Genomic DNA, 230,686 nt, shown 5'->3' on the forward strand with positions numbered 1-230,686 from the left:
GATATGCCGCTGCGCTATCGAAAGTTTACAGCCAAAGAGCGTGATGAGCGCATAATGAAAGCGCTAGAGCAAGTTGGCCTTGCTGGTCGTAAAAATCACTACCCGACTCAATTATCAGGTGGTCAACAGCAACGCGTTGCGATTGCCCGAGCAATAGCCGGCTCACCCAGTGTGATTTTTGCCGATGAGCCAACAGGTAATCTTGACTCAAAAATGGCGCAAGGGATCATGACGCTGTTACAAGACATCAATGCTTCTGGCACCAGTATTATTATGGTGACCCATGATAACGAGCAAGCTCAGCAGGCTCAGCGCATCGTTCAGATAAAAGATGGTGTGTTAAGTGAAGATGCACCTGTTATGGCTCAAGCCATCGCCTAAGGAGTGACGATGTTTTCATATTATGTGAAATTGGCACTGATCAGTTTTAAGCGAACACCATTGCTCAGTTTTTTAATGGTACTACTAATAGCAATGGGCATAGGTGCAACGATGACGACCTTTACGGTGAGTTATATGATGAGTCAGGACCCTATCCCTTCTAAGAGTAATAGAATTTATTCGGTACAAATGGATAGCCGGGGCGACGGCTATGATTGGGGCGAAAGCACATTGACAGAAATCACCTATCTGGACATGCAAAATGTCATCAATTCAGGGATCCCCAAGCACCATGTGGTGATAAGTGCTGTTAGCACAATGCTCAGAAATCCTCAGCAGCAAGTTCAAGCCATCAAAAGCAAAGTAAGAACCACAACTGCTGATTTTTTTACCATGTTTGAAACGCCATTCTTGTTCGGTTCAGGCTGGGATGAACAAGCAGATAAGCAAGCTCAACAGGTTATTGTATTGACAAAAAAGTCTAACGACCGCTTTTTTAATGGTGAAAACTCTGTTGGGCGTTTTTTACAGTTTGGCGAAGCCCTTTATCAAGTTGTCGGAGTACTAGACGACTGGCAATTAATGCCCAAATTTTATGGTGTCAAAACAGAAGCTTTCTCTGAACCTCACGATGTCTTTATCCCATTTAATACGCAAATTAAAAATGAGTTAATGGTAGGGAATTTAGTTAACAATACTTGTTGGAAAAGTTATGAGGGTGATGACTTTTCAGCGTTTCTCGCCTCTGAATGTATGTGGGTCGTGTTGTGGGTTGAACTAGAGAATGACGCGGCGAGAGAGCAATATCAAACCTTTATAGATAATTATGCTCTTCAACAACGTGAACTTGGCCGTTTTGCAAATCGAATTCACAACCGCTTAGTTGATGTTAAACAGTACCTTGTAGAAGAAGAAATCGTCTCAGATGACAGTAAAATGGCTGTATGGCTGTCGGTACTATTTTTGATTGTATGCTTGCTCAATTGTATGGGTTTAATGATGGCTAAATTTCATGGAAAAGCAGGTGAAGTTGGTTTACGCAGAGCGGTTGGGGCAAGTAAGCAGCATATTGTGGCGCAATTTAGCGTTGAGTTAGCTGTAATAGGTTTTATCGGTGGCTTATTTGGATTGCTATTGGCGCAATTTGGCTTAGCAGCAGCGGCAAATTTATATAGCTACTTGCATGTATCACTTATGCAAATGAACCTGATCTTAGTATTGGGCACCCTATTATTGGCTGTTTTAGTGAGCTGTACTTTTGGTTTACTTCCTATTTTTAAAGCCAGTAGAACGCAACCTTCAAGTCAGCTAAAAAGTCTGTAGGAGTGAAACAATGAAAGATTTAGCACCTATTATAAAGACGTTACTGAAAGCAAAAGCCAGCCCATTGCTATTGATATTGCAAATTGCGATTACCTTTATGGTGATGGTGAATGCCGTCAATATGCTTAGTGAGCGCAGCAAAAACATGGCACGACCGATTGGTGTAGATGAGGCTAATAGCTTCTATATACAAACTAATTTACAAGGCGAGTCCAATGCTTTGGGGGCGCGTTTAGATGAAGATCTCGCTTTGCTACGTGCTTTACCCACGGTACAGGGTGTAACACCTATGTCAGCCATTCCACTTGAAGCATGGGGGCGGGCAACGCTTATAAATAAAGAGCCTGCAAAGGTGTTTGAGTATGGTGCTTATTTTGCTGTAGATGAAAGTGTGGTTGAAGTACTCGGCTTAAACTTAATCGCAGGTGAAAACCTGTCTGTTGAAGATGTTTATACTCTGCCGATGGATGGGGTCGACCTTTCAACAAATATATTGATAACAAAAGCGGTAGCGCAAAGTTTAAGCCCAGATGATTGGCAACAAGCTGTTGGTATGACCGTCTATCTTTCAAATGATAAGCCTCAACAAGTCAAAGGGGTAGTAGAAACAATGCAAGGCCCTTGGCCATTGTGGTACGGCGTCGAGTCCAATGTTATCTCGCCATTACGTGAAGCATATAGTGAGGTTCGCTATTTCGTTAGAGCAAAACCAGGTCTTCGTGATGAAGCCATGGAACAAGTGTTAGAAGCCTTGCTTAAAACACCAGGACGTATGATTGAAAAGGCAAAAACCATAGAAACGTTAAAGTTTGAGGCATATCAGAGTGACCGAGCAACGAGTAAGCTGTTGATAGGCGTCTGTTTGGGTCTACTCATTGTTACAAGCTTAGGCATTTACGGCCAAGCTCGCTTTTCGGTTAACCGTCGTAAAAGGCAAATAGGCACGCGCAGAGCATTAGGGGCAAGTAAAGGTCAGGTAATGCGATTTTTTATGCTTGAAAATGCCGTGGTGAGTGTTACGGGGCTCGTTATTGGCTTTATTGCGGCATTATCTCTGAGCGAACAATTTGTTCAACATTTTGGTTTAACACCAGTACCGCTACCGTACTTATTATCAGGTATGGTTGCATTGTTTGTGCTAGGCCAGCTGTCAGTGAGTTACCCTGCACTGCAAGCGTCAAGAGTGGAGCCTGCTATCGCAACACGCAGCGCTTAATCACTTCAGCTTAATTGAAAGCCAGATCACATTTTTACTAGGTAAAATTTTGATCTGGCTTTTTTGTGTCTGAGTAATTATTTCTCTATCAACTGCTTAATCTCTTTCACTAAAGCAATACTTGCTTCGTTATCTCCATGTACACATAAAGTATCGGCTTTTAGTGGGAGCGTACTTCCTGAGCCCGTAGTAACTGTGCCTTGGGTTAATAACTGTTCTACCTGTGCCATTAAGGCTGGCTTGTCATGCACTGCATTAGGTTCAGTTCTTGGAGTTAAGCGCCCTTCGTTGGTATATAAGCGATCCGCAAATGCTTCAAACAACAATGGTAGGTTATATTTTTCAGCCATAGCCAAGTGCGACGGCTGCTCGTTGGTCGCCAGTAGCATTAATTTTAGCGGTTTGGCATAGCTACTCACTGCCTGCATAACCGTCTCTAAAACGCCTTTATCGGCCATCATGTCGTTATAAAGTGCACCATGGGGTTTTACATAACTAATTGATAATCCGTGTACTTGTGCCATGCCATCTAAAGCCGCAATTTGATAGTGCAAACAATTTACTAACTCATCATGACTGAGCTTCATAGAGCGGCGACCAAAACCTTGCTTGTCGGGATAGCTTGGATGCGCACCAATTTGCACATTGTGCTGTTTAGCAAGCTTGAGGGTTTGTGCCATCACATCAGGGTCTCCTGCGTGAAAGCCACAAGCAATATTAGCTAAATCAATCACTTGCATGGCGTGGCTATCTAACCCCATTTGCCATGCGCCAAAGCTTTCACCTAAATCGCAATTTAATAACATTTTTGCTTCCTTTAAATACTGACAGGGAGTTGGCCTTCAGGCTTTTTGAGGCCCAAAATCACTTTTGCGAGCGCGGTAAACGCAGGGCCAGAGATCACATTTTTACTAACTACATCGACATTGTATGCATAACTGGCCAAAACAGCTTGTGCGTAAGGCGCATAAGTTGGGATCTCATACGGGGCGCGCAGGCTAATAAATAGCGTTGGCTTTTCAGCAAGTTTTGCCTGCTTAAGCAGCGCTAACAGGGCTTTAGGCTGCTCATTGCGCTTGAGCTTAAAACTGTCAAGGGCCTTTACATCATCCATACCGCCAATCTCAACAGCGCTTTGTTGTGGACTGGCATGGGCGGCTATGATCAGATCTGAGTTAGTAATATCTTGATCTGCCTGTTTTGGATCGAACCCTTGCAAGCTACTACATGTGATATGTAACTCTTGCTTGCTTAAAGAAAGTAAGGCTTGCTCAAGTGCATGACATTTTTGCGTATCAGGCATGACCAAATGAATGCGTTTGTGTTTAGCTTGAATAGGCAACAGGCCGTTGTTCTTTAGTTGAGTAATGGCCGCAACAGCGAGTTCACTTTCAAGTTGTCGGTGACTCGGGTTACCTAATGTCGCTTTAGCAATGGCGGCAGAGCGGGGCGCTGGGCTTGCTAAAAACTGTTGCTTGAGTGAAATAATACGCTGTGCTGATTGTGCTATTTCAGTCTCATTTAGCTCACCTAGAGCGACCGCCGCATTCAGCGCACTCATTAGTTCATCAAGCTTTTTAATATCGTCAGGTGTTCGAATGGCAATCGGCATCAGAGCAATATCAACCCCAGCCTTAAAGGTTTCAATCACCGCGGATGTTGGAGAAAAGAAGTGGCTGATCCCCGCCATATCAAGTGCATCTGTGACTGTTACGCCTTGGTAGTTGAGCTTTTCTCGTAACAAGTCATGCATAATTTTACGAGACAATGTAGCCGGTTTAACCATGACCTCACCTTGCTTATTCACAAAGGTGCTGTTATCGAGCGCGGGATACTGAATATGCGCCGTCATGATCATGCCCGGCGCGTGTTTATCAATAATATATTTAAAAGGCGCCAGCTCTACATTTTCAATACGTTTTAAATCGTGTTTAACAAGCGGTAAACCTGTGTGGCTATCGACCGAGGTATCACCGTGACCCGGAAAATGCTTAAGCGCTGAAATAACATTTTGCGCTTCAAATGCTTCAACTTGTGCGGCGCCCATTTTGGCAACTTCGAGTGGGTTCTCTGAGAAAGAACGAACGTTGATCACCGGGTTATCTGCGTTGTTATTCACATCAACGGTCGGTGCAAAGTTTACATTAATACCAAGGCTGTTTAGCTCTTTACCAATGACGCTGGCCACTTCACTTGCATAGTGAGTACCGTGTTTATGGTAAGTGGCTCCTATGCTCATATTACCCGTGAATGACGAGGCTTCAGCGCGGTTGATACGGGCTACACGGCCACCTTCTTGGTCAATAGAGATAAACAACGGCTGTGGATTTCTAGCTTGCTGAGCAGCCGTTTGTAAGTCATTGGTGAGTTTTACGATCTGTGCAGTATCAGGCACGTTTTCGGCAAATAAGATAACGCCACCAATATGGTGCTTAGCAATAATCTCAGCAAGCGGTTTTGGCAATGTGGTCATGCCTTGTCTACAAGCTTTTGACTCGCCAGTTTCGCAGTAATAACGAAAATCTAGCATTAACTTTTGACCAAGTTGCGCTTCTAAAGGTAGTTCAGAGGCATGATTGAGCGTTTTTGCTGCACCACTGGCACTGATTGTCATGGCGATCACCATCCCGATATGTTTAAAAAATTGCGTCACAGGCTACCTAAATTATCTGGCCTTACACTGAATGGGCTAATTTAGCACTTGCTGCACTGAATTAATAATCTACGTCGATAAAAACATGACACTTGTCATATCAATCAATGACAAAGCTCACTGAAACCCTTTGATGTCTTTAGTCATACTAAACCCATCAAAGTTAATCTCGCACTGAGGAATTGGTTATGGAAAGCATGATGTGGGCAGTATTAGGCATGGCATATAGTTTAATTGCCGCAGCGTTAAGCACTTACAAATACAATCGTGGTAAGCCATTTAATGGTAAATCAAGAAACACAGAGGTGGACTATGACTAATTTGACGGTGGTTTCGGTTAAAAATTTACAGCATAGCTATGGTGAAAAGTCTGTCCTCAAAGGCTTAGATTTCTCGCTGCAAGCAGGTCGCGTTTACGGATTTTTAGGTGCCAATGGGGCAGGTAAAACAACGCTAATTAATCTGTTGCTTGGGCGTTTAAAAGCGTCTCAAGGCAGCATAGAAGTGTTGGGTAATAAGGCAGGCTCCGCTGCAGCGAAGGCCAAAGTTGGCGCTATGCTACAAATAGGTAGTTTACCCGCGAATTTAACGGTCATTGAACAACTTAATTTGTTTGCAAGCTACTATAAATCGCCGATGTCTGTTTCTAAAGCGTTGCGTTTGAGTGATTTAAATGCCCATGAAAACACGCAATTTAGTAAGTTATCAGGGGGCTTAAAGCAGCGCTTATTGTTTGCCATTGCCATTATTGGCGATCCACAACTGGTGTTTTTAGATGAGCCGAGTTTGGCAATGGACGTGAATGCACGCCAGCAAATGTGGCAAACCATTCGACAATTAAAAGCACAGGGCAAAACAGTCGTGTTAACCACCCACTATATGGAAGAAGCTGAAGCGCTGAGCGACGAATTATTCATCTTAAATAAAGGCAAAATTGTTGCCCAGGGCTCGCCAAGTGAGTTGAGCCATAGCATGCAACTGAGTGAGGTGAGTTTTGCATCAGATCTAAGTGAAGAAGCAATCACTGCTTTATTGCCAGAATGGCAATGGCAAATTGTAGCAGGCAAAGCCACTACACAATGTAAAGCGCCAAGTATGCTGCTAAAGCAGGCTTTTGCACAGGGACTCAGCTGTGACTTACTGAGCGTTAAACCCTCATCGTTAGAGCAAACTTTTATTTCATTAACAGAAACAGCTGAACTCAAAGACACTGCATCAGCAAATTCAGCGTCAGACAAATCAGCTAAGGAACAAGCAGCATGAGCAGTTTAACTTTACATAGCTTAAAACAAGAAGCTTGGTGCGACGCCAAAAGTGTCTTTAGAAGTTTAGGGTTTGTAATTCCTGCATTGGCATTCCCTTGTGCATTTTACTTATTTTTTGGTGTCGCAATGGGTGATGAAAAAACCAGTAGCTACCTGCTCATTAACTACATCATTTTTGGGGTAATGGGCCCTGCACTGTTTAATTTTGGTGTTAATGTCGCCACAGAAAGAGAGCAGGGGTTGTTAGCCTTAAAGCAGCTCTCACCAATGCCAGCTAGCCAATACTTGATGGGCAAAACCTTCACAGCACTGGTATTCTCGACCTTAATATTCGTGCTGTTATCTAGCTTTGCGGTGGTATTTGCAAATGTCAGCATGTCTTTTTTACAGTGGTTACAACTATATGCATTGGCATTATTTGGCACTTTGCCATTTTGTATGCTGGGTTTAGTGATGGGGTTAAGCTTTTCAGCGAAAGCCGCGCCGGCATTGGTAAACTTAATCTATCTGCCAATCTCAATGCTATCAGGGTTGTGGATCCCAATTACGATATTCCCTGAAATGCTGCAGTGGTTTGCTTGGGCTTTACCGAGTTATCATTTGTCGCAACTGGGTTTAAGCATTGTAGAAATGCATCAAGGGTTTACGCTTTCTTGGCATTTATTAGGTGTTGCGTTATTTACATTACCTTGCGGATTTATAGCAACAAAGAAGTACAATTCAATGAAATAACCTCATATTGTAATGCCCCTTTACAGAGAGGGGCTTTACCTCTTGGCTTCATTCCTTTACTCTAAAGAAGTTGTTAATTATTTCTTAAAAAACATGAAGTTTAGTTTTCAGATTTTCCAGTTCGATTGCGAACACAAAATCCTTACCCGCCACGGAAAGGTTATTAAGTTAAAAGACAGAGCTGCGAATATGCTCAAGTTCTTTATTTTGAATAACGATAGAATTCTGTCAAAAGCAGAGCTACTTGAAACTGTGTGGCCAGACAAAACGGTGTCAGAGCAGGTCGTCTTTCAAAACATCAGCCACCTACGCGCCATTTTTGGTAACGATGCGATTAAAACCTTTTCAAAAAGAGGTTATCAGTGGCAGCTAGAGCTAACAGAAGTAACGGAACAAGCTGAAGAGGTTGTAGCCGTCCCTGAGCCACAAGCGCCAGCTTCAGAAGAAAGTAAAACTGAGATCGAATCAAGCAATAATGAAAGCTCTGATAAAGCTCAGAAAAATGATGCGCCGACTTCTGATAGTACACCTGAGCAGCCTGTCAAAGACAGTAAATCGACAACTTGGCTCGGTATTTTAGGCGCTGCTGCATTAGTTGTGGCCACCGCAATTTGGATGGCTGTTAAATCTTAATACCCACCTCATACTTTTTATAAAGCGATGGCAAACATCGCTTTATTGCCCTCCATTTTTCTATAAAAATCATCATCTTTAAAAATCCTTTTGAACTTTCATGTACGCTTCTTGGTCAATTATTCACTAACTACCATGGAAGCATAATAATGAAATTATCAACAGTATTTGCAGCAAGCGTATTAATTAGCACCTCGATTTTTAGCCACTTTAGTTACGCGAAAGGTCGTAGTATTGAATATGGTGAGATGAACCAAGTGCGTGACATGGCCACCAATCAGGCAAAATCAAAGTACTTCAAAACTGCATTTAAACTCAATATAAATAACCCAGACATTAAGCCTAGTGATGTCAAAATCTGGCTTGAGCGAGAGGGTCAAGAGATTGCAAGTGCGGTTATTGATGAAGAAGGGAATATCAGTCTACCTATTCTGCCTCAAGATGAAGCAGAGAAAACCATGTTACACACAAATCAAAATAAAGATGATGTGGGTATTAGCCTATATACCGATGTGATACCACTCGATAGTGCGCTGCTAAAATATTCTGATGTGTTTGTTTTACTTGATGATATTAATAATTTCACCGAGCAAATGGCGGGAGGATTTTCAATGTTCATACCGAGCATGGACGAAATAAAGTTCACCTTTGAAGCTCCTGCAACTATCACGGTAAAAGACAGCAAAGGCAAAACCAAAACATACAAAACAGATGATGAGTTTGTGATTGAAATCCCTAAAAAGAAGCGTTGGATGCAAAGTGATACATGGCTTGAGTTCAGTGCTTTACCAGCTAAGTATGAGCCGATTAATTAAATTCTTATATAATGTTCAAAAGGGCGTAAAGGGGCTTTACGCTCAATTTTGAGATGTTTTGATTTATTCTTTATCACTATTGGAAAGCGTCCTCAATAATGCGTCTATTTCAGAAAAAGTTTGCTCTCTGTTGTCATTAAACACATTGGTATTGTTCAAAAAGATAACACCATATTATGTTATGAAGCGAGCATTAAACCTTGAGGCTAAGTTATACCAATCCTCAATAATACTCAATTATTTTGAGGGACTAAAACTGACGCTAACGTCGTTGAAAATTTCTTATTTACGACAGCATGGATGCAGAAGGTAGAGCAATGCAGGAGCAATTGCCGAGAACAACTAAATAGCAAAATTTACGCCTCGTTATCGACTAGTTTTTCTTGCTTCAAAATAGATCGCTTAATTAAGAGGGTTGGTATTAAAGGCCTATGCTTACAGTAAATTTGGACTGTCGGTTTCTATTAAGTGTGAAAACTCAGCAAAAGGGCGCAAAGCAAATGTTTTTTCTATGACGTTTGAATCTTGAATGCGGTCAATTCGAAAAGTGCGATAATCTTGCCTTAAATGATCCCAAGCAAATACATACCACACCGGGTAGTTAAAATATAAATAGTGGGGCTCAATGAGCCGCTCAGTGACCGTCTTTTTTTCATCTATGTAACTGATGTTAATTGGCTGCTGATACAAAAATGCAGCACTTAACGCATGGCATTCAGGAAGCTGTGATAGCTCATAAGAGGCATGAACTTGCGGTGAGGCTGAACTACCAATGAGCACGCGATTTCTTAGTGATTTAATATTGGCTTTTTGATCAGGAGACAACAAAGCCAATAATTTGTAGCGAATAGAGTGCAGGCTTTTCATAAATAAAGGCGAGTTCATCTTTTCGCATATGGCAATACTGATCAGCAAATCTATTGTCTCACTCGAGGTGAGGTTAATTTTGCCGAGCCCCCATTGTCGATGAAGCCTCACACCACCGCCTCTACCTTTGTCAGTATCAATTGGCATACCGCGCGCTTTGAGAATATTGAGATCGCGAAATAGCGTGCGTGTCGACACATTCAAAGTATCTGATAGATCTTTCGTTGTCAGAAAGTCTTCGGACTTTAGCATGCTTGCTAATCTGTCTAGCCTTTCAAGATGGCTTTGGGTCTTTGCTCTTTTCATATATTAAATATGACACAAAATGTCACCCAAGTTAATAAGCTACTCATTCTTGGTGCTTTAATCAGTTTTCAAAGTGCCAACTTGCAATTTAATTATTTGATGGAGCAACAAATGACAGAGCAACAAGCGAGTAAAAATGGTGTAGGCGTGCAAGCAGATGTAGCAGGGGCGCAGGATTTTGATTTTGTTATAGGCAACTGGCGTGTGCATCACAAGCGCCTAGATAATATGTTTAGCGAAGACAAGCGTTGGGTTGAATTTGAAGGGCTTTCTTCAACTTCACACATTTTAGGTGGAGCAGGGAACGTTGAAGATAACCTTTTGTACTTTCCTGATGGTGCCTTTCGTGCTGTGGCAATGAGAGCATTTAATGCTCAAACAGGCCTTTGGTCTATTTGGTGGTTAGATGGTCGCTTCCCAGATAAGGTGGATACGCCTGTGGTTGGTTCGTTTAAAAATAACATTGGCCTTTTCTATGCCGATGAAGTCATCAAGGGTAGAAAAACCAAAGTAAGATTTCAGTGGGACGCTAGCACACCAAATAACCCTAAGTGGGCGCAAGCATTTTCATTTGATGAGGGGAAAAGTTGGGTAACAAATTGGACTATGAGTTTTATTCCTCAATAGTCAGCATAGATTTCAACTATCACAGCCTTTTAGAAAGTGGACTCACGCGAAAACGCTTTGCTTGAGTCCACCGTTGAACTTAAGGCTAAATCATCGCTTTAAAAAGCATATTTAAACTTCAAGCTCATGTTTCTCGGCTCACCAACAAAGTAGCGATTATTACCAAAGGCAAAATCAGCACGCTCTGCGTAGCGCTCGTCTGTGAGGTTCATTACTGCAAATGACGCGCTTAACTGAGGGCTGATTTGCCAATCGGCTCGCAGGTTATAAATTTTATGGCCAGCATAGCTTTGTGTATTAGCAGCATCTAAAAAGTAGTCGTCTATTTGCTGGCGTTCTAGCTGAGCCATGATAGTCGGTGTAACTTGCCAATTGATCTGCAGGTTAAGTAATAGTTTTGGCGCGGTATCTATGTCGTTGCCCTTGATTTGCGCACCATTAGTAGGGTTATTTAAATAAGTGTGCTCGCTATAGCTAAAGGCCAGTTTAGTGCTGATGGTGCGCGTTACTTGGCGGTTAAGTGCAAACTCGATGCCTTGGTGTTCGGTGTCTAGGCCGTTTAAATATTGACGGTCGGCATCTTGGTAAATGCCGTCTTTTTTCTTCAAATGATAAACCGAGAGCTCGGCAAAGAGATCTTTATCTACATATCGAACACCAACTTCGGTTTGTCTGGCCTTGACACTTTTTACATCGCTGGCGAGCTGACCGTTCTGTAGGCGGTATAATTCGCTGGTATGGGGGGCTCTGAAGCTTCGATCGTGTTTGGCGAAAAGTCGTGTTTGTTTATCTATTTTATAGCTGTAGCCAAGCGCGTAGCTTACATCGTCAAATTGATTACTTTGGCTTGCTGGGCGAGTATAACGACATCCCCCGAAGCCACAGGCTGTGCCATCGTCTTTTAAATTACCTGTGCTTAAATTGTTTTGATAATCGTAGTCGGTGTTATCGTAACGCAGTGCGGCAAAGGCATTATGTTCGTCTGTGATTTTGGCGTCGAGCTGAGCGTAAGTGGCAAGACTTAGCGCATCAACGTCATAATCATAGTGCTTTCCTTTCGGTAATACGCCGCGTAAAAACGCAGAGTTTGATTCTGTGTCGTTAGCTTGGCTTTGCTTTAAGAAACCGCGTGTGATGTCGATGTCAGAGCCAAGCGTTAAACTGAACATATCAGACAGCTGACTTGCGCGACGTACTTGTAAACCTATACTCGAATGGCCGTTTTCTTCGACAGGCGTGCCCGGTAAAAAGTGCATTAAGAAGTCCATGTCGGTATGGCGTAAATAGGGATTAACCTGCCAGACTGTATTTGGAGTATTTAATGTATTAAATATGGCGTAGCGCATCGACAAACTGTTTCGATATGCATCTGGAAAGTCATTAATACGCAATAATGATTTATCTTGATAGGCGTTTTCGCCACGCTGCAAATAGCCCGCAGTATTTTGCTCTAAGTTGGTCAGCGTCACTCTGTGGGTGGTTTGCCAATCCCCTAAGTTGTGCGAAGCCGCTAATGAGAGTTTTTGTTGTTCGTAGCCCGAACTATCTTGAAAGCCGCCATCGGAGGTAAGTGTTAAGCCCACTAAGGTATCGAGCGCTTCAGTTTGCTGGCTGTAAAGGCCATTTACACGATAAAAGCTGTCTTCACCCAGCTCTAAGCTCATCATAGGCGGTGCATATAAACTTGGGCTAAATACGTTGATGGTGCCATGAATGGCATTCGAGCCGTAGCGAGATGAATTCGCGCCTTTCACCACTTCGATGTTATCTGCAAGTTCAAAGTGGGTGTCGAATAATTGGTTTACGTTACAAAAGCCTGGCGCACGTAGGCTAATACCATTTTCAAGCGTTAAAAACTCAGCACACGAGCCTGCGCCGGTTAAAACAGGTGAACGCACCGATAACAATGATTCTTGGCCGTTACCACGACTTAACCAAGTGCTAGATGTTTGGCTCAGTAATTGGTTTAAATGCTCGGCATTGCTTTGCTCTATGCTTTGTTTGGTGATTTTATTGGTGTTACCAATCAAGTCTAAATGCTGGGTTTGTGTGCGGTTGGCTGTGGTGACAAGCGTTTCGATGTCTTTATCATTGGTGCTTGATAAGGCCTGAAAACTGATGCTCGCGCAACTTAAAAGAGCCAAAGACAGAATAGAAAATTTAAACGTTTCTCGCACAGATGTGTTCCTTTATCGCAACTTGACGGTATTTTACCAATCCTCAATAATACTTGAATCATTTTGAGGGATTAAAACTAACGCTAGCGTCGTTAAAAATTTCTTATTTAGAATAACTAAACAGCAAAATTTTCGCCTTGCTATCGATACGTTTTCCTTGCCTCAAAATAGATCACTTAATTAAGAGTATTGGTATTACAAAAGTGCCTCATTATACTCAACTAATTCAAAACACGATCTACCGTCGGGCAAAATTATGTATCAAAAAGTGTTTAAAACCGCGCTGTTAACTACGGCATGTTGGTTTGGCTTGCAAGCGCAAGCAAATAGTCAGAACGTTGAACAGTTATTTAAAACAACTTGTGCGTCTTGTCATGGGCAGGAGCTAACAGGTGGTATGGCGGGCTCTTTGGTTGATAGCCAATGGCAGACCGAAGGCACCGATGATGCGCTTATGAATGCCATTAAAAACGGTATTGTCTCGGCGGGCATGCCAGCGTTTGGTGCAACGTTAAGCGATGAGCAAGTTCGCACGCTGGTGGTATATATCCGTGAAGCTGGTGCAAAAGCAAAACAAGCGAAGCAGCCTGAGTCACAAATGGGTAAAACTTTTAAAACCGACTATCACCGTGTTGTGACCAAAGAAGTCACCAACAGTGACGGTATTATTTGGGCGATGGATTTTTTACCGGATGGCAGTTTGTTGTATACCTTGCGTGAAGGTGAGCTTTGGCTTATGAGCAAAGGTGGTAAGAAAACGCAGATCAAAGGCACGCCTAAAGTGTGGCATAAACGTCAGGGCGGTTTATTAGACGTTTACCCAGATCCTGATTACAAAAACAATGGCTGGATCTATTTATCGTTCAGTAAACCTGCAGGTAACAATGCCGAGGGCGAAAGCATCGCATTCACTTCTATTGTGCGCGGTAAAATCAAAGGCAACCAGTGGGTTGAAGAGCAAACCTTGTTTGAAGCTAAAGCTGAAAACCGTAAAAACCGTGGCTGGCACTTTGGCTCTCGTTTTGCGATACAAGGTGACTATTTGTTCTTTACCAATGGCGACGAAGGTCATCAAGATGATGCGCAAAATATCAATACGCAAAACGGTAAGGTGCATCGAATTTATAAAGATGGCCGCATTCCAAAAGATAATCCGTTTTATAACGAAAAAGGCGCGCAGCAAACTATCTGGACTTACGGCAACCGTAACCCGCAAGGTTTAACTTTGCATCCTAAAACCGGAGAATTGTGGTCTACAGAGCATGGTCCTCGCGGTGGTGATGAATTAAACCTAATCACCAAAGGCACGAACTATGGCTGGCCAAAAGTAACGTATGGTATGAACTATAATGGTACGCCTATCACACCGCATACCAATTTACCTGGCATGCAGCAACCAGTACACCACTGGACACCGTCGATTGCAGTAGCAGGTATCAACTTTTATACCGGCGATAAATTTAAAAACTGGCAGGGCGATCTGTTTGTCGGAAGTTTGGCGAAGAAGCAACTGCACCGCTTGCGAATTGCAAATGGCAAAGTGGTTGAAGATGAAATCATCTTAAAAGGTCTAGGTCGTATTCGTGATGTAATTACGGCGCCAAACGGTGAGATTTATTTAACCATTAATGACCGCAATGCGAATCACAGTAAGATCATTGCCATTGCGCCTAAATAAGTCTGAATAAAGACGCGAAATAAATTCGCTGCAACCAGTTTTTTAGTTCGGTAGCACCGACTTTATGTCAGGTTATACCTTCACCAAGAAGACGCGAAATGAATTCGCTGCTACCGTTATTTTTCCCCGGTAGCACCGACTTTATGTTGGGTTATACCTTCACAAAGAAGACGAGAGATGAATTCGCTGCTACCGGTATTTTTTCCCGGTAGCACCGACTTTACGTCGGGTTTAAAACTGTTACTCACTTTGTAGGTGCGGGTTTACCCCGCGCTTTTTTTACGCGATATAAAATCGCGCCTACAAGCATCGCTGAAAAATACAGTTGGTGAAAATGATATTGTCTTAAAGCAAAATCGCAAGCTGCGACTTTATGTCGAGTTTAAAACTGTTTCTCACTCTGTAGGCGCGGGTTTACCCCGCGCTTTTTTTTGCGCGATATAAAATCGTGCCTACAAGCATTGCTGAAAAATACGGTTGGTGAGAACGATATTGCCTAAAAGCAAAGCTCGGTAGCACCGACTTTATGTCGGGTTTGAAACAGTTTCTGACTCTGTAGGTGCGGGTTTACCCCGCGCTTTTTTTTTTGCGCGATATAAAATCGTGCCTACAAGCATTGCTGAAAAATACGGTTGGTGAGAACGATATTGCCTAAAAGCAAAGCTCGGTAGCACCGACTTTATGTCGGGTTTAAAACAGTTTCTCACTCTGTAGGTGCGGGTTTACCCCGCGCTTTTTTTTACGCGATATAAAATCGCGTCTACAAGCTCCTGAACACTGCCGTTGCTTTTACCTATCTAATTTTTATTGTCTTTCTCGTTCTTAAAATTGTTGTAGCATTAAGCAATCTCAATCAAGTATCTGGCTTTTGATATGATTAAGCTTGTCTGCAGTTCTACTAACACATTGGCGCTTTATGCAAAGCAATCTTTTACAGCAACGTATTTCTCTAGTTTGCGATTACATCAATCAACATTTAGATGATGAATTAACGGTGAGTTTGCTTAGTGATGTTTCGGCTTTATCTAAATTTCATTTCCATCGCGTGTTTGTGGCTTTTATGGGCGTGAATGTGGGCAAGTATATTTTGCTGGCGCGATTAAAGCGGGCATCTTTTCGTTTGGCGTTTGAGCGCGATATCAAGATTATTGATATTGCACTTGAAGCAAAATTCGACAGTGCCGAAGCGTTTTCTCGCGCCTTTAAACGCACGTTTGAGCAAAGCCCTTCAAAGTTTAGACAAGCTGCAAATTGGCCTAGTTGGTATGACGTTTTTAACTTTTCACCGCAAAATTTAGGAGTGCAGACCATGCAGGTCGAGATAATTAATTTTGAACAGACTCAAATTGCTTTTTTAGAGCACAAAGGATCAGCAAAACAGATATTTGAAAGTGCAGGCAGGTTTATCGCTTGGCGGCAAAACAGCGGGCTTTCGCCACTCAATACGAGTCGAACATTTGGCATGCCAAATGGCGACCCTGAAGCCATGGCTGAAGACGCATTTCGCTTCAAATTGTGTGGCTCTGTAAACGCTGAAGTACCTGATAACGCATTTGGTGTCGAAAATGGGGTTATTCCGCAAATGCGCTGCGCCAAAGTCAGGCACTTAGGCAGTCATGACAATATGGAGCAAACTATACGCTGGTTGTATCAAAATTGGTTACCAGAAAGCGGCGAATTACCAAACGCGCATTGTTGCTTTTTTGAGTATCATAATTTTGTGCATCAAGTGGATGAGTGCGACTTGATCACAGATATTTACCTGCCATTGCAAAATTGATGATAACGCTACTTGGCTTGCATTTATGGCTAATGTATCTGCCTATGAGCAAGTTACTGATATTCGTTTGCTTTGCTATAGCGAGCATTGTTGCTTTAGTAAAGCAAATACTCAAGATCACAAACAGAGTGTAAGTATGTGTTCATTGCGTTTTTTCTTATTATCATGATTCGCTAACCAGCCATTTAGGCTCTACACTTTGTATATGTTAAAAGTTCATAGAAACGATGCATGCGCAGTTGCCTAACTATTATTCTTATCTTTATGAGCTTGTCGACTTGGGCTGCTGTGCCCAGTAGCGATGAAGTAAAAGCTGCGCAAGGGCAGCAGCAATTGTTGCTACTTAATCAATACATGAAAGCGCAGGCTTTTGTGGACGCCAGAGAAGCACTCGCTCTCGCTGAATCGCTTAAACCAAACTTACCTCTCAATCAGTACCCTAAAGAGAAATTAATGCTACATCTTTGGCAGGGTGTTGCTCTTAATTTTATAGGCAATCGCCGCGATGCATTGATTTTATTAGACACTGTAATCAATGAATCTAAAGATGCTGGGCTTTCTGATGTCACCGTTGAAGCCTTACTGCAGCGGGCAACCATTTATGAAGAGCAATCGAATACTGAGTTAGCTCTATCTGATCGATTTAATGTCTTATCTATGATTGAGAATAAAGGAAAGCTCAAGCTACTGGCCGATACGCAAAGCGCTATTGGGATGACCTACTTTTCTCAGGCCAAATTTACTCGAGCATTTGAATGGCTATTGAATGCGAAAGAAAATTATAAAGCCATTAACTTTACCCGAGGAGAAGTACACATTTTAGGGCGAATAGGTTCCATATATCGCGCCATTGGAGATCTCGATAACGCTTTGAGTTACCAATTACAAACCATTGAAGGGCAGAGGGAAGTAGGAGATGAGAAGAGTGTTGCAATCGCCTTTAATAACACTGCAATTGTGTACAAAGATTTAGGAAAATATGAAGAAGCGATTGCCATGCATAGTAAATCTCTTGAGCTAAAAAGAGCACTTAGCTATGAGCGGGGCATGGTTTATTCGTTCAATAATTTAGGAGAAACGCATCGATTAGCGGGGGATTTAGCAAAAGCCAAATCTTATTTAGCTCAAGCCGAAGCGCTCGCAAATAAACTCAATAATCGTATGTTACTTGGCTCTACGAACCTTTATTTAGGTCGCATAGCAATAATGGAAGAGCGCTACGATGATGCCAAGCGTATTCTGGATATGGCGATGGAAACCTACCAAAAGCGCAACTCACTCTCTCGCCTCGCAGAGGGCTTAGTTGAGCAAGCCAATCTTTCAATTAAAACATCAAAACCCGAGCAGGCCATTACACAGCTGCTTGAGGCCATTGAGTATGCCAAACAGTCACAAAAAAATGTCGTGCTTTTCAAGGCTTATCAGATGTTATCGCAAGTCTATGCCGACACGGGAGATTATAAATCTGCGTATAACATGCAAGTCACTTTTAGAGAGAGTCGAGACAAATTATTTGATTTGAATAGCCAGCAACGCATTGAGATGTTGGTGGTGAAGAATAAAGTGGATGAAACGAAACGCAATTTAGAATTTGTTAAGCAAGATGCAAAACTAACGCAATCAGAACTAAACAATGAAATTGCCAATCGAAATTTAGTGATTTTAGGTGTGCTGAGTTCGGTGTTGATCCTTGGCTATTTTTATAGTCGTTATGTTCATAAAAGAGAGTTGACCTTAGCAAATGAAAGTCGCGCAAAAATTGCAGAAAAAGAACAAAAGCTGAGCTTGGCATTATGGGCCAGTGGTGATGTGTTGTGGAGCTGGGACATCAATGCGCAAAAAGTGTCTCGAGAGAATGTTAGTGAGCTTAATGCATTGCCTTGTGGCAACGTAGACCCAAACTGGGAAAACCTAAAAGCCCACGTGCATGCTGAAGATTTTCATATTTTGACTGAGCGTCTAGATGCAATAAAGAACAATCAAGAAGATGCATTTGATGTGTCTTATCGGGTAAAAAATAAAGCCGGAGAGTGGGCTTGGGTTCAAGATAAAGGAAAAGTCGTAAAGCGCGACCAACAAGGCAGACCAATGACGGTATCAGGTATTCAGCACGATATCACGATTTTAAAGCAGCAAGAGGCTGATCTGGTTGTGTTAAATACAGAGCTGGAGCAGCGAGTTCAACAGCGAACGCATGACTTAGTGATGGCGCTTGATGATTTGAAAGCGACTCAACAGAATTTGGTTGAAGCTGAAAAAATGGCAGCTCTAGGCTCCTTAGTCGCAGGGCTTGCTCATGAGGTAAATACCCCGCTTGGCACAGTGATCATGGCTGTGACTCATTTACATGCTGAGCTGCAGCAAATAGAAGATAAAGTAGAGCGAGGTGCATTATCAAAACAAGACTTAATCACAAGTCTACGAGTGTTAGGCGACAGTGCAGATCTTGTTTTTAATGGTGCTAAACGGACTTCAGCTTTAGTCGAGCAATTTAAACGTGTATCTGTGTCTCATAAAGGCGAGGGACGTGCGGTTTGTAAGTTTGATGAATTGGTCAAAACGGCTTATAGAACTGTTCATGATGCCCTGGGACAACCTGCAAACGTCACGTTGTTGGATGCGCCGCCTTTTGAAATTTCTACTTATATTGACCCCTTGCTACAAGTGATTGAATTACTAATTAGCAATGCCATTCAACACGGTGAACCGAATGAACCTGTGACAATCAGTGTGCAAATGAAAAATTTCCCTGAGTATTATGAAGTCACAGTTGAAGATGATGGAGTGGGTATTGCTGAGCATGAACGGACAAAAGTGTTTGACCCTTTCTATACCTTAGCGCGCCATAAAGGCCACGTTGGTTTAGGCTTAAATATTACTTTCAACCTTGTTTCTCAGGTGCTTGAGGGGGCGATACGTTGTGAGCAATCTGAATTGGGTGGAGCTAAATTCGTTTTCTCAATAAAAAAAGAAACCACTAAAATACTGGCCTAGCACGTGTAACAGCTATTGCGATATTGTTTGTGTTAAATCAACGCTACATGCGTTGTTTTCGGTAAGGTTTTATCACGCTTTTTAATCTTAGGTGTGTTGATGACTCTTTTATCTGCTTTACCCAGTGCTCGCCCTCCTTTTCTCACTTTGGCGCCTATGTGTGTGCTATTAGGTACTGCAATTGCGATTTATCAGGGCGCAGAGCTGGATTGGTTTCACTTTATTTTGGCTTTGTTGGGTGCTGTTCTAGCTGCTGTGTGCGTCAATACACTCAATGAATATCAAGATTTTCATAGTGGTTTAGATCTCATAACAGAACAAACTCCATTTAGTGGCGGAAGTGGCTTACTTAAAAACCATCAACACCTTGAAAATCAAGTGCTCAAGCTATTTCAAATATCGCTAGCGAGTTTATTTGCGATTGGAATTTATTTTGTCTGGCGTTTTGGCTTGCCAATGCTTGTGATTGGTTTGCTGGGGCTTGCTGTAATTATCACTTATACCAATACGCTTAATAGACATCCTTGGCTTTGCCTCGTTGCGCCGGGTTTGGGTTTTGCATTACTTATGGTTTTAGGGAGTGTGGTGGTGCAAGGTGTCGCTTTAAATGGAGCGGCTATGGCGATTGCTTTGATCCCATTTTTTACCATCAATAATCTACTTTTGGTTAATCAGTTACCAGACCTAAAAGCAGATAAGCGCGCAGGGCGAGATCATTTTGCTATTCATTATTCAGTTACTGCAATGCTATGGTGTTTCACGATTTCTGCCTGTCTGTCGCTAGCTGTTTTATGCTACGCGATTTTGCGAGACTTTCTGCCAATTCAAGCGTTTTGGGTCGTGCCATTACTTCTGCTGAACTTCGTTGCGTTACCTAAGTTAATTCAGTTACGGGAGTCGATAGCGCTACATACGCCTAGTATGGCGGTTAATGTGGTTGCAGCGAACTTACTGCCACTATGTCTTGCTATTGTTTTATTTTTCAGTTGATTGTACCAATCCTCAATAATGCTCAAAATAGATCTCTTCATTAAGAGGATAGGTATAAGCGCGATTTTCAAAGGTGGTTTTTATTTCAAAATCATGGTCGTATTTTGTAAGCAAATAACAGTGTTTTAGCTTCTTTTGCGCTTAGTCGCAAAGGCTTTTAAAATGGCGAGGTTAATCGCATCTAAAAGTTAAATCTAAATTATGATCGTACCCGTTGTAATTGCTGGTGGCTCAGGCACCCGTTTGTGGCCTTTGTCTCGCACTCATTATCCAAAACAATTTCTTCCGCTGACTGGCGAGCAATCTTTGTTGCAGCAAACTTTATTGCGATTAAAAGGCCTAGAACATGACCCCGCGATTATTATCTGTAATGAAGCGCATCGATTTTTAACCGCAGAACAAGTGCGATTAAGTGAGATCCCGCATTCTCCTATTATCTTAGAGCCCGAGGGGCGCAATACAGCACCAGCGATTGCATTGGCTGCGTTTAAAGCATTAGAGACAAACCTGGATGCGACCCTACTTGCCATGCCTGCCGATCATGATATTACCGATATTGAAGTGTTTTTAGATGCGCTAACACAGGCAGCAGTAAGTGCTGAGAATGGCAAATTAGTCACTTTTGGCATTGAGCCAACCTCTGCTCACACAGGCTATGGTTACATTCAAAAGGGCCAAACTTTGGAAAGGGGCTTTACAGTTAAACAGTTTGTTGAAAAGCCAGACGAAGTAACCGCTAAGGGCTATGTAGAGTCTGGTCAGTTTGTTTGGAATAGCGGTATTTTCATGTTTAAAGCCCAAGTATATTTAGACATGTTAAAGCGTTTTAATAACGACATATTTGAAGCTTGCTTTAATGCCATGCAAAACCAGCAAGATGATTTAGACTTTACTCGTATTAATTCGTCAGCCTTTCTAGCTTGCCCAAGTGACTCAATTGATTATGCGATCATGGAGCCCCTAACTGCTGAGCAAAATGATGCCGTGGTGATGTTTCCCATGGCGGCTAACTGGAGTGATGTTGGCAGTTTCGGTGCACTTTGGCAGTTACTCGATAAAGACGAGCAGCAAAATACGACGCGTGGCGACGTGATTGCAATTGACACTCAAAACAGTCTGCTGCTGAGTGAAAATAAACTATTAGCTACGGTTGGTGTAAAAGACGTGGTGGTTGTACAAACCAAAGATGCAGTATTAATTGCTGATAAAAACAATACTCAAGCAATTAAGCAAGTGGTTGCTCAGTTAGAGCAAAAATCTCGCGCTGAAATTCATCAGCATCGTGAAGTCTATCGTCCTTGGGGGAAGTTTGATGCCATTGATGAAGGCGAGCGTTTTTTAGTGAAGCGGATCACAGTAAATCCTGGAGCACGTTTGTCGATGCAAATGCATCATCACAGAGCTGAACATTGGGTCGTAGTGAGTGGCACAGCCAAAGTAACCATAGATAACAACGTTCAGTATGTGACCGAAAATCAGTCGGTATATATTCCTATAACTGCTGTTCATAGTCTTGAAAACCCTGGAAAAACCGCATTAGAGCTAATAGAAGTACAATCGGGTAGCTTTTTAGATGAGAGCGATATAGTGCGTTTTGAAGATGATTATGGACGTAAATAAAGTGACTCACTTTAATCTGATGCAACAGAAAAAGGTCGATTTAATGTGAATGTATCGACGTTAATTCAAAATACTTCCATTAAATTTGGCACTAGTGGTGCGCGTGGTTTAGCTGAAGATTTTACGCCAAGTGTCTGCGCTGCGTTTGCGATGGCATTTATTGAACATGGTAAACGTTGCGGCAAATTCGACTTAGCACAAAGCTGTATAGCGATTGGCGTCGATAATCGCCCTAGTAGTTACGCGATGGCGCAAGGTGTTGCTGCGGGTCTAATGGCAATGGGCTTAGATTATGAGTTTCAAGGTGTTTTACCGACCCCCGCTTTGGCTTTCTCTGCAATGCAACAAGAGCAAGCATGCATTATGATAACGGGCAGTCACATTCCTTTTGACCGCAATGGTTTGAAGTTTTATTACCCTGAGGGTGAGATCACCAAGTTTGATGAACAGGAAATTTTAAATCAAAACATTGAAACTCCTCACAAGCTGAGTGATCCAGAGTTAATTGATTGCGAGTTGGCTAAAAATACCTACATTAATCGTTATTTAAATTACTTTACTGATCTGGATTTAACGGGTAAGCGAATAGGGGTTTATACCCATTCAAGTGCCGGTCGAGATCTCTATCTCAAGCTGCTACAGCAATTTGGTGCAACCATAGTGGAGCTAGGCAGAAGTGACACCTTTGTGCCAATTGACACCGAAGCGGTGAGTATAGAAGATCAGCAAACAGCCAAAGCTTGGGTTAATGCGCTAAATTTAGACGCCATTATTTCAACTGATGGTGACGGTGATAGACCACTTGTTGCGGATGAGTTTGGTAATTGGCTGAGAGGCGATGTACTTGGTTTGATAGTAAGTAAGTACTTGAAGATAGAAGCGCTGAGCGTACCCATTAATTGTAACTCGGCGATAGAGCTAAGTGGCGCTTTTCAGCAGGTTGCTAGAACAAAAATAGGCTCTCCGTTTGTGATTGAAGCGTTTTCGCAACTTCAAAATCAGTACAAAGTGGTTGCTGGTTTTGAAGCTAACGGCGGGTATTTACTTGCAAGCGATATTGGTGAAGGTGGTCAGTTTTTATCATCGCTCCAAACTCGAGATGCGCTGTTGCCTATTTTAGTCGTTTTAGCTCAGTTAACTAAGCTGTCAGTCTCTAAAATGGTGGCAAATTTACCAGAGCGTTTTACTACCAGTGGCAAAATAGAGCATGTTACAAATAAAGTTGGACTGGCTTTTTTAAATAAACTTCAAGTTGATACCAATAACACGCTTACGCGACTAGGTATTCAACACAGTGTTAGCGAAGTCTATAATACTGACGGGGTTCGTTTTGTATTGAGCAATAGTGACATTGTGCATTTTCGCTGCTCAGGCAATGCCCCCGAAATGCGTTGTTATGTTGAATCTGACACAAAGCAGAGTGCAGAAAAGTTGCTGCAAGATGTGCAAAAGCAATTAGTGGTTCTTCTAAAAGAGAGATAATTAACCTGAACTTTGGTTAAGAGATTTACTAACGTACTGATATTGAAGTGATAAGTGTTTTTTCAAATCTGCAGCCGGAGACTTTTAGCGATAACACCGCTCACGCGTCCTGCTATCGCTAAGGTACCTACATCCATGTAGGCAAGGCGAATTTACGCGTTAATAGCTGGCCTATTACAAGTAAATTCAACGCAGTTAGCGTTGAAAGTAGCCGCTGGAGATATATTTATTATCCTGAGTTCAGGTTAATTATAGAGCCACTAACGTATTTCAGTTAGCGGCTCGAAGAATAGATTACTCGTCAATCTCAACTTTGCCTTTGATGTTTTTAATCTGCAGACCGCCTGAGCCAGAATCTTCGATCACTAAACCGCCTGCGCCGTTGACGTTGATGCTACCTGAGCCATCATCAATAGTAACGGTGCCGATAATAGTATTAGCATAAATATCGCCACTGCCATCATCAATTCTGACATCGCCTTTTGCATTGTTTACCGTGATACTGCCAGAGCCATCTTCAATCTCAATATTTTTGCCACCGTCGATGGTAATGCTGCCAGAGCCATCATCGATTTCAATATCGCCATTGACTTGCTTGATTTCAATCTCGCCTGAGCCATCATCAATGATATGGCCTAGGCTGCTTGGAACAGTAATCGTTAAATTAATTTTTGGACCTGGGCTGTTTACCTGCCAGTTATTTGAGTTGCTAGCTCTTGCAACTAACTCTGCACGATTACCTTTTTGTTTTAAAGTCAGCGTGAAATCATCGGCACTATAAGCGAAAATTTCTGCATCTACTGTAATTTCAGTCGCTGTGTCGCTACCAACAATCGATAAGCTACCGGCACCTGCTTCAGTTTCTAATAGCTGTAAGCTTGAAGCACTTAAAGTCAGTTGTTGGTTATCGAAATACTTAGGCGCGCTGCCAGGGCCATTTTTAACGTGAACAATACAGCCACTTAATAAAACGGCTGCGCTGAGAGGTAATAGGGTTTTTAGCATCTTAATTCCTACATGTGCTTTTTTGTTAGTATATTTAAAGCAATATAATAGCCAAGTTGCAAGTGATTGATTTGTAATGAATTGTAAGTTTTCGTGTAAAACATACTTTTTATTTAAACGAAAAGTTAGTGTTTTTGCTCACTATATTGGTTTTTAATCAATGGACTAAGCCCTTAGTCATAATGACGTGTTAATGAATATGAATGCTAAACTCGCGTAACCGAGACCTTATTTTTAGGTCGTTGAAAAGGTTTATACTAAAGAGTCGGGATGAGTTACATGATAGAAGAAACGCTGTGGCAAATTTATCAACATAGTTACTTTCAAGGTACTTGCAAAGTTGCGCCGTACCACGCAATCACGCAGGGTCAAGCAGGCGCAATTATCAGCTTATGGAACCCGCTAGGTCAATCATGTTCCTTTTATCAAAATAAACGTTTAGAGCGCGCTGCAAAGCGTTTTCTACGTGAACAAGGAATTACCTTCAGGACATTGTGGGGCGGCAATGAAGACATGAGTTACCGAGAATTGAGCGTATTTGTGCCTTGCTCTTTAGAGCAAGGCCAGCGTTTGTCTGAGCGCTTTTCTCAATTGGCTTTTTATTATGTTAATGCGCGAGGGCGGGTGAGTCTGCACTGCTCGAAGCAAACTATGGCAATATGCATGGTGAGCCGACACATTAAAAAGCGTTGGCTAACAAGAAGCTAACGCTCTATAAGGCAAGTGTTATATTTCGAAATCAGTCTGCATATAGGCAGTTTTAGTGCCTGCACAGTGAGTACACATATGCTCACACACCCAACTTTGCAAATCTTCAAAAGGCAGTGGCTGAGCGTAAAAATAGCCCTGTACATACTGTCCGCCTAAATCACTTAAACTGTTGAGTTGCACTTGAGTTTCTACCCCTTCAGCGATGACCTTCAAATTTAAACTTTCGGCCATTGAAACTATGGCTTTGACTAACACTGCAGAATCTTCACTGGCGGTAAGATCTGAAATAAAACTGCGATCTATCTTAATGGTATTAATGGGGAAACGACGTAAGTAACTCAAAGAAGAGTAACCGGTGCCGAAGTCATCAATCGCCAATTGTGCACCAGTGGCACGCAAATCTTGCAGCCAAGTCATCACTGCCTGATCGTTATCAAGCAAAATGCTTTCAGTTATTTCTAAGTTTAAGAAGTTGGCATTAAATTCGGTGTCTTGCAAAATACCGCTGAGCTTATCGGCATTAAAGCCAAGGCGATATTGTTGGCTAGACACATTGACCGACAACACACATTGGCAATCACAATTTGTATTGAGAGCTTGAATGTCGCTACATGCTTGTTTAATAAGCCATTCGCCCATATCGTTGATCAAGCCACTTTCCTCTGCCACAGGAATAAACTCTGTTGGGGAAATAAAACTCCCGTCTTTTTGCTGCCAGCGCATCAAGGCTTCAACGCCATACAGTGAGGCGGTTTGGGTATTAACAATCGGCTGATAATAAAGTGAAAGCTCTTGATTTTTTATCGCGTGTCTTAGTCTATGCTCAAGTTCAACTCGACGGTTCACTTGTTGTTGCATGCTCTTGGCAAAATAGTGAAATTGATTTCGGCCATTTTCTTTGGCCTTATACATCGCCAAGTCAGCCAGTCTCAAAAGCTCTTTTGCATTGTCGGCGTCTTCAGGCAGTAAAGTTATGCCAATACTGGCCCCCGAGAAAACCTCAAAACCTTGAATAATAAATGGCTTTGACATCTCTTTAATGATCTTCTGCGCGACGCTCGTGCAATGCTCTATGGAAGATATGTTATTGAGTAAGACCACAAACTCGTCACCACCGAAACGAGATACGGTATCGCTTTTTCTGACGATTTGGCTTAACCGCGCAGACACTTCGATGAGCAGCGCGTCTCCAGCCTCATGTCCCATAGTGTCATTGATTCGTTTAAACCGATCTAAGTCTATAAATAATAGCGCACTCAGTTGTTTATAACGCTCACTATAAAGTAGGCTTTGAGAGATTCGTTCAAGCAGTAAACTGCGATTTGGCAGGCCGGTCAGAGCATCGTAGTAAGCTTGGTATTGAATTTTTTCTTGTTGGGTTTTTCGTTCTGTAATATCAGATATGACAGCAATGTATTGTTGCACATTACCCGCTTCATCTCGCACCACACTAATTGATAGCCACTCAGGATAAAGCGAACCATCTTTGCGTTTATTCCAAATCTCGGCGGCCCATTGCCCTTGCTCATTAAGGGTTTGCCACATTTTTTCGTAAAATGTTTGGTCGTGTTTTCCCGAGCTTAATATAGAAGGTTTTCTACCAAGTACATCACTGGCGCTGTACCCTGTAATTCGAGTAAAAGCTGGATTAATGGCCGTAATTTCAAGGGTTGCATTGGTGGTCATGATCCCTTCTTGCGTGGCGTTAAATACGGCGGCTGCGGTTTTTAATTTTGCATGGGCATGCTTTTGCTCTGTGATGTCTTCTTTCACGGCGATGTAATGGGTCACTTCGCCTTGCGCGTCTTTAATCGCAGAAATGCGAGCTTGTTCCCAGTAGTGTTCCCCATTCTTTTTCTGGTTATGAAACTCTCCTCGCCACTGACCTTTTTCTTTAAGCTCTTGCCACAGAGCGCGATAGTCGGTGGTTGTGGCTTCAGAGCGAAGGACTCTTGGCGTCTTGCCTTGCACTTCTTTGAGTTGATAGCCAGTAATACGCTCAAACTTTGGATTCACGTATTCAATCTTGCCTCGGGTATCTGTGATAACGATTGACACTGGGCTTTGCTCAATTGCATGTCCCCATTTTTTTAAGGTAGCTTCGGCGTGTTTAAACGAGGTGACATCAACACTTACGCACGCCATTGCGCCGTCTTGTGCTTGATTTAGAGTGGTGCGGATCCACTTGCCAGCTAAACTACAATGAAGCCTCTGGTTATGTTCTTCTATCTTGCTAATTAGCTGATTAGTTTGTAAATCTTGCCACTGATCAAATGTTTTAGGTGCCTTCTTGGGATCAATCTCGTGATGACTAAACCAGCTGTTATTGGAAAGGACGAGCTGGTTGTTTTTATCAAATAACGCAAAGCCCTCTTCTATTGAAGCCAGCGCTTCTTTAAGTAATTTACTGGATCTAAACGCACTAAATCGAGCATGATTTAGACGGCGATAAATAATAATTAGCGTGAGTAAAAGTGCCGCGCTGAGTAACAAAGTGAGTTGGCGGTTTTCTTTGCTCGTTTGCAAGTTCTGCAAATGGTATTGGTTATAGATACTATTGAGTGTATTGAAAGCGGGTTTGCTAGGGGTTGCAACAAAGGCGTTATAAAGTTGCTTTAAATCATGTTGTTGAGCAAGCTGCACTTGCAAATGTTGTTTAAGGTTTTGTATTAATGGGTTCTGTTTGTCGAGCCCTAAGATGTGTAATTTTTGCTTTATTTCAAGCAGCTTGTTCTCATCAGCATAAAAATTGTACGACAGTACATCGGCGTATAATTGCTGGGCAATAACGGCGTCTTTATCGCCTTTTTGTTGTAACTCATGATTTAGTTTTGGCAAATAAAACAAAGTATTGCGCATGAGTGAGGCCGCTGTTTTGATGTGCTCTAATTGCTGTGTCTTTTCATCAATCAGCTCAAAATAGAGTTTTAGCTTAATTTCTAAATCAATGGTGGTCGCTGCAAACGGCGAGTCAGCAGAATCTATGCGTGCTTTTAGAGCATCAAGCTTTTTTGTGAGCGTTACTAATTCATCATATTCAGGCATGTCTGCTGCGATAATTTTGAGTGCAAATTGATTTAATTGCGCGTCAATGGCGTTGCTTGAAAATAAAAACTGTACGCGCTCTTGATGCCGCGCATTATCATCTTGCGCGTTATTGATAAATGCATATGCCACCCAAACGAGCATCAAAAAAATTGCCAGATTGATAAACTTGGTAAAAAAACTACTTTGTTTCATAAGTGTTTGTTAACTCGGGATGTTGGCCGACAAGGCTTGATAAAAACGTTTTGATTGATTGAATATCTTGAGCGGGTATCGAACGACCCAATTGGTATTTGGCCATAATGCGAATGGCGTCATCTAGGTTGTCTTGGCTGCCATCGTGAAAGAAGTGTGTTTGTATAGTACTAAGCCTTAAACTGGGCACTTTAAATACATGTTTGTCATAGGGATTATTGGTCACCATAAATCGACCTAAATCCGCATCGTTGATCACACCGCCCCGATCTGCAAAATAATCGCCGAAGTGACCTATTTTTGAAAACATATTCCCACCGACATTTTTACCTTGATGACAACTAATACAGCCATAATCTTTGAACAACTGATAGCCTTTTTTGGCTTCGTTATTGATAGCGTTCGGGTCACCTTTTAGCCAAAGATCAAAAGGTGCATTGGTTGTAATTAAAGACTGTTCAAATGAAGCAATGGCGTGTTGAATGTTTTGTTGATTAATTGGCGATTGATAGACTTTTTTAAATTGGGCTTGCAATGCGAGATCACTTGATAGTTTGTGCACGACTTCAGGCCAAGTTGTACCGTGCTCTCGTGGATTTGTTATGGGTGCATCAACTTGATCGAAAAGATCTTTTCTTGCCCCACTCCAAGTTTGGCGAATATTAAAGACGGCATTATAAACCGTGGGGGTTTTGGCTGTGGTTTTTTGCCCATTAACACCATCAGAAAATGCTTTATTATCAGCGCCGTTGCGAGTGAGTTGGTGACAACTTGCGCAGCTTAATTCATTGTTTTTAGATAAGCGTTTATCAAAAAATAACTTTCTACCCAGGGCAACCTTTTCAGCATTTAAGTCGTGCGATTGTGCGATCGGTAAAATAGGCTCTTTGGCAAAACCTGTATTGAAAAATAAAACCGAGATCAAAACTACAAACGGCCGTGTCAGAGTCATTGTTCGCCACTTTTAAAAACTTTTCTGAGAGAAAATTAACACCGCTTTTGTGTTGGGTTTTTGATGTGGGTTAAGAAAGTGATAAATGCTGAGAAATAAATCAAACACACATCAAAACTAGTGATTTAGTATTGGTTTTGTGTAGTGCTATTTGGTTTTAAAGTGGAGAAAAAATGTTGTACGGGGGGATTGCTGCCACTGTAAAGCAGCAATCAAATCGGCTGAAATTATTTGCCTAACCAGGTATTAAATTCACGCTGCATAAAGTCCCTAATGAGTGGCTGAGCATCGGCGTTAGGGTGCAAATTATCTTGCAACATCAGTGATTTATCTGTGGCGATTTCAACCATAAAATAAGGCATTAAATAGCTGTTTGTCGCTTCTGTCACTTTGCCATAAGTGTCTGCGAACATCTTTGTGTATCTTGGGCCTAAGTTAGGTGGAATTTGAATGGCCATTACTGCGACTTCAGCTCCTGCAGCTTGGCTTTTTTCAACCAGAGTCGTGAGGTTTTTGCTCAGAATCTTCACTGGGAAGCCGCGAATTCCGTCGTTACCACCAAGTTCTATCAGTACATGAGTTGGCTTATGGGCTTTTAGCCAGGCATCGATTTTTAACAACGCATTATCTGTGGTTTGTCCGCTTATGGCTGTATTGATAATTTCGATATCACTTTGTTCTTGCTTATATTTATTTTGTAACAAATAAACCCAAGCTTGCTCTTGTTCAAGCCCGTAGCCAGCGCTTAAGCTATCTCCTATGATCATGATCTTGTCTTTTGCGAAACTCGTAGAAGTAATTAGTAAAAGTGCAAGAAATACAGCTAACTTAAGGAATTCTCGTAACATGTCGGTACTTTCTCAGTTGAATATTATAAAAGTCGAAGGACTCAGCAAACGCGTCAACACCCTTGAAGGTGAGCTTACTATCCTTAGTGATATCAATTTTGCTGTCAAGCCCGGTGAGTCAGTTGCGATTGTTGGTGCATCGGGATCGGGTAAGTCAACCTTGTTGAGCTTGTTAGCGGGGCTTGATATCGCCAGCAGTGGTGACGTGCACTTAGATGGTGAAGCGTTAAGCCAGCTCGACGAAGAGCAGCGAGCAAGAATTCGCGCTGAGAAAGTTGGCTTTGTATTTCAATCTTTCATGCTAGTACAGAGCTTAACGGCGCTTGAGAATGTGATGCTGCCCGCTGAACTTGCAGGCGATCACAGTGCGAAAGAGCAAGCCGTTGAATTGCTGAAAAAAGTAGGTTTAGAGCATCGTTTAGGCCATTACCCATCACAACTATCAGGCGGTGAACAGCAACGTGTCGCCATTGCCAGAGCATTTATTGGTTCGCCAAAAATTCTTTTTGCGGACGAGCCTTCGGCTAATTTAGATACTAAGAACGGGCATATTATTGAGAATTTGTTGTTTGACTTAAACAAGCAAAATGGCACCACGCTTATTTTAGTCACTCATGATGAGCAATTGGCTCAACAGTGTGATCGTATCATTCACATCGAGGGTGGTATGTTAGAGCAAATTCGTGAAGGAGTGGCGGCGAATGTGGGTTAAGTTAGCGTTTAAATTATTCTCACGAGAATTTCGACGCGGCGAACTAAGTATTATTTTTGCTGCGATTGCACTGGCGGTACTCACGGTATTTAGCTTGGCGTCGGTAACGGAGCGTATTGGTCTTAATATTGAGCAAAAAACAGCAGACTTTATAGCGGCTGATCGCCGACTATCAAGCAACCATGAATTTGAGCCTATGATCCTCGACACAGCTCAAGAGTATGGCCTTGATACTGCAAAAATGTTGTATTTCGACTCTATGTTGTTTGCCAACGATGAGTTGGTACTTGGCTCAGTAAAAGCGGTATCTAGTTCATACCCGCTGAAAGGCCAAGTCGAGTTAAAAGATAATCTCGAAGGGCAAAGCTATCCGATTCGTGGCGCGCCCGAGCCAGGCACTTTGTGGTTAAGCGAAGGTTTGTTTTATAGCATGGGCTTAAAGGTCGGTGATACTGTCGAGCTTGGTGCAGGCGAGTTTATCGTCGCGAAAGTCCTGATGAGTGAGCCTGACGCACCGTTGTTCTCACTTGCTGGTAATAAGCGCGTATTACTAAATTATGCGGATATTGGCCGAACTCAAGCGGTACAGCCTGGCAGTCGGGTATTCCATCGCTTATTATTTGCAGGCCCTGAGCAAGCACTCACTGATTATTATGCTTGGTTAAAACCGCAATTGAAATCAAACCAGAGTTGGCAGGGGATCAAAGATAGACAGTCACCACTTGGTGAAAACCTTGCCCGTGCCGAGCGCTTCTTGCTGTTAGCTGGTTTGTTTGGGATCATGCTTGCAGCGGTTGCTATGGCAGTTTCAGCCAAACGTTATTGTGAGCGTCAATACGACCCTGTGGCAATGATGAAAACCCTAGGGGGCAGTCGCGCTACAGTCAGAAAAATCTTTCTCACTCACTTGTCTTTGGTGACATTATTTTCAATTGTGATAGGTCTGGTTATTGGCTCAGTTCTGCAAAGTGTCGCTGCGGATTATCTAGCAAACTTTATGGATACCACATTGCCAGAAGCAGGGGCTAAGCCTTGGTTATTAGCTGTATTTATCGGTGTCGTATGTGCTTTGATGTTCTCGCTTAAACCGCTGTTAGATTTATTTGATATTCCTCCATTACGTGTTTTACGCCGTAATTTAGGCGACAGCCTTGCTTTGAGTAAGGTACATATTGGCGTATCTATTTTGACGATTTTCGTTTTAATGTGGCTGTTCAGTGGTCAAATCATCACAACCTTAGTGTTGTTTGCTTCTACATTACTGGTCATTGCAGTGCTGTTTGGTATTTCTCGTTTAATTTTTGCTGCTGGTCGTAGACTTGGCTTGCGTCCAGGATCTAGCTGGTCTTTGGCCATCGCCACATTACAAAAGCGTGCTAACACCAATGCCGTGCAGTTGATCACCTTTGCGCTTGCGATTAAGTTGATGTTGTTTTTAGTGGTACTGAAAAACGACATGATCTCAGATTGGCAGATGCAGGTGCCAGAAGATGCGCCAAACATGTTTTTGATTAACATTGCTGAGAATGAAATCTCCCCGATTAGACAATATTTCGACGAAAATCAAATCACGCATGAAGCGTTCTTTCCGGTATTCAATGCGCGTGTAAACGCCGTCAATGGTGAAGAATTTGCCCGTCGCGTATCAAAACAAGAAGGTGAAGAAGAAGACGAAAATGCCCGCCAAGGGGTGAATCGTGAGCCCAACTTAACTTGGTTAGACGAAGTGCCAGAAGGCAATGAAATCGTAGAGGGGGAGTGGTTTAGTGACTCTGAGCGGTTAGAAGTGTCTGTGTTTGATGGTTGGAAAGAACGTCTTGATTTAAAACTGGGTGACGAAATAGAGTTTTTGATTAATGAGCAAAAGTTTACCGCCACGGTAACCAGTTTTAGAACCGTAGACTGGGGCACTTTAAAACCAAACTTTGTGATGATCTTAAGCCCTAACTTTGCGGGTAAAATTCCGGTCACTTATTTCAGTGCGGCTAAACTTGAAGCACAGCACACTAAAGGTATTAGTAAGTTATTGCAGCAATATCCGACAATAAGCATGATCGATATAAAAAACCGTATTAAGCAGGCGCAGTCGATGATATCTCAAGTGTCATTAGCGATCGGTTTTGTACTTATGATTGTATTGTTTAGTGGTGCGCTTGTGCTTATCTCTCAAGTGCAAGCAAGTCTTGCAGAGCGTATGCAAGAAGTGGTGATCTTACGAACTTTAGGCGCTAAAGGTCGCCTGATTAAGCTTGCTACACTTTATGAGTTTTTACTATTGGGTGCGATAGCAGGTATTGTTGCTGCGTTAGTAAGTGATATTGCCTTGTTGATTATTCAACAACAACTATTTGCTGTTGATGGTCGCTTACATCCGTATATTTGGGTGTTAGGGCCTTTGGTGGGAGCGAGTTTTGTGGCATTGATTGGCTACTTTATGGTGGCAAAAACCATGCGCCAGAATACCCAAAAACTGCTACGCTCTCTGGCATAATTATTTAAATCTAGTTCTAGTTACTTACAAGGAATTTAAAGATGAAACATCATGCAATTAATTACGTTGAGTTCGCTGCGAAAGATTTAGGCAGTACAGAAGCGTTTTTTCACCGCGTGTTCGGCTGGGACTTCACCCCTTATGGTCCTGAATACATTGCTTTTAGTGGCTCAGGGCTCGAGGGTGGTTTTTACCAAGCCGATAAAATGGCAAATGTCAGCTCAGGGAGTGCACTGGTGGTGATTTATAGTGAAAACTTAGAACGCAGCTTTGAGCAGGTGCAAAAGGCCGGTGGCACGATTTGCCAAGAGATCTTTGCATTCCCCGGTGGGCGACGTTTTCACTTTTTAGAGCCTAGTGGTAACGAGCTGGCAATTTGGTCTGATAAGTAACTAAAGCGCTTACTAGTCCAAAATAAATTAAATAAAAAACCCAAACTTGATGTTTGGGTTTTTTATTGTTCAAAGAGAAGTGCTTCTTCTTTGCTAAGAAGCAATGCCCACATCCAACTTGGCGAACCATTCTAAGAATTCTTGAACAGCTTCACCTTTGAAAATACGACCATGCTGTGGTGCCATCATCTCGATATCCAGTTCTTTCACGCGAGCAATCCAATTGCTTTTTGCTCTGTTTGAGGGCATCCAACGACGGTGGAAATACTCCATATGTTTAACATGTGCGGCAAAATCATCGACAAACATAGGCACCTCACCGTGCTCTAGAGACGCGCCAATATCACCACTCATCAGTATTTTTGCTTGCGGGTCGTAAACATTAAAGTTACCCGATGAATGCAAGTAATGAGCTGGCACAAATTTTAACGTTGCAGAGCCTACTCTGACTTCGCCACCTTCATCTTTGATTGGCACATATTCAATATTTTCCATTCCAAAATGGCGGATAAATCCCTCCCAGAGCCAAGGCGCATGCAGCTTGGCATTTGGAATGGTTTTATCCCAAAGACCCAGAGAAGAAATGATGTCAGGATCTTGGTGCGACGCAAATAACGTAGTCACATGCTCTAGGTCAACGTGCTTTAAAATGCTGGCTAGCATGGGGGAAAATAGCTCCACACCACCGGGATCAAGAATGATGGCTTCTTGAGAGCTTTTAATTAGGTATTGGTTAGTATCGATGATTTTTTCTGGTTTACTGTCATCACGCCCCAGTACTATCCATGTGTGACTCGCACTTGAGTATAGCTCGGTTGATTTCAACGCATTACTCCTCTTAATTTTGAAATTTCACTGAGGTTATCTGTCACTGCTGCTTTGATTCTTTTTGCAGCACTGGCTATAAAGTCTGATACCCCTTGCAGGCTTTCACTGAAATCCCCTGCATTTGAGGCTTCTACACGGCTCGTAACAGCAATGTATTCGGCACTGCGCATTTGTTTTTGTATGTCTTCAAAATAACTTTCTAAGTTGAAGATGGCACGCTCCAAATCTTTTGATTTAATAATTAAATCATCACATCCTGCAGAAAGTAGTTTATCTAATGTTTTGCTATCAGATGCTTTTTTTGCTTTTTGAATATGATTGATAAAATTACTACAGCGTACAACCGCAAGCGCCAAGGTAAAAAGCTGGTTAGAAAGCTTGCTGATTTCAGCTGTAGTCTTAATTGTTTGATCTGAAAACTCGTCAATAAAGTTAGTAATAGGTTTAAAGCCAAAGGCTGAATCACCCGCTCGAAGCGCAACAACGCGGGCATTTTTTGCTGTGAGTGACAGGTTTTTTGCTTCGGTCAAAATGATATCTAGGTTGGCAATGATATTGGCAACCCGAATAAAATTTCCAACAGCATCAGATGATTGAGCAGCTTTAAGCATTATTTCGCTCTTATGAATATTTTTATTGAGCATAGATAATAAATTCAGAAGTTTCTAGGCTAGGTTTAAGCTTTTATTATAGTTGCTTTGTTACCTTGATAATTTGAGCTTCATCATAAACACTTAAGATTGGTTAATGTTGATTTGGGAAGAATGGATGCATCGCAACAACATGGCAATATCATATGTCATCGGTTTTATTGCCTACGCTTTTGTTACTTATTGTGCGGCTCTTTTTGGAGAGGCATCTACGCGTCCTGAATCTTTTTCTGCAAACTTTTTGTTGTTGGCTGACATTACAGCTCTATTTATTGCAAAGCGTTATTGGCAAAACAAGCCCATCCTTTTCTTTTCATTGCTTACGCCCTTATTGGTTATTAGTTTGTGGCTGGTTTCAACACCGCTTTATTTTATTTTAGCGAGTGCGGGGCATGTGCTTACCACTGCTTTGGTGTTTTATTTTGCTCTAGAAGTCAAAAAATTCGAAGAAAGAAACACAGGGTTAAAATATCAAGCTTTTGTTTACGGTATCGGTTTGTTGGCCTTTATAGGTACTGGCTTCATGCTCTCCTGGGTGGTGTCTATTATATCTGAAAACGACAATATCTCTTTGATGGGGCAGTTATTTCAAAGCACAGCCATTTTGTTGTTAATTTCAAACTCATTATTTAGTGAAGAGCTTAATACTCATAACGTTTGGGATAGAAGCTTGTTGTTAGTAGCTTTATTTAGCTTGTCTACTTTTGTCATTGTGCCGTTTTCTCTTGATAGTTTTTTTCTTATTAATCTGATGTTTTTTATTGCTAGCAGAGTGATTTTAAAGACTAAACAGTTTGTTATGTTCAACTTTTTTCTAGCCGGATTGTTTACCGTCGTTTTGGTTGTAGAGGCGGTTATTCGCCCATCACAGTTAGGTTTAAATGAAAGTGTTGAGTTGCTATTTTTAGTTTGTTTGAGCTTATTCTTGCAGCACGCGTTACTCGCAACAGAGCGTTTTCAACATAGTTTTGAACATAGCCATGTGATGCTAGTAACAATTGATGAGCAAGGTCGAATTGTTCATGCAAGTAAGGGCTTTCTCGAAGCAATGAATTGTGTATTCGAAGAGGTTCGAGGACAGAATATAAGTCACTTTTTACGTGAAGATAGTGCGAGTAAACTACTTAAACATGCTGCTCAAGGACATGCTCACTTCTACATCCCCGAAATAAAACTAAAAACACCATCGCAGCAAACACTTTCTTTAAGCTTGTTTGCTGATGTGGTGGATGATCAAGATAAGCACACGCAAACCATCATTTCACTACAAGACATCTCTGATAAGTTAATGCTAACGCAGGCTTTATCAGAAGAAAAAGAGTTATTAGAAGTCACGTTGAGCTCAATTGGTGACGGAGTTGTTTGTACCGATAAGCAAAGTCGTATCACTTATATGAATCCTGTTGCTGAGGCTGTTTTGGCTAAACTAACCAAAGAAGTAAAGGGGAAGCCTTTTTCAGAAGTTATGCCGCTATTTCATGAAGATACCCTTGAGCCCATTGAACGTGTTACAGATAGCTGTATGCGGCAACGAACAACCATGGGATTGCCTGAATTAACGTGTATAAAAAACCATTTAGGGTTGGTGTTTGCGATTCAGGACTCGATTTCTCCCATTTATAGTAAATCTGGAGAAATCATTGGCTCTGTGATGGTGTTTCAAGATGTCACTGAATCACGCATGATGAGCAAAAAAATGAATCACTTGGCGCATCATGATGCGCTAACGGGTTTACCTAATCGTTTGTTATTACAAGATAGATTAGCTCAGGCTTGTAAGCGAGCAGATAGAAATCAGCACTCATTTGCGGTGATCTTTATTGATTTAGATAAGTTTAAAAATATTAATGATTCATTGGGTCACGATGCTGGAGATCAATTGTTGCAAGAAGTGGCGCATCGTCTTAACCGCGGGTTGAGGAACTGTGACACCGTTGCTCGAATGGGGGGAGATGAGTTTGTTATTTTAGTTGATAGCATCAAAGCGCGAGCACATATTCATACAGTTATTGAAAAAGTGTTATCAACTTGCAGTGGAGAGTATGAATTAAAAGGGATACAACTTAATGTAACACTGAGTGCAGGGATTGCAGTATACCCTGATGATGGGATTAATTCTGAGATGCTCATGAAACATGCCGATACTGCTATGTATAGAGCTAAAAAAATCAATAAGAGTAATTTTCAATTTTATAATCCTCAGCTAGATAAAGAAGTTGAACAGCGTATAGAGCGTGAAGCAGAATTGGCCCAGGGCTTAAAGCATCGACAATTTGAACCTTATTTTCAGGCAATTGTGAATGCAAAAAGTTTTGCTTTAGAAAAGCTCGAAATGCTTGCGCGTTGGAAAACACAAGAGAAGTTAAAAGGCCCGCATGAGTTTATAAATATTGCTGAAGAAGCCGGCTTGATGAATAAGGTGACTTTGCAATTACTAGAAAAAGCCATGACGTCGTTAGTACGCTGGATAACCACATCGGTGAGTTTGCAGCTCAGTATTAATCTAACAGCGGAGCAGCTACTAGATAATGACTTTTTACGTGAGTTTGAGCTTTTACTTGATAAGTATCAAATCCCTCCTAAAAATATTGAATTAGAAATTACTGAAACTTCACTGATAGCGAATTTAGAAGATATGAGGCATTCGCTAGAAGTGCTTCAAGACAAAGGGTTTAGTATTGCCATTGATGATTTTGGCACAGGATATTCTAGTCTTACTTATCTTAAACATCTGAAATTCAATACTCTCAAAATTGATAAAAAGTTTGTCGATGACCTTAATTTTGAAAGCGAAGATGATGATTTGGCAGTGGTGATCATCAACATGGCGAAAAGCTTAGGGGTAAATACGGTTGCTGAAGGTGTTGAGTATTGCGGGCAAGCAAAACGATTAGCCGATGCGGGTTGTTCTCAACTACAAGGTTATTGCTTTGCCAAGCCTATGCCCATAGATGCCATTAGTAATATGGTCGAGTTGGGCACAGTGATGAGTCAAATACATAGAAAGATGACTTAGCCGGCGAAGCTTAAACTAATGCTATTTATCTATATGTCCTAAATCTCTACTTGGATCGAGTTTGTCTCGTACACGGCGTTTTAGCTCTTTTGCCTCGGGAAAACCGCCATCTAGCTTTCGACACCAAATTAACTCGTCGTTATAGTAAATTTCAAACACGCCTTTTGAAGCCGGTGCGATGGCGACTTGTTGTAAATCATCACTAAAGGTTGAGAGTAATTCTTGGGCAAGCCATCCACTCCGCAGGAGCCACTGGCACAAAACACAATAATGAATGGTAATAGTCGGTTTTTTCATTGTTTTTTAGCGCAAATTGGTATGATGCGTACATTATGTCTGAAAGGGTTTTGTTGTGAAAGCCAAGCTATTATTGATTTTAATCTTGTTATTTAGTCCTTTATTAAAAGCACTAGAAGTCGGTGCTGAGCAAGTGCAAACATATTTACCATTATTAAAAGACAAGCGCGTTGCTTTAGTTGTGAATCAATCAGCTCAGATGAGAGGGCAGCATCTACTTGATGTGCTATTAGAGAAGCAAATTGACGTAAAAAAAGTATTTTCTCCTGAGCATGGCTTTCGCGGAAAGCAGGACGCTGGTGCTAAGATCAATGACCAACTAGATAGCAAAACGGGTTTGCCGATTATTTCTTTATACGGAAAATCGAAAAAGCCTAAGTTAACCGATTTAGCTGATGTGGATGTCATTATTTTTGATATTCAAGATGTGGGTGTTCGCTTTTACACTTATATCAGTACCATGCATTATGTTCTTGAGGCTGCCGCTGAAGCCGGTAAAAAGGTCATCGTGCTAGATAGACCTAACCCGAACATAAACTTAATTGATGGGCCAGTTTTAGAGCCCGAGTTTCAATCATTTGTGGGGATGCACCCAATCCCAGTATTGCATGGCATGACAGTGGGAGAGCTTGCAAAGATGATAGTGGGAGAAGGCTGGTTAACTACCAATAAGCAACCTGAGTTAACTGTGATTGCAGTATCAGATTACGACTTATCACAGCCTTTCGATTTGCCCATTAAGCCGAGTCCAAATTTGCCGAATAGCCAATCTATTGCGCTTTACCCCTCGTTGTGTTTTTTTGAGGCAACGCCTGTGTCTGTTGGCCGTGGTACCGAATTTCCATTTCAAGTATTTGGTCACAATGACGTAAAGCTGGGAGAGTTTCAATTTACCCCAATCTCAACGCCTGGTGCTGCGCTAAATCCTAAACTAAAAGATACAATCGTATATGGTCAAGACCTAAGAGCTTACCAAAGTACAGGATTTGACTTAGCCTGGTTTGTGGGTGCTTACAATGCTTTTAAGGCTCAGAATATAGGGTTTTTTAAGCATCCAAAGTTCATGGACAAATTAGCCGGTACAGATAAGCTAAGAAAGGCGATACTTTCAGGACAGTCTTTAACTGAGATTGAGCAAAGTTGGCAGCCTGAGCTTAAGGGTTTTAAGCTGCGCCGCCAACCTTATTTAATATATGAGCGTTAAGAGTGAATAAACGTCCTAACTTTTACTCAGCTGTGACGAAGTGCTCGCATATTCTCGTTGGCAAGAGACGCACGCTTTTGCCAACGGCTATGTGATTGGGTTAATCCTAAGAATAAAATGTCGGTAACTAAAGTGCTGGCAGTGCGAGTGAGAATTCCTGCATGTTCTACTGGCTCTTTTTCAAACGCCGTTGATAAAGTTAAGTCAGCCTGTTCTGTTAGAGCGTTATTGCCGTATTTAGAAATAGACACCACACAACATTCATTTTGTTTAGCTTGCTCAGCTAAAGTCACTACGCTTTTGCTGTCACCTGATGTGCTAATTGCAATAAACAGGTCGTCTTTATGCATGGTTGCTAAATAGGCTGAAGCGCTGATCTCATCAACTTGAGACAACGCAGGCAAGCCAATTTTTTGCAGCTTTAAAGCAAAGTCATTGGCGACAAGGTTGCTGCTACCAATACCGCTGATTAAGATTTTGCGGGCACTTTTGATTTTTGCAATGACCTGATTAAAGTCTTCGCTTTGATTAAGCTGTAGCGTTTCTTCCATCACGGTATTTTGATGCTGAATAAGCTGTGCAGCTAAATCGGTGATTGGATCATTGCTAGTTGTTGGTAAACGGTCGTTTGTGTTTAGCTGTTTTAAGCTTTGTAAATTTAAGTCATCAACGATGGCGAGTTTAAAAGTTGGGAATCCTTTATAGCCTAGTTTTTGCGAAAACTTGATCACACTTGATTGACTCACCCCTGCAGCTTGGGCAAGTTCGATTGATGATAGGGTTCTGATCTGTTGTGCGTTTTCAAGCACAAAATTCGCTAGCTTTGCTTCACTAGCAGAAAGCTGAGGCAATAATGCTTTTATTTTCGAAAATGATGACATGGTGTTTACTTCTTAGATAACGTTGTACCTATTATAGGGTTTTGCTCAAAAAAAGGTAGTACGTTTATTATTGTTATTTTCGATACAGTGTACCATTTTTGGTAAAAGTGTTACATAAGTGTTTTTTCTTAAAACGCAAAAGCTTGGTTTTTCAAGTTTTACTCTTTAAGCTTACAGGTTTGATCGTGCTTATCGAATTACATCTGATTACAGTAATTTGTAAAAAATAATGACTGCACTTAAGGAAATTTATGTCTTGGTATTCAATTTTGCCGCCGCTCATTGCCATCTTGGTCGTGTTTTGGCGCAAAGAAGTCATCATGGCTTTGCTTTTAGCCGTAGTAAGTTCTGAATTTTTATTGCTATATACGCAAGGGCAATCAGGTTTACTCACTTTTATAAACAGTGTTGAACGTGTTATCTCAGTGGCCACATCAGCCGGAAATAGCCGAATTTTAATATTTAGTATCGTTATTGGTGCTTTATTGGCTTACATTCGCGAGTCGGGTGGTGTTGCGGCGACAGTGAATAAGTTGATGAATCTTGGTGTTGCTAAAAGTAAGCGGCAAGTCGGATTACTTACCATGTTTACGGGTACTTCGGTATTTATCGAATCAAATATGAGTGTGCTTACCTCGGGTATTGTGTCTCGTGGTTTGTTCGATAAGTTTAAAATGAGTCGAGCCCGTTTGGCCTACATCATCGACAGTACCAGCGCGCCAGTATGTATTCTTATCTTGCTAAACGGTTGGGGGGCTTATGTACTCGGGCTATTAAGCAACTATGAGCTTGAACAGTCGGCGGTGAGTATTCTCTGGAGCTCTGTGGCCTTTAACTTTTACGCCATTATTGCTCTGCTGATAGTGCTTTACACCATAGTGTTTGACAAAGTGCATGGTCCAATGAAAGAGGCCGAGCAACAACTAGAAAAACAAAATTTAGAAATAGATGCGGGCCCAGCAGCCAGTAAAGCGCGCTTTATGTTAGTGCCATTATTGACGCTAATCGTCAGTATGGTTGGCTTTATGTTCTGGACTGGTAACGGCGAGCTTGCCAGTGGCAGCGGTTCTAAATCGGTGCTGTATGCCACAGTGTTAGCCTCTATGGTTGCATACTTGCAGCTAATTGCGCATAAGCAATTTACTCATCATGAGTTAGTGGATATTGGTTTTAAAGGTATGGGCGAGTTATTACCGCTAGTGAGTATTGTTCTATTGTCACTAACCTTAGGGGCAAGCTTAAAAGACTTAGGCACAGGACAATTTGTTGCTTCTTTGGTTGGTGATTATTTACCTATCTATTTGATTGTTCCTGTGCTGTTTTTAACTGGTGCTGTGATGTCGTTTACGACGGGGACGTCTTGGGGCACATTTGCTATTCTTATCCCAATTGGTGTACCGCTCATTCAAGCTTTAGGCTTACCAGCACCTTTGGTCGTAGGGGCGATCTTAAGTGGTGGTATTTTTGGTGATCACTGTTCACCAATCTCAGACACCAGCGCGGTGTCTGCACTGGCGTCGGGCTGTGACTTACTGACACATGTTAAAACGCAACTACCATATGCCTTGGTGGGCGGCTTATTCGCATTGATCAGCTTCTTTGTCGCAAGCCTGATCATGATTTAAGCAATGTAGATTAAGGGCAGCTATAAATGCCCTGATTTTGATTTAGGGTTGTTAGGTTAACTAGCAGCCCTTTTTTATTGCTAGTCAACGCTAACAGTTCGCCTTGATGCAATTGCCCGTCAAGGTTGAGATTTGATAAGTCACTCAGCAGTGACTTTTCTATCTCAAATAAAGTGTTCTCTTTACAGTCCGCAATAAGCAAAAATTCGCTGTTATTTTCGATTATCCGACCATGGAATGAACGTGCTTGAGCAAGCAGCTCTGAGTGTTTTGTTTGCACAGCGTCTGGATACTGTGGCTTTTGCTTACGGGTTATATGCACCGTATATTGACCGTTTTCTTTACCGTGGTGTTCAATATTGTCGTATTGCGTTAAATCAAGCGCATATAAATGTGTAACTTCGCTTTCGGGTTGTATCCACAGTGCACCCAAAAATAATAACCCCGCACACGCCATTGCCCATTGCGCTTGATGCCAAAACTTATTTTGCTTTGGTTGACGGCACTTTGCTTTTATTTGTTCAAGGTCTTGCTTAGATAAACCATGTTGCTGTTTTTGTCGTTGATAAGCTTGTTTGAGGGCTTTATCAAAATCATGATCATTTGCCATGGTTGTCTCCTAAACGCTGTTTCAAGGTTTGTTTGGCGTAGCGCAGTCTGGTTTTAATGGTTTCAGTTTCACTATTAGTAATCTTGGCGATTTCTTGCAAACTAAATCCCTCAAGTTGCAAGCTCAGTGCTTCACGCTGTAAGAAAGGCAGTGCAATAATGGCCTCATACATGGCGCCTTCTTTGTTCTCTATTTTGTCTTCGCCCGCAGCCTCGTGGAATTGCTCGTCAAGTGAGCAAAGGCGATTTTGTTTCTTGAATTCATCAAGTAAGGCGTTACGAGCAATTGAGAATAGCCATGCTTTTGGCGTTTGCTGATTGCGGTATAAGTGTCGCTTTTCGACTACAGTTAACCAGGTCTTTTGGCAAATATCTTGTGCTAACACTCCGTCACTTTGACCTTTTAGAAAGTGAAATAGGTCTTGGCTATAGGTGTTAATTAAGATTTCGATATAAACGTCTTCGCCAGTCTGTTGATACGCTTCGAGCGGATCCCTACTAGGGGAAACCTTGTGTAACCATGTCTTTAACGCAATCAGCATAGGCACTCACTCTCTATTATTTGTCCCTTTTGGTTGGTAATCTTTTTTATAGAAAACCAACCAATCCCAATGATTTAAACGCTTGTCTTTATAATTTAGTCTCATTGTTGGATTTTAAACTCTAACACAACTTGTAAACCGGTTTGCACTACAGCCTGACCGTTTTCTACTTTTGGGCGATACTTCCAACTTTTTAATGCTCTTAATGCTTCTCGGTTAAAAATACGTTTAGGTTCTGCATTGATAACTTGTGCATCAACGACGTTACCAGCTTTATCAATTGAAAATGCCAGTTCAACCCAACCCTCTTTACCTTCACGCGCTGCTTCAACCGGATACTTAGGATCGACTCGAACAATTGCCGTTGCGCCACTATCTTTTGGTGTCACAAATTGGGTATTCACAGGTGTATTATCAAATTCGATTTCTGGTCCGCCAATACCAATCTGCGGCCCTGTTACCTCTGCCGGTGTATTGGTCTGGGGCCTAGGCGGTTGCGCTTTTGGCTGTGGTGGCGGTGGTAAAGGGCGCGTTTTAATTTTTGTCTCTGAGTCTGGTCTATCTTGCATTATTTCTAAAACAATCGGCGGCTTAACCTCTGCTGGTGCTCTTTCATCGCTGCTGATCAAATAGTCCATAAAAGCGAATGCCGCAAAGGTGACAACCGCACCTATTGCAATTGACGCAGATGCTTTGCTTAAAGTTTGAGTTGGAGTTGGCTGAGTGTAAATCATCATAATGAGCGCCTCTTTTTGTTTGCTTATCCCTAAAACGACACAGCTTTCAAAAAGGGGTGAAAAAATTTTAAATTTTTTTATCAACCGTTCCACAGTACAATACGTATAGGTTTGCCGAGGAAGTAATATGCAGTTACAAGAAATTGATAAAACGCGTTATAGAAAACATCTGAATAAAGTGATTTTTGCCTGTATTGCCACGCTCACAGTGGGCAGTTTAGGAATAGCACAGTTGCTGATTTTATTGTTCCCAGATGCAGATGGTAGCCACTTTCATTGGAATTTACTGGGCGTGGTTGTGACTTCAATTGTTATAGGTTTGACTTTAAAAAAGGTTAAGTCGCACCCATTTATGTATGAAGTTGCTTACGTGTGGGATCTGAAACAAGCGCTTAATCGCATCACTCGAAAAATGATGGCAATCAAAAAAGCCTCTAAAGAGGGCGATATTGATGCGATGTTGGCAATGCAGTTTAGTTATTCTGGGTCTAAGCAACTTTGGACACTAGATGATAACACCATCACCATGGAAGACTTGAGTATGTGGCAAGCAGAATTGGATGCATTAGCGCGTGAATATCAAGTTGAATTGGATATTACCAAGTACGACGAGCGTATTTTAACTAAGTTTTAATGGGCTCATGAATTTCAAACTATCATTTTTGTGATAGTATCACATTTTTATTTTATTAGGTTCGCAAAAGTCGTGGCAGAAGTAAGAGCGAGAGTGAAGCTGAATGTAGGACAGCACAGTCAAATTCCTGCAGAAATTGTATCTTTTCATGGTCTACAAGACGGTGAAGAGCATGTAGCACTAATTTTTAATCAAGCTGATAAAGATGAAGTGCCGCTTATTCGTATGCACTCTGAGTGTTTAACTGGTGATGTTTTTCACTCCTCACGTTGTGACTGTGGTGAGCAGTTAAATGAATGTATCGAAACCATGCATGAGCAAGGTGGTATCATTTTATATTTACGCCAGGAAGGTCGCGGTATTGGTTTGTACAACAAAATTGATGCTTATGTGCTTCAATCTCAAGGTATGAACACCTACGAAGCAAATAATCATTTGGGTTTTGATGATGATTTACGTAACTTTTCTGATGCGGTTTTGATGCTTCAAGCGCTTGGTTTAGAACATGTTAAGCTGATGACAAATAATCCGCGTAAATTAAATGCTTTAAAAGATGCAGGTATTGAAGTTGAAAAAGTTGTTGGCACGCACGCGCACATTAAAGACGGTAACCGCCATTATCTTGAAGCGAAAGTAAAGCATGGCTCACATATGCTAGACATGGAAAAAGTGCCTCAGAAGAAATAGCGTTTACACTCACTTTGTTAGTAGAGTTAACAATGCGACCTGCGATGGTCGCATTTTGCGTTTTGATAGGTATAATCTCAGTGTTTTGATTAGTTTTAGGTCTTTATGTCGTCAAAGATAAAAGTATTTAGTGCCTCTGCGGGTGTGCAGTGGTTGAAACAAGGTTGGAATGTGTTTAAAACTCAGCCTTTGACCTTTATGTTCATGTATATCTTCATGATTGTCGTTGCGTTGATCCCGCTTGTGATGCCGCCACTTCAACTTGTTGCCGCTTTTACGGCACCGTTTTTAACCATAGGCTTTTATCTGGCCGTCATAAGCAAGCAGCAAGGTAAAACAATTAGCCTTGCCGATATTCTTAAGCCGTTTTCAATTAAAGGTCGTCGTTTAAATTTATTTAGACTTGGTTTATATCAAATGGGCGCCATTATTTTACTGACATTATTAGCAGATAGCCTGTTTTCAGATACCTTTGCTTTGATGCAACAAGCTGCAGAAAACCATAATCATGAGCAATTATTAGCTGAAGTAGTTAATACCTTGTCTATCGGTAATATTGGCGTATTTTTATTAGCCCATGCTGTTAACTTAATGGCATTTGCTTTTGCACTACCTTTGGTGTTCTTTAAAGGTGAAAATCGAATTTTTAAAGCACTTGGCCAATCGCTAAAAGTATTCCAAGTGAATATGATGCCATTAACGGTATTTAGTTTAGTCATTGGCATACTTATGTTGGCGGCAATGCCATTGAGTTTAGTCCCTTTACTTGTCATTATGCCGGTGGCGTACATTGGCTTTTTCTGTGCTTATCAAGCTATTTTCTCGCAAGATGATGTTGATACTGGTACGAACGGCAGTGATAAGCAGCCAGCACAAACAAATGAAATTAATACAGGTCGATTTGACGCTTAATGGATGACCAGCAAAAGCAGAAGCTTAAAAACTATGTGCTGTGGTTGTTGGGGCGACAAGAGTATTCACGTAAAGAATTGACCCAAAAGCTTAAGATGAAAGACGCGGATGACGACTTCATAGAGCAATTATTAAATTGGTGTGAGTCATTAGGATATATTGATGAGCATCGCTACTGCGAAAGCTTTTTACGCAGGCAAATAAATAAAGGCTTAGGGCAAAAACGTGTTTTGGCCGAAGCGACAAATAAAGGGGTTGATCGAGCCCAGCTAATGGCGCTAATTGAAGAACAAGAAATAGATTGGTTTGAATTAGCCCTAGAGACCTACCAAAGAAAATATGGTTTAGGCGATAAACAACTCGATTATAAAGAAAAAGCCAAACGAGTCAGATATATGATGTATCGAGGGTTTGGCTACGAAGAAATTAATTTTGCAATGCAAGCAACAATAGGTGACTGATCAGATGCAGCAAATGACTACCGCACAGTTAAGGCAAGCGTTTTTAGACTTCTTTGCCAAACAACAACACCAAGTTGTCCCTTCAAGTTCGCTAGTGCCAGGTAACGACGCGACGTTACTTTTCACTAACGCGGGTATGGTGCAATTTAAAGACGTATTTTTAGGTGGCGAAAAGCGCCCTTACACGCGAGCTACGAGCTCACAGCGTTGTGTTCGTGCTGGTGGTAAGCACAATGACCTTGAAAATGTAGGTTACACTGCACGTCACCATACTTTCTTTGAAATGCTTGGTAACTTCAGCTTTGGTGATTACTTTAAGCAAGATGCAATTAAGTTTGCATGGCAGTTCTTAACAGAAGTTGTTCAGTTACCAAAAGAAAAGTTGATGGTAACGGTTTATCACACTGATGATGAAGCGTTCGATATTTGGGCAAAAGAAGTGGGCGTGCCTGAAGACCGTATCATCAAAATTGATACGTCTGATAACTTCTGGTCTATGGGTGATACAGGCCCTTGTGGTCCATGTTCTGAAATTTTCTATGATCATGGTGAGCACATTTGGGGTGGTCCTCCGGGTTCTCCAGAAGAAGATGGTGACCGTTTCATCGAAATCTGGAACCTAGTATTCATGCAATACAACCGTCATGCTGACGGCACAATGGAGCCACTACCTAAGCAGTCAGTTGACACAGGTATGGGTCTTGAGCGTATTGCTGCAATCTTGCAAGGTGTTCACTCAAACTACGAAATCGACTTATTCCAAAACCTAATTAAAGCTGCAGCTTCTGTGACAAATGCGCAAGACTTAGAAGATAAGTCACTTCGCGTTGTTGCCGATCACATTCGTTCATGTGCTTTCTTAGTGGCCGATGGCGTGATGCCTTCAAACGAAGGTCGCGGTTATGTTCTGCGTCGTATTATTCGTCGTGCAGTTCGTCACGGTAACAAGCTAGGCGCAGAAGGCGCATTCTTCTTTAAGCTTGTTGCGGCACTTGTTCAAGAAATGGGTGAAGCGTATCCAGAGCTTGCTAAGCAACAAGAAATTATCGAAAAAGTGCTACGTATTGAAGAAGAGCAGTTCGGTAAAACATTAGACCGCGGTTTGGCAATTCTTGAAGAAAACCTTGCAGACCTTAAAGGTGATGTGATCCCGGGTGACGTAGTATTCAAACTTTACGACACTTATGGTTTCCCAGCTGACTTAACTGCTGATGTTGCGCGTGAGCGTTTCATGACAATCGATGAGCGTGGCTTCCAAGAGTGTATGGAAGTTCAGCGTAAGAAAGCTCAGCAAGCGGGTAAGTTTGGTGCTGACTACAATGAGCAACTTAAGTCTGAAAAGTCGACTGACTTTAAAGGGTACGATGCAACTCATTACAGCGGTACTGTGGTTGAACTATTCAACCAAGGTGAAGCCGTTAAAGTACTAGAAGACGGTCAAGAAGGCATTGTTGTACTAGACCGTACACCGTTCTACGCAGAGTCAGGTGGTCAGGTTGGTGATACTGGTTCATTAAAAGTGGCCGGTGGCGAGTTTGTTGTTACTGACACCACGAAACTAGGCAATGCATTTGCACACCACGGTAAAGTAGTTGGTCGCATTGGTGTAAACGATAAGGCCGATGCACACATTGATGCTGAGCGTCGTGAACGTATTAAGAAGAACCACACGGCAACTCACTTAGTACACGAAGCATTACGTCAAGTCGTTGGTGAGCATGTTGCACAGAAAGGCTCATTAGTGATGCCAGATCGTTTACGTTTTGACTTCTCACACTTTGAAGGCGTGACTAAAGCACAGCTTCGAGAAGTAGAAGACCTAGTAAACGCCGAGATCCGTAAGAACTTCGCACTACAAACAGAATTAATGGACATCGACGAAGCGAAAGCAAAAGGTGCGATGGCGCTATTCGGTGAGAAGTACGATGATGAAGTACGCGTTGTTTCAATTGGTGATTACTCTATCGAATTGTGTGGTGGTACTCACGTATCGCGCGCTGGTGACATCGGTCTATTCAAGATTGTGTCTGAAGGTGGTATCGCAGCCGGCGTTCGTCGTATCGAAGCGGTAACCGGTGAAGATGCGGTTAACTATGTGTCTGAGCAAGAAGCACAGCTAAGCGAGATTGCAGCGCTTGTGAAAGGTGACGCAAGTAACGTACTTGAAAAAGTTGCAGCCCTAATTGAGAAATCTAAAGGCCTTGAAAAGCAAGTTACTCAGCTTAACGACAAGCTTGCAAGTGCAGCGGGTGCGTCATTAATTGAGTCAGCCGTTGACGTTAATGGCGTGAAATTATTAGTTGCTAATGTTGCTGGTACTGAATCTAAAGCGCTACGCGGCATGGTTGATGATCTTAAGAACAAGATGGGTTCTGGTGTTATCGCGCTAGGTGTTGCGAATGGCGATAAAGTAAGTCTAATTGCAGGTGTGACGAAAGATTTAGTTGGCAAAGTAAAAGCAGGCGAACTAGTCAATCACATGGCAGCACAAGTTGGCGGTAAAGGTGGCGGTCGTCCAGACATGGCTCAAGCAGGTGGTTCTCAGCCTGAAAACCTTGACGCTGCGCTGCAAAGCGTTAATGCATGGGTGAGCGAAAAGACGCAATAATTGCGATGTAACTCGTGGCATTAATTGTTCAAAAATTTGGTGGCACTTCGGTAGGCTCAATTGAGCGTATCGAGGCTGTCGCCGATATCATCATAAAAACCCAACAACAGGGTCATCAAGTCGTTGCAGTTGTCTCTGCAATGTCTGGTGAAACCAATCGTTTAATCTCTCTCGCACACGAAATTGACAGCCGTCCTAGCAGCCGTGAACTTGATGTTTTAGTGACTACTGGCGAACAAGTGACTGCGTCGCTTTTGGCTATGGCCATCATTCGTCGCGGACATCCTGCAATTAGCCTACTTGCCGATCAAATTGGTATTCAAACTGACAACATGTTTGGTAAAGCAAGAATTGAGTCTATCTGTACCGACCGCTTAAACCAAGAAATGGAACATAACCGTATCGTGATTGTGGCGGGTTTTCAGGGGCGAGATCGGGAAGGTAATATCACGACGCTAGGCCGTGGTGGCACAGACACTACGGCGGTTGAGTTAGCGGGTGCCTTGAAAGCGGCTGAATGTCAGATATTCACAGACGTAGATGGTGTTTACACCACAGATCCTCGTATTGAGCCGAATGCGCGTCGTCTAGAGCAAATTACCTTTGATGAAATGTTAGAGATGGCAAGCCTTGGTGCGAAAGTCTTACACTTACGCTCGGTTGAAGCTGCTGGTCACTATCGCTTACCACTTAGGGTATTATCGAGCTTTTGCCACTCAAAGGGGACATTAATTACTTACGAGGAGCCAGATATGAACAAAGCCCCAGTTTCAGGTGTGGCTGCCAGTAAAGATGAGGTGTTAATTACGCTTAAGCAGTTACCAAATCAACCACAGATCTTTGCAAGCCTACTCACCGTATTGGCTGATGCGGGCATTGCGGTAGATATGTTGAGCCAATTAGACCACCAACTTGATAAAATAGACTATGCTTTTACTGTGCACAGTAATGATCATCATCAAGTTATTGAGCTTTTGACACACCAGCAAGAAAGTCTCGGTTTTGTTGAATTGGCGTGTGATAAGGAAGTGGCCAAAGTGTCTGTGATAGGCATTGGCCTGAAGTCTCATGTGGAAGTTATCGCACAGTTTTATACGGCAATGTCTCACGAGAATATTCGAGCTGACTTAGTGACAACATCCGAAATGAAAATTTCGGCTTTGCTGCCGCAAAAGTACCTAGAATTGGCTGTTAGAGCATTGCACAGCACATTTTTATTGGAAAGTATTGAGTAAATTGGTTTTTTTGCTTACTTTTATTAATACTTTTCTTTAAAATGAAATTGACGCGGAATCTTCTAATTTTTGGAATAACAGGAGCAATAGAATGCTAATACTAACTCGTCGAGTGGGTGAAACCCTAATGATTGGTGATGAAGTAACTGTAACTGTACTAGGTGTTAAAGGTAACCAGGTACGTATTGGTGTTAATGCACCTAAAGATGTTTCAGTTCACCGTGAAGAGATTTACATGCGAATTCAGGCTGAAAAGTCTGGTCCTGCAACAGGTAACATCTGATCAGCTTTTAGCGAATAATAAATACCAATTGCATAAAATTGGTCACTAAAGCCACTATTCATTAGTGGCTTTTTTTTTGCGCTAAGATAAAATCAACCGTTTCGTCATTCAATGCACTTAAAGATAAATATTGTGTACCTCGAAGCGAATAGATAAGTAGACCTCTGTCTGTTTTTATAACTTTTGTGATGTCTTGCCAATTAAACACAAATGACTTGTATGGGTTGGCAGCCTTAATTTTTTCTTCGTCAATTTCAACAGTTACATTAGAGCCACTCGCTCTGCTGATCATCTGTCTGGCAACCCACCAAGGACGACGATAGTAATATGAAATGCATTCAATAACTGCCAAAATGATTAAGAAATTTCCCAGGTAGCCATTCTCTAAACCATAAATAGACACTAAACCAAGCAGGGTTAAAAAACCGACTAACGCATATTTAGGTTTGTTAGCTTTACCAAATTTTTCTGACTCATCAAAGCACTCCTGATAGTAAGGCTTATCAAGGGTAAATTCGTGTTTATACATAGCAACTCATTAATCTTTATTTGCTGCCAATTTTATCAAAAAAGAATGGTGTATGCGTATTTGAAATTTTTTAATGTGAGCTGTCGAAGTATAGGCATATATTTTTTATTCAATCATAACGGAGTTTTGCGTAGCGCGTACTTGGTCTTACCATTTTTTGCCTCTGTTTGTGTAACTTGTTTATGTAACCTCTTTATCACTTTTATTTAAAATTATTTAAATAAACCTACGCTATTTTGAATATTTTTCATATTTATCTCAGTAATTCATTCGTTTAATCAGTATTTTACAGTTAAGTTGTTGCTACTGTTCAATTTTTAATATTGGTATTACCAATTTACAATGTTGTTTACAAGTCGAGCTCGTTTGTTATGATGTTGAATAAATATTTATAAAAAATGATTAATGACGCAAAGCGCGTTGTGAAAAAGGGGGAGAACATGGATATAGGCGCATTGTTGCTAGAGGCAGCCAGCTTAATGCTTACCGGCATGGTTGGGGTTTTTGCCTTCTTATCTATCTTAATTTTTGCTGTAAGCAAGTTATCACTTATCGCAGGTGGTGATGAGCCAGTAAAGCCACAACGTCAACCTACTAAACGCCCAACATCAACAGGCGTATCTAACGCGCACATTGCTGCAATCAGTGCAGCTATCGCTCAGTACAGATCAAAATAATAAAGGGGTCCACTATGTCAAAGTTAAAATTAACTGAATTGGTTTTAAGAGACGCACACCAATCATTGCTTGCTACGCGAATGCGCCTAGAAGATATGCTGCCAATCGCAGAGAAACTAGATAAAGCTGGTTATTGGTCTGTTGAGTCTTGGGGTGGTGCAACCTTTGATTCTTGTATTCGTTATTTGGGCGAAGATCCTTGGTATCGCATTCGCGCTTTAAAAGAAGCCATGCCAAATACCAAGCAACAGATGCTTTTACGTGGTCAAAACTTACTGGGTTATCGCCATTATGCCGATGACGTGGTGGAGAAATTTGTAGAACGTGCACATCATAATGGTGTTGATGTTTTCCGTATTTTCGATGCCATGAATGATGTCCGAAACCTTGAAACAGCGATTAAAGCCGCTATTAAAGTCGGAGCGCATGCGCAGGGTACCATTTCTTATACTGTGAGTCCGGTTCACACTTTAGAGATGTGGTTAGAACAGGCGAAAAAGCTTGAGGCCATGGGCTGTCACTCAATCTGTATTAAAGATATGGCAGGGTTATTAAAGCCGTATGATGCAGAAGAGTTAATCACTGAACTTAAAAATACCGTGTCGGTGCCAATTGCCATGCAGTGTCACGCGACAACGGGTTTAAGCACAGCGACATACCAAAAAGCAATCGATGCGGGTATTGATATGCTTGATACTGCTATTTCGTCTATGAGTATGACTTATGGTCATAGCGCCACAGAGACCATGGTGGCTATCACTGAAGGCACAGCGCGTGATACAGGTTTAAACCTTGGTGAGCTAGAAGAGATTGCGAGTTACTTCCGCGAAGTTAGAAAGAAATATGCGGCATTTGAAGGTAGCTTAAAAGGCGTTGATGGCCGTATCTTACTCGCTCAAGTGCCTGGCGGCATGTTAACTAACATGGAAAATCAGCTTAAAGAACAAGGCGCGGGCGATAAGCTAGATGATGTACTGAAAGAGATCCCAGCTGTTCGTAAAGACCTTGGTTTTATTCCGCTGGTGACTCCAACATCGCAAATCGTCGGTACTCAGGCGGTACTAAATGTTCTAACTGGTGAGCGTTACAAGACCATCACAAAAGAAACGGCGGGTGTGTTAAAGGGTGAGTATGGTTCAACCCCAGCTGAAGTTGACTCAGAGTTACAACAACGCGTATTAGATGGCGCAGAAGCGATCACGTGTCGCCCTGCAGATCTGATCGATGCTGAACTTGATAGCCTCGAGGCTGAGCTAGTTGCGAAAGCCAAAGAAGACAACATTGAGTTGGCTGAAGAGCAAGTTGATGACGTGTTAACTTATGCGCTATTCCCTCAAATCGGTCTTAAATTCCTTAAAAACCGCAACAACCCAGATGCGTTTGAGCCGAAACCAACTTTAGTTACCACTGAAAAGCCAGCACCTGCAGCAAAACCGGCTTCTCCACAAAAACAATCAACAGAGCGTTACAGTGTGCAAGTTGATGGCAAAGTTTATGATGTTGTCGTTGCACCAGGTGGTGAACTTAAAGAAGTTCAAGTCAAAGATAGTGAGCTTATTCCACAGTCAGCATCGGTCAGTACGAGTGAAACTCTGAATGCACCACTTGCCGGTAACATCTTTAAGTTACTGGTACGTGCAGGTGATGCTGTAGCTGAAGGTGATGTAGTCATGATCATGGAAGCCATGAAGATGGAAACAGAAGTGCGCGCGACGCACAGTGGTACTGTTGCAAATGTCTTAGTCTCTGAAGGTGACTCTGTCGCAACGGGTGATGCCATGATTGAACTTGCATAGGAGGTCTCATGGACGGGTTGTTAAATTTATGGCAAGCAACGGGCCTTGCCAACTTTACCGTGCCAGCTTTAGTCATGATGGCGGTGGGCTGTGGTTTACTCTACCTTGCTATAGCAAAAGGGTTTGAACCTTTACTGTTAGTACCAATTGGCTTTGGTGCAATATTAACGAATATCCCTGTGGCAGGCATGGCTGAGCCAGGTGGGCTGTTGTATTACGTTTACTATATAGGTATTGATAGTGGAGTTTTTCCGCTGTTGATATTTATGGGCGTGGGCGCGATGACAGACTTTAGTGCGCTTATTGCAAACCCGCGTATGTTACTACTGGGTGCTGCAGCGCAGTTTGGGATTTTCGCGACACTATTCGGTGCAATTGCGCTGAACTTTGTACCGGGCTTTGAATTTACTCTGCAAGATGCTTCTGCGATTGCCATCATTGGTGGTGCAGATGGTCCGACGGCGATTTTCTTGGCATCTAAGCTTGCACCTGAGCTATTAGGCGCGATTGCGGTAGCTGCATATTCTTATATGGCATTAGTACCAATCATCCAGCCGCCTATCATGCGTGCGCTAACATCTGAAGAAGATAGAAAGATTGAAATGCCACAACTACGTCACGTGACAAAGCGTGAGAAAATTGTTTTTCCACTGGCTGTTCTAGGATTAACGATTATGTTCCTACCTTCGGCTGCACCATTAGTTGGTATGTTCTGTTTAGGTAACTTAATGCGAGAGTGTGGTGTGGTTGATAGATTAAGTAACACAGCACAGAACGAGCTAATCAATATCGTGACTATTTTCTTGGGTCTAGCTGTGGGCTCAAAGTTATCAGCGTCAGAATTCTTAACGGTTGAGACTTTAGGTATTTTAGTGCTAGGTGCTTTGGCTTTCTCAATTGGTACAGCGTCGGGTGTATTCATGGCGAAAATCATGAACAAGTTCTCGAAACACCCAATTAACCCATTAGTGGGGGCGGCAGGTGTATCAGCTGTACCAATGGCGGCACGCGTAGTGAACAAAGTGGGTCTAGAGAATAACCCGCATAACTTCTTGTTAATGCATGCTATGGGACCAAACGTAGCGGGCGTACTAGGAAGTGCCGTTGCAGCCGGTATTTTGTTAGCACTTGTTGGCTAAGTTTGATTAGCTAGTAATAAATTTCTTCCAACCTAAAAGCGCAGCCAATTGGCTGCGTTTTTTTTAAGAAAGGATAATATTAATTATATCCATACAGAAAGTTTTGTTCTGTATGTTCTTTCTCTTGTTCTTCGAGCTGCATAAGATTCGCGACTTCTTGTTTGTAAGACTTACTTTTCTTTAAATCTTCTTCATTATTCTCTTTGATGACGCCTTGACTCTTTAATTCAGATGGCATTTGTGTGATCTCTGAAATTTTCATCTTATCTCTCCTCGAGTTGCACGCTTTGAAGTATTGGTATTTCTGTGTAGTTTGTTTTGCAGAAGTTGTACCAAGAAAAACTTATGTAGACACTTTAAGTAGTTATAGAAAAGATTTATTGATCTCGCTTGCTATTTCTTAAATTAATTGCATCAATAACGGGCAGTAACTCCTCAATTTAGTGCAAAACAACCATGACAAAGCCATATTCTCAAGCATGTGAAAACAATAAAGGCCCAATTCTGAATAAGATAAGAACATATCTAACGGGTAAAGAAAAAGTTTTAGAAATAGGAAGTGGTACTGGGCAGCATGCTGTGCATTTTGCAAAGCATCTTCCAAATATAACTTGGCAAACGGCAGATCAAGCCATACTTCATGAAGGTATTAACGCATGGTTAGACGAAGCTAAGCTGAGTAATTTAATTGCGCCTATGACACTAGATTTAAATCATGATTGGCCCGTGACTGAAAAGTACGATGCAATTTACACTGCTAACACGCTTCATATTGTGTCTGAGCCTTTGGTTGAAAAACTAATTATCGGCGCGGCCAAACACAGTCTTTCGCATAGTCATTTATTCATTTATGGACCGTTTAACTACAATGGCCAGTTTACCAGTGAAAGCAATCAAGGCTTCGATGCCATGTTAAGGGCAAGAGACCCACACAGTGGTATTCGGGATCAAGAGTGGGTTGTGTCTTTGGCGAATAAACAAGGTTTTGAGTTAGTTCAAGACCATGAAATGCCAGCGAATAACCGACTATTGGTGTTTAAACGGTAATTTCGCTTCACATTCAATAAAGTACTGCTGTAAGGCTTGGGTTTCTCTTTCGCAATAGTCTTGTAGCGTGATTTTAAACTCAGGTCTAAACAAGGTGTGGTAAGAGTGGCGCCAAACGGGTTCAAAGCCACGGGCGAGCTTATGCTCGCCTTGCGCGCCGGCATCAAAATTGTTGAGGCCTTCTTTTATCGCAAGTTCAATACCTTGGTAATAACATAGCTCAAAGTGAAGCGAGTCATACTGAGATTCAATTGCACCCCAATAGCGGCCATATAGGGTATCGCCTGAAACAAAATAAAGGCTAGTGGCAACAATATCATCATCTTTGCACGCGCAACATAAACGAACGGTATGCGGTAAGTTCTTTATTATCAAGGCGAAAAATTCGCGATTTAAATAGCCTTTATGGCCTGAGCGCTTTAAATAAGTCAGGCGGTAACTTAAATAAAAGGCATCGAGTAATGCCTCATTAATCTCACTGCCTGAAAACCAGCGTATGGTTAAGTTTTGTTGTTGTACTTTTAAGCGCTCTTTACTGACCATTTTTCGCTTTCGAGCATTAAGCGCTGATAGAAAGCCACTGAAGCTTTGATAGCCTTTATTTTGCCAATGAAATTGCACATTGCGTCTTGGGATCAATGTGGTGCTGGCAAAATGTGTGTGTTCAGATAAAAAGTTAAGGTGAATACCGCTAAAGCCTTTCTCACTTAACTCAAGTAAAGCAGCTTCTATATAACCTATTAATTCAGGTGTAATGTGCTTGCAAAGAATACGAGGACCTTGCACTGGGGTAAAAGGTACACCACATAGCCATTTAGGGTAATACTCTAGCCTATACCTTTCATAGGCTTCAGCAAACGCCCAATCAAAGACGTATTCACCGTAAGAGTGGCTTTTTATATAGCCAGGTAAGATAGCCACAATATGATCGTTCTGTTTAATGACAAGATGTTGAGGCTGCCAGCCTGTTTGCCTATTTACACACCCACTTTTTTCCAATGCACTGAGCCAAGCGTAACGGGTGAATACGTGGTCACTTGTCAGTGAATCCCAAACTTGCTCTGAGATGTTTGAAATAGAGTCTATAAAGTCATGCTGATAGGTCATTAGCTTATGGGTAATTAAAAATTAGTTATTAAGCGGATCATATCAGATAGAACGATTACAGCGCATTCGATGAAACCTACAGCGATAAAAAAATAGTGCAATAAATGAGCGCGTATAAAGTGGCTGTCACGCGTTTGCTGGCGCGCATAAAAATGCTTGCTGAGCAATGACTGCATTGATTTTTATACAATAATATTTTGTACGTTAAGAAGCCTGTGAATTTTAATGGATCTACCTGTAATCAAAAATTAATCATTTTTTGACCTGAAATTGTTTGACTTAGCTTGTGAGGGCTTTACTATGAACTTAGACAAAAATTTGTCAGTGTTTATAAATTTCCACCACGTTATTGTATGAGTCATACTTGTAGTACCGTCCTGAAGTTTTTAAGTACCGTCTAGTTTTTGCTCTATGCGCCCACAAGGGCATAGTTAATTTTAAAGATCAGGATATACATATTATGTCTAATACAGTTACTGGTACCGTTAAGTGGTTTAACGAGTCAAAAGGTTTTGGTTTCATTGCACAAGAAAATGGTCCAGATGTTTTCGCACACTTCAGCGCTATTAAAGGTGACGGTTTCCGCACTTTAGTTGAAGGTCAGAAAGTAGAGTTCACATTAGCTACAGGTCAAAAAGGCCCACAAGCTGAGAACATCACTGTACTTTAAGTGTTAATCACTTAACAAGAAAGCAAGCACTAGCTTGCTTTTTTTATATGTGGTGCAAACTAGTGAACGAAGTTCGCGCTGTTTGCGCAAGGTGAAGAGAGCAATTTTAACTACATTAGAACCAGACACCCTATCGAAGCAAGGTTAGTTTTGCGCAAGGTGAATTAAGCAAGTTTAAAAAGTGCTGAGGCATTTTCAAGCTACATGGAAGCAAAACAACACCGAGCCTTATTCACCCCTATTTACAACACAAGAAAGCAACCCTGATAAAAAATTATCCGTTTAATAAAAACCTCACCTTCAATAACCCGCTCAAGAAGACCCCCCTCCCCAACATTCACCAAACTTATAAACACTATATCCAAATATTGTCGACAATTTTGTCGTTTCTAGGTTGACGTGCACGTCAACCACTACTATATTGTCTACAACTTATTAAACACGGCTTTTAAGATTTATTATGTCGATTTTTCAAGAAAATGCTGTAACAGCCTCAGATAAAGCGTTTTTTCGCTTAAGAAAAGAGATTGTTGAAGGTGTTATTCCAGCAGCATCGAAATTAAGTGAAACCGAGTTGTCGACAAAATATGAGGTAAGCCGTGCAGTTGTTCGAGAAGCCATTAATCGTTTAGAAAGCTGCCACTTGGTTGAACGAAAAGCCAATGTGGGTGCACGTGTGGTGGCATTAAGCCCTGAGGGTTTAATTGAACTTTACCAAGTGCGTGAGTCACTTGAAGGCATGGCGGCACGTCTTGCTGCAGCTAATATGTCTGATGACGAAGTAACAGAGCTGAAAATGCTCCTCAATAGCCAATCAGAAAATATCAAAACCACTGAGCGTTATTATCAAGAAGCGGGCGATTTAGATTTTCATTACCGCATTATTCTCGGCAGCAAAAATAATCATTTAATTAATATGCTGGTCAATGGCCTATATCACTTGGTGCGCATGTACCGCGTGCAGTTAGGCATGGCGGGTCCTCGTGTGAGTACCGCTTTTGACGAGCATAAACATATAGTGCAAGCCATTAGCAATCGCGACCCTGAGTTGGCCGAAATGCTGATGCGCCGACACATTATGTATTCAAAAAATAATATCGAAGCCAAGCTAAATCAGTGAGCTTCTTACGCTAATTTTCAGGATAACCAGAGAGATCATCAAGATGACAACAGGAACTATCAGTGCGGGTAAGAAATTCCGCGATGCATTAAAAGCCAATCAACCACTGCAGATCGTGGGCACAATTAATGCCTACAGCGCAATGATGGCGAAGAAAATCGGCCACCAAGCAATTTATTTATCAGGTGGTGGTGTTGCAAATGCCTCTTATGGTCTTCCTGATTTAGGCATGACTTCTTTAAACGACGTTATTGCTGACGTACAACGTATTACTTCAGCATGCGACCTACCTCTGATGGTTGATATCGACACAGGCTGGGGTGGTGCTTTCAATATCGCTAAAACCATTCGTGATATGGAAAAAGCCGGTGCAGCAGCTGTGCATATGGAAGACCAAGTTGCGCAAAAACGCTGTGGTCACCGCCCAAATAAAGAGATCGTATCAACAGAAGAAATGGTTGACCGTATTAAAGCGGCAGTCGATGCGCGTACCGATCCTGATTTCTTCATCATGGCACGCACAGATTCATTCGCACAAGAAGGCTTAGAAGCAGCGATTGAGCGTGCAAAAGCTTATGTTGCCGCGGGTGCTGATGGCATTTTTGCAGAAGCAGTACAAACTGAAGAGCACTACCGTGCATTTAGCGAGGCGCTAGATGTGCCAATTTTAGCGAACATCACAGAATTTGGTAAAACAGAGCTTTGGAACAAAGAAGAACTTGGTGAGTGGGGCGTAGATATGGTGCTTTACCCATTAAGTGCTTTCCGTGCAATGAACAAAGCCGCTGAACTAGTTTATCAAAGCATTTTACAAAACGGCGATCAAAAAGCTGTCATCGATACCATGCAAACTCGTATGGATCTTTATGATTACCTTGGCTATCACGACTACGAGCAGAAGCTTGATGCGTTGTTCGCCGAAGGCAAAAATAAGTAGTAGTAATTTTGAAGTGCAGGCAATGAACCTGCACTCAGCACATATCAATACCCAGCAGGTAAAAATAATTCAGGAGACAACATCATGGCAAAAGTACTAAGCGGTGCAGGCCTACGCGGACAAGTAGCGGGTAAAACAGCATTATCAACAGTAGGTAAATCAGGTTCTGGCCTAACTTACCGCGGTTACGACGTAAAAGACTTAGCTGAAAACTGTCAGTTTGAAGAAGTGGCGCACCTTATCTTAAAAGGTCACCTACCAACGCAAGCAGAGCTAGACGCATATAAAGACAAGCTACGTGCAATGCGCGGTCTGCCGCAAGCCCTTAAAGATGTACTAGAGCGTATTCCAGCAGACGCACACCCAATGGACGTGTTACGTACGGGTTGTTCAATGTTAGGTAACCTTGAAGGTGAAGCGACATTTGATGAGCAACAACAAGTGACAGATCGCATGTTAGCGGTTTTCCCAAGTATCATTTGTTACTGGTACCGCTTTAGCCATGATGGCGTGCGCATTGACGTTGAAACTGATGACGATTCAATCGGTGGTCACTTCCTTACAATGCTACACGGAGAAAAAGCCAAAGAATTACATGAGCAAGTTATGCACGTATCTCTAATTCTTTATGCAGAGCATGAGTTTAATGCGTCAACGTTCACAGCGCGCGTTTGTGCATCAACGCTTTCTGACATGCATTCATGTGTAACGGGTGCGATTGGTTCACTTCGTGGTCCACTGCACGGTGGTGCTAACGAAGCGGCGATGGAACTGATCGAAGGCTTTACTTCACCAGATCATGCAGAAGCTGAAATGATGGGTAAACTTGAGCGTAAAGAAAAAATCATGGGCTTCGGTCACGCGATTTATTCAGAATCAGATCCTCGTAACGAAATTATTAAAGGCTGGTCTGAAAAGCTAGCGGCTGATGTGGGTGACGAGGTGCTTTACCCTGTATCAGTACGTTGTGAAGAAGTAATGTGGCGCGAGAAGAAGCTTTTCTGTAACGCTGATTTCTTCCACGCATCTGCATACAACTTCATGGGTATTCCGACTAAGCTATTCACGCCTATCTTCGTGATGTCTCGTCTAACGGGTTGGGCTGCACACGTGATGGAGCAACGTGCTGACAACCGTATTATCCGTCCTTCTGCGGAATATACAGGTGAAGAGCTACGTCCTGTAACGCCAATTTCAGAGCGTTAATTCAAATCGTATTATCAAAAGTGTGGTGCCTTAACCTTATTAAAGGGCCACACTTTTAATTCAATCGATTTAAGCCTTTTCTACCCCGTCACCGAAGATAGAATTATGAATACCAAATACCGTAAGATATTACCCAACTCTCAACTCGCTTTTTATGATGCACGTGAAGCTGTTGATGCCATTAAACCAGGCGCGTATGCCACACTCCCTTACACATCGCGTGTACTTGCAGAAAACTTAGTTCGTCGTTGTGAGCCAGAAAAGCTAGATGCAAGCTTATCTCAGTTAATTGACAGAAAGCGTGACCTTGATTTCCCTTGGTTCCCTGCACGTGTTGTGTGTCACGATATCTTGGGCCAAACCGCCCTTGTTGACCTTGCCGGTTTACGTGATGCAATTGCTGCAAAAGGGGGCGATCCGTCTAAAGTAAATCCAGTGGTTCCGACTCAGCTCATTGTTGACCACTCGCTAGCAGTTGAGCACGCTGGTTTTGAAAAAGATGCATTCGAGAAAAACCGTGCCATTGAAGACCGTCGTAACGACGACCGCTTCCACTTTATTAACTGGACAAAAACTGCATTCAAAAACGTTGACGTTATCCAACCGGGTAACGGCATCATGCACCAAATCAACCTAGAAAAAATGTCGCCGGTTATCCATGCGCGAGATGGCGTTGCATTCCCTGACACATTGGTTGGTACAGATAGTCACACACCACATGTTGATGCACTTGGTGTAATCGCAGTAGGTGTAGGTGGTCTTGAAGCAGAAAGCGTCATGCTAGGTCGTGCTTCTTATATGCGTCTACCAGATATTGTCGGTGTTGAACTGACAGGTAAAGCTCAACCGGGCATTACCGCAACTGATATCGTACTCGCAATTACAGAGTTCTTAAGAGCTGAAAAAGTAGTCGGCGCTTACTTAGAGTTTTACGGTGAAGGTGCAGCAAGCTTAACGCTTGGTGACCGTGCAACCATCTCAAATATGACACCAGAGTATGGTGCGACGGCGGCGATGTTCTACATCGACCAACACACCATCGATTACTTAAAGATCACTGGCCGTGACGACGAGCAAGTTCAGCTTGTTGAAAACTACGCGAAAGAAACCGGTCTTTGGGCTGACAGCTTAGAAACAGCAGAATATGAGCGCGTTCTTACTTTCGATTTATCAACAGTTGGCCGTAATATCGCTGGCCCTTCAAACCCGCACCGCCGTGTATCTACTTCAGAACTTGCACAAGCGGGTATTGCAGGCACAGTTGAAAACGAAGAAGGCAAAATGCCAGATGGCGCGGTGATCATCGCAGCTATCACCAGCTGTACTAATACCTCTAACCCGCGCAACGTAATTGCCGCTGGTCTACTCGCACGTAATGCCAACGCAAAGGGTTTAACTCGTAAGCCTTGGGTTAAGTCATCACTGGCTCCGGGTTCAAAAACAGTAAAAATGTATCTTGAAGATGCCGAGTTATTACCAGAATTAGAGCAACTTGGTTTTGGTGTTGTGGCATTTGCATGTACAACATGTAACGGTATGAGTGGTGCCTTAGACCCGAAAATACAACAAGAGATCATCGACCGCGACTTATATTCAACGGCGGTACTGTCAGGTAACCGTAACTTTGATGGTCGTATTCACCCTTATGCAAAGCAAGCTTTCTTAGCGTCTCCACCATTGGTTGTGGCATACGCGATTGCCGGCACCATTCGTTTTGACATCGAAAAAGATGTACTGGGACATGACCAAGACGGTAACCCAGTTACCCTGAAAGACTTGTGGCCAACGGATGAAGAGATCGACGCAGTGATCGCAAAAAGCGTGAAGCCAGAGCAATTCCGTCAAGTATACGAGCCAATGTTTGACTTAAACGTCGATTATGGGGAGAAAAACGATCCGCTTTATGACTGGCGTGAAATGAGTACCTACATTCGCCGCCCACCATATTGGGAAGGCGCACTAGCTGCTGAACGCACCATGAAAGGTATGCGTCCACTTGCTGTTCTAGGCGACAACATCACCACAGACCATTTATCACCTTCAAATGCAATTTTAGCAAGCAGTGCTGCGGGTGAATATTTGGCGAAAATGGGTCTGCCAGAAGAAGACTTTAACTCATATGCAACCCACCGTGGTGACCACTTAACCGCGCAGCGTGCAACCTTTGCGAACCCGAAATTGTTTAACGAAATGGTGTTGGACGAAAGCGGTGAGGTAAAACAAGGTTCACTGGCGCGTATTGAGCCAGAAGGTAAAGTAACGCGCATGTGGGAAGCCATCGAAACCTACATGGAACGCAAGCAGCCGTTGATTATTGTGGCAGGTGCGGACTATGGTCAGGGTTCATCACGTGACTGGGCGGCAAAAGGCGTACGTTTAGCGGGTGTTGAAGTGATTGCAGCAGAAGGTTTTGAGCGTATTCACCGTACTAACCTAATCGGTATGGGTGTATTACCTCTGCAATTTGAAGCCGGTACAACCCGTAAAACACTGGGTCTTGACGGTACTGAAACCTATGACGTTATTGGCGAGCCAAGCCCAGGTGCAACGTTAACCTTATTGATTAATCGTCAAAACGGCGAGCGTGTAGAAGTGCCTATGCTATGTCGTCTTGATACTGCAGAAGAAGTATCAATTTACGCGGCTGGCGGTGTGCTTCAAAGATTCGCACAAGATTTTTTAGAAGCTAATAATTAATAAACAAGCGAATGAGGCTCTCTCATTCGCTTTTGAAGGATTTTTAAATGGCTTTCAAACCACAAATTAAAGTGCCTGCGACTTATATGCGTGGCGGCACCAGTAAGGGGGTCTTTTTTAACCTTGCTGATTTACCTGCTGCAGCACAAGTTGCAGGTGAAGCACGCGATAATTTATTGCTACGCGTGATTGGCAGCCCTGATCCATACGCAAAACACACCGATGGTATGGGCGGTGCAACGTCAAGCACCAGTAAAACTGTGATTCTGGCAAAAAGTGATGTGCCTGATCACGATGTAGATTACCTATTTGGTCAAGTTGCCATTGATAAACCTTTTATCGATTGGAGTGGAAACTGCGGCAACTTAACTGCTGCGGTAGGCGCATTTGCAATCAGCAACGGCCTAGTTGACGCCGAACGTGTGCCTGAAAACGGCATTGCGGTTGTACGTATTTGGCAAGCCAACATCAAAAAAACCATCATCGCGCACATCCCTATGACCAATGGGGAAGTGCAAGAAACCGGTGATTTTGAGTTAGATGGCGTGACTTTTCCTGCAGCCGAGGTGGTGGTTGAGTTTATGGACCCAGCTGATGGTGAAGGCGATATGTTCCCTTCAGGTAACTTGATTGACAGTCTTGAAGTGCAGGGTATTGGCACTTTCCCTGTGACCATGATCAACGCGGGTATTCCGACCCTATTTTTCAATGCAGAAGATTTAGGTTACACAGGCACAGAGTTACAAGAAGCCATTAACAGTGATGCAGCCGTGCTTGAACGCTTTGAAACCATTCGTGCCCATGGCGCAGTGAAAATGGGTTTGATCCAAGATATCGAAGAAGCAAAAGTGCGTCAGCATACACCTAAAATTGCCTTTGCCGCACCTGCTCAGGCTTACACCGCCTCAAGTGGTAAAGCGATAGCTGAGTCGGATATCGATGTGTGTGTTCGTGCGCTTTCTATGGGCAAGCTTCACCACGCCATGATGGGCACAGCGGCTGTTGCAATTGCGACCGCAGCTGCAATTCCTGGCACCGTAGTAAATCTGGCTGCAGGTGGCGGTGAGCGAGAAAGCGTTACCTTTGGCCACCCATCAGGCACATTAAAAGTCGGTGCAGCTGCAAAACTTGTAGATGGTAAATGGCTGGCTGAAAAAGCAGTCATGAGCCGCAGTGCACGAGTGCTAATGGAAGGTTTAGTACGCGTACCGCAAGACTAATTTAAGCAAATTGTTCATGAGTTGTGATACTCCCAAGGCCCGAGAGGGCCTTTTTTAATGGTCTTTTTAAACAACTGATACTCCCAATGATTTTCAAATCATACGTAGGCGGCAAGCGAAGCCTCTTCTGAGCATAGTGTGCATGTGATGAAGTAGCTGAGCACAGCCAACACCCGTATGGCTTGAAAAGTGAAGGGAAAAGGAATGAAAAATGATAGAAGCAGTTACTACCCTTGCACTTACTACCGCACTTTTATTGGGCTCGCCAGGGCCTGCACCACTTGCCCTAGCAGGTGTCGGTGCCAGTTTTGGTTTTAAGCAAGGTTTAGGATTTCTTGCTGGTATTCTACTCGGCTTGCTGGTGGCAATTAGCTTAGTTGCATTGGGGTTAGGCAGTTTGTTTGAGCAATTCCCAACGGTCAAACTCATTTGCCAAGGGGTCGCAACCGCTTATTTAATTTATGTGGCGTACAAGATTGCGAGTAATACCAGTGGAATTGAGCAAAGAGCAGGGGCAGCGCCAAGTTTTAAAGATGGCTTTATATTAAATTTAATCAACCCAAAAGCTTACGCCGCGTTTTTAGCCATTTTCGCAAACTTTATGATCCCTGCAAATTCACCTGTTTACAGTGCCATACTAACTGCTACAGTGAGCTTTGTTGTTGCCGTTATCGTTGATGGATTATGGATGGCAATCGGCAGTAAACTCAGACCCTTTTTTGCAAAACCCGAACAAGCAAAATGGCTGAGGTTTGCGTTTGCATCTCTACTGTTAGCGAGCATTGGCGCCTCCTATTTTCTTTAAGTACCTGGCGCTTAAGTTCAGACCTAAAACTTGACAGATAAGATGACTTTTCGGGTCTAACTAATGCTATATTGCGCTTAATTTCATATGTTATAAGAATAAGTTGATGCGCATATTAATTGTTGGAGCAGGCATTGCCGGATGTGCTCTGTATCGTCGTTTACAGCCACTCGGTTACGAGATTGATATTATAGAAAAGTCATCTGAGTTGGTCAGTGAAGGTGCCGCGATTTGTTTACCTGCCAATGCCATGCTAGCGCTAGAGCAACTAGATTTGGCCGAACAGGTCAAACTGGCTGCTTTTCAAGTTGATCAAATCGAATATGCGCTGTCATCGGGCAAGACCTTGGCTTCAGCTTCATTACATGAAGCGCCATTAAATAAAGCGCCTTTTGTCGCTTTGAAGCGCGATACACTGATGTCTATTTTAAGAGATGGTATGGCGGCTGATGTGCAGTTAAACACTAGGCCAACAGCACTAAGCCAAGAAAACAATCAAGTGTCCGTGACATTCAATACAGGTGCTTGTAAAACGTATGACCTTGTCGTTGCGGCTGATGGTATTAACTCAGCCATAAGAAGTATGGTTCAACCAAATACATCATTGCTTACTCATCAAGTTACGAACTGGCGTTTTATCACTAAAAAGCCTAAAGCTAATATACAACCGACTTACTATGTGGGTAATGACTCTGCATTCATGATCTACCCAATCAGTGACAGTGAGGTGTATTGTTATGGTCAAATTATGGATGAGCAAGGTCAGTATGCTGCACTACCGAGTGATAAAGCACTGCAGGATATCTTCTCAGAGTATGATGTGCCTGTTGTGCAATGCGTAAAAGACTTATCCGAACAACAGCATATTGTGCTTGGACAACTTAAGAGTGTAGAGCAAACAGAATCAGTATTTGATCGCGTGGTTTTAGTTGGAGATGCATTGCATGGTTGCCCACCCAGTTTACAGCAAGGTGCAGGCATGTCTTTAGAAGATATAAACTGTCTTGCTGATAACTTAAGTAATAAGTCTGTAGATGAAGCGCTAAAGGCCTATAAAACAGCAAGAGCGGAACGAGTCACATGGACTGTATCTGAGTCTAATAAAATCATTAAGCTAGCAGGGCTAGGACGTTCACCAATTGGACGATTTATTCGCAATAGTATTATTCGGTTGAAAGGCCCGGCTAATGTCGTGGGCTGGCGAAAGTTACTTACAGAGTGGCAGTAATAGCTTAAAAGAATTTGGAAATAAGATTAATGAGTTACAAACCCCTATGTAAATATGCACAGGGGTTTTTGAGTTATTACAGAGGCGAATTGTTTTTAGGCTCAACCGACTCTTTATCTTCAAGCTTTTGTTCTGAATTCGTAGGTTCTTTTACCTCTGCCTTCTTTGGATTTTTTATCACCCCTTTTTGCAAAATCAGCGTATTCGGATAGGTGATCAGTTCATCTTCTCGGCGAATAAGCACATGAAACAGCGAAATCTCTTCGATGACGCCTGAAATATCGTCGTCTTTGTCCATGACCTTAATTCTGTCGCCAACGCGATATGGAAAGCCAAAAAAGATAATCAAACTGGCTGTGATATTACTTAAAATTGACCACTGAGCAAAAAGTGCCACACCTAATACAGCAAACACTGACGACATAAATAACGCCACTTGCGAGTAGGCTAGCCCCGAAATACTCACTATTAGCGGAATAATAAACAGCAACGCAACGATATAAATGGTTTTACTGATGTATTTGATACGAAAAATACTGACGCCTTTTTTATTGCCATAACGATGGATCAAAGAGTCGATAAACTTTAGTGAAAGAAAAAAGCCCAAAATAATGAGCGCGATCGTTAAGGTTTTCATGTTATTCCTAAACTTGTCTTAAAAATATGTGGCAGGTAAACACACTACTACTGTACAACTTAAATCTCAGTGACTTCAACAATCGCATCGGTATTAAGCTGACCATAAATATGCGGAAATAGCCCAAGCTCTGGATTGTTCGTTGCGCCTTCGTACTTAACTTCAGGTTTGATGAGGTTTGGGTCAACTTTCAACAACGATAGAGGACCTTGGTCTTTATAAAAGCGCGCCAACACGTAATTAATTTGCGACTCAGAACACGCATGAATAAAGCCCTCTGTGTCAATTGAAGGCGTGCTGTAAAAAGCGTCACTGAGTGTTGCGGGTACTTGCTCTGTCGGCAAAATTAAGTAAATAGCATCTTGCATTAAAAGTTCCTCATTCTGTAATTGACGAGATTGTACCTTAGAGTTTGCATTCATTGAGATCTGTTTTCTAAATTTCGCTCTATAATCATTTAGATGAAAGAATTCTGTATGACAAATTTGGACGTTGGACCCAAATCAATGCATTGGCGGTTAAGTTTGTGATAATCATGTATGAACAGATCAGAAACGAAGGAGTTTTAGTGAGGCTTTTAAACAATTTAGTTCTGTTAACTTGCATGCTAGTAGGCGCAACGTCATTCGCGGCTGACTCGGCAACACCTTCACAACCAAAGTGGAAGCCCGCGCCAGACTTACCCATTACTTTTCAAGAGGTCTACCCCGCCGTTTTTATGGATAGGGTGTTCATTGGCGGTGGTTTTACTAAAACAGATTCTGACAGTTTTTATGGTTTAGGACCGACACGAAAGGTATTTATCCTAAATCCCGCAGAGCAATTTTGGGAAAAAGCCCCTGACTTACCTGAATCACGACATCATCTAGGGATGGCAAGCAACATCCATTATGTGTATGCCATCGGTGGCTTCACAGGTCCTAAAGAAGACGCGTGGCAGCCGCAGCGAACTGTGTATCGTCTAGACAGCAGAAAGAGCCGCTGGATGAGTGCGTCGTCTTTACCTATTCCATTAGCCGAGTCTGTATATGCAAACGTCGGTAAAAATATTCATGTGATTGGCGGGAAAACACGAAAACGCGGTGAGACGCAAAATATCGACACCAACGCCCACTATGTGTTGGTGAATAACGCATACTGGCGCAAAGCCAAACCCGCACCGACTGCCCGCGCTTCGGCGGCAGGTGCAGTTATCGGCAATGATATTTATGTGATTGGCGGCCGTACTGGCGGTGAAAATCGACAAAACTTAAACACAGTTGAAGTATACGATGCTCAAACCGAAACTTGGCAAACCCGCGCACCTTTACCGATTGCTGCGGCAGGCCTTGCTGCTGCCGTGATTGATGGCAAGATTATCGTCTCAGGCGGCGAAGCTTTTTCAAACACTGGCAATTGGCAAGATGGCAAAGTGTTTAACTCAGTGTTCTTGTATGACCCTAATATTGATGAGTGGCAGGAAATAGAACCTTTACCGACCCCGCGTCATGGTCACGGTAAGGTGAGCCTAAACGGAGAAGTATATGTGCTCGGTGGTGCCGCTAAAATTGGCCCACAAGAAACCTTATCAAGCACTTTGATTTATCAGCCAACACAAAACTGATTAAAAGCAAAAAGCGTTAGAGCCTTCTGACGCTTTTAATTCAGGCTCTCTTCTTAGAAGCTACTATAAAACCAGTGTAAAACTCGCACCTTCACCGACCTCAGATGCCACTTTTATTCGCCCTTTATGACGATGAATAATTTGCTGGCTGAGTGCTAAACCTATGCCTGAGCCCTTTGGTTTAGTGGTAAAGAAAGGCACGAAGATCTTCTCAAGTGCACTCGGTTCAATGCCATCGCCGTTATCCTGTATGGTGATTTCACACTTTCCATAGCGGTTAATACTCGCAGTGATATTCACTGCTTTCTCATTTTTTTGACTCAACTTTAAGGCATCTAGAGCATTAGTGATTAGGTTAACTAGCACCTGTTCAAGCATCTTTTTATCGCCTGAGACAGTTAAGTTTTCGGGCTCAATCGAAATCGTTAAAGCGATATTAGCCTCATCAAATTGTGGTTTCACTAGTGGTTGTAAATCATCAAACAGGTTTTGCACTAAAATTGGCTTTAGCTCTAAATGAGGAATATGTGTGAGCTTACGATAATCTTCAATAAACCCAAGCAAAGACTGGCTGCGAATGCCAATGGCGTTCAGACTTTGTAGGTAATCGTCGACTAAATCTTGGTCATCTACTTGGGTTGCAAGTTGCTGCTCTGTGATGGTCGCCAGGGTGTTTGAGAGCGAATAAATAGGGGCGACAGAGTTACCAATTTCGTGAATTAATACGCGAATAAGCTTTTGCCACGAATCCATTTGCGTACTTTCTATTTGCTCTGAAATGGCAGTAAACAGCCAAAGCTCATAGCGATTATTATGGTAATTAAAGGCGAAATATTTAAACAGCATGTCGTCTTCGACACTGGCACCTTGCTTGGTTTGCTCAAGAATGGGTTTTGCGCTTAAGAGCTCTTTCGCATCGCTAAACGTTCGAATGTCTAGGCTTCGCTTAGCGGTGTTGTTACACACCACTACGTCTTGCTGATTTTTGATGAGGATCACCCCTGCATCAATGTGTTGTAGCATGGTCTCGAAAATAGCGACTTGCTCGGCTTGTTTGAATTTATCGTCTTGTACTTTTTTGATCAGGTCATTGCAGACCTGTTGCTCTTTAGCACCTAAGGTGTGGGTTTCACTGAGGCGAAAACTACTGTCTTGATATTTCAGTGCGTTGATGACTTCGTTGAATTGCTGTTGTTGTTTGGCAAAAAGTTTGAGTGTCAGGGCTGCAAATAGCGCAGAGCCAAATAAAGATAAAATACTGAGCAAGGTGGCATGGCTGAATGCAACACCATAGAGCCCTATACAGGCAAAACCGACCGCTAAAACAAAGTAACTCAACACCGCCGCGCTGTTTTTATTAAACACCGTATTTCTCCATTTTGCGATATAACGACGCGCGGGTGATTCCGAGTGCCTTAGCTGTATGGCTAATGTTGCCTTTAAAGTCAGCAATAGCACGCTCTATGGTCATTTGCTCAATGTCAGCAAGGTTATAAGTGTCGAGCTGCGCAGCACCGCTTTGCGTCTCTTGGCTTGGCATGAGCTGAAATTGCAGTTGCTCACCGTCTGACAAGATCACTGAACGTTCTACTAAATGCTGCAATTCACGAATATTGCCCGGCCAATCATAGGCAAGTAACTGCGCCATGGTCTTATCGCTCACCGTTTTATGGCCTAGTTTGTATTTTTTGCAGTAAAGGTCGGCATAAAATTCTATCAGTAACGGAATATCTTGCGGTCTATCGCGCAGTGCGGGCAGTGTGATCTCGACGGTATTGATGCGATACAACAAGTCTTGTCTGAACGAGCCTTCACGCACCATGTCGTATAAATTCATGTTGGTTGCTGTGATCAAACGAATATCGACCGAGATTTCTTTGCTGCCGCCAACCGGGGTGATCACACGGTTTTGAATAGCAGTTAACAGCTTGCCTTGTAATTCGAGCGGAATATTCCCGATTTCATCTAAAAAGAGGGTGCCGGTGTCGGCCAGCTCAAAACGACCTTGTTTGTTTTCTTTGGCATCGGTGAACGCCCCTTTGGCATGACCAAACAGCTCACTTTCAAATAACGAGCTGGCAATGGTGCCCATATCAACCGATAAAAAGGTGTCCTTGGCACGCAGTGATTGCTTATGAAATTCCCGGGCGATAACTTCTTTACCTGTGCCACTTTCACCTAAAATCAGTACATTGGCATCGGTCTTTGCGGCTTTTTCGAGGGTTGTGAACACTTGTTCCATGGCAGGGCTTTTAGCAATGAGGTTCTCAAATGGACGATTTTGATCTGCCAAAGACAGCGCCGCGATTTGGTTCAGCTTTTTGCTTTTTTGGCGCTGTGCGCTTAAGTCGATACAGTTCGCCACGGTTGCCAGTAGTTTTTCGTTTTGCCAAGGTTTAAGCACAAAATCACTGGCCCCTTGTTTGATGGCATCCACAGCCATCGACATATCGCCAAAGGCGGTAAATAGCACCACAACGGCGTCTTCGTCTATGGCTTTGATTTGCTTTAACCAGTAAAAGCCCTCGGCACCAGAGGTCGATTCTCGGGTGAAATTCATATCGAGTAAGATAAGAGAAAAAGACTCTTTCTCCATGGCGTCACTGATGTTGTGCGGGTTATCTAGCGTGACAACACGCTTGTAGTGTTGTTTTAATAACATCTTAGTGGCAATTAAGATCTCGGCGTTGTCATCAACCACCAAAATCGACTTATCAATTACAGCCATGGCGTATTTCCTTACTTTCAAAGTGTACGATATCGTACACCAAGTGTTTTAAAGTTTTACACTTTTATCTGTGTTAAATCGCACTTAAAATGGTAACCAATTGTTTTATATTGGTTTTTGTTTTTGGCACAGTAATTGTCTTATATCTAACAAATCTAAACGATTAGGATGTTAGAAATGGATAAAGTGATCAGCAAAAAACGCACAGTTAAAGCATGGTGGTTGGCAGCGCCAGCAATCGCCATCGCGTACTTCTTGATAAGCAATACGGCAAACAGCAGCGGCAGTCGTTATAACCTAGAAATGGACAAAATAAAGGTAAGCACAGTCACTCGTGGTGAATTTACCGATATGATCCCACTACGCGGCAATATTACCCCGAGTAAATCAGTGTATTTAGACGCCATTGAGGGTGGCCGTGTAGAGCAGCGTTTTGTAGAAGAAGGCGCCATGGTTAAAAAGGGCGATAAGATTTTAGCTTTGAGTAACACAGGGTTGCAGCTAGATGTTATCTCTCGTGAAGCACAAATTTCTGAGCAGTTAAATAACCTACATAATACCCGCTTAGCCATCGACCAAAACCGTTTAAATCTAAAACGCAACTTATTAGAGCTGGATTTCGAGATTAAACAGAGTGAGCGCAAATTAGAACAGCACAAAAAGCTGGTGGCGAACAACTTAGTATCGCAAGACGAATTAAAAGCCGTGATTGACCGCACACAATATTTAAAAGCTCGTCGTACATTGGTAATTGAACAACAAGAGCAAGATGAGCTTATCCGTACCGCACAAATTGCCCAGCTTGAAGACAGTGTTGCACAGTTAAATAAGAACTTAAGTTTTGCCCGTAAGAACCTTGAAAACCTAGTGATCAAAGCGCCAATCGACGGCCAGCTAACCGCATTCAATGCTGAGCTGGGTGAGTCAAAGTCGCGTGGTTCACGTTTAGGTCAGGTTGATATTGTCGGTGAGTACAAGGTTAGCGCGCTAATAGATGAGTTTTATCTTGGTCGTGTTTTTGCTGGGCAAACCGCAAAAATCACTCACCAAGGTCAAGATTACACACTGACACTGGCAAAAGTTTATGCCGAGGTAAGCAACGGTCGCTTTGAAGTCGATTTAACCTTTAACGATGCCTTACCTGAGCTTATTCGTCGTGGCCAAACGTTACAGATGGAGTTACTACTTGCCGATGCAAAACCAGCCAAGATGATCCCAAATGGCGGCTTCTTCCTCGATACAGCAGGCAAGTGGGTGTTTGTAATCGAACAAGGTAGCGATGTTGCAGTTCGCAAACCAGTTCGCCTTGGTCAGCGCAATAACAAATTCATTGAAGTGTTAGAGGGATTAAACGAGGGCGACAGAGTTATCACCTCAAGCTATAGCACTTTTAAAGATATGCAGACTTTAAAGCTGACGCAGTAAACGTGCGTCACCAATTAACAATTAAAAAGATTTAAAAATTAAAAAGAATTAGGACAAAACAGATGATCAATTTAACCAACATTAGCAAAATATTCCGCACAGAATCAGTCGAAACACATGCACTTGATAGTGTCTCGTTGCACGTAGAACGTGGTGAATTTGTGGCCATTATGGGTCAATCTGGCTCGGGTAAATCAACGCTACTTAATATCGTCGGCATGCTCGATCACATCGACCAAGGTGAATACATTTTTGATGGCAAAGACATCAGTGGTTTCACCGAAAATAAGCTGGCCGACATTCGCAAAGACAACATTGGCTTTATTTTCCAAAGCTTTAATTTGATTGACGAGCTAACCGTTTTTGAAAACGTTGAACTGCCATTGGTTTACCAAGGCATTGCGAAAAAAGAGCGTGAGCAGCAGGTATTGGCGATTTTAGAAAAGGTCGACATTGCGCACCGCAAAGATCACTACCCGCAGCAGCTTTCAGGCGGTCAGCAGCAAAGGGTAGCGGTTGGGCGTGCCATAGTCGCAGAGCCAAAAATGCTACTGGCCGATGAACCAACAGGTAACCTAGATTCTAAAAACGGTGAAGAGGTCATGAAGTTACTTGCGCAATTAAATCGTGAAGGCGTAACCATTGTGATGGTTACCCACTCAGATCACCATGCCAATTACGCACATCGCGTGATCAATGTATTAGACGGTCATATCGTGTCACAAAATATGCAGGAGGTGCGTTGTGCTTAATAACTATTTGATCATTGCCTATCGCAATCTGTTAAAACAAAAACTGTATTCGGGTATTAATATTCTTGGCTTAGCCATTGGCCTGGCGATTTGTATCAGCATGGCAATCTTTGTTGAATCTGAGTTAGGTTACGACAAACACATTAATAACCACGAAAACATTTACCGTACGTCTTTAAAAATGACTGTGCCGGGCTCGCCTGCTCAGAATTTTGCACAAGGCTCGGTGTATAACGCAGAGCGTTTTTCGACAAACTTCGATGAAATTGAACAAGCAACGCGACTACGTGAAATCGGCGCAACGCTAGGATTTGGTAACACCCATTTCAGCGATAATGGCATTAACCTAGCCGATGCCAATGCCATTGAGTTTTTCTCTTTAGAAATGCTACAAGGCGATGCAAAAGCGGCCCTAGCTGCACCGAATTCAGTGGTACTGACAGAATCAGCGGCACAGCGCTATTTTTCAAGCACCAATGTGATGGGAGAAACACTGGTGCTGGCGAATCGCATTAATGTCAAAGTCACAGGGGTGATCAAAGACCTACCAACACGTACGCATTTAGACATTACGGCACTTGTCAGTATGGGCACGGCACCTGAGTTTTTACAAAACCCAAATTGGGATAAAAACCCAAGCTTTAACTACTTAACCTACTTTAAATTGGCTGAAAATACCGACATCAAAGCGCTTGAAGCTCGTTTCCCTGACTTTCTAGAAACCCATGTAGATAAAGGGCTGAGCGATGTATTACATTATTCTTTAATCAATATCAGCGACATTTACCTTAACTCAAACCTGTATGGCGAAATGAAAGAAAATGGCGACATCAATATCGTCTATTCATTCAGTATTATTGCCGCGCTTATTCTACTGATTGCGTGCGTTAACTTTATGAACTTGTCTACCGCAACGGCAACCAAACGCGCTAAAGAAGTCGGTGTGCGTAAAACCCTAGGTGCAAAGAAGCACAGCCTAGTAAGCCAATTTATGGTTGAAGCTATTATGCTTTGCTACATTGCTTTATTTATCGCCATTGCACTGGTTGAGGCAACTTTACCTATCTTTGCCGACTTTATTGGCAAAGAGCTGGCATTTAGTTACTTCGATTTTGGCACATTGGCAATTTTGTTATCTCTGGGTTTATTCGTTGGGTTGATCTCGGGTGCATATCCGGCGTTTTACTTGAGCGCTTTTAAACCTGCTAAAGTGCTAAAAGGTGAAGTGACGCAAGGTAAAGCAGGCGCGTTACTGCGTAAAGGTCTAGTAGTTTTTCAGTTCAGTGTGGCAATTATCTTAATAGTGGCAACTGTAGTGGCGAGCTTGCAGTTAAGTTATGCGCGCAACATCGACCTAGGTTATGACAAGTCGAATACCTTTGTATTGCGTGGTTTATATACCACAGAAGCCAGCCCACAGCGCGATGCCATTAAAACGCAATTATTGGCGAACCCAAATATTAGCAGCGTAACTAAAACATCACGCTTCCCAACTGGCTCTCTAACAGATGCTATGGGCTTAATTCACCCTGCAACAAAAGAGATGCAGCTTATGCCTGTGCTGGCAGTCGATGAAGATTATTTCTCGTCTTACAATATTAAGCTACTGAGTGGCCGAGGCTTCAGCCGTGATTTCACCGCAGATGCAATTTCTCGACCTTCAGAAGAAAATCCGAACCCTGAGTTTAGTGTGGTAGTGAACAGCGTGGCTGCAAAAACATTGGGCTACACACCTGAAGAAGCGGTAGGCAAGCAGTTTAAAGTATTATTCACTCGTACCTCTGAAGGCACAGCGACCATTGTAGGAGTAACAGAAGACTATTATTTCTCGTCATTAAAAACGGAAGTGGCACCAACCTATCATTTGCTTAACCATAACAATGGTTACAACATGTCGATTAAGTACACAGGCGACACGGCACAAGTACGCGACTACATTGAGCAAACATGGGGTAAATTTGTACCTGAGCAGCCGATTGCATTGGACTACTTAGACGATAGATTCAACCAAATGTATCAGCAAGAAGACAGAGAATTCATTGTATTCAACCTGTTCTCATTGCTAGCCATTTTCATTGCATGTTTAGGGTTATTTGGTCTGGCATCGTTCACCACACAACGCCGTACCAAAGAAATTGGTATTCGTAAGGTGCTAGGCGCATCGGTATTAGATATTGTTATCTTGATCAATAAAGAGTTCTCAAAGCAGGTGTTGATTGCCAACATCATAGCTTGGCCAGCCGCTTACTTTATTATGCAAGAGTGGTTAAACAGCTTTGTGTATCGTATTGATTTATCAATATTGCCATTTGCTGTTGCAACGACTTTGGCCTTTGTGATTGCGTGGGTAACGGTAGGCTCTTTATCGGCGATTGCAGCAAAAGAGCGACCTATAACAGCACTTCGCTACGAGTAATTTTATTGTTTTCGTCAATTAATAAAATGGCGATTTAGGCTCTTAACAACAGCGCGGCTTCAGCCGCGCTTTTAACTTCTGAATAAATCTCTTCAATTGATAGTTCTCGTTTTCCCTTTATTTAGACAACTTCCTATCCTATTTTGGCGATAAAGCTACGTGGCTTCGGCCGCGTTTTTATCACTTTTACTCCTTTGCTGCAGCTTTTTTCGGGCTCGCCATAGCGCATCAAGTTTAGCTGGAATGGCGAGTAACAGCACAAAAACAGCACAAGTTAAAACATCCCAATACCAATGTTGAGTCGTGAATTGGTGGGTAGCGGGCATTAAGAAGTAAATCACTACGCAGTGAAATGCGAACACAGGTAAGGCATGTTGACCGAGAAAAACAGGGTACTTTAAGGTGAATAGCCTAGTGCATTTGCGCATCAGTAGCATTAACAGATAAGCAGCAAGCAGCAGGTTGGCTTGATAAACCAAAGAAGCGCTACCATGGCCGACATAGTAGGGCTGCATTAACTCAGGATACCAATGGCGTACGATGAAAATGGCTATAATACAGCCTAGCAACGACGCCTTTACAGCCACTGAAAACTCAAACGTGCAGCCTTTGTCGAACTTGAGATAACTTAATATCACGCCCATATAAAAATAAATTTGCCACGCAAATGGATCAAAATGGCTCACGTTGAGCTTTATATCTCTAAAAATTTGATTGAATGGCGTAACCAAAAACTCTGCGTTAATAAATTGCGCCAACAGCCATACGGTGAAGGATGCCAGTGCGACGAAGATAACTTTACCGTTTTTAATCGCCAGAATGGCAAATGGTAAAAATATCATGGGGATTAAATACAAAATTAAAATATCGTGAAATCCGGGATGTTCGAGCAAAAACAAGGCTGACACAAAGCTTTGCAATGGCGCATTAAGCCAGTTGGCGGCATTGTAAAAGTCTGACCACACTGGATTAAATAACGGAAACAGCCAAACCAGTAAAAAAGTGATGAGAATGGCAATAATATGAAAGCGGTAAATGGTAAAACTGCGTTGCCATATCTTTTGTTTAAGCGCTGTTTTATTTTCTGCCAAACGACCATAAACCAAATAGGCCACAAACCCAGATAAAAAAACAAAGCCCTCAGCTGCAGATACAAACCCCAATGGCGTGCGGGTGAATTGGGTAACAAAGTTACCAAATAAATGGTTACTGGCGATGATAATAAGCAACCAACCACGAAGGCCATCGTAGGCTAGGTTTCGGGTCATGAATTATCCTTAGTTTGATTTGTACCTTACTTGAACCGTTATTTATAACGTAAAGTACAGATCAAACTAAGTGAGTTTTTTTCAAGCCCTTAAACTAGGGCGTGTTTATCTTTGAAGTATGGATTTTGTTCAAATCAAAGGCTTTCAATACGCGAAATGAGTTACGAAGCATAATGGGTTATGTAAGTGGCGAATGACAAAGTAGTGGAAGCCTTTGGATGAACTCTCCGAGCAGCGCGAGTTGGTCATTTATTCGGCGTTATCGGCTGACTTACATAGAACAACTATGCTACGCAGCCTCTGTCTGGCCTAAATACCCAACTCACAGCTGCAAAAACAAACAGCAAAGGTCAACACGCCCTAGTCAGCAATCTGAATTTCTTCACTTCCGATTGATGCATATACTTGATTAACAACTTGAATATGCGCTTTAAGAGCAACTAACTCTTTGCCTTTGAGTTGAATGTTACTCGGTTGCTTCATCGTGAGTGGATTAATAGCTTGACCGTTTTTATGCACTTCGTAATGTAAATGACGCGAAGTTGATAGGCCAGTATTACCTAAGTAACCAATTATTTGCCCCTGTTTAACGCTCACCCCTGACTTGATACCTTTGGCAAAACCTTTTAAGTGTGCGTATAAAGTGCGGTAACCATCGTGGTGTTCGAGTAAGACTCGATAACCAAAGCTTTTACTATAACTGGCTTTGAGCACTTTACCTTTACCCGCAGCCATAATGGGCGTACCAGTCGGTGCGCTGAAATCTATGCCTTTATGCTGGCGGTTATAACCCAAGACAGGGTGCTTACGTTTGCCAAACGACGATGAAAGGCGTGCGCCGTTCAATGGCGTTTTCATCAAGAAGTTTTGCGCAAGCTTACCGTCGGCAAAGTAATATGCGTCTTCAAATTGGTAAAGTTGATAACTGTCTTTGTTGTTTACAAATTCAATGGCAACCAGTTTTTGTGGTGCGCTAAATTGGCTAAATAAATGGGTGTCTTCATGGAGTATCGCATGACTAAAATTAAGCGTGATTTTATCGCCACTGCGGATCTCACGCTGAAAATCAACAAAGTGAGACATAGCTAAAATCGCACTATTGATCACATTGGCGGGAATATCAGCTTCACTCGCCGCTTTATAAAGGCTTTGGCTAATTTCAAATGATTTACTAAAACGGCGCTGTTCAACTTTTACCGAGATTTGCTCAAGCTGCCATTTACCGTCTCGTAATGTTGCTTCAATTAGCTCGCCAAAATTGCTCGCAAATCTTAAGCGCTTTTCGCTCGCTCTTTGGCTATCTTCAGCGGTATTCTCAGTGTCAGCCTGAGCAAGTTCGCCATTAGTGTGGGGCTCACTGGTGTTCGCTAGAGAATCAAATATGACGACATCAAATTGCGTCCCCGACTTTATTTTTTTGAAATTGAAAAGCGGTTTCACTTCATTTGCAAGGGCATAAATTTGCGACAGACTGAACCCAGCTTCTTTTAAAACATGGGTGATGGTCTGACCGCGTTTGAGTGTGTATGTGTTTACAGTAAAGGTTGGCTCTTTCGGTTCGGTCTCAGCAACAATGGCACTGTCAGTTGAAGTGTGTTTATTGGCACCTGATAATTGCTCAGTCGCTGTATTTTCTTCAGCTTGAGTTTGAGCTGGTCGCGCGTCACTTTGCTGTGCTTGTTGTTCATTGTCTGCGCAGCCAACGAGTAGGGCGCTTAACAATAACAGTCTTTTTAAAGCCATATTACTTCCTTGAAACATCGCTGTTGAATGGATGTGAGTGCATAATGTTTTATACCAATCCTCAATAATACTTAATCATTTTGAGGGACTAAAGCTGCCGCTAACTGCGTTAAAAACTTCTCATTTAGAACAACTAAATAGCAAAATTTTTGCCTTGTTATCGACAAGCTTTCCTTACCTCAAAGTAAATCACTTAATTAAGAGGATTGGTTTATTTTTATATCTGCGTTTTTAAATTTTTCTGTAAGAAAAGATCATTGCGTTTGAGCCAGAGGCGCATCAAAGCAATGCTAGGTGCAACAGTGTAGGGGCTTTTTCATGCCTTGGAAACAAATAAACCCTGAAAATCAGGGTTTATTGAGTTGAATTAACAAGAAGTCAGAAAGTTTAATTTCCTTCTTCTGTCTCTGGTGGCGGCGGCGGGGTGTAGCTACCGTCGGTGCTTACTGCTTGAGCTTCGCGAGGAGGGATTTTGGGACTTTCTACACTTCCCCCAATACCTCCAAAACCAGCGCTTACATGTTTAAGAAGACTAAGCTCTACCTGTCTCATAATTTAATCCTTTTGCTTTATAGAAAAATGACAGAATAACCAAAGTAGACAAAATGTGTAAGATAAATTGTAACCGATCTAAAGCATAACTCTTAAAATACAATACATCTATCACATAGCCTTTATACAAGAATATCTCCACGTAGCTTATTGCATTACCAATAATTGATATAGAACAAATGAGCATACCTGCGGCTTCTTGAGGACTAAACTTCAATTGAGAGGCTTCATAAAAAAAAGAAGAGTTTGTTGTGTTGTAAATTTTCCGCGCTAATTCTTTTCTGTATAAAATAGGAAGAATATATAGCAAGTTAACAAAAATGGCCCAAGCGTAATAGTGCGTTGTCCAATTAATGGCATATTGTACGCTGTAATTATCTATGCATCCGATTGTTAACGCGGTAATTACAAGCCATCTGGCTCCGATATCTTTCCAGCAATAAAATAGAGCAATAAGTGCAATGAGTGTGGGTAGGTAATCAACATAATTTAAATATTCAGATAATGCTTCCATTTAGTCTCTCCTTAAAAACGAAAAATAAGAATCAAGGTCAACACCGAAAATGAATAACACATCGAGTAGTTGTGTCATGGTCATTTCGCTCTTACCAGACTCCCAGTTACTAATCGTCGATTGATCAACATTGGATATCATTTTTTTAGCTAATTGCGCTTGAGACATGCCTTTTTGTTGCCGCATTTGCCGGAGTGAACGCTGCACGTGAAGCTTAAAGCCCTCCGCGTTACGTTTTCTTTCGATTTCCTTCATTCAATCCCATTCCGTGTTTTACAAATCAATAGATAAAAACGGGAACAGGCTATCATGAGAGTATTCATTTGTATATATTTTGTTAAGAGGTGCAAAATATACCTTACGAAGTAAGGTTATTTTGCGCAAGGTGAAGTGAGCAAGTTTAGCTGCAGCTGAGATGATAACCGTTGTGTACGTAGCAAAGTTACTTTTGCGCAACCATAAATTAGCCATTTTAGCCGTAGTTGAAGTAACAGCTGTTGTGTGCAAAGCAAAGTTATTTTGCACAACGTGAAATTAGCCAGTTTAGCAGTAGCTGAGGTATTTTAAATTAGCCTTCAATTTTACTTCTTGTCGCGTTGGCGACGGCAACCAAAGGGCGGCTAAGTCATTCGATTTGAGATAGCTCCGAAATTCTTCCCTGAAGCATCAGCCTGTCGGCATCCATGCCTCCACTTCCTCGCGCTGCGATGCTTCGCATCGTTCACTCGTCACCCATCCATGGACTAAATCAGCCTTGCAGCGCATTGCCTAAATGGATTTAGGTACTTGGGATTTGTCTGGAACAAAAATCCCGCCATGCGCTGACATTACTCATCAATTGCTTACTTTCAGGCAAGATAGAAGGGGAAAGGGTGTTGCCTGTTGGTTTAGTATACTTCGTTTAGCAAATTTTGAGTCTGACAGAGCTTTTGTAGGTCGTCATTTATGGCGACGGCAAACAAAGCTCAGCTAAGTAATTCATTCTGAAATTGCTTCGGAACTCATCTCTGAAACATCAGTCTGTAGGAAGCTGACATTACTCATCAACTGCTTACTTTCAGGCGAGACAGAAGGGGGAATTAACTTTGTCTGTTGGTTTTATGCATAGATATAAGCAAAGTTTGAGTCTGACAGTTTTGTAGGTCGTCATTTATAGCGACAACGATCAAAGGGCGGCTGCGTCATTCAATTAAAAATAGCTCCCAAACTCATCTCTGAAGTATCAATTGGTTGGTCTCTGAACTACTCATCAATTGCTTACTTTTAGGCGAGGTAAAAGGGGAATTAACTTTGTTTGTTGGTTTTATGCATAGATATAAGCAAAACTTGAGTCTGACAGAGCTTTTTGTATCTCGTCATTTATGACAACAATTAACACAAAAGCTCTAGTTCACTTTCCTATATTCACTCGGCGTTTGCCCAGTTACTTGTTTAAACGCCTTATAAAAAGACGATCGGGCGTTAAACCCTACGTCGAGTGCAATGTCGAGCACCGTATCTTGATTGGCGATGATTTTGGGTTTGGCAGCTTCTATACGCCATTGATTTACATAATCAAAAAAATTAACACCTAATGTTTCATTTAAGGTTTGTGATAAATAATTAGGTGAAATGCTCAGGTGAGCGGCGAGTTTGTGTAGCGTTAAGCTCGGGTCTAAATGCAGGTGCTGCTCTTGCATTGCGGTATTGATTTTTTCGGCAATGCGCTTAGCTTGCTCTGAGTTCAATGCCGAGCGCTGATATTTTTTAGGCGTATCAAGTGCGCGTTTTGTGTTTACAGGCTCAGATGTTGTTGCTTCAAGAGCGGGTTGAACTGCGCCATGTTTATCCTCTAAAAGAGCGTCTTGTGTATCTAATTCATTTAAAGTGAGTAAAGCCGGCTTTTGCTGTAAACCAAAATGAGCCAAACTCCATAACAAACACAGAGTGATAAAAGACTCGGTTCTGGCACTGAATAATAGCGCGTTAAACAGACTTGATGAAAACACGCTGACAAGAGACAGCAACCAAAAGCTGATTGCACAATACATCAGCCAGTTAAACCATTTTAAGTCATGATGTTCATTATTTGAGAAGAAATTCTTCAAGCGCTTTCGATAATCTTTTAAGCGTTTCACGATTAAAAAAAGCGTCAAAATGCACTGAGCAAGCCAAAGCAACATCATGATTAATAAGCTAATAATAATTGTTTTTGCAAGTGGAGTCGAGGCGGTTTCATCATCTATAAAAATGGCGCTGTGACTTGCTTCGGGCAAAAACAACATCATGCCAGACACTAAGACTGCCGGAGCAAGCAAAACATAATGCCAAGCATGTTTTCTCTGCCAAATAAACGCGTGCTGGGCTGTTATGCCTTTTACATAAAACCACAATGAAGGGCAAAGCATGAAGAGCGTTGGAAACGCCGCCACAGTATAAATGTGATACCACTGGGGGAGCGATTGCATGACAATGTTGTTCATTGCGAGCACCCCACAGCCAAACAAAAATAGCGCTAAGTGCAAATAGGTCGCTTGGTTTTTTGCACGCGCAAGTAGTAACGGCACACTTAAGCAAGTCTGGCCCACAATCAGTAAGGTTAAAAACACCACAATGGGGTCGGTCACAGTTTATTCCTTTATTTCATTCCATTTATTCTTAGCACTATTAGACACTTAAAAAGTGTCCGCGCTTTTAGTCTCGGACGACATAACTCTTTATAAATTATATTTTTAGTCTCAGCAATTGATACCGTAAAACAATGATTAAAGACAAAAGGAGTGAACAATGACACCGATCAACCAAATAGTAAGCGGCTTTGAAGACATCAAAATTAACGTAAAACTTAAACTCTCAGCGCTTTGGGTGGCGGTGATGTTTTGTTATGTCTACGGTGATTATATTGAAGTATATGTGCCTGGCGTGATATCTAAAGCGTTGGAAGTCAGCCCAGATGATGCAAGCTTACAAGCCAAATTTTTTGCTGTTGCTTTATTGATGTCGATCCCGAGCATAATGATCTTTCTGACCTTAGCATTAAAACCGACAATTAATCGTTGGCTGAATATCATCATCCCCGCTTTATTCATTACTTTGCTAGTGGGGCTAAATCTCGAAACAACATGGGGGTTTTATTTATATCTGACCGGGTTAGAAGTTATGTTATCGGCATTGACCATTTGGTATGCGTGGCAATGGCCGAAGGCAGAAATGAGTGAATAACAGAGTCAAAGGAAAAGTGCCTTATGCGTAATAGATTCATAAGGCACTTAAAAGCTGTTTTAAGTTTCATGAAGGCTGTCATTTATAGCGACATTTTGGAGTTTGCCTTTAAATCATCTATTTTATCACTTTCTTGAACAGTTGATCTTAATGATTAAAACTCAACACTTCAGCGCAGTGAGGATATTCAAAGGCGGCTTGATAATACCGCTTAAGTTCAGGGTATAGGTTAAGCAAGTTCAAATCGCCCTCTAAACCATGAATGTAATCAAGCATAGGCAGTAAAATCGCATCAACTAAAGTGAATTGCTCCCCTAAAAACCAATTAGTTTTTTTACTTTGAGATTTATATTTTTCTGCCAATATTTTTAATGTTGAATGTGCTGCCTGCTTTCCCTTTTCCAAGGCTTCTAAACAAGGTGTTCCATCTTGATTTGCAGGAAACTTTAAGGTTAAAACATACAAAGAGATCAAATCGCGATACCCATAAATCGACAGCATGCTACTCCAAGTATCTATTAAGGCTGCTTGTTTTGTGTCGCTTGCAAACACGCTTGGGCCTGCAACTGTATCTAGATAACGAGCAATAGTATTAGATTCAGGCAAGATAAAATCACCATCAATTAATACCGGCACCTTGCCATAAGGGTGAAGCTTTAATAATCCTTCAGAGCCCAGTGTAACATCTTGACCTTGCCACTGGTTTTGCAACGAATAGGGTAATGACTTTAATTTACAGATCATCTCAATCGAGCGAACAAATGTTGAAAAATCAGGGCCTACAATCTTGAGTGTGTTCATTTTTACTTTCCTTTTCTGAATGGTTGCACTCGATATTATTTGCAACGACAATATGTTCAAGATCATATTTTAAGGAATAGCCATGCCTTGGGATGTTAAGCATAAAACTAAAAGCAAAGAGAAAATTCTGATCTGCGCCGCCAAGCTTTTTGTCGAAAAAGGCTTTGATGCTGTTGGGATCAATGATGTGATGAAATCAGCAAACATGACGCGCGGTGCTTTTTATGCGCACTTTAAGTCAAAGGCCGACTTATATAATCAAGCGCTAGTGGTTGCCGCTTTTGAAGCCAAAGAAAGCATTACTCAGGGTTGCGACCAAAGCTTTGCAAGCTTGCAACATAATTACTTACAGCAAGGGCAAGACCCAACTCTAAAAGACAATCAGCAATGCCCGATAGCTTTGCTGATTTCAGACATAAGACAGCGAGAACCCTTAGTTAGAGACACTTACGAAAAGGTGTTTAAAGGTTTTGTGAAATTTATAGAATCGCAAGGACTGACGGAAGCAGAAGCACTTAAAGAGGCTGCAACTATGATAGGTGCAGTGGCTTTGTCAGAGTCGTTGACTGATCAAAAGTTGGTGGAGAAGTTATTAACTGCGTGTCAGGGATAAGGTGCAAAATATATGTTGCGAAGCAAGACTAGCATTGTGATTTGAATGGCCGAACCGGACCCAAGCTGCTTGGAAGTAATGCAACGCTAAACTTTTTCATTGTAGGTCGTCATTTATGGCGACATTTTGGGTTAGCCTTCAATTTTGCTCTTTGTCGCGTTGGCGTCGGCAACCAAAGGGCGGTTAAGTATTTCAATTTTATACTGAGCAGAAAATGATCCCTGAAGCCTTTGCCAGTCGGCATCCATGCCAGCTCTTTTGAAGAGCTCATTTTGTAGGTCGTGCTTTAGCGCGACAGGTTTAAAAGCTGCCTTCAATTTAACCTCTTGTCGGTTGGCGACGGCAAACAAAGAGCGGCTAAGCATTTCAATTGGTTACTGAGCTGAGATTCATCCTTGAAGCTTGGGCCTGTCGGCATCCATGCCTCCACTTCCTCGCGCTGCGATGCTTCGCATCGTTCACTCGTCACCCATCCATGGACTCAATCAGCCTTGCAGCGCATTGCCTAAATGGATTTAGGTACTTGGGATTTGTCGGGAACAAAAATCCCGCCATGCGCTGACATTACTCATCAATTGCTTATTTTCAGGCGAGATAGAAGGGGGAGGGGAGTTGTCTGTGGGGTTTGTGTTTAAGGTTGCACTATGGAAGATTGTATCCAGCGAATTTTCGAGATAAGAAATCAGGAAGTGGTTTTAATCAAAAGAATAAAATCAATGACTCTGACCCCATTGATTTGATTCGCTTTTTTATTTCTTGATATAAATAAAAAATTTCTCATGCTAGCATCAAAAAGATAAGAATATATAACGCATTGAATTAAGGAATATTAATGCAAGATTTTTTTCTAACTTTTATTATTCACTCTGTAGCCATATCAATTTTCGTGCTGGGATTAACCAGGCTTAAACTGTTGGAAGTTAATATAGTATGGAGCGCGATATCTTTAGCATTATTTGCTTCATATTTTACTTCTCTATTTATGGGGCGTGATGTGATCCCTTTAGCCAGCTACTTTCCTGATTTAAATTGGAATTGGTCGGGTAAAATTGCGGCAATACTTGTCTGGCTAATTGCGTTAATGGCACTGCTCAGGTTAAAAACTGGTTTCTGTGCTAGGGATGCCGGTTTCACTTTTAAACAAAATGAAAATTCAATCACTCCCTCTCTATTCGTCATATTATGTGCATTAGCATTTCATGTAACTTTAATTTCTTTTATTGGTAATGGACCTGACTACGATGCTGAAGAATTACTTTATCAAGCAACAATGCCGGGGTTTGATGAAGAGCCAATGTTTAGAGGAATAATTCTTTATACCCTCTCTTTAGCTTTTGTTTCAAAACGCTATAGTATTTTTGGTGCCAACATTAATGTCGCTGGTTTAATTTTAGTGGCGCTATTTGGACTTCTACATGGTGTTATGTACTCAGATGGTGAGTTCACTTTTAGCGCATTATCTTTATTTTTAACAGGCTTTTATGGGTTTATTTTTTTATGGTTGAGAGAAAAAACAGGCAGTCTTTTACTACCTATTGTAGCCCATAATAGTTTGAACTTTGTGGGGCAGTTTTTTTAAGGTCGTCATTGAGTCAATAGGGTCTGAGTCAATAGGGTCAGAGTCGTTGATTTTGGATTTTGATCCCATTTACAAGAAACTACAGGTTCAAGTTTTGCACCTGTAGTATTTTGGAGCAAAGAGTTTGGCCTTATGAGCTCAAAGACAACTCGAACCTGCCTGAATTCCATAACCCGCAAACAACGCCAATTCCCTTTTATCACACCCTGAAAATAATAAATTGATGAGTAATGTGCTCGCATGGCGGGATTTTTGTTCCCGACAAATCCCAAGTACCTAAATCCATTTAGGCAATGCGAGCCAAGCCATGCTTGTACATGGAGGTACCTTCATGGCGTGTACGTTCATCGATATTTTTAACAACAGTTAAAATTGCTTATTTCACCTTGCGCAAAAATAACCTTGCTTCGCAACGTGTATTTTGCACGATAAGTGTGATGAAAGGCGCCGTGGGGGTGACGAGTGACCGAAACGAAGTTTCGCAGCGCGAGGAAGTGGAGGCATGGATGCCGACAGGCCCAAGCTTCAAGGATGAATCTCAGCTCAGTAACCAATTGAAATGCTTAGCCTCCCCTTGGTTGTCGTCGCCAATGCGACAAAGAGTCAAATTGAAGACTAACCTCAAAATGTCGCCATAAATGACGACCTACAAAAGGCTTGTGAGAACAGCGTTGTTAAACATCTAGGTCGATTGAAAATCCCTCTGCATTTTTTAAGCAAGCTCATTTCACTTTGTGTAAGAGTAACCTTGCTTCGCAAAGTATATTTTGCACGTACTAAAACAACTTACTCATCTCTCCTCCCTCAAAAACCACCGCTTCTTCCATCAAGCCAAACTCTTGCAAATACCGTCCAATACTCGTAAAGCTGGTCGTTTGAATCTTACGTTCATGATCTTTTGTACTCACGCCTTTGGCAAACCAATTCCCTAATGCCAATTTAAAGCGGCTGACTTTCACAGGTTGTGGCGTGAAATAGGCTTTGGTATTTGCCTTAATGCGCATCATGTCGTCGGTCTCGTATATCGCAGCATTGATCACATTCAGCGTGTGCTCTGTGCAGTTTTGAAATTGGTTGTTAAATGGGTTGGCGATTAACGAGTAATTTGGGTTATGTAGCGCTTGGTTTTTACCTGATGCTATGGCTTCAATTAAACGAAGTTGCAAGTCAGGTGAGGGAATAATAATCCCGGCTTTTAAACTCTCTACGCCCCAGAAAAAATCGACAGGGTAGTCGGTCATTAATGTGCTTTTTGCAGGGTTATCGGCATTTTGATACAGGTTATAAATGGCATAGCCTTTGGCTTTTTCGCCATTGTCTAATGTGATCTGAGAATAGACGGCAATAGCAGTGTGAGTAAATTTAAAGTCGCGGGGTAAGTCTTTTTCTGGTTGACCTAAACGCGCAATAATAAACGCACGGGCGCCTTGTTTCGCGGCGTATTTTTCGACTGATTTGGCAAACTTAGCCACTTCTTCGGCTGCAAATTTAGATTCACTGTTTTGCTGACTGCCTGCAAAGGCGTTTAGAGAAAGCAGCAGAGCAAATGTGAAGATAAGAGATTTAAAGTAGCGCATAATGTGCTCCTTATTTAAAAGCCGTAAAGGGGCTTTACAGCTTTTGTTGGTATTTGAGTTAAGTCGCTTTATTAGTCTTTCTTGTCTGACTTCTTCATTTGCTCTGCGGGTGAGCGGTCCACTGTAATGGTGATCTCGGTAATTTCGAGTGGTTCATGCTTATCGATTGTATGTTTACCTGATGCAGCATCAATTAGTGACTCGCCAACGGCTTGGCTTGCTGATACTGTGCTGCCAACAACTAATAGTGGTACTGCGACCACGCCGCTGGCTACTTGGGCGCTGGCTGTTGTGCTGTGAGCACTAGCAAGTGCTGAGTGGCGACTGCCTTTACTGGCATGTTCAGACGCTGACTCTGCGTGTGATGCAAATGATATCAATGCAATTAAACCTAATGTGAAAAGTTGAGAAATGCGTTTCATAGTGGTGTCCTTTAAAATTCAACATACTGTGTTTGTTTGCGTTGACTACAAGTTAGACCAGAGGATTAATTACGTAAACTCAGTTATTAGATGTAGCAATTTAAGAAACTATAAGTATAGTAATCCTAAACTATCTGGCTTTTTACCTAGGCTATTTCAATTTGCTTGGTTGTTAGAGGCAATGACTTTTTTGCCAGTTTGAACGCTTTTGAAAGCCATTGGTAAAACTTTTAAGGAACACTATGAGCCAAATTTCGCAGGTGAGCGATACGCTGAAAATGCTGCTTAAACAGCAAAAGCTAACGTACAAAGACATTGCCGAAAAGCTCGATATGAGCGAGGCAAATATCAAACGCATTTTTGCTCAGCAAAGCTTTACTTTGCAGCGCTTAGAAGAGATCTGTCATTTATTGCAGATAAGCCTGTCTGATTTATTTACCATCACCGAGAAACAACAAAACCAATTAACAGAGCTGACATTAGATCAAGAGCAAGAGCTAATAGATAACCCTAAGTTGCTGCTGGTAGCGGTCTGTGTTCGAGATGCATGGCAGTTTGACGATATCATTGAACAATATGATATCGACCAGTTTGAGCTTATTCGCTTATTTGCGCGGCTCGATAAAATCAAGCTGATCCAACTGCTGCCAAACAACCATTATAAACTCCTCATTGCCCAAGATTTCAGGTGGATCAAAAACGGCCCGTTAGAGCGATTTATGGAGCAAGAAGTGTTGCATCGTTTTATGGCGAGTAAGTTTGATGAAGAAGATAGCTTTCGTTTTTATTTGCGTGGCCGTTATTCAAATTCTTCTATTGAGATCATTCAACATAAATTGAATCAGCTCACTAAAGAGGCGGCTATTTTAAACCAAGAAGATTCAGCGCTACCAATTTCGAAACGCAAACATATGGGGCTGCTGTTCGCGATGCGAGCATGGGAGCCGACTTTATTCGAGCAGTTTCGACGCAATAAATCTCAAGATTAGAAGGACACTTTCCATGTCAGTTAATACTATTTTTAAAAATGCGATGTTGAGCGGCGCTGTTTTATCTGCGAGTACATTCTCTGCAAGTGCTTTCTCAGCCAATGTGTTCGCGGTCGAAGCATCAAGTTCGCTTAACTGTGTGACGATTAATAATGACCTTGCGCAAATCGAAGCGTTTAAACAAGCAGGCACCTATCGATTTGCCAAGGGCGGTGTGCAGCGCATCAACTTCGATTTTGCATCAAACAAACCTTTTCAAGATTACTTAGTTGCTGCGCGCACACATATTAATGCGCAAAACCCCAAAGCAAATATGCCTTGCCCAATTTCAACGCCAACCAGCAAGCGCTTGTATGCAGATAAGCCACTTCAGGTCGTAGACTTAATCGCCCCGTTTGAACTCAAAGCAGATAACGAAAAAGCAGCGGTATTGCTTATTCATGGTTTAACAGACTCGCCGTATTTATTTCATGATTTAGCTAATTCTTTTGTAGAGCAGGGGATATCGGTGCGTACTCTGTTATTACCTGGGCACGGTACAGCAGCAGAAGCCTTGGTTGATATTGACCAAGCCGATTGGCGACAGGCGGCATCGTATGCCATTAAAAGTATGCTGAATGACTTCGATAACGTGTATTTAGGTGGTTTTTCAACGGGTGGCGCTTTGGTTGTCGATTACTTGAATCGCAATACTTTGAGTGAAAGTGAGCTGCAAAAACTTAAAGGGGTAATGCTATGGTCGCCTGCCAGTGAAGCCAAAGCCAGCATGGCGTGGGCGGCGAAATATGTCAGTTGGTTTAAAGATTATTTAGATGAAGCGGCAGATATCGACTTTGCGAAGTATGAGTCGTTTCCTGCCAATGCGGGCGCACAAGTTCATGCGCTTATGAAGCGAATTGCACCGAAAAAGTTAAAAGGGCTAAGCAATACACCATTTTTTGTGGTGGCGAGCGAAGTTGACCAAACCATAGAAACTGATGCAACGGTAAATATACTTGCCCGCTGGCATGCACAAAACGGCGCAGCGCAAGCACAAGATAAGCTTGTGTATTACTATGCAAATAAAGTTGCAGATCAACTTAATGCCTTACCTCGCTCATTAAAAACCGTCACGACCTTTTCGTGCGAAGGGCAAGTATATTGTGAGCATGTGCTTGATTTAGCGCACACATCACCAACAAATGCGCCGAGCAACCCGCATTATGGTTGGCAAGGCAGTTATCGTAATTGTGAGCATTTAACCGGGACTGATTTATTTGCCAGTTGCAAAACAACTTCTTCACCTACTTTAGGCGAGTTAACAGAAGAGAACTTACAAGCAACGCCAAATTTGCAGCGTTTAACCTTTAACCCCTACTACGAGCAAATGCTTGAACAGATGCAAGGGTTTATTGCGAGTACTTTAAAGTAATTGCTTAATTGATTTTAAGATTTTTAACTCAATGGGTCCTGACCTTCGTCAGGATGACGGCGTTTAGAGTTTTAATGTAAGAATAACTGTCACCCTGAACTGGTTTCAGGGGCCAAGTGTAATAAAACTCTATTAAAGTTTATTAAAACAATACTTTTAGTCCCCAAATACTAGCCTTTGATAGTTTGGGTTTACTAAATTGACTATGTCTCTAATACTGAAGCCACTTACAAGACGTAACGAATTCAAGAATAATGGAGACACAGATGATGAATAAACAAGTACTTATCAATAAACCAAGCAAGGCATTTAGAATGGCATCGGTTGCTATGTTAGTCGCAGGTGTTGCGGCATTCTTAATTGGTTTAGCAAATGCCACCATGCAATTGAATGAAAAAGGCTACTACCTAGCTGTATTGTTATTTGGCCTGTTTTCATTCGTGTCTTTGCAAAAGACCATCCGCGATAAAATGGAAGGTCAAACCATTTCAAAACCTTATTTTATGATGTGCTGGGCCGCTGCAGGGTCTGCAATTGCGTTACTCACAGTCGGGCTAGTAAACGCCGAATTGTTACTGAGTGAAAAAGGCTTTTATGCCATGGCGTTTTTATTAAGCGGTTTTGCTGCTATTACAGTGCAAAAGAATGTTCGTGACGTGATGGCACTGGGTGCAAGTGACGAAAAATTGCAAGAAGAGGTTGATATCAATCTTCAATAACACTTAATCATTTTGAGGGGCGTCATAAATTAATCACTTTGTAAGATGTAAGCTCTATAAAAGTAGTGCATCATTTCATATATTCTCCAAGTAAGGTTACTCATTTTGTTTGAGTAACCTCACTCTTTTTAACCTTAAGTTACTGCTTTATAGATGTAAATTTAGCAATAACTTTGACCCTATATTTTTCTGATAGTAGACTTGTCCCCGTTTTTACTCTTCTTTTAATAACGAAATGGAATTTTTATGCAAAATTTTCGTCATTCAGCTATTGCACTGGCGCTAGCTATCACTTTGACTGGTTGTGGCGGCTCTTCTAATTCTGAGAACCTTACTGAGCAACAAAAAATAGAAAAAAAAGCATCAGACACTGTTCAAAATCCAGCAGATAAAACGTTTGCAGAGCTTGAATCAGCCGCTTCAGGGTTAGCATCAAGTCGCTACAAAGGTGAAAATAACAAAGCAAACCTTAGTCCAGACTTAGTTAAAAAAACATTTTCTTATTTGTTTTCTGACTCAGCATACGCGCTACTCAATCTAGATTTTCCGAATTTAGATGAGCATGTTAAAGACGATGGCAAAGTTGAAGGTACCGCTAGCTGTTATAGATCTGGCTCGGTAACTTATTCAGGCTTAATTAAAGAAACGAATGGCGCTGTTAGTGCAAAATTTGATAAGTGTATCAACGCCTATGGCGAGACAATTCAGGGTGCGGTGACACTCAAAACCATAAATGCAGATGAATCTAAAGAAGAAATAGGTGTCTTTTTTGATGCTTATGAGTCCAAAAGCGACGACAAATATTTGAAGATGACGGGGAGTTTATTGATTAACGAAGCATACTCTGCAGTTGATCAGGGTGTTAAAATTGCCATTTCTCAAAATATCTTGTTAGAAGATAAAAACGGCAATCAGGTCGCTTCAAACTTTAAAATTGAAGAATTTGAAAGCCACAGCAGTAAAGATTATTACAAGCTTAATGGGTCTATCAAATTTTCTGATGTAGGTATTGTTGCTGTTAATACTGTTGACTTACAGGGTTACGCACCTAATTTTTCTGAAGGTGAAATGATATTTACTGGATTAAACTCTAGTTCGACAATTGCCTTCAATGGCAGTCAGAGTGCCTATTATGTCGATACCGATTTAGATGGGTCGAATGATAAAGGCACTTATATCAGTCATATTTATGATTTTATGGCATCTAGCAGCTCAGACCTGACTCTGGTTGATATTGATAGCATGTCACTTCCTCCAAGGGTAGGTCGCCCTTACTTTAGTGGCTACAATGAGGTTGATACCACAACACCTGTTACGGTCGAAAGTGGCTACTATTATGATACAGATACCCCAGAAGAAGAATTAGCGGTTAGTTTTGTTTGGTATTTGAATGACGAAATCATTGCTGGACAATCAACAAATACGCTACCATCGGGTATTGCAGTGTTTGGCGATAAACTCGAAGTTGCTATGCAAGTTTCTGACAGTGCAAACACTGTGATTGGTGAGAAGGCTACGATTGAACTAGTTGACGCGCCAAGTTATGTTGAAGTTTCTGATTTACCAAGCGAGATTTCATCTGGTCAAACAATCTCTTTTAAAGCGCAAATTATAGACCCAGATAATAAATCAGAAATTAAAGCCGGGACGCTATTGTCAGGACCTCAGGGGGCAACGATTGATGAAGATGGACAGATCACTTGGGTCGCGCCTTCAGAGATGTTGTTTTCTTCTCAGCAGTACTTTTTTAGTTTTGACAATAGTAGCGCAGATAAGCAATCAAGCTCAGATTTAAGCGTTACAGTGAATTCAGCAAAGCCTCTACCAATAGCACGTTCGGGTATTGAGGTAGCAAAAAGGCCAAAAAATATTTTGCTTGCTGATTTTGACGGTGACCAAAAAAATGAGATTTTAACCACAGATAATGCTTACCGAGTGACTTTACTTAAAGATAACGGAAGCGTCACTGAGCAAAAGTGGCTTTACCCTTATTCTTTACCGACTGAAGGTAAAATTGTGCAAGTCTTTGCTGAAAATGCAGACAGCGATCCGGAAAAAGAAATTTATGTGTTGACTAAAAAAGGCGTCAGTATCATCGATGACCTCAATTCTTCAGCGCGAAAATTACTGTCATTTGAAAATGAGGCTGATTCGGCTGCTATTGCAGACATAAATAATGATGGGGTGCTTGAAATAGCAGTGCTGCATCAAAAAAGTAGCTCTTATTATGACAATAAAACCCTTAAAGTTTATAGCTTAGATGCACTTGGTACATTGTTATTTGAGACTGATGTTGGTGAAGCCTACAGCGTATTGTTTGCAAATGTTGATGAAGACTCAAATATAGAATTAGTGGTTAATAATGGTCTAGTTTATGACGCTGCAACATGGCAAAACCAATGGCTAAGCGCTAATCAATTTGGAAGTCATTTGTTAGCAGCAGGTGATATAAACGGTGACGGTATTGATGAAATCGTAGGGGTTTATAACGATTTAGTTGTTTACTCGGCACAAACAAAATCACAGTTGGCAGCCGTAGAAGCTTACGATGTTTGTTCGCTGACAGTGGGTAATCTAGACAGTGTTGGTCAAAATGAAATTATTCTAGGTGACTGTCAATGGGGCAATATAAACGCGTATACCTATGGCACTGATAACCAGCTAAGTAAACTTTGGACTGCAGACATGGTTGACCATGGCTCTTCATCGCTCGTTGTGGGTGATAGTGACAATGATGGTAAACCTGAAATGTTATGGGGAACAGGTATCACTTCTAGTGGCGCCGACATGCTTATTAGTGCAGATATTACTGCTGAAGGTGTGGTAGTTAGAAACGATAATATCGCCCCTCAGCTTGATTATTTCGCGCCTGCTGGATGGGCAAAAGGCGATAACAATAGCGAGCAAGCTGTGTTTTTTGTACCAAAGACTCAATCAGGTTATGAAGGTGGCCGTGTTTTAAGTATGTCGAAATACGGTGCATATACACTATCTAAAGTGATTTCAAGTAATTGGAATAGCGATAGAAGTGCAGTGACTGCTGACTTCAATAATGATGGTTTAGATGAGTTACTGCTGCCAAATACTGAGCTATATGATACAGGTTTAGGGGTGATGGAATTGTCATCGAATACCATAACGTACCAACTGACTATTGACCAGAATAGTCAGCTTAGCAAAGTACTTGCTGAAGACGTAAATGGTGATAAAGTTAAAGATGCTTTATACAGTGCTTCGGACAACATCAAAATGGTTGATGTGTATAACCAATCATTGCTTGCAAGCTACTCGGCAACTAGTTATATCAACGATTTTAGCGTTCATTATGACGATAGCTTGTCAATGCTTGTGTCTACAGATAAGTTGAGTTTACTGCGATTAGAAGGTAGTGCGTTTTCTGAAAACGCGGTACTTAACAAGGCTTGTAAGCAAGTTGCGTATTTCAATTTTGATACAGACGCTGAGCTAGAAGTTGCATGTATATCAAAGGTAGATGGCTATTATTCAAGTGACGAAAAAAGTGAGTTGTTTGTCTATGAAGTGAAAGACGGTGCATTTGAGCAAGTTCATCATAAGCTTTTAGATGCTAATGTGGTGAGTTTTGCTATTTCTCCGCAGACCTCTACGGAACAGACGCTTATTTTTGTGACACAAAAGGGCGATTCATATTGGACTGAAGATATTTACTCAACAGTTGTGTTTGCAGATTCAAAAGGTAACAAGATCTTTAGTAGTCCAAATTTACCGGGCTCGACAATGAAAGATGGGATCAGAGTTAGACTTGATGATAATGGTAAGCTAAACATGCTGTTAGCAACCTCATCAGCGATGTATCAGTTTCATTGATACTCTTAGTTGAGGTTAAACATTTCAAAAAGCTGAGCACATTTTAAGCGCGGGTTATCCCGCGCTTTTTATTGGCCTTATCTTGCGCGATATGAAGTCGCACCTACAGCTAAATTTTGATGCTCATGTTTACGCTTTTTGTAGGCTTGGGTTTACCCCACGCATTTAATTAGTCTTAACTTACACGATATGAAGTGAGCGTATTTGCAGCTCAATGTGGGTTTTACATTACTAATCAATACTGTGCTTTTAACTACACATGAAAGGTCTACTCAGGTATATTCTTAATTGGTTTTAACTACGAGTTTTGTCTGTGAAAAAAGCAACCTCATTTGATATCGCTTACCTTGCTGGTGTGTCGCAATCAACGGTGTCTCGCGCTTTGCGAAATAGTCCTTTGGTGAACCAAGAAACCCGTGAAAAGGTGCAAAAAATTGCCAAAGAACTGAATTACAAAGTTGATAAAAATGCCAGTAACTTGCGCTCTCAACACAGTGATACCTTGGCCTTGTTACTTTTTGAAGATCCCACAGATGATGGTTCAGCCATTAACCCTTTCTTTTTATCTATGCTGGGTAGCATAACACGAGCCTGTGCTGATAGAGGCTATGACTTATTAGTGTCATTTCAGCAAGCGAGTAACGATTGGCATGCTGACTTTGAAGACAGTAACAAAGCCGATGGGCTCATTTTGCTGGGCTATGGAGATTACGTCGATTTTGCAGAAAAGCTCGCAAAGCTATCAGCACAAGGCACGCATTATGTGCGCTGGGGTGTAGGTGAAGATCAACTCAAAGGCTCTGCAATTGGTTGTGACAACTTTGCGGGTGGAAAAGAAATAACTCAATACGTACTTAAGCAAGGCCGTAATAAACTGGCTTTCTTAGGCACCGCATCAAGCCATGCACCAGAGTTTTTCGACCGATATAAAGGCCATTGTGCTGCGCTCCAAGAGCACGGTATTAAGGCTGATGAGAAGCTGCAAATAAACGCTTTGTATACTGAAGAAGCGGGCTATGATGCAGCGAAAAAATTACTCGATTCGGGCGTTGAGTTCGATGCCATTTGTGCAGCATGTGACTTGATTGCTGTCGGTGCAATGCGTGCGCTAAAAGAGCATGGTCTAAGCATTCCTGAAGACGTGGCAGTTGCTGGTTTTGATGATATTGCTGTTGCCAACTTTACCTCGCCGCCACTTTCGACGGTGAAACAAGACACTAAACGTGCAGGCGAGTTATTGGTCGAAGCACTACTTGATATGATTGCGGGCAAAGCGGTAGAAAGCCGTCTGATAGAACCAGAGCTTATTGTTAGACAGTCTTGTTAGTACGGCAGAAGCCCTGCATAAAACAGTCAATGCATATATTATAAAAAAGCCGCCAAAGAGATTATCTTGGCGGCTTTTTACTTGGGATAACACTAAATAAACTTTAACTTTTAAACGTCACTTTGATTCTTAAATTAAGCCGTAGCCTGCTCTGAAGTGGCTTCAGCCTTTACCGAACCATTCTCTTTCACGAAATAAACCGACAATGCTGCAAGCAACATGGCGCCACCGGCCATCATCATGATGTAAATGGCTTGGTTGTCGAATACTGAGGTTAAGATCCAACCCGCAAACAAGCCCGATACAATTTGTGGCGCGGCAATGGTGAAGTTGAAAATACCCATATACACACCAGTTTGTTTTGGCGGTAAGCTACCAGCAAGAATGGCATAAGGCATAGCTAAAATCGCCGCCCAAGCCATACCAACACCAATCATCGAAATCATTAGCATCACAGCACCTTGTGGCACTTCGATTTCAGTTATGCCTAAGTTAACCATTGTCAGCGTACTGTCTTGCCAGAATATGATACTGATATAGCCGATAGCACCCGCGAGAAGTGACAGAGAATAAGTCAGTTTACGACCGATTTGGTTAGCGACTTTTGCCATGAATAATGACGCGATAGCGGCAAAAACTGAGTATGCAGCGAACATAATACCAACCCAGTCACCTGCGGTGCCTTTAGCTTGGGCTATATGCGCTGGCACTTGGCCAACTTGAGATAGGTAGTCAGGATCAAACCATTTAGCGTCCACACCCCAAATGTGTTGAGTGATGGCAGGCATGGTGTAAACCCACATAATGAATAAAGCAAACCATGAGAAAAACTGCACAACAGCAAGGCGTTTCATGGTTTCAGGCATGGTTTTCATTAGGCCAAAGAAACCTGCTAGACGCTCGCCCAGTGGTAGTTTTTCAGCTTCGTGGTTTAGTTCTGGTAAGCCATTCTCACCAGGCGCATATTCTTTGGTGCGAAGTACAGTCCAAAGCACTGAGCCTAGCATAACGGTTGCACCAATATAGAAAGCCCAAATCACAGAAGGGGCGACTTCGCCTTTTTCAGCAACGTTTTCTAAGCCAATCACATTGGTCAGTAAGAAAGGTAAAATCGAACCAAAAACCGCCCCAATATTGATTAAGAAAGACTGAATTGAATAACCAAGGTTGCGTTGGTCTTCAGAAACCATATCTGACACAAGTGCACGGAATGGCTGGAAAGCTAGGTTAAATGCGGCATCCATCAATGCCAGCATCATGGCACCGAATAAGAGCGGTGTCATGAGGGTGGCAATGTTTGAAGAGTTTGGCATCAGCAACATACCAAATGCAGCGGCAATACCACCGGCTAAAATATAAGGGTTGCGTCGTCCTAAACGATTCCATGTTTTATCAGAAGCTGAACCAACGATGGGCTGGATGATCAAGCCCATTACCGGGGCTACTAGCCAAAAAAGAGAAAGAGAATGGAGATCTGCGCCAAGGTCTGAAAGAATTCGACTGGCATTGGCATTTTGTAAGGCAAAGCCAAACTGCACGCCTAAGAAACCAAAACTGACGTTCCAGATCTGCCAGAAGCTCAATTTTGGCTTAGTGTTTTGTGTTTGTTGTCTGGTCATAAAGCGACTCTTATTGTGAATTTATACCAATATTTTGACTGCTTAATTTGACTAATTAGTCTTCGCTTATTAGCCAGTCTAAACTGTAAAAAAATGGCATCTAATATGACATTCAATCAATAGTACAGAGTATACGAAACAACCACCATGTTATGCATACGTATTCACAACTCGTCGAAGTGACAGATTAAGGGAACATTAATAGACCATTGCGTACTACTTAATTGACCACTCTTTCAGTTTTTCAATGACTTGCTCTTCAACAATGGGTTTAGTGATGTAGTCGCTCATGCCTGCGTCTAGGCATTTTTGTTTATCGCCCTGCATAGCATTTGCGGTCATGGCAATAATAGGAATGGCAATATTGTTATCGCCTGCTTCACCTAAACGAATGGCTTGAGTTGCTTGGTAGCCGTCCATTTCAGGCATTTGGCAGTCCATCAATACTAAAGTGAAAGCATGCGTTTCATTCGCTTTCTCAAGCTTTTCGATAGCTTGCTTACCGTTTTCTGCGATTTCTGTTTTTATTCCTATGTTACTGAGCACCTTGAGTGCAACTAGCTGATTTACTTTATTGTCTTCGACAAGTAACACATTGGCATGGGTGGTCCAATCTATTTCTTTTTCAGACTGAGGAGCTACTGGCTCAATACTTAATGTTGGTAAATTACTCGCTTCGAGTTGGTGGCGAAGTGCCATGTTGGCGATCGCCAGAGATTTAAGTAAAGCAGCCTGTGTCATAGGTTTGTAGAAGTAAGCATCGACGCCAAATTCGAGAGTTTTTTCTTGGTTGTATTGCTCATTTAACCTGCCCATCATGACCAACTTGGTTTGGTTAAATTCAGCCAACGCTCGTAATTGCTTGGCAAACGACTCGCCCTGTATACAGGGTAAGAATTTGTCGAATAGTATAATGTCGAATGCAGGTGATTTTTGCTCTTTGAGCAATCTTATTGCAGCCTCGCCACTGGCAGCATCGGTCACGTTGACACCCCAAGTATTGAGCTGCTTTTTCAATGCGAAGCGGCTCGAGCTATTTGCATCAACCAGTAATAAGTGGATTGCTAGGTTTGCGAAATCATACTGCTGCATTTGAGCTTGCGGCTTACCTTGTACAAGGCTAGTAATGGTAAAGCAGCTGCCAACACCGACCTCGCTGGTTACGCTAATGTCACCCTGTAATAACTGACACAAGCGTTTGGTTATGCTTAGCCCAAGTCCCGTGCCACCATATTTACGGGTTGTCGAGGCGTCTACTTGGCTAAAAGCATCAAATAAAGTAGCGAGCTTTTCATTTGGGATCCCTATGCCGGTGTCGCGAATGTGGCAATGTAACTTAAATACATCGGCGTTTTCAGTTGCAAGGAGCTTTACGCAAATAACGATTTCGCCATGCTCAGTAAACTTGATTGCATTACTGAGTATATTGGTCATTATTTGTCGAATACGACCTGGATCAGATTTAATGAAAGGGTTATGGAGTTCTGCTAAATCGAGTACGATCTCGACACCTTTGCTTTGTGCGCTAAGAGACATTGACTCAGCCAGTAATTCAATCAATTCTCTAACATCAAACTCAATATTTTCCAGTTCGAGTTTATCGGCTTCGATCTTCGAAAAATCTAAAATATCATTGATTAGAGTTAGTAATGAACTGGCACTGGTACGGGCGATATCAACGGCATGTGCTTGCTCAGAGCTTAAATCACTCGCTTTAAGCAAGTTGAGCATACCAATAACGCCATTCATAGGGGTTCTGATCTCATGGCTCATGTTGGCTAAGAAGTCAGATTTTAGCTGTGTGGCTTCTTCGGCTTTCTGAAGTGCATCAGCTAAGTCTTTAGCTTGTGATTCGAGCGAAGCAGTTTTCTCTGAGACTTGTTGCTCTAGTTTTGTCACAAATTGCTTTTGCCTCGAAATTTCAACCTTTTGTAATCGTGTTCTAAGATAAATCGCAGTGAAAATTAGACCAGATAATACCAGAGCATAAATACAGTAAGCCCACCATGTCTGCCAAAAAGGAGGTGAAACATGCAGGTTTACGGTTAGAACGTTTTTGCTCCATTCTCCGTTACTGTTGGTGGCCTTGACCATGAATTTATAATCGCCACCATCTAGGTTGGTAAATGAGGCGATGTTGCGATTACCAATTTCTATCCAGTGGCTGTCATAACCATCAAGTTTATAAGCGTATTGATTTTTGTTCGGTGACACAAAGTCTAAAACGGCAAATTCAAAAGAAAACACATAGTTGAGGTAGGATAAATCAATGTCGGTGACATAAGAGTACGGCTTATCTAAGCGCACCGGTTGCCCCATCACATTAAAGCCTGTCAGGATCAGATTAGGGTCTACCTGATTATTGCTCAGCGAGGTAGAGCTGAAATATTCAATACCACGCTGACTACTCGTGAATAAGGTGTTATTACTGCCCTTAACTAAGCTATTAGGGTAATAGTTCAAACCTAATAGGCCATCTTGGCTATCAAAGTTTTTAATCGTGCCATTTTTTGGCGAATACTTCGAAACCCCTTTATTTGTGGTCAGCCATAGATACCCTTCTGAGTCATCTGCGATAGCTCTAATTAAATTGGTAGGTAAGCCATCTTCTTTTTTTACATGCTTAAAATTTTGCGCATCGGGTTGATAGTGGTTTAGCCCTTTTTGTGTAGCTATCCAGATTGCTCCATCTCTTGTTTGATGAATGTCTTGAACAATACTGCCTAGCAAGCTATCAGGGTTGTAGCGGTTATTTTTAAATGGCATGAAAAACTGCATATCTTCTTGCCATAAGTTTACGCCATCGCCAGTGCCTACCCACATATTGTCTTTGTTATCTCTAAAGATTTCGAGCACTTCAGGGTGTGTTAGGCCATATGTTGAATCAATGTGCTTAAACTTGCGTTGTTTTGGATCGTAGGTATAAACCCCATTTTTGTACGTACCTATCCAAATCTTGCCAAATTTATCTGCATTAAGGGCGCGGATCTCTCTAAACTCTTTATGTCCGGGGTCGTCTTTTGGGTAGGTGATTAGTTCTTCATCGCGTGTTGTGAGATTAAAAATTGCTAAGCCTTCGTCTTGGGCTACCCATAACAGATTATCATCAGTTAAGTAAAGCACCGGTCGCTCTAGCAAGCGATTGTTATTAAAACCATTGGTTTCGGTGAAAATTGCATCAGAAAGTTTTTCAAGTGTTTGAGAGTCAACTTGCCATTTGAATAATTCGGATTTTGATGTTGCGATAAGTAAATCGCCATTTTTATCTGTCAGAATGCCATTAGGTGCAACCAGTTGCGGGTTTTGGATAGACTTAAATTTTCGGTGTGGAACGAGTTTATAAATGCCTTGCACTTCATTGGTGATCCACAGTGTTTTGGCATTGTCTTCAAAAATAATCCGCAGGCCATTATTGTGTTCTAAATCGAGCTGTTTTATTTCGTCATCAACGGGATCGTGTCTAAAAACGCCTTTACTGGTGACATACCAAATAAAGCCATCTTGATCTTCAATCATAGAGTTTACTTGGCCAAGGTTTTCACCTTTAAATACGCCAAGTTGCGTAAATTGCTTTGTATCTAAGTTGAATTTAAAAGGACCTTGCTGTGTGCCAACATAAAGTTTGCCACTTCGGGTCTTGAGGATATGGCGAATTTCGTTTGCGCCAGTTGGTGTGGTGTTACCTGGTTCAGGAAAATAATACTCAAAAGTTTGATTTTTTTTATCAAATAAATTGAGACCGAAGCTGGTAGCAACCCAAAGAGTGTCTTTATCTTTATTTTCAATGTCCCAAATACGATTGTGGCTTAAGCCTGCGGTTGTTTCTGTGGCTTTTTTTATATGAGAAAATTGGTTCGCGCCTAAATATAAGTTTAGTCCTTGATCGTATGAGCCAAGCCATATTGAACCATCTTCATCATGATGAAGAGACTGAATACGGTTTGCTGAAATAGAGTTGTTGCGCTTTGGATCATTCAGGTAATTATCGAATTTACCAGATGTAGGATTGTAGCGATTAGCGCCGCCACCCCAAGTTCCGATCCAAATATTGCCGTTTCTATCAAGCATTAGGTTGCCCGCATCATTATGCGAAAGCCCGTTTTCACTCATACTGTCAAACTCGAATAGTGTGACTTTGCGGCCGTCATAACGCATTACGCCATTTTCTGCGGTACCAAACCAAATTAGCCCCTGCTTATCTTGAATGATGGAGTAGATTTCAGAAGACACAAACCCTTCTTCGGCTGTGAGTTTTTTCACGGCATATTCATTGGTGAGTAGTGGTATCTGAGCGACGCTGTTACAGGAAATTATAAGTAGCAACACGATAACAGCATGCGCAAAGTTAAACAGTTTATCCATAAAAGGCTTTTGATAATTTTAGAGGCAGCTTGGTTAAATTAAGCCTAGTTTAAAAAAGGGACTATTTCTAATTAAATTTATTTGATTTTTAGCGGTTTAGCCGAAGCAAAAGGGATAAAAAAAGCGCAATATTTAATAAATAACCAAGCTAAAAGCTAAGTCTGTGCTCTACTTAGCTTTTAGCTTTTAGCTTTTAGCTTTTAGCTTTTAGCTTTTAGCTTTTAGCTTTTAGCTTTTAGCTTTGCATCGCATAAGCAGCTGCACCCAATAAGCCCGGCTGGCTTTCTGTGATCACATAGGTCGGCGCTTGACGCGTAATATGTGATAAACGGCCTTTGCTTTCAAATCGCTCTCTGAACGCCGTTGATTTTAAGAAGTCAACAAAACGCGGCACTATGCCACCGGCGATGTAGACACCGCCGACGCTGTTGCATGTTAGCGCCAAATTACCTGCAAAGGCGCCGAGTACTCGACAAAACACATTGAGTGCCAGGTTGCAGTATTCACAGTCATTGCTTAAACCGCGCTCTGATACTTGCTGTGCCGAGAGTTTTTCGGTGTTTGGGTTTTGTTTTATGGCAGAAACAGCCTGATAAACCTGCTCTAAACCATAACCAGACAGTAATTGCTCATAAGAAACGCGCTGTTTAATCTTGTTTAAGAAACGCAAAATCTCGATTTCGAGCTCGCCAACAGGGGCATAATCAACATGACCCCCTTCACCACTCACACAGTGCCATTTGTCACCAACAGGAATTAGATTCGCAACACCTAACCCGGTACCTGGGCCACACACTGAAATAGGTTTACCTGCAACGGCTTCACCGTCACCGATTTTCACTTTTTGTGCATCACTCAACAGTGGAATAGCCATAGCAATGGCTGTGTAATCGTTAATCAGGGTTAAAGACTCAAGCTTTAATGTCTCTTTTAATGCCGATTGAGAAAACTGCCAAGGCAAGTTTGTCATCGAAATTAAATCATCATCCACTGGGCACGCAATGGCTAAACAAGCACTTAATCGGCTATCTTCTAATTGCTGCTCGCTGATATACAGCTTTAATACTTCGGCAAGACCGGCGTGATCAGCACATTTATAGGTGCAGATATTGCGGTAATAGCCGTCGGCTTGTTCGTCGACAATGGCAAGACGAATATTGGTGCCGCCAATGTCGGCGATAATACGAGTGATGGACTGTACGTTTGTTGTCATCATGAGCACCTATTTATTTTGAAGCTTCGTCAATATTCTGCAAACGATGATAAAAATCGAGCGTAACACCATTCGTCCAGCCAAAGCCTTCTTGAACTTCGTATTCGCCGCCACTGGCAATATCAACGAGCTGACAGACGTTGTATTTTTCCATTAACTTGCCTGTTTGCGAAAAGATAGTTTCGACAGAATGAGTCCAGCGTTGCATGACCTGCGTTGCAAGTGCGTCATATTGGTAATTCATAAGACCTTGTACACTAAACCACTGCAGCGGAGCCCAGCCGTTTGGGGAGTCCCATTGCTGTTTGGTATCAATCAGCGTTGTTACTAATCCACCAACTTTTAAAAAGTTTTGTTCGAGCTCTTTGGCAACCTGCAGCGCTTGTTGTTGGATTGCAACTTTGGCGAACAGTGCAACGCTTGCAGCTAAAGATTTAACCTTTGAGCGTTTATTTTCAATATGGTCATAATCAAAATAAAACTGTTTTTCATCACACCACAAGTACTGATTGATTGCTTGTTCTCTTCGTTCTGCACGAGCAAGATATTCGCTTTGTTTAATCTCATTGCCTGTTACTTCAAAACAATGGGCGAGATTCTTTTCGAGTTGCAGCATTAAGCAATTTAAATCAACGGGCACAATTGCGGTGGTTTTCACTGACATTAAGTCGTTCGGATCAGCTAACCATCTAGAGCTAAAGTCCCAACCTGACTCGCACGCTGCGCGAATATTGCGATAAAAGTCTGAGCGCTGTTCTTCTGGTAGCGTCAAAGCCATTGCATAATCTTCTCGATAAGATTCTGGTCTTGGTGTTGCTGCATCATCCCAATAGCGATTAAGCAAGCTGCCATCAGGCATTTTTACCACTCTTAGAGTGTGATTATTCACCTCATCAAGGGTCTCAGCGCCGCGCATCCAATATTGGTATTCAGATTCTATAGCCGCAATATACTTGCTGATAAACGTCGACTTATTTTCTTGATGTTCTGCCAGCAACATAACTAATAAAGACAATATAGGTGGCTGAGAGCGAGTGGCGTAATAACTGCGGTTGCCATTTGGAATACAGCCAACACGAATTTGCAGGCTGAGCATGTTATCGAGCATATTATTTACTAATTCAATTTTACCCGAATGAATTAGCCCTACAGCGGTGAAGTAGCTATCCCAATAATAAATCTCTTGAAATCGACCTCCAGGCACAATGTAGGCGTTAGGCAGCGGAATTAAAGATCCTTGAGATTGCACATCAGCAGGCTTGCGTAATATTTGCCACAGTTGTTCTATGTGTTCGTTGATATCCGTGGTGCGCTGTGAGGCTGATAACTCTCTGATCTGCTCAAGTTCAAATTGGCTCGATATAAACTCTGCTAAATCAAAATTTGTATGATCTTTGATTTTTGCGTATCGCGTCAGTACATCGGCATAGCTTGATTTAGGTTTTGCATCGGCAAAGGTTTTACTATCAGGAAAAATCTCGGCCAACTGCACGCGTTGAAACAGCTCGCTCTGGAAAAACATTAAGCTTTCATTACAAAATGACTTCATTGAAATGACCTACAAAAATTACTGTGAAACACGGGCTGTTACTGTGCGAAACCCACGCAGTGCAAGAAAAACCCCAAGCATGGGTATTAAAGAAAGGTAAAAGGCGGTTTGACCATCAAAAAACTCAAAAACGGAGCCTGTTATAATCGAACCTGTGGTACCGCCAAGCGCAGAAAACACCACGATGAGACCGGTCATTGGTGCGTGTTTTTCTGTTTCTAACGAACTCAACATAATTGAGTTCAAAACGGGATAAATTGGCGCCATTAAAAGACCTATCAGTGGCAACAAATATGCTGCTAAAGGCAGGCTGCTCAAGTTAGTAATTTCTCTAGCTTCAATGCCTTGGGTTAGAGGTAAAATACCAATAATTAAAGCGGCCATACCTAAAATGCACACTTGCAGAAAGCGATACCAATTAACGTGTTTTAATATTTGCCCGGCGAGCAATCTTCCTACAGCAAGTGAAGCTGCGAATATACTGGTCATTTGTACGCTAATATCGACCGGCAACAGCAGGATTTCTCGATTGAATGTCGGTAGCCAAGTGCTGATCCCTTGTTCAATCAAGACATATAAAAACACCGATACGATGAATATAAGCGCCAAAGGTTGATAGCTCATTTTCAACATGGCGATAAATTCAGTGGTGAAATGTGTTTTTCTGCTGGCCTGTTGCACAGGTTTGATTGGAGCAAACACCACTAATGCTGCGGTTATTACAAGCATGGCTGCTAAAACGTAATAAACGTTGAGCCATGACAGAGATTGTAAGTTACTGGTATCAATGAAATAACTAAATAACCAGTAGCCTGTTAAGCTACCCACCATAAAAATACCTTCAACGGTATTAAGCGTTGATGAGTGTGATTTTTCAGAATCCGATATTTGCCCAATAATCGAATAAACCGACACTTTAACCAGTGCGAAAGCTGCCCCTATACTGGCAAACAGCAGTTTTATGACCATGAAATTGGCAATCAAAGGCGTTGCGATACTTGCTGCGGTCACAGCTATGAGGCCAACTAGCAAAGCAACTTTGTAACCAATACGAGGAATATATGCGGCCACTAAAAATGACACGATGGCGATGGGTAAGTCTTTAAAGCCTTCTAATGTGCTTGCTTGCACTTTAGAAATCTCAAAGCTGTTTATCGACTGAAGAATGACCGTACCCACGCTGTTCAGCAAGATAGCGAAGATAAAGTAACACGCTGAAATAGCAGCTAAAGTGACAAGTCTGGACATGCTAAATACCTAGTTGTTACTACCCGATGATGATAGTTATTTATTGTGGTTGATTTAATTAGTCTATGCCGTAAAAAAGCAAAATGCAAACGTTTGCATTTTGCTTTTTTAATAAACTTGAAATGGGTAAGAAGAGATTTTTACCCTGTTCTTTATATCGGGTAAGGTCATAATTGCATGATAAATATTGACTTTCTAATTGAAAAGCGAGGCTATGGCGTTGAACGTCTTTTTATTAGCTCAACGTCTAATACTTTGCTTTGAGCTGGTTTTTGCTCAAACTGGCTAATTAACTGCTCAACCATCAATTGAGCTGCCAAATCAGTATCTTGTCGGACAGTCGTGAGTGCAGGGTGAAAGAGTTCTGCCATGTTTATATCATCGAAACCAACTACGCTAACATCGCCGGGAATACTGACATATCGCTCTTTAAGCGCTTTTAAAGCACCAAATGCCACCATATCACTAACGGCAAAAATGCCATCAAAAAATAAACCTCGATTTAAGATTTCTTGATTTACTTTTTCATAAGCCGCTTTACTGGTGATGTCGATATTAATGGTTAAGTTTGCATCAAACTCAAGCCCAGCTTCTAAGATTGCTTGTTGATAGCCCACATAACGCTGCGCCATTTCTGCGTGCTCTGGATCGCCAAGGAATAAAACCTTTTTACACCCACTTTCAATGAGTTGCTTGGTTGCTAGGTAGCCACCATATTGGTTATCACTACCAACAATTGGGTATTTTTTATTGAGTTTTGGGTCGCCCCAGACCACTAAAGGTGCTTTTGCTGCAACGACATCATTGACGTTGTCTTCACTTTTTCCTTGGCCAACAATAATTAAACCATCAGCGCGTCGGCTGCTGATAAAGTAACTGGCCCAGTCACAGCTGGCCATCATTGAGTTTGAAAGCAGCATTTCATAACCCGCTTTGTTCAGTGCAAGGTTCAATGCACTGACCATTTTGAGTAAAAACGGGTCGTTGATGCTTTGTTCAGTGTGATCTGTGAGGTTCAAAATAACCGCGACAACATTGGTTTTTTGTGTTCGTAATTGGCTTGCAGCATGGTTAATACTGAAGTTGTGCTCTTTGGCTAACGCTTGAATATTTTCTCTTGTTTCTTTTTTTATCAATGGGTTATCTCGTAAAGCACGAGATGCCGTAGAAGTAGAAACGCCAGCAAGTTTTGCTAATCCGGTTAGCGTTAAGCGAGACTCTTGAGTCAAAGCCACATCCTCAATTTTAAAATAGACGGTAAGACAAAGACATAATGCAAAAATTCGGTAATTTTTGCAAACGTTTGAAAAATGGTTTGCAAACGTTTGCAAAAGCTCATATGTTAAATAACAAGTATTGACTTTTAGACAAAATAGTCTTGTAAGTTTACGGCCAGCTCACCAAACAAAACTAAATTTGTGGACTGGTTTAATACGCCCTAATGCAACAAACGCTACACTTAAGCCGTGCAAGCGAGTAGCGATTGTTTAAATGACAACGAAGATAAAACACGCTAGGGGACAACAGCAAATGAGCAAAAAGTTTTCTTATAGTGCGATTGCATGTGCAATATCAGCAACGCTACTCAGTCAAACCGTTATGGCTGAAGATGCTGCGAAAGACGAAAAAAAGATAGAACAAATCGTTATTAGTGGTACACCAGGTGGTAATGGGATCAGTAAAAAAGATGCCAGCTTTGCCGTAACAAACTTAGACCCTTCTCATATTGAGAAGTTATCCCCGAAAAGTACGGCTGACTTGTTTAAAGCGGTACCAGGTGTGTGGGTAGAAACTTCGGGTGGAGAATCGGGTGCGAACGTATTTGTACGTGGTTTCCCCGGTGGCGGTGATGCGCCTTTCTTAACATTATCACTAGAAGGTTCGCCAGTTTATCCTGCGCCGACTTTATCATTTTTAGAGAACTCTTCGCTGTTTCGTATTGATGAAACCATCGAAGCGATGGAAGCTCTGCGTGGTGGTCCAAACCCTGTGGTATCAAATGGCCAGCCGGGTTTAACGACTAACTTTAGATTAAAGCGTGGCAGTGAAGACACAGAAGCCCTTGCAAAGTATTCAACATCAGATTATGGCTTACAACGTCTAGACTTAGTGCTAAGTGGCGAACTTGCTGATGACCTGTATTACATGGTTGGTGGTTATATCAAGCGCTCACAAGGTATTCGTGACGCGGGTTTTAATTCTGAAAGAGGCCAGCAGTTTACGATTAACCTGACGAAAGAATTTGATAATGGCGAAGTCAACGTTTATACCCGACAAACCGACGATACAGGTACTTGGTATTTACCTACCCCACTCAACGTTGAAAGCATCGACGCAGGATATACGCAAATCGGTAGTTTAAACCGTCAAGCACAAGTGTATTACGGTGAAAATGACCATGCTCAAACCTTTGATTTTGGTGAAGGTCGCGGTTGGAACGGTCATGTATCAGGCGGTAGCATTAAGTTTGAATTAGGCAATGGGTGGGAGATCATCGACCGCTTTAGCCTAACGCAAGGTAAAGCTAACACATATGGTTTAGTACCAAATGGCTCAGCAACAACGGTCGCCGAGGTTGCTGATGATGGTGTTTCTGCGCTGGGTGCAGTTACAGGTAAAGAGTACGCGGGTGACACGCCTGTTCAGCAAATTGGTCGCTGGGTGGTGCTCAAAGACATTGAGGCTTTCACCAATGATCTTGCCGTATCTAAATCGTTTGGTGACTTAAGCATGTCAGTGGGCTTATACAATGCCTCAACATCAGCAAAAGATTGGTGGACGCTTGGAAACCATGCATACCATGTACTTGAAGCGGGCGGCGAAATGCTGTCGGGCATAGAGTGTAACGACGATGTAGAAGGCTGTGGCTGGAACTACGATATCAACTCAACCGGTGATGCAACAACATCAGCTCTGTATTCAACTGTGAGTTATGAACTGAGTGATGACATTACCCTAGATGGCGGTATTCGACGTGAAACGCACGAAGTGGAGTACTCAGTTGATGAAGGCCTTGATGGCATTATTAACAAGCCAGTATCTTATGAGCAAAGCAGAACATCATGGACTGCAGGCATTAACTACAGCCTGAATGATGAAATGGCTGTATTTGGTCGTGTAAATAAAGGCTATAAAATGCCTTACTTTGATGACTTTAGAGATAACTATGGCGTGTATTCGTCGGGTGAAGACTTGATCAAAGAAGTCACTCAAGGCGAGCTTGGTTATAAGTATATGACAGATAGCCTACAAGCGTTTGCGACCTTCTTTAATAATGAAGTAAAGGGTGACACATTTGTTCGAAGACCAGGTGATCCTGCTGAAATCCTGACAAATGAAGCTTATGGCGTCGAATTAGATATGAACTACGTTGCAGAGCAAGGTTTAAAAGTTAATCTAAATGCCACTTTACAAGAAACAGAAATAACTGAAAGCCCGAACAATGCTGGCAACGAAGCGCAGCGTCAGCCAGCTTGGCAAATACGTTTAACACCAAGTTATGAATTCGACTTAGGGGAAGACCAATACCTAACTGTTTACGGCACATTATCTTCTGTTGATGACCGTTGGGGCAACAACGAAAACACCGTGGTATTAGGTGGCTATAGCAAGGTTGATTTTGGTATTTTGTATGAGCCGTCAGAGCGCGTGAAAATGCAATTAGCAATTGATAATGTGACGGATAAAATGGGCATTACCGAGGGTGATCCACGTAACCCAACATCGCCAAATGGCCGATATATTCTGCCAAGAAGCGTAAAGTTCAGCGTATCTTACGCGATTTTCTAAAGTTTAGTTATTTACCCCCTTGTAGCTAGCACAGAGGCTGTACGTTTCAACGTATGGCCTTTTTTGTTTGCTATTAAGGAAGTTGAAAGTCTAAATGTGTATAGGTGGCATAACCCAGCTGTTATGCCACTTCAAAGTAAGATTAGCTTTGCATCGCATAAGCTGCAGCACCCAGTAGGCCCGGCTGGCTTTCTGTGATCACATAAGTCGGCGCTTGACGCGGAATGTGTGATAAACGGCCTTTATTTTCAAAGCGCTCTCTAAATGCCGTTGATTTTAAGAAATCAACAAAGCGTGGCACTATGCCACCTGCGATATAGACACCACCGACGCTGTTGCATGTTAGCGCCAAATTGCCAGCAAAGGCGCCGAGTACACGACAAAACACATTGAGTGCTAGATTGCAGTATTCACAGTCATTGTTTAAACCGCGCTCTGATACTTGCTGTGCAGAGAGCTTTTCAGTGTTTGGGTTTTGTTTAATGGCAGAAACAGCCTGATAAACCTGCTCTAAACCATAACCAGACAGTAATTGCTCATAAGAAACGCGCTGTTTAATCTTGTTTAAGAAACGCAAAATCTCGATTTCGAGCTCGCCAACAGGGGCATAATCAACATGACCGCCTTCGCCACTGACACAGTGCCATTTGTCACCAACAGGAATAAGATTCGCAACACCTAACCCTGTACCTGGGCCACACACTGAAATAGGTTTACCTGCAACGGCTTCACCATCACCGATTTTCACTTTTTGTTCATCACTCAAAAGTGGAATAGCCATGGCAATGGCAGTGTAATCATTAATCAGCGTTAAAGATTCAAGCTTTAATGTCTCTTTTAATGCCGATTGAGAAAACTGCCAAGGCAGGTTTGTCATCGAAATCAAATCATCATCCACCGGACACGCAATGGCTAAACAAGCACTTAATCGGCTGTTTTCTAATTGCTGCTCGCTGATATACAGCTTTAATACTTCGGCAAGACCGGCGTGAACAGCACATTTATAGGTGCTGATATTGCGGTAATAGCCGTCGGCTTGCTCATCGACAATGGCAAGACGAATATTGGTGCCGCCAATGTCGGCGATAATACGGGTTAAAGACTCAGACTGTTGTGTTGTCATGTTATTGAACCTGTAGTGTCAATGGCTGATGCTGCCAGTTAAATTTCACCGTTAAGGTGCTGTTTTTATTATTCCAATCATAAGATTGAATGATTTGGTCGCCTACCTTAACCTGCTTTGGCTGCTGTTGCCAGTTATGGATTTTTAAGGTGATCTCACGTGCTTTAGGCATGCCCTTGTAGCCCTTGCCCTGACGCATAAGCAGCATGCCCAGTTGGCTATTATTCTGCTTCGCAGCGAAGTTAAGTAGTTCAAACTCATCACGTTTGTCGGCATTCATGGTGTGGCCATCGTCTTCATACATACTGCCTGTAGCATTTTGTACTTGGTTATCGGCCCAATAATGTAAGGTTAGGTGCTCAGAGCTGTAGTTTTGCGTGGTTTGGAACTTCTCAACCATAGGCACAAATGCCCCCGCTTTGACGAACACAGGGATTTGCTCAAGGTTTACTTCGACTTTATGTGTTTTGTCGCCTTCGAATTTTTGGCCTGTGAAATAATTAAACCACACGCCTTCTGGCAGCGTGACGTCAACAGAACTTAAATTTGCTGAGGTAATAGGGTGTACAAAAAACGCGTCGCCCCATAGGTAACTGTCTTTGTTCGAAAGGTCTGTATTGGCAGCGTCACCTATAAAGGTTGGGCGCATCAGCGGTAGACCAGATTGACTGTTTTGATACGCTAACGTGTAGTTATAAGGCATCATTTGGTATCTAAGTTCGATGAACTTGCTTAAAATATCTTGCGTTTCTTTATCGTGGAATACCACTTCTGAAGGAATATGTTCTTGGCCATGAGGGCGGTAAATCGGTTGGAACACACCGTATTGTAACCAACGAATATACAACTCTTTATTAAACTGCTCACCACCGGCAAAACCACCTAGGTCAGAGTGCGTATAACCCAAACCAAACATGCCCATTTGCAGTGATAACTCAACTTGCGGTTTTAATCCGCCCCAAGTTCTGTTCACGTCTCCAGTCCAAGGCACCATACCATAGCGCTGAGAGCCTGCAGCACCTGCACGCATTAAAATAAATGGACGTTGTTCAGGTTGTGTCGTTTGTAAATGTTGGAATAACATTTTTGACCATTGATGACCGTAGGCGTTATGAATGGCATCGGCAGACACTTGCTGACCATTATCTAAGGTATGCAATGCATCACTCGGGTGCACTTCTGGTTCACCTAAATCGCCCCACCAACCTTGCACACCTTGTTCAGCAAGTTCTTGATAAATATTATTAAACCAGTTTCGGCCTGTGTCGTTGAAGACATCGACAATGCCAGTATTACCAAAGTAAAAATCAAACGTTTTTGGGTTGCCTTCGGCATCTTTCGCCAGCACTTTTTGTGTAACTGCATCATCCCAACGTTTTGAACTTGAAAGAATAAATGGTTCAGTGATCAAAATAGGTTGAATGCCTTGCTTACGTAGTTCGCGCAACATTTTTTCAGGTTCAGGAAACGCGTCTTTATCCCAAGCAAGGTTGCCCATATGGCCCTGAATGTCTTTACCAAACCAATATAAGTCAATGATGATGGAGTCGAGTGGGATATTCAGCGCTTTGAATTTGGCAACTGTGTCCATCACTTCTTGTTGTGTGCGATAGCCAAAGCGTGAGGCAAAATTACCAAACGCCCAGCGAGGTAACATGGGCTGAGTACCACTGATATCGGTATAGTTGGCGATCAATTCTGGGTAAGAATCACCCGCCACGACAATATAAGCATTACGTCCTGCCACGGCTTCGAACTGCAAAACATTGTGCTCTGACTTTGCTAAATCAACCCAGCCTTTGGCGCTATTATCGAACAGCAACATATATTGTTTATTCGACATCACCGCAGGCAAGCTGTAGTTCATTTGTACTGATTCAGTTTCGTAGCCGTAATGCGCACGGTTGTATAAAGGTAGGCGATGGCCGCGGCGGTCCATTCCTAATACGCGCTCACCTGTACCAAGTAATTGCTCACTTTCATTTAAGTTAAAGCGAACACCGTGTACGTTATGTATTTGGGTTTGGTTATCATGCTGTTCAATCACTGTGCCTGAGTAAAAGCCTTGCTCTTCTTTTACCAGCAATTGTTTGCCTTTAAAGTAACTAACAGAATAAGGCTGCGTGGTAATTTCGACACGCATATTGCCTGCTGAGCCAACAAGCACATTGCCTTGCTGTGAAGTCTTTTGACTGAAGAGTAAGGTGTGGTCTTGGTGTGTTTCACTGATGGTATAAGAAGGCAGGTTACTTGCCGACACCACAGCTTGTTTGGCATTGAATACCGCTTCAATGGCACTGTCATTGAGTGCTGAGAAGGTAACATCACCCAGTGTTGTGGTAACCGTCAGCTCACCATTTTGATAGCTGTGAGACACATATTTATGCGCTTTTGATGCAATCGTATAAGGTTTGTCATTGTTCTTATTTTCAACAGCTTGTACTGCAATGAGTGGGTTTAAAACTAGCCCTGTAACTAGGCTAATACCCAAAAAAACTTTACTCACACCCAACCTCTTTGTCATTTTTCTTGATGATTGCATCATAGCGTCATTCATAAAACTGCAAATCCTGAATACGTATGCAAAGGCTGTTACGAAAAAATCATAACGCGTATTCTTTATGACAATATTATAACGACTATCCGATTATGCCTCGGGTCTTTTAAAACTAAGTGCCACTAACTGTGACACTGAGAACAAAATGAGGTGTAGGGCGATGAAAAAGAGTCTTTGGGGTTTTAAATGAAAGAACAAATGTGGTGGCGCGGCGCCGTTATTTATCAGGTATATCCACGCAGCTTCTATGATGCCAACCAAGATGGTATCGGTGATATTCCGGGTATCATCGCAAAATTAGACTACATCAAAAGCTTAGGTGTAGATGCGATTTGGGTATCGCCATTCTTTAAATCTCCTATGAAAGACTTCGGTTACGACATCAGCGATTATCGCGATATCGATCCACTATTTGGTCAGTTATCAGATTTTGATGAGCTGATCGCCAAAGCCCATGACCGTGGCATTAAGATCATGATTGACCAAGTATTGAGTCATACATCTGATCAACATGCTTGGTTCTTAGAAAGTCGTGAAGATAAAACCAATGACAAAGCTGATTGGTACGTATGGGCTGATGCTAAGCCAGATGGCACACCACCAAACAACTGGATGTCGATTTTTGGTGGTGTTGCATGGACGTGGGAACCACGCCGTCAACAATACTACCTGCATAACTTCTTAACCAGTCAGCCAGATCTTAACTTCCATAACCCAGAAGTACGTCAAGCAACGCTTGATAATATTGAGTTTTGGCTAAAGCGTGGTGTAGATGGCTTCCGCTTGGATGCAATTAACTTCTGCTTCCATGACGCGCAATTACGTGACAACCCGCCTAAAGCGCAAGAGCTGCGTACCAATATCGGTTTTGACTCAAAGAACCCGTATGCGTATCAGTATCACTATTACAACAATACCCAAGATGAAAACTTGGGCTTTATGGAAGACATTCGCGCACTGTTAGACAAGTATCCGGGCACAGTTGCGCTAGGTGAAATTTCGTCTGAAGATTCATTAAAGACTATGGCTGAGTACACCCAAGGTGATAAGCGCTTACACATGGGTTATAGCTTTGATCTGCTGACAGATGACTTCAAAGCAAGCTACATTAAGCAAGTTGTAGAGTCATTAGAAGCACGCGTATCGGATGGTTGGCCATGTTGGTCTGTGTCGAACCATGATGTGATCCGTGTTGCGAGCCGTTGGGGTAAAACGCAAAACGCTGAAGGCAATGCAACACTTGCGAAAATGCTGTATGCGATGATTTCATCACTGCGCGGAAGTGTTTGTAGCTATCAAGGTGAAGAGCTTGGCCTGGTTGAAGCTGAAATTGCTTACGAAGACTTACAAGACCCGTATGGCATTACGTTCTGGCCACAATTCAAAGGCCGTGATGGTTGTCGTACTCCACATCCTTGGGAAAGCCAAAAAGACAATGCGGGTTTTAGTACTGCTAAACCTTGGTTACCTGTGCCTGAAACGCATTACACTACCGCAGTAGATATCCAAGAGCATGATGAAAACTCGGTACTAAATAGCTACCGTCATTTCAGTGCATGGCGTAAAGGCTTTGAAGCTATTCTTTACGGTGACATTGAGTTTATTGACACGCCGGAGCCAATTCTTGCGTTTAAACGTAGCTACAATGGCCAGACACTTTTAGTCTGCTTTAACCTAAGTAATGAAGCACAAACAATCAGCCTTGAGCAGTTAGGTGTAAGTGAGCTATCACTTATTACAGATCACAAGCTTGTGACTGCGACCATTAATGACAACAACTTAGAAATGCCAGCGTTTGCGAGCGTTTATGCAAAGCTTTCTTAATTGAAAGTAAGCATGATACCAATCCTTTAAATAGACTATTTAAAGGATTGGTATAAAAAGGAGATCCTATGTTTAAATCACCACTGAATAAAATTGCCTTATCGCTGATGTTAGCGACAGGTCTTACAGCGTGTAGCCAATCAGCGAATACGGAAAAAGAGTCAGCAGCGCAGGCGAATACCGTAGTTGCAGCGACCAATGTTGAACAGTTTGAGCGCAAAGCGGCTAAGCTGACACCGTATCAGCAACGAGACTTTCGTGATGAAGTATTCTACTTTGTGTTGCCTGACCGTTTTTACAATGGCGATCCGAGTAACGATATGGGCGCCGCTGAACACGACACTAAACGTGCGTTATCTCGTGGTGGTTTAGACGTCACTCACAAAGGTATGTATCACGGTGGTGACTTAGCAGGTTTAACTAAAAAGCTGCCTTACCTAGATAACATGGGTATTACCGCGATTTGGTTAACGCCAGTACTACGTAACCGTGCAATGCAAGCCGATACATCGGGTTACCACGGTTATTGGATCTTAGATTTTACAGAGATTGACCCACACTGGGGTTCAAACGCTGAGCTTAAAAACTTCATTGACCAAGCGCACGAGCGCAATATCAAAGTGTACTTTGATATCATTACAAACCACACGGCTGATGTGATCAAATACGAACAGTGCCATGGTAAAGATGGCCTAGGATGGTTGGTTGAAGGTGGCCGCTGTCAATTTAAAGACAGCAATACACCAGAAAACGAGCGCTACAAGCCACTGATCCCTAAAGGCGAAGAAGCCATTAAAGTACCCGCTTGGCTAAACGACATTGATTTATATAACAATCAAGGTGACTCACATTGGTCGGGCGAAAGCTCAATCAAAGGTGATTTTGCAGGGTTAGACGATGTCGACACCACACAACAAAAAGTGGTTGATGGCATGATCGATATCTACAAAAACCTGATCACCGAATTTAAGCCTGATGGTTTTAGAATCGATACAGTAAAACACGTAGACATGTCATTCTGGGAGCAGTTCTCGCCAGCACTGATGGAGCATGCAGCCTCATTAGGTATCAACAACTTTATGATGTATGGCGAAGCGTATAGCTTTGAGCCTGAACTACTCAGTACCTTCTTAACTGAAGGTAAAATGCCATCGGTACTCGACTTCGCACTGCAAGGCAGTATTGAAGCGGTTGTGGTGAATCAAAAAGGCACAAGTGAACTGACAAAGCTTTTCGCGAAAGATCATTTATACAAGCATGAAGATGGTTTTAATGCCAATCACCTTGTGAGTTTTACGGGTAACCATGATATGGGCCGTATTGCATATCGCTTAAAGAGCAGCGAGTTTAATTACAGTGAAAGCGAAATGGTTGAACGTACTCTACTTGCCCATGCATTGATGTACTTTAGCCGTGGTGTACCGGTTATTTACTACGGTGATGAGCAAGGCTTTGTGGGTGACGGTGGCGACCAAGATTCAAGACAAAACATGATGCCATCATTTGTTAAAACCTATAACGATGATGACCTGTTAGCCACAGATAAAACCACAGCTGACGACAACTTTGATACATCACACCTGTTCTATCAGCGTTTTGCTGAATATGCTGAGCTATATCAAGCGCATATCGCACTGCGCCAAGGTGAGCAAAGTATTCTTTTTTCACAAGACGAGCCAGGCTTATTCGCCATCAAACGTGCGTATAAGGGTGAGCAAGGTAAGCAAAACCTAGCGGTTATCTTTAATACAAGCACGAAATCTCAGAGCATTAAGCCGACGGGGGTGAGTGAAAATGCGAAACTGATTTATCAATCAGCTGAAGGTGAAAAAGGCCAAGTAGCGGGCCTTGGATTTAGCGTTTATCAGTTAGATTAACTTAATAATAAAAGACACAATTCATCACACCGAAAAAAGCCCCATTTGCTTATGCAGATGGGGCTTTTTGTTAGTTAATCGGAGCTAATTATTTGGGTTAACTCAGATTATTTTCGGTTTGTATCTATAGCGAGAAAGTGTAATGTTCTCCGTTTTCGCAAGTACTGCTTTCTTCGAAATGACATACAGCCAGCTCAGAATCAGATTCAACCATTATACCTAAATAACTTAAGGAACCAGTTGACACATTCTCTAACTGAAGAAGGTCATTTTTCATAGTTACTTTATAGTGAGTGTTATTCATAACGATCCCATCAGAACATTCACTTAATGGTGAAGGGTTTGTCGGACAGTATCTTTCGCTGTAAAGCTCAATTGGTTGATCTTCGTATAGTCCGTTTAGGTTTGTGCTTCCATTAAAATTCAAGACATGTAAACGAACAGAATTAAAGAATGAATTGGTAAACCTACCCGAGTTCCAAGTTAAATTAGAAAGTTCAAAGAACTGTAATGCAGAAGACTTATCTGATGTTCCATTCCTTACTCGTTGAAGTGACACTACAATCGAGTTGTCATTTTGTGCAATAAGATGATAACTATTTGTCGCTTCAATTCTGCAATCAGCTAAATTCACTTCGCAAAAAGAGACTGATTTTCCTTTATAAAAATACTCTTTGCGAACCAGCACTCCATTATTGTTTTGAGCATATACATTTCTTTGCCAGCGATAGTTAAAATTATCTTGGTCGTTAATAGAGAAAATGATATCGGAATTCTTTGTGTGGATCCTTCTCCAAGTTTTACGGTAATTAATATCATCAAAGGAGATATTCTGGTTCTTCACGAAAATCCCTTGTCGGTAAGATTCTTCACTATTTACACCAAACCCGACTACTACTTGGTAGCCGATATTAAAGGAACGTATAAAGCTAATATTGAGCGTACTAGAAGAGACATTAATGCTCAATTTACTACTATTAATGCGCCATGTTGCTGCGAGAGCGCCAAAACCTAGGTCTACTTCTGCGATGCCGTTCTCTTTAATTTCTATTGTGAAATTACTATTCAGGCCAAAACGTGAATAAGTTAACGACCAAGTACCATATAATTCATCTAAGTTTGGTGCTTTAAAAGCGTTTGTAGAAAATAACTCTCCAGATGTAGAAAGTGTACCTGAGGGAAACTCTACCATTTCATCTGCAAGTTCAAAGTCTATTAATACACCCTTTGATGTATCTGTGTTGTCAAAAACAGACATGATGAATTTGCGTGTTGTAAATGAAAGTGCGTGTTTCAGGTGCTCATATTCAATACTCAATACCTCACTGGTTGTAACGGTAATATCATTTCCATTTTGTTGCCAATCGAATGGCACAGATTGTTTTGGTAGGTTGAGCATTCCCCAGCCATCTTCGGCAAAAGTAAGAATGATGTTTAATCCATCAGCATATTCACTTTGCGTAAGATAATATTGGCCAGAGGGAGAGAATGAACTTCTTTTAACAAGCTTGTCATCATTCAGTATTTCACGTTCTAGTTGAGAGATCAGAGTCGGCTGTTGCTCTCTTAACATGACAAAAAAGTCATTTGTTAGCTCTGGATTTTGTAATAGCGCTAATGTTGTTTCCGCTCCATTAGGGAGAGTAATATTATGGTCTATAACCGCTTTTAAAAGAATGGCATGGTTGATTTTCTGCTGTGCTGATACTTTGCCTCTAGCGAGTTCTAATTCTTCATCGTTCAAATAGTTTTGATTTATATTCTGCATCAAAGCATATTCAGCGGTAGTAACATTCGTGATATTAACAGCAAATAATTCTTCTTTTGTGATAGAGCCATCATCTTTTGCAATCTGTTGTATGTAATCGACAGAGTTTAATTGCGAAGCGAGTGACACGTTTTTCTGTTTATTTATGCCAATAGCTTTCAGCATTATCAGTTGCGAAGCTTCTGATTCATCAACTTTAATATTCAAAGAATAGTCACCATTCTCGTCGGCAGTGGTATTAAATTGCTGCCCGTTAATGGTTGCGGTAACTTCTGCATATTGAATCGGTGAGTCCGTTACTTTACCTTGCAGTGTGAAATCAATCACTATTGGTTCAATTTGTACAAAGTGTGTCACATGAGATTGTGCTCCTTGGTTATCTGTGGCAGTAAATGTGAAAGTGACTTCTTGTGCTTCTTGAATATCTGAGCTTGAAACAGAAATAGTTGAACTAGATGCGTTATCAATTGTGAGAGGAATATTTGCATCATGTGACCAGGCAAAGCTAACTATTTCACCATCACTATCTTTTGCTATCCCTGTTAATGTAAATGCTTGTTTTTCAATGAACTTATCTTGGGCTTGAATGGTTACTTCTGGACTAGCATTTGGCAATGCTTCGATAGTTACTTTGTGTTCCTTTGAATAAGTTGCATTTTGATTATCTGATACAGTGACGACAATGGTGATTTCTTGGTCTTCCTGAACATCCGGTGCAATAAAGCTAAACTCATTGTCCGAAATATTAACTTCTAGCAGTTTGATATCTGATTTATATGCCCAAGTCGTACTTACAATATGTCCGTCAGTGTCTATGGCTTCAGATTTTAATAAGAGCTTGTTTTGTTCAGTGACTTTATTTGCACCTAAAACAGTTACCGAAGGGGGGATATTTGGAAGTGCTTTAACAAGGACATCAAATTCAGATGACTTCTTTGCCGATTGATTGTCAGTTACTTCAACTGTAAAGGTAATTAATGTATCTACAGTAATATCAGTAGAGGTCACAACGAGAGTATTTGTTGATTCACCTTCTAAGAATAATTCAATGTTGGAATTATGTGTCCACTTGTAAGAACTAATTTCACCATCTTGATCTGTTGCATGAGCTTTTAAAGAAAAAGGCGTGCCTTCGATAGTTGAGTTTTCACCATTAATAATCACTTCGGGAGCAAGGTTTTCGAGGGCTTGGATTAAAACAGTTTGAGAATGCTTGGCTACTCTTCCATCAATATGGGTTACTTCCAAATTAAAAGTTACCTTCATTGGTTCCAAAATGTTTGGAGAAGTAACTGACAGGACACTTTTATCAAGACCTTCGACTATTAAATCAATAGGAGATTCATACGACCAGTTTATTGAAGAGATATCGCTTTGCTTTTCATTACTAGATAAGGTGAGTTGAAATCGTTTTTGCTCTATAACAGTATTATCAATAGTTACATCTATATTGAAAGGAGAAGCCGGTTTGTTAATTACTTTAATGCTTTTCTCTGTACTTGCTTGAGCACCTTGATTATCTGTCACCGTCAATGTAAGCGTCATGCTAATATCAGCATCTAATTGACTGCTAGTTAATGTTAGTTGAGGTGATTGCAATCCTTCAGCCTCAATAGGGAGTTTTGAATCGAAACTCCAAAGATATGACACAATATTACCGTCAGGATCTGATCCAACAGCATCCAGTGTTATAGCCGTGTTTTCAGTAAATTCACTCGGTCCATCAATACTAATTGTGGGCGCTTTATTTGGTGGAGGGGAGCTACTATTTTCATTAGTAGTTGGAGTAGGGTTACTTGGTTCTGAGCCGCCACCTCCGCAGGCAGATAATGCGAAGAGCATAGTAATAATTGTAAGCACTTTTAAAGGTGAGGTTTTAATCGAATAAATTTCCATTCTTATCCTTGTTAATTATAATTTTTATCCGCTGAATTATATAGAGTCAGACCATTTGTTGGTACAAGTATTTAACTATTTATTAATTTTCAATCATTTGATGCCACATAATAAAAAGTGCTTGATGGCATGATCGACATCTACAAAAACTAGATCACCGAATTCAAGCCTGACGGTTTTAGAATCGATACGGTAAAACACGTAGATATGTCATTTTAGGAGCAGTTCTCGCCAGCACTGATGGAGCACGCTGCCTCATTAGATATCAACAACTTTATGATGTATGGCGAAGCGTATAGCTTTTAACCTGAACTACTCAGTACGCTCTTAACTGAAGGTAAAATGCCGCTGGTACTCGATTTTGCATTGCAAGGCAGTATTGAAGCGGTTGTGGTGAATCAAAAATGAACAAGACGAGCCAGGGTTATTCGCCATCAAACGTGCGTATTAGGGTGAGCAAGGCAAGCAAAATCTAGCGGTTGTCTTTAACACCAGCACGAAACCTCAGAGCATTAAGCCGACGGGGATGAGTGAAAATGCGAAACTGATTTACCAATCAGCAGAAGGTGAAAAAGACCAAGTAGCCGGCCTTGAATTTAGCGTTTATTAGTTAAATTAGCTTAATAATAAAAGACACAATTCATCACACCGAAAAAAGCCCCATTTGTTTATGCAAATGGGGCTTTTTGTGAATTCTCTAGCTATCTCAAAAACGTAAGCTGTTCATAGTTTTCTAAAAAAGTTTTTAAATTCGGTGAGAGCGCAATAGGGGGAAATTTAACGTTAACGACAGGTGTGGTATTGCTGACTGTAGCAACATCCTCAGCAGCAAATTGCCAATATTGTTGATCATACTTTGGACCTCTGACCGCTCGAAGTAAAGATTGATAGTAAGCTCTATAATGTTCACCACGAACGGCATCGACTTCTTCGAGTGTGATGCGAATATTATTGTTAAGCTCTAACCAATCCCTCGACTTTTTAAGCTGTTGTTCAAATGGAAAGGCCATCATGCTTTCTACAGCGGCTTCATCGAAGAGCTTAATATTTTTCTGTGCGTCTTTTAGATTTTCTTTTAAACCCGCGCAAAGCGCATCACAAGTTGCTGTTTTAACGGTGTTTAAAAGCTGTTGCTGCAGTAACTTTAGTTGTTCAATGTGCTGTGTGCTTAATGTGATTAAATGGTAAGCCTGTTCACTTTGCTGCCAAGGCGTTAATGCAATTGTTTTTTCTGAGTTTTGAATCAGTGAATTTAACTGAAATAAGAGTTCGTTAACTTCAATGATGCTCCAGTTAGTCGGAGCTTTATTTAGTAACCCTTTCCCTTGCATCACTAATTCCTGATGGTTATCTAATAATGCATGGGTGCTTCTAACTAGCTTTTGTAAAGCGTCGTCACTGAGGATCTGTTTAAGAACAGTGTCGGCCGCCATTGAATTGTCTAATTTCTTTGCCTCAGCGGCTAAATTAAATGCCGTTATCAGATCTTGTTGGATAAGGTGTGCTTGTGATTGTGTAACTTTATCAATGGCTGTTTTGTGTTGCTGTGCTTGCTGTTGCCACGATGTCTCACCGAGTTCAACAAGTTGCTGCGCGAATTGATATTGGCTTTGGTGATCTCTTTGTACTTCAGCCTGATAGTAACTTTCTTCAAGTTTACTTTCTTTACTACAGGCGGCAAGTAGACAAACACTTAAAAATATAAGACTTTTTCTCATAACAATCACTGTTTTCCGTAACCTGAAAGTTACTATAGTGGAAACATATTTTAAATGTAACCATTATTATTTTGCATTTTATGTTTCATTGGTAACGTCTTTTTACCATAAGGTTAACTTTTGGTGAATTGCGTGGTTTAATTTATTGTTATTAAAATCAGTTGGTTATGGTGGTTGACTCAGTTGTTTATATTGTATACGGTGAATATCTGATAAAAATAATAATCAAGGATTGTAGCAAGTGATTGAAGTTAAAAACTTATATCGCGAATACGGCAGTGGGGAAACGCGCGTCACCGCGTTAAACGATGTTTCTATCTCCATTGATGAAGGCGAATTCGTTGCCATTATGGGCTCTTCGGGTTCAGGAAAATCAACCCTTATGAACATATTAGGCTGTCTTGATACACCAACAAAGGGCGAATACTTTCTCTCGAATGAGTCTATTCAAGATATGCGCGATGAAGACTTATCAAAAATAAGAAACGAGCGTATTGGCTTTATTTTCCAAACTTTTCACCTTTTAACTCGCTTGAGCGCTCTTGAAAATGTCACTCTGCCACTGCGTTACACCGAAATCTCACCAGGTGAAGCCAAACAAAAAGGCTTAGCCATGCTTGCCAAAGTCGGACTTGATCATCGAGCAGGGCACAAACCGAATGAAATGTCGGGTGGTCAAAGACAAAGGGTGGCCATTGCCAGAGCCCTAGTGAATGAGCCGAAAGTCATTTTTGCCGATGAGCCTACAGGTAACTTAGATAGCAAAACCTCTCACGAAATTATGTCACTGCTATGTGACTTACACCATCAAGGGCACACCATTGTGATGGTGACCCACGAAGACGATATTGCCGAGTATGCAAAACGTATTATCCGAATGAAGGATGGTGTGAAAATAGAGGACAGCCGCCGATGAAAGCTAATTTAAAACGATGCACATTAAAACCATTGTGTTTGGCTATGTTGCTTTCAAGCTCAATGCTCAGCGCTAATAGCTATGCAGAGGATGTTCAAAGCATTTTCATCACAGGTGAAATCAAGGCCGGTGATAGCCAAACTTTCTTTTCGCCACAAAGTGATACTTGGCGTGTGCAAATTGAATGGATGTTACCGGAAGGCGAAGTGGCTAAGCCCGGTGATGTGGTAGTGGTATTTGAAGGTGGAGCGATTGCCAGCACCATAGAACAAGATGAAGTGAGTCTTAATAATGCGCAAGATGAATTAAAAAGGCAGCAGAATAAAGGTCAGCAGGCGATCTTAGAAGCTGAATTTGCGTTAACGCGCGCTGAGCTCTTACTTGAAAAAGCGAAGATAGACGCCGCGGTGCCGAAAAGTCATGTCAGCGTGTTCGACTACGAAGAAAACCAGCTAAAACTTGAGCAAGCGGTTATCCAAAAGCACAAAGCCAAAGCAAGTCTAGCTGAAGCAAAAACCACAGCGCAGGTGAATATTCGTAAACAAGAAATTGAAATCGCACGTCTACAAATTAACTTAAAAGAAAACCGAGAACGCTTAAACGACTTAACCCATAAGGCAATCAATCAAGGCCCGATTTTATATGCAAATCACCCTTGGTATGGCTCTAAATTATTTTCGGGTGCGACGGCACAACCAGGCTGGAAAATTGCAGAAATTCCTGCGATGACAGGGCTCTACCTTGAGGCTTGGGTACATGAAATTGATTATAAGTACCTTACGCTTGAGCAAAGCGTTAATTTGACCCTAGACGCCTACCAAAAAACACCGATTACAGCCAAGTTAACTAATTTATCGACACAACCGGAAGAGCGCAAAGAATGGGGGAAAGACGCCTATTATCGTGCGGTTTTCTCATTTGATGAGACGCAAAAGCTAAAAATACTGCCGGGGATGACGGGGCGTGTGCGTTTACAAGGAGGTCAATATGAATAAGTTTAAATTAGGCCTATTAGCCAGTGTTGTCGCTTTATCGTTAGTAGGCTGTGGCAGTGATGATTTTGACTATCACACAGTCGAGAAAACCAGTTTTCAGCTGGCTGTACAGGCCAATGGTGAACTAGAGTCAGCAAAACAGTCGTTAATTGCGCCACCTTCCATTGCTCGCATGTGGCAATATAAGGTGAAGTTTCTAGCACCTGAAAACAAACAAGTAAAAAAGGGCGAGGTTGTTGCGGCATTTGATGACAAACCTGTGCGCGATCGCTTGATTGATAAAAACAGCGAATATGATCGTGCAGTCAAAGAGCTTGAGAACCAAAAAGCACTCGAAATTAAAAATCAAGAAGAGCTTAAACTTGCCCTTGCCGAAGCACAGATGAACTTTGATATTGCTGAGCGTAAAGCCGACATTAACGATGATTCGCTTTCAGACAATGACAAGCGCAAGGCACAGATAGATTTCACCATTGCTAAAAATGACCTAGCGTTGGCGCAAAGAAAGCTAGCGTTTCAAAAAGAGACCAAAGCACTCAATATTCGTTTAGCGGAAGGTAAAGTAGGCCGCTTGAAGGCCGAAGTAGACGCATTACAACAAGACATCGAAAGGCTTAAAGTCAAAGCCCCAATGGATGGCATTGTGATGTATTACAGCAATGCCAGTGGCGAAAAGCCGACTGTGGGTGAAAGTGTGCAATTTGGCCAGCCGGTTATTGAGATGGCAGTGATAGAAGACATGCAGGTGAAAGCGCAAATTGATGAAGCAGACTTTGGCCGTATTGCGCTTGATCAACATGTCAAAGTCACCATAGATGGGCCAGAGCCACTTATCACAACGGGTAAAATCACTACCATTGGCAGTGCTTTTCGTGAAAAATCTCCACAAGATAAACGCCGCATAGTCGATACCCTGATCACCTTAGATGATATTGATACTGCGATCATGCGCCCAGGCTTAACCGCCCGGGTAGAAATCGCCACAGATAAAATTGAAAACGTGTTAGTTGTACCAATCTCGGCCTTACACCGTGAGCAGTCAAGTGGCGAGCAAGCCAGCGCTTATGTAATTGAAAAAGACGGTGACAAAGTACCTGTGACGGTCGGCAATATCAGTAATGGTTTTGCTGTGATCACAACGGGTTTAGAGCAAGGTGATGAGGTGCGTCTATGAAATATTTAGCAATTGTGATCAGTGCGTTACTACTAACCGCATGCTCAGAGCTGGCAGAAGTCGATGCACAATTAACCTATACGGTTCAAAAAGCGCCGTTTAAAAATTATGTTGCAGCAAAGGGCGAATTAATCGCAGCAACAGAAACGGTGATCAGTACACCAGCTTCATCTCGTGGTCCACAAACGCTCGCTTGGTTAATGCCTGAGTATTCACAAGTTAAGAAAGGTGAAGTGGTAGCACGATTTGATGGTCGTGTCATGAGTAAGCAAAAACGCGAAAGTGAATTTTCAAATGACAAGGTCTCACAAGACTTGTCTGGCAAAAATACTGAGATTGACACAAGAAGAAAGCATTTGGGGTATGACATCGATATTGTAGAAGAAGAAAAACAATTTGCTGAAACCTTCTCAATTGATGATGTTCGCATCATCTCTAAACTCGATATCTTAGAGCAGGCGCAAAAGGTCGATTACCTAAATGCTAAAACAGACTATTTTAATTGGCAATCAGAGCAATTTAATAGCAGTGCCCAAGGTGAATTAGATCTCTTAAATATGCAGAGTCAGCAGCATCAAAGCAAAATTGATATGCTCAATGGCAATTTGTCGTCATTAGAAGTGGTTGCCCCCCACGATGGTTTGCTGACGCACAGTGTAAACTGGCGCGGTGAAAAACCAAGAGCCGGGCAAACACTTTGGCCGGGTCAGAAAATTGCGGGTTTACCAGATATTTCTGTGATGCAAATTAAGCTATTCGTGAAAGAGCGCGAAGCCATAAACTTGCAGCAAGACCAAACGCTGGAGTTTTCTTTGATTTCAGATCCGAGTAAAACATTCACTGGCAAAGTGACCAAGCTTGCGCCATTTCCAAAGTCAATCAAACGCCAAGACCCGCAAAAATACTATGAGCTGACCGCCAGTATTGATGAGCAAGGTGCACATTTACGACCAGGTCTAAAAGTCACGGCAAATATCATTGCCAACCAAGCAGCCGAAAAGCTGGTTGTGCCTAAGTTTAGTGTATTTGCCGATGAAGACGGTGCGTATGTGCAACTTAAAACGGCGTCGGGTTATAGCAAAACCCCTGTGAGTTTGGGGCAAAGTAACTTAAGCCATGTTGAAATTACCCAAGGCCTCTCAGAGGGAGATGTGATTGCGTTGGTCGATAAAGAGGGCAAATTATGAATCTAGTGGGCTTATTTAAAGATGCGGTAGTACAGCTACAGCAACATAAACTGCGTACCTTTTTGACATTGCTTGGCATGATCTTCGGTGTAGGTGCCGTAATCGCCATGTTAAATATTGGTGAGGGCGCTCAGCGCGAAGCGTTGAAAATGATTGACTCTATGGGCCTTAACAACGTCATTGTTGAAGCGAAAGATTTTGAAGAAGAAGAGCTCAGAGAGCAGCGTAAACACTCAGATGGTCTGTCGCTCAATGATGGTAAAGTTGCCGTTGAAGCTTTGCCTTTTATCACTGATTTTGCCGCAGAAAAAGTGGTCGAAACTTATCATGTATTCAGTGAATACGCTAAGTTCGAAGGCCAAGCCGTGGGGGTCAGTGAAAACTACTTCAAGCTGGCGCATTTCGATTTAAGTGCAGGGCGTTTGCTCAATGAACAAGACGGACAACACTTTTCACAAGTGGCGCTGCTCGGCGCCAATACCGCTAAAACCTTGTTTCCACTTGGTGATGCAGTAGGCAAGTCAGTCAAAATTAACCATCTGTGGTTTGAAGTCGTAGGTATTTTAGAAGCGCCTTTTTTGAAAAAGAAAGAGTTTCAAGGGGTGAAGCTAGGTGACGAACAAAACCAGATTTTTATCCCGTTAAAAACAGCCATTCACCGCTTTAAAAGTGAATTACTCGACCCAGAAATATCGCGTATTAAGCTAGCAACTGAGCCGGGATTTAGTCCAGTGATGGCCGCACAAGCCATTGATGCACTGGTTAAGGGCCGTCATAACGACATTGATGATTACAAGCTGATTGTACCTGCTGCGTTATTAGCACAGCAAAAGCAAACTCAGCAAATCTTTAATATTGTAATGTCGTGTGTGGCAGGCATTTCACTGCTGGTGGGCGGTATCGGTATCATGAATATCATGCTGGCAACAGTGTTAGAGCGCACCAAAGAAATCGGTTTACTTCGCGCCATTGGTGCCACGCAAAAAGACATTCAAGTTCAATTCATTACTGAGAGTTTTACTATCTCTATCTTAGGTGGTTTGCTTGGGGTGTTTTTCGGTATCGCTTTATCTGAGCTAATTGCATTCTATTCAGAATGGGCAGTATCTTGGTCGCTCAGCGCCATCGTTTTATCGTTCAGTATTTGCGCATTGGTGGGTTTGACATTTGGTGTTTACCCTGCGATCAAAGCGTCAAAGCTCGACCCTATAGAAGCGTTGCAGAGTGATTGATTTTAGGTGGAGTAAGCGAGCTAGTAAGGGATGAGTTAGCGAGCTGAAAGCTACAAGCTTAAAGTTAAAAGCGGTAAGCTTTAAGCTAAAGACTGAAAACGCAGGTGCAGAGATGTGCCTGCGTTTTACAATGAAAGAAATAACTTAGTGCATTTAAGTTACTCATTTTATGGTGAATACTTTGCTTATTGCTCCGAATTTAGGCAGCAAGGTAAAAAGGAGTCTTAATTGAATAAAAAAATAGTTATAAATGATGTTTTTGAAGAAATAGACCAACATTTAATCGAGCAGAATGTTCCGATAAAGCTTCGTTGTTTGAAAGCCGTTGAGCATGTAAGCAAATATTTTGACAATGTTCCAATTCCATTATCTAAAAATTCCCCATTACCTAATAACAGTTTGGGTAATCAATTAGGAGAGTGGCTACTTACGTGGTATGAAGAAAAATATGGTACTCTTCAATCTTATAATTCTGATTTGGGTTTCTTTTATCAGAGAATTAGAGGTGATCTCTGGTTTTACAGGGTTCCAAATTTTATTGGGCATTGTAGTTTTTTTATAGATAAAGATTTAACAAATAAAGGTGCTCAAAATGAAACTAATATTATGCGAATGTCTGCGAAGATGACTCAAGCATATGTGAACTCTTTGACTGAAGAAGAGCTCAACAGTTTAGGTCAGTCATTCTGTTTAGCACTAGAGGCTTTTCAAATCTTAAACACTTGGAAATTAAAGAAAATCCCCTTTTTTCCAGCAATTGAAGCAGACTTTCAAACTATATCCGTGCAATTACAAAGTAATAGCATGAATTATGGTCAAGCTAGGTGGGCTTATTCACAATGTGCAGAGAAAATTTTAAAAGCATGGCTTTTAAATGCGGGTATAAATAAAGAAGAACTACAAAAGAAATATGGACATAACATTCACAAATTAGTTAATGCATTTAATAAACATTATGCAAAATCTATCAGTACTAACGGACTTAATTCAATAATTTGCTCGGCAGGAGTTAGATATGATGAAGGAGAGTTCTCTTCAAAAGATATAATTAAAGCTCAAACTTGGTTATTCAAAACAATAATAACAATTGGTACTGATCCAAAGCTAGAAGGTAGTTGAGTGTGGCCCACAATAGGTGATCCAACTTAAAACCTTAATTACTGTAGGCGCAGGTTTATCCTGCGCGCAAAAAAGCGCGATGTAAAATCGCGCCTACAGCAACAAAGTTTTTATGCGCCGGTAGCACCGACTTTATGTCGGGTATTTTATGTCGCCATGGTTTGAATATTTTGTCGGGCTGAAGCCCGACCTACAACATTAACATACCTAAAATCCCAAAACTGACCAACCCTGTAGGCGCTGGTTTATCCTGCGCAAAAAAAGCGCGATGTAAAATCGCGCCTACAGTGCAAACGCTAAATTGGTTTTCCGTCAATGGCGGGACTAAACTCATGCCGCGCTCTGACTTTTACGCTTTTAAACCTTAAACTCTCTCACTAAATCACTTAATTCTTGCGACATGACGCTGAGCTGTTGACTGGCTGCATGGGTGTGTTCAGCACCGGTTTCTGTTTGCACTGAAACTGCTGCGATACTGGCCATGTTATCTGCAATGACAGCGATGTTGTCAGACTGCAATTGTGCGGCCGCGGCAATTTCGGCGTTTGAAAGCTGGATGGCCTGCATCGCGCCATCTACTTGCTGTAACGTCTCATTACATTGCTTACTTATTAATAAGCCTTCATTGGCAGATTGCTTACACAGTACCATTTCATCAACAGTGGCTTTTACCCCTGTGTGAAGCTGGTTAATAATGGCCTGAATATCTTCTGTTGATTGCTGGGTACGCATTGCAAGCGTTCTAACTTCATCAGCTACAACGGCAAAGCCTCGGCCTTGTTCACCCGCGCGAGCAGCTTCAATCGCGGCGTTGAGTGCCAGTAGATTGGTTTGCTCAGCTACCTTTTGGATCACATCGAGTACTTCAGTGATTTTATCTGAGCTATTTTGTAGCTCCTTCACCGCGTGCTCTGCGCTATCTACTCGTTCAGCCACTTCATTGATTGAGACAGCGTTGTCATTAATATGCTTTAAACTCTGAGCTGTTAACTGACCAGCATGCTCCACGTTATCAAGGGCACTTTGTGTTTGTTGAAAGACCTCTTGAGCAGACTCGTTCAGATGGCTGACCTTTTCTTGCACTGATGCTGTTTCTTGATGCTGTTCAACAATACCCGTTTTTATCTGCTGTGTTACCACAGATAGCTCTTCGGCTTGAGACGCTAACGACATGGTATTCTCGTTAATATTGTCTAGCACATGTCTAAACTGGGCGTTACTTTCATTAAAGGCGCGTCCCATTTCAGATAGTTCATCATTACCTTGATGCTTTAGCTGAATTGTCAGATCTTTCTCATTCGCCACTTGAGTCATGGTGCGAGTCAGTTTATTTAATGGCTTTGTGATGTTACGTGCCACATATTGCGAAACAATAAGTAATATTGCTATGTAAACCAACATTTCAATTAGAATGCTGCGTAAGGTTTGGTAGTAGGTCTCTTGAATATCAGTTAGGTAAATTCCCGTACCAATTACCCAATTCCAATGTGCCTGCTTTTGTACATACGACACCTTTTCTTCTTGTTCAGTTGAACTAGGTTTTGGCCATTGATAGGTAACAAACCCCTGGCCATATTGTTCTGCGGTATCAACGAATTTCGAAAATGCAATACGTATAAATGGTTTTACATGAGTTGTCATTGATTGGTCGTTGAGTGCAGGTTTAATTGGGTGAGCAACCATGTCACCTCGGTTGTCGAATACAAAAAAGTAGCCTGACTCACCAAAACGGGTGTTATTGATCAAATACTTTGCTTGTGCCTGCTTTTGCTCAGTGGTTAGGTTGGCTGACTTGGCAATGGCATTCAATTGAGAGCTGACAGATTCCACAAGGCCAATCGCCTTTGTTTGTCTTTCAGCTGTCATTGTGTCTTTCAGTTTGTTTGCAGCAGAGAGTTGGATCCCCACAATAATTGCGATAGAGATAGCAATAGAGATTCGCAGCTTATTGGCAACTTTTATTTTGCCAAGCAGGCGGTTGATGTTCAAAACAATGACCTCACATTTTGTATGTATATTGTTAATGAAATGGCTGTGGGTGGGAAGTTTACCTTAAAAGGGTTCGATAATGAGATTTATTTTTATTGGTGAGTTGTTACTTTTTGGATTTTTATATGCAAAAACCTGATTAAACTTCAGTTTTTTATTATTCAGTTAATGTAAATGAAAGTGAAAATTAGCTAGGTTAAATTTGGTCAATAGGAAAAGGCATTAAAGGTAGCAATGGTTTTTATTGCTTCACCCAATTCATATACCGTTCGTCGGCGAGAGACAAAAGTGCATGGTCTTCTGGTGTGTCACCATAGGCGTAAACACGTTTAAATTGGTTGAGATTGAACATTGATTTTACCCTCTCAGCCTTAGTGTGATTGCTCACATCTCCGTTTAGATAAAGCCCGGTAAATTTATCATTCTTAATCGCAAGCTCACTACAAACTAGCCCAATACCAAGTGACTCACACCAAGGTTCTAAGTACAGGTTTAGAGAAGCTGAAACCACAACAACGGTATCACCTTGTTGTAAGTGCCATTGCAAACGCTCAATGGCTTGTTTGCGAAGGTATTTGGGGATCACCGTAAGCGCGTATTCTTCTCCAAGAGGGCACAGGAAGCTAATGGGTTTGTTTTTATAAGCAACAAAGCTTGCTAACTTTCGCAAAGTTGGCGCTGGGAAAAGGCCTAGTTTATAAAATCCATATAAAGGAAGTAGTGTTAGCCTAATTAGCCAAGCGCGCTTTTTTGTCGCTGAAAATTTTAAGAATTTAGTGAACATATCGGCATCGGTTAAGGTGCCATCAAAATCAAAAAGGGCTAAGCTCTTATTACTTACTTTTTCAGTCATAAGGGCTTAACCCTGTAAATGAGCCAGCAAGTGCGGCTCAAGTTGCTTAATTAGGTTGACGACCTTTTTAGATTGAATATCTAAAAACAGCCAGCCATCAGTACCCATGATCTCTAGTTGTGATATTGCTAAATCGTTTCGATCAGACACTTCTCCTGACACTCTAAAAATACCTAACGGCGTATGAATGCGGCTAATTTCAAAAGATTGCTTCATTATTGATTATTAACTAAAAGAGATGACTAGAGAGAGCACGCTCAACCAGGCTAGCTGCGTGCCATAAGAAATACGCTGATATAGCCCGACTTTTTGTTTCTGAACATAGGCTTTTTTCATCAATATAAGGGTATAAATAGTAGCGATAAGGCTCATGATTGAAAAAGCTTTAAACGCGATGCTGTTAATGGCAGAGAGCGGCGCAATGAGCATGAATATAGGGGCAAGCAACAGTGAAAGCAACATAAATAACCCCGCCCATGAATGAATGTTACAGTCACGACTCGGTGCTTTGGTGTAAGGATCTGAGTCCATCGGAAAAAAGCCTGCAACCCAAGTGCCTAGCCCGTGCACGACAATACATACTCCAGTAAGCTGAAGCCATATATTAGGTTCTAAGTTAAAGACATAAATACCAAAGAGGCAAAACAGCACACCGAGCGGGTAGTTATTGATAAGCGGAGAAAATCTTTGTGTTGGACTGCCTACGGCACCTAATTCGCTACAAAACTGCTCGCTATGATTGTAGTTTGGGTAAAGCTTTGCTGCGGAATAAACGCCTAGTACCAGCCAAATTGACGCGATTAAACCCATTAAAGACATGACTTGTTCAAGCATCTGATAACTCTCCTTAATTCATCGTTTACTCGATGCTTATTGTTCCATTACAGCATGAGATTGTCTAACCATTCGATGAACATATGGGTGTGTCTAGTGGTATGTTTTTGTTTGTTTTCGATGTAGTAACAAAAGGCAGAATCGATAGCTTGGGTGTTCAATTCTTTAAGTAGTCCGGCTTGCAGGTATCCTTGAGTGAGTGTTTTTGAACAAAACACATAGGCGTTTTCGAGCATGGCTTGTTGAATGCCAAAAAGCTCTTGATCGAAATACTTAACGACAACTTGTTTGTCTTATAATGCATTAAGGGCAAGCCAGTCTTTAAGAGGGGCTTTGGGTAAATCGCTGTTTTTCCAATTGGTAGTGTAAATGGTCACGCTTTCACTGCTGATGAACCTATCTGCGATATGTGGCGCACTAAACAAATTAAATTGCTCACACTTGATGATATCTGCTTGGTTTTGTTGCTCACGTATTCCAAATCGAACGGGTAAGGTGAAGTTATCTGTTGTAAGTTGCTCACCACTGGTAATGTTGACAGTTATCTCAGGGAATTGCTGATAAAAGTGGTGTAGCGCTGGAATAAGGACTAAAGCGGCGAAGGATGAGGTGGTTGCAACATTGATCAATTTGTCTTTCGCCGTCACTTTATCAATACCAGCTTGTATGATGTTAAAGCCTTGGTTTGTGGCTTCTGCTAATTGTCTTCCTGCAGCTGTGAGCGTGACTTTTCTTGTTTCACGAGTAAATAAGTTCATATTAAGTCGTTGTTCAAGGTTGTTTATGTGGTGAGAAACAGCTGTGGGTGAAATTGCCAGCTCTGTGGCTGCCGCTTTAAAACTCCCCAATCTTGCTGCCGATTCAAATGCTTTTAGTGCGGGTAATGAAACATTCATAGCGGTTATCGTCAACTTAAAAAAGTAAAATAGATAAGTTTAACTCATCTGTAAATGTTTTTTACTCGTTTGTTTAAGTATCAAAAAGTGACAAAAATGACACTCAAATTAAACCAAAGAGGTATTAAAAAATGTGTGTTGTATTACATATAGATGCAAGCGTAAGAGCGGTTTCTAACGACAATCCTGATCATGACTCTATTTCTAAAAAGCTGGCAAGAAGATTTATCTCAGAGCTGAAAAAGCAAACTCACATAGATGAGTATATGTATCGAGATATCGGAGTGACCCCTCCGCAGTATATTACGCAAGATTGGATTGGTGCGGTGTTTACACCAAAGGCACAAAGAACGGGACAGCAACAGCAGATTTTGGCTCAGTCTGATATGTATATTGCTGAGCTTGCAAAAGCGGATCTGATTGTAATGTCATCGCCCATGTACAACTATGGTATGCCTGCACAGCTCAAGGCGTGGTTTGATCAAATTATTCGTATTAATGAAACCTTTGATTTTGACTTAGCCCGTGGCGATAAGCCTTTAGCGCCGTTAATGTCGGGTAAGACTTTGGTTATTATTACTTCAAGTGGTGAATTTGGCTTTGAAAAAGGTGGTATCAACGAAGCGCATAGTCATTTAGTGCCGCACCTTCGCACTTTGAGCAAATATTTGGGAGTTGATCAGATTTTTGAAGTTGCCTCTGAATATCAAGAATTTGCAGACGAACGCCATACAAAATCAATGAACATGGCACTGCAGAAATTAAGTGCTATTGTCAGTGTATTAGCTGATAAGAGAATAGTGAGCTTAAGTTGATTTCGGCTTTAGGTAACTAGCTGTTAGTTACCTAGCTTCCTAGTTGCCTAATCTTCTAGTCCAATTACCATTATTTTCAGCTAGGCAGTTTTCTTCAGAATCGTAGCTGACTACTTTAGCCACTGACTTTATTTTTAACTTCATCATATTTAACTCTTTACTGATAAGATCGAGTAAATATGCATTCTGTGACGATTTTAAGTAGTCATTCAATTGTTCGTTGGTATCAAACACACAGGTGATCTTTAAGCTATTTGGAAAATCTGAGTAGTTAGCTTGGTGAGTTAGCCACTGAAACCCTTCGATATCTTTGAGGGCGGCATCACACACTTGAGTCAGCGATTCTCTGAGTTGATTGTCTATTTTTTTATCGGACTTACGCATAGAAAAATTCCTGAACTGCTCTATCACATTTATTGGTTTTGGCGGGCAGTATACAGGGCTAAAAGCCATTTGAAATCGAATTATATAGGCAAAGCTGATCATAGGGGTTATCTCATTGTTGTAACCTCATCCTGTGGTTGTGAAAAATGGCAAAGCCAGAGTATGCACGATGTAATGGCATTACCCTGGCAGATAGAATTTAAAGTCGTTTTGCATCAGTTGTACCCTAATACACAAGCTTCTTCGCGAGACGCTTCATGCTTTTCACCCATAAATTGCTCATTTAAATCATGCAATTTACACTCTTGTTTAGCCATCATCTCAAGCACTTGTTTGCGATAATCGTGTGAGCTATTGAAAAGCTGTGCATTTAATTCAGGAAATAATTCTTTAAGGTTTTGATAAGTAGTTAGCGTATACATGGCGGCTTCCTCTTTACTTCATCTTTAATTTACTCACCATAGATAAAGCAGAGGCTGTGCCAATTGTAACTCATTGATAATTAGTTAAACGAAACTTTTAAATTTCGTTTTGAAACTTATTTTGCAATTTGCGAATTAATTTGAGAGTTTTTTTGAAGTGCTGGTGGCAAGAGTACAGTGAGTAATATAAACACCAATGTGTTTATCTTTATAGTGATGGTTAAAGTTGTTGATATAGCTGATATGTGTTTCGAACCCATGCATAGTCAAAGCACTGGCTAGCTCTTCAATGACTTCGAAATCTTTCACAAGCTTTGGGGTAAGAATCGAGTTATGAAGCATGCCATTTGGCAACTCAGCGTCAGATTTGACCACAGTTACCTGTTTAATCTCCTCTAAGGCAGAGTAAATCTTTGTGAGTTCATCAGGTGAACACCAAGGAGCAATGACATGCACTTTGCTTTTGGCTGCACAGCCTAACAAATAGGTGCTTGCTAGGCATACAAAAGGCAGTAGAAGAAAAGGTCTTAATTTTGAGATCGCCACAGCTTTACTTTTTAAAATATGAAAATTACAGCTTGCTGTTTTTGATTTCAGTTTCAACGATGATGACTTCAGTGTCGCCGATATTTTTAACATTGTGTGTGCCGCCAGGCATATACAGAGTTTGGCCATCTTTTACAGTAATAATACGGTCAGGCTTACTGGTATCTTCAGGCGTGATGGCAAGTACGCCACCTTTAACAAAATACACAACGCGGTTTGCATAAACATGAGTATGTACGCCTGACTCGCTGCCCGCAGGGTAAGTGGCTCTGATCACTTCAACGTCTGTGTTATCGAGTAAAATTTCTTTTTTCGCTTTGGTGACTGCAAAGCTCGATGTGCTAGCGATGAGGATCGTGGCTAGAAGTGTGTATTTCATCATGTTGATATCATTGTTGTTTTAAGTTGTTAAATACTATGACGCATTTTAAATGTACTGCAAAGCGCGATATAAAATCGCGCCTACAGGCTTGCTACAAAAGCCATTTTTAACCTGTTAGTCACCCTGAACTTGTTTCAGGGTCTATTAGCTATTTGATGGATCCCGAAACGAGTTCGGGATGACGCGGTGATTATTTTAGAGTTACGCGATATAAAATCACGCCTATTGGGATTGAACAAGCGCGGTCTCAACTGTGGCTGTAGGTGAGGGGTTAGCCCTCGCAAAAAGGTGAGGTTTGCGCGATATAAAATCGCGCCTACAGGCTTGCTGCAAAAGCCATTTTTAACCTGTTAGTCACCCTGAACTTGTTTCAGGGTCTATTAGCAATTCAATGGATCCCGAAACGGGTTCGGGATGACACGGTGTTTATTGTAAATTTGCTTGATATAAAATCGCGCCTACAGGGAGTGAATTTGTGCGGTTTCAACTGTGGCTGTAGGCGAGGGTTTAGCCCTCGCAAAAAGGTGAGATTTGTGCGATATAAAATCGCGCCTACAGGGAGTGAATTTGTGCGGTCTCAACTGTGACTGTATGCGAGGGTTTACCCCTGCAAAAAGGTGAAATTTGCGCGATGTAAAATCGCGCCTACAGGGAGTGAATTTGTGCGGTCTCAACTGTGACTGTATGCGAGGGTTTACCCCACGCACAACATAGCTATTGCCACATCAGTTGTCGAATACCATTCACATATTTTGAATGACGGGACTGACGAAGCGGGCAAGTAGCTAACAAACGGCTTAGCTCTTTCTCAAATTCAGCATCAGCTTTGAGCTCAAGCAACACATAATCTCCGAGCGGCACACTTCTATGCAGGTTTGCATCGGCTTTATACCTTTGGTCATAGACGCAAATATTTTTATCAAATGTCGCTCTGATTTTCTGGCAGTTCGAAATAAAATATTGGCGTGTATAGCGGCAGATTAGCACGGGCGTGTGCTCAACGCCCCAAAGCAACTGCCCTTGCTCAGGCAATTTGTCAAAGCTAAGTTTTAGCGCTTTGGCCCAGCTAAACTCTGGGTCATCAAAATCAAATTGGGTATCGAAAGTGACCTTGTAACCTTTCCCCCCCTGACGATGTTTAAACTCCAGTTTGGCTTTATTGGCATCATCGAGCTGATTGTACCAACGAATGCGTACTTTCTTGCGGACACTGATCCCACTGAGGTTTTCTTCATAGCGCTCTAAATGAGGGGTGTCCAAATATAAGCTGTTTACATCCCGGTCTGGAAAATGCGGCTTAAACCATAAAGCATGAGTCATTAGCCATATTCTAACTTCTTCTAGACGGTTAAGCGGAATAGGGATCTTAACCTCGAAGCGATAATTTGGTGTGTTATCTGTATTCATCTTGGTTTATCCGATTTCATAATTGTTCTGTAAAGGCCCTTTACATCGAGGTCTTGGCTATCTATTGCAGTGCCATTAATGGTGAGCACGCTGCCAGTTTCGACGGTGATTTTATTTTCACATTGCGCGTCTAAGCAGTTAAATTCACTGACATCTAAAATTGCACCACCAAAAATTGGCTTTTTCGAATAGCTCATAAGGGCATGATGTTTAACGTTCTCAGCCGTGATATTGGTTGCAGTTATCTTGGTATCATCTTTGGCAACTAGGCCGAAATTAACGTTATTAAAGCGGGCAGTATTAACGATTAAATGACTGCGCTCACCACCTGATATGGCTTTGTCTCGTACACCATTGAATGACACATTATTGAGTGTAAGTTTTGAACCACTGACATCAATACCGTCTCCGCCAGAGCGAAAACCTATGCTTCTAAACTCACTGTCATTGACGGTGCCCACGCAAAAGTCACAGTCAAAGGCATCAGACAACGCATTGGTGATCAACATGCGATTAATTTCGATATCGCCATTAATGATGTTTAAGCCATCTTCTGACTGATTTTCACTAATGTGAATGTCTTCAAGCAGAACAGGTGTTTTAACAAAATAGGTTGCACCGCGCGGTTGCCATAAGCCCAGTTTCGGATTACTCGAATAGCTGATATTGAGATGTCTAACAACCGACTTGGGGCTGTACTCGTTTGAGAATACGCTGAGCCCTGACCATTTTCGGCTACTGACTTGCTTAGTTAATGACGCCGGGTTATCCGCAGTGCCTTTCACTGTTAAGTGGCCGAACACCATCAAGCCCGCTTTGGTTGCAAACTCTAAGTGAGCGCCTGCAGGCAAAACTAATTCAGTGTTATCCGGGGTCACCAAAAAATCGTTAATTTGCCAAGTTCCCGGTTTTACATACCAATGCCCTTCATTGACTTCAATAAACGGGTATTGACTCATTAATGAAGTATTTAAAGGCTGTGGGCGAGGAATAAAGTGCAGTGGCGCGATGTCTTTTTTAAACTGAAACGTAGCAATTTTCTTGCTCGCTAAGGCTGCACGTAAATCAACTGCAACAATGTCAGCAGGTAGGTTAATGTCGAGTGTCTCACCTGGGTTCAATACCCGAGGAAAATCCGCGTTAACCTCCTCAAGCTCAGAGCGATCTTCATAGCGATTAAGACCGGTGATGCTTTTTAAGTGCAGTGGTTCTTTATCGTTGTTGACGAGTTTTAATACGCCAGTTCCAGATTTAGAATTAAAGCGCGCTAAGATATCCCAATTGGCGTGGCCTGCGTAATCCTGCATATGTTGGTGCAGGCTCGCATCAAACTGTCCAATATTTTGGCAGTCAGCACCTTGATAATCACTTTGCCAGCACATGACTTGCGTTTTCATAAGCGTTAAATCAAAAGGTGCCAATAATGGGCTGTCGCCATGTAATTTGTTCAGTAGTGTTTGCTCATAGGCTTGTAATTCAGGGATTAAGTTTTGATTAATACGTTCAATTAAGGTTTGCTTGGCCATATCATAATGAGAGCGAATAATAGGATCGTCTAACATGGCTTTTGACAATACAAAGTCGTGGCTTGGTGGTGTCATCAACCAATTGTGTTTAGCTGGTGTAACCGCTACATCACTTTGGATAGGTTCAAATTTGGCTAAATGCGGATTGTAATACCAGCGCCAGTTATTCCATGTGAGTGCATGCCATGCGCCCCACAGGTCAACCGTGGCTAAGTATTGGCCCATTTTTTTTGCATCAAATACATCACTGGCAGGGCGTTTTTTATTTAAAAAATCATCCAGTAGCGCAAGTGCAATTTGTCTTTGTTGGCTCAGAGCTGGGTTGCCGAGAATGGTGCCACGTTGCAACTCTCGAGGTTTAAGCACGCGCGTGATCTCACCAGCACTATTTTGAGTTTGTTCATGTATATCGAGTCGAGCTATTAAACCTTCGGTACGATCATTCACAGCAAGTAATGATTGGCTAAAGGCTTGCTCTACAAACATGGTGCCCCAATCGACGCCGTTAAGTACGACGCGAACTGGAATGTTTTTAGGCGCAATAATATCAAAGTCAGCCAACTCCATCGTTTTACTGAATAAGCTAGGGCCTTGATGAATACGCACATTGGGGGCGACTAAAGCAAATTTTCTAGATTCAAATAAGGCTTTTTTCTTTTTTAGTTCAAAGCGCAATGACCAACGGGTGTCGTTGCTAACATGATCAAGCATGTCACCTTGAAGACGCACTTTGGCAAAGTACTTTTGTTGGTTTAAGTAAAGAGTGGCATTCACTTGATTGCGCTGCTCGGCAATGATGCCGTTTTTAAGCGCGTTGTTTCTATCTTGTTCAAGTTTGAGCCAGTCCTGATATTTAATATCGACTTTGATAACAGGCAAGTCTTTATCGGCAGTCAGCAGGCGCTTAGGTGCAAGGCTGATGTCTTGCACCAATTGCATGAGTTTGCTCTTACCATCTTCGTAGTGGGCAACATAGCCGTTGTGGATCAGGGCTATTTTTACTGCATTCACTGAGGGTATTAACAGTAATATAAGAATTAACACGCCCAACATAAACGCCTTGCGTTCGGGTGGGGTGTAGGCGGCTTTAGGCGTATCGAGTCTCATAACTACACTCCCGCAATATTGTGTTGCTCAAGCAGTGAAATGTTGATTCCTTGGTACTTTTGCTTCAATGCATGCATGAATTCATCGATTTGTTTGGCTTCTTTGATTGAGATAAAGAAAGCGGCATCGAAGTGTTGCTCGCCAGTATCAAAGCGGCGCAATTCAAGGCGATCAACATACTGCTCTAAAATGTTTTTTACATCCGAAATCGCAATGTTCACATCGGGGTCATCGCTGCGATAGTTGAGCGATAGAAATAAGCCGTTCTCTTGCACATCTTTACTGTGGCGCTTCTTAACCCAAGTCACTAACAATAGAGTCACAACACAAGCGACAATGGCTGCAAGGGTTTGTCCTGCACCAAGGGCTACTGCTACACCTATGTTTAAGAATAAATAAACAAGCTCTTCAGGCTCTTTGATGGGTGTTCTGAAACGCACAATCGATAATGCACCAACTAAACCAAGCGCTAAAGCAAGCGATGCTTTGACCACAGTGATGATTAAAATAACTGTGAGCATAAGCAGCGGAAAAAGGCGAGAGAAGTCTTGGCGATTACAAAATGCACTGGCGTACTTTCTAAAGTGGTAGCCAATTAAACTCGCCATAATAAAGCCCATTAGCAAGTTCAAAATTAAAGCGCCAAGTTGCACACTGGCATAAGGGAAAAACATCGAGCGGATGTCTTTAGGTAAAAACGCAATTAAGAGGGGGTCGACAGTTTCCATAATCAGTCCTATTTATGATCTAGCAGTATAAGCGCGATGGATTTACTATCGAACCTGAGCTTCTGATAAGAGATAAACTAATCATTGGTATCAAAATTAATAAATCTCTTATTTATAGCTCAGGTTCACTCCAAATCCTTATCGGTATACTTAAGTTGTAAAATTAACTGGGGAAATTGCAAACTTTGTGCGCAATTTTTTTTGGTATAAAAATTGAGCGTTGGTTTTTATTGAATAGGCACAAATGAGATATGGACTATGATTTTACTGAAAACTGCGCCAATATTGGTTTTACTGGGCTTAACAGCGGGTTGCAAATATGAGCCTGTGGCTGAAAATAAACCAACGACAGCGAATAATACGACTTCAAACGCATCGGGAAATTCGCAAAATGCAAATACAACTGCACCCTTAGCGCGAATTGAAATTGCAAAATGCGACGGTGAATGCACCTGTGATGAAATTGTGTCGCCTTATAACGATACCGGCGTGACGTTCGCCGGGGATTATCCTGACACTAACTTACCGCAATGTGATTTACAGTCGGGGTTCAACCAAGACTGCACCACGGGCAGAGATACGCAAGCTAACTTAATGAAAGTCGGCTCAGGTGATGCGAGTTTTGATTACACTAAACTAGATGCACAAGGTCAGCCGTTAGCGGCTGATGCTGAGCAATGGCAATGTGTGCTTGATAATGTCACTGGCTTAATTTGGGAAGTTAAGAGCCCTGAAGGCTCAGGTTTACCTCAAGACAGCAGCTTTTCTTACTCTTGGTTTGATGAAAACCTACCAGACTATTCAACCGCTGATAATGGCGTGTGCGATGATAACTGCGACACGCAAAGTTACCTTGAAAAGCTCAATGCCAAAAAGCTCTGTGGTTTTGATGATTGGCGACTGCCTAACAAAATCGAGCTACAAGACTTGGTGCATTATGGGCGCTCTCAACCGAGTATCGATGCAGATTACTTTCCTAATACTAAGCTGGGTTTTTACTGGACCAGTAACTTAGATGCCGATGACTCTAATAGTGCATGGTCGGTCGGCTTTAGTTATGGCCGTGTTGCTGGAGGCGTTAGCTCAGAGCCAAGAATGGTGCGAGCGGTGCGAGGCACCCCCAACCTCTATGCCTTTTCGAGTAGCTTGAGTGACACAGAAATCACCGCGGTGAATCGTCAGCAATTTGCTTCTAAACAACGTTGTAATGAAAAAATCAGTTTTACTAGCCCCGCAGAGCGCTATTTGCAAGATGACCAAGGCAATATTCTCGATAAACAAACTGGGCTAATTTGGAAGCGCTGCGCAGCTGGCTTAAGCGGCGAAGATTGCGAACAAGGTGAAGCCGAATTTATGGATTGGCAGCAAGCTTATCAATATGTTGCTACGCTCAATGATGAAAGTCCAAATTCAAATTGGCGATTACCCAGCATCAAAGAGCTACAAGCCAACAATGAATTTGCTTGTGAGGAGCCTGCGTTAAACCCATTTGCTTTCCCAAATATTCCTATGGGTAAGGTTTGGAGTGGCACGCCGCATAATAAATTTGAAGACAGCAGTTATAACTACGAATATCAAAACAGTATTATTTTTTACAGCGCTCGCACCGTTAAGCACTTTGTGCATGCAGTAAAGAGCTGTGCTGCGAATACCAAATAGAAGGAGAGCAGTATGAAATACGCTAAACATGCTTTATTTGCTGGTGCCCTGTTGTTAAGTGGTGTAAGCAAAGCCGAAAACGTTAATTTTTATAATTATTCTTATGGCTTTAGTTATCAGGCTTTGAGTGTCAATGACATCAATGAAGGCACAGAATTGGATATGCAAGTAGACGATATGGCCCATTCCATTGGTATTTATTACAAAGGTGAACCGCGCAGCTTTTACCAGTTCGCCATCGGTTTAGACTATGTGTATATTGAAGACGACAACCCGTTTAGTGAGGATGTAAAAAACGCCGTTACCGGTGAGAAGCTTAGTAGAGAATCGAGTGTGACGGGCACCTCAATTTATGGCGAATTGGGTTTGATTTTAAAAGATCACTTAGTCGAGAACCTCACCATAGGTGTACTTGGCGGCTATCGATATAACAATATCAGTCGATCAATTTTCCGCTGTAGCAGCTGTGAAGAGCAAGAGCTCGATAATTTCAAAAGCTCGAGTTATGTGAAGCCGTTCATTGAATACCAGTTCACCCGTCGTATTCATGTGCAGCTTGGCTATAGTCATTATTTTAATGATGAAGGCTTTGATAGTAGCATTGGGCTGCACATTAGTTTTATGTCGTTATAACAATTTTTTAAGTCGACTAAAGACTTGTTTTTAGTGCTGGAATAACTTGCTTGTAAGCAGAAATAATATGCGCCACATCGCTATTTTTGCCTTTGGCAATGCGTTGATAATGGCTGAGCGTTTGTTTCAAGTATCGCTCAGCCACCTCGAGCTGTACTTCATTGTCAGCTTGCCAGATCTGCTCACCGACCGCCGAGACTGGCTGGTTGTTTGATTTAGATGACAGCAATATGACTTCGTAATAACGTTTGTTATCTTCAACTAAAGCCTCTTGCACTAAACCTAATTTCAGTTCATTGAGCTTGGCTCTTAGCATGAATAGGTGATGCACAGGGCAAACTAAGTAATCAATATCTAAATTTGGATGTTGCGCATTGATGCTTGCTATAAATTGCGCGGTTAAATCGCCACCCACGCCAGCAATAATGACTAAATGTTTGCCTTGATGATTTTGCAAAGGCAGATGCGATACATCTAAACAGTGAACTTGCCAGTTATGCTCGTCATAAAATGCTTGCAGCTTATTTTCGAGACTTAACATCAGCTCAGGCACAATATCGACAAAATGTACGGTTTCATTGCTTTGCTTATCTAAAAGCGCAGCGCCTAAATAGCCATGATCACAGCAGCAGTCCCAAATATGATCATAGTGAAGTGACACCATAGACTCGATTAATTTTAAGCGTTTGCTGAGTTTCAAAATTAGGCCCTGATCTGAAAGTATAAATATAACAAAATACGCTATTGTAAGACGTTTAAAAATTTTGGCGAGTATCTTAAGGATTTAGTGTTAAGGTGTTCCACTTAAGTGAAAATAAGGAAGTATGATGCAAGCGAGCTGTCATAGTGGTGATGTCACCGTAGAACTGTTACAACCCATTGATTTAGTTACGAGTTGTAATTGCTCAATTTGTTATAGGTATGGAGCAATTTGGGCCTATTTCTCTCCTCAAAACGTCAAAATTAGTTCGCTAAAAAGCGAGACAAAAATCTACAGCCATGGTGATAAGTTAATCGACTTTCATCATTGTACTGGTTGTGGGTGTATAACCCATTACACCCCGACTGAGTTAGGCAATGCTGACCGAATGGCTGTAAATCTAAGAATGTTCAAACGAGATATATTAGAGCAAGTCAATATTCGTTATTTTGATGGTGCAGACTCATGGGCTTTTTATGAGCCAAATGTGACCCAAAAGGCACTTACTTCTTCAGTTTAGGAGTAAAAATATGGAAATTCAGAGAGTTAACAGTGAAGACTTAACCGCTATTACAAATTTAGTCGAAGCCGTCTCTAAAGTTGCTGTGCTACCGCATTTTAATGAGCAAGGTAAGCAAGAGTATATTGCACGCGTGCTACCCGATATAAAAACGACATTCGACAATGATGACTTTGTTACTGTAAAAGCAATATCAAACGACACATTATTAGGCTTTGCCGCAATGAGAGCCGGAAATTACCTCACGCATTTGTTTGTGTCGCATCAAGCACAAGGGCGAGGTATAGGGCAAAAGTTACTGCAATACTTACTTGATTCAACAGATGCGCAAGAGATAAAACTTCGTTCAGCAGTTAATGCCGTCGATTTTTATTTAAAACATGGTTTTGAAATAACCGAGCAAGAAGGTGAGTTTAATGGCATACGATTTGTGCCAATGTCATTGATAAGGTCAACATTGTCGTAAGTTGATGCATAAAGGAGAAAACATGTCTGGTATTAAAGAGTTAGAGACGCTTTTACAAAGTATGTCACCTGAATTACAAGATGGGGAGTTTGTTTTTTGTACTGTAAAGAGCTCGCTTTCTGAGGTTGTGTCGTTGCAACCAATTGCGACCTTTATGGAGCAAGAAGCGCTTACTGTAATTGTTGAAAAGCAACAAGCAGAGCAAGCAAACCTAAAGTTTGATGGTGTGTTTAAACTCATCACCTTAACCGTGCATTCAAGCTTAGATGCCGTGGGCTTAACGGCTGCAGTTGCCACTAAACTTGCAGAGTATGGTATTAGCGCGAATGTAGTTGCAGCGTTTTTTCATGATCATATTTTTGTACAAATCGACAAGGCAGAGCAGGCTATGTTGGCTCTAGCAGAATTTGGTAAGTAGCAATAAAGGAGCTTTACTTTGAGTTGTATTTTTTGTGACATAGTCGCAGGCAAATCACCATGCCACAAAGTATGGGAAGACAATGAGCATTTGGCATTTTTGTCTATATTTCCTAATACAAAAGGGTTTACGGTCGTAATTCCGAAAGAGCATCATTCGAGCTATGCGTTTGCCCAGTCTGATGAAGTATTATCTGAACTTGTCCTAGCGACGAAAAAAGTGGCGCTTTTATTAGATAAAGCGTTTGATGGTGTGGCTCGTACAGGCATGTTTTTTGAGGGATATGGGGTAGACCATCTTCATAGTAAGTTGTTTCCAATGCATGGCACAGGAAACAATTCTGAATTCAAATTGATTGAAGCGAATATCAATAAATTCTTCGACCGTTATGAAGGGTATTTGTCATCTCATGACTTCGAGAGAGCCGATGATAACGTGTTAAGTCAATTAGCTGCGCACATACGATCTATGGACGAGTAAGGTATGGTATGCCTGTAATTTTGTTTGGGTAATTATATAATTTGCTTTAATTTGTCGTGTTCACATCAAGATATCTCTAATTTAGAACTAAGTAAGGCTTTGCCATGAAACCTGAAGAAATAGGCAAAGCCTATGATCAAATAACCGAGCGTTGGGCTGCAGATACTTTCAACATGTCTAACGGTATTACGCAGCATGAAAAAGCCATTGCCTTTACTCAAAACAGAGGACAAGCGCTTGATATTGGCTGTGGTCGTACAGGGCGGTTTATTGAATTGTTGTCTCAAGCAGGTTTTGATGTTTCAGGGCTTGATGTCTCCCAAAAGATGCTCTCGCTTGCAAAACAGCGACACCCGCAAATCACTTTTGTGCACGCTGACATCTGCAGTTACGACTTACCTCATAAATATGACTTTATTACTGCATGGGACAGTATTTGGCATATTCCATTAAGTGAGCAGCGCAATGTTATCGCTAAAATCGTTAACAGTTTAAATGCGGGTGGGGTGTTTGTTTTTTCATTTGGTGGCACTGAGTCAGAAGGCGCACATACTAACTGCGCTATGGGCCCTGAGGTTTATTACTCTTCTTTAGGCACCAATGGTTTTGTGACGCTGCTAATGGAGTTGGGCTGTACCATTAAGCATCTGGAGTTTGACCAATACCCTGAACTGCACACTTATATCATTGCCCAAAAGTAAAGTTCCCAAAAGCAAAGAAGCAGAAGAGCAACCTAAAAATCATACTGACAAAATAGGGTTGCTGCTTAAGACATTTTCTGAAAAAGTGAGTGTATAAAAATATATCAATAGGAGCGCTCACCATGAAAACAATAGGCCTATTAGGTGGAATGAGTTGGGAGTCTACGGCAAGTTATTACAAGGCCCTGAATGAAGGCATTAAAGCTAAATTGGGCGGCTTAAACTCTGCAAAAATTTGCTTGTATAGTGTTAACTTCGACGAGATTGAGCAGTTACAACATCAAGGCAAATGGGCCGATACCGCAGTGATACTTGCCGATGCAGCACAATCAGTCGAACGTGCTGGTGCAGACTTTTTGATGATTTGTACCAATACCATGCATAAAGTAGTGCCAGAAATAGAAGCACACATTAGTATTCCTATTCTTCATATTGCCGATGCGACAGCACAGCGTTTAGTGCAAGATGGAGTTTCGAAAGTTGGCTTATTAGGCACCCAGTTCACCATGGAACAAGACTTTTACAAAGGCCGTCTGCGGGAAAAGTTTGATATTGAAGTTATTGTGCCCGACAAAGATGACCGCGAGACTATTCATAAGGTGATCTACGATGAATTATGTCGTGGGATCATCAATCAATCTTCCCAAGAGCAATACCTCAAAATTATTACCCACCTTCATGAACAAGGTGCACAAGCGGTGATCTTAGGGTGTACTGAAATTGCTTTATTGGTTAATCAAGCGAGTACCTGTATTCCATTGTATGACACCACCGAAATTCATGCCCAGCAAGGGGTTGAGTTTGCGTTAAAAGACAGGCTTTAGATGTTTCAACTTTTAGAAATTTTAAACAAGGAGTGAATAGTGAACTTCCCAGACTTGCAAACCGAGAGGTTGATATTAAATCAACTCAATGAGCAAGATACCTCAGCGTTATTTGCTATTTTCTCTGATAAGAAGGTGATTCAATATTACGATATTGATGCTTATCAAACAGAATCACAAGCGCAGCAATTAATTGAATTTTTTAATAAAAGATATTTAGAAAACTTAGGCATTCGCTGGGCAATACGCCTTAAAGAAAACGGTCAACTGATCGGAACTTGTGGTTTTAATTCACTGAATGAAAAAATGAAGCATGCAGGTATAGGTTATGAACTTGCTGCTAATCAGTGGGGGTATGGGTATGCGTCTGAAGCGATCAGTAAAATCATCGAACTGGCATTTTCGAGTGTATCTCCGTTTTGCGAGCTTTATAGAATTCAAGGCGATACTATGATTGGCAATGAAGCCTCCGAGGCTGTTTTAAAAAAGCTGGGTTTTAAAGAGGAAGGAGTTCGCCGATCGAGTGGCTTTTGGAAAGGTGAATTTCATGATTTGAAGTGTTTTGGCTTAATCAAACCTGAGTTTAAGGCTCTATAGTCGTGCCTATTTGCCCTCAGTTTGCTCTATGTGAGTCAAAATGAAACAAACAAAAGTCATAGCCTTGTGCGGTGTTTCTGGCGCTGGGAAAACCTCAGTTATTAAATGCCTTGCAGAAGAGTGTAATAGCCCGACTTTATTGTTCGACGATTTTGTTGAGCCGAACACTTACCCTTTAGATATGAAGACATGGCTGCATCAAGGTGCTGATGTATCGCAAATAAAGTCACCCAGATTTACAAAAGCACTCAGTGAATTAAAAACGCTCAGTGAATTAAAGGTACATAGTGATTCGCAGATGATTTTTATCGAAGAACCCTTTGGGCGAGAGAGGGCTGAAATCGCCCATTTAATTGATTATGTGATCATGCTCGATATGCCTATGGAAGTGTGTTTATCAAGAGTGATCCAGCGCCACCTCAAACACAGCAATGACCCAACAAAAAGCCTAAGTAACTATTTGCGAAAATATGACGACCATTTACGAGATGTTTATATTAGGGTGTCAAATCAGGTAAGAGAAAATAGCGATCTAGTTGTCACAGGGTTAGAGGATGTTGTAGGTTTGGCTTCAATACTCTCGAAATGGTTAAAAAATAAAGAAAAATTTTAAGGATAAGAAATGGATTTATTTGATATCTTTCAGCAATATCAAATTCAAAAAAATAATTCAGAGTCATTAGAACGAACCAGACAAGTTCAACGTCAAGCAACTGATAACCAGGTAGATATCGTTGAGCTACAAAGCAAAATTGATCATCTATCACTTGTTTGCATGGCTTTAAGTGAGTTAATAGCAGAAGTAGGGTTCGATCGAGAAATGCTACTTGCCAAAATGAAAGAAATTGACTTGAGAGATGGAAAGGCCGACGGTAAGTTTGCGCCTCAAAATCGTTGTACAAGTTGCGATAGAGTTGTATCGGCTCGCCATTATACTTGTTTGTATTGTGGCACGAAGTTGAATAAGAACAGTCCATTTTAAATAAGAGATATCCATGAAAGTGTTAGTGACGGGCTCTTCGGGAAGAGTCGGGCGTGCAATTTATATTAAGTTAATGCGCACCCATCAAGTTGTAGGCCTAGATAAAACACCTTGCTCTACCGCCGATTTCATTGGTGATATTCGCGATAAAACGCTGATCCAGCAAGCCCTCGAAGGGGTCGATGTCATTATTCATACCGCAGCCTTACATGCGCCTCATGTCGGATTATTATCTGACGATGAGTTTCAATCTATTAATGTCGATGCCACAGAGCAATTAGCCCTTGAGGGCATCAAACTGGGGGTAAAGCAGTTTATTTTCACCAGTACCACCGCACTGTATGGTCATGCATCGACTCCCGAAAACACCGCTGGCTGGGTGAATGAGCAAATCACCCCACAGCCAAAAACAGTGTATCACCGCAGTAAAATTGCCGCAGAAGACAAGCTGAAAAGTATTTCTGATGTTTTTAAACTGCCTGTGACCGTACTGCAAATGTCTCGCTGTTTTCCTGAGCCGGCCGACTTAATGGCGGTATATCGACTCACTCGGGGTATCGACGCACGTGATGTGGCAAGTGCGCATTTAGCGGCGTTAGACACGCGTCTTGCTGGGTTTAATCGTTTTATTGTTTCAGGCAAAACCCCGTTTAAAGCATCAGATTGCCCGCGTTTATTCAATGACGCCGCAGGTTTAATAAAAGAGCAAGCCCCAGAATTGGCGAAGATGTTTTTACAGCGAGGATGGACGCTACCCAATCAACTAGACCGAGTTTATGATTCTTCTGCGGCACAGCAAAAATTGGGGTGGCAACCAAAACATGGTTTCGAGTCGGTGCTCGATATGCTTGATAATGAGTTGGCAGAAGTTTTACCTATATAAATAAATTTAAGTTTGTACCGCTCATATTTGGTTAAGTTAGCTGAGCTATGATTTAGCCTGTGAAATAGAAATAACAAAAATTTAAGGACGTGTGATGCAACCTAAAGCAAACAACAATCTGCTATTGGCAGCGGGGATCTTTTTGGGCCTGACATTATTTGCAGTTATCGCCTCGAATGCAGCCATTTCAATTAAAGAATATGAGCGCACTGTTACTGTAAAAGGTTTGTCTGAGCGCGAAGTGCTGTCTGATGTGGTGATCTGGCCAATTCAATTTAGTGCTGCTGAAAATGACTTAAAAGCTCTGTATGAGTCACTTGATGAGAAAACCGCGCACATCAAAGACTTTTTAGAAAAGAACGGCATCAAGTCTGAAGATATTAGCTTTACTTCTCCGTCGGTGACTGACAAATCGGCGCAGCAATGGGGTGATAACGCTCGCGCTGAGTTTCGTTATACCGCGCAGCAAAACGTCACTGTCTATTCGCAAGACTTAGATGCGGTAAGAAACGTTATGGGTAAGCTATCTGAGCTGGGCAAACAAGGTATTGTATTTACCTCGGGTAGTTACCAGTTTCAAACCGAATATATTTACTCCAGCTTGAATGAACTTAAGCCTGATATGATCGAAGAGGCGACCAAAAATGCCCGTAAAGTGGCGACTAAGTTTGCTGAAGATTCAGGCAGTAAGTTAGGTAAGATTAAACGTGCTTCACAAGGTCAATTTAGTATTTCGGCACGAGACAGAAACAATCCGCATATTAAGAAAGTACGGGTTGTTTCAACCGTTGAGTATTATTTGTCAGATTGATTTTTCAGTAGGCGCGATTTTATATCGCGCTTTTTGAATGTTTTTGCGTGGGGTAAATTTATGTTGTAGGTCGGGCTTTAGCCCGACAAAGTGTTTAAACCAAGCCGGTATAAATTACCCGACATAAAGTTGGTGCTACCGAAGCATGAATACTTTGTCGCCGTAAACGACGACCTACATAAAAAATAGGCTGGTGGTTTCAGTAGGCGCGATTTTATATCGCACTTTTTGAATGTGTTTGCGTGAGGTAAACCCACACCTACAAAGATAAAGTTTGGCTTGTGGTTTAGGTAGGCGCGATTTTACATCGCGCTTTTTTGAACGTGTTTGTGTGGGGTAAACCCACACCTACAAAGATAAAGTTAGGCTGGTGGTTTTTGTAGGCGCGATTTTACATCGCGCTTTTTTGAACGTGTTTGTGTGGGGTAAACCCACGCCTACAAATATAAAACTAGGCAGGTGATTGCTGTAGGCGCGATTTTACATCGCGCTTTTTTGAATGTGTTTGCGTGGGATAAACCCACGCAATCATCATGATCACAATGAATTTGCAAATTTGGTCTCAGTTAAGGAGGCTTCAGTTTCCATTTCACCACGGTGATCTTTTGCCAGCATTTGGTAAAGCAGTGGTAATACAATCAGCGTGAAGAAAGTACCAATCAACATACCTGCTACTAAGATAATACCAATACTATTTCGTGCCTCAGCGCCTGCGCCGGTTACCAATACTAATGGGAAGTGACCAAGCACAGTTGCACCTGTTGTCATTAATATTGGGCGTAAACGTGTCGCAGCTGCGCCTTTAACCGCTTCAAGTTTCGACTTGCCTTCAAGTTGAAGATGGTTGGCAAACTCTACGATTAGAATACCATTCTTAGCAATCAGACCAATCAAAGTAATTAGGCCAATCTGGCTATAGATATTAATCGTTGTAAGCTGTAAAAACGGCAGCATCAGAGCACCGGCAAGCGCTAATGGCGCACAGCCTAGTAACACCACAAGTGGGTCGCGGAAGCTGTTAAACTGAATCGTCAGCAAGAAATACACCACAATCATCGACACTAACAGTACGCCAACCATGGTGTTACCTTCTTTACGTAACTGGCGCGATTCACCGGCATGGTCAATTGAGTAACTTGCAGGCAATACTTCTGCTGCAATCTCTTCAACGGCCGTTAAACCTTGCTCTTTGGTTACGTGTGGCAAAACACCCGCTAAGATCCTAAATGAACTTTGCTGATTAAAAGAGCCTAATACGCGCGGGCTCGTGAAGGTTCTTAAGCTCGCAAATGCTGACACAGGAATAAGCTCACCAGAGTCCGTGCGGATCTTCATATCTAAGATGTTTTCAGGGTTGTAACGGTCGCCGTTATCAACCGCTGGAATAACACGATATGCTTTCCCATCTTTATTGAAGTAATTCACAAAGTTGTTCGACATTAAAATGCTCAGCTGCTCGTTCACCGATTGCAGGTTTAGGCCTAAATCAGCAATCAATTCGCGGTCAATCTCTAGCTCTGCTTGTGGTAAATCGATTTTTAAATCGGTATTAACGAACAAGAAGTTACCACTGGCATTCGCTTTCGCGATGATTTCGTCAGCATACTTCTTCATTGCCACAGGGTCGTCATTGGCTCTGACTACCATTTCGATATCGAACTGGCCCGCAGTTGGTAAAGAAGCTGGCAAAATAGGGAACAAGCTCAAGCCATTTACACTACCAAGGCGTGCAAATAGGTCGAAGTATAAGTCGTGAACCGAGTTTTCACGTTCTTCATAAGGTGCTAACTCAACACCACCGAAACCTGCGGCTGCAGTGATAATTTGCCAAGTGAATTTTGCGCCTTCAGTTTCATTCATGACCTTTGCTGTGTCATTCATTCGACTTGAAGTATAAGCCTGAGAAGACTCAGGTGGCGCTTCAACCACGACTTGAATACTGCTTTGATCTTCAACTGGCGCAAGTTCTTTTTGCGACAATAAATAAAAGGGGGCAGACAACAGAGAGAACACAATGGCAATAAAGAACACTTGTGGGCGCCATGCAAACAACTTATCTAAAGACTTAAAGTAGAAGTTCTGTAGCTTGTCGAAATAGCAATTCACTTTGCGTGTGAGCTTGCCTTCTTTACCCCCTTCAGGGTTCACATAAGCACTCATGGTCGGAGACAGCGTAATAGCCACGAGACCTGAGATCAGAACCGCAATAGCCAAAGTAAACGCAAACTCACGGAATAAGAAGCCAGTTAAGCCTGTTAAGAAGCCAATTGGGGCGTAAACTGCAGCAAGGGTTAAGGTCATAGCAATCACGGGCACTAATAACTGACGTGAGCTGATAAGCGCAGCTTGCAAACGAGGTTTGCCTTCACGCATGTGGCGCGCTACGTTTTCAACCACCACGATGGCATCATCAACCACTAAACCAACCGATAATACGATGGCTAGAATGGTTAATAGGTTTAATGAAAAGCCCATCATCGAAATAACGGCGATAGCACCTAAAATCGAAATAGGAATGGTCACCAATGGCACTAGAGCGGTTCTGAAAGAGCCCATCATAGCAACGATCACAATACCTACAAGTAGCACTGTTTCGGCAAGGGTCGTGAAAATCTCTTTAATTGAGTCACGCATATACAAGGTACCATCGTAACCAATTTCGATATTCATACCATTTGGTAGGCCCTCGTTGATCTGCGGCAGCTTGGCATAAAGTGCATCACCAATGTTGATTTCATTCGCACCAGGCAGCGCCCAAATAGCCAGAAAAATTGAATCATGAGAATCTAAACGCGCTGTAACCATGCCTTCGGCTTCGCCGATTTCGATGATGGCAACCGTGCCAAGGCGAAGTTGCGAGCCGTTTTGCTCTTTGATGATTAGGTTTTCAAAGTCAGCCACACTTTTCAGGCTGGTATTGGCCATTAAATCGATGCGTTGACGGTTGTTTTCACTGTAACCTAATGTCGCAATAGTGTTGTTTGCTTGAAGTGCTGCAAACACATCACTGGCACTTAAATCATAAATAGCGAGTTTATCTGCGTCTAACCAAATACGCATTGCAGGGTCGCGGCCGCCTTCAAGGGTGACTTTTTGCACGCCCTCAATGTCACTCATGCTTGGCACAACATTGCGAATAAGATAATCACTGACTTCACTGCGCGCTAAGCCTTGCGACTGCACATCTAAATAAAACACGGCATACGGGCTATCGGCACGCACAATTTGGATTGCCGGGTCTTCAGCCCCTGTTGGTAACTCAAACTTAATTTGGTTGAGCTTAGTAGTTAACTCGGCAAGTGCATCAGTGGTGCTATGGTTTAGCTCAAGCCAAGCTGTGACTTTACTAAAGCCGGCAGTGGTGACTGAATCAACATAATCAACGCCGGGTACGGTTGAGGTTACGCGTTCAATCGGCTCTGTCACATAGCCTTTGACGACATCAGCAGACGCACCGGTATACACGGTATTGATAACCAGTGACGCACTTTCAATCTTAGGATATTGCTGTACTGAAATCTTTTGCGCGGCGTTTAGGCCTGCCAAGATGATCAATACCGACAGTACAATCGCAAGTACGGGGCGATTGACAAAAATGTCCATAAAAGAAGGTTTGTTTTCATGTAATGCACTCATTACTGACCTCCGATGTTGTCGTCCGCGGTGGCTAATTGCCCATCGAGTGGCGCGGTATAAACCAAAATACCTTCTCTTAATTTAAATGCGCCTTCACCAGCGATAAATTCACCGCCATTTAGGCCAGATAGTACAACTTGTTGGTCACCCAGCTTTTCACCTAATGTCACTTTAATCGGTTTTGCGCGCCAGTTTTGTTGCTCATCTTTTTCAAGTGCATAGACAAACTCACCAAAGTGACTGCGAGTGATTGCTGCGGTTGGCACGACAACCGCATTGGTTGTATATAGAGGCACACGCACGCTGGCAATTTGGTTATGACTGAGCGCACCATCTAGATTCGCGATTTCAGCTCTATAGCTTTGCTGGCGAGAGTTGGCATCTAACATCGGCATTTTAGCGATGACTTTTGCTACAACTTCTGATGTGTTTTGATTCACCAGTGCGACTTTTATTTCTTCACCGATTTTAGGCTGGCTAAGTGTTTGCGGCACTGAAAAATCGACCCAAATGGTGTCGTTCAGGCCCACTAACGTGGTGATTTGAATATTTGCATCGATGAGCTGACCAATTTGATATTGGCTTAGGCCTACTTGGCCTTCGAAAGGAGCGGTAATGGTTTTTTTGTTAATAACGGCATTGAGGTTTTGTACTTCGGCTTTAGCAACGGCTACATCAGCGCGGGCTTTGTCGACTTCATCTGGGCTAATGCGCTTTTGTTGCAGAAGTTTAGTTACTCGTGCATAGGTTGATTCAGCCAAAGTAACACGCGCTTTTGCAGCGGCAAGTTGTGCTTTTTCGACACTGGTATCTAAGCGCAGTAACACTTGGCCTTTATCAACAATGTCACCAGGTTTAAAACCAACATAAGTAATAGGGCCCGGATACTCATTGCTAATATCAATAATGCTCGGTGCTTTTAACTGGCCGATCACCTTACTCGTTTGCGTGTACTCAATCGTTTCAGCGTAAAGGCTAGTCACTGACGCCGAAGGTTCTGGGAAAGATTCGCCAAATGCGATCATGGCTTGAATTTGGTTAAATTTGGTAAGTCCTAGTCCGCCTATAACCGTAAAGATAATAACAATGCTGACAATCCAGCGTTTAATATTCATGGTGTTGCTCCCTTAACGTAATTCTAAATTAATAAGTGCTTGCTCAATTCGCTCAAGAGAATCTGGCGTGATTGGAGACTGCCAGGGGTAACTATTGAGAAGGCGAATTGTGCTGCGAATAATTGGGTCGTTGACGGCTAAAGGCTCGAGTAGCGAGGCCGTACCCTCAATAATTTGTTGCTGTTGCTTAACGCGTAAAACTTGCTCGTAACCCACGGTTAGTGCCCAGCCACTAACGATAATTTCTTCAATAACTTCACTTAAATTAGGTACTTCTTTGAGCTCGCCCGCATTGATCCCTTCCATGATGGCAAGCTTGAAAGCTTGCTCACATAAATTACAGGCTTCAATCATTTTGCCTGACCACAAGGACGAGGCACGTTTGATCACCGCTTCGTTAGTTGCGTAAGACTGCAGCTCATAATCAAACTCAAAGCATTGCAGCTTTTTTGGTGCAATGAGAGTGACGGCCAGCATTTTTTCTGGGGTAGACAGAGGTAAGTTTAAAACTCGCTCGAACACCGATGAGGCATGTCTAAACGATTGAAAAGCAAGCGCAAGTACAATGTCTTCTTTACTTTGAACAAACTTATATACAGAGCCCATCGACAAGCCTGCAAGGCGGGCAATCTTTGCCATGGTGAAATCGGTAATTGAGGACTCTTGAATACACTGAACAGCCGCATCAAGGATCATTGCTTGTTGCTGTTCAGGGCTAAATTTTGGTGCTGGCGCCATACTTTATATCTCTTAAATCTTTAGAATAACCACATTCGAATGGTATTCGAATGTGGTTATTCTAGTTTTGTTTGGGGTTTTGTCAACCAATGGCTGGCTAGAAAACCCACTTATTTGATTTTAAAAATTGCTTATTAAATAAACTCAGAGAGTTAACCTAATGCTCACTTGTCTTGTCATCCCAATCTTGTTTCGTTGTCATCCCGAACTCGTTTCGGGATCCACCAAGCCATTCATAGACCCTGAAACAAGTTCAGGGTGACTAAAAGAGGCATTTCTGAATTGCTGAAAGCCACTTTAACTTGTTAGCTTTGAGCTAACTCTCGAGTCATCCCGAGCTTGTTTTGCTGTCATCCCGAACTCGTTTCGGGATCCACCAAGCCATTCATAGACCCTGCAACAAGTTCGGGGTGACTAAAAAAGCTAAACTTACTAAGTGAACTCGGGCTGTACTCTAAAACCTCGAGTAAGGCTAAGGTCAAGGACTTATTTGAAAGTTTTTAAGAATGTTTAAAAGTGCTGTTTTATGCAGTAACTGTTTGATAATACCAACCCTCAATAATACTCCATCATTTTGAGGGACTAAAACTGACGCTAACTTCGTTGACAATTTCTTATTTAGAACAACTAAATAGCAAAATTCTCGCCTCGTTATCGACTAGTTTTTCTTGCCTCAAAATAGACCGCTAAATTAAGAGGACTGGGATAAATTTAAGCGTTAAAAGCAATAAGCGGGGAAAGCTCTAACTTTTTGTATCCTGAGCAAGAGGGGATTGTTGGCTGCTAAATTTCATTTTCGAAGTCTGAAGCGCTTTACAAATGACTAAGTAGTGAATAACACCTTCACTGAATATGAACCATTGTAATGTAAGTATAAAGTCCAACGATTGATCTAGAAACGCCAAGGGTTGATCATTGTACTTAAATTAATATGTCAGATTTCATTTCGACTGACTAAGCTAGGTTCGACAATTGGTTTACCGTCTTTATGAAAAAATGGATTAGGGCTACCTTTTCCAAGGATTTTCCAGATAAATAGCTTTCTCAAGATAGTAAACAAAAGGCGAGTCTTTGATTTGCCAGCTTTGAGTTCGTCTGAAGGGTTTCCTGTGGCATGCTCTGTATATACAGAGCCAATGATAGGGCCTATTTTAAAGTCGATATTTTGATCTGATGCGATAAAAGAATGTATCAATCCCACAAAAGGTAAATTTAACCCAACGGTATTTCCTATTGGCGTTTGGCAGCATGATGCATACCAACGATATAAACCTTTGTCACTAAGCTTAAGGCAGGAAATATTTTCTAAACCATGATTAATTGTTATCCGAGAAGGGTCGATTTGGAATATTTCTGTACCACCAAATTTATTTAAAATATTGTCAGCCTTATCGAACTGTTTGGCAAAGTTTCGGCAATCTTCGCAGTAGCAAACCAATCGATTACCGCACCCTGGTTTTACATTACTAACGACACCTGTTACTTCCCCACATTTACACTTTAATTTTAAATCTTCCACTTGAACTCCATTTTATGCAGGACTGAATGACATCACTTCTCATAAGCCATTAACATTATATTTTTAGTTATTTAGAATCAATATATTATGTACCAATTGAAAAGTATTCGAGCATTTCAAACGAATTGAAGTGTCATTGAATACTTTAACCATTTCCCCAATGGAACCTTTGCCTACTCTTACAATCATTGAAGACTGTATTTTTATCTAGGTGCAGATTAACGTCTGCTAACGCTAAATATAAGAGGATATTCTTCTACTAAATCCATGTGGTTTGTAGTGATAGAAAAGATTGCGGCATTGTTGCCAGTTAATATTTGCAGAGAGAAGGAAAAAGGGAATAGACGCAGAGGCATGCAATAAGACTGAACAGATCTGCCTTATTGCATTAAGAATTAAATAAGAACGAGTAGGGGGGTCTTATTCGATTATTTAAGTACGGTTTTCTTTAACTCTTCTGCACTGTCGGTGGTAATAAACTCAACGATTTTGCCATTTTCGATTTTGAAAATACTGACCTTGTCGTCTTCGCTTGGCAAAAATGCCAGTTCATTGTCTTCTTTGCCCAATACAATGGCGTACTTTTGCTTTTGCATTTTTGGAATTGCAATATAGCTGCTAATTAAGCCCGGCATACCACTAATATCGGCATAATATTGAACGTTAGCTTGCTTTAGCGTTTCATCGGTTTGCCCTGCAAACGCATCGCGCGTTACGCGGCTGCTATCCATGTCATGGGCAAGCACTAGCCATTGGGTACTAGATTTTAGTGAATGCGGTTTATCGAATTGATCGTTAAGAGTCGGAAGCTCGACGTTATCGCCAATCGACAATACTTTTGCGTTTGTTGCAAATGTCAGTAATAAAGTAGAAAGAACAGCGATTTTTTTGAACAGATGCATAGTGGCATACCTCATAAAGTGATGCGCGATATTTTTAGCTGTTATTAATGAATTGTCTAGCATCTTGTGCAAAGTGTAATGTCAGATAAAGTCGATGAAAAAAGCCAGCATCCTGCTGGCTTTGGTGTGCAGTTAGTGCTTTAGCGATTAACTAAAGCTTGTTTTTTGAAACCGTGATTTCGGCAAGGGTCTCTTTAAGCATATTAATATGCTCTTCGCCTTTGACTTTTGATAGCCCGATATCAATGACGCTTTTAGCTTCGCTAAGTTGGTCCATTTTTGCCAAAGCACGTGCCCAGTACTCGTATAAAAAGGTTTCTTGCTCGTTAAAAGTGACTGCAATTTCTAACAAGAAAACGGCGTATTTTGGTGAAGTTTCCCAGCTGTCATACGCTAGGTTTGCCAGCTCTCTATCTGTGAGGTTAAGTGCATTCAAAAGGGCTTTAGTTTGCTTTTGATAGCCTTGTTTTAAATCAGTTAATGATTTTTCTGATTGTTTTATATCACTTAATAGCGCGAGTAGTTTATCGAGTGATTGTTCGCGTTCAGCTTTTAGTGCTTGCCAGCTTTTCTCGACTTCAGTGCTCGCCAGTTCAATGGCTTTGTCGAGTGCTTGATCTTTTTCGGTTGCAACATGAGGCACCACGCCAACCGTTTCCCAATTGGTTTTAGTGACAGGATTAATGGCAGCACCCGTAGCGACAAACATTCTAAAGTTATCGTTGATGGTAAACATACCGCCAGGGTTCGCCGCGCCTCGGGTGGTCTCACCCACCAAAGTGGCGCGTTTTCTGGTTTGCATGTTATAGCTGAATTCTTCTGCCGCTGACGCGGTGCGATTACTGGTTAACACATACAGAGGTACATCTGGCAGTTTGTCACCGGCGACTTCATCTAAAACATGGTAGTCGATGGTTTCGTTGTCTTCTCTATAATATAAGCTGTTTAATAACAGGGGTTCATCGAAGAAGTAACTACATAAGTACTGAACTGTTCTTGGTGAGCCGCCGCCATTTTGACGTAAATCGATAATGATGGCGTCAGTATTTGCCAGTAGCTTCATTGCCGAGTCGATATATGGCTGGCTTTCAGTTAAGCGATAAAAACCACGTAAATCCATATAGCCTATATTATTTTCAAGTACTTTTGCGCCAACCACGCCTTTGTTCTGTGAGCCAAAGCGAGGCGGGTTAAGCAAGCTATCGCGCAAACGAGATTCTGCACCTTTAACTTCTTGACTAACGGGGTTTGCTCTCACTCTTAAATGGCGATCTTGGGCTGTTTCTTCTAACCAAGTCGAGAGTGCTTTGGCAAATTCTTCGCTGTCAGTGTGAGCGGCAAACTCGCCTTGCTCGAAAGCCAGTTTTAACTTTTGGTTGGTTTTTGATGCCACTTCAGGATAAACATAATGTTCAGCCATTAACTCGCTTACTTTGTCGATAACTTGTTGTTTTTCAGCTTTTGAAATAGCTTGGGCAAGTGCTGTTTGGCTATTTAAGCCAATGAAGAGTGCAATAGAAAGTGCGGTTTTCTTAAATGATGTCATAGCATTTTTTCACAAAGTGTCCTTGTTAAGAAAAACCTATCAAGTTCGCACACGTAAAAATTGTAAAAAAGTTAAGTAAGTTCAAAAAGGGTCGTATTTACCTATGAATCGATTGTTGATTGCTGTTTGAAAACCTTGATTTAAATGTGGCTCAGTAGACTTTAAATAGTGTTTGGGTGTTTGCCCAAGTAGGCTTTTAAATTCTCTATTTAAATGAGCTTGATCAAAATAACCTGCGTTGATTGCTGACTCTGTGAGTGTTTGTGTGGCGGATTGGCTGTGCAGTAAAAAGTTGTTTAAACGCCAAATTTTGCAGAGTTCTTTGGGTAATAGGCCTATGTTATCGAGAAAGTGCTGTCTGAGTGTGACTTTACTTATTGAAAACGTCTCACACATCTCGGAAATTTTTATATCGCCTCGGGCATTTAATATGGCGTTGGTCTCAGCTCTTAAGCGCTCAGAGATAACATAGTCATTGGCAATAAATTGGCTATGCAGCCAAGGCGTTATTTTCTCTATTAATACCTGCATCTGAATGTTGATGTGGTCTTTATTTAATTGAGTTAATAGCGGTAAAACATCGTTTAAGTAGCCTGAATGACTGAGATATTGCGTGATTGATTCTATGGTGTTTTTCACTTCGAGCGATGACATAAACTGCTGCTTTAGAAATGAAAAAGGTTTTAGCCTAACACCAAAAATCCACTGCGGATGTTTGCTATAAAGTGTGTATGCACAGATCTGTTGACCAAGTATTGATACGCCAGCGGGGATTTGCTTGATAGACAATTGGTCGTCAACTTTTGAAAACCCAATAGGCTGGCTGTGTAAAAGTAAATCAAAGACGCCTTGCGGGATAAAAAACGCATGCTCTGAAAGCTTTTGGCTCCAAAATACTTCTACCGAATGAGATAACCAAGCTGGGGGCAGAAGCTCGAAGTAGTCCTTTGATTGCACCATTATTTACCTATCATCGCATACATAAAACTGACTTAATCGCTTATGCCATGCTGCCAAACGATAAAATAGTAAAAACAGTGAACGATGTTTTTAAGTCATGCGACATTCAATTTCCTTCTGGGCTCATGGCTAATTTAGTTAAGCCAATATAAGGGGTCTTACTGCACTTTTAAATTGATAAATCGTTACGGTATGTGTCATTGAGTTTTTAAAACCAATCCTTTTTTATTTTATATTTTTAATTTATTCATATTTTTTCCTTAATTTGGGTTTAGCCTAAAAATTGGGGCACTTATAAGTGGCTTAATATTTCATAACTTTATGAATTTAAATTAAATAATAATAAATATCGAATTTACACAATTAAGGAAACGTGTAATCAAGCACTCAAAAGTTGTTTACAGGAGTAATCAACGAAGGAGAAAAACATGTTTGGACAAGGTCACCAAAGCGGTTTAGCTAAACTCTGTTACGCATCTTTGTTTAGCGCCGCACTTTTCGCAAATGCAAGTACATCAATTGAAACGAGCGCACCAACTGAACTCATCGCCAAAGTACGCACCAGTACTGAAGTAGGTTTAAGTTGGCAAGCACCAGAAGGTGTATCGGGAATACGTGCTTATCGCGTCTTTCGTGATGGTCAGCGTATTGGTCGCACAGCAATGACTTTTTTCGTCGACTCAACGGCGTCACCCGGCGTGGAGCACACTTATCATGTTCAAGCGGTGGCGCGTGACAAGGTCACAAGCCTTTCTTCGAATAGCGATACTGTAAAAACTTTAGCGCATGACAATAATGATGGTCTGAGAAATGGTTCGGTGATCCGCATTGGTATTGAAAGGTTAAGCGACCATTGCGGTAGCAACGATGTGACAGCGATTGCCGATGATGCTTTGAATGACTGCTTAGACAAAGTTCTTGATAGTGCAGGTATTGCCCCACAATTAGAAAACTTACAGGCATATGTTGCCCGCTATCGCCGTCAAGAAGATAGAGAGCTTATTGAGTTAGGTAAACGCCTATTCTTTAGTAAAGCGCTGAGCCAGAACCACGATACCTCATGCGCATCATGTCATCATCCAGCTGAAAGCTGTGGTAGTGACGGACTTTCTCTGTCAATTGGTGTGAATGCTGAAAACCCAGATGTAATGGGGTTAGGTCGAACCGATGGCAGTACAGTACCTGCTGTGGGCAGAACCTCACCAGCGGTGTGTAACTCAGCCCTTTGGGTTGGCAGCATGTTTTGGGATCAGCGTGTAAAACTCAGACAGGCCAACCGTGATAGTGATGTGGGGCTCGTTTCAACCGCGCCAATTCAAACTCCTGAGCTTGATGTAACTCGTGCAATGAACGAACAAGTTGATGCTAACGATCCGCTACGTTTATTGATGGCACAAGCACATTTCCCAATTACTGCCGCTGCTGAAATGGGTGACCCAAGTGGGTTTGAATCACCGCAAGCTTATCGCGAATTTATCGCTGCAAGATTATCGACTCAGTGGAAGCCGCTATTTGAAAAGGCATTTGGTGACGACTCAGTCAGCTTTATGCGAATTGCTCGAGCTATGTCGGCATATCAGGCGTCATTTATGTTTATCGACAACCCTTTCTTTGATTATGTGCAAGGCGAGCACGATAAGTTAACGGCGGATGAAAAACGTGGCGCATTATTTTTCTATACAGGTGCCGGATGTGCCAATTGCCATGATGGCGCGATGTTTACCCCAGAGCGAACACGCGGGCCACTTTACCCTCAAATTGGCGCACATGGTGTTGCCGATGGTAATGCGAAAAACCAATTCAGAATGCCAAGTCTGCTTAATGTCGGCATAACAGCACCGTATGGAGATAAAGGCGTATTTGCTTCACTAGAGCGCGTGATTGAGCACTACTCAGATGTAACAGGCTCTTTAGAAAGGTTTTATGGCGAAAAAGAAACGTGTCAGTTACCGCAATTTCAGCACTTGAGTGAGTCACAGTGTGATGAAGTCGTGGGTGAAGCAGGCACATTCGTGCTAGACCTTAATGCGCAAAATAGAGCGGATTCTGACCGCGGTGATGATGCCATTATTCGAGGTTTTAGTTCGCAAGAAGTGCAACTTCTGGCTGCATTCTTACGATCATTGACTGATCCAGAAGCCATTGCTGGCAGTAATGAAATTAAAGCCTTGATACCGCCACGAGATGGTGGACCTGATGGTCATCAATTTGATGCTGTCGATAATGAAGGTAATGCGCTTTAAAAGCGCCCACTCCCCCATGATAGCGCACCTGAGCACTAAAGCAGTTGGGCGATACAAGTAAGCAAATGCAAGGTGCTCTTATGAGCACCTTTTTCTTTTTAGCCAAAAGCAAAAAATTAGATTAAACCTATACTTATACAAATCCTTAAAATAGACCTCTTATTTAAGAGGATTGGTATTAACCTAAGGCCTATTAAACGGGAAATCTATTTACTATATGAGAAACCTAATAGCTAAAAGTCTTCGCTTGAAACTATTTCTGCTATTTGCACTTTTGCTAATAGGCTTTTCGTCTGTTCATTTATTGATCCGATACGCTTGGACAATACCTCAGTTCATTGAACTTGAAGTTGAAAACGATAAAAAAGATATTAGAAAGCTCGGTTCGGCATTTTCTAGAATTCAAAGTGAAATGCAAAGACTGATATATGATAATGCAGTCTGGGATGAGATGATCCGCGTGATTAAAGAGCGGGATCTGGCGTTTTTAGAAGAGAATTATCATATCCCAGAGTCACTAGCTTCACTCAATCTTAATGGTATGCATTTTTATGACGCTTCGGGTGAACCGGTGAGTCATTTTGCCTTGGAAAATAATGGCTCTGTTATCTTAGACTCCGTTTTCCAAACAGCCAGTTCGACCGAAAAGCGACAATTTTTAATTGTAAAAGAACCAGAGCTCCCGGCAGCAAAAGTACTAGGATTCAAATCTGGGATCATCCAAGGTAAGCAACATCCTGTGTTATTTGTTAGCGGTAGCATAGTCCCATCGACTGGGGTGGGTGATGTGGTTGGTACCATGTTGGTTTGGACTTATTTGGATGAAAAGGTCAGTCAGCAACTCAGCGATTTAATGCAGCGCCAAATAACCCTCTTTGAGTATTCAGCTTTACCGCAAGGTAAGTCTGTTATTCCGTTCGATAAGTACCAAGATTATCCTCAAATTCGTTCATCCGAGCAAAAAATATATATTTCTTTTAATGATGTAAATGGCAAGGCAAGTATCGTAATGGCCTACGCAAAACCTAAGCGAATGTTCGATGATAATTTAATTGAATATTCTATGGGGATTGCGCTGTTAAGTTCTATTTTAATCTTAGCTTTAATCTATTTGCTGATTAATAAAATGGTGATTATTCCTTTAACATCTTTGCGAGAAACTGTTGTAAAAGTGATTGAGCAAGGCAATTATTCGCAGGCAACAAATATACAAAGACAAGATGAAATAGGCCGCTTAGCAAGTCTCATAGACGGCTTGTTTGCTACCGTAAACTCTCAACAGACGATTTTGGTTGAAGCGAATAAAAAATTGCAAAAATTGAGTGATACTGATGAGCTGACAAACATCGCTAACCGACGCTCTTTGATGCACTTTTTGGAGATGATAGAACAACAACGTGAGTTGTCATTGTTTCCTGTGAGTATGATCATGCTCGATATTGATCACTTCAAAACTTATAACGATTTTTATGGGCACCAAGCCGGCGATACAGTTATTTGCCAAGTGGCAGAGGTATTGTCGAAAAATACGCGTTCAAATATGGATTTAGTCGCCCGTTACGGTGGCGAAGAGTTTACGATTGTGCTCACGCAAATCAGCAAAGAAGAAGCTTTATTAGTCGCGAATAAACTCAAGCAAGCAATTTTCGATTTGAAAATTAGTCATCAAAAATCGCAGACGGCAGAATTTATCTCAGCATCATTAGGATTGACGAGTTGTGAACAAGCAGATGACTTTGATATTGAGCAACTATTCAGAGTTGCAGACTCAGCTTTGTATGAAGCAAAAGAAGCAGGGCGAAACTCAGTAATAAGTAAACCCTATCAGCTTTCGACTACCTTAAATAAGCAAGCAAAGCGTTATTAAGTTTGTGGTTGAGTGGTGTATGAATATAGTGATTTTAAAAACTGTTTTATTTGTACTTTTGCTTATACCAATTCTAAACAACTTTTAATTATTTCTATGGGCAAAGCCTGTCGCTAACTGCACTGAGCGTTTTCACTTTAAACAACCAAGTAGTTAAAACGTCATCTAATATCGCTAAGCATTTTTATATCAAAGTTAGACCTCTTAATTCAGTGGATTGATGTTACGTGTTCAGTTCTATTTCTATCCCATGATTTGCAATATGCAACTCAGAACGAAAAAATACGCTTTTTAAGGTTTTATGGTAATTGATTTATAAGGTTTTTTTATTGGTATAAAAGTTGGTTCTCTAGAGTATCAATCTCTTTGGAGAAACGCTGATGAAACGCATACTTACCATTTCCGCACTTTCATTCATACTTTCTGCCTGTGGTGGCGGGGGGGCAGATGAAACTTCGTCTGTGAAGACTACGCAAACACCAAGTAGTGATACGTCTTCGACTCAAACGCAAACACAATCAGAAACTCAAACACAACCGCAATCAAATAAGCTAATTGACAGCAAAGCCGCTGACAATGCGCAATTTTCGCAATTTAAATCACAAAATATGAATATCGATATTTCAGGGCTAGGCTTTGAAGCGAAAACGGTTTATTTGAAGATTTATACCTTTGACAACAAAACTCTTTTCTTGGGCAAAGTACCCAATTCACCAAATTTTGAGTTCTACTTACCTAATGACGTAAGCAAAGTGAAATACGATGTGTTTTCGACTGTTAAAACCGATCCACAAATCACGAAGGAGTACGAGCTATGAAAACATCAATTTTAGCGTGTGCTTTGTTGATTGCGAGCACTTCAGGTTATGCGGTTGAAAGTATCATGTTCAAAGATACGATTAATAAAGGCGTTGGTGAAATTGACTTATTTGCACCTCATTCTAGTAGTTACTTCAAAGACAGATTAACTGGGGCCATGCTTGAAGAATACAAGCAGCAAAATAGCAATGCTTTGGTATTTGCTGTGGATGTGAATGAAGCCGCTAATGGTACTGAGAAAGCAAGTACCCAAGGCGTCACCGTTGAAAGTGCAGTGCTTACATTTGATATGGGTTCTGAGGTTGTAACTTGTAATATTTTCACAACTAATACAGGCGCTATGTTAGCAAAAGCAGGCACAACGACACGGCAAGAATACTACACCTTAATAGGTGCAACAGGAAGTAGCCATATTACTCCAAGTACTGACAGTGACATTTTTGGCAGTGATTTTGGCGGCACTATGCGCATGCCAATAGACGAGTCATCATGTACAGGTAGTAACTTTGATTTAAGTAATGCGCAATCGGCAACCTTGTCTATTCGCTTTCTTGAAGTGAATGAAAGCTTGGGTGACCCTGAAGCGTTTTATGACTTTTCAAATGGGCCAGAAGACTTGGCTATATTAACTGCGAATGATGTATCGTATCTAGAATATGCGCAACCGGGTGTTGACGAAGCTCCTTTAGTAATAGCACAAAGCCAAGTTGTTGAGCCGGTTGATAGTTGGTTGTTTTATCCAACCAGTGACAGCTTTTTCGTAGTGAGTTACGAGGACCAGTACCCTAATTTAGGCGATTATGACTTTAATGATCTTCTGGTGGGTTACAGAGTTGGCTTTGGCTTCAAAAATAACGAACAAAGCGGTGAACTTGAAGTGGTTTCTATCATTACCACAGGTTATATGATCGCCCGGGGGGCAAACTACGATCATGATTGGTACTTGCACATTCCTATTAATGAATCGGTATCTGGTAGCTTAACAATGAACTTGTTCAAAGAAGACAGTGTCGAGCAAGTAAATGGTTTTCCTGTTACTACTGAGGTAAATGATGCACTTGATGTGAAGGTGTTAGCAAACAGCAAGACGTTAATGCACCTTAGTAATCAAGCCTTTGTGAATACGCTTGCTGATGTTGAAAAAATTAAAGGCAAGAAGTTTTCATTTACCTTTAATTTAGATACGCCATTTCCAGCTAGTGCGCTAGGTCAGCCACCTTATGACCCATACCTACATGTGCTTAATACAGGTCAAGAAATTCACTTACCAGGCAAAACGACTCGAATTGCAAGTTCGGCAAATTTTGGTGACACCAGCAATTTTAAAGACGAAAACAATTATCCATATGCACTGATTTTCCCAGATGATTTTTATCCCCCTCTTGAGGGTGTTGATATTGGCGATGCATACAGCGATTACTTAAATTATACGCAAAGCCCAGATCAAACAAACGAGACCTGGTATATGGCACCCGATACCAATAAGACCAAGAATATAGGGAAGGCATTCTGGAAATGGTGAAATAAGGCGCGAAAGCGCCTTTTCTTTTTGCTTCTTGCAGTAGTTATTTAAAAAGTGTTGGTTTTTAGAATTATTTTCAGCTTTTTTTGCTATGTCCTAGATTTCATTTTTTGTTCTAAGCTAATAACAGAGTCAATAAAAGGATAGTTATGTGCGTGTTTTATTACTGCTTACTTTGTTATTGAGTGGGGCTTGTTATGCTAAGCAACTCACCATAGCAATAGGGGAGTATCCCCCATTTTCTGGTAAAAAGCTTGAACAACAAGGCATTGTGCCACGAATTATTCGAGCTGCATTTGCTTCTGAAGGGTATATGGTCAAGTTTGTGTTTATGCCTTGGGGAAGAAGTTTTAAAGCAGCAAAAAGTGGGCGTTATGATGCCGCTGCTTATTGGTTTTGCACACCAAAAAGAAAGCAAGACTTTTATTGTTCTGAGCCACTTTACTATGAAGCCACTTACTTTTATTTCAATAAACGAAAACCACTCGAAACCTGGTCATCGTTAGAAGATCTGCAAGGTTTTAATATTGGTGCAACTACAGGGTACAGTTATACCGCTCAGTTTTGGCAGCTTGCGAAACAAAAAAAACTTAAAGTTGATTCGGTGACCTCAGATTTACAAAATCTAAAAAAGCTTGTGAAAGGCAGAATAGATCTGTTCCCTATGGCAACCATTCCTGCAAGTCACCTAATTAAACAGCATTTTAGTCGTGAAGAAGCAGAACAAATCGCTTTTAATAGCAAGCCCCTTCTGACCCAAAGTAGTCATTTGTTATTTTTGAAAAAAAGTGCAAACTCAAAACATTTGCTGGCATCATTTAATCGTGGTCTTGAAAATATTAAACGTTCGGGGCTATACGAGGTTATTCTAAATTCAGCTGGGCCAGTTGAAGTATCATCTAATCGATACATATTTTTAAAATAGATGATACTTTGAGCGTCGAGCTTCAAGTTAGCTTGTCACTTATGTTTCAGGCACTACCAATAATAATCTAATGTTAAATACCAAGCGGCAAAGTCGCCTTTGTTGATCCGCATATCTCGGTCAAACCAAGCATCTTGGTTGAGATATTCTAAATAAACCCAGCCTGGGCCATAGTTATATCTTACGCCTGGTGCCCAAGCACTAACTGTCGAATCTAGTCCACCTAAAGTGTCAGACTTTGCAAACGTTGCATCTATCAAAAACGTCCAATCACCCATTTGATAACTCAATTCGGCATTGTATCTGGTGTTTTTAATTTCTTTGGGTAAGTTGTTGGCAGTGAAATAGGCATTCGGCAACTGGCGTTCACCATCGATATAACTGAGTTTTAACCCCCAGCTTTCAAAATTACCTAAGTAGTAGGCTGTCATCGCTTGATGTTCACCATCCGTTTGCTTATTGCCCGTTATAAACTCTTCAAGCTCTGCGGTTTGGGCTGAAACCCCTAAGGTATGTGAATTAGAAATATGCCACTGGAAATCACCAACAAGCGTATTCAGCTTTCTATATGTTTGGCGGCTTCCCCAGTGCCTGTTATCGTCGGTACTGTCAGTAGAGGTACTGCGCCAATCGTCTCTTGGGTAATAAGCAATTTGAATCGATGTATTACTAAAGTTGCCTTGATACTTTAAGCCAACGTCCATTTGGTCGCCATAAGCTGCCAAAAACATATCGCCGGGCCAGAAATTGGCTGTTTTCCAAGCAAATGGCAGTTGGCTTTTGCCTATAATTAGCTTGTGAGCCTCACTAAAGTCATAGCTTACCCAGGCTTTATGCAAAACATAATCAGAGTCAGTGGTGTTGTTGTCTGGATCTGAGAATCCGCCGGGACCAAGTCTAAGTTCTGCGGAATAATGCCAAGGGCTGGTTTTATCTTCTTTTTTATCTAAATAAAAAATAAGTGCTTGGTCGCCTAAATTGGTGTCATAGCTGTTTTCATCATAGCTGTAATTTATCCAAAAGCCGCCAGCAAATCCGACATCGGCTATCGTTTCTGTTGAAAGTATCAGGAGAGGGGTCAATATCATTAAACTATATTTACGCATAATTTGCCCATGAAACAGCAACACAATGCAATAATGATAGCTTAAATTGTCAACTTGACGTAACCGAATGCGCTGACCATATTTATAAAAATAGTATTTCATGAATATGTTATGTCGATTTCGAAAAAGCTTATTTGGGCGTTATTGGCAACTCTGTCTGTGCCTATTTTGATTATTGCCGTCATTATGGTTACTCAAGCAAGACAGCAAGCGTTTGATAACTTCTCATCTGCGAACACTCGCGAGGTTGAGCAGGTAGATAACGCTATCTCAATGTTTTTTTCTGAGATTAGTAAAGATGTTATGTACATCGCACAACATCCAGATGTAAAAAAAGGTCATTCAGGTATTGCGACTTATATGTCGAGTAGTTCTGAGAAAACAATGACCCCAGAGCAAAATGGCGCTATTGAGGCTAATATTTTTGATTTGTTTAATCAATTTGGCTCTTCTCATCCAGGCATTGCTTATATTTATATGGGAAACCAACAGGGGGGTTACACCCAATGGCCAAAAGGCAGTGTAAGCGCAAATTATGACCCTCGCCCCCGTCCTTGGTTTAAAACAGGCCTTGAAGCAAATTCAGAACCCGTCAGAACAAACGCTTATTATTGGGAGCCGGATGATGCGGTCATAGTTTCAACGGTTAAATCAATAAAAGACAGTAGCGGCCAACCTTTCGGTGTAACCGGGATGGATGTATCTTTAAAAGGATTAACTGAGCTTATTCAGAACATAAAGTTGGGAGAATCCGGTTATTTGGTGTTAGTGGAAGATACCGGTACTATTTTGGTCGATGCAAAGCATCCAAAAAACAACTTTAAAGCTTTTTCTCAAGCGTCTAACAATTTATATCAATCCTTATCTGCAAAATCGTCAGGGCAGTCTGAAATTGATATTGATGGTGATACGTATATCGCAAATATTTATACATCGCCAACATTAAAGTGGAAGTTTGTAGGCTTGCTTAAAAAGAGTGAAGTAATGGCATCTGCAAATGCGATGACATGGATTATTGTAGTCGTCAGTATTGTGTTGCTATTGTTGCTTTCACCTTTAAGCGTGTATTTGGCTAGATTAATTTCAAACCCAATCATTGAGGTAACCGATGGTCTTGAGCAAATATCTCAAGGTGAAGGCGATTTGAGCCAAAGGTTGAAAATTCGCAGTAATGATGAAACCGGTAAGCTGGCTAATAGTTTTAACCAGTTTTTAGGTTCAATTGCGGCGTTAGTCAATGAAATAAACGATAGTTCTGGTAGCATTAATCAGTCTTCAGACAAAACCAAAGCACTTTCACAAAACTTAAGCAACTCTATTCAAATGCAGCAAATGGCCTTAGAGCAGGCTGCAACGGCAATCAATGAAATGGCCGCTACGGCGAATGAAGTGGCAGCAAGTTGTGCAAATGCGGCCGATTCAGCTAATCAAACCAAAGATGCAGCCACAGACGGTAAAATAGTCATTGAGAAAACGGTAGATAGTGTGCAGAGCTTAAGCCGAACGCTGAGCGATTCAGCGGCAAATATTGAGCAATTAGATAATGAAAGTGAAAGCATTACCTCTATTTTAGATGTGATCCGTGGCATTGCAGAGCAAACTAATTTACTCGCCTTGAATGCAGCCATTGAAGCGGCGAGAGCGGGAGAGCAAGGTCGAGGTTTTGCGGTTGTTGCTGATGAAGTTAGGGCGCTGTCGGTTAGAACATCAGAATCAACAGAAGAAATTTCAACGCAACTTTCTAAACTTCGTCAGATGACGCAAAGTATTTCTCAAGAAATGAAGTCGAGTTTGCAAACGTCAAGTCAGACAGTCGATTACACACAAGAAGCGCAACAGGCATTTAATTCAATTACCGACTCAGTTGATTTGATCAGTGATATGAATTCACAAATAGCCACCGCTGCTGAAGAACAGCAACATGTAGCTGAAGATATCAATCGTAATGTGGTTGATATTAAAACGGTTGCAGATGAAGTCGCGGAAGTATCGGTTGTAGCAGAAAGTAATGCACAAAACTTATCTGAGTTGGCAATAAGGCTAAATGCCTTAGTTGGTCGCTTTAAAACTTAGGTGTAAAGGGGATTGACAGTTCGCAATGCAGGGTGTTTAACGCTATGAAAGTCGCAGGCTTATTTAATAAATCTGCACATACCCAAGCCTAAAGGCACCCCGGTTCTTGAGCAATAGCCGAACTTTTCATAAAAGGCTTCTTTGTTGTATGCCGCAAATAAGCCAATAGTGGCTCCTGATTGAGCTGTATTCTCTAAAAAACTTTCAATTTGGTTCATTATCTGAGCGCCAATGCCTTGCTGCTGAAAATCAGGGTTAACCATAATATCCTGAATATAGAAATACATAGCGCCATCGCCTACGACTCGGCCATAACCTAGAAGCTGAGCGCTTTTGTGAACACACACATGAAAAAGCGAGTTGTCTAAACTTAACTGAGCTACCTCATGCGCGGGGTTAGCCCAGCCTATTTTTTCACGCAAAAGCAAAAACTCATCGACACTAGGTGCTTGATGAGTAATGATTAAATTAGAGGTATCTTTCTTTATTAAACAATGAGTCATTAATCACCAATCATTGGAGTTTTTTACTGAGTGCCTGTTCAACTAAATTTTTAGTAATAAGCCAATCTTCTCTCACTTGTTGAACGTATCCATTTGCGGCTTTGATTAGTGACTGAGTTTGTTTTGGCAAACATTCAACAATTGCAGATTGAAAGTCCACAGAGCGGCGATCCCCACGCATATGCGCGAGTGCCAGCGCTTCGCCACAGCTCAGTGCATATTGAATAACGCCGCCTTTTTCAGCTGCTCTTTTACCTAACATAAAGTGCTCAGAATCAATGCCTACGCGGGCGTGGTGGCGTGAGCGAAGTAACCAATGTTTGTCTTGCCAAATTGCATCATCGAGAATTAAGTCGGGTCGGCGTTGCATTTTTCTTTGACAATTTACCGTTAAATGCGCCGCAGAGAGTCGATTGTTTACAGATACCTTTGGAAAGTATTTTATGGGAGCCGCTTCTCTTTGCTGTTTTATTTCAACAATATGCGTTTTAGCTGCATCATGGGGCTGGCTCGGGCCCACTAAAACATAGTAGCGGCCTAAATTATTTGAGCCTGTGCCCGCGTTATGACGCATGACGATGTCGAGTATTTCATCATCCATAAAAGGCCTGAATTGCATGTACAGGCTCTCATAGATGTCATCAGGCAAAGGAATAAACTTTTCAGGGTTTTGTTTAAATCGCCATTGCACTAAATCAACTTCTTTAGCCAAGGTGCTTTTAGTCATAAAGGCTTCGCCACCGACTACTCTAGTGAGCGCTTTTTGCCAGCGCTTATACAAAATATGACCTTTTGAAAATTCAGTGAGTGCGGTTTGACTATTGTTTTTCTGCTGTAATGAACGCTCACAAGTTTCGATATAAGCCGTTAAAAAAGCTTGCTGCGCTGAATGTACTAGCTGTTCATCAGCAAGGGGTTTTGCTTTGAATTTTTCACACTCAGACTCTGCCTGAATTTGAGCGGCCTCGGCATGCGCAAGTGGTAGGCTAACTAAAAATCGGAATAGATCCCAACTGGCATGGCCAAAGCAGGCATCATCGAAGTCATTCGGTGAAAACACCACGGTTTCACCGTGGGAGCCTTCTTCGCTTAAAAACCCAAAGTTACTGGTATGACAGTCGCCCATAATGGTCGTAAGAGGAAGGTTTGATAAAGCTTCTGGAAGCTGAATAACTTGGCTTGCGATATCTCGATACATAAGTGGCGCTGAGCCGCGTAAAAACTGAAATGGGCTATTTACCATTTTCTGGTGTTTTGCAAGCTCAGGTGAAGGGGCGGATCCGTCATGATCTGTGAAATATTGTACCAGCGTTTCTTGTCTTTCCACGAGTATTCCTTTGATATATCTTTACTCGCTTTTATAAATTTTGCGAGCAGTACTTAATCTTCATTGTAACCATAAATACTTTGCTCGCAATAATAGAAATCAGTTCAATGTTCTGTAGTGCAATTAAAAGATTGTGCTAGCCCTTACTATGTTTGCTCAGCGAACTTTTACAGGGCGAATAGGCCTTGCTTCAAAGTTGCCACCGCAGTTGGGACACACATTATCAAACTTAATTTCTACACAGTGTCTACAAAAAGTGCATTCATAACTACAGATCATCGCCTCCGTTGAATCGGCTGGTAAAGCTTTATCGCAGCATTCGCAATTAGGTTTTATTTCAAGCATGTATTGTTCCTATTTTTCAATTTCAGCCAGCACGGCAGCGAGTACACGGTCTTTGCCCTGCTGATAATCTATCCATGAAGTTTCAATCAAAATATCAGGGTAGACAGCATCTGTATCGTCAAAAAGAAACGGGTAATAGCGTTTTGATACACTCAACTTCCTTTTCGAGTTAGGTAAAACGAAGCGATGGCTTTCGGAGAAGTTGTTTGGATCACCACCAGTCGGCGTGCCAAAAATTCGCGCATTAAGAATTTGTTTAAACTGTACGGTGTTACTCATTGCCGCAGAGAATGTGTGTTCATCTGTGAGAACAAACACACCTGTTTTCCAATCAAATTGGTCCATAGGTAACAGGCAAGATGAAAAAGCCAAACCAGTGTAAAAATTGCCGCCGCCATTGCCTCTGAAATCGATAATCAAATACTTTGATTTCGCAGCCATTAATTGTTTTTGCAGTGCTTTGCACTCAGCAATGACCTGCTCAAAACTGGGGTAGGCGTTAAAATCAAAGTAAGCGACTTTGTTCTCTTTTAACAAGCTTAGAGTTACACCCGGCATGCCAATATCTAGCTTATTTAATTTATCGGTGTGATTTTTAAAAGCGGAACTGAGTTTGGCAAATTCACTCATCGCAACTGGGGTTATTTGTTCGCTAAGCGTATTGCCCTCAAGCTCAAATACAAATTGTGCCGCAGCTTTCTCTTTTACAAGACCCAGACCCAATAACAGCTTATGTAGGGTTAAATAAAATTCAAAGCGGGTTTTGGCACTAAATTGGTTATCGACGCCAGGCAACATAGGTGTGATTAACTCAAAGAGTGCCTCAACAGTTAAGCCATTGATGGTTTTGAGCTCAGCGCCGATAAGGTGCTGATATGGCTTAGTTGCATCAATGACACGTAGTTTTTTATTAAAGAACTTATACCTAAGCGGAAAGTGCTGGTGAGGCCCTGACATCATAAAATAGTTAGTGTGTCCGTCCCCAATAGCACCTGTTATCGCCATTAGCCGCGCTTCTACTTGCGGCTCGCTTAGTAGTGGTAAATCTTGTTTGAGTTCTTTCAAAAGTTTAGCAAAGTCACTCTCAGCAAGGGTATGAAATGGTTCAATATGCTTGGTTCTGACTTGGTTTTCATAAAAGTTAATGTCTTCTAGCCAAGCTTGTTGTTGCTCAGTCGAAAGTGTGTTCGCATAGGTGGCAAAGCTACACAAGGCGATTACGAGTGATTTAAAAACGAATTTCATGCGTGAGTGCCCTTAGCATACTGTGAAGGTGAGAGGCCAAATTGCTTTATGAAAGCACGGCGGAAACTGTCGTAATTGTTAAAACCTAATTTTTGAGAGATAAACTGCAGGCTGATGTTTTCTTCACACAATAGATCTCTGGCGTGATTAAGTTTGAGTACCCGAAAATAATGACTCGGCGTGCAGTTAAGATGCTGTTTAAATAGTCGAGTGAGTTGTCGCTCGCTCAAGCTGCAAAACTCGGCCATACGGGTGACGGTGACAGACTTATCTAATTGTGTACTTAACCAATCAATTAATGGCGAGAGCTTTAAACTTTCACCGGATTGTAGTGCTAAAATATCTGAATATTGCTGCTGTGAACCTGCTCGTTGCAGATACACCACCAAGTCTTTGGCGACTTTAGCAGCCATGCTATTGCCATAGTCTTCGCGAATAATTGCTAGTGCCAAGTCAACACCAGAAAGCACCCCGGCTGATGACCAGATATTTTCATCGCGAATAAAAAGTGGATCAGGCGTGACGGTTTTATTTGGGTTCTGCTTCGCTAGGCTTTCACAATGACGCCAATGTGTTGTAATCGTCAGGGCTTTATCATCAAAGAGTTTGGCGAGAATAAACGCCCCTGTGCAAATGCTAAAGACGCGTTTTGCTTTTTTTGCTATGTCAGAAAGCGCATTGAGTTGTTTAGTAGTTAGTTGCAAGGTACGCATGCCTGTGCCCCCACAGATGATCAAATCGTCATACTCAAAGTCATCACTCAGACAGTAATCGACAGACAGGCTTTGTCCGTAAGCGGTTTGTACAGGCTGTTTGCTTATCCCTAATAGTTTACATTGATAGGCATTGGCTTGAATGCTGTTCGTTTCCATAAAAGCATCAAGCGGGCCAAATAGGTCAAGGGCTTGAAAGCCGTCGGCGATGAAATAGACTTGTTTGATGGTCATATAAGTTGTTCTATAAAATTAGACTCTTTGATTAAGCCTATAATAACGTGATGAAATGCGTCGTTTAAAACACAAAAACGACAAAAAAAGACATTTTGTGAGTGTGTTCGCCAAAGCAAATACGTTTTCTGCAGGAAAATCAGAGCGTGTTGGTCTTTGCTGTCTTTTCGTTTTAATCAAAAAAATGCCCCGACGAGCGGGGCGATTGGGGAAGTTATATTTCAATATTAGTATATGGTTATATATTTTCAGGTTGATTAAGCGTAAAGCACATAAAAACAGGGTTAAGTATTACCGTCAATAACAGTGTAGATATTTTGGTATTAACAACAAGGTATTGCTTAATGTTACTTAAAGGTTAAGTGTTTCTGTTTTGGAAATTGTCTATTCAATTTATTTACAGTGGAAATTTTTGTACTAATCTCAGTCTATAAGGGAAATTTATTATTGAGTTAAACCATGAAAAAACTGACTTTATACACACTTTGTTTATGTACTTTTCCTGCGCTAGCAGACACATCTGTTACAGTAACCGGTGTGTCTGATTATTTGTTTAATGGGGTAAGCCAAACTCAAGAAGATCCAGCCATTCAGGCCAGTTTTGATTGGTCGGGAGACACAGGGTGGTATGCAGGTGTCTGGGGTTCTAATGTAGATTTTGGCGAAGATACCAATATTGAGTTTGATGGTTATGTTGGCTATTACACAGCTTTAAGTGAAGTTCTTAATCTTGATGTAGGTATTGCGCAATACACTTATCACGGCGCAGATGTGAGCTCCAGTTACAATTATGCTGAGGCTTATGCCAAGTTTAACTATGGCAATACCAATCTTAACTTTTGGTATGCGTGGGACTACTTTGGTACTGGAGCGGGTCATAGCATTGTGATGCTGACTCATAACTTCCCTATTAACGAGTCATTCTCGATTGATGTAGGGATCGATTATTCTATGAGTATGGATGATGATAAATGGACCTGGGAAGGAACTGATGATGACTACGTACATTGGCGAGTGACAGGTAATTACTCTGTCAGTGGCTGGGACTTATCGTTAGGTTATGAAGACACAGACCTTGATACCTATGGTGATTCAACCATTTTACTCACCGTTGGTCGTACTTTTAGTTTTTAAATCTCTCACTTCTGATGCCATTTTCAATATTCGAAATACATTTTGAAAATGGCAATTATCTTTTTTCTTTCTATGCTTTAGTTAGACACAAACTTGAAATATGAGTTTTTCATAATGTTATTTTTTATCTAAGGTGTTGTTTGATGGGTTTAAGATGTCTCGCTTTGCTACTGCTCTGCTGCTCAGCTCATAGCTTCTCATCAGAAAACATGCTGACCATCTACACTGAGGAGTTTCCTCCTTACAATTACATTTATAAGGGAAAGGTTGTTGGCGTGAATGCCGATATTGTTGCTATGGCTTGCGATATCGCCGATATAAAGTGTGAGTTTGCTTTATACCCATGGAACCGGGCAATGACATTGAGCCTTAAAGATGCAAAGAGTGGCTTGGTTTCGACTTCAAGATTACCCAGTCGAGAAGCAAAGTATCAATGGGTTGGTCCTCTTATCTCAAGTCCTGCCTGCTTTTATAAGCTTGCATCCCGAGATGATGTGCATATATCAAATAAACAAGAGTTGGCAAACTACACCGTGGGTTTACATAAAGGCGATGCTTATGAAGAAATCCTCAAGCATTGGGGATTCAAGGAGCATATAAACTACATTCCTTTTTCGGAAAAATTTGACGAAATAAGGGCCTTCACAGAAGGTAAGCTAGATTTATTTATTGCCTCGGCAAATAGCTTACGGTTTCATATTCAAAATTACCGATTGAGAGAAGATCAAGTGACTCCCGCATTTGTGATTAGCGATCCTCGTTTAGGGGGCAATTACTTGGCGTTAAATAAGGCTGTGCCTGAAGGTATTGTTTTGCGTTTACAAAATGCCATAGATGAAATTTATGCCAAAGAATTAGACTTACCCATTAAAGCCCGTTACCTCGAAACCATCACGCAAATTTCTGAGCAAGAGCTCACATTAGAAGCCCGTTGTACACATCAATAATATGCATTTTATGAATAGCGGCTATTTGCCTAAGAGATTGTTATTTTGCAACTTTAACTGCTTAAGTAAATGCTAATTAAATCTAAATTGGAACTAAACATGGCTGTTTTTACGACCCCAGATCTGTACGATGAATATGGCGATACTTTGCAAGTTATGGAGCATGGCTTGTCACACTTTGGTAAATCACGCTATATGAAAGGCCAAGCCGTGATTATTCACTGCCCTGAAGATAACAGCCTAGTTGGCGAGTGTTTAAGGCAACCGGGTGACAATAAAGTTTTAATTGTTGATGCACAAGGTTCTAAATCATTTGCTTTTCTTGGCGATAACCTGGCTATATCTGCCATTAAAAATCAATGGTCAGGCATTATCGTAAACGGCTGTGTTCGTGATGTAGAAATATTAAAAACATTGCCCTTTTGTGTCATGGCGCTGGGTCACGTTCCGCGTAAAACCAAAAAGCAAGGCTTAGGCAGTATGCTAAGCTCACTTACTTTACTCGGTGCAGAGGTGTCAGAAGATGATTGGGTGTATGCCGACGAGAATGGTGTGGTGATTAGTAAAATGGAGATTTAGAGGGGGGATTAGTTTGATATCGCGTTGGCGACGGCAACCAAAGGGCGCTAAGTGATTCAATTCGACATAGTGCAGTAATTCATCCCTGAAGCATCTGCCTGTCGGCGTCCGTGCCTCCACTCAAATTGCAAGAATCCATTATTTAAAAGGAGTGTTGGTTTGTTGTCGCATTGGCGACGGCAACCAAAGGGCGGCTGCCGCCTACCGCCCTCTGGACTCCCACGGCGCCCCTATATCTCGCTAAATCTTCAAATAACTAATTGTTGTGAACGTAACCGCGATGTATTCGCCATCCTTGGCGAAATCATCGCTTGGCTCGCATCCATGCGATCGCATTACTCATCAATTACTTATTTTCAGGCGTGATACAAGGGGAAAGTGTGTTGTCTGCTGTTTCTGTTTTCCATGGTTACAAAATGCAAGACTAGACCTTATTAATTGTTAAAGCGCATTCAGCGTAAAACTAAAAAGCAAGGTTTAGGCATTGTGTTAGGCAGGCTCGCTTTGCCTTGTGTAGACGAGCAAAATGTGGGAGTAGTAAAATGGAGATTTAGAATTAGTTTTTAGGTTGGCTGTTGTGAGTGAGGGCAGAACGTTGATATAGCCTTCATCAACATGCAAAATGGAAGTTCTGACATTAGTTTTTTGTAACTAAAATCAGGTGGCCGCATAAATACACCTCGCTTTGGGTGTTGGTGAACGAAAGGAAACAAATAATTTTACTATGAGCGAAGATAACGAAAAATTTATTACGATCTCTAATCAAGATGACTTGGACTATTTGATTAATAGAATTGAAAATGGACCGTTACTTTCGAATTCGTTCAAATTCGAAGATAGAGATTTTTTTCTTAGACTGCTTGTATATCTAAATATTAAGGAAGAACAGTTCAGGGAAAAATATTTCTATTTTAACAAAAGCCGTAATTTACATATTTCAGAGAGTGAATTTGGATTCGTATGGATAAGTACATATGGGTTAATCGCAAAAGACAAAGAAACCAACAATAATCTAGTCAACGCTTGTGTGAATCAATATACCGTATTGTCTCTTGTCATTGATAAAGCAATTGAAATTGCAGGAAATGAAAATACGTACGATGTGGATGGTTATAATTTCGGATATTTGAGTAGATTATCTCCTGCGTTATTTAATAACGTATTGTTTTATATAGAAGTTGTTTTTAAAGCATATTTGAAATTGAGTGGGACTATGTTTCCACATACCCACGAGCTTTCGAAACTTTATTCGCTGGTAACAAAAACAATGTTTGAAAAGAATCATAACGATTCACTCTTTCACGCTTTAGTTGTAGATGAGTTCAAGAAAATTATTGAATATATAACTTCAATACCTGGCGACTTCAAAGAGCATTTTGTAAAGTATGATGATAATTTAAATGACAACACAGTGATCTTATTCGATCTTGAGTATCTTGTAGGGATACGCAATACCATTGATATAAGTGAAGACTTTATTTATAACTATTATCTTGAAGGTGAGAACTGTTTAAATCTTAAGCCTGGATTATTTGAAAAGTTAATTGGCAAAGCAAAAACTGAAACTGAAAAGGCAAGGGTTGTTAAGGTATATAGCCATTTGGTAGCTAAAGATAATTAGTAATGGGTTATTTAACGGTTTGAAAATAAATGGTGGGCTCCCAATTGGCTATATTTTCTGGTGAGTGTGCTGTAACCATCTTTAACTTTAGACATATACTTTGCTCTTGGGCCTATTACCCTCAGTAATTTAAACCAAGACTTATTCAGCCCAAGTCTTTGATGACTACTACTCACAAATCAAATTGTCGATAGAAAACGTGCGCTTGGTGTCTGAATCGCTTAAGAAGTCGGCAAAGTTACAATGGTTAAAGCGTTTTTGCTGTAATGCTGACATGAAGGCTTTGTAGGATTTGATGTTACTGTGTTGAAAAATCGAATGCTCAACTCTTTCAGGTTGCCTTTTTCCTTTAGATAACTCTTTGATCATAACCATGGCATAAGCGCCTAGCGTGACATGACCGCCAACAGACACGGCTAATCTGCCCTCGGGAATATCGTCATCCCAGTTTATGCCGCCAATTCGTATTGTTGGTAATAAGTTGTAACTCGCTACTGCGGAGGTTGCCCCACAGGCCATGGCATCATTGGCTGCCCAAATAATATCGACTTTTTGATGTTTTAAAATGCCTTTTACTTTTTCATAAGCATGTTGCTTTGACCAGTTTGCAACTGTGTTATCAATTAAGCGCACTCCAGGGTGAGAATTCAAGAAGCTATTAAGTCCTTCTGCTCGGGCAACAGAAGCAGGAGAGGTTGTGTCACCATGAAGAGCAAGCACATTGACCTTACCGTGTGCAGTTTTATTTGTAATTAATGAATCATGAAGTTGTTCGGCTAAAGAAAAGCCTGCATCAAAATTATTCGGGATCAGGCTGCCCGCGTAATATTGTCTTTGTTCTGCAGAAAGGGAGCTAAGCTCTTCATCTGAGAGGTCATTGAGTAACATAAATACTTGAATTTTATGTTTGGTGATTTCTTCAACGAGTTGGATCGCCACCCCTTTTTCATTCACCAAAACCGCAAAGTCAGGCTTTTGCTTGATTACATCTTTAGCAAATGACTTCATGAGAATATGATTACGATTGGCATAAATGGTGGTTAGGTTGATGTCTAAATCTTCAGCAGCTTCTTGCATGAAATAGTTCACGTTAGGCCAAAAGTAACCCGTGGGATTATTTGAGGGATGGCCTGGATTTAAAAACATCACGTTGAGAGGGCGCAATTCACTGGCAATGGCTTGGGCATTTAAAATAAAGGTGATAATACAAAAACAAAAAAATCTGATCATAAATTTGTGTTGCCCAAAACAGAAATACAACTATAAAGCTGACAATGAATTAATTAAACACAGGATTAGATAGAATGTAAAATTAACTCAGCCTTAATCTTGATACTTTTTATGTTGTTCTTTTACCATGCCAATGGCGAGGTTTAGTTTATTAATAAAGTCGCTCTTGTAGGGAAAGTTACCATGAGGACTGTTACTAAAGCCGATATGGGCAGTCTGTCGGCTGAGCTCGTCTTCTTCATTAAAATTACTTATATCCATTTCAGGGAATTTTGCTAAGTTGTGCTCTATTGCGCGACTATCATTTACATAACAATCGATTTTGCCATCAATCAGCTTGTGTAAATTGGCATAAGTACTTTTGTTTTCCCAGACCTTAATTTTTTCTTCGGCAATGAGTTTTTTATATTTATCAGTAAACATAAGGTAGCCTGCGTTTATACCAATATTAAGTGGTTTGCTTTGCAGCGCGTTTTTGCCTTGAAAAACCGACTTTAGCGAAATGTGCTTGTTACAAACAGCAACAACTCTTTCGGTTAACAATGACACCGAATAAGGGCCAATATAGGGTCTAGCCTGTCGATGGATATAAGGGGGGAGAATTGCAAAAGCATGGCCTAGTTCTATTTCTTTGAGTGCGCGTTTCCATGGCATTGATTCGAATTCAATTTGGTATTCATCAATCAGTAATTGGCTCGCTTTTTTGATCATCTCAATATAAATCCCCCGGGGTTGGCCATTAATGGCGTAGCTATAGGGTGGGTAGGCTTCATCGACAATAATTTTTACCTTTATTGGTGAATCAGAGGTGCCATGAACCTGCGCAGAAAAAATTGCACTGATCAAAAGTGCTAACACTAAGCGTAACTTATTCATCTAAAAACTTTACATAGTCATATCTAAAGCCAACAGAAATAGAATCAAACCCCGAATTATTGGCAAAGTCTTTGGTTAAATACTCTAAATGAAAGCGAAGTTTGTCAGCGGGCAGCCACTCAAGCGTGACGTTATAACCGTCAAAGCCATTTCCGCTACTATCTTGGCCGTCGTCAAAATCAAAATAGCCGAGTTTCAATTTGTAGTGTTTGGTAATTGGGTAACCTAATGAGATATCGAATGTTGAGCCATCTCGGTCATTACTTGTGATGCGATCATAATTTTTATCTTGATAACCTACGGCTATATAGAGGTCTGATGGAAAAGTGTAGGCGCCTGAGAAGGCTAAAATGCTGTTCTCACCTAAGTGTGTTTCGCCGTCATACACTTGGTTGTTTTGATAAGTCATCGCCAAGTGTAGGTTATCGACATCGTAACTTAGGCCTGTGTTAAATAAATCTGAGTAATTATCGCCATTTTCACCATCGTATTGTGCGCCTGCTTTAAAGGTAAAATCACCGAATTGTTTTGAGTAGGTGAGAAAGTTGTTTACGAAGAAAATGCTCTCTGGGTCGTAGGCAAATGGACTACTGGCATGATTAAAAATATCAATATACTCAGCAATATATAAGTATTGTGCGGGGCGTTGTTTACCTATGCCTACCTCACCAAGGGGCGTGTCGAGTGCAACATATACTTGCCTTGCTTTTCCAAAGTCACCGTTGTTAGATAAATCTATGCCCCATTCGCCATGTAGTGTGGCTTTAAATTCATTCGAGAATTGGTGGGTCGATTTAATGCCCATATGCGATAACGCATCTCGGACATCAATGGTGCTTTCACCGGCATTATCAATATAGCCGTAAGTAGGCCTTATGGTGGCGTAAAACTTTAGGTCTTTGCCAGACTTAGCCTTACTTGTTTTATCCATACTCGGTTTTGGCGCTGACTTTTTAGCTACCGGGTGATTTGCTTGGGCTTTTTCAAGGGCTTCTATTTTTTGCTGCAATAATTTTAATTGCGCTTTTAGCAAGGCTATTTCGTCTTGCGTATTTGAAGCTGCTGATACGTTTACTGCATAGATAAGACTTAACAAGGCGGCGACATAAGCGATGCTTCTCATAAGAATTCTCTGCAAAAGTGCGTGTTTTTTTCAGTATAGTTTATATTTACACAATGCTGACGGCTTTCTTGCAGAATTCAAATAAGGCTGAGAAATGAAGATTAGGTCTAAGTTTTCGGTGGTATCTGGGGTTGTAGTATTTGTGGTAATTTCGCTACTTGCGCTTTCAACATATATTTTGGTTGAGAATAGCTTAAAGCAAAAAACACAAGCCTATGTGGTCGATAATACCGCTTTACTCAGTAGTAGTATCAGTAATTGGATGGCTGGAAAAGCTGCACAAATTCGCATTCTTAAGCATCAGCTTGAAGCCGACTTTTCAAAAGATAATTTTCAGAAATCCCTCGAAAATAATGCCCTAAGAAATGAATTTTTATTGGTGTTTGGCACCTTAGCAGATGAACGAGGACTTCGCTCTAATAACAAAAATCGCGTAAATCCACCTGAGATCGACTTTAGAGAGCGCGCTTGGTACCAGCAAGCTAAAAATACTCAAGGAATTGTGTTTACACCGCCTTACGTTGATGCGGCTACAAAAGAACTTCTGGTTTCTATTGTTACGTCGGTAAATAGCGCTGGTTTTAAAGGCGCGATAGGCGGCGATTTATCTTTGCAAACCATCGCCGATAGCGTGAATACCATTAACTTCAACAATACGGGGTTTGCGTTTATTGTAGACGGACAAGGCACTATTATTACTCACCCCAATGCCAGCTTAAATGGCAAGTCTAGCCAAGCTGTGTACGAACTTAGTCCAAATAGACAAAGCGAAATTCTAGAGTTGAGTCATCAAGGCGAAGATAAGCTGGCTTACTTTTTACCGCTCGATGACAGTGCTGGGGTTGATTGGTATTTGGCGGTGTTACTCGATAAGTCACTGGTTTATGAGTCTTTGTCTACTTTTACCAGTCGCACATTTATCTTTGCGGTATTTAGCATTGCGCTATGCGTATTTTTATTAAGAAAACTTGCTAAACATTTATTGAGCCCACTTGATACGTTAGAAAGTGCAATTGGCCAAATCGCCAGTGGCGGCGGTGACTTAACTCGCCGTTTAAATGTGCACACTGAAGATGAATGCGGGGTTGTGGCTAATAACTTCAATCAGTTTTTATCTTATTTGCAACAGTTGGTGTCAGACATTAAGCACAAAGCTGAGAATATCACCTCCGAAAGTAATCATGCCTCTCAGTTATCAATGCAGTCATCTGAGTCTCTCAATCAGCAATATTTGTCGATAGATAATTTAGCGACAGCAATGAATGAAATGAGCACAACGTCTTCCGATATAGCTGCAAGCGCGCAAGATGCAGCGACTTCTGTGACCGCGGTAAATAAGACAGCAGATGAGAACAAACAGGTCTTTGCAAAAACAACCCAAGATATTGTGCAGTTGTCGGCGTCTATTAGTTCGGCTCAGCAGCTCAGTAGTGAACTGGCTTCTTATAGTAATAACATTGAGCAAATTCTTTCTGTTATTAACGGCATTGCAGAGCAAACAAACCTGTTAGCACTTAATGCGGCAATTGAAGCTGCACGAGCGGGTGAGCAAGGTCGCGGTTTTGCAGTCGTGGCCGATGAAGTGCGTACATTGGCATCAAGAACGCAAGAATCGACGACTGAAATTAAATCTATGATTGAGCAAATTCAGCATTACTCTTCGCAAGTACAAACGGCGATGGATGAAAGTAAAGACAAAGCAAATCGCTGTGTTGAACATACACAAATTGCCAGTGATTCTTTAGAAGTTATATCGAACGAAGTAAAAGAAATTATGGACCGTAATATTCAAATTGCCGCGGCCATTGAAGAGCAAAGTGTGGTAATTGAAGATATTAATAAAAACACCATTAGTATTCGTGATATCAGCCAGCAAGTAGATAGTTTTGCGCACGAACAGATCACCGCCAATGAACAACTACTGGGGGACGTGAAGTCGCAGCAAAGCTTGTTGAATAAGTTTATTGTTTAAGGGTGTTTTGCGGCTAATATCAATCCTCTAGGATTGGTATTATTCATCGCTCAGCCACTTATACATAATGAGACTATCAACATAACCTAACTTCGGGTGGTTATAGGCTTTTGGAATTTTGCCAATAACCTCATAGCCGAGCTTTTGCCAAAGCGATACCGCAACGGTATTAGTTGAGACCACAGAATTAAACTGCATGGCCTTAAAACCAAGCGCTCGGGCGATTTCTTGAGAGTGCTCACAAAGATGTCTTGCTATTCCTTTTCCTGCAGCCAAAGGTGAGACCATATAGCCGCAATTACAAATGTGTGAGCTTGGCCCCATGGCATTGGCTTTTAAATAATAACTCGCCAGAACTTGTCCTTGCTCTTCGTAAACGAAAGATTTTAGCGGCGCTTCACACCATAGTGAATATGCGCTCGACTCGTTCATGTCTGGGTCAAAGGCATAAGTTTCTTGGGCTTGAATGATACGCTGAAAAGTTGGCCAAAATGCGGAAAAATCTGCTCGTGTCATTGCTCTTATCATATTGACCTCAGATGTTATTTATTTGCATATCGCGCTAAAAACATAGTAATTGTTTGTTCGATAATATGTTTTTGTTGTGTCGGAGTCGGCTTTTCGAATCCATATAAGTGCGGATAAAAAATAAACGACTTAAGCTGAAAAAGAAACTGTTTTGATGCAAATTCAATGTCATCTATGTCTAATGCGTGCGCGTCGGCGGCATCTTTCAAGAAGGTCTCAATAAAAGTCATGCAGCCCACTTTGTTGCTACCAAGTTGTGAGGCTAATTCTGGATCTTTTAGCATCTGCATAAAGGCAATTTTCGCAATGCGCAAGAAATTGTCTGAAGTCAGTAGCTGTACTTCTTGCTCTGCAATGAGCTGTAATTGCGCATGCAAGGGTTTGCTTTGGTCAAAAATCACCGCTTCTGTCGCCATTAACTCGTCTTTCATTTTGAATAAAATCGCGTGAAACAGCTGATCTTTAGTATCGAAATGATTATAGACCGTGCGTTTTGATACTTTGGCAAGCTTAGCTATGTCGTCCATGCTGGTGGCATCGACGCCTTGCTCATAAAACAATTGCTCTGCGGCAGCTAAAATGTGCAATTTTTTTTGATCAGATAACTTCATAATTTTCCTCTCGATAACCGCCTTATTCTAAATCCAAATTAAAAAAGTTGCACTCAGTAGTTTACTTTTTATGTCTTTAGTGAAAAACTACACCGTGTAGTTTACTTTTGTTTGGTGCATTATGAAAATCAGTAAATGGTTAGGTGTAGGTTTTATTGCTTTAACAGTGGGAGCATGTTCAGTGAATAATCAGTTAGCAACACAAGATTCAACTTTGTCGCAAGGGTCGAGCCATTACCATAATGGTAAATTTCATAACGACGACATCATGGAAGCGAATGGCTTTGGCAAAATGCTAGGGCTAATCGGTCGCTATATCACTGAAGAGAAAAAACATGCAGTGCCAGAGCAGCCACTGCCTATGAAAGCTGTAAGTACAGAACAGTTACAGGCACTTTCGAATGATCGAATCCATATGGTCAAGCTAGGACACTCGTCAATATTACTCAAAGTTTATGGTGAATTTTGGCTGCTTGATCCGGTATTTTCAGAGCGTGCGTCGCCATTTAGTTTTTTGGGTCCTAAGCGTTTTCAGCAAACGCCTATCAGCATTGATGAGCTACCAGAGATAGATAAAGTACTTATTTCACATAACCATTATGATCACTTAGATAAAGCGAGCGTTAAGAAGCTGGCCGATAAAACCAAGCAGTTTTTAGTGCCTTTAGGGGTTGAAGCTGACTTAGCGCGCTGGGGTGTTGAGCCTTCAAAAGTGTTGTCATTTGATTGGTGGCAAGAACTACAAGCAGATAATGCATTGGTCGCTTTTACCCCAACTAAGCACTTTTCTGGTCGCGCTTTATCGGATGGCAATAAAAGCCTGTGGGGTTCTTGGGTGATCAAAGGCACCAAAGAAAGCATCTATTTCAGCGGTGATTCTGGCTACTTTGAGGGCTTTAAGAAAATTGGCGAGAAATACGGTCCATTCGATTTAACTTTCATTGAAACGGGCGCTTATGATAAAGACTGGGCCGATATTCACATGACACCAGAGCAAAGCTTACAAGCACACCTTGATTTACAAGGTAAAGTGATGGTGCCGGTGCACAATGGCACGTTTGATTTAGCATTTCATGCATGGTTCGAACCATTGGAGCGAGTGTCAAAAGCGGCGGATGAGCATAATGCAGTGATTAGAACACCAATAACTGGAGAAATTTTCAATTCAGACAAGCAATTTGTACAAACATATTGGTGGAAGCCACTTTTGCCTAGTTTGTAACTAAAATTTAACAATGTTAATTGTGTCAAATTTATTAAATTAAACGATTGAATCTAGTGAATAAAATACTTAAATGTAAAGTTATAGGTACGAATTTCAAGATGAAAAAGTTTAAATTTATGTAAATAAAATGTGATCTTTAAGATTCCTTGCGCTATGGTTTGAGTGATTTTTAATCAAACAACAAAGTAAAAGGAATCATTATGCGTAAATTATCGACTCTAGCATTTGCTATCGGTGCAATTGTATCTGGTCAAGCTTTAGCTCAAGCAGAGCTTAAACAAGTTTCTGCAAGTAAAGCCATTCCAAATCAATACATTGTAGTATTTAAAACCCCTTCAGTTTTAAATATTCAAAGCGCTGATGCAGTAGCAAGTTATGCTGAGCAAGCCAGCCAAACTCTCGTTAATAAATATAACGTAGATGTATCACGTAAGTTTGCTGGTTCTTTAAACGGTGTGGTTGTGAATGCATCTGCACTTCAAGTTCAAGACCTTCTTAATAACCCTGATATTGATTACATTGAGCAAGATCAGATCGTGAGTGTGTCACCTCTTGCTGCAACTAATGTTGACCAAGGAAATGCGATTTGGGGTTTAGATCGTGTTGATCAACGTTCGTTGCCACTTAACTCAAACTATCATTATGACTTTGATGGTGCAGGCGTTACCGCTTATGTAATCGATACTGGTGTTTTAACGACTCACAATGAATTTGGTGGTCGTGCATCACATGGTTATGATTTCGTAGATAACGATGCTGATGCAACTGACTGTAACGGTCATGGTACGCACGTTGCGGGTACAATTGGTGGTAGCCAATATGGTGTGGCTAAAAACGTTAATATCGTTGGTGTTAAAGTACTTGGCTGTTCTGGCTCTGGTACAAATTCAGGTGTAATTGCAGGTGTTGATTGGGTTAAAAACAATGCGTCAGGCCCATCGGTTGCAAACATGAGTTTAGGTGGTGGCGTATCACAAGCACTTGATGATGCGGTTAACTCTGCGGTTGCTGCAGGCTTAACTTTTGTTGTTGCTGCAGGTAACGATAACTCAAATGCGTGTAATTACTCACCAGCACGTGCAGCAGATGCAATCACCGTTGGTTCAACAACGAGTAGTGACAGCCGTTCAAGCTTCTCAAACTATGGTAGCTGTTTAGATATTTACGCGCCTGGTTCAAGCATCAAGTCAGCTTGGTACAACTCTAATACGTCGACTAATACCATCAGTGGTACATCAATGGCTGCACCTCACGTTGCAGGTGTTGCTGCACTTTATCTAGATGAAGACAGCTCTCGAACACCAGCCCAAATTGACGCGTTACTAAGCAGCCGTAGCTCGAAAAATAAGGTTACTGATGCTAAATCAGGTTCACCAAATGAACTACTTTACAGCCTAGCTGGTGATGGTGGTCCAGTAGACCCAGTTGACCCAGATCCAGTGCTAGAAGACGGTGTTGCTGTAAGCATTTCAGGTGCTACGGGCACAGAAAACTTCTATACATTTGAAGTGCCAGCGAATACGGCAGCAGTATCATTCAATATGTCTGGTGGTACAGGTGATGCAGACCTTTATGTGCAACAGGGTACTAAGCCAACACAATCATCGTATAGCTGTCGTCCTTACAAAAATGGCAATGAAGAAACTTGTACGTTCAATAACCCAGCTGCAGGCACATGGCATGTAATGGTTCGTGGTTATAGTGCGTACTCTGGCGTATCGCTGGTAGCACAAACTTCTACAGGTGGTGGCTGTGGAGCAAACTGCCTTGATAATGGTGTGCCAGTAACTGACCTTTCTGGATCACGTAACTCTGAAGTTGTGTACACTATTGATGTACCAGCAGGTGTTACACTGAACGTTAATACATCAGGTGGTTCTGGTGATGCAGACCTATATGTGCGTCAAGGTGCAGCACCTACAACAAGCACTTATGAGTGCCGCCCTTACCTTAACGGTAACAATGAAAGCTGTAGCTTAAGTTCTGGCACAGGCGGTACTTACTACATCATGCTTCGTGGCTATAGTGCTTATAGCGGTCTAACGTTACAAGCTAGCTATTAATTAAATTAAAGAGCAGATACTGTTATCTTCTCTAGATTTAATAAGTCGTTAAGTAAAAGCGCATAGAGTTTAATTCTATGCGCTTTTTTACTTTCCATTTTTTTCGGCTTCAAGTTTGGTTATTAACTTTGCTTGCAGTGCTTTTAATCCTGCTATCTTTTCTTCAGCAAAGGATATTTGTTCAAGACTTATTCCTGCTTGCTTACCTCTTTTTAATAGCTCATTTAAGCGCACAATTTTCTGTTTACTGGCATCAATGTAGGCAAGTTTCAATTGCGTTTTTTGATTATGTTGAAATGCTTGGTAAGCCTCATAATCATCGAGTGAGCCTTGATAACCTTGGGGTTCTTTTGTATTAGCGATTGGTGGGATTTCATACACCTGCTCAGCATCATCGCGAGGTAAGTATAAACTGTGTTGCTGTGTTAACTGCTTTGCTGAGGCATCGGTCATGGATGTTTGGCTTTTTAAAGCGTGCTTTAAAGTTGCAGGCGTTTGTTCATCGCTCAAACGGATTTTTGAGACATTCGATAGCTCGGGACTTGGTTGTGTTGGGGCTTGCGCAGTGGTGCGATTTAAGCCCCAGTAGATAGCTGCCAAGGCAGTGGTTAAACAGCCAATCCATAGGAGGGGTCTTTTCATCCTTTTGCCTTTTCTAACCAATTAGCCAATTTTGATTGGTAGCCATCAAGTGCTTTCGATTGAGCAATCGCGAGTTTTGCTTGATAAATCACGGTTTCACTATCGGCTGGAAAGTACTCAAATTGCTTTTCTGATACCTTGGCGACATACCAATGATTGTCGGCGCCTCGAATTGGCTTTGATAAACTGTCCACTTCAAGTGTAAATAAAAGTTGTTTTAACCAAGGTGATAACACACTATTCGTTGGGGTTTTTCGGGTAAAAATACCTTTGGTTATTTGCGATGTATTGATACTAGGATCTTGACCAACAGCCTTAGCAATGTCAGAGACTTTAGCTTGCTCAAAGAATGCATGAGCCTGATTTGCATCGGTAAATTTCACCGCTCCAGCATGCACCTGGGAAATATATTTAAACTGCTGTTTATGCTTTCGATAGTATTCAGTTATTTCATTTTTTGAAATGTTGGCAATGATCTGTTCAAGGAATTCGCTGCGCTCGGCATGCATTTGTTGTTGCACTCCAAAGTAAGTCAGCATGGGGGAGCGAAGTAACTCTGCGAGTGCGATTTGTTGCAGTTGCTCAAACTCGATCCCTTTGTTATGCAACTGTTTCTTGGCTTGCTGAGTAAAATGCACAAATTCAAAATGCTGAGTTAATAACGTTGCTAATAATTGAGTGTCGCCTTGATGTAAGCGAAAGCGATTCTGTAATGATTGCTCTGTGAGTAATTCGGCTAAGTTCAAAGGCTTTGCAACATACGAATCGAACTTCACTTTAGACAAACGGCTTACTTGAGTTTGTGTGTACGTATTGGCTGGAGTCATAGACATCGCAGGGGCCAACATAGTAGTCAGTTGGTCATGACTTGGCTTTTTAAAAACTGGCAGTGATAGCGTGATATCTTGTTGTGTTCTTACTAGTGCGTATAACAGCTCGCGAACATGTACTTGATTACTAAAACCAACATTGGATTGTCGTGAAATAAGCTCTGGTTTTAGACGCTTAGCTTCAGCGAGTAAGAATTGGTTTTCTAACAATCTTTGCTTGGTTTTTTCGACATTCCAGCGCGTATTCTGATTAACGTAAACTTGATCTAAGAGCTTAATGGTTGCCTGATTAAAAACCAAAGGCTCGCTTGCGAAAGCTGGTAGGCAAACGCCTACCAGAAAAATAATAAACCACTTCATGTGCGATTAACCTTGTCGCGCAGTCATGGCATGGTTTAGTAAGTGAACAACCATGGCAATGGCGTGAGGGATCACTTGTTTTGCTGTTTCTAATCGGTCGTAATGATCTTCTGAGTTTAGAACAATACCGCCTTGGGTATAAGAAAAAGCACCACCTTGAGTCAATAATGGACGAATATCCGCATTATTTGCAGTCACAGGTGAAAAGTAGTTAAGAGCATGAGTGATTAAATTAGCATTATTAAGGTTTTCTTGGTCGTAATAATCTTTTACCCATGCTTCCCAACTTGCATGGTTAAGATCTGATGTTGTCCATGTGTGGTGTGGTTGCAATAAGTCGGTTGTATGAAATACAAACCCTAGCATTTGTGGGTTGCCACTTTGTAAGTAGCCTTGATACCAATGTTGACCTAAATTATCGATAGGTTGAAAGGGCATTTCTTCGAAATCATCATACATGCTGTAGCTGGAGTGGCTATCAATCCGATAATTTTTTTCAGTGACACCATAACTATTGTACTTAGTATCATCAGCTGAGAACCAGCCAGTTTCGCCGCCCTTACCATCGTCTAAGTAATCGCCTTTCAGCCAGGTTGCAGCCATATTATCAACCGTTCCCCAAACAGTAAGCTTTTGGTAGTTATAACCACCAAAATCATTACCATGGCTATCAGCACCTTGGGTGTGATTTTGAAAGTGCCAGTAGCTGGTGTATTTTACGATGCTTTGCGCAGCGCCCCATAGCGGTGCTTGAACGCAATCGCCAGTGATCGCGCCACAAAAAAATGTGTCTTCAAAGTCATCAACATCGTATGCAGCTTGGCCAAGTAATTCAGCCAGTTGTGAAATGTTCATACCATGACTACTCGCATAGGCTTGTAGCTTACTGAACTCAGTCGTTGAAGGGTTGTCGGCCATATATTGAACCGCATCAATAACAATGCGTTTATGGGTTTCTTGTGTAAAGGCTTGAGTTTGTGTTGCACACGCACCAAGCGCACAGAGTAAAATCAGTTTTTTCATTTTGTTAGCTCCTTTAAGTAATAACTCTATATGGAAGGCTGCATTAGAGCGGCTCTCCATGACTGTTATATTAAATTTATGTTAACAAAATATTTTATTTAATGTGCTTTATTTTTATAATGCCGAGCAAACCTTGGCTAAACTCTGTATTTAAATGTTAAAAAAATGTACTTTTAAATCTTCATATTTCTACCTTAATTCCATAATAGACTTGCTCTAATAGGCTAATACTCAAATTTTTTTAAACTTATTTTATTTTGAATGGAATACCGCGTGCGTGTACAAGATCCTTGGGAGAGTCGGTTAACCACACCGTTACTCGTTTTATTTTTAGCAATTTCTGCATTGGGCTTTTTAATTAATGGTTTTTACCAAGTTCAGCAAACTCATTCTTTTGGTCAGAAAGTAAGAGAGCAAGTCAAAACGCAAACAATGAATGCGGCTCACGAGGTTGGAGCGGAGCTGAAAACCATAATGAAAAGTGTGGATCGTTTTGCAACTGAAGTTACGGCGACCCCAGATAAAACGTTTGTCACTAAATTATTAGAAGACGAGTTTGCGGTTAACGAAGATATTTACTCTTTAAATGTCACTTTTCATCCTTATCAATATTTGCCAAATGTGCGCTATTTCAGTCCATATTACGAACGTTTAACCGGCGTCGAACGTAAGTATAATTTGCTGGACTACGACAAACCTTACAAAGAATTCAGTTGGTATCACAGGCCTTTAAAAGAAGGGCCAATTTGGACCGAACCTTATTATGAGCCACAAAATAATGTGTTGATGACCACCTATTCGGTCCCTTTTTATCAAAGTAAAGAGGCAAAACGTGAAGGTGCACAACCATTGGGCGTAGTGCCTTCTGATGTGTCTTTAGATACCTTAACTGCCTCGCTCAAGCAGCTGGATTTAGGTCTGGGTGGCTACGGTATTTTATTCTCTGAACAGCAGAGTTTGATTTCTCACCCAGTGTTCAGCCATGTAAGAGAAATGGAACGTTTAGAGAATTTAATTAAGGAGCCTGAATTTGCTTATCTTGCGAAAATCTCGGGGTGTTTTGAAGATGATCTCACATATTTATTTTTTAATGGAGAAACGCTGAGTAACAGTGAGCATTATGCTGCTTGTACAAAAGTGCCGCACACAAATTGGACGCTGATCACCCGGATGTCAGCGGATATGTTCGCGATGGACCGAGATGAGCGCCGGCAAAATAATATTCATATTATTAGCTGGGGAGCGGCGTCATTTATCTTTCTAATTTTGCTGCTTACGCGACTCAGAAAGCTGACCTGGACACAAAATAATGTTCTGCTTTCAATTACTTTGATCCTCAGTACGTCGTTGGTTTTAGAGTTTGCCCGAAGCTTTAAAACCTTAGAAAAAACCGACAATGTGGTGATTACGACTCAGGCCCAAAGGGAGGCCTTTTCATCGAGTTATAGTGATAGATTAGAGACGATGCATGTTGCTAAACCTGAGTATGTAGCGACGGGTCTGTATGTTGAATCATTGGAATTTGTAAGCGCAAACAACGTGCATTTAACAGGCCATGCTTGGCAAAAGTTTAACGCTCAGCAAAGTGCATTTATTGAGCCCAAGCTGGCTTTTAATCACACTGTGAACAGTAAAATTGACGAGGTATATCGCAAAGATTTACAAGACGGAGGGTTGTTGGTCGGATGGCACTTTTCCATCGAAACTCGGCAGCAGTTTGATTACAGCAAGTATCCGTTTGACCATAAAAGCATAGAGCTGAGCTTTAATGAGGCCGATATGGGCGGCAATGTTATTTTAGTGCCAGATCTTGAGTCGTACGAAAAACTCTCGAAAATGGACAATCCAGCAGTGTCGCCAGATATTGTGCTGGATGAATGGCAGTTAAAAAGCAGTTACTTCAAATATCGTTTTGAGAGCTATAACACTAACTTTGGTCTAGATACTTTCTTTAACCAAAATGTTGCTCCTGAGCTGAACTACAACATTAATATTGAACGAGAATTTATTGGCCCATTTGTCACCACATTACTACCTGTCATGGTGATGGTGTGCTTACTCTATGCGTGCGTTGTGAGTATGAAATATACGCCGTATGGTGATCTTCGTAATAATATAACCGCTGTGGTGTTCACGATTTTATTAGCCCACTACAGTATTCGAGAGCACTTACAAATTGATGAAGTGGTGTATTTTGAAATCTTCTACTTCTTGCTTTATCTGGTGTCATCTATCTTCATGTTGATAGCACATCAGTATTACAAAGCGAAAGAAGAAACTGGCGATGGACGTATTTATAAACGCCTCGCCAATATTTGGTTCTGGCCTGTTATGACGATATCGATATTTATCATCACAATATTGACTTATTATTAGATGAAAAGACCTGCCGCAGCAGGTCTTTTTTATTTGGCAATTAATATTCTAATTCTTCAATCCATGTCAGTGTTTCTAAATAGCTTTTAGTTTCTTCAGTGAGTGGGTTGCCCGTAAGCACTAAGCGTGACAGCTTCAGGTTTGTATCAACATTGAGATTGGTGATTAAATTGTCAGCTAGCTGTACAGCTGATAACTCTGGTGAGCCACTGAAATCAATCGCAGTGAGTTTATTGTTTGATAGGTGTGCACTCTCTAACTTAGGCAAATTGATATACAGTGTTTCAAGCTCTTGGCTGAGAATGCTTAGACTTTTTAAAGCCGGCTGGTTTGTTAGCTCGATTGATGAGGCGGCCTTATTGTTTAGGGCTAGCGTTAATTCAGTCAGTTTAGTGTTATTTGAAAAGTTAAAGTGCGTTATTTGTGTTTCATCTAGAACTAGGGTTTCTATTTCTGTGTTGTAGCTTAAATCCAGCGTTGTTAAATTGGATTTAACTAATTGAAAATGTTGGAGACCCGATAAGCCAGACATATCAAGACTCGACATATTCACATTATTTAAGCTGAGGCGATTTATCTGTTCTAGTTGAGATAAGTCGATAGTTTCAAAGTTGATATTTTTCAGGTTTAGCCATTCGAGTTTTGGTGTCCAACTTGAGTGATAAACAACATTCAGTTGGTCCATTGTCTGGCGTCCATCAAGTGACAAGGTTTTTAAATTTGGGAATTGAGATAAGCCGCTTAAATCTCCGGCGGGGAAATCTTGAATGTCGCAATATACACTTTCAACTTCGGCTTTATCTCTGACGCTATTTGGATCAAAGCTTTGGCAATGATAAACAGAGTGATCTTTAAGTGATTCGTTATATTCTTCATGCCCGCTACCAAAGCAGCCGGATAGCAATGCTGATACGCTCAAGAGAACGATTGTTTTGTGCATGTTAATTTCCGTTTATTGCTGTTTTTTAGTAATGAACATACCACGCTCCTATATTTGGTCCAATGCTAAAGTAAAAAAGGCGACCACGTATCCTCGAGGTCGCCTTTGCTAGCAGTTGTTAATAAAGGAAAATTTATTATCCAGAGCTCAGCTTAGTTAGCTGTAGCTGTTAAGCTTACGCCACTATAAGCGCTATAGCCTCTCAGCATAACGTGGTATCTACCTGCACCAGAGCTCACTGTACAAGTTTCTTCATTACCCCAGCGGTAAGGTCGACAATCATAAGTTGTTCGAGTTGGTTCGCTGCCCTTACGGACATATAAGTCCACGTCACCTGAACCGCCTGTGATCACAATAGTTGCACCAGACATGCCAGCAGGTACATCAAAGTAGAAGAATTGCTCATCGCTTTTAGCACCGCTTAATCCAGTTTTAGCTACGCCATCTTTAAGAAGTTTAGGGTCCGTACCATCATCGACGGCGAGGGTATAGGTTTTGCTTGCTGTTGCGCCGGTTTCATCGGTAATTGTGAGTGTGGCTGAGTACTCACCTGCAGTCGCATAAGTATGGTTTACATTAACACCAAACCCATTCGCTGCACCGTCGCCGTATTGCCATTCATATTGTGTAATTGCGCCATTTGGAGAAGTTGAACGACTACCGTCAAAACTACAACTTAGCAAAGAGCAATTAATATCAAAATCAGCCACAGGCTGCGGGTCAACTGTGCCGTTATCACCGCTTGGTATTTGATCATTAAAGTGTGTAGATACCTGTGGCCAAATTAAGCTGATTTTGGCGCCTTTGTTTGTGCATCCGCCTAAGTGGTGCAGTGCAATAACATTGTTAGTTGCAGCGGCAAGCACTGGAGAGCCTGATGAACCACCAATCGTGTCACAGTAATAGCCTAGATCAGTGCCTGTGCCACGACCGTTTGCGTTAGCTTCGTTAACAGAGCATAAACCATTTGAATCTCTGTCAGATTCAATTGAGAGTTCTTTTGGATTACCTGAGCCATGTTGAGGAATGTAAATACGTTCACCTTGAGTTGCGTCGCGAACATCTAAACCGAAATAACCGAAAGGTGCGGCTTTTGCAAAATCATTAATGGTGAATAGGGTGTAGTCGAGGGTATAGTCAGTTTTAAGTAAGTCTTTACCAGTCACTTTGACCACACTTTCAAGGGTATTGCCATCACAGCTGGTGTGTTGGTAGTTAAACCAGACTTCGGTATTTGCAAGTTCAGAGGCAGACTCAACACAGTGGTTGTTGGTGAACATACGGTTGTCACTGCCTACACGCCAGCCTGTACACAAACCGCTACCATTCATGAGTAATCGAGCGACAGGACGTGAGCGTTCAAATTCGGTTGGGTTTGAATTTGCCCAGCATTGCACGTCGCGTCGCTCCATTGCTCCACAAGTCGAAGAGATGCCTGAGTCTGTTTCAATAGACTGTGTTAATTCATTTTCAGTACCGTGAAAGTAGCTATCAATTTCAGCTCCGGTTATATGAGCTTGGCTTTGTAATTGATAAGTATTGTCGGTTTGCCCCGGTGTATATTCAACGATAACTGTGTCTGCAGAAATTGACATCGCATAGAAAGAAGTAATGCCATCATCGCCAGGTGCTGTGGTTGCGGTGCTCATATTAAACTGAGTGTACTCATAACGCTCACTCCCATCTTCTGAGCGAACGACTAGCTTGCCACCACCTTGCAAATTGACGTTTTTAAAATGTAGTTTGATGTAACTCGCATTCGGATGAGACACAGTTTGTGAGATCACAGACTGACCTAAGCTATTTGCTGTTGCAAATTGGCTACTTAGCGGCAAATTAAGCTGTGCTGCCTTACCAATGGTGGTTTTTTGCGCCTGTGACGTATACTTCATCATTTGCGCTTCGGTTAATGGGGCTTGAGCTGCGACTGACAGTGATACGGCGCCGATCAACGGCAATAAATGGCTTACTTTCATTATCATATCCTTACAATTTCTTGTTGATGGTTTGGGAACCGAAGATAAAAGTAGCGTATAAAATTGGGGTTGTAAAACATTTGTTAATATAAATTAACTTGATTTTTACAGTTTAATGCCAATCCTATTAATTAAGCGATCTATTTTGAGGCAAGAAAAACTTGTCGGTAACGCCGCTCACGCGTCCTGCTATCGCCGAGGTACCTACATCCATGTAGGCAAGGCGAAAATTTTGCTATTTAGTTGTTCTAAATGAGAAATTTTCAACGAAGTTAGCATCAGTTTTAGTCCCTCAAAATGATTGAGTGTTATTGAGGATTGGTATAGGTTGTATCCTCTACCAATGCTTTGAATTAAAAGATTTTAAAAGTTGTAAAAAAGGCGACTGACCACACAGGATCAATCGCCTCTAGCGCAACTTTATATCAATTATTGTTCAATAATAAGTTTGAATTAATTTGCGATTGCCCACGGACCGCCATCAGCTTTTGGTTGGTCGCCTTGCGTCCACCATTTAGCTGTATAGATGGCATTATTAAAGCTTACTTTATCGCCTTTTAAATACACCTTAGAGCTATCCCAGGCTGCAATGCCGCCGACAGGTGGTTTATCTTTAGGTGGATCAAGTTTTTCTACTACAGTCACTTGTGGCCAATTAACGTGAGATTGATAAAAATTAGTGACACATTTTTCATAGTCACCCGGCACCAGTGCAGAGTAAGCAGTTTGATAGCCGACTAATTTACATTCGAAAGACTGACCTTCAGGGCGGTCTGAGTGATAAGTCCAATCGGCCTCCCAGTTTGTGTACAGCACATCTGTAGAGCCATTTAGATTTAAGCTGCCGAATGGCGTTTGTTGCCAGCAGGTGTTCTCTTCATCGGCTTCAACCGGAATATTGTAGTAGTTAGACAGGCCTTCCCAATAACGAATGCGGTTAACAGGCTGACCTTTAGTGCGGTTTTGCTCGCCACACTCTATACCGCCATTGATCACGTTGATGGTTGTGCCAAACCCATAACCGATACCAGCAGCAAGCTCTTTTTGAGAGGGCACCCAAGTTCGGTCGATAACATGCAGCATGGCAGGTTTTGGTGCTTGAGGTGTTAAGAAAAACCAAATAGCCGAAGCGAGGTTAAGCCATGAATCGGCGACTAATCCAGGGTTATTTAGAAGTACAGTCGCATCGCCGTTAAACATGACCTCAGAGAAAGCACCGTAATTGAAATGATAAGAAAGTTGTTTTGCGCCGCGGCCGAAATAACCTTGGCCATCAGCGCATGGCCAACGGCGGTTTTGCCAGTCGTTTTGGCCACACCCAGTGGTATAACCTGGCTGACCTTCAGTCCATCCCATTTCACGCACATGCACAAGTGCTTGTTGCCACTCTTCTAATTGTAACGGGTTGTCTGAAACATTGTCTTTAGCAATGTGCCCACCCGTTTCTTGCGCAAAGTGTGCAAACGCGGTAATGATAGATTTTTTACAGATGGCATCTGAGTTCCGACCATCAGTGTATTCACCACAAAAAGCTGGGAATTTACCAATCGCGCGTAAAAAGCGGGTATAGGTATATTCTGGGGCGGCCATGCCGGTTAGAAAGTCCCATTCTTGTTGACCAAACACACGTTCAACGCGTTTCACGTTTTCAGGGTTGCTGGCATTGTTAGGGGTAATGGCTTCGACAATAGTGTTGTCGCGAGTTTCTAGTGCTTTTGCCCAGATCTGATACATAGGATCTGAGGCTTTTGCATCACGTGATGCATTTAATTCTGCACGAGACAATAAGTAACCACTAGGGTTATTCGGATCATCAACTATTGTTAAAGCATTTGCCGAAGCAATTAAACCAACTTGCAATGCAAGCAGTTTGAGAGAATGGGTTTTCATGTAAGTTCCTTTGAATCGCAATGTTTCTAAATTAGGTCTTTAACCTATTTTTAACATTAGATGCAAAATGACATCGCTGTCAAGCTCTCTCATTAATTATACCAATCCTGTTAATTAAGCGGTCTATTTTGAGGCAAGAAAAACTAGTCGTTAACGAGGCGGAAATTTTGCTATTTAGTTGTTCTAAATAAGAAATTTTCAACGAAGTTAGCGTCAGTTTTAGTCCCTCAAAATGATTGAGTATTATTGAGGATTGGTATTATCAATTTCCGTACTTACTGATGGGGGAGATGCCTGTGGGGGAAGGCAAAACAGTAAGTACGCGAAATTTAAAATGATTAAATCAATATTGACGCCAGAACTTAATAATTATCAATTTACTGATTTAAAAGGGGTTAATTTTTACTTTGTGTCGGTAGGTGCAGATTGCAATTCAAAACGCTTCTATTGTTGCAAATATTAAAATTGTTATTGCGAAAATAAAGGGGCTATCAGCCCCTTTATTGGTCGCTTATGGAGGGTCTTACTTTCCTTTACCTTTTCCTTTTGATTGTTTGCCACAGTTGCTTTCTCCTGCAGCTTCTGTGAGGGCATCTCCTTCCTCTTCGGTCAGTAATCCATTATTCACTTCAATATTCTTCGCATGGGCAACACAGCTCACGTATTGGCCATGGTTTTTCCAAAGTACATCGGTAGCAGGGCCTGCACAGTTACATGCATTGGCAACGTTTTGCTCACCCGAACAACCGTATTGATCGGTTAACGCACCATCAGCGGTATCTGCACACATATCGTCGTCATCTAGAATACCGTCACCATCACTGTCGACAACAGGCGCATCATTTTCGTCGGTGGGATCTGAGCCAGCATCAACCTCTTCGCCATCACTAAAGCCGTCGCCATCACTGTCTGGATTTTGTGGATCTGTTTGATAAAGGACTTCTTCAGGATCAGTCAGACCATCGCCATCAGAGTCAGTAAATACGGTGCCTGTATTGGTTTCGAGTCTGAACATACCGCCCGCTAAACCGCCTCCATCAAAAATTAAAAATTCAAGCGTGTGATTGCCATTTAAAGACACCGGGTAGGTAATGTTATTGGCATTCCAGTAAGCTGATTGGTAACCAACGAGATTGCCGTCGATGTACACCCAAGAGCAGTTATCGGCAAGCAGTTTTAAAACAAAGTCCCCTTGACCACTAACGTCAACGGCATATTTAGTCCAACTATGACCGCCAGGGCCTTGTGAATACAAGTTACTCCAAGCGTTTATCCAGCTAGCAAAGTAGCCTACACTGCCTTGCCAAGGGTGGGCATAATTGCCGAAAGAAGTAACTGGGTGCGGGTTTTGCCAATTTGCATCAAGTCCAATCCCAGGTTGAACTGTACATACACTAGATGGCCAATTACCATCCGCATAGGCTGGATAAATTGGATCCCAAGCCGTTACGCTTGAATCACTGGTGTAAACGGTATTTGCAAAAGCAGAAGTAGAAAGACACGCAGCAAAAGCTGTTGCTGCACACAGTTTTTTGGTAAAGGTTTTCATAGTGTCACCTTGCACTATAGAATAAAGACTAGCTACAGCTCCTTGACTATTGGTTTAAACCAAATAGGCAACTCTCTCTAACGTTGCGACTTCATTTGTATCCCCCATATGAACCTAGGTTATTATTGCGTTAATTCAAACAAAAATAAGTGAAACTGTATATTTTCAGTGTTTGTTATGGGCTTTTTAAATTTAGACATAGTAAAAAGTACTACAAATTTTGGTTGTGGTCGTACCAGTTGTTCTGTGTTATAAAATTAGGCAGTTATTAATTTGCTTCTTACTTCAGGTTCTAACAATGAATTTAAAACAGGTTCTTTCTCAACTAGAAAATGGTTTATCTGGAATAATTTTACCTAGCTCTTGGTGCCAAGGTCGTACCGCTTTTGGTGGTGTTTCTGGTGCACTACTTTTTCAAGCAGTCAAACAAGTGGTAAAGCCAACGCGTCGAGTCTTATCTATTAGTACAAACTTTATTGGTCCGCTGATTGCTGAGCAGCCGTTCGATATTAAAGTTGAGGTTTTACGTGAAGGTAAAAGTGCCTCGCAAGTACTGGCGCGCATTGAACAAGATGGCAATACGTGTGTATTAGCGCAGTTTTGTTTTGGTGAATCGCGTAAATCTGAGTTGTTAGTGAGTAATGATGAAACGCATCAGCTAGTCGCGCCAAAGCCTGAACAGCGAATACCTTATATCCCAAACATGACACCAGAATTTTTTCAGCATGTTGAAATCTGCTTGCAACAAGGCGGCATGCCATTCACAGGTGCTATGACATCGCACTTAGGTGGCTGGATGCGTTTTGCAGATCATTGTGGTCACCAAGATGAATTACAGCTATTAGCATTAAGTGATGCTTGGCCACCTACTATGCTGCAAATGTATCCTCGACCAGCACCTGCAAGTACGATGAGTTGGTATATTGAGTTTTTAAAACCAGTGCAGTTAGAAGAGACTCAATGGTTTGGTTTTGAAGCAGTGACACACAATAGTGCCGATGGCTATGCCATTGAAGAGGCTAAAATTTGGCATCCTAATGGTGAGTTATTGGCTTTGAGCCGACAAACAGTAGCGGTGTTTGCCTAGGCTATATTTGAGGGGGTGAGTTTTATTTGCTTAACTCATCCAATGTTTGTTTGTAACTTAAGGCGTATTTACAAAGCAATAGGGGTTTTTGACAGCGCTTTAAACTGATTTTATATAATACCAATCCTCAAAATAGACCGCTAAATTAAGAGGATTGATATAACCAACTCAGAATTAATACATTGATTTACCTGATAAAGGGGCGATATCGGATGTTTTTTGAGTAAATAGACTTTATTGTCAGAAATCGTCAATCCAAAGCACTTTGCTAAACGTAGCTTATACTTATCTTAAACGTTTAATGCTTGGAGAAAGCAATGGATTATCCTTGGATAAGCAAAGCCAATGGTATCTTTTCTGCTGCCTTAATTGCACAGTTCGCCCTGTCTTTATTTATTGCCTTTTTTACCCAAACTTGGTTTGAGGCCATTGTGATTGGTTTGATAACTTTGAGTCTTCCCTTATTTCTCATCAAAACTGCTCCTCAATCTTCAATTACCCGTTACAGTGTGGGTATTGCAGTGCAAGTATTTGCAGCGCTGCATATTCAACAGACTATGGGCTTAACTGAGCTACATTTTGAGATTTTTGTGATGCTGGCTTTTTTGAGTTTTTATCGAGACTGGCGGGTTATTCTTGCCAGTGTTGGCTTTGTTGCGGTTCATCATATTTTATTCTTTGTAATGCAATCGGAAGGTTCAGGTGTTTTCATTTTTGAAGATGGGCACTTGATGTTTTATATCTTGGCAATTCACGCATTGTTTGCCTTGGTAGAAGCTGGGGTACTCATGTATGTTGCGAAACACTCGCATCGTGAAGCCGTTGCGGCATTTGAATTGTCATCTAATGTTGAAAATATTTTAGCTGGCAACGGTAAGTTTGATTTAGCCAGTTATAAACCAAGTGAATTAAAGCATTTGGCTGATTTTAATAAGCTGATCGGCTCATTTTCAGCATTAATCACGCAGGCCAAAGAAGTGTCAAATAGTGTGGCGGGCATGGCCGAAGAGGTATCTAGCTTAACCGCTGAAGCGCATAGCGCAAGTGAAAATAATAGTACTCAAATTAATCATATTGCATCAGCCACAAATACCATGACAGCAGCGAGTAATCATGTTGCTGAGTTGATAGTTGGGGCCAATGATAATGCCAATGTTGCGTTTAACAATACCGAACAAACCCGCTCTATTATCGAAAGTTCGGGGCAAAATATAGATAGTTTGACAAGAGCATTGTCTGAAACCTCTGGCACGATCGGCGAACTTGCCAATAAATGTAATCAAATTGAAGAAGTCATGAACGCCATTAAGTCGATTTCAGATCAAACTAACTTATTGGCGTTAAATGCTGCGATTGAATCGGCAAGGGCGGGCGAGCATGGTAGAGGTTTTGCGGTCGTGGCTGATGAAGTTAGAAAGCTGGCAATGAAAACGCGAGAAAATGCTGAGCAGATCAGTGAGATCACAGCATCTTTAACCACAGAAGCCTCACTATCTGTTCAGCAAATGGGGAAATGTTTAGATCAAGCACAAACTACCGTGGCACAAGCAAATGAAGCGTCAGGCATGATGACGGGAGTTGTAGAGAGCATTCAAAGTATCGTTGATAATATGGCGTCTGTATCAAATGCTGCGAATGAACAAACCTCTGTGTCAGACAGTATCTCTGAGTCGACTCAATCTCTGGCTAGTAATTCATTGCACTTAGAAAACTCGACCTCAGAAGTAGGTCTAAAATTTGAAAAAATGCAGCAGCAAATTAATAGCTTAAACCAAGAAATGCGCCGATTTGAGGTATAAATTTGAGGTTTAAATGGTCCGCTGTGTTATTAGTAATTTGGACGGCAACGCTACTCGTTGCCGTACTTGTCGCTGCGAATAGTAAAGTTAAATACTTTGACCCAAAAAATGTATTACACCAATCGGCATTATCGTTATCTTTCGATAAATCACTTGTTGATGCGCTGTCAAAATTGAACCTTGATCTTGCTGGGAGTGTAATTCACTTTCAGCAGGGAGACTGCTTTTGTCAGGCTATTGCACAAAGCCATATAAATTCGGTCGAGAAGCTCGCTGAAAATAAGCAGTTTAAAAATATAATTATCAATGTAGATGAACACAAATCACTAATTAGATTTATTCCCTCAGTACCAGCGGTTGCTGTGATTGATAAAGCAAATAAGTTGCGCTATTTCGGTCCATACTCGTCAGGTATGTTCTGCAATCAGGGGGACGGATTAGTAGAGCCATTTATCAAAAACTGGCAGACAGCTGCAACAGGCGCAACCATTATCTCTCAAAGCCAAGGCTGTTATTGTAATTTATCTGAGTTGTGAAGTTTTTAAGGAGCTGATTTTTATAGTTATTAAAATCAGTTAATGAATTATTTTAAGTTCGCGCATAAAAAATATTGACCAAAACCCATTTGCGATTTATTTTTTTGCGCGATGTTTCAAGAAGGGCCATACGAAATCCAAGTCAACCCAATATTAAGCAGATCTGCGCTTACCTAGTGTGGGCGTTTATTGTTATTTGTTTTATTAATTTGGGGATTTCTGATGGCTGAGCCTAGTGCGATAAGCATAATTCCTCCTGTCGTCGTTTTGACGCTCGCAATTGTTTTACGTCGTCCAATTTTAGCGCTGGTAATTGGTGCATTAGTGGGTCTGGCATTTGTTGATATAAGCAGTGTGTTAAGTAACTTTGCTGCTGCCTCTTTAAAAGTCATGGCTGATGAAACCATAGGTTGGCTAATTCTGGTTTGTGGTAGCTTTGGTGCGCTCATCGCATTATTAGTCCATGCTGGTGGCGCTTTGGCATTTGGTCAAACGACAATGAAATTTGCAAAAGGGCCAAAGACATCACTGCTTATGACCTACTTTCTTGGTGTGATCATTTTTATCGATGACTACTTAAACGCGCTCACTGTGGGCGAAACCATGCGCAGAGTGACCGATAAATTTAAAATCTCTCGCGAAATGCTCGCTTATGTGGTCGATTCGACAGCTGCACCTATCTGCGTATTGGTGCCATTATCAACGTGGGCGGTATTCTTTGGTGGGCTACTCGTCGACAATGGCATTGCCGGTGAAGGGCAGGGCATAAGTACTTACATTCAAGCGATCCCTTATATGCTTTATGCATGGGTCGCGGTACTAATTGTGCCATTGGTGATTTTTGGTGTGATCCCATTATTTGGGCCAATGAAAAAAGCGAAAATGGCTGCACAAGCTGGGCAACCAGCACTCGAACAAGTTGATTTAGATGAAGTACAAACGCCTGACAACTATGCATCAAAAGCCATAGAGCAGGAGTTTGAACAAGCTGAACAACAAGGCAAGTTATATAACTTCTTAGTGCCATTGGCTCTGCTTGTGGCATTCACTGTGTATTTTGACATTGATATTTGGAAGGGCTTATTGGCGACTTTAGCGGTAACTATTCCATTCTTTTTAGTGCAAAAGTTGATGCCTTTAGCGGATTTACTTGAACAGATGATCAATGGTTTTAAATGTATGTTGCCAGCCATTGGTACTGTTATAGCGGCCTTTATCTTTAAAGATGTGTGCGATCTGTTATTGTTACCCCAATACGTGATTAATTCATTAAGCCCTTATATGACAGCGCAATTGCTACCTGCCATGGTGTTTTTGTCTATGGCTATTTTGGCGTTTGCCACTGGCTCAAGCTGGGGTATTTTCGCAGTAACGATCCCGATTGTAATGCCGTTAGCGGTGGCGGTTGATGCAAACATACCTCTGGTTATAGGCGCGTTACTTTCGGCGTCATCATTTGGAAGCCAAGCGTGTTTTTACTCAGACTCAACGGTACTTGCAGCTCAAGGCTCAGGCTGTAACTTGGTAAGTCATGCGGTAACTCAATTACCTTATGCATTGATTGCTGCCGTGATAGCCTTTGCTGGGTTTTTAGCACTGGCTTAGTACAAGTTGAGATGAAAAAGAGCCTCATTATTGAGGCTCACTTTATCAGGTTAATAAGTTAAAGCTCAGTCCAAGCCATGTTCCAATATAAGCCTACACCTGGTTCATATTGGTTAGAGCCTTTAGAGTATTGCACGCAATAGCCATTATAAGGCCATGGCTTACACTGGTATAACTTGCCATTTTTCGGTTGGAATACCACTGTGCCTGCCACATATTGACTTAAACCCTCAGGAAAGTTGAAATCAGCATGTCCTGGGTGACCTGTATCTGGTGGTGTCGTATCGCCCTCATTAACTAAATTCAAATGGAAGCCTTGTTGCTTGCTGCTACCATTCTCTGCTTGAGTGATCACTGTTAAATTATAGTGTCCTGCTTTCGCCTCTGGGTACACTAAATTGAATTGATGATTACCGGCTTCAACTTGCTGAGTCAGTTTCGCGACCGTATTGTATTTATGGTTTAGCGTCACCTCGACACTTGCTGGCATATCGACACTGTAGTTAAACTCAAATTGCACTTGGTTATCGACAATTTGGTAGTGGTGCTCAATCCCTGTAATGTCGACTTTAGCTGCTGGAGGCGGTGCTTTCACATAGCTAATTTCTACTCGCTCGATACCAGCGCCTGATTGAGCGTAGACTTCATTTTTACCCGCAGTTGGAATGATATTACCTTCTTCATTTAAAAGGCCTGCTTGCAACCAAGATTGGCTCTTATTGATGTGCTCAGCCAGTTGTTTTGGCCAGTTTGTGGCTAAGCCTTGTTGCTCTGATTCAATTTTTAACTCGGTCGCTAATGAGTTGATCTCACCCGTTGCACTGAATACGCGAGCAATGACTTTATCACCCACACTCAAGTCGTGGGTTTCATTGATGTCACCTACATCAAGCCATTCAACGTCAGACTGATCACCGTTATCTATGATCACGTCCATGACGTTATAGAAACTCATCGGCGTATCACCCACATCCCACACACCAAGAATGACATGGTAGCCCGCTCTATCTGCTGGCACATTACATAAATGTGTTAACACCTTTGGAGGCTGTCTGTAATTGCCCTCGTAACTACAAAAAGGCACAGCTTCAAACTGATCTCTGGTTAATGGGCTATTCGGATCCCAATCTGTTTTTGTCACAAAATAGCGCCAATCTTTACTCGAGTGAGCTGCGGTGAAAGTCCAAGTGAACTCATTGACACCTGACTTTATTGGACGCTTAGTCCAACGGCTAATTGTTTGCGCATTGAGTGGTGAAAATGCTGCTAAACCGCCACTGGCAATATGACCATCCATAGGACCACTTTGCGGGTAACGATCACGACCTTCAATACTTTGTGGTTCATAGACTACATTGCCACATTGTTGGTTTTCACCCATTCGGCACAGAAGACCACGAGATTCTGGTTTACTGATATAACCATGTGCAGAAGCAACATGAGGAAGTGCTGAGATAACACCAGCTACAATTGGAGATAAAATTGCTAACTTATTAATTTTCATAATATTCCATTCTGAAAATTAGGGTTGTTGACTCTGCCGCGTTAAAAATACAGGTAGACAGACACCTGTATTTTGCAACCCCGCTGTCGTAGCCTAAAAAGGCCTTAGATCGGTGGCTTTGCGTCCCACTTTTTCAAATGGTTTGCCAATTACCCAGATTGAAATTAAAGGTATTCCTTTTGTAAATAGTGTGTACCTACAAAAGGTTCGGAGAGAATATTGAACTAGATGATCGAACTCAAGCTTACATATGATGTACAAATGCTAAAAATACAATGCATTTGTACCTAATTTGTTACACTTGCATCCTGAAAAAGGATTGGGTTTCAGTTGGTTTGTCTCTTATTAAGCCATTAACTAACTTTTAAACTTCAAGCGATTATTATTATCTCGTGAGTCTAATATTTGCTGTTTATTAAACTGTTGGGTGTTTTTTGCTGCGCGGTCATATAAAAGCACATTAACTGTGGCGGCTAAGTTCATACACCCAGTGGTTGGCATATAAACTACCGCACTGGCTTTATCGACAACCTCTTGTGGCAAACTGCCATCTTCTGGGCCAAAAATATAGAGTGCCTGCTCTGGGTGCTCAAATAAAGGCAGTGGCGTTGCCCCCTCAACGAGTTCAACACAGACAATGGGAATGTCTTTACTAACGGCTTGAGTTAAATCTTCAACTTGCGTCAGTGGAATTTTTTCACTGACATTTTTAGTATCGGTTTGATGCTTTGCAGCTATGGCATAACGTCTACCAGAAAAAAACACCTCATTGGCTTCATAGCAGCCTGCAGCACGCATAATACCGCCGACATTCGTTGGAGATTTAGGGTTAAATAAGCCGATGGCGCAGTAAGATGAATGTTGATCTTTCATAATGACACTAAATTGATGACTAAAACCGGCGCAGTATAAACCTTTCTAAAACTATTTGCTCTAACTTAACCTGAGCTTTGATTAAAGCTAATAAGCTGCATAATGTGATTGAATCATTAATTATGAATACTCAATAGCACTAAATTACTTAAACTTACCTCATTTTATAATTACTTGTTCTTATTAGAGTGTTTACTTAAGCTGTCTTTTTTCATTACACTTTTTTAGCCAATAATGGCTTTAAAAGGATATTGATTATGAAACTGAACAAAAAGAAATTGAAAAACTTAACGTCTGAAAAAGTACTCGCACACGCTGCAACACCTAATGTTACCGGTGGTAATGCATCTAATACGCCTGATTGTGTGCCAACAAATCGCCAAGACTGTCAAACTGGTGCTATCTCTTGCTGGAACGGCGGCGATTGCGCTTTCACAAACCGCTACTATTTATGTGATTAATCTTTAGCGTGACGAGACCTACCAGTTAGGTCTCTTTTGGTTTTATCTAGGCAAGTTTTTGGTTAGCATGGGGTTTTAAATTGCTCTGAGCGCCAAATGAAAAAAATTGCTGTTTTTGTCGATGTGCAAAACATTTACTACACCACACGAGATGCGTTTTCACGCCAACTCAATTACCGAAAAGTTTGGCAGTTTTTATCTGAGCAAGGCGATATTACCCTCGCAAACGCCTACGCCATAGCCCCAAACGATGACTCACAACACAAGTTTCAAAAGGCCCTCAAACACATAGGTTTTAATGTAAAGCTCAAACCTTTTATCCAGCGCAAAGACGGCTCAGCGAAAGGCGATTGGGATGTGGGGATCACCATAGATATACTTGAACATGCGCCAGATGTAGATGTGATCTGTTTACTATCGGGCGACGGTGATTTTGATTTACTGATGCAAAAAGTGGCAGCTAAACACGGCATCGAAACATGGGCAATTGGGGTTGAGCAACTTACAGCGAATTCATTGATTAATAGCTCAAGTCGATTTATCGCAATTGAACAGCCTTGGTTGTTGTAATTCGAAGTAAAAGGAATAAGCCCATTATTTGAGCAAGCAGTGAAAACGATGTGAACGCATGGGTTCAATCAAGCGGCCATTCAAGCATAAATAAAACAGTAATTGATTACGGTGTTTTAGTTGCAATAGTTATCTATATCACTGATAGATGTAATACTATTGAAATTGTTCTCAAGGCTAGAAATGCCTTGTTATAAAGTTTGCTTTGTTAATCTTGTGTTTTTTTGGTTTTGCTTTTGTTTCTTTATTGTTGACAAAATTGGTTTGGTTGTTAGTATTCCGCCTGTTTTTTAATAAGGAATAATGATGAAAAAACTAAAAATGACAACAATCAGTGCAGTAATCATTCCTGCATTAAGCTTTGCCTCTTTATCTGCGGAGGCTTCAATTTGCCCAACAAAACCAGTTATACAAGATGGCTGTACATTCCCGGCTGATAACCCAGTTGAAAAAGTTTTCCGAGCGGCAGCAAAACCATTTAGAAGCCTCTGGAAAGACCAGTGCAACACACATGATGTAAATTATCAAATTTTGGGGAAAACTAAGCAGTCGAGTGATAGTAAGCTTTATGAAGATATGCGTAGAAGGTGCGATAGTAAGTTTAATAAATACTTATTAGCACCTGCAAATCAAGTCTGTAGAGCCGCTGCTTATTCAGTATATGTTGCTTTAAAAAATACTGACTCTTCGCAATATTACAAACCAAGACAAAGAGACAGACAGCGTCATACAAATGAATATGTAAGAACGATAAGTAATGGGTTTGGGCATTGTGATATGACGCCTGAATATGCAGGCTTTTATGATCCTTCATTGCTTTCGTACATTAACTCGCGTTTCCAAAGCTTAGCGGGAAGAAAGCCAACAGCTTATGAAAGGTTTGAATTGCTTAACCTTTACAGTGTTGATAGCTCTTTGAATACTTGGAAAAGTCGCGTTTCTTCTGAGATTAATAACAATTTGAAATTTAATTCAGGACCAGAAGTCAGAGTTGTCAGTAGAAACAATCCAGAGACATTCAAGCAAGATGCTAGTTCATCCCTAAGAGCGAGAAGTTATCAATGGGATCTAAATATAGGTAATAGTAATAGTAGTGTGTTTTCTAAGACTTATATGAACATGTATGATGCGACTCATAGAATTAGCGGTACTTTAAAAGTTACTGATAGTAATGGTAATAAAGATGTAAAAATTATAAATACTACTTTCCGTTCTAAAGGGTTATGTGCACCGAACGAAAATCTTCATTGTTTATAAAGATTTTTATTTTTTAATAGCTTATCACTAGGGACTTTCATTAAAAGTCCCTTCTTTATTTTAGACTTGATTCCAATTCAGTACGATAGTTTACTTTTCCTCAAATATAATCACTATCTTTGTTTAACAGTTTCCGTTGGTTACATTGGCTGGTAGGCAAGATTTTATATCGCGCAAAAAAAGCGCGGGGTAAACCCGCGCCTACAAAAGAGTTTTATGTCATTCAGCTTATATTGTTTTTATTCGCTATCAAAACCCGACATAAAGTCGGTGCTACCGGATTTGGTTTAGCTATCGAGGCGATATTATTTTCGCAAACTCGCAAACTCGCAAACTCGCAAACTCGCAAACTCGCAAACTCTTAATCTCTCACCTGACCTGTGCCATTCACTAAGTACTTTTCAGTAGTTAATGACTCTAAGCCCATTGGGCCGTAGGCATGTAGCTTAGTAGTTGCGATACCAATTTCGGCGCCAAGACCCAATTGGCCGCCGTCGCTGAAGCGTGATGACGCATTCACCATAACCACAGATGCATCGACACTGCGTTGGAACAGCGTGGCTGTTTCTTGGTTTTTAGTACAGATCACCTCAGTGTGATGACTACCAAATTGGTCGATATGGTCGATTGCACCTGCAAAGTCATCGACAATACGAATGGCAATCTCTAGTGCTAAATACTCTTCACCAAATTCGTCATCGTTTAGTACAGTGACGTCGTCAAAGTATTCTGCAGCGCGTTTACAGGCATTCACTTTCACATTGGCAGCCCGCAAAATTGGGGCCACTTGGTTTAAGAACTTATCGGCGATGTCTTTATGAACCACCAAGCCTTCTAGGGCATTACATACGCCAGTACGCTGAGCTTTACCGTTTAGTAGTAGGGCTTCTGCGACGTTTAAATCTGCGTCTTTATCAACATATAAATGACACACGCCTTTAAAATGCTGGATGACAGGTACGGTACTGTTTTCAGTCACAAAGTTGATAAGCCCTTCACCACCGCGTGGAATAATTAGGTCGATGTACTCTTTTTGCTGCATCAACTCCATCATTAAAGCGCGATCTGGATCTGGCACCACAGTAATAAGCGCTTCTGGTAGATTAAACTCAGCTAAAATCTTATGCATAACCTTGGCAATGGCCATTGAGCTGGCGAGTGCTTCTTTACCGCCACGTAAAATCACGCCATTACCTGATTTAAAGCACAGTGCGCCCGCATCGGCTGTGACATTTGGGCGTGCTTCATAAATCATACATACCACGCCTAGGGGAATGCGCATTTTATTGATTTCGATGCCATTTGGTCGAGTGCCCATGCTGCGCGTTTTCCCTACCGGATCGTCTAACGACACGATGGTTTCGATACCTTGCGCCATGTCTTCAATGCGTGCGGGAGTAAGCGTAAGGCGATCAATCATGGCTGGGCTTAAATCATTTTGTTTGGCATTGGCTAAATCTTCTTGGTTTGCACTAAGAATATGATCTGTTTCTGCACGCAGTGCATTAGCCATCGCTTGAAGCACTTGGTTTTTCTGCTCTGTTGTTAGTAATGCCAATACTTTTGCCGCTTTCGCCGCTTGTTTTGATAAATTTGTAATTAAGCTCATGATTGTTTTCTCTCCAGCACAGCAATGTCGTTTTTCGAAATAATAGGGCCAATACTATTTTGCATTTGGCTAGTATTTATACCATCGGTATTTTGTGTAATAAAGTTCAATAAGCAGCTGCTGTAATTACTGCTTGCTTTAGCCAAACGCTCCCCTTTGGTGTTTTTGATCAGCACTGTTTCACCTGCTGAGAATTCACCTTCTACAGAGAGGATCTCTTCACAATTGAGCTCCTCACTGTTGTTTAACCCTTCACACTCAACAACAAGCTCACCATGTTCAGCTGCTGTGTGTGTCATCCAGTGTTGGGCTTCTTCCATTGGATTTTTAAATGGCGTGAATAAAGTGCCCGGGTTGTCGCCATCGAGTAGTGCGTTAAAAGTACTTTCATCAAACCCGTTGATGATATAAGTCGCGATACCATGTGATGTGGCTTTTTCAGCCGCTTCAAGCTTAGTGCGCATACCGCCAGTACCTACGGCGCTATTTGGACCGCCTGTCATCTCATAAATCGCCGAGGTAATGGTATTTACCTCTTTAATGAGCTTTGCGTCTGGGTTTGTCTTTGGATTCTGGTCATATAAACCGTCAACATCGGAGCAAATAATTAAAGTATCAGCATCTGCCGCAGCGGCGACCATTGCCGATAAGTTATCGTTATCACCCACTTTTAAGTGCTCGGTTGTTACTGCATCGTTTTCATTGATAATTGGCAAAATGCCTTCATTTAATAAACTAAACAATGTTTGACGAATACTTTCATAACGTTCTTTGTCACGTAAATCTGCGTGTGTCATCAGAAGTTGCGCTGATGGAAAATCAAAAAAGCGATCCCACGTTGACATCATCTCCATTTGACCTGCTGCAGCCATGGCTTTTTTGATTGCGATATTACTGCGGTCAGGGTTTTTAAAATGATGCGCACCAGCGGCAACAGATCCCGATGAAACCAATAAAACTTCAACACCTTGAGCGCGAGCTCTAACAATAAACTGAGCGATATTAAGCAGGTAACGTGCTTTACAGCCATCTTGTTGTGGCGCTATCAAGGCGCTACCAACTTTTATAACCAATCTTTTTGTGTTTGTTAAACTCATTTTCTGCAAGTTCCTCTTTTCCTACCGGCGCAATAGGGTTGTATAGCTAAGACGTGAGAACACTGTGTAGAGCAAAGCGCAGATGTGCAGATATGCAAATTCGAGGAAGCTGATAAGCTTTTCTCAAACGTGAAGACCCAGTGCAAATGCACGACTTAGATCATATTAATAATTAAAAAATTTGATTGTGATCCTCGCAGTAGCAAGGTATCGAACCGTTCTCGGCAGGCGAACCATGGTTTGGTTGAGCCGAAAAGGTCATGTCGCAATGAATAATTGCGTAACGGACTTTTTGACAAGCGACTAACTTTTTTGAGTAACTTTTAAAGCTAAATTAGTTAGTGCTCAAAGAATTTGTGCTAAAAAGACTACTGGTTTTAGGCGCTTATAGCAAGTGCTGTAATGAAAATTTAACAGTTAAAAGATGGGTGTAAATAGTTAAGTTTATATTTTTCAGTGTTTTAGCGTAATTATCTATTTTATTTATAGTCCCAATAAATAGTTTTAATACTAACTATTTTATGGGTTTCGGTAGGGTATTTGTTTATCAGGTACGAATTTTCAACCCATACCTGATAGTAGATTAATTAAATGAGTGTAGATAAAAAGTCTTGGTGAGTTGGCATGGTTTCGACAGTCTTATCTACCAACGTGCGCAGGCTATTCATCATATCTTCAATTTGTTCATTACTTAACCCATCAACAAGCGGGTGAGTATCAGCAGGGGTAATGCCTTGCCCGAGCATCACTTGTTGCCAAGCGATTTCAGTGAATAAGTCGTTCGGCTCGCAATGTACTTTACCTGTTTGTTTGAACAGCTCAATTTTAGTATTCAGTGTATCGGGAACATCCATTTGCTGACATTGTCGCCAAAACGCATTGTCGCTGCGTGCGTTTAACTTGTAGTGCAAAATAATAAAGTCTCGAATGCCTTCTACTTCGGTCTTACACAAGCGGTTAAATTCGTCCACTAGGGTTTGGCTAATGCCATTATGTGGGAAGAACTTGAGTAAGCGTGTAGCTACGCTTTGCACGAGGTGAATGTTGGTTGATTCTAATGGCTCTAAAAAGCCACTTGATAGGCCAATGCTGATGACGTTTTTGTTCCAGACCTTTCTGCGACGGCCCGTTCTAAATTTAATAACTCTTGGTTCGCTTAGTGGTTTGCCTGGTAGATTTCCTAGAAGCGTTTTTTTGGCTTCGTTGTCACTCATGTGTTTTGAACTGTAAACCAAGCCATTACCCGTTCTATGTTGTAACGGAATTTGCCATTGCCAGCCAACATGGTGGGCGATAGAGCGCGTATAAGGCACAAGCGTTTCGGCGTTTTCACTCGGGACTGCCATAGCGCGATCGCACGGTAACCAATGTGACCAATCTTCATAGCCTGTACTGAGTGCCTTTTCGATGAGTAGGGCGTGCATGCCAGTACAGTCGATAAATAAGTCGCCATTGAGTTGCGTATTGTCATCGAGTAACAGGCTCTCTATAAAGCCCGTTTCATGGTTTTGATTTACTTGTTTTACTGTGCCGATGACATGTTTAACCCCTTGCTGCTTACCGTGTTCAGTTAAAAACTTGGCGTATAATCCCGCATCAAAATGATAGGCGTAGGCAATGCCTGGCAGGTTGGTGTTGGGGATATTTTTTAACTTTTGGAATTTGTTGTGTTTAGCAGCTTGGTAGTTAAGTGAGTAATCCCAATACGTTAGGTTATCGACTTGTGTGTTGTTATTTTGTTGTTTTAGCCAAAAGTGATGAAAATCACAGAATGGGAAGTTTTTACCTATACTACCAAAGGCATGCATATAGTTATGCTCAGGCTTGAGCCAATTCTCAAATTGAATACCGAGCTTAATGGTTGCTTTTGAAGCCTGCATAAAGGCGTGTTCATTGACACCAATGGCTTGATTAAAATGCAAAATCGGCGGGATGGTTGCTTCTCCTACACCAACAGTGGCGATGTCGTTTGATTCGAGCAAAGTGACATTGATGCTTTTTCCTAACACTTTTGCAAGGAGATTTGCGGTCATCCAGCCCGCGGTGCCACCACCAACAATGACAACATGGTTAATTTTATTTTGCATAATTTACCCTGTATAGCACGTTAATAAGCTGCGCTTTAGACCCGATTTAAAGTCGGTGCTACCGTGCTTAGTTTCACTTAATGAGCTGATTCTAATAGTTTAAACTGTTTAGCTATTTAAACCCGACAAAAAGTCGGTGCTACCGTGCTTAGTTTTACTTAATGAGCTGATTCTAATAGTTTAAACTGTTTAGCTATTTAAACCCGACTAAAAGTCGGTGCTACCGTGCTTAGTTTCACTTAATGAGCTGATTCTAATAGTTTAAACGGTTTAGCTATTTAAACCCGACATAAAGTCGGTGCTACCGTGTTTAGCAGTAGCTAATGAGTCGATTTTAAGAGTTTAAACTGTTTAGTTATTTAAACCCGACATAAAGTCGGTGCTACCGTGCTTAGTTTCACTTAATGAGCTGATTCTAATCGTTTAAACTGTCTAGCTATTTAAACCCGACATAAAGTCGATGCTACCAAGTTTTGGCTCAGTTGATAGATGGTATTCTTTTCGTCATCTCTCAAAAATCCGTATAAAAAAGCCCTTGGATTTTCATCGCAAGGGCTATCATAACTAACTTAGCTTTATCACGCTCGTTTAGAACTTATATGCGAAGCCTAACGAGTAGTTACGGCCGTAATCTTGGTAATCACGTACCTGTAACGCATTGTCACCACTTAGTGTTGTGAATGGCTCTTCAGTCAGGTTGTAACCTTGTAAGAATACAGATAGACCTTCAAGTTCTCTATAACCCGCTTCACCAAAGTCGTAACCAATTTGCGCATCCCAAATTGTTTCACCCATGATGTCTACTTGTGTTGCTGTGTAACCGATACCGTTTACGTCGCCCTTAAAGTCATCACGTTTACGCATGCTTGCACGTGCAGAGAAACCGTTGTTTTCGTAGTAGAAAGTAAATGTTGAAATACTTTCTGATAGACCTGGGATCTTGTACTCAGCACCTTCTGGGTTGTTAAGATCAGATTCTACGCCAGTGTAGCTTGCGATTAGACCAAAACCGTCTAATGACTCAGAGAAAACATTTAGCGGTAATGTACCTGATAGCTCATAACCCCAAAGTGTTCCTTCTCCACCATTGACTTTACCACTACCAGTTCCATTTGGGTTTGGCGGAACTTCACGTGATATAGGATCTACAACGCCTGTCATATCAACCGCATATTGACCGTCGAAGTGCCAGTTAGTGATGTCTTTATGGAATAGTGCAACTGCAAAGTAACCTTCGCTGCTGAAGTAGTTTTCGTAAGTTAAATCTAAACCAAACGCTTCTTTAGGCTCAAGTCTAGGGTTACCACCACCAATTGACCAGTTGTTGCCGTTTGAATCAGGCTGCTGGTTGTATGTTGCGCTGAAAGACGCATTCATTTCGTCAAGACGTGCACGAGAGATGGTTTTCGCTGCACCGAAACGTACTGATTGGTCATCAGATAGCTTTAACGTTAAGTTTAAGCTAGGTAATAAATGGTTATAGTCGTGGCTGATGTTTGTTGGTGAAGTCTTAACTTCGCCATCAACGGTATTAAATGCATTACCTTTAGATGATTGCTCAGAGCGCACATAACGCAGACCTGCATTACCTGTTAGAGGCATATTTGCAACTTCTGTGTCGATGTCAGCTTTAACATATAAAGACGTTACTTTTTCACGTACTGACCAAGACTTAGTCGCGTGAGAAGAATTCGTTAAGCTTTCTTGCAGGCCATAGTAATAACCGTCGCGAACTAGACCGTTTACGTCGTAAGCAACCATGTTGCCCATACCGATGAAGTCTAGATCGGCAGTACCTAAACGGTATTGCTCAGGAACAACCATCATGCCTGTGTTATTTGGATAGCTAAAGCTAGAAAGCGTTAAGAAATAACCTTCAGATAGCTTCGCTTTTTCGCGGTCACGGTATGAAATACCCGCTGATACTGAAGAAATAATGTTGCTGTCGATAGCTTGTGTAGCTGCAAACTTCAGTGATTTAAGTTCATCTTCAACTTCTGGTGTATTGATGAAGCCATCTTGAAGCTGGTTTTCGAAATCAGTACCCGTTACATAAAATGCATCGTTTAGTGCACCACTCCAACCCCAGCTTAATGGGCCACCTAATTGAATTAGGTTGTAGTCAGCATAGTCTAGGTTGTGATTGAACTTCGCGCCCGTGTTACCGCCGTCAAGTGTGTAGCTTAATGTGTCAGCTTCACCTCGAGCATCACCACGGCCAGTACCTGCATAGCTTTCAATACCGACGATTTTCTTTTCAACTTTTGAGTAGCTCACATCAAAGTCTAAACGAAGATCAGCGTTTACATCCCATTTGGTATTGAAACCTAATGACTTCATCTCAGCGTCACGTTCGTTGTAGTCGTTACGAACAACAACGCGCTGGCCTTCAGTTGTACCTGCTGTGATAAAGCCAGAAGCTTCATCTAAATTCTGTGCAGAAAGTTTGCCTTGACCCCATGCGAAAGGAATTTCGATACCACGAAGAATTTGCTTATCAAGGAAGTCTACATAAAGTGCATCAAATGTCATACGCACGTCATCACGAGGTGCCGCTTCTAGTACGAACATCATTGAATCACGCTCAAGCTCCGAAGAGCGAACGTATGGTTTTGCACCACCTAAAATAGAGAATTGTTTGCCATCAGCTTCAAACTCAGGGTAGCCCCATGCGTTCCAGCGTTTCTCTTGGTTTGGCGAGCTCATGGTGTTAAGTGCAAATGCCACACCGATTGTGTCATCAGCGAATTTGTCTAGGTAGAAGAAAGTTGCTTTATGGCCTTTGTCTTCACCGTCTGGGTTTAATTTGTCGAAACTGGTTTTTTCGATTACACCATTAACTTGGATAATACGATCGTCTTGATCTAATGGCTTAATTGTTTGTAGGTTTACAGTACCTGCAATGCCTTCACCTTCGATGCTTGCATCTGGTGTTTTATAAACGGTTACACCGCTCATGATTTCTGAAGGGTAAAGGTCGAATTCAGCGCCACGGTTGTCGCTGATTGAAACTTGTTCACGGCCATTTAATGTTGTGCCGCTTTCATTTTCACCAAAACCACGGATTGAGATTTTACTTGCGCGGCCATCTAAACGCTGTGTAGCAAGACCTGGCAGGCGAGATAAAGATTCTGCAATTGAAGAATCAGGTAGTTTACCGATGTCTTCAGCTGAGATTGTTTCAACAACGCTTGATGAGAAACGTTTTGCGTTGATTGATTCAACTAGAGAGCGGCGGAAGCCTTTTACTTCGATAACTTCAACGTCTTTTTGTGCTTTTTGCTCTGCATCTTGTGCAACTGCAAACATTGGTGCACTCATCGCAGCAAAGCCGCTTGCTAAAAGTGCCAAAGTCATTTTGCTTGGTTTTAGTTTTTGCATTTGTTTTATCCCCGTTGCCATAGGTGTTCGGTTTTACCGTTAACATGCCAAATTTTATAGTAACTTGTGTAATAGTTTGGTCACGCCAACATGTTATGGGTTGTCGGAGCTTAATATATAGCCGCGTTGTGTTGATGAATAGTTAATGCATACGTATTCATAACTACCAGTCTAGTCCATGCGCTTTGAATACGTATGCAAAAGCTATTCATTTGGTTGTGTCGAATATAGGGCATTCAGTAACGTATGACCTAGTTGAAAATACATTGATAATAATGGGACTCGCCAATGCGCAAAGTAACAAAGTCTTTGGGTTTAATTCCGAAAATGACAATAATCCCGCTTGTGGCATCTTTGAGTGCTTGCCAAATGATGGACACATCACAAGCACCAAAACAACAAGTTGAACAGCTCGCACCGCAGGCCGCTTATGCTGCGCACTGGCTAACGTCTGAGTTAGTTTTACTCGCACCGTCTATTGCGAAGACAAATTTAAAATTAAAAGCGACCTTACTTGAAGGACAAATGTCACAACAAGCAACATTAGCAGCGGTTGAACTGCCTGCTTGGGTTGCCGCTAGTTACCCTCATTTAGCTGATTTTAAAGCATATAAAGTCGCACTTTCGAATCAGCAAGCGAAAGATTGGGCGAAAGGTCAAGTGAGTGTTGTCGATAGCAATGGTGAGCTAGTTAGCTTTGTTCAACAAGGTGAGCTATTAGATTCGCTTTATACTTTAACGGCAAATGATGCCAATGAAGTAACGGATTTGGGCGCAACCGTACTAGCAGATTCTGTGCAATTTAAACTCTGGGCACCTAGCGCTCAAAAAGTGTCGTTGTTAGCGTTTGGCAATAACATTGCTAATCCTGCAAAGAAAATTGCTATGCAAGAAGATAAAAGCACGGGTGTTTGGCAGGTAAATGCTAGCAACGTCGCTGCGCTTGATTATTATCAGTATGAAATTTCGGTTTATCATCCTGAAACGAAAAAAGTCGAAACCATTGTTACTACTGACCCTTATGCATTGAGTTTGTCGACAAACAGTACTCATGCTCAAGTTATTGACTTAAATAGCAAAGATACGCAGCCAACGGGCTGGGCAAGTCACTCAGTACCAAGTATCAATAAACCAGAAGACAATGTGTTATACGAAACCCATATTCGTGACTTTAGCGCCAGCGATAAGGCGCTGAGCAATAACGCTTGGCGTGGTAAGTACTTAGCCTTTACCGATATGAACTCGGATGGCATGAAGCATTTAGCGGCACTGAGAGATGCGGGTTTAAACAACATTCATTTACTGCCGACTTATGATTTAGGTAGCATAAACGAAGATGCAGCAACGGTTATCGATCAAACGTCATCAATTTCAACAGTGTGCGCGCAGCTACCAAAACTCGCTGAATGCCAAATTACTTGGCCTGAAGGCACGCGCATTGTTGATATTTTAAAAAGCTATGATCCCAACACCAGCCAAGCGCAAAAGTTGGTAAGTGAAATTCGCCAGTTAGATAACTACAACTGGGGCTATGATCCTTTCCATTACACTGTACCAGAAGGCAGTTATGCGACAGACTCTATGGGTGTAACGCGTATTGTCGAATTTAGAAAAATGGTACAAAACCTACATGTAATGGGCTTTCGTGTGATCATGGACGTGGTTTACAACCATACTCATCAGTTCGGTATGGCGAAAAACTCAGTGCTCGACAAAATTGTGCCGGGATACTACCACCGTTTAAATCCAACGACTGGCATTGTTGAGCAGTCAACCTGTTACACCTGTGGTAATACTGCTACTGAGCGTACCATGATGGCAAAGCTAATGAATGACTCATTGGTGACTTGGGCCCGTGATTATAAAATCGATGGTTTCAGATTCGACTTAATGGGTCATCAGCCAAAGGCGGAGATGCTGCAAGCACGCGAGCTAGTTCGTGAAGTTGATCCTGATACCTACTTCTACGGTGAAGGTTGGAACTTCGGTGAAGTGGCCAATAATTCACAGTTCGTTCAAGCCAGCCAATTAGAGCTGGGCGGCACTGAAATTGGTACTTTTAGCGACCGCCTTCGCGATGCAGTTCGTGGCCCAGGCAATAACACCCGTGACACACAAGGTGTGGGCAATGGTTTGTTAACGTTACCTAACGAGTTACAGACTGACGAACAAACAAAGCAGCGTTATTTTGTGGCGATGGATCAGGTGCGCATTGGCATGGCGGGCAACTTAGCTGAATATAACTTGGCTAATAAATACAATGGGTTAGCAAAACGCTTAGGGAAAGACGTGCCTTATGGTAACCAACCAACAGGTTATGCGTTTGACCCTGCAGACACCATTAACTATGTGTCTAAGCATGATAACCAAACATTGTGGGATAACAGCCAATACCGTTTGGCGTTTGATTTAACCACCGCTGAGCGTGTGCGCTTACATGCACAAAGCATGAGTTATGTGATGTACGGTCAAGGTATTCCATTTATTCATATGGGATCTGAGTTATTACGCTCAAAGTCATTCTTACGTGACAGCTACGATTATGGCGATTGGTTCAATGCCACAGACTTTGCGATGCAAAGTAATAACTATGATGTTGGTCTACCGCCTGCTGATAAAGACAAAGATAACTGGCCTTTGATTAAAACAGTACTTGCAGGCCACCAAGACCGTGATGATGTGAGTTCAGCTGACATTAAGCGTGCAAAGGGCATGTTCATAGACATGCTGAAAATCAGAAATAGCTCTGAGCTATTCCGTTTAGCGACAGCAGAACAAGTTCAGCAAAAAGTCCAATTTTTAAATACGCAAAAATCGGTGAATGATAAAAATCATCAATCAGGTCTAATTGTTATGCAGTTAGATGATACTCAGGGTGAGGCTGTAGATAACAAATTTTCGCGTATTTTGGTGATCTTCAACGCTAATAATGAACAAAATTCATTCAAAGTTGTCGAAAGTCAAGATTACCAGTTACATCCAGTGCTAAAACAGGGTCATGACCCTGTGGTCAAAGAGACAAAAATTACAGCAGAGGGAATTGATGTACCAGCACTGAGCACAGTGGTCTTAGTTAAGTATAAGTAAAACGACCTATACTTTACTGGACTTTTAGTGATTTCATCTATACTGGTTAAATTACTGAGAGCAAAGGTATTCATTCCCCTTGAATACTAATTTAAAAAGCGCCGGCTGCCCCTGGCGCTTTTTCTTCTATCGTAGAGAATTTATTTATCTACGATAAAAACTGTAAACTACACGTACTTTTTCACTCCTTCATTTTATAGATATACGTATGACATTGACCGATATTTATCTTGCACAAATTCAATCACTCGCCCTTCAAAATGACCCAGCTCAACGAGTGGCTGTTGTTGCATTAGATAAATTGTGTCACTCACTTGAAGTAGGAACTGAGGGGCAAAGCTTATATTTATATGGCCCAGTTGGACGAGGAAAAACCATGCTGATGGATTTGTTTTTTGAGCATTTATCGGGTGTGACTAAGCAGCGGCTCCACTTTCATCATTTTATGGTGCAAGTCCATAAGGCTTTAAATGCGTTACAAGGAACTATTAACCCGTTGCAGCAGGTTGCAAAAGACTGGGCGCGCAATGCCAAAGTACTTTGCTTTGATGAGTTCTTTGTCACTGATATTGGTGATGCCATGATTATGGCAAGACTGTTCGAAGCCTTATTTAATGAAGGAGTGGTGCTGGTGGCGACCTCAAATGCGCACCCAGAACAGCTTTATCATAATGGCTTAGCCCGCGAGCGATTTTTACCGACCATAGAATTATTATTAGCAAAGTGCGATGTGATTAACGTTGCAGGTGAAGTTGATCACCGCTTTGCCCATGGTGCGAATTACACCCATTATTTTGTGCAAAACCAGACTCAGTTTTTAGCGCAATTTGAACGTGCTCATGGTGTGTTAGAAACCGCACAAATAGAGATATGTCGCAGAGAAGTCGAAGTTTTAGGAAAAAGTGAGCAGGGTTATTTGTTTGACTTTATGGCCTTGTGTTCAACCCCAAGAGCAACTGCTGATTACATTGAATTGGCGCAAAAACACAAAGTTATTTTTATCAGTAAAGTGCCAAAAATGGGCGCAGAACCTGATGAAAAATTAGTAACTCAAGGCATAGAAGACGGTTATCAACGCGCACATTCAACGATTCAAAACGCCCGATTCGATGATGAAGCGCGACGTTTCATTGCGCTAGTTGATGAGTGTTACGAGCAACATTGCTTGCTTATTATTGATGCACAGTGTGATTTAAGCGAGTTATATGTGGGTGAACAATTGGCCTTTGCGTTTGAGCGAACCAAAAGCCGCTTGGTTGAGATGCAAAATTGGCAGGTAAATTAACTTTACCCACCAACTTTTCTATATCACGGTTTTAATTAACCCGGCCACACTCAAAGTAACTAAAATACTTACAAGCGTGCCTAGCATCACATATTCGGTGAGCTTTCTGTCTTTGCTTGCAGTTAAATCGCCAAAACGAAATACAGATTTAGCCGCTAAAACAAAGCCGACTGCCGCCCAGCTATCAATCAGAATGCAAGTTAATAACAGTACACGTTCGAGCTGGCCGATTAAGTTGCCCGCTTGGGGTAAGCTCTCTTCTTCATTTCCCATATAAGCCCAGCGCTCGAGGAGCATTCTGATCATTACAGATGCGGGTGTAAGAACCAATAAGTAGCCAAGTCCAATTACCAAATTGTCAGGGGTACTAAAAAATGAGAGTAACTGCTCACTTAAGTTTTGTGGTCCGCTTAGGTTTACTGTTATTAATAGAATAACGAATAAATGGGCGAGTTGGTCTAGTAAAAATGGCACCACACCCTTACTTGAGTATGACTTACCGATATCGATAAAGTAATGAGTGATGGTAATGAAGGATGCATAGCCAAAAGCTGCGGCGCTTATTCCAAAATCATAATTTTCTTGCCAAGCAACTAATGCTGCGAAACCAAGTAAACCATGAATTAAGCTGTGCCAAATGACTTTAGTGGATTTGAAATGGCGATTATTTCTATCGTGCACCCAACTCATTGGTTGCAAGTAAAAATCGGCTATCACATGGCCAATCACTAGCCATAAAAGCAAAGTTTGCCATTCAGCCATATTATGTCTCCTTGCTGAAGGTTTGTGATGCGCTCAAAGTAATGAATTCATCTATTAAGGTGTAATTTGCTAAGTTAAGCAGCTTAGTCACATTTGCTCTGCTGGTATTAAGTTGCTCAGCAAGCAATGCATGCTCGGGTTTATCTTGTTGTATATATAACAGCAGCGCTTGGGCTTGTTTGCTACTCAGTTTACCAAGCAATAAATCAATGAACTTAATATTCAGTAAAAAGCTACTGTCACAGGTATTGTTATAAATCAGTCGCTGTTGCTTAATGTTATCTAGCCCACGGCCCGCTTTTACGAGCGCCTTGCCTGTTGCTGTTGCCAATGTACCTTGAGATAGCATGATTTCACCCTTGGCCAAGCTGACTTTCACATCTAGTCCTTGCTGTAAAAAGAACAGTCTTAGCGATATGGCGTGTTTAAATAAAGTATTTGTTTCTTTAAAAGCGACTTGGAAACTGTCACCCCTAAAAATATGAAAAACAGCACCATAGTCTGCTCTTAAGGCGGTGAGATAAAGCTTCAGTTGTGTGATTAGTTGCTCATAATCATTTGCTGCAAGCGTTTGTGAACTGACGATATCGGCAGTGATCACGCTGTGGTAGCTCACTGATGGGGTTTGCATAATAAGTAACCTAATTAAGTAACTTGAATAAATGTAACTAATTTTGGTTACTTTGTAAAATGTAACCAGTTTTGGTTACTTTATGTCAGTGTTTATTAGAGCTGATTATTGTTCTCGAGTACCCATACATTCACAACAGGGTTGTCTTTTTGATAACTAAGTCTGATATCGAGCAATTGTCCAGAAACTTGCTCATCGACCGTCATTTTACTTTTTGAGAGAAAGTAAGCGCCATCATTAAATGACAGTGAACTGGTATTTTCTATGGCAATGCCTTTAATTTTAGCAAGTTCTATTAGTGCATCTTTAATCGCCAATTCAATGGCTGAACTGAGCAATAAGTCAGACGACATAGTGCCACCTTGACCAAAACTGCCTTGGATCACACTACGGTCCTGATACACAGATAAAGACCGCCAATTTTCTTGTAGTGCTAACGGAGCTTTGGGTAAGACAAAATTGCCAATAAGTGTACCTTGGTATTCACATAATTCGCTGAGAAGCATGGCATGATGTTGTTTTACCGTGGCTTTAACATCACTTTGCTGATTAAAACTTGCGCTGTGCCTGTTTGCATTAGTGTCAGCTGACTGGCTGATAAATTCTGTTGCATGTACCTGGCTTTTGGTGAGTAAGTCAGCGATTAAATTCGCATTTTGTTGTGCCATCAACAGTTGTTGAGAGGGCGTAGCGGTGTAAAAACTCACACCTGTGATGGTATTTGATTGCTCATCACATAGCCACTCTGGGTTACATTGTTTGAATTCGCAACGGGATAGAGTGGTTAATGTTTGTTGTTGGCTAAGAGAAAATTGGTCTTGCTCGAGCGTTGCATAACTATAAACAACGCCTTGATAGAAAAACTCAGGAAGAAAACGCACGGTATTGCCTGAAGGAAGGTGTAATTTGGCGGCATCTGTTAAAAGTTGTTTATCAATATTAGTTATGGAAAGTTGATGATAGCTTTGTAATTTAACTAATGCGGCTTTTCTGCTGCCAGCAATATTAATCCTACCTTGGCTATCATACTTTGTTGCTGCGCCTATAAACCCCACCGTGTCTTTTTGAATGGGTTTAACAAACCAACTGGGTATATGTATATTTTGTTGCGATTTATTAAGCCCAATAGTGGCATTACAACCGCTCAATATGAGTAGGGCTGACAACAATAAAAAGGGGGGGAAGCGTGTTAACTTCATTTTGCTATTCATCCTTAAAAGCAGCATAAACTTGAATAAGATTAGGTCATATTAACCATGAAACGCTATTAATCGCAAACTTCTGTTGAGCCATCGGTTTGGGCTTGTTGTTCGGCCTCTAACTTGGCACGTTCAGCTTTAGAAATATACTTTGGCTTATTACTTTTATGTAATTTTTCATTTGCTTTTTTATCTTTCTTTTTAAGCTTTTCGTAGATTTTTTTGCGTCTGTTCATAATGGGCGTTCGTTGTCAGTCTCGATAAGTGAATTGAACGCTATTCTAACTGTTTTTTATAAAGCAACAAAGCAACAAGTTTTTTCTGTAAACACTGGCACAAAAATATAGATTGCATACAATGTGCAAAAAAGAACTAGTCTATTTAGTTAATTGCGTAACGTAAAATAATAAAAATCACGAGCATTTTCATTATACCTGCCCCTCAAATAAGGGAACTATGTAGAGCTGTGGTATTAATGGGGTGTGATGACCTTGGAGCCGAACATGATCAAATATACTTTAACTGCATTAGCCGTCTGTGCCGTATTAGCAGGCTGCTCAACAGAAACAACACAGAAAACGCAGCAACAAACGCAAGCTGCCGAAACAAAGACGACGCAAGTAAATCGCTCTGAAGTGGATAGTATTATTAATGCATATACTCAAACTTTTATTAATCACCAACCAGCTTTAGCAACCTCTTTAAAACTAGATAGCAGCAAGTATGGTCAATACGCAAGTCGCTTACCTAATTACTCATTAGCGGGTATGCAAGCACTACAAATTGATATGCATAAAGCGGCTGAGCAACTTAAAGCACTGCAGAGTAAAAATTTATCAGAGAAAGACCGTTTACACGTTGCTGTTAATGAAGTTATTGCCCGTTATTACGCCGGTGATAAGCAGTTTAGCGGAGGTTATATTGATACTTGGGGTGGGCACTTACCTTACGTGGTTAACCAAATTTCAGGGCCTTTAATTGATATTCCTAATGTATTAAAAGACCAGCACGGTATTGCATCTGAAAAAGATGCCACAGACTACCTTAAACGTTTATCAGAATTTGCGACTTTAACAGAACAAGTACGCAGCAAAGTGGCAGACGATGCAAGTAAGGGCATCATTTTACCTAAGCCACTTTTTGCAAATACTTTAGGCTACTTAAATAATTTCACTGCACCTGTCGCATCAGAACATCCGCTGGTGAGCAGTTTTGCTCAGAAACTCACAACACTGGGTGAATTAGATAAGAAAACCAAAGCGGTGCTAGTGAAAAAAGCGACGAACATTGTCGAGTCTGAGATTTACCCAGCCTTTGCTAAAGTAAGCAAAGATATGCAGGCACTTGAAGCAAAGGCGCCAAGCAAAGTGGGTATTTGGGCACAGCCAAATGGTGAAGCGTTTTACCAGCATGAAATCACATATCTAGCAGACTCAACCATGACCGCTGAAGAAATTCATAATGTCGGTTTGGCTGAGGTTAAACGTATTTCTGAGCAGATGGATAAGATTTTAAAAGCCAACGGTTATACACAAGGTTCGGTTGGCGAGCGTATGCAGAAGCTTAGCGAAGAACCGCGCTTCTTATTTGCTGACAGTGATGAAGGACGAGAGAAATTACTCGCATTCTTACGTGGTGAAATTAAAACCATTGAAGAAAAAGCGTTAAATTTATTCTCTTCATTGCCACCTCAAGCAGTTGAAGTGAAACGTATTCCTAAGGCTGTCGAAGCCGGAGCGCCGGGTGGTTATTACAATGCGCCGTCACTTGACGGTAGTCGCCCAGGTATTTTTGCCATTAATTTAAAAGACATGAAAGCGGTCCCAAGCTTTGGCTTAAAAACATTGACTTACCATGAAGCTGTTCCGGGTCACCACTTTCAAATCGCGCTAAATATGCTGCAAACCGATATAGGTTTGATGCGTCAAAATGCGTCATTCAACGGCTTTATTGAAGGCTGGGCACTGTACTCTGAACTGGTTGCTTATGAGATGGGGATGTACGAAAACGATCCATTTGGCGATCTGGGCCGTCTTCAAGCTGAAGCTTACCGCGCAGCTCGCTTAGTGGTTGATACTGGTTTACACCATAAGCGATGGACGCGCCAGCAAGCAATAGAATACTTTGCAGAAGCGACGGGTTCAGCAATGAGCGATGTTATTTCGGCGATTGACCGTTATATCGCATGGCCGGGTCAGGCTTTGGGTTATAAGCTAGGCATGATTAAGTTTGTTGAATTACGCGATAAAGCAAAAGCAGAACTCGGTGATAAGTTCGATATTAAAGCGTTTCATGATTTGATTTTACTTAAAGGTGCACGCCCACTTTCAATTGTTGAAAGTGATATAGATAGCTGGATCAGTGCACAAAAAAGTTAAAGGGTCTTAAATCCAACCATAAAGGGGAAGCGCTTTGCTTCCTTTTTTATTTACATGCAAAAATGGTCGCAAAAGCGACCATTAAACTTCACGGGTTATTTATTACCAAAACACTTTAGTAACCTTTAATGTTCCGCCATCTGACGTGCATTGTGCATTATATGACGCATCATAAGTTGAAGAAATTTCAAACCATAATTGCTTATTGTTAGTGTCTAGACATTGGAAATGGTAATAACGAAACTCCCCCTCACCTATACCTCGAGCATCAGAATTAGCGCTAAAAGTGAAAGTTGCGGCAGTAATTAGTGCAGAAATTATTAGTTTTTTCATTTTAGTATCCTTTAAGTTAAATATTAATCCTTTCATCTTCGTCACAGGATTTAAAAATTATTATGTGGTTAAGATGAACATTTTTAATACTACTTCGACGTGTGCTAAGTGTCTAGAATTAAGATAAATACCCTTGGCGAGCAAACAAAATAAAATACGTTTTGAACAAATAAGATGAGACTA

General features: G+C 41.6%; 191 protein-coding genes and 1 riboswitch (2 of these 192 running past the window's edge). Of the genes, 100 read left to right on the top strand and 91 right to left on the bottom strand.

Going from position 1 to position 230,686, the window contains the following annotated elements:
- The 3 genes in view from ACH784_RS19835 to ACH784_RS19845 are tightly spaced (at most 10 nt apart) and all read left to right on the top strand, a layout consistent with a single transcriptional unit that may run on beyond the window.
- Window positions 1–381: the 3' portion of an ABC transporter ATP-binding protein gene (locus tag ACH784_RS19835; RefSeq protein WP_404395354.1), read on the top strand. 312 nt of this gene lie to the left of the window's left edge; 381 of the gene's 693 nt are visible here — the last part of the coding sequence; the start codon falls outside the window, past its left edge; it ends in the stop codon at window positions 379–381.
- Window positions 382–390: 9 nt separating this feature from the next.
- Window positions 391–1,704 (top strand): ABC transporter permease, encoded by a 1,314-nt coding sequence (locus tag ACH784_RS19840; RefSeq protein ID WP_404395355.1) that lies wholly within the window; start codon window positions 391–393, stop codon window positions 1,702–1,704.
- Window positions 1,705–1,714: 10 nt separating this feature from the next.
- The gene (locus tag ACH784_RS19845) at window positions 1,715–2,920 is read left to right on the top strand and encodes an ABC transporter permease (protein ID WP_404395357.1); all 1,206 of its coding nucleotides are present in this window, start codon (window positions 1,715–1,717) and stop codon (window positions 2,918–2,920) included.
- Window positions 2,921–2,997: 77 nt separating this feature from the next.
- Here ACH784_RS19845 and ACH784_RS19850 read toward each other — a convergent pair whose 3' ends face one another.
- Together ACH784_RS19850 and ACH784_RS19855 are read right to left on the bottom strand one after the other, a co-directional pair.
- A complete protein-coding gene (locus ACH784_RS19850) occupies window positions 2,998–3,726 on the bottom strand; it encodes a 5-oxoprolinase subunit PxpA (RefSeq protein WP_404395358.1) in 729 nt (242 codons plus the stop codon).
- 11 nt (window positions 3,727–3,737) lie between these two features.
- On the bottom strand, window positions 3,738–5,450 hold the full coding sequence (locus ACH784_RS19855; protein ID WP_404396997.1) for a glycoside hydrolase family 3 protein: 1,713 nt from the start codon (window positions 5,448–5,450) through the stop codon (window positions 3,738–3,740).
- A gap of 311 nt (window positions 5,451–5,761) precedes the next feature.
- Here ACH784_RS19855 and ACH784_RS19860 point away from each other — a divergent pair, with 311 nt between their 5' ends.
- The 5 genes from ACH784_RS19860 (at window position 5,762) to ACH784_RS19880 (ending at window position 9,018) form a co-directional block, all read left to right on the top strand.
- On the top strand, window positions 5,762–5,893 hold the full coding sequence (locus ACH784_RS19860) for a hypothetical protein (RefSeq protein WP_404395359.1): 132 nt from the start codon (window positions 5,762–5,764) through the stop codon (window positions 5,891–5,893).
- Entirely contained in the window at window positions 5,886–6,836 is a 951-nt protein-coding gene (locus tag ACH784_RS19865; protein ID WP_404395361.1) for an ABC transporter ATP-binding protein, read from the top strand. The genes ACH784_RS19860 and ACH784_RS19865 overlap by 8 nt, the downstream gene beginning before the upstream one ends.
- Window positions 6,833–7,570: an ABC transporter permease gene (locus tag ACH784_RS19870; RefSeq protein ID WP_404395362.1), complete on the top strand. Its 738-nt coding sequence runs from the start codon at window positions 6,833–6,835 to the stop codon at window positions 7,568–7,570. The genes ACH784_RS19865 and ACH784_RS19870 overlap by 4 nt, the downstream gene beginning before the upstream one ends.
- A gap of 93 nt (window positions 7,571–7,663) precedes the next feature.
- Window positions 7,664–8,203: a transcriptional regulator gene (locus ACH784_RS19875; RefSeq protein WP_404396999.1), complete on the top strand. Its 540-nt coding sequence runs from the start codon at window positions 7,664–7,666 to the stop codon at window positions 8,201–8,203.
- Between the two features lie 149 nt (window positions 8,204–8,352).
- On the top strand, window positions 8,353–9,018 hold the full coding sequence (locus tag ACH784_RS19880) for a hypothetical protein (protein WP_404395364.1): 666 nt from the start codon (window positions 8,353–8,355) through the stop codon (window positions 9,016–9,018).
- Window positions 9,019–9,453: 435 nt separating this feature from the next.
- Here ACH784_RS19880 and ACH784_RS19885 read toward each other — a convergent pair whose 3' ends face one another.
- Window positions 9,454–10,191 (bottom strand): helix-turn-helix transcriptional regulator, encoded by a 738-nt coding sequence (locus ACH784_RS19885; RefSeq protein ID WP_404395365.1) that lies wholly within the window; start codon window positions 10,189–10,191, stop codon window positions 9,454–9,456.
- Between the two features lie 9 nt (window positions 10,192–10,200).
- Here ACH784_RS19885 and ACH784_RS19890 point away from each other — a divergent pair, with 9 nt between their 5' ends.
- On the top strand, window positions 10,201–10,818 hold the full coding sequence (locus tag ACH784_RS19890; protein ID WP_404395367.1) for a DUF1579 domain-containing protein: 618 nt from the start codon (window positions 10,201–10,203) through the stop codon (window positions 10,816–10,818).
- Between the two features lie 98 nt (window positions 10,819–10,916).
- On the opposite strand, the gene ACH784_RS19895 is transcribed toward ACH784_RS19890, so the two are convergent.
- Window positions 10,917–12,995, bottom strand: a complete 2,079-nt coding sequence (locus tag ACH784_RS19895; protein WP_404395369.1) for a TonB-dependent receptor — start codon at window positions 12,993–12,995, stop codon at window positions 10,917–10,919.
- A 256-nt stretch (window positions 12,996–13,251) separates the two neighbouring features.
- On the opposite strand from ACH784_RS19895, the gene ACH784_RS19900 reads away from it, so the two are divergent.
- From ACH784_RS19900 to ACH784_RS19925, 6 genes are all read left to right on the top strand, one after another.
- A complete protein-coding gene (locus tag ACH784_RS19900) occupies window positions 13,252–14,673 on the top strand; it encodes a PQQ-dependent sugar dehydrogenase (RefSeq protein WP_404395371.1) in 1,422 nt (473 codons plus the stop codon).
- A 916-nt stretch (window positions 14,674–15,589) separates the two neighbouring features.
- Window positions 15,590–16,453, top strand: coding sequence for a GyrI-like domain-containing protein (locus ACH784_RS19905; protein WP_404395373.1), 864 nt, complete (start codon window positions 15,590–15,592; stop codon window positions 16,451–16,453).
- A 231-nt stretch (window positions 16,454–16,684) separates the two neighbouring features.
- Window positions 16,685–19,447, top strand: a complete 2,763-nt coding sequence (locus ACH784_RS19910; protein ID WP_404395374.1) for a tetratricopeptide repeat protein — start codon at window positions 16,685–16,687, stop codon at window positions 19,445–19,447.
- A 99-nt stretch (window positions 19,448–19,546) separates the two neighbouring features.
- A complete protein-coding gene (locus ACH784_RS19915; RefSeq protein WP_404395375.1) occupies window positions 19,547–20,437 on the top strand; it encodes a prenyltransferase in 891 nt (296 codons plus the stop codon).
- Window positions 20,438–20,638: 201 nt separating this feature from the next.
- On the top strand, window positions 20,639–22,057 hold the full coding sequence (locus ACH784_RS19920) for a mannose-1-phosphate guanylyltransferase/mannose-6-phosphate isomerase (RefSeq protein WP_404395377.1): 1,419 nt from the start codon (window positions 20,639–20,641) through the stop codon (window positions 22,055–22,057).
- A gap of 45 nt (window positions 22,058–22,102) precedes the next feature.
- Window positions 22,103–23,539: a phosphomannomutase gene (locus ACH784_RS19925; protein ID WP_404395379.1), complete on the top strand. Its 1,437-nt coding sequence runs from the start codon at window positions 22,103–22,105 to the stop codon at window positions 23,537–23,539.
- A gap of 294 nt (window positions 23,540–23,833) precedes the next feature.
- On the opposite strand, the gene ACH784_RS19930 is transcribed toward ACH784_RS19925, so the two are convergent.
- Window positions 23,834–24,544: a hypothetical protein gene (locus ACH784_RS19930; RefSeq protein ID WP_404395381.1), complete on the bottom strand. Its 711-nt coding sequence runs from the start codon at window positions 24,542–24,544 to the stop codon at window positions 23,834–23,836.
- 270 nt (window positions 24,545–24,814) lie between these two features.
- Between ACH784_RS19930 and ACH784_RS19935 the strand changes: the two genes are divergently transcribed.
- The gene (locus ACH784_RS19935) at window positions 24,815–25,252 is read left to right on the top strand and encodes a DUF3293 domain-containing protein (protein ID WP_404395382.1); all 438 of its coding nucleotides are present in this window, start codon (window positions 24,815–24,817) and stop codon (window positions 25,250–25,252) included.
- Between the two features lie 18 nt (window positions 25,253–25,270).
- Here the strand turns inward: ACH784_RS19935 and ACH784_RS19940 are convergent, their stop codons facing one another.
- The 3 genes from ACH784_RS19940 to ACH784_RS19950 form a co-directional block, all read right to left on the bottom strand.
- Window positions 25,271–28,495, bottom strand: coding sequence for an EAL domain-containing protein (locus ACH784_RS19940; protein ID WP_404395384.1), 3,225 nt, complete (start codon window positions 28,493–28,495; stop codon window positions 25,271–25,273).
- On the bottom strand, window positions 28,482–29,447 hold the full coding sequence (locus tag ACH784_RS19945) for a cytochrome-c peroxidase (RefSeq protein ID WP_404395386.1): 966 nt from the start codon (window positions 29,445–29,447) through the stop codon (window positions 28,482–28,484). The genes ACH784_RS19940 and ACH784_RS19945 overlap by 14 nt, the downstream gene beginning before the upstream one ends.
- 227 nt (window positions 29,448–29,674) lie before the next feature.
- Entirely contained in the window at window positions 29,675–30,295 is a 621-nt protein-coding gene (locus ACH784_RS19950; RefSeq protein WP_404395388.1) for an arylesterase, read from the bottom strand.
- Here ACH784_RS19950 and ACH784_RS19955 point away from each other — a divergent pair.
- The 3 genes from ACH784_RS19955 to ACH784_RS19965 are packed head-to-tail and all read left to right on the top strand — an operon-like array spanning window position 30,294 to window position 33,890.
- Entirely contained in the window at window positions 30,294–31,007 is a 714-nt protein-coding gene (locus ACH784_RS19955) for an ABC transporter ATP-binding protein (RefSeq protein ID WP_404395390.1), read from the top strand. The genes ACH784_RS19950 and ACH784_RS19955 overlap by 2 nt on opposite strands.
- On the top strand, window positions 30,997–33,498 hold the full coding sequence (locus ACH784_RS19960) for an ABC transporter permease (protein WP_404395391.1): 2,502 nt from the start codon (window positions 30,997–30,999) through the stop codon (window positions 33,496–33,498). Before ACH784_RS19955 ends, ACH784_RS19960 begins: the two co-directional genes overlap by 11 nt.
- A 41-nt stretch (window positions 33,499–33,539) precedes the next feature.
- Window positions 33,540–33,890 carry a VOC family protein gene (locus ACH784_RS19965; RefSeq protein WP_404395393.1) on the top strand — a complete coding sequence of 117 codons (351 nt, stop codon included), beginning with the start codon at window positions 33,540–33,542 and terminating at the stop codon, window positions 33,888–33,890.
- Between the two features lie 93 nt (window positions 33,891–33,983).
- Here the strand turns inward: ACH784_RS19965 and ACH784_RS19970 are convergent, their stop codons facing one another.
- The gene (locus ACH784_RS19970) at window positions 33,984–34,715 is read right to left on the bottom strand and encodes an MBL fold metallo-hydrolase (RefSeq protein ID WP_404395395.1); all 732 of its coding nucleotides are present in this window, start codon (window positions 34,713–34,715) and stop codon (window positions 33,984–33,986) included.
- Window positions 34,712–35,329 (bottom strand): chemotaxis protein, encoded by a 618-nt coding sequence (locus ACH784_RS19975; protein ID WP_404395397.1) that lies wholly within the window; start codon window positions 35,327–35,329, stop codon window positions 34,712–34,714. Before ACH784_RS19975 ends, ACH784_RS19970 begins: the two co-directional genes overlap by 4 nt.
- Before the next feature lie 136 nt (window positions 35,330–35,465).
- Between ACH784_RS19975 and ACH784_RS19980 the strand changes: the two genes are divergently transcribed.
- Window positions 35,466–38,384 (top strand): EAL domain-containing protein, encoded by a 2,919-nt coding sequence (locus ACH784_RS19980; protein WP_404395399.1) that lies wholly within the window; start codon window positions 35,466–35,468, stop codon window positions 38,382–38,384.
- A gap of 21 nt (window positions 38,385–38,405) precedes the next feature.
- Here the strand turns inward: ACH784_RS19980 and ACH784_RS19985 are convergent, their stop codons facing one another.
- Window positions 38,406–38,681 carry a SelT/SelW/SelH family protein gene (locus tag ACH784_RS19985; protein WP_404395401.1) on the bottom strand — a complete coding sequence of 92 codons (276 nt, stop codon included), beginning with the start codon at window positions 38,679–38,681 and terminating at the stop codon, window positions 38,406–38,408.
- A 55-nt stretch (window positions 38,682–38,736) separates the two neighbouring features.
- On the opposite strand from ACH784_RS19985, the gene ACH784_RS19990 reads away from it, so the two are divergent.
- Window positions 38,737–39,885, top strand: a complete 1,149-nt coding sequence (locus ACH784_RS19990) for an exo-beta-N-acetylmuramidase NamZ domain-containing protein (RefSeq protein WP_404395403.1) — start codon at window positions 38,737–38,739, stop codon at window positions 39,883–39,885.
- Window positions 39,886–39,911: 26 nt separating this feature from the next.
- Here the strand turns inward: ACH784_RS19990 and ACH784_RS19995 are convergent, their stop codons facing one another.
- A complete protein-coding gene (locus ACH784_RS19995) occupies window positions 39,912–40,766 on the bottom strand; it encodes a MurR/RpiR family transcriptional regulator (protein ID WP_404395405.1) in 855 nt (284 codons plus the stop codon).
- Between the two features lie 251 nt (window positions 40,767–41,017).
- Here ACH784_RS19995 and ACH784_RS20000 point away from each other — a divergent pair, with 251 nt between their 5' ends.
- Window positions 41,018–42,391 (top strand): Na+/H+ antiporter NhaC family protein, encoded by a 1,374-nt coding sequence (locus tag ACH784_RS20000; RefSeq protein ID WP_404395407.1) that lies wholly within the window; start codon window positions 41,018–41,020, stop codon window positions 42,389–42,391.
- A gap of 10 nt (window positions 42,392–42,401) precedes the next feature.
- On the opposite strand, the gene ACH784_RS20005 is transcribed toward ACH784_RS20000, so the two are convergent.
- The 3 genes from ACH784_RS20005 to ACH784_RS20015 all read right to left on the bottom strand — a co-directional run bounded on the left by ACH784_RS20005 (window position 42,402) and on the right by ACH784_RS20015 (window position 44,279).
- Window positions 42,402–43,001, bottom strand: coding sequence for a hypothetical protein (locus tag ACH784_RS20005; RefSeq protein WP_404395408.1), 600 nt, complete (start codon window positions 42,999–43,001; stop codon window positions 42,402–42,404).
- Complete coding sequence (locus ACH784_RS20010) at window positions 42,991–43,542, bottom strand: RNA polymerase sigma factor (RefSeq protein ID WP_404395409.1); 552 nt, start codon at window positions 43,540–43,542, stop codon at window positions 42,991–42,993. The genes ACH784_RS20005 and ACH784_RS20010 overlap by 11 nt, the downstream gene beginning before the upstream one ends.
- 101 nt (window positions 43,543–43,643) lie before the next feature.
- Complete coding sequence (locus tag ACH784_RS20015; protein ID WP_404395410.1) at window positions 43,644–44,279, bottom strand: energy transducer TonB; 636 nt, start codon at window positions 44,277–44,279, stop codon at window positions 43,644–43,646.
- A 127-nt stretch (window positions 44,280–44,406) separates the two neighbouring features.
- On the opposite strand from ACH784_RS20015, the gene ACH784_RS20020 reads away from it, so the two are divergent.
- The 7 genes from ACH784_RS20020 (at window position 44,407) to csrA (ending at window position 51,099) form a co-directional block, all read left to right on the top strand.
- Window positions 44,407–44,913 (top strand): DUF3087 domain-containing protein, encoded by a 507-nt coding sequence (locus ACH784_RS20020; protein WP_404395411.1) that lies wholly within the window; start codon window positions 44,407–44,409, stop codon window positions 44,911–44,913.
- Window positions 44,914–44,985: 72 nt separating this feature from the next.
- Window positions 44,986–45,600 (top strand): GTP cyclohydrolase II, encoded by a 615-nt coding sequence (ribA, locus tag ACH784_RS20025; protein ID WP_404395412.1) that lies wholly within the window; start codon window positions 44,986–44,988, stop codon window positions 45,598–45,600.
- 105 nt (window positions 45,601–45,705) lie between these two features.
- Complete coding sequence (locus tag ACH784_RS20030; protein WP_404395413.1) at window positions 45,706–46,512, top strand: BPSS1780 family membrane protein; 807 nt, start codon at window positions 45,706–45,708, stop codon at window positions 46,510–46,512.
- Window positions 46,512–46,973, top strand: coding sequence for a regulatory protein RecX (locus ACH784_RS20035; RefSeq protein ID WP_404395415.1), 462 nt, complete (start codon window positions 46,512–46,514; stop codon window positions 46,971–46,973). The genes ACH784_RS20030 and ACH784_RS20035 overlap by 1 nt, the downstream gene beginning before the upstream one ends.
- 4 nt (window positions 46,974–46,977) lie before the next feature.
- Window positions 46,978–49,581, top strand: coding sequence for an alanine--tRNA ligase (gene alaS / locus ACH784_RS20040; RefSeq protein WP_404395417.1), 2,604 nt, complete (start codon window positions 46,978–46,980; stop codon window positions 49,579–49,581).
- Window positions 49,582–49,595: 14 nt separating this feature from the next.
- A complete protein-coding gene (locus ACH784_RS20045; RefSeq protein WP_404395419.1) occupies window positions 49,596–50,816 on the top strand; it encodes an aspartate kinase in 1,221 nt (406 codons plus the stop codon).
- Window positions 50,817–50,907: 91 nt separating this feature from the next.
- Entirely contained in the window at window positions 50,908–51,099 is a 192-nt protein-coding gene (gene csrA / locus ACH784_RS20050) for a carbon storage regulator CsrA (RefSeq protein ID WP_058031817.1), read from the top strand.
- A 61-nt stretch (window positions 51,100–51,160) separates the two neighbouring features.
- On the opposite strand, the gene ACH784_RS20055 is transcribed toward csrA, so the two are convergent.
- Entirely contained in the window at window positions 51,161–51,628 is a 468-nt protein-coding gene (locus ACH784_RS20055; protein WP_404395421.1) for a YcxB family protein, read from the bottom strand.
- A gap of 440 nt (window positions 51,629–52,068) precedes the next feature.
- Here ACH784_RS20055 and ACH784_RS20060 point away from each other — a divergent pair, with 440 nt between their 5' ends.
- The 3 genes from ACH784_RS20060 to ACH784_RS20070 are packed head-to-tail and all read left to right on the top strand — an operon-like array spanning window position 52,069 to window position 55,240.
- Window positions 52,069–52,305 (top strand): OadG family transporter subunit, encoded by a 237-nt coding sequence (locus ACH784_RS20060; RefSeq protein WP_404395423.1) that lies wholly within the window; start codon window positions 52,069–52,071, stop codon window positions 52,303–52,305.
- A 14-nt stretch (window positions 52,306–52,319) separates the two neighbouring features.
- A complete protein-coding gene (gene oadA / locus ACH784_RS20065; RefSeq protein ID WP_404395425.1) occupies window positions 52,320–54,101 on the top strand; it encodes a sodium-extruding oxaloacetate decarboxylase subunit alpha in 1,782 nt (593 codons plus the stop codon).
- 8 nt (window positions 54,102–54,109) lie between these two features.
- Window positions 54,110–55,240 carry a sodium ion-translocating decarboxylase subunit beta gene (locus ACH784_RS20070; protein WP_404395427.1) on the top strand — a complete coding sequence of 377 codons (1,131 nt, stop codon included), beginning with the start codon at window positions 54,110–54,112 and terminating at the stop codon, window positions 55,238–55,240.
- A 79-nt stretch (window positions 55,241–55,319) separates the two neighbouring features.
- On the opposite strand, the gene ACH784_RS20075 is transcribed toward ACH784_RS20070, so the two are convergent.
- Window positions 55,320–55,502: a hypothetical protein gene (locus ACH784_RS20075; protein ID WP_404395429.1), complete on the bottom strand. Its 183-nt coding sequence runs from the start codon at window positions 55,500–55,502 to the stop codon at window positions 55,320–55,322.
- Between the two features lie 194 nt (window positions 55,503–55,696).
- Between ACH784_RS20075 and ACH784_RS20080 the strand changes: the two genes are divergently transcribed.
- Window positions 55,697–56,287 carry a DUF938 domain-containing protein gene (locus ACH784_RS20080; RefSeq protein ID WP_404395431.1) on the top strand — a complete coding sequence of 197 codons (591 nt, stop codon included), beginning with the start codon at window positions 55,697–55,699 and terminating at the stop codon, window positions 56,285–56,287.
- Here ACH784_RS20080 and ACH784_RS20085 read toward each other — a convergent pair.
- Complete coding sequence (locus ACH784_RS20085; RefSeq protein ID WP_404395432.1) at window positions 56,267–57,394, bottom strand: GNAT family N-acetyltransferase; 1,128 nt, start codon at window positions 57,392–57,394, stop codon at window positions 56,267–56,269. The genes ACH784_RS20080 and ACH784_RS20085 overlap by 21 nt on opposite strands.
- A gap of 460 nt (window positions 57,395–57,854) precedes the next feature.
- Between ACH784_RS20085 and ACH784_RS20090 the strand changes: the two genes are divergently transcribed.
- The 8 genes from ACH784_RS20090 (at window position 57,855) to ACH784_RS20125 (ending at window position 67,277) form a co-directional block, all read left to right on the top strand.
- Window positions 57,855–58,064 carry a cold-shock protein gene (locus ACH784_RS20090; RefSeq protein WP_058031834.1) on the top strand — a complete coding sequence of 70 codons (210 nt, stop codon included), beginning with the start codon at window positions 57,855–57,857 and terminating at the stop codon, window positions 58,062–58,064.
- Between the two features lie 460 nt (window positions 58,065–58,524).
- Window positions 58,525–59,184 (top strand): GntR family transcriptional regulator, encoded by a 660-nt coding sequence (locus tag ACH784_RS20095; protein ID WP_404395433.1) that lies wholly within the window; start codon window positions 58,525–58,527, stop codon window positions 59,182–59,184.
- Between the two features lie 58 nt (window positions 59,185–59,242).
- The gene (gene prpB, locus ACH784_RS20100) at window positions 59,243–60,121 is read left to right on the top strand and encodes a methylisocitrate lyase (protein ID WP_404397001.1); all 879 of its coding nucleotides are present in this window, start codon (window positions 59,243–59,245) and stop codon (window positions 60,119–60,121) included.
- Between the two features lie 84 nt (window positions 60,122–60,205).
- The gene (gene prpC / locus ACH784_RS20105) at window positions 60,206–61,327 is read left to right on the top strand and encodes a 2-methylcitrate synthase (protein ID WP_404395434.1); all 1,122 of its coding nucleotides are present in this window, start codon (window positions 60,206–60,208) and stop codon (window positions 61,325–61,327) included.
- A gap of 105 nt (window positions 61,328–61,432) precedes the next feature.
- A complete protein-coding gene (gene acnD / locus ACH784_RS20110) occupies window positions 61,433–64,024 on the top strand; it encodes a Fe/S-dependent 2-methylisocitrate dehydratase AcnD (protein ID WP_404395436.1) in 2,592 nt (863 codons plus the stop codon).
- Between the two features lie 47 nt (window positions 64,025–64,071).
- Entirely contained in the window at window positions 64,072–65,244 is a 1,173-nt protein-coding gene (prpF, locus tag ACH784_RS20115; protein WP_404395438.1) for a 2-methylaconitate cis-trans isomerase PrpF, read from the top strand.
- Window positions 65,245–65,455: 211 nt separating this feature from the next.
- On the top strand, window positions 65,456–66,049 hold the full coding sequence (locus ACH784_RS20120) for a LysE family translocator (RefSeq protein WP_404395440.1): 594 nt from the start codon (window positions 65,456–65,458) through the stop codon (window positions 66,047–66,049).
- Between the two features lie 106 nt (window positions 66,050–66,155).
- A complete protein-coding gene (locus tag ACH784_RS20125; RefSeq protein ID WP_404395442.1) occupies window positions 66,156–67,277 on the top strand; it encodes an FAD-dependent monooxygenase in 1,122 nt (373 codons plus the stop codon).
- 76 nt (window positions 67,278–67,353) lie between these two features.
- On the opposite strand, the gene ACH784_RS20130 is transcribed toward ACH784_RS20125, so the two are convergent.
- Window positions 67,354–67,914 carry a mechanosensitive ion channel domain-containing protein gene (locus tag ACH784_RS20130; RefSeq protein WP_404395443.1) on the bottom strand — a complete coding sequence of 187 codons (561 nt, stop codon included), beginning with the start codon at window positions 67,912–67,914 and terminating at the stop codon, window positions 67,354–67,356.
- 59 nt (window positions 67,915–67,973) lie between these two features.
- Window positions 67,974–68,282: a DUF952 domain-containing protein gene (locus ACH784_RS20135; RefSeq protein WP_404395445.1), complete on the bottom strand. Its 309-nt coding sequence runs from the start codon at window positions 68,280–68,282 to the stop codon at window positions 67,974–67,976.
- Window positions 68,283–68,482: 200 nt separating this feature from the next.
- On the opposite strand from ACH784_RS20135, the gene ACH784_RS20140 reads away from it, so the two are divergent.
- Window positions 68,483–69,517, top strand: a complete 1,035-nt coding sequence (locus ACH784_RS20140) for a Kelch repeat-containing protein (RefSeq protein WP_404395446.1) — start codon at window positions 68,483–68,485, stop codon at window positions 69,515–69,517.
- Window positions 69,518–69,580: 63 nt separating this feature from the next.
- Here the strand turns inward: ACH784_RS20140 and ACH784_RS20145 are convergent, their stop codons facing one another.
- On the bottom strand, window positions 69,581–70,882 hold the full coding sequence (locus ACH784_RS20145) for a sensor histidine kinase (protein WP_404395447.1): 1,302 nt from the start codon (window positions 70,880–70,882) through the stop codon (window positions 69,581–69,583).
- Entirely contained in the window at window positions 70,875–72,245 is a 1,371-nt protein-coding gene (locus ACH784_RS20150; RefSeq protein ID WP_404395448.1) for a sigma-54-dependent transcriptional regulator, read from the bottom strand. Before ACH784_RS20150 ends, ACH784_RS20145 begins: the two co-directional genes overlap by 8 nt.
- A 177-nt stretch (window positions 72,246–72,422) precedes the next feature.
- On the opposite strand from ACH784_RS20150, the gene ACH784_RS20155 reads away from it, so the two are divergent.
- The 3 genes from ACH784_RS20155 to ACH784_RS20165 all read left to right on the top strand — a co-directional run bounded on the left by ACH784_RS20155 (window position 72,423) and on the right by ACH784_RS20165 (window position 76,838).
- Entirely contained in the window at window positions 72,423–73,670 is a 1,248-nt protein-coding gene (locus tag ACH784_RS20155; protein WP_404395450.1) for an efflux RND transporter periplasmic adaptor subunit, read from the top strand.
- A gap of 62 nt (window positions 73,671–73,732) precedes the next feature.
- Entirely contained in the window at window positions 73,733–74,422 is a 690-nt protein-coding gene (locus ACH784_RS20160; RefSeq protein WP_404395452.1) for an ABC transporter ATP-binding protein, read from the top strand.
- The gene (locus tag ACH784_RS20165; RefSeq protein ID WP_404395454.1) at window positions 74,415–76,838 is read left to right on the top strand and encodes an ABC transporter permease; all 2,424 of its coding nucleotides are present in this window, start codon (window positions 74,415–74,417) and stop codon (window positions 76,836–76,838) included. Before ACH784_RS20160 ends, ACH784_RS20165 begins: the two co-directional genes overlap by 8 nt.
- A gap of 155 nt (window positions 76,839–76,993) precedes the next feature.
- Here the strand turns inward: ACH784_RS20165 and opgC are convergent, their stop codons facing one another.
- From opgC to ACH784_RS20190, 5 genes are all read right to left on the bottom strand, one after another.
- Window positions 76,994–78,106 carry an OpgC domain-containing protein gene (gene opgC, locus ACH784_RS20170; protein ID WP_404395455.1) on the bottom strand — a complete coding sequence of 371 codons (1,113 nt, stop codon included), beginning with the start codon at window positions 78,104–78,106 and terminating at the stop codon, window positions 76,994–76,996.
- A gap of 360 nt (window positions 78,107–78,466) precedes the next feature.
- Window positions 78,467–79,849, bottom strand: a complete 1,383-nt coding sequence (locus ACH784_RS20175; protein WP_404395457.1) for a peptidoglycan DD-metalloendopeptidase family protein — start codon at window positions 79,847–79,849, stop codon at window positions 78,467–78,469.
- Window positions 79,850–80,381: 532 nt separating this feature from the next.
- Window positions 80,382–80,915: a hypothetical protein gene (locus tag ACH784_RS20180; RefSeq protein WP_404395459.1), complete on the bottom strand. Its 534-nt coding sequence runs from the start codon at window positions 80,913–80,915 to the stop codon at window positions 80,382–80,384.
- Window positions 80,916–81,170 (bottom strand): helix-turn-helix domain-containing protein, encoded by a 255-nt coding sequence (locus ACH784_RS20185; RefSeq protein ID WP_404395460.1) that lies wholly within the window; start codon window positions 81,168–81,170, stop codon window positions 80,916–80,918.
- A 1,130-nt stretch (window positions 81,171–82,300) separates the two neighbouring features.
- Entirely contained in the window at window positions 82,301–83,521 is a 1,221-nt protein-coding gene (locus ACH784_RS20190) for a helix-turn-helix domain-containing protein (RefSeq protein WP_404395462.1), read from the bottom strand.
- Between the two features lie 160 nt (window positions 83,522–83,681).
- Between ACH784_RS20190 and ACH784_RS20195 the strand changes: the two genes are divergently transcribed.
- Window positions 83,682–84,116: a DUF6326 family protein gene (locus ACH784_RS20195; RefSeq protein WP_404395464.1), complete on the top strand. Its 435-nt coding sequence runs from the start codon at window positions 83,682–83,684 to the stop codon at window positions 84,114–84,116.
- Between the two features lie 147 nt (window positions 84,117–84,263).
- Here the strand turns inward: ACH784_RS20195 and ACH784_RS20200 are convergent, their stop codons facing one another.
- Window positions 84,264–84,917, bottom strand: a complete 654-nt coding sequence (locus tag ACH784_RS20200; RefSeq protein WP_404395466.1) for a glutathione S-transferase family protein — start codon at window positions 84,915–84,917, stop codon at window positions 84,264–84,266.
- Window positions 84,918–84,999: 82 nt separating this feature from the next.
- Between ACH784_RS20200 and ACH784_RS20205 the strand changes: the two genes are divergently transcribed.
- Window positions 85,000–85,530 carry a TetR/AcrR family transcriptional regulator gene (locus ACH784_RS20205; protein ID WP_404395467.1) on the top strand — a complete coding sequence of 177 codons (531 nt, stop codon included), beginning with the start codon at window positions 85,000–85,002 and terminating at the stop codon, window positions 85,528–85,530.
- Between the two features lie 131 nt (window positions 85,531–85,661).
- Here the strand turns inward: ACH784_RS20205 and ACH784_RS20210 are convergent, their stop codons facing one another.
- Window positions 85,662–85,880: a hypothetical protein gene (locus ACH784_RS20210; RefSeq protein ID WP_404395469.1), complete on the bottom strand. Its 219-nt coding sequence runs from the start codon at window positions 85,878–85,880 to the stop codon at window positions 85,662–85,664.
- A 482-nt stretch (window positions 85,881–86,362) separates the two neighbouring features.
- Between ACH784_RS20210 and ACH784_RS20215 the strand changes: the two genes are divergently transcribed.
- Window positions 86,363–87,109, top strand: coding sequence for a CPBP family intramembrane glutamic endopeptidase (locus ACH784_RS20215; protein ID WP_404395471.1), 747 nt, complete (start codon window positions 86,363–86,365; stop codon window positions 87,107–87,109).
- A 776-nt stretch (window positions 87,110–87,885) separates the two neighbouring features.
- Here the strand turns inward: ACH784_RS20215 and ACH784_RS20220 are convergent.
- Both ACH784_RS20220 and ACH784_RS20225 read right to left on the bottom strand, forming a co-directional pair.
- Entirely contained in the window at window positions 87,886–88,686 is an 801-nt protein-coding gene (locus ACH784_RS20220) for a DUF2145 domain-containing protein (RefSeq protein ID WP_404395473.1), read from the bottom strand.
- 71 nt (window positions 88,687–88,757) lie between these two features.
- Window positions 88,758–89,108, bottom strand: coding sequence for a hypothetical protein (locus tag ACH784_RS20225; protein ID WP_404395475.1), 351 nt, complete (start codon window positions 89,106–89,108; stop codon window positions 88,758–88,760).
- A 242-nt stretch (window positions 89,109–89,350) separates the two neighbouring features.
- Between ACH784_RS20225 and ACH784_RS20230 the strand changes: the two genes are divergently transcribed.
- From ACH784_RS20230 to ACH784_RS20250, 5 genes are all read left to right on the top strand, one after another.
- Window positions 89,351–90,097, top strand: a complete 747-nt coding sequence (locus tag ACH784_RS20230) for a helix-turn-helix domain-containing protein (RefSeq protein ID WP_404395477.1) — start codon at window positions 89,351–89,353, stop codon at window positions 90,095–90,097.
- A 13-nt stretch (window positions 90,098–90,110) separates the two neighbouring features.
- On the top strand, window positions 90,111–91,508 hold the full coding sequence (locus tag ACH784_RS20235) for an alpha/beta hydrolase (protein WP_404395479.1): 1,398 nt from the start codon (window positions 90,111–90,113) through the stop codon (window positions 91,506–91,508).
- A 269-nt stretch (window positions 91,509–91,777) separates the two neighbouring features.
- A complete protein-coding gene (gene yiaA, locus ACH784_RS20240; protein WP_404397003.1) occupies window positions 91,778–92,227 on the top strand; it encodes an inner membrane protein YiaA in 450 nt (149 codons plus the stop codon).
- 246 nt (window positions 92,228–92,473) lie between these two features.
- Window positions 92,474–96,073, top strand: a complete 3,600-nt coding sequence (locus tag ACH784_RS20245; protein ID WP_404395481.1) for a hypothetical protein — start codon at window positions 92,474–92,476, stop codon at window positions 96,071–96,073.
- 313 nt (window positions 96,074–96,386) lie between these two features.
- Window positions 96,387–97,400: a LacI family DNA-binding transcriptional regulator gene (locus ACH784_RS20250; protein ID WP_404395482.1), complete on the top strand. Its 1,014-nt coding sequence runs from the start codon at window positions 96,387–96,389 to the stop codon at window positions 97,398–97,400.
- 134 nt (window positions 97,401–97,534) lie between these two features.
- Here the strand turns inward: ACH784_RS20250 and ACH784_RS20255 are convergent, their stop codons facing one another.
- From ACH784_RS20255 to ACH784_RS20280, 6 genes are all read right to left on the bottom strand, one after another.
- A complete protein-coding gene (locus ACH784_RS20255) occupies window positions 97,535–99,019 on the bottom strand; it encodes an MFS transporter (RefSeq protein ID WP_404395483.1) in 1,485 nt (494 codons plus the stop codon).
- 216 nt (window positions 99,020–99,235) lie between these two features.
- Window positions 99,236–103,381, bottom strand: a complete 4,146-nt coding sequence (locus tag ACH784_RS20260) for a two-component regulator propeller domain-containing protein (protein WP_404395485.1) — start codon at window positions 103,379–103,381, stop codon at window positions 99,236–99,238.
- Between the two features lie 235 nt (window positions 103,382–103,616).
- Window positions 103,617–104,594: a glucokinase gene (locus ACH784_RS20265; protein ID WP_404395486.1), complete on the bottom strand. Its 978-nt coding sequence runs from the start codon at window positions 104,592–104,594 to the stop codon at window positions 103,617–103,619.
- Between the two features lie 13 nt (window positions 104,595–104,607).
- Entirely contained in the window at window positions 104,608–106,143 is a 1,536-nt protein-coding gene (treF, locus tag ACH784_RS20270) for an alpha,alpha-trehalase TreF (protein ID WP_404395488.1), read from the bottom strand.
- 18 nt (window positions 106,144–106,161) lie between these two features.
- On the bottom strand, window positions 106,162–107,391 hold the full coding sequence (locus ACH784_RS20275) for an MFS transporter (RefSeq protein ID WP_404395489.1): 1,230 nt from the start codon (window positions 107,389–107,391) through the stop codon (window positions 106,162–106,164).
- A 212-nt stretch (window positions 107,392–107,603) separates the two neighbouring features.
- On the bottom strand, window positions 107,604–108,620 hold the full coding sequence (locus ACH784_RS20280; protein WP_404395490.1) for a LacI family DNA-binding transcriptional regulator: 1,017 nt from the start codon (window positions 108,618–108,620) through the stop codon (window positions 107,604–107,606).
- A gap of 301 nt (window positions 108,621–108,921) precedes the next feature.
- On the opposite strand from ACH784_RS20280, the gene ACH784_RS20285 reads away from it, so the two are divergent.
- Window positions 108,922–111,180, top strand: a complete 2,259-nt coding sequence (locus ACH784_RS20285; RefSeq protein ID WP_404395492.1) for a TonB-dependent receptor — start codon at window positions 108,922–108,924, stop codon at window positions 111,178–111,180.
- A 142-nt stretch (window positions 111,181–111,322) separates the two neighbouring features.
- Here ACH784_RS20285 and ACH784_RS20290 read toward each other — a convergent pair whose 3' ends face one another.
- Together ACH784_RS20290 and ACH784_RS20295 are read right to left on the bottom strand one after the other, a co-directional pair.
- Window positions 111,323–112,303, bottom strand: coding sequence for a glucokinase (locus tag ACH784_RS20290; RefSeq protein WP_404395494.1), 981 nt, complete (start codon window positions 112,301–112,303; stop codon window positions 111,323–111,325).
- Window position 112,304: 1 nt separating this feature from the next.
- On the bottom strand, window positions 112,305–114,809 hold the full coding sequence (locus ACH784_RS20295) for a TIM-barrel domain-containing protein (protein WP_404395495.1): 2,505 nt from the start codon (window positions 114,807–114,809) through the stop codon (window positions 112,305–112,307).
- A gap of 237 nt (window positions 114,810–115,046) precedes the next feature.
- On the opposite strand from ACH784_RS20295, the gene ACH784_RS20300 reads away from it, so the two are divergent.
- Window positions 115,047–116,684 carry an alpha-glucosidase family protein gene (locus ACH784_RS20300; protein ID WP_404395496.1) on the top strand — a complete coding sequence of 546 codons (1,638 nt, stop codon included), beginning with the start codon at window positions 115,047–115,049 and terminating at the stop codon, window positions 116,682–116,684.
- Between the two features lie 68 nt (window positions 116,685–116,752).
- Entirely contained in the window at window positions 116,753–118,561 is a 1,809-nt protein-coding gene (locus ACH784_RS20305) for an alpha-amylase family glycosyl hydrolase (RefSeq protein ID WP_404395498.1), read from the top strand.
- A 124-nt stretch (window positions 118,562–118,685) separates the two neighbouring features.
- Here the strand turns inward: ACH784_RS20305 and ACH784_RS20310 are convergent, their stop codons facing one another.
- Both ACH784_RS20310 and ACH784_RS20315 read right to left on the bottom strand, forming a co-directional pair.
- The gene (locus ACH784_RS20310; protein ID WP_404395499.1) at window positions 118,686–122,225 is read right to left on the bottom strand and encodes a PKD domain-containing protein; all 3,540 of its coding nucleotides are present in this window, start codon (window positions 122,223–122,225) and stop codon (window positions 118,686–118,688) included.
- Window positions 122,226–122,926: 701 nt separating this feature from the next.
- Window positions 122,927–123,943 carry a hypothetical protein gene (locus ACH784_RS20315; protein ID WP_404395501.1) on the bottom strand — a complete coding sequence of 339 codons (1,017 nt, stop codon included), beginning with the start codon at window positions 123,941–123,943 and terminating at the stop codon, window positions 122,927–122,929.
- A gap of 241 nt (window positions 123,944–124,184) precedes the next feature.
- Here ACH784_RS20315 and ACH784_RS20320 point away from each other — a divergent pair, with 241 nt between their 5' ends.
- The 6 genes from ACH784_RS20320 (at window position 124,185) to ACH784_RS20345 (ending at window position 130,566) form a co-directional block, all read left to right on the top strand.
- Window positions 124,185–124,859 carry an ABC transporter ATP-binding protein gene (locus tag ACH784_RS20320; protein WP_404395503.1) on the top strand — a complete coding sequence of 225 codons (675 nt, stop codon included), beginning with the start codon at window positions 124,185–124,187 and terminating at the stop codon, window positions 124,857–124,859.
- Complete coding sequence (locus tag ACH784_RS20325) at window positions 124,856–125,854, top strand: HlyD family secretion protein (protein ID WP_404395505.1); 999 nt, start codon at window positions 124,856–124,858, stop codon at window positions 125,852–125,854. The genes ACH784_RS20320 and ACH784_RS20325 overlap by 4 nt, the downstream gene beginning before the upstream one ends.
- On the top strand, window positions 125,847–127,028 hold the full coding sequence (locus tag ACH784_RS20330) for an efflux RND transporter periplasmic adaptor subunit (protein ID WP_404395507.1): 1,182 nt from the start codon (window positions 125,847–125,849) through the stop codon (window positions 127,026–127,028). Before ACH784_RS20325 ends, ACH784_RS20330 begins: the two co-directional genes overlap by 8 nt.
- Window positions 127,025–128,215 carry an efflux RND transporter periplasmic adaptor subunit gene (locus ACH784_RS20335; protein WP_404395509.1) on the top strand — a complete coding sequence of 397 codons (1,191 nt, stop codon included), beginning with the start codon at window positions 127,025–127,027 and terminating at the stop codon, window positions 128,213–128,215. The genes ACH784_RS20330 and ACH784_RS20335 overlap by 4 nt, the downstream gene beginning before the upstream one ends.
- Window positions 128,212–129,447, top strand: coding sequence for an ABC transporter permease (locus ACH784_RS20340; protein ID WP_138566325.1), 1,236 nt, complete (start codon window positions 128,212–128,214; stop codon window positions 129,445–129,447). The genes ACH784_RS20335 and ACH784_RS20340 overlap by 4 nt, the downstream gene beginning before the upstream one ends.
- A 228-nt stretch (window positions 129,448–129,675) precedes the next feature.
- A complete protein-coding gene (locus tag ACH784_RS20345) occupies window positions 129,676–130,566 on the top strand; it encodes a hypothetical protein (RefSeq protein WP_404395512.1) in 891 nt (296 codons plus the stop codon).
- A 357-nt stretch (window positions 130,567–130,923) separates the two neighbouring features.
- Here the strand turns inward: ACH784_RS20345 and ACH784_RS20350 are convergent, their stop codons facing one another.
- The 5 genes from ACH784_RS20350 to ACH784_RS20370 all read right to left on the bottom strand — a co-directional run bounded on the left by ACH784_RS20350 (window position 130,924) and on the right by ACH784_RS20370 (window position 135,138).
- On the bottom strand, window positions 130,924–132,555 hold the full coding sequence (locus ACH784_RS20350) for a methyl-accepting chemotaxis protein (RefSeq protein WP_404395514.1): 1,632 nt from the start codon (window positions 132,553–132,555) through the stop codon (window positions 130,924–130,926).
- Between the two features lie 241 nt (window positions 132,556–132,796).
- Entirely contained in the window at window positions 132,797–133,408 is a 612-nt protein-coding gene (locus ACH784_RS20355; protein ID WP_404395516.1) for an HAD family hydrolase, read from the bottom strand.
- A 6-nt stretch (window positions 133,409–133,414) separates the two neighbouring features.
- Window positions 133,415–133,624 carry a hypothetical protein gene (locus ACH784_RS20360; RefSeq protein ID WP_404395518.1) on the bottom strand — a complete coding sequence of 70 codons (210 nt, stop codon included), beginning with the start codon at window positions 133,622–133,624 and terminating at the stop codon, window positions 133,415–133,417.
- Window positions 133,625–133,633: 9 nt separating this feature from the next.
- Window positions 133,634–134,242, bottom strand: a complete 609-nt coding sequence (locus tag ACH784_RS20365) for a DUF998 domain-containing protein (RefSeq protein ID WP_404395519.1) — start codon at window positions 134,240–134,242, stop codon at window positions 133,634–133,636.
- A gap of 293 nt (window positions 134,243–134,535) precedes the next feature.
- Window positions 134,536–135,138: a LysR family transcriptional regulator gene (locus ACH784_RS20370; protein WP_404395520.1), complete on the bottom strand. Its 603-nt coding sequence runs from the start codon at window positions 135,136–135,138 to the stop codon at window positions 134,536–134,538.
- A 131-nt stretch (window positions 135,139–135,269) separates the two neighbouring features.
- Between ACH784_RS20370 and ACH784_RS20375 the strand changes: the two genes are divergently transcribed.
- Window positions 135,270–135,953, top strand: coding sequence for an FMN-dependent NADH-azoreductase (locus ACH784_RS20375; protein ID WP_404395522.1), 684 nt, complete (start codon window positions 135,270–135,272; stop codon window positions 135,951–135,953).
- Between the two features lie 39 nt (window positions 135,954–135,992).
- On the opposite strand, the gene ACH784_RS20380 is transcribed toward ACH784_RS20375, so the two are convergent.
- The 7 genes from ACH784_RS20380 to ACH784_RS20410 all read right to left on the bottom strand — a co-directional run bounded on the left by ACH784_RS20380 (window position 135,993) and on the right by ACH784_RS20410 (window position 142,455).
- The gene (locus ACH784_RS20380) at window positions 135,993–136,337 is read right to left on the bottom strand and encodes a Fis family transcriptional regulator (RefSeq protein WP_404395524.1); all 345 of its coding nucleotides are present in this window, start codon (window positions 136,335–136,337) and stop codon (window positions 135,993–135,995) included.
- 215 nt (window positions 136,338–136,552) lie between these two features.
- A complete protein-coding gene (locus ACH784_RS20385; RefSeq protein WP_390443109.1) occupies window positions 136,553–136,759 on the bottom strand; it encodes a hypothetical protein in 207 nt (68 codons plus the stop codon).
- Between the two features lie 135 nt (window positions 136,760–136,894).
- Complete coding sequence (locus ACH784_RS20390) at window positions 136,895–137,305, bottom strand: hypothetical protein (protein ID WP_404395526.1); 411 nt, start codon at window positions 137,303–137,305, stop codon at window positions 136,895–136,897.
- Between the two features lie 25 nt (window positions 137,306–137,330).
- On the bottom strand, window positions 137,331–137,687 hold the full coding sequence (locus tag ACH784_RS20395) for a cupin domain-containing protein (RefSeq protein ID WP_404395527.1): 357 nt from the start codon (window positions 137,685–137,687) through the stop codon (window positions 137,331–137,333).
- A gap of 714 nt (window positions 137,688–138,401) precedes the next feature.
- Entirely contained in the window at window positions 138,402–139,094 is a 693-nt protein-coding gene (locus tag ACH784_RS20400; protein ID WP_404395529.1) for a polyphosphate polymerase domain-containing protein, read from the bottom strand.
- Window positions 139,091–141,727, bottom strand: coding sequence for a hypothetical protein (locus ACH784_RS20405; RefSeq protein WP_404395531.1), 2,637 nt, complete (start codon window positions 141,725–141,727; stop codon window positions 139,091–139,093). Before ACH784_RS20405 ends, ACH784_RS20400 begins: the two co-directional genes overlap by 4 nt.
- 2 nt (window positions 141,728–141,729) lie before the next feature.
- Window positions 141,730–142,455 carry a DUF4956 domain-containing protein gene (locus tag ACH784_RS20410; RefSeq protein ID WP_138479081.1) on the bottom strand — a complete coding sequence of 242 codons (726 nt, stop codon included), beginning with the start codon at window positions 142,453–142,455 and terminating at the stop codon, window positions 141,730–141,732.
- Between the two features lie 258 nt (window positions 142,456–142,713).
- Here ACH784_RS20410 and ACH784_RS20415 point away from each other — a divergent pair, with 258 nt between their 5' ends.
- Together ACH784_RS20415 and ACH784_RS20420 are read left to right on the top strand one after the other, a co-directional pair.
- Window positions 142,714–144,114 carry a DUF1566 domain-containing protein gene (locus ACH784_RS20415; protein ID WP_404395533.1) on the top strand — a complete coding sequence of 467 codons (1,401 nt, stop codon included), beginning with the start codon at window positions 142,714–142,716 and terminating at the stop codon, window positions 144,112–144,114.
- A gap of 12 nt (window positions 144,115–144,126) precedes the next feature.
- Window positions 144,127–144,747: a hypothetical protein gene (locus tag ACH784_RS20420; RefSeq protein ID WP_404395535.1), complete on the top strand. Its 621-nt coding sequence runs from the start codon at window positions 144,127–144,129 to the stop codon at window positions 144,745–144,747.
- A gap of 16 nt (window positions 144,748–144,763) precedes the next feature.
- Here ACH784_RS20420 and ACH784_RS20425 read toward each other — a convergent pair whose 3' ends face one another.
- Window positions 144,764–145,447, bottom strand: a complete 684-nt coding sequence (locus ACH784_RS20425; protein ID WP_404395537.1) for a tRNA (adenine(22)-N(1))-methyltransferase — start codon at window positions 145,445–145,447, stop codon at window positions 144,764–144,766.
- A 124-nt stretch (window positions 145,448–145,571) separates the two neighbouring features.
- Between ACH784_RS20425 and ACH784_RS20430 the strand changes: the two genes are divergently transcribed.
- From ACH784_RS20430 to ACH784_RS20480, 11 genes are all read left to right on the top strand, one after another.
- Entirely contained in the window at window positions 145,572–145,967 is a 396-nt protein-coding gene (locus ACH784_RS20430; RefSeq protein WP_404395539.1) for a GFA family protein, read from the top strand.
- Window positions 145,968–145,977: 10 nt separating this feature from the next.
- On the top strand, window positions 145,978–146,433 hold the full coding sequence (locus ACH784_RS20435) for a GNAT family N-acetyltransferase (protein WP_404395541.1): 456 nt from the start codon (window positions 145,978–145,980) through the stop codon (window positions 146,431–146,433).
- Window positions 146,434–146,455: 22 nt separating this feature from the next.
- Window positions 146,456–146,851, top strand: coding sequence for an ACT domain-containing protein (locus tag ACH784_RS20440; protein ID WP_404395543.1), 396 nt, complete (start codon window positions 146,456–146,458; stop codon window positions 146,849–146,851).
- Window positions 146,852–146,869: 18 nt separating this feature from the next.
- Entirely contained in the window at window positions 146,870–147,331 is a 462-nt protein-coding gene (locus ACH784_RS20445; RefSeq protein ID WP_404395544.1) for an HIT family protein, read from the top strand.
- A gap of 104 nt (window positions 147,332–147,435) precedes the next feature.
- Window positions 147,436–148,032 carry a class I SAM-dependent DNA methyltransferase gene (locus ACH784_RS20450; protein WP_404395546.1) on the top strand — a complete coding sequence of 199 codons (597 nt, stop codon included), beginning with the start codon at window positions 147,436–147,438 and terminating at the stop codon, window positions 148,030–148,032.
- 122 nt (window positions 148,033–148,154) lie between these two features.
- On the top strand, window positions 148,155–148,856 hold the full coding sequence (locus ACH784_RS20455) for an aspartate/glutamate racemase family protein (RefSeq protein ID WP_404395548.1): 702 nt from the start codon (window positions 148,155–148,157) through the stop codon (window positions 148,854–148,856).
- Between the two features lie 39 nt (window positions 148,857–148,895).
- On the top strand, window positions 148,896–149,453 hold the full coding sequence (locus ACH784_RS20460; RefSeq protein WP_404395549.1) for a GNAT family N-acetyltransferase: 558 nt from the start codon (window positions 148,896–148,898) through the stop codon (window positions 149,451–149,453).
- Between the two features lie 40 nt (window positions 149,454–149,493).
- Entirely contained in the window at window positions 149,494–150,066 is a 573-nt protein-coding gene (locus ACH784_RS20465; protein ID WP_404395551.1) for a hypothetical protein, read from the top strand.
- 9 nt (window positions 150,067–150,075) lie between these two features.
- Window positions 150,076–150,435 carry a hypothetical protein gene (locus tag ACH784_RS20470; protein WP_404395552.1) on the top strand — a complete coding sequence of 120 codons (360 nt, stop codon included), beginning with the start codon at window positions 150,076–150,078 and terminating at the stop codon, window positions 150,433–150,435.
- 13 nt (window positions 150,436–150,448) lie between these two features.
- Window positions 150,449–151,318, top strand: a complete 870-nt coding sequence (locus tag ACH784_RS20475) for an NAD-dependent epimerase/dehydratase family protein (RefSeq protein WP_404395554.1) — start codon at window positions 150,449–150,451, stop codon at window positions 151,316–151,318.
- Between the two features lie 94 nt (window positions 151,319–151,412).
- On the top strand, window positions 151,413–152,129 hold the full coding sequence (locus tag ACH784_RS20480) for an SIMPL domain-containing protein (RefSeq protein ID WP_138479061.1): 717 nt from the start codon (window positions 151,413–151,415) through the stop codon (window positions 152,127–152,129).
- 537 nt (window positions 152,130–152,666) lie between these two features.
- Here ACH784_RS20480 and ACH784_RS20485 read toward each other — a convergent pair.
- The 7 genes from ACH784_RS20485 to ACH784_RS20515 form a co-directional block, all read right to left on the bottom strand.
- Entirely contained in the window at window positions 152,667–155,765 is a 3,099-nt protein-coding gene (locus ACH784_RS20485; protein WP_404395556.1) for an efflux RND transporter permease subunit, read from the bottom strand.
- On the bottom strand, window positions 155,765–156,880 hold the full coding sequence (locus ACH784_RS20490) for an efflux RND transporter periplasmic adaptor subunit (protein ID WP_404395558.1): 1,116 nt from the start codon (window positions 156,878–156,880) through the stop codon (window positions 155,765–155,767). Before ACH784_RS20490 ends, ACH784_RS20485 begins: the two co-directional genes overlap by 1 nt.
- 12 nt (window positions 156,881–156,892) lie before the next feature.
- Window positions 156,893–157,618, bottom strand: a complete 726-nt coding sequence (locus tag ACH784_RS20495; protein ID WP_404395560.1) for a TetR/AcrR family transcriptional regulator — start codon at window positions 157,616–157,618, stop codon at window positions 156,893–156,895.
- Between the two features lie 934 nt (window positions 157,619–158,552).
- Complete coding sequence (locus tag ACH784_RS20500) at window positions 158,553–159,137, bottom strand: DUF6151 family protein (RefSeq protein WP_404395561.1); 585 nt, start codon at window positions 159,135–159,137, stop codon at window positions 158,553–158,555.
- Between the two features lie 428 nt (window positions 159,138–159,565).
- On the bottom strand, window positions 159,566–160,039 hold the full coding sequence (locus tag ACH784_RS20505) for a hypothetical protein (RefSeq protein WP_404395562.1): 474 nt from the start codon (window positions 160,037–160,039) through the stop codon (window positions 159,566–159,568).
- A gap of 151 nt (window positions 160,040–160,190) precedes the next feature.
- Window positions 160,191–161,585 carry a S41 family peptidase gene (locus tag ACH784_RS20510; protein WP_404395564.1) on the bottom strand — a complete coding sequence of 465 codons (1,395 nt, stop codon included), beginning with the start codon at window positions 161,583–161,585 and terminating at the stop codon, window positions 160,191–160,193.
- Window positions 161,586–161,666: 81 nt separating this feature from the next.
- Window positions 161,667–162,545: a helix-turn-helix domain-containing protein gene (locus ACH784_RS20515; RefSeq protein ID WP_404395566.1), complete on the bottom strand. Its 879-nt coding sequence runs from the start codon at window positions 162,543–162,545 to the stop codon at window positions 161,667–161,669.
- Between the two features lie 428 nt (window positions 162,546–162,973).
- On the opposite strand from ACH784_RS20515, the gene ACH784_RS20520 reads away from it, so the two are divergent.
- The 5 genes from ACH784_RS20520 to ACH784_RS20540 all read left to right on the top strand — a co-directional run bounded on the left by ACH784_RS20520 (window position 162,974) and on the right by ACH784_RS20540 (window position 169,921).
- A complete protein-coding gene (locus tag ACH784_RS20520) occupies window positions 162,974–164,788 on the top strand; it encodes a cytochrome c peroxidase (RefSeq protein ID WP_404395568.1) in 1,815 nt (604 codons plus the stop codon).
- A 247-nt stretch (window positions 164,789–165,035) separates the two neighbouring features.
- Window positions 165,036–166,655 (top strand): diguanylate cyclase, encoded by a 1,620-nt coding sequence (locus tag ACH784_RS20525; RefSeq protein WP_404395569.1) that lies wholly within the window; start codon window positions 165,036–165,038, stop codon window positions 166,653–166,655.
- Between the two features lie 380 nt (window positions 166,656–167,035).
- Window positions 167,036–167,473, top strand: a complete 438-nt coding sequence (locus tag ACH784_RS20530) for a hypothetical protein (protein WP_404395570.1) — start codon at window positions 167,036–167,038, stop codon at window positions 167,471–167,473.
- The gene (locus tag ACH784_RS20535; protein ID WP_404395571.1) at window positions 167,470–168,996 is read left to right on the top strand and encodes an LruC domain-containing protein; all 1,527 of its coding nucleotides are present in this window, start codon (window positions 167,470–167,472) and stop codon (window positions 168,994–168,996) included. Before ACH784_RS20530 ends, ACH784_RS20535 begins: the two co-directional genes overlap by 4 nt.
- A gap of 151 nt (window positions 168,997–169,147) precedes the next feature.
- Window positions 169,148–169,921: a substrate-binding periplasmic protein gene (locus ACH784_RS20540; RefSeq protein WP_404395573.1), complete on the top strand. Its 774-nt coding sequence runs from the start codon at window positions 169,148–169,150 to the stop codon at window positions 169,919–169,921.
- A 53-nt stretch (window positions 169,922–169,974) separates the two neighbouring features.
- Here ACH784_RS20540 and ACH784_RS20545 read toward each other — a convergent pair whose 3' ends face one another.
- Window positions 169,975–171,027: a hypothetical protein gene (locus ACH784_RS20545; RefSeq protein ID WP_404395575.1), complete on the bottom strand. Its 1,053-nt coding sequence runs from the start codon at window positions 171,025–171,027 to the stop codon at window positions 169,975–169,977.
- A 111-nt stretch (window positions 171,028–171,138) separates the two neighbouring features.
- On the opposite strand from ACH784_RS20545, the gene ACH784_RS20550 reads away from it, so the two are divergent.
- Complete coding sequence (locus ACH784_RS20550) at window positions 171,139–173,100, top strand: methyl-accepting chemotaxis protein (RefSeq protein ID WP_404395577.1); 1,962 nt, start codon at window positions 171,139–171,141, stop codon at window positions 173,098–173,100.
- Between the two features lie 59 nt (window positions 173,101–173,159).
- Here ACH784_RS20550 and ACH784_RS20555 read toward each other — a convergent pair whose 3' ends face one another.
- The 5 genes from ACH784_RS20555 to ACH784_RS20575 form a co-directional block, all read right to left on the bottom strand.
- Complete coding sequence (locus ACH784_RS20555; protein ID WP_404395579.1) at window positions 173,160–173,603, bottom strand: GNAT family N-acetyltransferase; 444 nt, start codon at window positions 173,601–173,603, stop codon at window positions 173,160–173,162.
- Between the two features lie 10 nt (window positions 173,604–173,613).
- Window positions 173,614–174,930: a DUF2252 family protein gene (locus tag ACH784_RS20560; protein ID WP_404395580.1), complete on the bottom strand. Its 1,317-nt coding sequence runs from the start codon at window positions 174,928–174,930 to the stop codon at window positions 173,614–173,616.
- Window positions 174,931–175,086: 156 nt separating this feature from the next.
- Window positions 175,087–175,275 carry a DUF1272 domain-containing protein gene (locus ACH784_RS20565; RefSeq protein ID WP_404395581.1) on the bottom strand — a complete coding sequence of 63 codons (189 nt, stop codon included), beginning with the start codon at window positions 175,273–175,275 and terminating at the stop codon, window positions 175,087–175,089.
- A 9-nt stretch (window positions 175,276–175,284) separates the two neighbouring features.
- Complete coding sequence (locus tag ACH784_RS20570) at window positions 175,285–176,520, bottom strand: peptidase S41 (RefSeq protein ID WP_404395583.1); 1,236 nt, start codon at window positions 176,518–176,520, stop codon at window positions 175,285–175,287.
- Window positions 176,517–177,467 (bottom strand): GlxA family transcriptional regulator, encoded by a 951-nt coding sequence (locus ACH784_RS20575; RefSeq protein ID WP_404395585.1) that lies wholly within the window; start codon window positions 177,465–177,467, stop codon window positions 176,517–176,519. Before ACH784_RS20575 ends, ACH784_RS20570 begins: the two co-directional genes overlap by 4 nt.
- 459 nt (window positions 177,468–177,926) lie before the next feature.
- On the opposite strand from ACH784_RS20575, the gene ACH784_RS20580 reads away from it, so the two are divergent.
- The 4 genes from ACH784_RS20580 (at window position 177,927) to ACH784_RS20595 (ending at window position 181,748) form a co-directional block, all read left to right on the top strand.
- On the top strand, window positions 177,927–178,601 hold the full coding sequence (locus ACH784_RS20580) for a TorF family putative porin (protein WP_404395587.1): 675 nt from the start codon (window positions 177,927–177,929) through the stop codon (window positions 178,599–178,601).
- A gap of 143 nt (window positions 178,602–178,744) precedes the next feature.
- A complete protein-coding gene (locus ACH784_RS20585) occupies window positions 178,745–179,548 on the top strand; it encodes a substrate-binding periplasmic protein (RefSeq protein WP_404395589.1) in 804 nt (267 codons plus the stop codon).
- 99 nt (window positions 179,549–179,647) lie between these two features.
- Window positions 179,648–180,127 (top strand): ribonuclease E activity regulator RraA, encoded by a 480-nt coding sequence (gene rraA / locus ACH784_RS20590; protein WP_404395591.1) that lies wholly within the window; start codon window positions 179,648–179,650, stop codon window positions 180,125–180,127.
- Window positions 180,128–180,851: 724 nt separating this feature from the next.
- Window positions 180,852–181,748, top strand: a complete 897-nt coding sequence (locus ACH784_RS20595; protein WP_404395593.1) for a hypothetical protein — start codon at window positions 180,852–180,854, stop codon at window positions 181,746–181,748.
- A 168-nt stretch (window positions 181,749–181,916) separates the two neighbouring features.
- Here the strand turns inward: ACH784_RS20595 and ACH784_RS20600 are convergent, their stop codons facing one another.
- The 3 genes from ACH784_RS20600 to ACH784_RS20610 form a co-directional block, all read right to left on the bottom strand.
- Entirely contained in the window at window positions 181,917–182,978 is a 1,062-nt protein-coding gene (locus ACH784_RS20600) for an ABC transporter substrate-binding protein (protein WP_404395595.1), read from the bottom strand.
- 93 nt (window positions 182,979–183,071) lie between these two features.
- Window positions 183,072–183,854, bottom strand: a complete 783-nt coding sequence (locus tag ACH784_RS20605; protein ID WP_404395596.1) for a substrate-binding periplasmic protein — start codon at window positions 183,852–183,854, stop codon at window positions 183,072–183,074.
- Entirely contained in the window at window positions 183,847–184,977 is a 1,131-nt protein-coding gene (locus tag ACH784_RS20610; RefSeq protein WP_404395598.1) for a porin, read from the bottom strand. The genes ACH784_RS20605 and ACH784_RS20610 overlap by 8 nt, the downstream gene beginning before the upstream one ends.
- Before the next feature lie 94 nt (window positions 184,978–185,071).
- On the opposite strand from ACH784_RS20610, the gene ACH784_RS20615 reads away from it, so the two are divergent.
- A complete protein-coding gene (locus ACH784_RS20615; RefSeq protein WP_404395600.1) occupies window positions 185,072–186,949 on the top strand; it encodes a methyl-accepting chemotaxis protein in 1,878 nt (625 codons plus the stop codon).
- 39 nt (window positions 186,950–186,988) lie between these two features.
- Here the strand turns inward: ACH784_RS20615 and ACH784_RS20620 are convergent, their stop codons facing one another.
- Both ACH784_RS20620 and ACH784_RS20625 read right to left on the bottom strand, forming a co-directional pair.
- Entirely contained in the window at window positions 186,989–187,477 is a 489-nt protein-coding gene (locus ACH784_RS20620; RefSeq protein ID WP_404395601.1) for a GNAT family N-acetyltransferase, read from the bottom strand.
- A gap of 14 nt (window positions 187,478–187,491) precedes the next feature.
- A complete protein-coding gene (locus ACH784_RS20625) occupies window positions 187,492–188,088 on the bottom strand; it encodes a TetR/AcrR family transcriptional regulator (RefSeq protein ID WP_404395603.1) in 597 nt (198 codons plus the stop codon).
- Window positions 188,089–188,209: 121 nt separating this feature from the next.
- Between ACH784_RS20625 and ACH784_RS20630 the strand changes: the two genes are divergently transcribed.
- Both ACH784_RS20630 and ACH784_RS20635 read left to right on the top strand, forming a co-directional pair.
- Complete coding sequence (locus tag ACH784_RS20630) at window positions 188,210–189,310, top strand: MBL fold metallo-hydrolase (RefSeq protein WP_404395605.1); 1,101 nt, start codon at window positions 188,210–188,212, stop codon at window positions 189,308–189,310.
- Window positions 189,311–189,513: 203 nt separating this feature from the next.
- Complete coding sequence (locus ACH784_RS20635; protein WP_404395607.1) at window positions 189,514–191,376, top strand: S8 family serine peptidase; 1,863 nt, start codon at window positions 189,514–189,516, stop codon at window positions 191,374–191,376.
- A gap of 87 nt (window positions 191,377–191,463) precedes the next feature.
- On the opposite strand, the gene ACH784_RS20640 is transcribed toward ACH784_RS20635, so the two are convergent.
- Genes ACH784_RS20640 through ACH784_RS20650 form a run of 3 tightly spaced genes read right to left on the bottom strand, consistent with a single transcriptional unit; the run spans window position 191,464 to window position 194,231 of the window.
- Window positions 191,464–192,018 (bottom strand): hypothetical protein, encoded by a 555-nt coding sequence (locus ACH784_RS20640; protein WP_404395609.1) that lies wholly within the window; start codon window positions 192,016–192,018, stop codon window positions 191,464–191,466.
- Window positions 192,015–193,208 (bottom strand): peptidyl-prolyl cis-trans isomerase, encoded by a 1,194-nt coding sequence (locus ACH784_RS20645; RefSeq protein WP_404395611.1) that lies wholly within the window; start codon window positions 193,206–193,208, stop codon window positions 192,015–192,017. The genes ACH784_RS20640 and ACH784_RS20645 overlap by 4 nt, the downstream gene beginning before the upstream one ends.
- 6 nt (window positions 193,209–193,214) lie before the next feature.
- A complete protein-coding gene (locus ACH784_RS20650) occupies window positions 193,215–194,231 on the bottom strand; it encodes a phospholipase (RefSeq protein WP_404395612.1) in 1,017 nt (338 codons plus the stop codon).
- Between the two features lie 273 nt (window positions 194,232–194,504).
- Here ACH784_RS20650 and ACH784_RS20655 point away from each other — a divergent pair, with 273 nt between their 5' ends.
- Entirely contained in the window at window positions 194,505–196,607 is a 2,103-nt protein-coding gene (locus tag ACH784_RS20655; RefSeq protein WP_404395613.1) for a hypothetical protein, read from the top strand.
- 40 nt (window positions 196,608–196,647) lie between these two features.
- Here the strand turns inward: ACH784_RS20655 and ACH784_RS20660 are convergent, their stop codons facing one another.
- The 4 genes from ACH784_RS20660 to ACH784_RS20675 all read right to left on the bottom strand — a co-directional run bounded on the left by ACH784_RS20660 (window position 196,648) and on the right by ACH784_RS20675 (window position 202,962).
- On the bottom strand, window positions 196,648–197,547 hold the full coding sequence (locus ACH784_RS20660) for a hypothetical protein (protein WP_404395615.1): 900 nt from the start codon (window positions 197,545–197,547) through the stop codon (window positions 196,648–196,650).
- Window positions 197,548–197,699: 152 nt separating this feature from the next.
- A complete protein-coding gene (locus tag ACH784_RS20665) occupies window positions 197,700–199,523 on the bottom strand; it encodes a PKD domain-containing protein (protein ID WP_404395616.1) in 1,824 nt (607 codons plus the stop codon).
- A gap of 453 nt (window positions 199,524–199,976) precedes the next feature.
- Window positions 199,977–201,413: a chitinase gene (locus tag ACH784_RS20670; protein ID WP_404395617.1), complete on the bottom strand. Its 1,437-nt coding sequence runs from the start codon at window positions 201,411–201,413 to the stop codon at window positions 199,977–199,979.
- Between the two features lie 523 nt (window positions 201,414–201,936).
- On the bottom strand, window positions 201,937–202,962 hold the full coding sequence (locus tag ACH784_RS20675; RefSeq protein WP_404395619.1) for a thrombospondin type 3 repeat-containing protein: 1,026 nt from the start codon (window positions 202,960–202,962) through the stop codon (window positions 201,937–201,939).
- Between the two features lie 298 nt (window positions 202,963–203,260).
- Here ACH784_RS20675 and ACH784_RS20680 point away from each other — a divergent pair, with 298 nt between their 5' ends.
- The 4 genes from ACH784_RS20680 (at window position 203,261) to ACH784_RS20695 (ending at window position 207,989) form a co-directional block, all read left to right on the top strand.
- The gene (locus ACH784_RS20680) at window positions 203,261–204,049 is read left to right on the top strand and encodes a thioesterase family protein (RefSeq protein WP_404395620.1); all 789 of its coding nucleotides are present in this window, start codon (window positions 203,261–203,263) and stop codon (window positions 204,047–204,049) included.
- Between the two features lie 317 nt (window positions 204,050–204,366).
- Window positions 204,367–205,848 (top strand): methyl-accepting chemotaxis protein, encoded by a 1,482-nt coding sequence (locus tag ACH784_RS20685; RefSeq protein WP_404395622.1) that lies wholly within the window; start codon window positions 204,367–204,369, stop codon window positions 205,846–205,848.
- Window positions 205,849–205,871: 23 nt separating this feature from the next.
- The gene (locus ACH784_RS20690) at window positions 205,872–206,384 is read left to right on the top strand and encodes a DUF6436 domain-containing protein (RefSeq protein ID WP_404395624.1); all 513 of its coding nucleotides are present in this window, start codon (window positions 205,872–205,874) and stop codon (window positions 206,382–206,384) included.
- Window positions 206,385–206,606: 222 nt separating this feature from the next.
- Window positions 206,607–207,989: a Na+/H+ antiporter NhaC family protein gene (locus tag ACH784_RS20695; RefSeq protein ID WP_404395625.1), complete on the top strand. Its 1,383-nt coding sequence runs from the start codon at window positions 206,607–206,609 to the stop codon at window positions 207,987–207,989.
- Between the two features lie 58 nt (window positions 207,990–208,047).
- Here the strand turns inward: ACH784_RS20695 and gbpA are convergent, their stop codons facing one another.
- On the bottom strand, window positions 208,048–209,493 hold the full coding sequence (gene gbpA, locus ACH784_RS20700) for an N-acetylglucosamine-binding protein GbpA (protein ID WP_404395626.1): 1,446 nt from the start codon (window positions 209,491–209,493) through the stop codon (window positions 208,048–208,050).
- 70 nt (window positions 209,494–209,563) lie between these two features.
- Window positions 209,564–209,650: riboswitch (cyclic di-GMP riboswitch) on the bottom strand.
- Between the two features lie 200 nt (window positions 209,651–209,850).
- Window positions 209,851–210,366 (bottom strand): RNA methyltransferase, encoded by a 516-nt coding sequence (locus ACH784_RS20705; RefSeq protein ID WP_404395628.1) that lies wholly within the window; start codon window positions 210,364–210,366, stop codon window positions 209,851–209,853.
- A gap of 257 nt (window positions 210,367–210,623) precedes the next feature.
- On the opposite strand from ACH784_RS20705, the gene ACH784_RS20710 reads away from it, so the two are divergent.
- The 3 genes from ACH784_RS20710 (at window position 210,624) to ACH784_RS20720 (ending at window position 212,654) form a co-directional block, all read left to right on the top strand.
- Window positions 210,624–210,827: a hypothetical protein gene (locus ACH784_RS20710; RefSeq protein WP_404395630.1), complete on the top strand. Its 204-nt coding sequence runs from the start codon at window positions 210,624–210,626 to the stop codon at window positions 210,825–210,827.
- A gap of 96 nt (window positions 210,828–210,923) precedes the next feature.
- Window positions 210,924–211,397, top strand: coding sequence for an NYN domain-containing protein (locus ACH784_RS20715; protein ID WP_404395632.1), 474 nt, complete (start codon window positions 210,924–210,926; stop codon window positions 211,395–211,397).
- Window positions 211,398–211,703: 306 nt separating this feature from the next.
- Window positions 211,704–212,654: a hypothetical protein gene (locus ACH784_RS20720; RefSeq protein ID WP_404395634.1), complete on the top strand. Its 951-nt coding sequence runs from the start codon at window positions 211,704–211,706 to the stop codon at window positions 212,652–212,654.
- A 361-nt stretch (window positions 212,655–213,015) separates the two neighbouring features.
- Here the strand turns inward: ACH784_RS20720 and ACH784_RS20725 are convergent, their stop codons facing one another.
- The 4 genes from ACH784_RS20725 to ACH784_RS20740 form a co-directional block, all read right to left on the bottom strand.
- A complete protein-coding gene (locus tag ACH784_RS20725; RefSeq protein ID WP_404395635.1) occupies window positions 213,016–214,263 on the bottom strand; it encodes a glutamate-5-semialdehyde dehydrogenase in 1,248 nt (415 codons plus the stop codon).
- Window positions 214,260–215,360 carry a glutamate 5-kinase gene (proB, locus tag ACH784_RS20730; protein ID WP_404395637.1) on the bottom strand — a complete coding sequence of 367 codons (1,101 nt, stop codon included), beginning with the start codon at window positions 215,358–215,360 and terminating at the stop codon, window positions 214,260–214,262. The genes ACH784_RS20725 and proB overlap by 4 nt, the downstream gene beginning before the upstream one ends.
- A gap of 587 nt (window positions 215,361–215,947) precedes the next feature.
- Window positions 215,948–217,447 (bottom strand): tryptophan halogenase family protein, encoded by a 1,500-nt coding sequence (locus tag ACH784_RS20735; RefSeq protein ID WP_404395639.1) that lies wholly within the window; start codon window positions 217,445–217,447, stop codon window positions 215,948–215,950.
- A 588-nt stretch (window positions 217,448–218,035) separates the two neighbouring features.
- Window positions 218,036–220,828, bottom strand: coding sequence for a TonB-dependent receptor (locus ACH784_RS20740; RefSeq protein ID WP_404395641.1), 2,793 nt, complete (start codon window positions 220,826–220,828; stop codon window positions 218,036–218,038).
- Window positions 220,829–221,116: 288 nt separating this feature from the next.
- Here ACH784_RS20740 and pulA point away from each other — a divergent pair, with 288 nt between their 5' ends.
- Window positions 221,117–223,915 (top strand): pullulanase-type alpha-1,6-glucosidase, encoded by a 2,799-nt coding sequence (pulA, locus tag ACH784_RS20745; RefSeq protein ID WP_404395643.1) that lies wholly within the window; start codon window positions 221,117–221,119, stop codon window positions 223,913–223,915.
- Between the two features lie 208 nt (window positions 223,916–224,123).
- Window positions 224,124–225,200, top strand: a complete 1,077-nt coding sequence (gene zapE, locus ACH784_RS20750) for a cell division protein ZapE (RefSeq protein ID WP_404395644.1) — start codon at window positions 224,124–224,126, stop codon at window positions 225,198–225,200.
- Window positions 225,201–225,218: 18 nt separating this feature from the next.
- Here zapE and ACH784_RS20755 read toward each other — a convergent pair whose 3' ends face one another.
- From ACH784_RS20755 to ACH784_RS20770, 4 genes are all read right to left on the bottom strand, one after another.
- Complete coding sequence (locus tag ACH784_RS20755) at window positions 225,219–225,962, bottom strand: DUF3307 domain-containing protein (RefSeq protein WP_404395646.1); 744 nt, start codon at window positions 225,960–225,962, stop codon at window positions 225,219–225,221.
- Window position 225,963: 1 nt separating this feature from the next.
- Entirely contained in the window at window positions 225,964–226,593 is a 630-nt protein-coding gene (locus ACH784_RS20760; RefSeq protein WP_404395648.1) for a hypothetical protein, read from the bottom strand.
- Window positions 226,594–226,688: 95 nt separating this feature from the next.
- Complete coding sequence (locus tag ACH784_RS20765; protein WP_404395649.1) at window positions 226,689–227,792, bottom strand: hypothetical protein; 1,104 nt, start codon at window positions 227,790–227,792, stop codon at window positions 226,689–226,691.
- 68 nt (window positions 227,793–227,860) lie between these two features.
- On the bottom strand, window positions 227,861–228,028 hold the full coding sequence (locus ACH784_RS20770) for a DUF2986 domain-containing protein (RefSeq protein WP_404395651.1): 168 nt from the start codon (window positions 228,026–228,028) through the stop codon (window positions 227,861–227,863).
- 267 nt (window positions 228,029–228,295) lie between these two features.
- Between ACH784_RS20770 and ACH784_RS20775 the strand changes: the two genes are divergently transcribed.
- Window positions 228,296–230,170, top strand: a complete 1,875-nt coding sequence (locus ACH784_RS20775; protein ID WP_404395653.1) for a DUF885 domain-containing protein — start codon at window positions 228,296–228,298, stop codon at window positions 230,168–230,170.
- A gap of 102 nt (window positions 230,171–230,272) precedes the next feature.
- Here ACH784_RS20775 and ACH784_RS20780 read toward each other — a convergent pair whose 3' ends face one another.
- Window positions 230,273–230,503, bottom strand: coding sequence for a hypothetical protein (locus tag ACH784_RS20780; RefSeq protein ID WP_404395655.1), 231 nt, complete (start codon window positions 230,501–230,503; stop codon window positions 230,273–230,275).
- Between the two features lie 180 nt (window positions 230,504–230,683).
- Window positions 230,684–230,686 carry the final stretch of a hypothetical protein gene (locus tag ACH784_RS20785; protein WP_404395656.1) on the bottom strand. It continues 216 nt past the right edge of the window, so the window shows 3 of its 219 coding nt (coding positions 217–219); the start codon falls outside the window, past its right edge; the stop codon is at window positions 230,684–230,686.

Origin of the sequence: Pseudoalteromonas phenolica (genome assembly GCF_044788725.1) — a bacterium.
Taxonomy (GTDB): Bacteria; Pseudomonadota; Gammaproteobacteria; order Enterobacterales; family Alteromonadaceae; genus Pseudoalteromonas; species Pseudoalteromonas phenolica_C.

Excerpts from the sequence above, each read along its gene's own strand:
- pulA (WP_404395643.1), top strand. The coding sequence starts at position 221,117 with ATGCGCAAAGTAACAAAGTCTTTGGGTTTAATTCCGAAAATGACAATA.
- ACH784_RS20695 (WP_404395625.1), top strand. The coding sequence starts at position 206,607 with ATGGCTGAGCCTAGTGCGATAAGCATAATTCCTCCTGTCGTCGTTTTG.
- ACH784_RS19915 (WP_404395375.1), top strand. The coding sequence starts at position 19,547 with ATGACTCTTTTATCTGCTTTACCCAGTGCTCGCCCTCCTTTTCTCACT.
- ACH784_RS20675 (WP_404395619.1), bottom strand. The coding sequence starts at position 202,962 with ATGAAAACCTTTACCAAAAAACTGTGTGCAGCAACAGCTTTTGCTGCG.
- oadA (WP_404395425.1), top strand. The coding sequence starts at position 52,320 with ATGTCAAAGTTAAAATTAACTGAATTGGTTTTAAGAGACGCACACCAA.
- ACH784_RS20160 (WP_404395452.1), top strand. The coding sequence starts at position 73,733 with ATGATCAATTTAACCAACATTAGCAAAATATTCCGCACAGAATCAGTC.
- ACH784_RS19905 (WP_404395373.1), top strand. The coding sequence starts at position 15,590 with ATGCAAAGCAATCTTTTACAGCAACGTATTTCTCTAGTTTGCGATTAC.
- ACH784_RS20275 (WP_404395489.1), bottom strand. The coding sequence starts at position 107,391 with ATGTCCAGACTTGTCACTTTAGCTGCTATTTCAGCGTGTTACTTTATC.
- ACH784_RS19875 (WP_404396999.1), top strand. The coding sequence starts at position 7,664 with ATGAAGTTTAGTTTTCAGATTTTCCAGTTCGATTGCGAACACAAAATC.
- gbpA (WP_404395626.1), bottom strand. The coding sequence starts at position 209,493 with ATGAAAATTAATAAGTTAGCAATTTTATCTCCAATTGTAGCTGGTGTT.
- ACH784_RS20000 (WP_404395407.1), top strand. The coding sequence starts at position 41,018 with ATGTCTTGGTATTCAATTTTGCCGCCGCTCATTGCCATCTTGGTCGTG.
- ACH784_RS20680 (WP_404395620.1), top strand. The coding sequence starts at position 203,261 with ATGAATTTAAAACAGGTTCTTTCTCAACTAGAAAATGGTTTATCTGGA.
- ACH784_RS20770 (WP_404395651.1), bottom strand. The coding sequence starts at position 228,028 with ATGAACAGACGCAAAAAAATCTACGAAAAGCTTAAAAAGAAAGATAAA.
- ACH784_RS20410 (WP_138479081.1), bottom strand. The coding sequence starts at position 142,455 with ATGGAAACTGTCGACCCCCTCTTAATTGCGTTTTTACCTAAAGACATC.
- ACH784_RS20435 (WP_404395541.1), top strand. The coding sequence starts at position 145,978 with ATGGAAATTCAGAGAGTTAACAGTGAAGACTTAACCGCTATTACAAAT.
- ACH784_RS20765 (WP_404395649.1), bottom strand. The coding sequence starts at position 227,792 with ATGAAGTTAACACGCTTCCCCCCCTTTTTATTGTTGTCAGCCCTACTC.
- acnD (WP_404395436.1), top strand. The coding sequence starts at position 61,433 with ATGAATACCAAATACCGTAAGATATTACCCAACTCTCAACTCGCTTTT.
- ACH784_RS20340 (WP_138566325.1), top strand. The coding sequence starts at position 128,212 with ATGAATCTAGTGGGCTTATTTAAAGATGCGGTAGTACAGCTACAGCAA.
- ACH784_RS19855 (WP_404396997.1), bottom strand. The coding sequence starts at position 5,450 with ATGCTAGATTTTCGTTATTACTGCGAAACTGGCGAGTCAAAAGCTTGT.
- ACH784_RS19980 (WP_404395399.1), top strand. The coding sequence starts at position 35,466 with ATGTTGATTTGGGAAGAATGGATGCATCGCAACAACATGGCAATATCA.
- ACH784_RS20225 (WP_404395475.1), bottom strand. The coding sequence starts at position 89,108 with ATGAAACGCATTTCTCAACTTTTCACATTAGGTTTAATTGCATTGATA.
- ACH784_RS19845 (WP_404395357.1), top strand. The coding sequence starts at position 1,715 with ATGAAAGATTTAGCACCTATTATAAAGACGTTACTGAAAGCAAAAGCC.
- ACH784_RS19955 (WP_404395390.1), top strand. The coding sequence starts at position 30,294 with ATGTCGGTACTTTCTCAGTTGAATATTATAAAAGTCGAAGGACTCAGC.
- ACH784_RS20005 (WP_404395408.1), bottom strand. The coding sequence starts at position 43,001 with ATGGCAAATGATCATGATTTTGATAAAGCCCTCAAACAAGCTTATCAA.
- ACH784_RS20670 (WP_404395617.1), bottom strand. The coding sequence starts at position 201,413 with ATGAAAACCCATTCTCTCAAACTGCTTGCATTGCAAGTTGGTTTAATT.
- ACH784_RS19945 (WP_404395386.1), bottom strand. The coding sequence starts at position 29,447 with ATGACTCTGACACGGCCGTTTGTAGTTTTGATCTCGGTTTTATTTTTC.
- ACH784_RS20385 (WP_390443109.1), bottom strand. The coding sequence starts at position 136,759 with ATGTATACGCTAACTACTTATCAAAACCTTAAAGAATTATTTCCTGAA.
- ACH784_RS19910 (WP_404395374.1), top strand. The coding sequence starts at position 16,685 with ATGCGCAGTTGCCTAACTATTATTCTTATCTTTATGAGCTTGTCGACT.
- ACH784_RS20265 (WP_404395486.1), bottom strand. The coding sequence starts at position 104,594 with ATGACAACAAACGTACAGTCCATCACTCGTATTATCGCCGACATTGGC.
- ACH784_RS20520 (WP_404395568.1), top strand. The coding sequence starts at position 162,974 with ATGTTTGGACAAGGTCACCAAAGCGGTTTAGCTAAACTCTGTTACGCA.
- ACH784_RS20085 (WP_404395432.1), bottom strand. The coding sequence starts at position 57,394 with ATGACCTATCAGCATGACTTTATAGACTCTATTTCAAACATCTCAGAG.
- ACH784_RS20315 (WP_404395501.1), bottom strand. The coding sequence starts at position 123,943 with ATGAGAAAAAGTCTTATATTTTTAAGTGTTTGTCTACTTGCCGCCTGT.
- ACH784_RS20220 (WP_404395473.1), bottom strand. The coding sequence starts at position 88,686 with ATGCGCTACTTTAAATCTCTTATCTTCACATTTGCTCTGCTGCTTTCT.
- ACH784_RS20735 (WP_404395639.1), bottom strand. The coding sequence starts at position 217,447 with ATGCAAAATAAAATTAACCATGTTGTCATTGTTGGTGGTGGCACCGCG.
- ACH784_RS20660 (WP_404395615.1), bottom strand. The coding sequence starts at position 197,547 with ATGCACAAAACAATCGTTCTCTTGAGCGTATCAGCATTGCTATCCGGC.
- ACH784_RS19935 (WP_404395382.1), top strand. The coding sequence starts at position 24,815 with ATGAGTTACATGATAGAAGAAACGCTGTGGCAAATTTATCAACATAGT.
- ACH784_RS20610 (WP_404395598.1), bottom strand. The coding sequence starts at position 184,977 with ATGAGAAGCATCGCTTATGTCGCCGCCTTGTTAAGTCTTATCTATGCA.
- ACH784_RS20775 (WP_404395653.1), top strand. The coding sequence starts at position 228,296 with ATGATCAAATATACTTTAACTGCATTAGCCGTCTGTGCCGTATTAGCA.
- ACH784_RS20075 (WP_404395429.1), bottom strand. The coding sequence starts at position 55,502 with ATGAAAATTTCAGAGATCACACAAATGCCATCTGAATTAAAGAGTCAA.
- ACH784_RS20130 (WP_404395443.1), bottom strand. The coding sequence starts at position 67,914 with ATGAAAACCTTAACGATCGCGCTCATTATTTTGGGCTTTTTTCTTTCA.
- ACH784_RS20235 (WP_404395479.1), top strand. The coding sequence starts at position 90,111 with ATGTCAGTTAATACTATTTTTAAAAATGCGATGTTGAGCGGCGCTGTT.
- ACH784_RS20305 (WP_404395498.1), top strand. The coding sequence starts at position 116,753 with ATGTTTAAATCACCACTGAATAAAATTGCCTTATCGCTGATGTTAGCG.
- ACH784_RS20575 (WP_404395585.1), bottom strand. The coding sequence starts at position 177,467 with ATGACCATCAAACAAGTCTATTTCATCGCCGACGGCTTTCAAGCCCTT.
- ACH784_RS20485 (WP_404395556.1), bottom strand. The coding sequence starts at position 155,765 with ATGAGTGCATTACATGAAAACAAACCTTCTTTTATGGACATTTTTGTC.
- yiaA (WP_404397003.1), top strand. The coding sequence starts at position 91,778 with ATGAATAAACAAGTACTTATCAATAAACCAAGCAAGGCATTTAGAATG.
- ACH784_RS20070 (WP_404395427.1), top strand. The coding sequence starts at position 54,110 with ATGGACGGGTTGTTAAATTTATGGCAAGCAACGGGCCTTGCCAACTTT.
- ACH784_RS20430 (WP_404395539.1), top strand. The coding sequence starts at position 145,572 with ATGATGCAAGCGAGCTGTCATAGTGGTGATGTCACCGTAGAACTGTTA.
- ACH784_RS20755 (WP_404395646.1), bottom strand. The coding sequence starts at position 225,962 with ATGGCTGAATGGCAAACTTTGCTTTTATGGCTAGTGATTGGCCATGTG.
- ACH784_RS20620 (WP_404395601.1), bottom strand. The coding sequence starts at position 187,477 with ATGATAAGAGCAATGACACGAGCAGATTTTTCCGCATTTTGGCCAACT.
- prpF (WP_404395438.1), top strand. The coding sequence starts at position 64,072 with ATGGCTTTCAAACCACAAATTAAAGTGCCTGCGACTTATATGCGTGGC.
- ACH784_RS19900 (WP_404395371.1), top strand. The coding sequence starts at position 13,252 with ATGTATCAAAAAGTGTTTAAAACCGCGCTGTTAACTACGGCATGTTGG.
- ACH784_RS20545 (WP_404395575.1), bottom strand. The coding sequence starts at position 171,027 with ATGCGTAAATATAGTTTAATGATATTGACCCCTCTCCTGATACTTTCA.
- ACH784_RS20230 (WP_404395477.1), top strand. The coding sequence starts at position 89,351 with ATGAGCCAAATTTCGCAGGTGAGCGATACGCTGAAAATGCTGCTTAAA.
- ACH784_RS20510 (WP_404395564.1), bottom strand. The coding sequence starts at position 161,585 with ATGACATCATTTAAGAAAACCGCACTTTCTATTGCACTCTTCATTGGC.
- ACH784_RS20645 (WP_404395611.1), bottom strand. The coding sequence starts at position 193,208 with ATGAAGTGGTTTATTATTTTTCTGGTAGGCGTTTGCCTACCAGCTTTC.
- ACH784_RS20400 (WP_404395529.1), bottom strand. The coding sequence starts at position 139,094 with ATGAATACAGATAACACACCAAATTATCGCTTCGAGGTTAAGATCCCT.
- ACH784_RS20360 (WP_404395518.1), bottom strand. The coding sequence starts at position 133,624 with ATGAAGCAATCTTTTGAAATTAGCCGCATTCATACGCCGTTAGGTATT.
- ACH784_RS20480 (WP_138479061.1), top strand. The coding sequence starts at position 151,413 with ATGCAACCTAAAGCAAACAACAATCTGCTATTGGCAGCGGGGATCTTT.
- ACH784_RS20685 (WP_404395622.1), top strand. The coding sequence starts at position 204,367 with ATGGATTATCCTTGGATAAGCAAAGCCAATGGTATCTTTTCTGCTGCC.
- ACH784_RS20375 (WP_404395522.1), top strand. The coding sequence starts at position 135,270 with ATGTGTGTTGTATTACATATAGATGCAAGCGTAAGAGCGGTTTCTAAC.
- ACH784_RS20030 (WP_404395413.1), top strand. The coding sequence starts at position 45,706 with ATGTCGTCAAAGATAAAAGTATTTAGTGCCTCTGCGGGTGTGCAGTGG.
- ACH784_RS19885 (WP_404395365.1), bottom strand. The coding sequence starts at position 10,191 with ATGAAAAGAGCAAAGACCCAAAGCCATCTTGAAAGGCTAGACAGATTA.
- ACH784_RS20120 (WP_404395440.1), top strand. The coding sequence starts at position 65,456 with ATGATAGAAGCAGTTACTACCCTTGCACTTACTACCGCACTTTTATTG.
- ACH784_RS20300 (WP_404395496.1), top strand. The coding sequence starts at position 115,047 with ATGAAAGAACAAATGTGGTGGCGCGGCGCCGTTATTTATCAGGTATAT.
- ACH784_RS20035 (WP_404395415.1), top strand. The coding sequence starts at position 46,512 with ATGGATGACCAGCAAAAGCAGAAGCTTAAAAACTATGTGCTGTGGTTG.
- ACH784_RS20290 (WP_404395494.1), bottom strand. The coding sequence starts at position 112,303 with ATGACAACACAACAGTCTGAGTCTTTAACCCGTATTATCGCCGACATT.
- ACH784_RS20625 (WP_404395603.1), bottom strand. The coding sequence starts at position 188,088 with ATGAAGTTATCTGATCAAAAAAAATTGCACATTTTAGCTGCCGCAGAG.
- ACH784_RS20180 (WP_404395459.1), bottom strand. The coding sequence starts at position 80,915 with ATGGAAGCATTATCTGAATATTTAAATTATGTTGATTACCTACCCACA.
- zapE (WP_404395644.1), top strand. The coding sequence starts at position 224,124 with ATGACATTGACCGATATTTATCTTGCACAAATTCAATCACTCGCCCTT.
- ACH784_RS19865 (WP_404395361.1), top strand. The coding sequence starts at position 5,886 with ATGACTAATTTGACGGTGGTTTCGGTTAAAAATTTACAGCATAGCTAT.
- ACH784_RS20330 (WP_404395507.1), top strand. The coding sequence starts at position 125,847 with ATGAATAAGTTTAAATTAGGCCTATTAGCCAGTGTTGTCGCTTTATCG.
- ACH784_RS20310 (WP_404395499.1), bottom strand. The coding sequence starts at position 122,225 with ATGGAAATTTATTCGATTAAAACCTCACCTTTAAAAGTGCTTACAATT.
- ACH784_RS19995 (WP_404395405.1), bottom strand. The coding sequence starts at position 40,766 with ATGTCATCATTTTCGAAAATAAAAGCATTATTGCCTCAGCTTTCTGCT.
- ACH784_RS20395 (WP_404395527.1), bottom strand. The coding sequence starts at position 137,687 with ATGATGAAATACACACTTCTAGCCACGATCCTCATCGCTAGCACATCG.
- ACH784_RS20600 (WP_404395595.1), bottom strand. The coding sequence starts at position 182,978 with ATGATCAGATTTTTTTGTTTTTGTATTATCACCTTTATTTTAAATGCC.
- ACH784_RS20490 (WP_404395558.1), bottom strand. The coding sequence starts at position 156,880 with ATGAATATTAAACGCTGGATTGTCAGCATTGTTATTATCTTTACGGTT.
- ACH784_RS20630 (WP_404395605.1), top strand. The coding sequence starts at position 188,210 with ATGAAAATCAGTAAATGGTTAGGTGTAGGTTTTATTGCTTTAACAGTG.
- ACH784_RS20780 (WP_404395655.1), bottom strand. The coding sequence starts at position 230,503 with ATGAAAAAACTAATAATTTCTGCACTAATTACTGCCGCAACTTTCACT.
- ACH784_RS20155 (WP_404395450.1), top strand. The coding sequence starts at position 72,423 with ATGGATAAAGTGATCAGCAAAAAACGCACAGTTAAAGCATGGTGGTTG.
- ACH784_RS20465 (WP_404395551.1), top strand. The coding sequence starts at position 149,494 with ATGAAACAAACAAAAGTCATAGCCTTGTGCGGTGTTTCTGGCGCTGGG.
- ACH784_RS20255 (WP_404395483.1), bottom strand. The coding sequence starts at position 99,019 with ATGACCAGACAACAAACACAAAACACTAAGCCAAAATTGAGCTTCTGG.
- ACH784_RS20215 (WP_404395471.1), top strand. The coding sequence starts at position 86,363 with ATGCAAGATTTTTTTCTAACTTTTATTATTCACTCTGTAGCCATATCA.
- ACH784_RS20760 (WP_404395648.1), bottom strand. The coding sequence starts at position 226,593 with ATGCAAACCCCATCAGTGAGCTACCACAGCGTGATCACTGCCGATATC.
- ACH784_RS20650 (WP_404395612.1), bottom strand. The coding sequence starts at position 194,231 with ATGAAAAAACTGATTTTACTCTGTGCGCTTGGTGCGTGTGCAACACAA.
- ACH784_RS19965 (WP_404395393.1), top strand. The coding sequence starts at position 33,540 with ATGAAACATCATGCAATTAATTACGTTGAGTTCGCTGCGAAAGATTTA.
- ACH784_RS20420 (WP_404395535.1), top strand. The coding sequence starts at position 144,127 with ATGAAATACGCTAAACATGCTTTATTTGCTGGTGCCCTGTTGTTAAGT.
- ACH784_RS20150 (WP_404395448.1), bottom strand. The coding sequence starts at position 72,245 with ATGGCTGTAATTGATAAGTCGATTTTGGTGGTTGATGACAACGCCGAG.
- ACH784_RS20380 (WP_404395524.1), bottom strand. The coding sequence starts at position 136,337 with ATGCGTAAGTCCGATAAAAAAATAGACAATCAACTCAGAGAATCGCTG.
- ACH784_RS20570 (WP_404395583.1), bottom strand. The coding sequence starts at position 176,520 with ATGAAATTCGTTTTTAAATCACTCGTAATCGCCTTGTGTAGCTTTGCC.
- ACH784_RS20635 (WP_404395607.1), top strand. The coding sequence starts at position 189,514 with ATGCGTAAATTATCGACTCTAGCATTTGCTATCGGTGCAATTGTATCT.
- ACH784_RS20505 (WP_404395562.1), bottom strand. The coding sequence starts at position 160,039 with ATGCATCTGTTCAAAAAAATCGCTGTTCTTTCTACTTTATTACTGACA.
- ACH784_RS20470 (WP_404395552.1), top strand. The coding sequence starts at position 150,076 with ATGGATTTATTTGATATCTTTCAGCAATATCAAATTCAAAAAAATAAT.
- ACH784_RS20010 (WP_404395409.1), bottom strand. The coding sequence starts at position 43,542 with ATGCTGATTGCGTTAAAGACATGGTTACACAAGGTTTCCCCTAGTAGG.
- ACH784_RS20715 (WP_404395632.1), top strand. The coding sequence starts at position 210,924 with ATGAAAAAAATTGCTGTTTTTGTCGATGTGCAAAACATTTACTACACC.
- alaS (WP_404395417.1), top strand. The coding sequence starts at position 46,978 with ATGCAGCAAATGACTACCGCACAGTTAAGGCAAGCGTTTTTAGACTTC.
- ACH784_RS20285 (WP_404395492.1), top strand. The coding sequence starts at position 108,922 with ATGAGCAAAAAGTTTTCTTATAGTGCGATTGCATGTGCAATATCAGCA.
- ACH784_RS19975 (WP_404395397.1), bottom strand. The coding sequence starts at position 35,329 with ATGCTTAAAGCTGCTCAATCATCTGATGCTGTTGGAAATTTTATTCGG.
- ACH784_RS20365 (WP_404395519.1), bottom strand. The coding sequence starts at position 134,242 with ATGCTTGAACAAGTCATGTCTTTAATGGGTTTAATCGCGTCAATTTGG.
- ACH784_RS19890 (WP_404395367.1), top strand. The coding sequence starts at position 10,201 with ATGACACAAAATGTCACCCAAGTTAATAAGCTACTCATTCTTGGTGCT.
- ACH784_RS20080 (WP_404395431.1), top strand. The coding sequence starts at position 55,697 with ATGACAAAGCCATATTCTCAAGCATGTGAAAACAATAAAGGCCCAATT.
- ACH784_RS20530 (WP_404395570.1), top strand. The coding sequence starts at position 167,036 with ATGAAACGCATACTTACCATTTCCGCACTTTCATTCATACTTTCTGCC.
- ACH784_RS20665 (WP_404395616.1), bottom strand. The coding sequence starts at position 199,523 with ATGAAAGTAAGCCATTTATTGCCGTTGATCGGCGCCGTATCACTGTCA.
- ACH784_RS20710 (WP_404395630.1), top strand. The coding sequence starts at position 210,624 with ATGAAACTGAACAAAAAGAAATTGAAAAACTTAACGTCTGAAAAAGTA.
- ACH784_RS20740 (WP_404395641.1), bottom strand. The coding sequence starts at position 220,828 with ATGCAAAAACTAAAACCAAGCAAAATGACTTTGGCACTTTTAGCAAGC.
- ACH784_RS20475 (WP_404395554.1), top strand. The coding sequence starts at position 150,449 with ATGAAAGTGTTAGTGACGGGCTCTTCGGGAAGAGTCGGGCGTGCAATT.
- ACH784_RS20135 (WP_404395445.1), bottom strand. The coding sequence starts at position 68,282 with ATGCAAGATGCTATTTACTTAATTTTGCCGACAGAGCAAGTACCCGCA.
- ACH784_RS20015 (WP_404395410.1), bottom strand. The coding sequence starts at position 44,279 with ATGATGATTTACACTCAGCCAACTCCAACTCAAACTTTAAGCAAAGCA.
- ACH784_RS20450 (WP_404395546.1), top strand. The coding sequence starts at position 147,436 with ATGAAACCTGAAGAAATAGGCAAAGCCTATGATCAAATAACCGAGCGT.
- prpC (WP_404395434.1), top strand. The coding sequence starts at position 60,206 with ATGGCAAAAGTACTAAGCGGTGCAGGCCTACGCGGACAAGTAGCGGGT.
- ACH784_RS19860 (WP_404395359.1), top strand. The coding sequence starts at position 5,762 with ATGGAAAGCATGATGTGGGCAGTATTAGGCATGGCATATAGTTTAATT.
- ACH784_RS20055 (WP_404395421.1), bottom strand. The coding sequence starts at position 51,628 with ATGTATAAACACGAATTTACCCTTGATAAGCCTTACTATCAGGAGTGC.
- ACH784_RS20335 (WP_404395509.1), top strand. The coding sequence starts at position 127,025 with ATGAAATATTTAGCAATTGTGATCAGTGCGTTACTACTAACCGCATGC.
- ACH784_RS20555 (WP_404395579.1), bottom strand. The coding sequence starts at position 173,603 with ATGACTCATTGTTTAATAAAGAAAGATACCTCTAATTTAATCATTACT.
- ACH784_RS19870 (WP_404395362.1), top strand. The coding sequence starts at position 6,833 with ATGAGCAGTTTAACTTTACATAGCTTAAAACAAGAAGCTTGGTGCGAC.
- ACH784_RS19930 (WP_404395381.1), bottom strand. The coding sequence starts at position 24,544 with ATGCTAAAAACCCTATTACCTCTCAGCGCAGCCGTTTTATTAAGTGGC.
- ACH784_RS20185 (WP_404395460.1), bottom strand. The coding sequence starts at position 81,170 with ATGAAGGAAATCGAAAGAAAACGTAACGCGGAGGGCTTTAAGCTTCAC.
- ACH784_RS20060 (WP_404395423.1), top strand. The coding sequence starts at position 52,069 with ATGGATATAGGCGCATTGTTGCTAGAGGCAGCCAGCTTAATGCTTACC.
- ACH784_RS20550 (WP_404395577.1), top strand. The coding sequence starts at position 171,139 with ATGTCGATTTCGAAAAAGCTTATTTGGGCGTTATTGGCAACTCTGTCT.
- rraA (WP_404395591.1), top strand. The coding sequence starts at position 179,648 with ATGGCTGTTTTTACGACCCCAGATCTGTACGATGAATATGGCGATACT.
- ACH784_RS20455 (WP_404395548.1), top strand. The coding sequence starts at position 148,155 with ATGAAAACAATAGGCCTATTAGGTGGAATGAGTTGGGAGTCTACGGCA.
- ACH784_RS19880 (WP_404395364.1), top strand. The coding sequence starts at position 8,353 with ATGAAATTATCAACAGTATTTGCAGCAAGCGTATTAATTAGCACCTCG.
- ACH784_RS20565 (WP_404395581.1), bottom strand. The coding sequence starts at position 175,275 with ATGCTTGAAATAAAACCTAATTGCGAATGCTGCGATAAAGCTTTACCA.
- ACH784_RS20195 (WP_404395464.1), top strand. The coding sequence starts at position 83,682 with ATGACACCGATCAACCAAATAGTAAGCGGCTTTGAAGACATCAAAATT.
- ACH784_RS20370 (WP_404395520.1), bottom strand. The coding sequence starts at position 135,138 with ATGAATGTTTCATTACCCGCACTAAAAGCATTTGAATCGGCAGCAAGA.
- ACH784_RS20405 (WP_404395531.1), bottom strand. The coding sequence starts at position 141,727 with ATGAGACTCGATACGCCTAAAGCCGCCTACACCCCACCCGAACGCAAG.
- ACH784_RS19985 (WP_404395401.1), bottom strand. The coding sequence starts at position 38,681 with ATGAAAAAACCGACTATTACCATTCATTATTGTGTTTTGTGCCAGTGG.
- treF (WP_404395488.1), bottom strand. The coding sequence starts at position 106,143 with ATGAAGTCATTTTGTAATGAAAGCTTAATGTTTTTCCAGAGCGAGCTG.
- ACH784_RS20640 (WP_404395609.1), bottom strand. The coding sequence starts at position 192,018 with ATGAAAAGACCCCTCCTATGGATTGGCTGTTTAACCACTGCCTTGGCA.
- ACH784_RS19920 (WP_404395377.1), top strand. The coding sequence starts at position 20,639 with ATGATCGTACCCGTTGTAATTGCTGGTGGCTCAGGCACCCGTTTGTGG.
- ACH784_RS20595 (WP_404395593.1), top strand. The coding sequence starts at position 180,852 with ATGAGCGAAGATAACGAAAAATTTATTACGATCTCTAATCAAGATGAC.
- ACH784_RS20515 (WP_404395566.1), bottom strand. The coding sequence starts at position 162,545 with ATGGTGCAATCAAAGGACTACTTCGAGCTTCTGCCCCCAGCTTGGTTA.
- ACH784_RS20355 (WP_404395516.1), bottom strand. The coding sequence starts at position 133,408 with ATGACTGAAAAAGTAAGTAATAAGAGCTTAGCCCTTTTTGATTTTGAT.
- ACH784_RS20260 (WP_404395485.1), bottom strand. The coding sequence starts at position 103,381 with ATGGATAAACTGTTTAACTTTGCGCATGCTGTTATCGTGTTGCTACTT.
- ACH784_RS20095 (WP_404395433.1), top strand. The coding sequence starts at position 58,525 with ATGTCGATTTTTCAAGAAAATGCTGTAACAGCCTCAGATAAAGCGTTT.
- ACH784_RS20720 (WP_404395634.1), top strand. The coding sequence starts at position 211,704 with ATGAAAAAACTAAAAATGACAACAATCAGTGCAGTAATCATTCCTGCA.
- ACH784_RS20605 (WP_404395596.1), bottom strand. The coding sequence starts at position 183,854 with ATGAATAAGTTACGCTTAGTGTTAGCACTTTTGATCAGTGCAATTTTT.
- ACH784_RS20090 (WP_058031834.1), top strand. The coding sequence starts at position 57,855 with ATGTCTAATACAGTTACTGGTACCGTTAAGTGGTTTAACGAGTCAAAA.
- ACH784_RS20325 (WP_404395505.1), top strand. The coding sequence starts at position 124,856 with ATGAAAGCTAATTTAAAACGATGCACATTAAAACCATTGTGTTTGGCT.
- ACH784_RS20200 (WP_404395466.1), bottom strand. The coding sequence starts at position 84,917 with ATGAACACACTCAAGATTGTAGGCCCTGATTTTTCAACATTTGTTCGC.
- ACH784_RS20615 (WP_404395600.1), top strand. The coding sequence starts at position 185,072 with ATGAAGATTAGGTCTAAGTTTTCGGTGGTATCTGGGGTTGTAGTATTT.
- ACH784_RS20705 (WP_404395628.1), bottom strand. The coding sequence starts at position 210,366 with ATGAAAGATCAACATTCATCTTACTGCGCCATCGGCTTATTTAACCCT.
- ACH784_RS19960 (WP_404395391.1), top strand. The coding sequence starts at position 30,997 with ATGTGGGTTAAGTTAGCGTTTAAATTATTCTCACGAGAATTTCGACGC.
- ACH784_RS20725 (WP_404395635.1), bottom strand. The coding sequence starts at position 214,263 with ATGAGCTTAATTACAAATTTATCAAAACAAGCGGCGAAAGCGGCAAAA.
- ACH784_RS19840 (WP_404395355.1), top strand. The coding sequence starts at position 391 with ATGTTTTCATATTATGTGAAATTGGCACTGATCAGTTTTAAGCGAACA.
- ACH784_RS19940 (WP_404395384.1), bottom strand. The coding sequence starts at position 28,495 with ATGAAACAAAGTAGTTTTTTTACCAAGTTTATCAATCTGGCAATTTTT.
- opgC (WP_404395455.1), bottom strand. The coding sequence starts at position 78,106 with ATGACCCGAAACCTAGCCTACGATGGCCTTCGTGGTTGGTTGCTTATT.
- ACH784_RS20020 (WP_404395411.1), top strand. The coding sequence starts at position 44,407 with ATGCAGTTACAAGAAATTGATAAAACGCGTTATAGAAAACATCTGAAT.
- ACH784_RS20495 (WP_404395560.1), bottom strand. The coding sequence starts at position 157,618 with ATGGCGCCAGCACCAAAATTTAGCCCTGAACAGCAACAAGCAATGATC.
- ACH784_RS19950 (WP_404395388.1), bottom strand. The coding sequence starts at position 30,295 with ATGTTACGAGAATTCCTTAAGTTAGCTGTATTTCTTGCACTTTTACTA.
- ACH784_RS20205 (WP_404395467.1), top strand. The coding sequence starts at position 85,000 with ATGCCTTGGGATGTTAAGCATAAAACTAAAAGCAAAGAGAAAATTCTG.
- ACH784_RS20175 (WP_404395457.1), bottom strand. The coding sequence starts at position 79,849 with ATGGCTTTAAAAAGACTGTTATTGTTAAGCGCCCTACTCGTTGGCTGC.
- ACH784_RS20415 (WP_404395533.1), top strand. The coding sequence starts at position 142,714 with ATGATTTTACTGAAAACTGCGCCAATATTGGTTTTACTGGGCTTAACA.
- ACH784_RS19850 (WP_404395358.1), bottom strand. The coding sequence starts at position 3,726 with ATGTTATTAAATTGCGATTTAGGTGAAAGCTTTGGCGCATGGCAAATG.
- proB (WP_404395637.1), bottom strand. The coding sequence starts at position 215,360 with ATGAGTTTAACAAACACAAAAAGATTGGTTATAAAAGTTGGTAGCGCC.
- ACH784_RS20245 (WP_404395481.1), top strand. The coding sequence starts at position 92,474 with ATGCAAAATTTTCGTCATTCAGCTATTGCACTGGCGCTAGCTATCACT.
- ACH784_RS20535 (WP_404395571.1), top strand. The coding sequence starts at position 167,470 with ATGAAAACATCAATTTTAGCGTGTGCTTTGTTGATTGCGAGCACTTCA.
- ACH784_RS20440 (WP_404395543.1), top strand. The coding sequence starts at position 146,456 with ATGTCTGGTATTAAAGAGTTAGAGACGCTTTTACAAAGTATGTCACCT.
- ACH784_RS20580 (WP_404395587.1), top strand. The coding sequence starts at position 177,927 with ATGAAAAAACTGACTTTATACACACTTTGTTTATGTACTTTTCCTGCG.
- ACH784_RS20125 (WP_404395442.1), top strand. The coding sequence starts at position 66,156 with ATGCGCATATTAATTGTTGGAGCAGGCATTGCCGGATGTGCTCTGTAT.
- ACH784_RS20585 (WP_404395589.1), top strand. The coding sequence starts at position 178,745 with ATGGGTTTAAGATGTCTCGCTTTGCTACTGCTCTGCTGCTCAGCTCAT.
- csrA (WP_058031817.1), top strand. The coding sequence starts at position 50,908 with ATGCTAATACTAACTCGTCGAGTGGGTGAAACCCTAATGATTGGTGAT.